Source organism: Bradyrhizobium huanghuaihaiense (assembly GCF_025200885.1).
Classification (GTDB): Bacteria; Pseudomonadota; Alphaproteobacteria; order Rhizobiales; family Xanthobacteraceae; genus Bradyrhizobium; species Bradyrhizobium huanghuaihaiense.
The window spans coordinates 5,891,845-6,122,530 of sequence record NZ_CP104172.1 but is presented as its reverse complement, the minus strand read 5'-3'; the positions used below and the strand labels follow the sequence as shown (position 1 = coordinate 6,122,530).

181 protein-coding genes and 2 pseudogenes (2 of these 183 running past the window's edge) are annotated in these 230,686 nt (G+C 62.7%); 102 read left to right on the top strand and 81 right to left on the bottom strand.

All coding sequences use genetic code 11. From position 1 onward, the window contains the following. On the bottom strand, nt 1–21 hold the beginning of the coding sequence (locus tag N2603_RS29040) for a MarR family winged helix-turn-helix transcriptional regulator (protein ID WP_260384821.1). Its footprint begins 474 nt before the window's first position; the window shows 21 of its 495 coding nt (coding positions 1–21); its start codon is at nt 19–21; its stop codon lies beyond the left edge, outside the window. 182 nt (nt 22–203) lie between these two features. On the opposite strand from N2603_RS29040, the gene N2603_RS29035 reads away from it, so the two are divergent. The 10 genes from N2603_RS29035 to N2603_RS28990 all read left to right on the top strand — a co-directional run bounded on the left by N2603_RS29035 (nt 204) and on the right by N2603_RS28990 (nt 11,140). Continuing rightward, nucleotides 204–1,481, top strand: coding sequence for an amidohydrolase/deacetylase family metallohydrolase (locus N2603_RS29035; RefSeq protein ID WP_260384820.1), 1,278 nt, complete (start codon nt 204–206; stop codon nt 1,479–1,481). Between the two features lie 9 nt (nt 1,482–1,490). Then, nucleotides 1,491–3,884 (top strand): xanthine dehydrogenase family protein molybdopterin-binding subunit, encoded by a 2,394-nt coding sequence (locus N2603_RS29030; protein WP_260384819.1) that lies wholly within the window; start codon nt 1,491–1,493, stop codon nt 3,882–3,884. Beyond that, complete coding sequence (locus N2603_RS29025) at nt 3,881–4,717, top strand: FAD binding domain-containing protein (protein ID WP_260384818.1); 837 nt, start codon at nt 3,881–3,883, stop codon at nt 4,715–4,717. Before N2603_RS29030 ends, N2603_RS29025 begins: the two co-directional genes overlap by 4 nt. Then, a complete protein-coding gene (locus tag N2603_RS29020; RefSeq protein ID WP_260384817.1) occupies nt 4,714–5,901 on the top strand; it encodes a xanthine dehydrogenase family Fe-S subunit in 1,188 nt (395 codons plus the stop codon). The genes N2603_RS29025 and N2603_RS29020 overlap by 4 nt, the downstream gene beginning before the upstream one ends. 81 nt (nt 5,902–5,982) lie before the next feature. After that, complete coding sequence (locus N2603_RS29015; RefSeq protein WP_260384816.1) at nt 5,983–7,137, top strand: ABC transporter substrate-binding protein; 1,155 nt, start codon at nt 5,983–5,985, stop codon at nt 7,135–7,137. A 283-nt stretch (nt 7,138–7,420) separates the two neighbouring features. Continuing rightward, nucleotides 7,421–8,293: a branched-chain amino acid ABC transporter permease gene (locus N2603_RS29010; protein ID WP_018647536.1), complete on the top strand. Its 873-nt coding sequence runs from the start codon at nt 7,421–7,423 to the stop codon at nt 8,291–8,293. Then, on the top strand, nt 8,290–9,336 hold the full coding sequence (locus tag N2603_RS29005) for a branched-chain amino acid ABC transporter permease (protein WP_260384815.1): 1,047 nt from the start codon (nt 8,290–8,292) through the stop codon (nt 9,334–9,336). Before N2603_RS29010 ends, N2603_RS29005 begins: the two co-directional genes overlap by 4 nt. Beyond that, nucleotides 9,336–10,118 carry an ABC transporter ATP-binding protein gene (locus tag N2603_RS29000; protein WP_260384814.1) on the top strand — a complete coding sequence of 261 codons (783 nt, stop codon included), beginning with the start codon at nt 9,336–9,338 and terminating at the stop codon, nt 10,116–10,118. Before N2603_RS29005 ends, N2603_RS29000 begins: the two co-directional genes overlap by 1 nt. Further along, entirely contained in the window at nt 10,111–10,815 is a 705-nt protein-coding gene (locus tag N2603_RS28995; protein ID WP_260384813.1) for an ABC transporter ATP-binding protein, read from the top strand. The genes N2603_RS29000 and N2603_RS28995 overlap by 8 nt, the downstream gene beginning before the upstream one ends. Beyond that, nucleotides 10,808–11,140 carry a Rieske (2Fe-2S) protein gene (locus N2603_RS28990; RefSeq protein WP_425248932.1) on the top strand — a complete coding sequence of 111 codons (333 nt, stop codon included), beginning with the start codon at nt 10,808–10,810 and terminating at the stop codon, nt 11,138–11,140. The genes N2603_RS28995 and N2603_RS28990 overlap by 8 nt, the downstream gene beginning before the upstream one ends. A gap of 107 nt (nt 11,141–11,247) precedes the next feature. Here the strand turns inward: N2603_RS28990 and N2603_RS28985 are convergent, their stop codons facing one another. From N2603_RS28985 to N2603_RS28975, 3 genes are all read right to left on the bottom strand, one after another. After that, a complete protein-coding gene (locus tag N2603_RS28985; protein ID WP_260384811.1) occupies nt 11,248–12,108 on the bottom strand; it encodes an alpha/beta hydrolase in 861 nt (286 codons plus the stop codon). Between the two features lie 123 nt (nt 12,109–12,231). Continuing rightward, nucleotides 12,232–13,767, bottom strand: coding sequence for a glucosamine inositolphosphorylceramide transferase family protein (locus N2603_RS28980; RefSeq protein WP_260384810.1), 1,536 nt, complete (start codon nt 13,765–13,767; stop codon nt 12,232–12,234). A gap of 19 nt (nt 13,768–13,786) precedes the next feature. Further along, the gene (locus N2603_RS28975; RefSeq protein ID WP_260384809.1) at nt 13,787–14,977 is read right to left on the bottom strand and encodes a glycosyltransferase family 4 protein; all 1,191 of its coding nucleotides are present in this window, start codon (nt 14,975–14,977) and stop codon (nt 13,787–13,789) included. A 277-nt stretch (nt 14,978–15,254) separates the two neighbouring features. Here N2603_RS28975 and N2603_RS28970 point away from each other — a divergent pair, with 277 nt between their 5' ends. Next, nucleotides 15,255–17,351 carry a GumC family protein gene (locus N2603_RS28970; protein ID WP_260384808.1) on the top strand — a complete coding sequence of 699 codons (2,097 nt, stop codon included), beginning with the start codon at nt 15,255–15,257 and terminating at the stop codon, nt 17,349–17,351. Nucleotides 17,352–17,358: 7 nt separating this feature from the next. Here the strand turns inward: N2603_RS28970 and N2603_RS28965 are convergent, their stop codons facing one another. After that, a complete protein-coding gene (locus tag N2603_RS28965) occupies nt 17,359–18,705 on the bottom strand; it encodes a lipopolysaccharide biosynthesis protein (RefSeq protein WP_260384807.1) in 1,347 nt (448 codons plus the stop codon). Between the two features lie 434 nt (nt 18,706–19,139). On the opposite strand from N2603_RS28965, the gene N2603_RS28960 reads away from it, so the two are divergent. After that, the gene (locus N2603_RS28960; protein ID WP_260384806.1) at nt 19,140–20,363 is read left to right on the top strand and encodes an FAD-dependent oxidoreductase; all 1,224 of its coding nucleotides are present in this window, start codon (nt 19,140–19,142) and stop codon (nt 20,361–20,363) included. Between the two features lie 20 nt (nt 20,364–20,383). On the opposite strand, the gene N2603_RS28955 is transcribed toward N2603_RS28960, so the two are convergent. Then, a complete protein-coding gene (locus tag N2603_RS28955) occupies nt 20,384–21,520 on the bottom strand; it encodes a GNAT family N-acetyltransferase (RefSeq protein WP_260384805.1) in 1,137 nt (378 codons plus the stop codon). 228 nt (nt 21,521–21,748) lie between these two features. Here N2603_RS28955 and N2603_RS28950 point away from each other — a divergent pair, with 228 nt between their 5' ends. Continuing rightward, nucleotides 21,749–23,035 (top strand): O-antigen ligase family protein, encoded by a 1,287-nt coding sequence (locus tag N2603_RS28950; protein WP_260384804.1) that lies wholly within the window; start codon nt 21,749–21,751, stop codon nt 23,033–23,035. An 18-nt stretch (nt 23,036–23,053) separates the two neighbouring features. Continuing rightward, entirely contained in the window at nt 23,054–24,079 is a 1,026-nt protein-coding gene (locus N2603_RS28945) for a glycoside hydrolase family 5 protein (protein WP_260384803.1), read from the top strand. Nucleotides 24,080–24,095: 16 nt separating this feature from the next. Here the strand turns inward: N2603_RS28945 and N2603_RS28940 are convergent, their stop codons facing one another. Further along, the gene (locus N2603_RS28940; protein ID WP_260384802.1) at nt 24,096–24,713 is read right to left on the bottom strand and encodes a hypothetical protein; all 618 of its coding nucleotides are present in this window, start codon (nt 24,711–24,713) and stop codon (nt 24,096–24,098) included. Between the two features lie 269 nt (nt 24,714–24,982). Between N2603_RS28940 and N2603_RS28935 the strand changes: the two genes are divergently transcribed. Then, nucleotides 24,983–25,258: a DUF3303 domain-containing protein gene (locus tag N2603_RS28935; protein WP_018647522.1), complete on the top strand. Its 276-nt coding sequence runs from the start codon at nt 24,983–24,985 to the stop codon at nt 25,256–25,258. Nucleotides 25,259–25,409: 151 nt separating this feature from the next. On the opposite strand, the gene N2603_RS28930 is transcribed toward N2603_RS28935, so the two are convergent. Beyond that, entirely contained in the window at nt 25,410–25,931 is a 522-nt protein-coding gene (locus tag N2603_RS28930) for a ParB N-terminal domain-containing protein (protein WP_260384801.1), read from the bottom strand. A gap of 634 nt (nt 25,932–26,565) precedes the next feature. Here N2603_RS28930 and N2603_RS28925 point away from each other — a divergent pair. Genes N2603_RS28925 through N2603_RS28915 form a run of 3 tightly spaced genes read left to right on the top strand, consistent with a single transcriptional unit; the run spans nt 26,566 to nt 42,677 of the window. Next, on the top strand, nt 26,566–42,102 hold the full coding sequence (locus tag N2603_RS28925) for an Ig-like domain-containing protein (RefSeq protein WP_260384800.1): 15,537 nt from the start codon (nt 26,566–26,568) through the stop codon (nt 42,100–42,102). Between the two features lie 30 nt (nt 42,103–42,132). Next, nucleotides 42,133–42,408: a hypothetical protein gene (locus N2603_RS28920; RefSeq protein ID WP_260384799.1), complete on the top strand. Its 276-nt coding sequence runs from the start codon at nt 42,133–42,135 to the stop codon at nt 42,406–42,408. A 41-nt stretch (nt 42,409–42,449) separates the two neighbouring features. Beyond that, nucleotides 42,450–42,677 carry a hypothetical protein gene (locus N2603_RS28915; RefSeq protein ID WP_145832131.1) on the top strand — a complete coding sequence of 76 codons (228 nt, stop codon included), beginning with the start codon at nt 42,450–42,452 and terminating at the stop codon, nt 42,675–42,677. Nucleotides 42,678–42,701: 24 nt separating this feature from the next. On the opposite strand, the gene N2603_RS28910 is transcribed toward N2603_RS28915, so the two are convergent. Next, complete coding sequence (locus N2603_RS28910; RefSeq protein WP_260384798.1) at nt 42,702–43,148, bottom strand: hypothetical protein; 447 nt, start codon at nt 43,146–43,148, stop codon at nt 42,702–42,704. 178 nt (nt 43,149–43,326) lie between these two features. Here N2603_RS28910 and N2603_RS28905 point away from each other — a divergent pair, with 178 nt between their 5' ends. Together N2603_RS28905 and N2603_RS28900 are read left to right on the top strand one after the other, a co-directional pair. Then, the gene (locus tag N2603_RS28905; protein WP_260384797.1) at nt 43,327–43,800 is read left to right on the top strand and encodes a hypothetical protein; all 474 of its coding nucleotides are present in this window, start codon (nt 43,327–43,329) and stop codon (nt 43,798–43,800) included. 382 nt (nt 43,801–44,182) lie between these two features. Further along, a complete protein-coding gene (locus tag N2603_RS28900; protein ID WP_260384796.1) occupies nt 44,183–48,442 on the top strand; it encodes a beta strand repeat-containing protein in 4,260 nt (1,419 codons plus the stop codon). Nucleotides 48,443–48,538: 96 nt separating this feature from the next. On the opposite strand, the gene N2603_RS28895 is transcribed toward N2603_RS28900, so the two are convergent. Beyond that, on the bottom strand, nt 48,539–50,938 hold the full coding sequence (locus tag N2603_RS28895; protein WP_260384795.1) for a S8 family serine peptidase: 2,400 nt from the start codon (nt 50,936–50,938) through the stop codon (nt 48,539–48,541). Between the two features lie 831 nt (nt 50,939–51,769). Between N2603_RS28895 and N2603_RS28890 the strand changes: the two genes are divergently transcribed. From N2603_RS28890 to N2603_RS28880, 3 genes are read left to right on the top strand one after another with little or no spacing between them, the layout of a single operon-like run. Beyond that, a complete protein-coding gene (locus tag N2603_RS28890; protein ID WP_260384794.1) occupies nt 51,770–53,482 on the top strand; it encodes a type I secretion system permease/ATPase in 1,713 nt (570 codons plus the stop codon). 9 nt (nt 53,483–53,491) lie between these two features. Beyond that, nucleotides 53,492–54,850, top strand: coding sequence for an HlyD family type I secretion periplasmic adaptor subunit (locus N2603_RS28885; RefSeq protein WP_260384793.1), 1,359 nt, complete (start codon nt 53,492–53,494; stop codon nt 54,848–54,850). 5 nt (nt 54,851–54,855) lie between these two features. Beyond that, on the top strand, nt 54,856–55,413 hold the full coding sequence (locus N2603_RS28880; RefSeq protein ID WP_260384792.1) for a hypothetical protein: 558 nt from the start codon (nt 54,856–54,858) through the stop codon (nt 55,411–55,413). Between the two features lie 87 nt (nt 55,414–55,500). Here N2603_RS28880 and N2603_RS28875 read toward each other — a convergent pair whose 3' ends face one another. Further along, nucleotides 55,501–56,124 (bottom strand): hypothetical protein, encoded by a 624-nt coding sequence (locus N2603_RS28875; RefSeq protein WP_260424283.1) that lies wholly within the window; start codon nt 56,122–56,124, stop codon nt 55,501–55,503. A gap of 507 nt (nt 56,125–56,631) precedes the next feature. Here N2603_RS28875 and N2603_RS28870 point away from each other — a divergent pair. The 3 genes from N2603_RS28870 to N2603_RS28860 all read left to right on the top strand — a co-directional run bounded on the left by N2603_RS28870 (nt 56,632) and on the right by N2603_RS28860 (nt 58,666). Further along, the gene (locus N2603_RS28870) at nt 56,632–56,991 is read left to right on the top strand and encodes a helix-turn-helix domain-containing protein (protein WP_020608048.1); all 360 of its coding nucleotides are present in this window, start codon (nt 56,632–56,634) and stop codon (nt 56,989–56,991) included. A gap of 1,040 nt (nt 56,992–58,031) precedes the next feature. Beyond that, entirely contained in the window at nt 58,032–58,280 is a 249-nt protein-coding gene (locus tag N2603_RS28865) for a hypothetical protein (protein WP_260384791.1), read from the top strand. 104 nt (nt 58,281–58,384) lie between these two features. Continuing rightward, nucleotides 58,385–58,666, top strand: coding sequence for a hypothetical protein (locus tag N2603_RS28860; protein ID WP_260384790.1), 282 nt, complete (start codon nt 58,385–58,387; stop codon nt 58,664–58,666). 540 nt (nt 58,667–59,206) lie between these two features. On the opposite strand, the gene N2603_RS28855 is transcribed toward N2603_RS28860, so the two are convergent. Both N2603_RS28855 and N2603_RS28850 read right to left on the bottom strand, forming a co-directional pair. After that, the gene (locus N2603_RS28855; protein ID WP_260384789.1) at nt 59,207–60,337 is read right to left on the bottom strand and encodes an acyltransferase family protein; all 1,131 of its coding nucleotides are present in this window, start codon (nt 60,335–60,337) and stop codon (nt 59,207–59,209) included. Between the two features lie 395 nt (nt 60,338–60,732). Next, entirely contained in the window at nt 60,733–60,981 is a 249-nt protein-coding gene (locus tag N2603_RS28850) for a hypothetical protein (protein ID WP_145832134.1), read from the bottom strand. Between the two features lie 54 nt (nt 60,982–61,035). Between N2603_RS28850 and N2603_RS28845 the strand changes: the two genes are divergently transcribed. The 18 genes from N2603_RS28845 to N2603_RS28760 all read left to right on the top strand — a co-directional run bounded on the left by N2603_RS28845 (nt 61,036) and on the right by N2603_RS28760 (nt 76,968). Continuing rightward, nucleotides 61,036–62,538, top strand: coding sequence for a hypothetical protein (locus N2603_RS28845; protein ID WP_260384788.1), 1,503 nt, complete (start codon nt 61,036–61,038; stop codon nt 62,536–62,538). A gap of 270 nt (nt 62,539–62,808) precedes the next feature. Then, nucleotides 62,809–63,009 (top strand): Flp family type IVb pilin, encoded by a 201-nt coding sequence (locus tag N2603_RS28840; RefSeq protein WP_260384787.1) that lies wholly within the window; start codon nt 62,809–62,811, stop codon nt 63,007–63,009. A 182-nt stretch (nt 63,010–63,191) separates the two neighbouring features. After that, the gene (locus tag N2603_RS28835; RefSeq protein WP_260384786.1) at nt 63,192–63,671 is read left to right on the top strand and encodes a hypothetical protein; all 480 of its coding nucleotides are present in this window, start codon (nt 63,192–63,194) and stop codon (nt 63,669–63,671) included. Between the two features lie 483 nt (nt 63,672–64,154). Continuing rightward, nucleotides 64,155–64,355, top strand: coding sequence for a hypothetical protein (locus N2603_RS28830; protein ID WP_018646307.1), 201 nt, complete (start codon nt 64,155–64,157; stop codon nt 64,353–64,355). 87 nt (nt 64,356–64,442) lie between these two features. Next, entirely contained in the window at nt 64,443–64,709 is a 267-nt protein-coding gene (locus N2603_RS28825; protein WP_260384785.1) for a hypothetical protein, read from the top strand. Nucleotides 64,710–64,793: 84 nt separating this feature from the next. Next, nucleotides 64,794–65,300, top strand: a complete 507-nt coding sequence (locus N2603_RS28820) for an A24 family peptidase (protein WP_035667491.1) — start codon at nt 64,794–64,796, stop codon at nt 65,298–65,300. Between the two features lies 1 nt (nt 65,301). After that, entirely contained in the window at nt 65,302–66,279 is a 978-nt protein-coding gene (cpaB, locus tag N2603_RS28815) for a Flp pilus assembly protein CpaB (protein WP_026312509.1), read from the top strand. After that, nucleotides 66,279–67,472: a CpaE/TadZ family protein gene (locus tag N2603_RS28810; protein WP_026312508.1), complete on the top strand. Its 1,194-nt coding sequence runs from the start codon at nt 66,279–66,281 to the stop codon at nt 67,470–67,472. Before cpaB ends, N2603_RS28810 begins: the two co-directional genes overlap by 1 nt. Further along, the gene (locus N2603_RS28805; RefSeq protein WP_260384784.1) at nt 67,469–68,905 is read left to right on the top strand and encodes a TadA family conjugal transfer-associated ATPase; all 1,437 of its coding nucleotides are present in this window, start codon (nt 67,469–67,471) and stop codon (nt 68,903–68,905) included. Before N2603_RS28810 ends, N2603_RS28805 begins: the two co-directional genes overlap by 4 nt. Then, nucleotides 68,902–69,834, top strand: a complete 933-nt coding sequence (locus tag N2603_RS28800; RefSeq protein ID WP_260384783.1) for a type II secretion system F family protein — start codon at nt 68,902–68,904, stop codon at nt 69,832–69,834. The genes N2603_RS28805 and N2603_RS28800 overlap by 4 nt, the downstream gene beginning before the upstream one ends. Then, the gene (locus tag N2603_RS28795; protein ID WP_260384782.1) at nt 69,831–70,718 is read left to right on the top strand and encodes a type II secretion system F family protein; all 888 of its coding nucleotides are present in this window, start codon (nt 69,831–69,833) and stop codon (nt 70,716–70,718) included. Before N2603_RS28800 ends, N2603_RS28795 begins: the two co-directional genes overlap by 4 nt. Nucleotides 70,719–70,802: 84 nt before the next feature. Beyond that, entirely contained in the window at nt 70,803–71,255 is a 453-nt protein-coding gene (locus tag N2603_RS28790) for a hypothetical protein (RefSeq protein WP_260384781.1), read from the top strand. A 7-nt stretch (nt 71,256–71,262) separates the two neighbouring features. Next, nucleotides 71,263–72,606, top strand: a complete 1,344-nt coding sequence (locus N2603_RS28785; RefSeq protein WP_260384780.1) for a pilus assembly protein TadG-related protein — start codon at nt 71,263–71,265, stop codon at nt 72,604–72,606. Then, nucleotides 72,606–73,028 carry a TadE/TadG family type IV pilus assembly protein gene (locus N2603_RS28780; protein WP_260384779.1) on the top strand — a complete coding sequence of 141 codons (423 nt, stop codon included), beginning with the start codon at nt 72,606–72,608 and terminating at the stop codon, nt 73,026–73,028. Before N2603_RS28785 ends, N2603_RS28780 begins: the two co-directional genes overlap by 1 nt. Before the next feature lie 456 nt (nt 73,029–73,484). Then, complete coding sequence (locus N2603_RS28775) at nt 73,485–75,140, top strand: type II and III secretion system protein family protein (protein WP_260384778.1); 1,656 nt, start codon at nt 73,485–73,487, stop codon at nt 75,138–75,140. Between the two features lie 11 nt (nt 75,141–75,151). Then, nucleotides 75,152–75,550 (top strand): hypothetical protein, encoded by a 399-nt coding sequence (locus N2603_RS28770; RefSeq protein WP_260384777.1) that lies wholly within the window; start codon nt 75,152–75,154, stop codon nt 75,548–75,550. A 207-nt stretch (nt 75,551–75,757) separates the two neighbouring features. Then, nucleotides 75,758–76,294 (top strand): tetratricopeptide repeat protein, encoded by a 537-nt coding sequence (locus N2603_RS28765; RefSeq protein ID WP_018646294.1) that lies wholly within the window; start codon nt 75,758–75,760, stop codon nt 76,292–76,294. A 176-nt stretch (nt 76,295–76,470) separates the two neighbouring features. Then, nucleotides 76,471–76,968 carry a hypothetical protein gene (locus N2603_RS28760; RefSeq protein WP_260384776.1) on the top strand — a complete coding sequence of 166 codons (498 nt, stop codon included), beginning with the start codon at nt 76,471–76,473 and terminating at the stop codon, nt 76,966–76,968. Here the strand turns inward: N2603_RS28760 and N2603_RS28755 are convergent, their stop codons facing one another. Further along, complete coding sequence (locus N2603_RS28755) at nt 76,969–79,146, bottom strand: spermidine synthase (RefSeq protein ID WP_260384775.1); 2,178 nt, start codon at nt 79,144–79,146, stop codon at nt 76,969–76,971. It abuts the gene before it with no gap. A 296-nt stretch (nt 79,147–79,442) separates the two neighbouring features. Then, entirely contained in the window at nt 79,443–80,525 is a 1,083-nt protein-coding gene (locus N2603_RS28750) for an acyltransferase family protein (RefSeq protein ID WP_260384774.1), read from the bottom strand. 732 nt (nt 80,526–81,257) lie between these two features. Between N2603_RS28750 and N2603_RS28745 the strand changes: the two genes are divergently transcribed. The 6 genes from N2603_RS28745 to N2603_RS28720 all read left to right on the top strand — a co-directional run bounded on the left by N2603_RS28745 (nt 81,258) and on the right by N2603_RS28720 (nt 85,489). Then, nucleotides 81,258–81,533: a hypothetical protein gene (locus N2603_RS28745; protein ID WP_145832137.1), complete on the top strand. Its 276-nt coding sequence runs from the start codon at nt 81,258–81,260 to the stop codon at nt 81,531–81,533. A 194-nt stretch (nt 81,534–81,727) separates the two neighbouring features. After that, nucleotides 81,728–82,813, top strand: a complete 1,086-nt coding sequence (locus tag N2603_RS28740) for a hypothetical protein (RefSeq protein ID WP_260384773.1) — start codon at nt 81,728–81,730, stop codon at nt 82,811–82,813. A 687-nt stretch (nt 82,814–83,500) separates the two neighbouring features. Next, nucleotides 83,501–83,800, top strand: a complete 300-nt coding sequence (locus tag N2603_RS28735) for a pilus assembly protein PilZ (RefSeq protein ID WP_018646288.1) — start codon at nt 83,501–83,503, stop codon at nt 83,798–83,800. Nucleotides 83,801–83,806: 6 nt separating this feature from the next. After that, the gene (locus tag N2603_RS28730; RefSeq protein ID WP_260384772.1) at nt 83,807–84,049 is read left to right on the top strand and encodes a PilZ domain-containing protein; all 243 of its coding nucleotides are present in this window, start codon (nt 83,807–83,809) and stop codon (nt 84,047–84,049) included. Nucleotides 84,050–84,312: 263 nt separating this feature from the next. After that, nucleotides 84,313–84,657: a hypothetical protein gene (locus N2603_RS28725; RefSeq protein WP_260384771.1), complete on the top strand. Its 345-nt coding sequence runs from the start codon at nt 84,313–84,315 to the stop codon at nt 84,655–84,657. 616 nt (nt 84,658–85,273) lie between these two features. Then, on the top strand, nt 85,274–85,489 hold the full coding sequence (locus N2603_RS28720) for a hypothetical protein (RefSeq protein ID WP_080648148.1): 216 nt from the start codon (nt 85,274–85,276) through the stop codon (nt 85,487–85,489). A 12-nt stretch (nt 85,490–85,501) separates the two neighbouring features. Here the strand turns inward: N2603_RS28720 and N2603_RS28715 are convergent, their stop codons facing one another. After that, nucleotides 85,502–86,515: a hypothetical protein gene (locus N2603_RS28715; RefSeq protein ID WP_260384770.1), complete on the bottom strand. Its 1,014-nt coding sequence runs from the start codon at nt 86,513–86,515 to the stop codon at nt 85,502–85,504. Between the two features lie 98 nt (nt 86,516–86,613). Here N2603_RS28715 and N2603_RS28710 point away from each other — a divergent pair, with 98 nt between their 5' ends. Next, nucleotides 86,614–86,886, top strand: coding sequence for a hypothetical protein (locus N2603_RS28710; protein ID WP_018646284.1), 273 nt, complete (start codon nt 86,614–86,616; stop codon nt 86,884–86,886). Nucleotides 86,887–86,911: 25 nt separating this feature from the next. Here the strand turns inward: N2603_RS28710 and N2603_RS28705 are convergent, their stop codons facing one another. After that, on the bottom strand, nt 86,912–87,340 hold the full coding sequence (locus tag N2603_RS28705; RefSeq protein WP_260384769.1) for a hypothetical protein: 429 nt from the start codon (nt 87,338–87,340) through the stop codon (nt 86,912–86,914). 634 nt (nt 87,341–87,974) lie between these two features. Here N2603_RS28705 and N2603_RS28700 point away from each other — a divergent pair. Both N2603_RS28700 and N2603_RS28695 read left to right on the top strand, forming a co-directional pair. Beyond that, complete coding sequence (locus tag N2603_RS28700; protein ID WP_260384768.1) at nt 87,975–88,475, top strand: hypothetical protein; 501 nt, start codon at nt 87,975–87,977, stop codon at nt 88,473–88,475. Between the two features lie 112 nt (nt 88,476–88,587). Beyond that, nucleotides 88,588–88,962, top strand: a complete 375-nt coding sequence (locus tag N2603_RS28695) for a hypothetical protein (RefSeq protein WP_260384767.1) — start codon at nt 88,588–88,590, stop codon at nt 88,960–88,962. Nucleotides 88,963–89,018: 56 nt separating this feature from the next. Here the strand turns inward: N2603_RS28695 and N2603_RS28690 are convergent, their stop codons facing one another. Then, a complete protein-coding gene (locus N2603_RS28690; protein WP_283026134.1) occupies nt 89,019–89,357 on the bottom strand; it encodes a hypothetical protein in 339 nt (112 codons plus the stop codon). 328 nt (nt 89,358–89,685) lie between these two features. Between N2603_RS28690 and N2603_RS28685 the strand changes: the two genes are divergently transcribed. After that, entirely contained in the window at nt 89,686–99,879 is a 10,194-nt protein-coding gene (locus N2603_RS28685; RefSeq protein ID WP_260384766.1) for a DUF5801 repeats-in-toxin domain-containing protein, read from the top strand. A 60-nt stretch (nt 99,880–99,939) separates the two neighbouring features. Here the strand turns inward: N2603_RS28685 and N2603_RS28680 are convergent, their stop codons facing one another. From N2603_RS28680 to N2603_RS28650, 7 genes are all read right to left on the bottom strand, one after another. Continuing rightward, on the bottom strand, nt 99,940–100,956 hold the full coding sequence (locus tag N2603_RS28680) for a transglutaminase-like cysteine peptidase (RefSeq protein WP_260384765.1): 1,017 nt from the start codon (nt 100,954–100,956) through the stop codon (nt 99,940–99,942). Between the two features lie 328 nt (nt 100,957–101,284). Further along, nucleotides 101,285–102,532, bottom strand: coding sequence for an HlyD family type I secretion periplasmic adaptor subunit (locus tag N2603_RS28675; RefSeq protein ID WP_018643110.1), 1,248 nt, complete (start codon nt 102,530–102,532; stop codon nt 101,285–101,287). Continuing rightward, nucleotides 102,522–104,750, bottom strand: coding sequence for a type I secretion system permease/ATPase (locus N2603_RS28670; protein ID WP_425249011.1), 2,229 nt, complete (start codon nt 104,748–104,750; stop codon nt 102,522–102,524). Before N2603_RS28670 ends, N2603_RS28675 begins: the two co-directional genes overlap by 11 nt. A 273-nt stretch (nt 104,751–105,023) precedes the next feature. After that, nucleotides 105,024–106,718, bottom strand: coding sequence for a TolC family outer membrane protein (locus N2603_RS28665; protein WP_260384763.1), 1,695 nt, complete (start codon nt 106,716–106,718; stop codon nt 105,024–105,026). Between the two features lie 679 nt (nt 106,719–107,397). Next, a complete protein-coding gene (locus N2603_RS28660; RefSeq protein ID WP_260384762.1) occupies nt 107,398–107,616 on the bottom strand; it encodes a hypothetical protein in 219 nt (72 codons plus the stop codon). Further along, nucleotides 107,607–107,804, bottom strand: coding sequence for a hypothetical protein (locus tag N2603_RS28655; protein ID WP_311740652.1), 198 nt, complete (start codon nt 107,802–107,804; stop codon nt 107,607–107,609). The genes N2603_RS28660 and N2603_RS28655 overlap by 10 nt, the downstream gene beginning before the upstream one ends. Nucleotides 107,805–108,225: 421 nt before the next feature. Next, on the bottom strand, nt 108,226–108,402 hold the full coding sequence (locus N2603_RS28650; RefSeq protein ID WP_260384760.1) for a hypothetical protein: 177 nt from the start codon (nt 108,400–108,402) through the stop codon (nt 108,226–108,228). Nucleotides 108,403–109,273: 871 nt separating this feature from the next. On the opposite strand from N2603_RS28650, the gene N2603_RS28645 reads away from it, so the two are divergent. Then, nucleotides 109,274–109,537 (top strand): hypothetical protein, encoded by a 264-nt coding sequence (locus N2603_RS28645; protein WP_018643103.1) that lies wholly within the window; start codon nt 109,274–109,276, stop codon nt 109,535–109,537. 114 nt (nt 109,538–109,651) lie between these two features. Here N2603_RS28645 and N2603_RS28640 read toward each other — a convergent pair whose 3' ends face one another. Continuing rightward, nucleotides 109,652–109,870 (bottom strand): hypothetical protein, encoded by a 219-nt coding sequence (locus tag N2603_RS28640; protein WP_260424282.1) that lies wholly within the window; start codon nt 109,868–109,870, stop codon nt 109,652–109,654. 160 nt (nt 109,871–110,030) lie between these two features. Beyond that, nucleotides 110,031–110,753 (bottom strand): GNAT family N-acetyltransferase, encoded by a 723-nt coding sequence (locus N2603_RS28635; RefSeq protein WP_311740651.1) that lies wholly within the window; start codon nt 110,751–110,753, stop codon nt 110,031–110,033. Between N2603_RS28635 and N2603_RS28630 the strand changes: the two genes are divergently transcribed. From N2603_RS28630 to fabI, 4 genes are read left to right on the top strand one after another with little or no spacing between them, the layout of a single operon-like run. After that, nucleotides 110,740–112,962, top strand: a complete 2,223-nt coding sequence (locus N2603_RS28630; RefSeq protein WP_260384759.1) for a DUF3141 domain-containing protein — start codon at nt 110,740–110,742, stop codon at nt 112,960–112,962. The two genes, N2603_RS28635 and N2603_RS28630, sit on opposite strands and share 14 nt — an antisense overlap. Before the next feature lie 23 nt (nt 112,963–112,985). Continuing rightward, complete coding sequence (locus N2603_RS28625; RefSeq protein WP_026312007.1) at nt 112,986–113,948, top strand: phosphate acetyltransferase; 963 nt, start codon at nt 112,986–112,988, stop codon at nt 113,946–113,948. 4 nt (nt 113,949–113,952) lie between these two features. Continuing rightward, nucleotides 113,953–115,167, top strand: a complete 1,215-nt coding sequence (locus N2603_RS28620; RefSeq protein ID WP_260384758.1) for an acetate/propionate family kinase — start codon at nt 113,953–113,955, stop codon at nt 115,165–115,167. After that, nucleotides 115,164–115,952 carry an enoyl-ACP reductase FabI gene (fabI, locus tag N2603_RS28615; RefSeq protein ID WP_211414430.1) on the top strand — a complete coding sequence of 263 codons (789 nt, stop codon included), beginning with the start codon at nt 115,164–115,166 and terminating at the stop codon, nt 115,950–115,952. Before N2603_RS28620 ends, fabI begins: the two co-directional genes overlap by 4 nt. Before the next feature lie 185 nt (nt 115,953–116,137). On the opposite strand, the gene N2603_RS28610 is transcribed toward fabI, so the two are convergent. From N2603_RS28610 to N2603_RS28590, 5 genes are all read right to left on the bottom strand, one after another. Continuing rightward, nucleotides 116,138–116,596: a MaoC family dehydratase gene (locus tag N2603_RS28610; RefSeq protein ID WP_260384757.1), complete on the bottom strand. Its 459-nt coding sequence runs from the start codon at nt 116,594–116,596 to the stop codon at nt 116,138–116,140. A 10-nt stretch (nt 116,597–116,606) separates the two neighbouring features. After that, nucleotides 116,607–117,257, bottom strand: a complete 651-nt coding sequence (locus N2603_RS28605) for a 3-oxoacid CoA-transferase subunit B (protein WP_260384756.1) — start codon at nt 117,255–117,257, stop codon at nt 116,607–116,609. A 4-nt stretch (nt 117,258–117,261) separates the two neighbouring features. Further along, nucleotides 117,262–117,909 (bottom strand): CoA transferase subunit A, encoded by a 648-nt coding sequence (locus N2603_RS28600; protein WP_260424280.1) that lies wholly within the window; start codon nt 117,907–117,909, stop codon nt 117,262–117,264. Nucleotides 117,910–118,003: 94 nt separating this feature from the next. Next, complete coding sequence (locus tag N2603_RS28595) at nt 118,004–118,600, bottom strand: hypothetical protein (RefSeq protein ID WP_260384755.1); 597 nt, start codon at nt 118,598–118,600, stop codon at nt 118,004–118,006. After that, nucleotides 118,597–119,523 (bottom strand): alpha/beta fold hydrolase, encoded by a 927-nt coding sequence (locus tag N2603_RS28590; protein ID WP_260384754.1) that lies wholly within the window; start codon nt 119,521–119,523, stop codon nt 118,597–118,599. Before N2603_RS28590 ends, N2603_RS28595 begins: the two co-directional genes overlap by 4 nt. Nucleotides 119,524–119,652: 129 nt before the next feature. On the opposite strand from N2603_RS28590, the gene N2603_RS28585 reads away from it, so the two are divergent. Then, a complete protein-coding gene (locus N2603_RS28585) occupies nt 119,653–122,160 on the top strand; it encodes an alpha/beta hydrolase (protein WP_260384753.1) in 2,508 nt (835 codons plus the stop codon). Between the two features lie 9 nt (nt 122,161–122,169). Continuing rightward, a complete protein-coding gene (locus N2603_RS28580) occupies nt 122,170–123,039 on the top strand; it encodes an alpha/beta fold hydrolase (RefSeq protein WP_260384752.1) in 870 nt (289 codons plus the stop codon). A gap of 33 nt (nt 123,040–123,072) precedes the next feature. On the opposite strand, the gene N2603_RS28575 is transcribed toward N2603_RS28580, so the two are convergent. From N2603_RS28575 to N2603_RS28560, 4 genes are read right to left on the bottom strand one after another with little or no spacing between them, the layout of a single operon-like run. After that, nucleotides 123,073–123,690, bottom strand: a complete 618-nt coding sequence (locus N2603_RS28575) for a HupE/UreJ family protein (protein ID WP_260384751.1) — start codon at nt 123,688–123,690, stop codon at nt 123,073–123,075. Beyond that, nucleotides 123,687–124,292, bottom strand: a complete 606-nt coding sequence (locus N2603_RS28570; RefSeq protein ID WP_260384750.1) for a HupE/UreJ family protein — start codon at nt 124,290–124,292, stop codon at nt 123,687–123,689. The genes N2603_RS28575 and N2603_RS28570 overlap by 4 nt, the downstream gene beginning before the upstream one ends. Before the next feature lie 15 nt (nt 124,293–124,307). Continuing rightward, the gene (locus N2603_RS28565) at nt 124,308–125,258 is read right to left on the bottom strand and encodes a HupE/UreJ family protein (protein WP_260384749.1); all 951 of its coding nucleotides are present in this window, start codon (nt 125,256–125,258) and stop codon (nt 124,308–124,310) included. Nucleotides 125,259–125,296: 38 nt separating this feature from the next. Continuing rightward, nucleotides 125,297–126,205, bottom strand: coding sequence for a peptidyl-prolyl cis-trans isomerase (locus N2603_RS28560; protein ID WP_425248931.1), 909 nt, complete (start codon nt 126,203–126,205; stop codon nt 125,297–125,299). A 287-nt stretch (nt 126,206–126,492) separates the two neighbouring features. On the opposite strand from N2603_RS28560, the gene N2603_RS28555 reads away from it, so the two are divergent. From N2603_RS28555 to N2603_RS28545, 3 genes are all read left to right on the top strand, one after another. Then, the gene (locus tag N2603_RS28555; protein ID WP_260384747.1) at nt 126,493–128,520 is read left to right on the top strand and encodes a hypothetical protein; all 2,028 of its coding nucleotides are present in this window, start codon (nt 126,493–126,495) and stop codon (nt 128,518–128,520) included. Nucleotides 128,521–128,602: 82 nt separating this feature from the next. Next, complete coding sequence (locus N2603_RS28550; RefSeq protein ID WP_260384746.1) at nt 128,603–128,944, top strand: hypothetical protein; 342 nt, start codon at nt 128,603–128,605, stop codon at nt 128,942–128,944. A 101-nt stretch (nt 128,945–129,045) separates the two neighbouring features. Further along, nucleotides 129,046–129,669 (top strand): 2OG-Fe(II) oxygenase family protein, encoded by a 624-nt coding sequence (locus tag N2603_RS28545; protein WP_018643082.1) that lies wholly within the window; start codon nt 129,046–129,048, stop codon nt 129,667–129,669. 9 nt (nt 129,670–129,678) lie between these two features. Here the strand turns inward: N2603_RS28545 and N2603_RS28540 are convergent, their stop codons facing one another. Beyond that, a complete protein-coding gene (locus N2603_RS28540; protein WP_260384745.1) occupies nt 129,679–132,291 on the bottom strand; it encodes a spermidine synthase in 2,613 nt (870 codons plus the stop codon). A 170-nt stretch (nt 132,292–132,461) separates the two neighbouring features. Next, the gene (locus N2603_RS28535; protein WP_260424279.1) at nt 132,462–134,630 is read right to left on the bottom strand and encodes a TonB-dependent receptor; all 2,169 of its coding nucleotides are present in this window, start codon (nt 134,628–134,630) and stop codon (nt 132,462–132,464) included. A 320-nt stretch (nt 134,631–134,950) separates the two neighbouring features. On the opposite strand from N2603_RS28535, the gene N2603_RS28530 reads away from it, so the two are divergent. Then, the gene (locus N2603_RS28530; RefSeq protein WP_260384744.1) at nt 134,951–135,610 is read left to right on the top strand and encodes a hypothetical protein; all 660 of its coding nucleotides are present in this window, start codon (nt 134,951–134,953) and stop codon (nt 135,608–135,610) included. Nucleotides 135,611–135,657: 47 nt separating this feature from the next. Here N2603_RS28530 and N2603_RS28525 read toward each other — a convergent pair whose 3' ends face one another. The 7 genes from N2603_RS28525 to N2603_RS28495 are packed head-to-tail and all read right to left on the bottom strand — an operon-like array spanning nt 135,658 to nt 144,289. Then, nucleotides 135,658–136,785 (bottom strand): M24 family metallopeptidase, encoded by a 1,128-nt coding sequence (locus N2603_RS28525; RefSeq protein WP_260384743.1) that lies wholly within the window; start codon nt 136,783–136,785, stop codon nt 135,658–135,660. Between the two features lie 38 nt (nt 136,786–136,823). Next, nucleotides 136,824–138,038, bottom strand: coding sequence for a M20 family metallopeptidase (locus tag N2603_RS28520; protein WP_260384742.1), 1,215 nt, complete (start codon nt 138,036–138,038; stop codon nt 136,824–136,826). Between the two features lie 18 nt (nt 138,039–138,056). Continuing rightward, the gene (gene nikE, locus N2603_RS28515) at nt 138,057–139,631 is read right to left on the bottom strand and encodes a nickel ABC transporter ATP-binding protein NikE (protein WP_260384741.1); all 1,575 of its coding nucleotides are present in this window, start codon (nt 139,629–139,631) and stop codon (nt 138,057–138,059) included. Continuing rightward, complete coding sequence (locus N2603_RS28510) at nt 139,628–140,458, bottom strand: ABC transporter permease (protein ID WP_260384740.1); 831 nt, start codon at nt 140,456–140,458, stop codon at nt 139,628–139,630. The genes nikE and N2603_RS28510 overlap by 4 nt, the downstream gene beginning before the upstream one ends. Beyond that, nucleotides 140,451–141,398 carry an ABC transporter permease gene (locus N2603_RS28505; RefSeq protein ID WP_260384739.1) on the bottom strand — a complete coding sequence of 316 codons (948 nt, stop codon included), beginning with the start codon at nt 141,396–141,398 and terminating at the stop codon, nt 140,451–140,453. The genes N2603_RS28510 and N2603_RS28505 overlap by 8 nt, the downstream gene beginning before the upstream one ends. 14 nt (nt 141,399–141,412) lie before the next feature. Continuing rightward, the gene (locus tag N2603_RS28500) at nt 141,413–142,960 is read right to left on the bottom strand and encodes an ABC transporter substrate-binding protein (protein ID WP_260384738.1); all 1,548 of its coding nucleotides are present in this window, start codon (nt 142,958–142,960) and stop codon (nt 141,413–141,415) included. Between the two features lie 18 nt (nt 142,961–142,978). Further along, nucleotides 142,979–144,289 carry a M20 family metallopeptidase gene (locus N2603_RS28495; RefSeq protein WP_260384737.1) on the bottom strand — a complete coding sequence of 437 codons (1,311 nt, stop codon included), beginning with the start codon at nt 144,287–144,289 and terminating at the stop codon, nt 142,979–142,981. An 81-nt stretch (nt 144,290–144,370) separates the two neighbouring features. Between N2603_RS28495 and N2603_RS28490 the strand changes: the two genes are divergently transcribed. From N2603_RS28490 to N2603_RS28435, 12 genes and pseudogenes are all read left to right on the top strand, one after another. Then, a complete protein-coding gene (locus tag N2603_RS28490; RefSeq protein WP_260384736.1) occupies nt 144,371–145,132 on the top strand; it encodes a GntR family transcriptional regulator in 762 nt (253 codons plus the stop codon). Nucleotides 145,133–145,386: 254 nt separating this feature from the next. Then, nucleotides 145,387–146,574 (top strand): annotated as a pseudogene (locus N2603_RS28485) (ABC transporter substrate-binding protein). 21 nt (nt 146,575–146,595) lie between these two features. Next, nucleotides 146,596–147,468, top strand: a complete 873-nt coding sequence (locus tag N2603_RS28480) for a branched-chain amino acid ABC transporter permease (RefSeq protein WP_260384735.1) — start codon at nt 146,596–146,598, stop codon at nt 147,466–147,468. A 45-nt stretch (nt 147,469–147,513) separates the two neighbouring features. Continuing rightward, nucleotides 147,514–148,500 carry a branched-chain amino acid ABC transporter permease gene (locus tag N2603_RS28475; protein WP_260384734.1) on the top strand — a complete coding sequence of 329 codons (987 nt, stop codon included), beginning with the start codon at nt 147,514–147,516 and terminating at the stop codon, nt 148,498–148,500. Then, nucleotides 148,497–149,267, top strand: a complete 771-nt coding sequence (locus tag N2603_RS28470; protein WP_260384733.1) for an ABC transporter ATP-binding protein — start codon at nt 148,497–148,499, stop codon at nt 149,265–149,267. The genes N2603_RS28475 and N2603_RS28470 overlap by 4 nt, the downstream gene beginning before the upstream one ends. Further along, a complete protein-coding gene (locus tag N2603_RS28465; protein WP_018643067.1) occupies nt 149,260–150,000 on the top strand; it encodes a branched-chain amino acid ABC transporter ATP-binding protein in 741 nt (246 codons plus the stop codon). Before N2603_RS28470 ends, N2603_RS28465 begins: the two co-directional genes overlap by 8 nt. A 60-nt stretch (nt 150,001–150,060) precedes the next feature. After that, on the top strand, nt 150,061–151,269 hold the full coding sequence (locus N2603_RS28460) for an aspartate transaminase (protein WP_260384732.1): 1,209 nt from the start codon (nt 150,061–150,063) through the stop codon (nt 151,267–151,269). Between the two features lie 110 nt (nt 151,270–151,379). Next, nucleotides 151,380–152,316: pseudogene (gene nac / locus N2603_RS28455) on the top strand (nitrogen assimilation transcriptional regulator NAC). Nucleotides 152,317–152,510: 194 nt separating this feature from the next. Then, nucleotides 152,511–154,577, top strand: coding sequence for a hydantoinase/oxoprolinase family protein (locus N2603_RS28450; protein ID WP_260384731.1), 2,067 nt, complete (start codon nt 152,511–152,513; stop codon nt 154,575–154,577). 13 nt (nt 154,578–154,590) lie between these two features. Further along, nucleotides 154,591–156,273, top strand: coding sequence for a hydantoinase B/oxoprolinase family protein (locus tag N2603_RS28445; RefSeq protein WP_260384730.1), 1,683 nt, complete (start codon nt 154,591–154,593; stop codon nt 156,271–156,273). Between the two features lie 7 nt (nt 156,274–156,280). Continuing rightward, complete coding sequence (locus N2603_RS28440) at nt 156,281–157,084, top strand: SDR family NAD(P)-dependent oxidoreductase (RefSeq protein WP_260384729.1); 804 nt, start codon at nt 156,281–156,283, stop codon at nt 157,082–157,084. 12 nt (nt 157,085–157,096) lie between these two features. Further along, nucleotides 157,097–157,798 carry an HpcH/HpaI aldolase family protein gene (locus N2603_RS28435; RefSeq protein ID WP_260384728.1) on the top strand — a complete coding sequence of 234 codons (702 nt, stop codon included), beginning with the start codon at nt 157,097–157,099 and terminating at the stop codon, nt 157,796–157,798. A 60-nt stretch (nt 157,799–157,858) separates the two neighbouring features. Here N2603_RS28435 and N2603_RS28430 read toward each other — a convergent pair whose 3' ends face one another. Next, the gene (locus tag N2603_RS28430) at nt 157,859–158,734 is read right to left on the bottom strand and encodes a polysaccharide deacetylase family protein (protein WP_260384727.1); all 876 of its coding nucleotides are present in this window, start codon (nt 158,732–158,734) and stop codon (nt 157,859–157,861) included. Between the two features lie 5 nt (nt 158,735–158,739). Then, nucleotides 158,740–159,846 (bottom strand): LLM class flavin-dependent oxidoreductase, encoded by a 1,107-nt coding sequence (locus tag N2603_RS28425; protein ID WP_260384726.1) that lies wholly within the window; start codon nt 159,844–159,846, stop codon nt 158,740–158,742. 174 nt (nt 159,847–160,020) lie between these two features. On the opposite strand from N2603_RS28425, the gene N2603_RS28420 reads away from it, so the two are divergent. From N2603_RS28420 to N2603_RS28385, 8 genes are all read left to right on the top strand, one after another. Then, nucleotides 160,021–160,902: an FAD binding domain-containing protein gene (locus tag N2603_RS28420; RefSeq protein WP_260384725.1), complete on the top strand. Its 882-nt coding sequence runs from the start codon at nt 160,021–160,023 to the stop codon at nt 160,900–160,902. Continuing rightward, nucleotides 160,899–161,384: a (2Fe-2S)-binding protein gene (locus N2603_RS28415; RefSeq protein WP_026312000.1), complete on the top strand. Its 486-nt coding sequence runs from the start codon at nt 160,899–160,901 to the stop codon at nt 161,382–161,384. The genes N2603_RS28420 and N2603_RS28415 overlap by 4 nt, the downstream gene beginning before the upstream one ends. Then, nucleotides 161,381–163,774 (top strand): xanthine dehydrogenase family protein molybdopterin-binding subunit, encoded by a 2,394-nt coding sequence (locus tag N2603_RS28410; protein WP_260384724.1) that lies wholly within the window; start codon nt 161,381–161,383, stop codon nt 163,772–163,774. Before N2603_RS28415 ends, N2603_RS28410 begins: the two co-directional genes overlap by 4 nt. Before the next feature lie 68 nt (nt 163,775–163,842). Beyond that, complete coding sequence (locus tag N2603_RS28405; protein WP_260384723.1) at nt 163,843–165,120, top strand: amino acid ABC transporter substrate-binding protein; 1,278 nt, start codon at nt 163,843–163,845, stop codon at nt 165,118–165,120. A gap of 98 nt (nt 165,121–165,218) precedes the next feature. Beyond that, nucleotides 165,219–166,100 carry a branched-chain amino acid ABC transporter permease gene (locus N2603_RS28400; RefSeq protein WP_020607880.1) on the top strand — a complete coding sequence of 294 codons (882 nt, stop codon included), beginning with the start codon at nt 165,219–165,221 and terminating at the stop codon, nt 166,098–166,100. Beyond that, nucleotides 166,097–167,056 (top strand): branched-chain amino acid ABC transporter permease, encoded by a 960-nt coding sequence (locus N2603_RS28395; RefSeq protein WP_260384722.1) that lies wholly within the window; start codon nt 166,097–166,099, stop codon nt 167,054–167,056. Before N2603_RS28400 ends, N2603_RS28395 begins: the two co-directional genes overlap by 4 nt. Next, nucleotides 167,053–167,793, top strand: coding sequence for an ABC transporter ATP-binding protein (locus N2603_RS28390; RefSeq protein WP_260384721.1), 741 nt, complete (start codon nt 167,053–167,055; stop codon nt 167,791–167,793). The genes N2603_RS28395 and N2603_RS28390 overlap by 4 nt, the downstream gene beginning before the upstream one ends. Then, nucleotides 167,783–168,520 (top strand): ABC transporter ATP-binding protein, encoded by a 738-nt coding sequence (locus N2603_RS28385; RefSeq protein ID WP_260384720.1) that lies wholly within the window; start codon nt 167,783–167,785, stop codon nt 168,518–168,520. The genes N2603_RS28390 and N2603_RS28385 overlap by 11 nt, the downstream gene beginning before the upstream one ends. 24 nt (nt 168,521–168,544) lie before the next feature. On the opposite strand, the gene N2603_RS28380 is transcribed toward N2603_RS28385, so the two are convergent. The 21 genes from N2603_RS28380 to N2603_RS28280 all read right to left on the bottom strand — a co-directional run bounded on the left by N2603_RS28380 (nt 168,545) and on the right by N2603_RS28280 (nt 191,631). After that, nucleotides 168,545–169,171, bottom strand: coding sequence for an FMN-dependent NADH-azoreductase (locus tag N2603_RS28380; protein WP_260384719.1), 627 nt, complete (start codon nt 169,169–169,171; stop codon nt 168,545–168,547). Between the two features lie 3 nt (nt 169,172–169,174). After that, a complete protein-coding gene (locus N2603_RS28375) occupies nt 169,175–170,749 on the bottom strand; it encodes an isochorismatase family protein (protein ID WP_260384718.1) in 1,575 nt (524 codons plus the stop codon). A 19-nt stretch (nt 170,750–170,768) separates the two neighbouring features. Further along, a complete protein-coding gene (locus N2603_RS28370; protein ID WP_018643048.1) occupies nt 170,769–171,617 on the bottom strand; it encodes an MBL fold metallo-hydrolase in 849 nt (282 codons plus the stop codon). Between the two features lie 30 nt (nt 171,618–171,647). After that, entirely contained in the window at nt 171,648–172,532 is an 885-nt protein-coding gene (locus N2603_RS28365; protein ID WP_260384717.1) for an amidohydrolase family protein, read from the bottom strand. Then, nucleotides 172,529–173,650: a vWA domain-containing protein gene (locus tag N2603_RS28360; protein WP_260384716.1), complete on the bottom strand. Its 1,122-nt coding sequence runs from the start codon at nt 173,648–173,650 to the stop codon at nt 172,529–172,531. Before N2603_RS28360 ends, N2603_RS28365 begins: the two co-directional genes overlap by 4 nt. Then, nucleotides 173,647–174,528, bottom strand: a complete 882-nt coding sequence (locus N2603_RS28355; RefSeq protein ID WP_260384715.1) for an AAA family ATPase — start codon at nt 174,526–174,528, stop codon at nt 173,647–173,649. The genes N2603_RS28360 and N2603_RS28355 overlap by 4 nt, the downstream gene beginning before the upstream one ends. A gap of 10 nt (nt 174,529–174,538) precedes the next feature. Continuing rightward, a complete protein-coding gene (locus N2603_RS28350; RefSeq protein WP_018643044.1) occupies nt 174,539–175,561 on the bottom strand; it encodes a xanthine dehydrogenase family protein molybdopterin-binding subunit in 1,023 nt (340 codons plus the stop codon). A gap of 1 nt (nt 175,562) precedes the next feature. Beyond that, nucleotides 175,563–177,155 carry a xanthine dehydrogenase family protein molybdopterin-binding subunit gene (locus N2603_RS28345; protein ID WP_260384714.1) on the bottom strand — a complete coding sequence of 531 codons (1,593 nt, stop codon included), beginning with the start codon at nt 177,153–177,155 and terminating at the stop codon, nt 175,563–175,565. A 12-nt stretch (nt 177,156–177,167) separates the two neighbouring features. Beyond that, a complete protein-coding gene (locus N2603_RS28340) occupies nt 177,168–177,644 on the bottom strand; it encodes a (2Fe-2S)-binding protein (protein ID WP_260384713.1) in 477 nt (158 codons plus the stop codon). A gap of 6 nt (nt 177,645–177,650) precedes the next feature. Next, nucleotides 177,651–178,469, bottom strand: a complete 819-nt coding sequence (locus tag N2603_RS28335; protein WP_260384712.1) for an FAD binding domain-containing protein — start codon at nt 178,467–178,469, stop codon at nt 177,651–177,653. A 1-nt stretch (nt 178,470) separates the two neighbouring features. Further along, nucleotides 178,471–178,914, bottom strand: coding sequence for an SRPBCC family protein (locus N2603_RS28330; protein ID WP_018643040.1), 444 nt, complete (start codon nt 178,912–178,914; stop codon nt 178,471–178,473). Between the two features lie 2 nt (nt 178,915–178,916). Further along, on the bottom strand, nt 178,917–179,354 hold the full coding sequence (locus N2603_RS28325; protein WP_260384711.1) for an SRPBCC family protein: 438 nt from the start codon (nt 179,352–179,354) through the stop codon (nt 178,917–178,919). A 9-nt stretch (nt 179,355–179,363) separates the two neighbouring features. Further along, the gene (locus N2603_RS28320; RefSeq protein ID WP_260384710.1) at nt 179,364–182,273 is read right to left on the bottom strand and encodes a flotillin family protein; all 2,910 of its coding nucleotides are present in this window, start codon (nt 182,271–182,273) and stop codon (nt 179,364–179,366) included. Nucleotides 182,274–182,299: 26 nt separating this feature from the next. Beyond that, the gene (locus N2603_RS28315; RefSeq protein ID WP_260384709.1) at nt 182,300–183,133 is read right to left on the bottom strand and encodes a phosphoenolpyruvate hydrolase family protein; all 834 of its coding nucleotides are present in this window, start codon (nt 183,131–183,133) and stop codon (nt 182,300–182,302) included. Between the two features lie 3 nt (nt 183,134–183,136). Continuing rightward, complete coding sequence (locus N2603_RS28310; RefSeq protein WP_260384708.1) at nt 183,137–185,347, bottom strand: ABC transporter permease; 2,211 nt, start codon at nt 185,345–185,347, stop codon at nt 183,137–183,139. Next, on the bottom strand, nt 185,340–186,122 hold the full coding sequence (locus N2603_RS28305; RefSeq protein ID WP_260384707.1) for an ABC transporter ATP-binding protein: 783 nt from the start codon (nt 186,120–186,122) through the stop codon (nt 185,340–185,342). Before N2603_RS28305 ends, N2603_RS28310 begins: the two co-directional genes overlap by 8 nt. Beyond that, complete coding sequence (locus N2603_RS28300; protein ID WP_260384706.1) at nt 186,115–187,203, bottom strand: branched-chain amino acid ABC transporter permease; 1,089 nt, start codon at nt 187,201–187,203, stop codon at nt 186,115–186,117. The genes N2603_RS28305 and N2603_RS28300 overlap by 8 nt, the downstream gene beginning before the upstream one ends. A gap of 1 nt (nt 187,204) precedes the next feature. Next, nucleotides 187,205–188,215 carry a branched-chain amino acid ABC transporter permease gene (locus N2603_RS28295; RefSeq protein ID WP_260384705.1) on the bottom strand — a complete coding sequence of 337 codons (1,011 nt, stop codon included), beginning with the start codon at nt 188,213–188,215 and terminating at the stop codon, nt 187,205–187,207. 191 nt (nt 188,216–188,406) lie between these two features. Further along, on the bottom strand, nt 188,407–189,234 hold the full coding sequence (locus N2603_RS28290) for a helix-turn-helix domain-containing protein (protein ID WP_018643032.1): 828 nt from the start codon (nt 189,232–189,234) through the stop codon (nt 188,407–188,409). A gap of 122 nt (nt 189,235–189,356) precedes the next feature. After that, nucleotides 189,357–190,607: an ABC transporter substrate-binding protein gene (locus tag N2603_RS28285; protein WP_260384704.1), complete on the bottom strand. Its 1,251-nt coding sequence runs from the start codon at nt 190,605–190,607 to the stop codon at nt 189,357–189,359. A 265-nt stretch (nt 190,608–190,872) separates the two neighbouring features. Next, nucleotides 190,873–191,631 (bottom strand): SDR family NAD(P)-dependent oxidoreductase, encoded by a 759-nt coding sequence (locus N2603_RS28280; protein ID WP_260384703.1) that lies wholly within the window; start codon nt 191,629–191,631, stop codon nt 190,873–190,875. Nucleotides 191,632–191,798: 167 nt separating this feature from the next. Here N2603_RS28280 and N2603_RS28275 point away from each other — a divergent pair, with 167 nt between their 5' ends. From N2603_RS28275 to N2603_RS28245, 7 genes are all read left to right on the top strand, one after another. After that, a complete protein-coding gene (locus N2603_RS28275) occupies nt 191,799–193,058 on the top strand; it encodes an extracellular solute-binding protein (protein ID WP_260384702.1) in 1,260 nt (419 codons plus the stop codon). Between the two features lie 2 nt (nt 193,059–193,060). Further along, nucleotides 193,061–194,002, top strand: a complete 942-nt coding sequence (locus N2603_RS28270) for a carbohydrate ABC transporter permease (protein WP_260424278.1) — start codon at nt 193,061–193,063, stop codon at nt 194,000–194,002. After that, on the top strand, nt 193,995–194,843 hold the full coding sequence (locus N2603_RS28265) for a carbohydrate ABC transporter permease (RefSeq protein ID WP_260384701.1): 849 nt from the start codon (nt 193,995–193,997) through the stop codon (nt 194,841–194,843). The genes N2603_RS28270 and N2603_RS28265 overlap by 8 nt, the downstream gene beginning before the upstream one ends. Nucleotides 194,844–194,865: 22 nt before the next feature. Then, nucleotides 194,866–195,963, top strand: coding sequence for a Gfo/Idh/MocA family protein (locus N2603_RS28260; protein WP_260384700.1), 1,098 nt, complete (start codon nt 194,866–194,868; stop codon nt 195,961–195,963). Between the two features lie 10 nt (nt 195,964–195,973). Continuing rightward, nucleotides 195,974–196,618 (top strand): ThuA domain-containing protein, encoded by a 645-nt coding sequence (locus N2603_RS28255; RefSeq protein WP_260384699.1) that lies wholly within the window; start codon nt 195,974–195,976, stop codon nt 196,616–196,618. Continuing rightward, a complete protein-coding gene (locus N2603_RS28250) occupies nt 196,615–197,664 on the top strand; it encodes a LacI family DNA-binding transcriptional regulator (RefSeq protein WP_260384698.1) in 1,050 nt (349 codons plus the stop codon). Before N2603_RS28255 ends, N2603_RS28250 begins: the two co-directional genes overlap by 4 nt. A gap of 284 nt (nt 197,665–197,948) precedes the next feature. Beyond that, complete coding sequence (locus tag N2603_RS28245) at nt 197,949–198,389, top strand: cupin domain-containing protein (RefSeq protein ID WP_260384697.1); 441 nt, start codon at nt 197,949–197,951, stop codon at nt 198,387–198,389. A 118-nt stretch (nt 198,390–198,507) separates the two neighbouring features. Here the strand turns inward: N2603_RS28245 and N2603_RS28240 are convergent, their stop codons facing one another. The 4 genes from N2603_RS28240 to N2603_RS28225 form a co-directional block, all read right to left on the bottom strand. Next, nucleotides 198,508–198,789 carry a hypothetical protein gene (locus N2603_RS28240; protein ID WP_260384696.1) on the bottom strand — a complete coding sequence of 94 codons (282 nt, stop codon included), beginning with the start codon at nt 198,787–198,789 and terminating at the stop codon, nt 198,508–198,510. A gap of 16 nt (nt 198,790–198,805) precedes the next feature. Continuing rightward, entirely contained in the window at nt 198,806–199,399 is a 594-nt protein-coding gene (locus N2603_RS28235) for a DsrE family protein (protein WP_260384695.1), read from the bottom strand. Between the two features lie 653 nt (nt 199,400–200,052). Beyond that, nucleotides 200,053–201,096, bottom strand: coding sequence for a TAXI family TRAP transporter solute-binding subunit (locus N2603_RS28230; protein ID WP_018643019.1), 1,044 nt, complete (start codon nt 201,094–201,096; stop codon nt 200,053–200,055). Nucleotides 201,097–201,137: 41 nt separating this feature from the next. Continuing rightward, entirely contained in the window at nt 201,138–203,213 is a 2,076-nt protein-coding gene (locus tag N2603_RS28225; protein ID WP_260384694.1) for a hypothetical protein, read from the bottom strand. Nucleotides 203,214–203,878: 665 nt separating this feature from the next. On the opposite strand from N2603_RS28225, the gene N2603_RS28220 reads away from it, so the two are divergent. Further along, nucleotides 203,879–204,253 (top strand): VanZ family protein, encoded by a 375-nt coding sequence (locus N2603_RS28220; protein ID WP_260424277.1) that lies wholly within the window; start codon nt 203,879–203,881, stop codon nt 204,251–204,253. A gap of 352 nt (nt 204,254–204,605) precedes the next feature. On the opposite strand, the gene galE is transcribed toward N2603_RS28220, so the two are convergent. From galE to N2603_RS28175, 9 genes are all read right to left on the bottom strand, one after another. Beyond that, nucleotides 204,606–205,736 carry a UDP-glucose 4-epimerase GalE gene (galE, locus tag N2603_RS28215; RefSeq protein ID WP_260424276.1) on the bottom strand — a complete coding sequence of 377 codons (1,131 nt, stop codon included), beginning with the start codon at nt 205,734–205,736 and terminating at the stop codon, nt 204,606–204,608. A 269-nt stretch (nt 205,737–206,005) separates the two neighbouring features. Further along, a complete protein-coding gene (locus N2603_RS28210; protein WP_260384693.1) occupies nt 206,006–207,388 on the bottom strand; it encodes a polysaccharide biosynthesis/export family protein in 1,383 nt (460 codons plus the stop codon). A 539-nt stretch (nt 207,389–207,927) separates the two neighbouring features. Further along, nucleotides 207,928–209,715, bottom strand: coding sequence for an asparagine synthase (glutamine-hydrolyzing) (asnB, locus tag N2603_RS28205; RefSeq protein ID WP_260424275.1), 1,788 nt, complete (start codon nt 209,713–209,715; stop codon nt 207,928–207,930). 187 nt (nt 209,716–209,902) lie between these two features. Beyond that, complete coding sequence (locus N2603_RS28200; protein WP_260384692.1) at nt 209,903–212,005, bottom strand: WD40/YVTN/BNR-like repeat-containing protein; 2,103 nt, start codon at nt 212,003–212,005, stop codon at nt 209,903–209,905. A 411-nt stretch (nt 212,006–212,416) separates the two neighbouring features. Beyond that, nucleotides 212,417–213,916, bottom strand: coding sequence for a lipopolysaccharide biosynthesis protein (locus tag N2603_RS28195; protein WP_260384691.1), 1,500 nt, complete (start codon nt 213,914–213,916; stop codon nt 212,417–212,419). Between the two features lie 293 nt (nt 213,917–214,209). Continuing rightward, nucleotides 214,210–215,430, bottom strand: a complete 1,221-nt coding sequence (locus N2603_RS28190; RefSeq protein WP_260384690.1) for a glycosyltransferase family 4 protein — start codon at nt 215,428–215,430, stop codon at nt 214,210–214,212. A 701-nt stretch (nt 215,431–216,131) separates the two neighbouring features. Beyond that, nucleotides 216,132–217,286 (bottom strand): glycosyltransferase family 4 protein, encoded by a 1,155-nt coding sequence (locus tag N2603_RS28185; RefSeq protein WP_260384689.1) that lies wholly within the window; start codon nt 217,284–217,286, stop codon nt 216,132–216,134. Beyond that, nucleotides 217,283–218,719 carry an O-antigen ligase family protein gene (locus tag N2603_RS28180; RefSeq protein ID WP_260384688.1) on the bottom strand — a complete coding sequence of 479 codons (1,437 nt, stop codon included), beginning with the start codon at nt 218,717–218,719 and terminating at the stop codon, nt 217,283–217,285. The genes N2603_RS28185 and N2603_RS28180 overlap by 4 nt, the downstream gene beginning before the upstream one ends. A 454-nt stretch (nt 218,720–219,173) precedes the next feature. Further along, the gene (locus tag N2603_RS28175; RefSeq protein WP_260384687.1) at nt 219,174–220,931 is read right to left on the bottom strand and encodes a polysaccharide deacetylase family protein; all 1,758 of its coding nucleotides are present in this window, start codon (nt 220,929–220,931) and stop codon (nt 219,174–219,176) included. Between the two features lie 437 nt (nt 220,932–221,368). Between N2603_RS28175 and N2603_RS28170 the strand changes: the two genes are divergently transcribed. The 9 genes from N2603_RS28170 to N2603_RS28130 form a co-directional block, all read left to right on the top strand. Further along, nucleotides 221,369–222,490, top strand: a complete 1,122-nt coding sequence (locus N2603_RS28170) for a Gfo/Idh/MocA family protein (protein WP_260384686.1) — start codon at nt 221,369–221,371, stop codon at nt 222,488–222,490. After that, nucleotides 222,477–223,136 carry a sugar transferase gene (locus N2603_RS28165; protein WP_260384685.1) on the top strand — a complete coding sequence of 220 codons (660 nt, stop codon included), beginning with the start codon at nt 222,477–222,479 and terminating at the stop codon, nt 223,134–223,136. Before N2603_RS28170 ends, N2603_RS28165 begins: the two co-directional genes overlap by 14 nt. Beyond that, nucleotides 223,126–224,358 (top strand): DegT/DnrJ/EryC1/StrS family aminotransferase, encoded by a 1,233-nt coding sequence (locus N2603_RS28160; protein WP_260384684.1) that lies wholly within the window; start codon nt 223,126–223,128, stop codon nt 224,356–224,358. The genes N2603_RS28165 and N2603_RS28160 overlap by 11 nt, the downstream gene beginning before the upstream one ends. Further along, nucleotides 224,358–224,504: a hypothetical protein gene (locus N2603_RS28155; protein WP_260384683.1), complete on the top strand. Its 147-nt coding sequence runs from the start codon at nt 224,358–224,360 to the stop codon at nt 224,502–224,504. Before N2603_RS28160 ends, N2603_RS28155 begins: the two co-directional genes overlap by 1 nt. Nucleotides 224,505–224,641: 137 nt before the next feature. Next, nucleotides 224,642–225,781, top strand: a complete 1,140-nt coding sequence (locus N2603_RS28150; protein ID WP_145831889.1) for a glycosyltransferase — start codon at nt 224,642–224,644, stop codon at nt 225,779–225,781. Nucleotides 225,782–225,931: 150 nt separating this feature from the next. After that, entirely contained in the window at nt 225,932–226,936 is a 1,005-nt protein-coding gene (locus N2603_RS28145) for a glycosyltransferase (protein ID WP_260384682.1), read from the top strand. 315 nt (nt 226,937–227,251) lie between these two features. Beyond that, on the top strand, nt 227,252–229,228 hold the full coding sequence (gene asnB, locus N2603_RS28140; RefSeq protein ID WP_260384681.1) for an asparagine synthase (glutamine-hydrolyzing): 1,977 nt from the start codon (nt 227,252–227,254) through the stop codon (nt 229,226–229,228). A gap of 97 nt (nt 229,229–229,325) precedes the next feature. Beyond that, on the top strand, nt 229,326–229,808 hold the full coding sequence (locus N2603_RS28135; protein WP_208751647.1) for an acyltransferase: 483 nt from the start codon (nt 229,326–229,328) through the stop codon (nt 229,806–229,808). A 93-nt stretch (nt 229,809–229,901) separates the two neighbouring features. Further along, nucleotides 229,902–230,686, top strand: the 5' portion of a protein-coding gene (locus N2603_RS28130; protein ID WP_260384680.1) for a glycosyltransferase family 4 protein. It continues 478 nt past the right edge of the window; only the first 785 of its 1,263 coding nucleotides appear in the window; its start codon is at nt 229,902–229,904; its stop codon lies beyond the right edge, outside the window.

The following is a 230,686-nucleotide window of genomic DNA, read 5'->3' as shown; positions in this document are numbered from 1 at the left end:
ACTTTTCCTGGCTTGCCGCAATGCACGCTCTCCCAACCCGAAACTCCGTCGCGCTTAGCTCGATTCGAGCGCGGCTGCCACCGCCTGATCATGGCATGATGCTTGCTTTTGTCAAAATACGAAGCATACTTCGTATTCAAATGCGAAGCATGCTTCGTAATCCGGGGCGGAGCAACCGCCTGCGCGGGACCAAGGAGAGTGCCATGTCCGTCACTGCCAGCTTCGACCTTCTGCTGCGAGGCGGTCGCGTGATCTGCCCGGCTTCGGGCGTAGACGGCATCAAGGACGTTGCCATCCGCAATGGCAAGATCGCGGCCGTCGCGGCGGACATCCTGCCGACCAGCGCCAAGGAGGTCGTCGACGTCAGCGGCAAGCTGGTGTTGCCCGGGCTGATCGACACCCACGCCCATGTCTATCAATATGTCTCCGGACGCTTCGGCATGAACCCCGACATGGTCGGCGTGCAGTCGGGTGTGACGACGCTGGTCGACCAGGGCGGCCCGTCCTGCATGACGTTGCCGGGCTTTCGCCATTTCATCGCGGAGCCTTCGGCCTCGCGCGTCTACGCCTTTCTCTCCGCCTATCTCGTCGGCGGACTCGAGGGACACTTCTATCCGCAGCTCTACAGTCCCGACGGCGTCGATATCGACGCGACCGTGAAGTCGGCGACGGCCAATCTCGACCTCGTGCGCGGCATCAAGGCCCATGCCGAGATCGGCGGCTTCGCGCGCTGGGGCATCCGCGTCATCGAGATGGCGGCGGAGATCGGCAAGCGCGCCGACCTGCCGGTCTATGTGCATTTCGGCCAGCTCTGGGGCCTGCCCGAGAGCGGCGCCAACGGCGAAGACGCCGACACCATCCTCACCCGCGTCATCCCGCTCTTGCGCGAGGGCGACATTCTCGCCCATCCCTTCACGCGCCATCCCGGCGGCTTCGTCAACCGCGAGGGCGAAGTGCATCCGGTGATTCAGGCCGCGCTCGATCGCGGCCTGAAGGTCGACGTCGGCCACGGCAGCCACTTCTCCTATCGGCTCGCGAAGAAGGCGATCGCCGCCGGCATCATTCCGACCACGCTGGGCGCCGACATTCACGGCTACAACACCCATGTGCCGGCGCCGGCGGGAACGCCCGACCAGCACGAGGACGAGGAGAACCATCCGTTCGCCGGTCAGGCCAAGTTCAGTCTGGTCCAGGCGATGAGCTCGATGATGGCGCTCGGCCTGTCGCTCGAGCAGGTGGTGCCGATGGTCACGTCCAATCCCGCAAAGATGCTCGGCCGCAGCGGCGAGATCGGCGCGCTCAAGGTCGGCATGGACGCCGACGTCTCCGTGCTCGCGGAGAAGAACGGCCGCTTCGTCCTGAAGGACAACGAGAAGAACGAGGTGATCGCCGATCGCCTGCTGCAGCCGGCCTTCTGCCTGCGCGCCGGCACGCGCTTCGACGCGGTCGCGCCGATCCTGCCGCAAGCCGTCGCGGCGTAAGGCCCGGCGGTGAAGGAGGGCGCGGAGTTGCGCAACGAGCGAGAGTTTCCTTCGGGCAAATCCGGGCAGGGCGTAGGCGCACGGCTGCCGCGCAAGGAGGACGACCGTCTGATGCGCGGCCGCGGCCGGTATGTCGGCGACGTCAGGCCCGCCGGCCTTCAGGACGTCGCCTTCGTGCGCAGCCCGCTGGCGCATGCACGGATCCGCGGCATCCACGTGCCCGAGCGTTATCGCGGCAGCGTGTTTACCGCCGCAGACCTCGTCGGCATTAAGCCGATCCGCGCGGTGTCAGGGCTTCCCGGCTTCAAGATCTCCGAGCAGCCGGTGCTGGCGACGGGCAAGGTGCGTCAGGTCGGCGAGCTCGTCGCGATGTGTCTCGCGCCGACGCGGGCCGAGGCGGAGGACATCGCGGCCTCCGTGACGCTCGATCTGGAGGAGCTGCCCGCCATCACCGACATGCTGAAGGCGCGCGAGCCCGGCTCGGCGCTGGTGCACGAGCATTGGGGCGACAACGTCTTCCTCGAAACCAATTACGAGGTCGACATTTCCGCCGCGCTCGACGCGCCGATCAAGGTGACCCGCGAGATCTCGACCGCGCGGCAATGCATGTCGCCGCTGGAAGGCCGCGGCGTGGTCGCGACCTTCGATTCCCGGCTCGACCAGCTCACGCTGCATTCGGCGGCCCAGATGCCGCATATCACCCGCAGCGGCCTTGCCGAGTGCCTCGGCATGGAGGAGGGCCAGATCCGCGTCATCTCGCCCGATGTCGGCGGCGGTTTCGGCCACAAGGGCATTCTGCTGCCCGAAGAGGTCTGCCTGTCCTGGCTGACGATGCGCTGCGGCCATCCGGTGCGTTGGCTCGAAGATCGCCGCGAGCATCTCGTCGCCAGCTCCAATTGCCGCGAGCATCATTACAGGATCACGGTCTATGCCGACAGCGACGGCAGCTTACGCGGCATCGATTGCGAGGCAACGGTGGATTCCGGCGCCTACTCCTCCTATCCGTTCTCGGCCTGCCTGGAGGCCGCACAGGTCGCCAGCATCCTGCCCGGCCCCTACAGGATGCCGGCCTATCGCTGCCGCACCTTCTCGGTCGCCACCAACAAATGCCCGATCCTGCCCTACCGCGGCGTCGCGCGCACCGGCGTCTGCTTTGCGCTGGAGCTGATGCTCGATCTCGTGGCGGCCGAGGCCGGCCTCGAGCCCGGCGAGGTGCGGCTGCGCAATCTGGTGCGCCCCGAACAGATGCCGTTCGACAACATCACCAAAAAACATTTCGACAGCGGTGATTATCCCGAAGCGATGCGCCGCGCGCTCGCCGCCATCGACATCGACGCGATCCGCGCGAAGCAAAAGCAGGGTGAGGCGGACGGCCGCCGCATCGGCGTCGGAGTCTCCATCTATTGCGAGCAGGCCGCGCACGGCACCTCGGTCTATTCCGGTTGGGGCATCCCGATGGTCCCGGGTCACGAGCAGGCATCGGCGCGGCTGACGCCGGACGGCGGCCTCGAACTCCGCGTCGGCGTGCACTCGCACGGCCAGGGCATGGAGACCACGCTCGCACAGGTCGCGCACGAGATCCTCGGCGTAGATGTCGCGAAGATCCGCATCATCCTCGGCGACACCGCGATGACGCCCTATTCGACCGGCACCTGGGGCTCGCGCTCGATGGTGATGGCGGGCGGAGCGGTCGCGACCGCCTGCCGCGAGCTCGGCGAGCGTGCCAGGCGCATCGGCGCAAAACTGTTGCAACACGATCCGGCCGCCGTGGTGTTGCAGAACGGCGAGGTGCGCGGCGTCAACGGCAGCGTCAGCCTGAAGGCGATCGCCCATACCTGGTACCGCCGTCCGCAGGACCTGCCCGCCGATGTCGATCCCGGCGGGCTGGAGGTGACGCAAGGCTACAAGCCCGTGCGCGACAGCGGCACCTTCAGCTACGCCGCGCATGCCGCCGTCGTCGCGGTCGATCCTGATCTCGGCGAGGTGGAGATCCTTGACTATGTGATCGTCGAGGACGGCGGTGTGCTGGTCAATCCGCTGGTCGTCGACGGCCAGATCTATGGCGGCCTCGCGCAGGGCATCGGCACCGCGCTCTACGAGGAAATGCCGTTCGATGCGTCCGGCCAGCCGCTGGCGACGACGCTCGCCGATTATCTGCTGCCGGGACCGACGGAAGTTCCGGCCGCGCGCCTCGACCACATGGAGACGCCGTCGCCCTATACGCAGTTCGGCGTGAAGGGCATCGGCGAGGGCGGTGCGATCGCGCCGCCGGCCGCGATCGCCAACGCCGTCAACGACGCGCTGCGCCCGCTCGGCGTCGAGCTGATGCAGTCGCCGATCACGCCGCATCGGATTGTCGCAGCGGTGCTGGCCGCGCGCGCGACCGAGAGGAGCGCGGCATGAAACCGGCACCCTTCGCTTATGAGCGCCCGCGTGATCTCAATGCCGCGCTGTCGATGCTGGCCGCAAGCAGCGGCTCGGCAAAGATCATCGCCGGCGGGCAGTCACTCGGGCCGATGCTCAATCTGCGGCTGGTGCAGCCGGAGCTGATCGTCGACATCTCCGGCCTTGCCGAGCTCAAGCGCGCGGAGGTGTCCGGCGGCGAGCTCGTGCTCGGCGCCCTGGTCACCCATGCCGATATTGAGGACGGGCGCACGGCGGACGTGACCCGCGGCGCCATGCGCGGTGTCGCCGCCAACATCGCCTATCGCGCGGTGCGCAATCGCGGCACCATCGGCGGCTCGCTCAGCCACGCCGATCCCGCCGCGGACTGGATCTCGGCGCTGGCGGCGCTAGGCGGGCGGGTGACACTGCGCAGTCTTGCCGGTGCGCGATCGATGGCCGTCGAAGCGTTTGTGGTCGGTGCGCTGGAATCCGCGCTGCACGCCGGCGAGATCGTCGAGGCGATCCACGTGCCGGCGCGATCGGCGTCGGCCCATTGGGGTTACGCCAAGAGCTGCCGCAAGACCGGTGAGTTCGCCCATGCCATCGGCGCGGTGCTGGTCGATCCCACCGCCGCTTCGGCGCGCGTCGTGATCGGTGCCATCGATACGGCGCCTATCGTCATCACCGATGCCACCGAGCTGTTCGGCGGCCGCATCGCCGCCGACTACAAGCAGCGTTTAGATGTCCGTGTCGCCGATGCCCTTCTGGCAAACGCCGGCATCGACGACGCCGCGCAGCGCCACATTCACGTCAGCGTGTTGAAGCGCGCCGTCCTGGAGGCCGCGGCATGACCACGATCGCGCTCCAGGTCAATCGCCGTGCGGTGGAGCTGTCCGCCGAGCCGCGCACCAGCCTTGCCGATTTCGTTCGCGACAAGCTCGATCTCACCGGCACGCATCTCGGCTGCGAGCATGGCGTCTGCGGCGCCTGCACCGTGCTGGTCGACGGCGTACCGGCGCGCTCCTGCATCACCTATGCCGCGGCCTGCGAGGGCGCAGACATCACCACGATCGAGGGCCTCGACGAGGACGAGATCACGACCGAGCTGCGCGCCGCCTTCACCCGCGAGCATGCGCTTCAATGCGGCTATTGCACCCCCGGCATGCTGGTCTCGGCACGCGACCTCGTGCTGCGTCTGCCCGACGCCGACGAGCGACGCATTCGCGTCGGCCTTAGCGGCAATCTCTGTCGCTGCACCGGCTATGTCGGCATCGTGCGCGCGGTGCAGTCCGTGATCGAAGCGAGACGCGCGCCCGATATCGCGCCGCTGGCCGATGGCGGCCGGACTAGTCTCGGCCCCGCAGGATCGGGCCGAGCTGCATCCGGCCGAAGCGAACCGCGGCCTGCGCAGCAAGCGTTGGCTCCGGCATCGGAGAGTGCCGAGCCCGGCAGCATCCCCGACTTCATCCCGGCGACCGTTCTCGATCAGCGCTTCACGCTGCCGCATCCGCCGGCAAAGGTTTTTGCGATGTTTGACGACATCGGGGCCATCGCGGCCTGCCTGCCCGGCGTATCGCTGAAATCGCCGCCAAGGCCGGAGCGCGTGGAAGGATTGATCCGCGTCAGGCTCGGGCCGATCGCAGCGGCCTTCGAAGGCGCCGCCCGCGTCGAGCGCGATCCCGCGACGCTGTCGGGGCGCATCGTCGGCATCGGCACCGACCAGCGCAGTCATTCCGCGACGCAAGGTGAGATCCGTTATCGCCTGCTGCCGCTCGAAGGCGGCACAGCGACTGCCGTCGAGCTGTCGATCGGTTACACGCTCACGGGAATGCTCGCCCAGGTCGGTCGTCCCGGCCTGGTGCGCGATCTCGCCAAGCGCCTCGTTGCGGAGTTCGCCGCCAATCTCGATCGCCACATGTCCGGCGCGCCGTCAAGGGCGGGGGCGCCGGCGGAGCTCAGCTTCTGGTCGATCGTCTCGGACGTTTTACGCGCGCGTCTCGCGCGCCTGCTTGGCCGCAGGAGCGAGCCGGAATGACGCATCGGTGTGTTCGCGCGCCACGAAATGACGAAGCCTGGACTGCCTAGACATCAACAGCGTGGGATTTGGAGAGACAACATGACACGAACACTCGGACTGGTTCCGGCTATCGCGCTGGCGACGGCCTTGTTCGCAGGCACGGCAGGGGCGCAGACCATCAAGATCGGCGTCAACGAGCCGCTCACCGGCGCCTTCGCGGCCTCCGGCACCTATGTCGTCAACGGCGCCAGGATCGCCGCCGACGAGATCAACGCCAAGGGCGGCATCCTCGGCAAGAAGATCGAATTGGTGATCGAGGACAACAAGAGCAACCCGACGGAAGCCGCCGCCGTCGCCGAGAAGCTGATCACCAGCGACAAGGTGCCGGTGCTGATGGGGGCCTGGGGGTCGAGCCTGACGCTCGCGGTGATGCCGAAGCTGATGGAATATGAAACGCCGATGGTGGTGGAGACCTCGTCATCCGGCAAGATCACCACGACGGGTAACCCCTTCATCTTCCGCATCTCACCGCCCTCGGCGGTCGAGGCTGCCGCGTTCAAGGGCATCGTCGACAAGCTCGCGCTGAAGAAGGTCGACTTCCTCGTCATCAACAACGACTGGGGCCGCGGCACCGCCGAGGACTTCAGCAAGATGATGAAGGACAAGGGCATCACCATCGGCCTGGTCGAGACCATGGACCAGGGCGCGCAGGACATGAGCGCGCAGCTCTCCAAGATCAAGAGCTCGGATTCCGAAACGGTCATCGTCACGACCGCGGTCGACCAGCTCACCCTGATCTTCAAGCAGGCCGCCGCGCTGGGCCTGAAGAAGCGCATCATCACCACCGGCGGCTCGCAGAACCCGGACCAGATCATCGCCCAGGCGGGCGCCGCCGCCAACGGCACCATGCATCTGACGACCTTCCTGCCCTGGTTCCCGGACAAGACGCCGAACCCGGAGGCGACCAACTATTTCATCACGGAATGGAAGAAGCGCGGCTTCGAGTTCGCCGGCTGCACCGAGAGTTTTCGCGGTTATGACGGCATCCGCACCGCGGCGGCCGCGATCGAGAAAGCCGGCAAGGCCGAGCCCGCCGCGATCAAGGCGGCGCTCTGGAACATCAACATCAAGGGGCTGAACGGCGACATCGTGTTCCGCAAGTCCGGCCCCGAGGGCAAGGAGAGCGGGCAGAGCCAGCCGAACGTCTATCTCATCGAGATCAACGACGGCAAGGTCGAGATGAAGACGCTCTGACGCGCGATGAGATTAGGTTCGATCCGCAACGAAGGAGGTGCGCTCCCTCGCCCGCTTGCGGGAGAGGGTTGGGGAGAGGGTGTCTCCACAATGGGACAGTCGCCAAGAGGAGAAAGCCCTCACCCGACGCTTCGCGCCGACCTCTCCCGCAAGCGGGAGAGGTGAACGAGCCGCCGCGGTCATCGATCCGACCTAAAGCCATTCCGCTTTTAACATCAGTCAATCCTGGGCGAGGGCGACACACCGCGGCCCTCGCCGCCATCCAGGATATCCGGGAACAACCTTGAGCGAATTCCTCCAGCATCTGGTCAACATGCTCGTGCTCGGCGGCACCTATGCGCTGCTGGGCATCGGGCTGACCTTGATCTTCGGCATCATGAACGTCGTGAATTTCACCCATGGCGTACTCTATACGTTCGGCGCCTACATCATGTTCATCGTGGTGCAGCAGCTCGGGCTGAACTTCTTTCTCGCGCTGCCGGTGGCGGTGCTGGCCGGATGGCTGCTGGGGGCGGCGATCGAGCTGACCCTGCTGCGGCCGCTGCGCGGCTCCGACATCGATACCACGATGCTGGTCATGATTGGCGCCTGGATCGCGATGCAGTCGGGCACGCTGTGGATCTGGGGCGGGGTCGCCAAATCGGTGGCAACGCCGTTTCCGGAGGCGCCGCTGGTGCTCGGACCGGTGTCGGTGTCGTGGCTGCGCCTGTTCGTGCTCGCTGCGGCGGCCATGTTGATCCTGGTGACGTATCTCCTGATCAACAAGACCAGCCTCGGCCGCGCGATGCGGGCGACGTTCCAGGACCACGACACGGCCTCGCTGATGGGCGTCAATGTCGACATGATCTACACCTCGACCTTCGCGATCGGCTCCAGCCTGGCCGCCGCCGCCGGCGCGCTGCTCGGCCCGGTCTACGTCATCTTCCCGCAGATGGGCGATCTCGCCGCGGTGAAGGCCTTTGCCATCGTCATCCTCGGCGGTCTCGGCAACATCACCGGCGCGGTGATCGGCGGCTTCATCCTGGCGCTCGCCGAGGAGCTCGGCGCCGGCTACGTCTCGTCGGGCTACCGCGACGCCATGGGCTTTCTGATCATCATCGCGGTGCTGATCTTCCGGCCGACCGGCCTGTTCGCCCGCGCGGAGCGCGTCGGATGAGGGCGATCATCACCATCCTCGCGGTCATCACGCTTGCCTCGGTGCCGCTCTGGCTGCGCGATCCCTATCTGCTGAATGCGCTGATCACGACCGGCATCTTCGTTATCGGCGCGATGAGCCTCAATCTGCTGCTCGGCTTCACCGGCCAGCTCAGCCTCGGCCACATCGCCTTCTTCGGCATCGGCGCCTATGTCAGCGCACTGACATCGCTCGGCTTCGACGTCGGCCTGCCCGGCGACGTCCGCCTGGTTCACGCACCCTGGCCGCCGATCATAGGCTTCGTGCTCGCGATCCTGATCGCCGGATTGTGCGGCTATTTCGTGGGTCTTCTCTCGTTCCGCGTCCGTGGGGCCTATTTCGTCATCGTGACGATCTCCTTTGCCGAGGTGGTACGGCTGGTGGCGCTGAACTGGGTCGAGCTGACGCAGGGCCCGCTGGCGCTGACCAACATTCCCTCCATCGCGCTGCCCTTGCCCGGCTTCGGTGAGTTGACGCTTCGCACCAAGATGCAGAACTACTACCTCGTCCTGGTCGTCGCGCTCATCGCCTACCTCCTGATCGCGCGCCTCGTTCATTCCCATTTCGGCCGCGCGATGCGCGGGCTGATGGAGAACGAGACACTGGCCGTCTCCGTCGGGATCGACGTGACCAGGACTCTGACGATTGCGGCCGTGATCTCGGCTGCGATCGCGGGTGCCGCCGGCAGCCTCTATGCGCATTACATCCGGATCATCGATCCCGAAGTGTTCGCCTTCATCAACACCGTCACCATGGTGATCATGGTCATCAGCGGTGGCAAGGGCTCGCTGGCGGGGCCGGTCGTCGGCGGTCTGATCTTCGGGCTGCTGCCGGTCGCGCTGCGGCCGGTGATGGCGCCGGAAGCGCAGTGGATCGCCTATGGCGGCGTGCTCATCGCCATCCTGTTCGTGTTGCCGCGCGGCATCGTGCCCTCGCTGGCGCAGCGGTTGACCCGGCAGCGGAGGGGTACGACCGCGCTCGCGCCCGTGGCGCTCCCTGAAACCGGCGCCAAGGAGCCGGCGTGATGACCGCGCGCAGCATTGCCATGACCATCGATCAGGTCGCGGTCCGCTTTGGCGGGCTGGTCGCGATCTCCGACATGAGCTTTACGGTCGGCGAGGGCGAGATCGTCAGCCTGATCGGGCCGAACGGCGCCGGCAAGACCACCGCCTTCAACGTCATGACCGGCTTCCTGACGCCGAGCGCGGGCCACGTCACCTATCAGGGCACAACGCTCACCGGATTGAAGCCGCACGAGATCGCCGATCTCGGCCTGATCCGCACCTTCCAGCGCACCAGCGTGTTTCCCAACGACACCGTCTACGACAATCTCCTGATCGGCCTGCATCGTCAGGGCCGGGTCCGGCTGCTCGACGCCATCCTCGGGCTGCCGGGCGCGCGCGCCTCGGAGCGCAGGCTGCGGCAGCGGGCGAGCGAGCTGCTCGAATGGGTCGGGCTCGAACGCCGTGCGCATGACGCGGCCGGCTCGCTCTCCTACGGCGAGCAGCGCCTCGTCGGCGTCGCGCTGGCGCTGGCGGCCGAGCCGTCGATGCTGCTGCTCGACGAGCCGGTCTCGGGCATGAACGCCTCGGAGACGCACCGCTTCGTCGAATTGATCCGCAGCATTCGCGACCGCGGCATCACCATCCTCCTGGTCGAGCACGACATGCCGATGGTGATGACGGTCTCGGACCGCATCGTGGTGCTCAACTACGGACGTATCATCGCGGAAGGAACGCCCGACGTCATCCGCAACGATCCGGCGGTGATCGAAGCCTATCTCGGACATGGAGCCGCGCGTGCTTGAAATCCGCGACATGGTCTGCGGCTATGGCGGCGTCACCGCGCTGCGCGGCATTTCGCTCGACGTGAAGGCCGGGCAACTGGTCGCGCTGATCGGCGCCAACGGCGCCGGCAAGAGCACGACGCTGCGCGCGATTTCCGGCCTGGTGCCGCCGCGCTCTGGCCAGATGAAGTTCGAGGGGATCGACATAACGGGGGCAAGGCCGCCGCGCGTGCTGGCGAGCGGGATCGCGCATTGTCCGGAGGGACGGCGCATGTTTCCGCACATGAGCGTCGAGGAAAATCTCGACATGGGGGCTTACCTCCGTCGTGGTTCGGGTGAGATCGCGGCCGATCGCGACCGCATCTACACGGAATTTCCGCGGCTCGCCGAGCGGCGCCGGCAGGCGGCGGGCACGCTGTCCGGCGGCGAGCAGCAGATGCTCGCGATCGGGCGCGCGCTGATGTCGCGGCCGAGGCTGATCATGTTCGACGAGCCATCGCTCGGGCTCGCGCCCAACATCGTCGAGCGCACCTTTGCGATCATCCGCGGCATCCGTGATGCCGGCACCACGGTGCTGCTGGTCGAGCAGAACGCCTTTGCCGCGCTCGAGATGTGCGATCACGCCTATCTGCTCGAGAACGGCCGCGTCGTGCTGTCAGGCGCCGGCACCGAGCTGATCGAGAACGAGCATGTGCGGAAGGCCTATCTCGGTGCATGATGAGGCCGGGTGGATTGCTGTCTGCGATCTCGACCGGCTGAAAGCAGAAGCAATCGTCCGCATTGCCGGGCGCGATCTGCTCGTGATCTGGAACGAGGGCGATGTTGTCGCCTGCGAACGTGCGTGCCCGCACGAGCAGGCGGACCTGGCCCTGGGACAGGTGACGGCGGGCCGGCTTCATTGCCCGCGTCATGCGGCATCATTCGATTTGCGCGACGGAGCGATCACTGCGGGATGGCCGAGCCCGCCGTTGCGGCTCTATCCGGTGCGGATCTCGGGCGCGCAGATCTGGATTGAGGTGCAGGAGCGCCAGCCGGGGCGATGATGGCATCATGCCCCTGTTTTGCCCGACGGGTCAAAGCCACGAGCGGCGTGAATTCACCTTTGAAAACAAGGGCGCTCTACTGTGCATGGGGTTGTTTTCGAACTTTTTTAATCCAGCAGCCGGCGCGCGGCCTCCACCAGCACGCCGTCCGGCCGCCGCAGCGCCTCGAGAATGGTGAAATGGTCGGCGCCTTCGACCGCAATGAGCTGGCCCGGGGCTCCCGCGGCCGCGCGCTTCTCATGGAAGTCGATTGAATCGCACACCAGCGCCGGCAGCTCGCTGCTGCCATAGGCGATGTCGAGCCGCTTCCGCGTCACCGGCAGGCGAAGCGGCGAAAGCGTTGCGATCTCCTCATCCGTCAGCTTGAGCGCGGTGTTGAGCCCGGTATCGCGGATCGGCGCGAGATCGTAGACGCCCGAGAGCGCGAGCCCGGCATGGACGCGCGGATGGTTCAGCGCCATCGCGACGAGATGGGCACCCGCGGACCAGCCCGACAGGATAACCGGCCCGGCGATGCCATAGGATGCGCCGTGCGCGGCGAGCCAGTCGAGCGAACGCGGGATCTCGGCGACGATCTCGGTGAGGGACACCTCGGGCGCCAGCGAATAGCCGGGAATGGCAACCGACCAGCCATGTGCGGCAACGCCTTCCACCAGCATGGCGAACAGCTCGCGCGAATTGCGCTGCCAATAGCCGCCATGCACGAACACCAGGCAGGGCGCATCGGGCTTCGCAGCGGGGTAGAGATCGATCTTGTTGTTCGCCCGCTCGCCGTAAGGCAAATCGAGGTGCGACTTCAGCGTCCCGCGCAGCTTGGCCGAGGCCTCGTTGCGCTCGGCGATCAGGGCCGGGCTGTTCTTGACGGCGGCGTTGTTGTCATAGGCAGCGCTGCGTTCCGCCGGCGACAGCTCGGACCATTTACTGCGGGGATCGAAGGGCCGTTGCGTCGAGCTGGTGGTGTTGACCATGGAATCTCCGGGCGGCCTGTCGTGGCTGTGACCGGCGTCGCTCGCTCCTGTTTGCCACGAATCCCGCGCGAATTGAACATCGCTCTCGCTCAGGCGAGCAATGCGCCGTTGACGGGACTCTGCTCAGCAGGCAGTCGACGGGCTTGTTCGCGTCGACAGGACAGCCGATGGCAATCGCCGCGCGAAGGCCCGCGTCTTGGGCTGAACCCGCGATCCGTCGATCACCTCGAGCCGGCCGCAGCGGTTCAGCGTGTGCAGCTTCCGGCCCGGCCATAACGGTCCGGGCTTGAGGGAGTGGCGGATGATCTGTCTGAATGTCGTCGGCGACAACTCGACAATTTCCGCCAGCGCCAGCCCTGCGCCATATCCGCCGGTGCAATCCTGAACCGGCCGCCACAGCTTGTCATTGATGGTGACGAAATTCCCGGCGGGTCGTGCGCTGGCGCGATCGATCAGGACCGGATTGCTGGCGTGCGGCAGCCAGGGGCCGAGCAGATGCTCGGCGTAGTAGATCGCAAGCGAATCCGAATAGCCGCCGGTGCCGTCGCGCCAGGCGCCGAACAGATAGGACAGACCGTTGTGCCGCGTGACCGTCGCATCGGCGAGCTCGAGGCCTGACAGCAGCGTCGCGTGCCGCTCCCACTTGTCCGGAAACCGCACGCATTTATAGAGCGCGACGTCGCCGGCGAGCGAGCTCTCCGGGATCATCCACAACTCGCCATCGTCCTCGATCAGGAACGGGTAGGACAGATGCCAGGGCTCTTCCAGCACGGGCACGACGGAGCCGATCGGCCCGGCGTCACCGAACTCGATGGCCGAGATGATTCCCTTGCCGACGCGGTGATCGAGATCTTCGAAGAAGACGAATGTCCGTCCGCACCAGGTGATGGGAAATGGATCGGCGTAGAAATGGTTTCCGGGATCGCCGAGGACGTTCCAGCCCGGCCCGGACAGATCTCCCGTCTGCCAGACGCCTGCATTGTCATTGAAGCGCCATCCGACGTGCCAGTGCGGGGCGTAGCAGCAGAGGCGATAGATTTCCTTGGCGATCGACACGGCGAGCCCGCGCGCGACGTAGCTGGCGGGGCCGCGCTGGCTTGCCGTCGTGGCGGGATGGGCAAGCTGCGGCACAATTCGCGGCCGCCCCGACACAATCGCCGCCACCATGGTCAAGGTTCGCGCCATCACCGTTTCGAGCGCGCCGCTGAGGCCGGCGGCAATCTCTCCAGATGGATGGCCGCGATCAAGGATTGCTCCGTCGACCTCGTTGACGATCTCGATGACGGGTAGGTCGCCGGCGAGGATGGCGGCGAGCGCGGCGTTCTCGCCTGCGGCTCCATTGAACCGCGGACGGAGATACAATCGGGCAGGGCAGTTTGGGTCGCGCGCAGTGCTGGTGAAATCGACGATCACGTCGGCAGTGGCGACGCGCGCCTGTGTCCGGTCCGGAATGACCTTCAGACTGGAGACGCCGCTGTGTTTGCCCTTGTGCAGCACAATGCGTTCGAGCTCGAACAGCATGTCGAGACCTGCCGGCCGCGGCTCTGCCGTTGCCGTCCATGCGACTTGGACAGGAACATCGCGCCCGTCGATCGACAGCGTCTCGCGGTCCATCCACCGCCGCGCATGCTCAATTTCACAGCGAAACTCGATGATCATGTCGAGCCCATCTATCAGGTCAAATGACTTGGCCGAGAATTCGAACGTATTCCTCCACCATGGCGTCTACCGAATAGCGCGACCTCAGGCCTTTGGCGTTTTGTCGCAGCTCGTCGCGCAAGGATTGGTCGGTCAGGAGTCTCGAGACGGCTGCCGACAGCTGCGCATGATCGGAGGCATCGACGAACAGCGCTGTCGGTTTTCCCTCGAAGGACAATACCTCGCGCAGCACCGGAAGATCAGTGACGACGGAGGGAACGCCAGCGCTCGCGGCCTCGACGGCGGCGAGGCCGAAGGTTTCGGCCTGCGTCGGGAACACGAAGATGTCGAGAGAGGCGAGAAAGTCCGCCATCCGGCGCGGCGTGATTTCACCGAGCAGATGCAGCCGGTCCGATACTTTCAAATCATCCGCGAGCTGCCGCAGCCGGGCCTCGTCGGCGCCCTGGCCGGCCAGTGCAAGGTGCCAGGACGGCTGATCCGGCAACAGGCGGATCGCCGCATCGAGGCGCTTGTGCGGGTGCAGCCGCGCGGCGCAGCCGAGCAGGGTGCGGTCCTGCGGCAGATTGAATTTCGCGCGTGCGGCTTGCTTCGACAGAGTGAGGGCCTTGTCGTCGAAACCGTGCGGGACATGTACCATGCGCGATCGGTACGACGCGGGGTAGCGCGAATATTCGCGCTGCATGTCCTTCGAATTGAGCGTGATCCGGTCGAAGAAGCCGAGGCTGCCCATGACGATGTCGGCCGCGCGCACCGGCCAGCTCATCGACAGCGCGGACGAGACCTGATTGGCGACGACGGGTGCGCGGCAGACGAGGCGCGATGTGCCTGCGCCGATGACGTTGCCGAAATGCTGGAAGGTCAGAACCGCATCGGGCCTGGTGGTCCTGATATGACGGCCGAGTGTCCACAGCATCCGCAGCAGCGTCAGCGGATTGCCGGGCCGGCGCGCAGCGCAATAGAGCGTATCCGGCGGCTCGTCGAAGGACTCCGACTTGCGGAAGAAGAACAGATTGGTGACGCGATAGCCGCGCGCGGAGAGGCCGGCGCCGAGCAGCCTGGAGATCTCCTGCGCACCGGCGTTCTCGGCCTGGGTCTGGACGAGAAGCACGTGCGCCATCGCTGCGCCGATGTCGGGTCTTGCGAGTGCTGCTGCGGTGGACGGCAGCTTCGGTGCATCGCCCAGTTCTGCGCCTGGTTGGTAATGGAGCACGAATTCCGACCCGCTAATGAAACGTTCACCTTCTTAACCCCGTACCTATCATGCGAGCACCACGCGGACACCGACTAGCAACAAACGGAGTTAATGCGGCACGGCCGGAAGGCTGTCATTCACGAGAAAATCTGCTGGTTTCGGGACGGTGCGATACGCGCGTGTTAACCAATTGGTCATCCTCGCGCGAGGGGCGGGTAACCGCCGATTAACCATAGATATTTACGGTGGAGCAGGCCACTGAACAGTGTTCGCCAGTTGAATCCGAGTAAAGTCCATGACGTTCGGTCGCCGCGCAGACCCGACAAGTTCCGGATCGACCGATGTCGCCGCGTCGTGGCAGAGCCGGACTGCATCGACCGATAAGCCTCGCGGGACGGCCGCGCGCCTTGGCGGCCTCCTCACCGCGGCGGGTGCGTTCTCCTTCCTTCGCGACAATGCGCGCCGCATCCTGACGCTGGCGCTCGCGATCTTCGCCCTCGGCGCCATCGTCCTCCTGGTAATTCCTGTTCGATTTGCCGCGACCGCGCTGGTCGTGGTCGATCCCCGCGAGCAGCGCGTGACTGCGGACCAGGACGTTCTGCCGGGCATAGGGCAGGACAGTGCCGCGCTGCAGAGCCTTGTCGAAGTGGCGAAGTCCGACGGCTTCCTCAAGCCGCTGATCGAGCAGCTCAAGGTTCGCGACGACGAGGACATTTCCGGGGGACACACCGACCCCGCGCGTCTGCTCGAGCGATTCCGCAATCGCCTCGACATTTCCCGGCGCGGACTCACTTATGTGATCGCCATCCGCTTCACCTCGAACCGATCGGAGCGGGCGGCCTATTATGCCAACGCGATCGCCGAGGCGTTCGTCGCGAGCCAGAAAAGCATCCGAACCGAGGCGACCGATGAAGCTGCCGACTGGCTGAGCAGCCGGCTCAAGACATTGAGCGACCGGCTGAAGGCATCGGAGGACGCCGTCGCCGCGTTCAAGCTCGAGCACAGGATTGTCAACGCCGGCAAGGATTCCACGACGCAACAATTGCGCGTGACCGAGCTGTCGCAGCAGGTCGCCGCTGCCCGCGCCCGGACCGAAGAGGCGAAGGCCCGCTACGAGCAGGCGCAGCGTGACGTGAAAGCGAATGTCGAGGCGCCCGCCAAGCAGGATCTCCTCAGCGCGCTGCGCGCCCAGCGATCGGCCCTCAACGACCAGATTGCGCAGAAGCGGGCGGTGCTCGGCGATCGCCATCCCGATCTCGTGATGTCGTACAGCCAGCTGAACGATCTCAACAGGCAGATCGAGGTCGAGCGGGCCAAGGGCATCGACACCGCAAAGTCGGAATACGAGTCCCAGCGCGATCAGCAGAAGGCGCTCGAAAGCCAGATGAAGGCGGCTGAATCGCAGCTCCTTGTCGACGGTCAGGCTCTGGTGAAGCTCCAGGAGCTGCAGCGCGACGCCGAGGCCAACAGGAACATCTACGAGCAGTTCCTGTCGCGCTCCAAGACCACGAATGAGCAGCGCCTTCTGCAGAGCTCCCAGACCAAGGTGGCATCGCCCGCCATTCCGCCGCTGCGCTCGACCCTTCCGCCGCTGCCTCTGCTGCTCGCCGTGCTCGCGATCGGCTCGCTGCTGGCATCGACGGCGGTCGTTGCCGCGACTGCGCGCGGATCCGACGAGCCCGCCGAAGAAGTTCGTGCCTCCGATCCGGCGCCGCGTCAGCCTGCGGCTTGGCCGCGCCCGCCGGTGTGGGCCCGCATTCCCGATCTGTTGCCTGGCGATACGCCCAGAAACATCTGGCAAGGCCCGGTGTCCGCGACAGCCGAGCTCGATCTCGGCCCGCATCTGCGTCCGGTGCTCGACAGGTTGGAGAAGCTGCCGGGAGCCCGGGGCAAGGTCGTGCTCGTGATGTCGGTCGGTAAGCGCGCCGGCGGCAACACTGTCGCGCGCTCGTTGAATCGATGGGCGGTGAACAGGGGAAAGCTGAGCGTCCTGATCCGGGTCGAACCGGATCTCGGCGGTGCCGGGGCGGGCCTTGCCAAGGGGCAGGCGGACGGAGCGACCATCGCGAACTTCCGCAGCGTCAGTGCACTTCTGGGCGCGAGCAAGCGGCCCGAGCCGTTGCCCGCGGACGATATTCGTTCCGAGTTCGATCTGATCGTCGTCCATGCAACCTCGCTGGCCCTGCAGCCGGAGGCGGCGGCGCTGGCCGCGCATGCCGATCTCGTCATTCTGGTCGCGCGCGAAGACGCGGTCGATTCAGCCGCCATGCGCCGGGCAATTGCCGCGCTCTCACGCTTCAGCGGCGTGCCGACCGGCATCGTCGTCAATCATGTGACGGCCGATCCGGCGTCGGCGCAGCGTCGCGGCGAAGTGCTGGGCCTCGCCGGTTGATCGGCGGCTACTCGCCGGGCTCGGCACCGCGGACCGCGTAGGCGCCGCGTTTCCATGCCGAGAAGCGCAAGAGCACGAGAATGGAAGGGTCCACGCCGGTTCGCCGCCGGCAGAGGATGTTGAGCGCGATGGTCGCCAGCGCCAGCGACAGGGTCGCCGAGATCGCAGCGCCAAGCACGCCGAGCCAGGGAATCAGGACGAGGAATCCGACCAGCCGCAGCGCGACGTTCGCAGCGACGACGGGGACATAGATGCGTTCGTGGCCGGTCAACTGCAGGATCGCCGCAGAAGGACCGCCCGCCGCCTGAACGGCCGTTCCGATCGCAAGCACGATCAGGACCCAGTGCTGTGCCGCGAAATGAGGCCCGAACAGATTGAGAAGATGGGGACCGCCGACCCAGATCAGCAACAGTCCGCTGACCACGCAAAGCGCGGTCACCTCCGCCATCAGCTGCAACGTTCGCTCGAACTCCTGGTGGTTCTTGCTGAAGTACAGCGAGGGAAGCCGGCGCGCGCCGAAACTATACAGCGCAGCCGACACCATGGCGAAGATGTTGGCGAGGCGGGAGGCCGCGAAATAGATTCCGGCGGTTGCCGGGTCGAGCATCCAGTAGACCAGGATGACGTCGAAATACTGGTTTGCCGCCTCCAGGATAGAGGCGACCCAGAAATGAAGTGCGCTCGATCGCCAGCGTGACGTCTCGGACTGCGCCACCGTGCCGCGGAAATCCGGCAGCGCTTGTGCAACGGCAACGATCTGCGTCACCAGACCAATCGACATCGCGATCGTCATCACGGCGATCAGCTCGGCGGGATCGAGCTGCCGGTGGCCAAACAAGACGGCGAGCAGAAACAGGACGACGCCGACCCGCCAGAAGAATTCCCTGTTTCCTTCCCCCATGAGAATGCTGACCAGCGAGCGCGCGACCTGGCTGCCGAGCATCAGGCCCGCGCTCACGGCGGTGTAGGCAGACACGGCGACGATCAGCAGCCAGGAGTCGCCTCTCATACCTGCCGCGATCGCGGTTGCACCGATCGCAATCAGCATCGCGACGGACGAGATCTTCAGGCTCGATAGCAGCACGCCCTTGGTCAGATCGGGCCGATCTTGCACCCTGTACTCGTTCAGGAAGCGCACCAGAAGCGATTCCTGTCCGACCAGTCCCACGACGGCTGCAATCTGGGCAACGGACAGCCAGGTCGCAAAGATGCCGAATCCATCCGGCGACATCGTTCGTGCCGCCAGCGAGAACAACGCAAACGCAAGCGCGCCGCTGCCAACCTTGAGGAGGATGGTCCCGACGACACCGCGCGTTACGTCACGCCGCAGAAACTGGATGATGGTTTCGATCATGGAGGTTTAAGGGGCAACTCTCCCCTGAAGGAACGCATTACGATATTGGCGGCAGCCTAGCATGTCGAAAAACCCCGAGTGTTAATGGGAGCCTCCGAAGCCCTTGGATCGCAACCGATGCCGGTGGTACGTCCGCTGCGCCACGGTGAAACACCTTCGTCCGGATTGTCCCAGATAGAGCAGACGCAGGCTCGCTCGAACAGCGACATGACGCCGCTCCGACGAGACGCAGGCATTCGCTCCACCGTGGTACTGCCGAAATCGGGTCTTCGCCGGCCATTCTGAGCAAGACGCGTGCCGCGATCTCGTCCTGCCGGATCCGTTGTTTGGTTCGTTAACCTCGATCTCTGGAAATGATCGCGTTCGGCCCTGCGATGCGACATCAGGCGGGATAATTGCACGTGGAACCACCGTTAACCGTGGGAGCCTGGACCATGACGGCGGATAGCATCGTGACCGAGCCGGTCGCAGCGGCGGGGATTTCGACGATCGCTGCGGACGTCGCCATCGTCGGCGGCGGCCTTGCGGGATCGCTGGCGGCGTCTGTCCTCGCGCGGGCAGGGCATCGCGTTGCGCTCGTCGACAAGCGCGCTGTGCCTCCGGATGAGTTTCGGGTCGAGAAGATCGGCGGCCATCAGCTGGAGATGTTCCGCAGGCTCGGCTTCATCGATGCGCTCGCCAGCGCCGGTTGCCGCTATGACCGCGTGCTCAATGTCAGGGAAGGCAAGGTGGTCGATGTCACCGTCGGGCAGGCTTACGGGCTTCCTTATGCCGATCTCGTTGCCATGGCGCGCAGCCAGTTACCTGATCCCTCAAGTCTGATCGTCGACGAAGTCGCAGCGATCACCTCCAGCGACGACGTTCAGCATCTCGAGCTCGCCTCCGGACAGCGCATCGATGCGCGCCTCGTCGTTCTGGCCACGGGCATGGCGGGAGCGCTTGGCTACAAGCTCGGTATCAGGCGGCGCGTGCTGGCGGAACGCCATTCGGTCTCATTCGGCTTCACGATTGCCCGCCGGGATGGCGCACCGTTCGATTTCGAGGCGCTGACCTGTTACGGCGAACGTACAGCGGACGGCGTCGATTATCTCAGCCTGTTTCCGGTGCGCGCAGGCATGCGGGCAAATCTCTTCATGTTCCGCGATCCGACCGATCCTGTCATGCGAGACCTGCGTCGGGACACGGAAGCGACGCTGTTGCGGTTGCTGCCGGGATTGCAGTCCTTCCTCGGCGACTTCCGCGTGACGGACCGGGTCCAGAACTGGGTGATGGATCTGTCCGTCGTCGATGGACATCTCCAGCCCGGTGTAGTGCTCATCGGCGATGCGTTCCAGACCAACTGTCCGGCGGCCGGCACGGGCGTCGCCCGCCTGCTGGTGGACGTCGAGCGTCTTTGCAGCGAATATGCGCCGCGCTGGCTCGCAACCGCAGGCATGGGCACGGAGAAGATATCGCAGTTCTATGCCGATACCGACAAGATCGCGGCAGATCAGCAGTCGCTGAAGATGGCGCGCTTCCGTCAGGCGCTGACATCCCGCAACGACCTCAGCTGGGATGTGCGGCGGCGGCTGCATTTCCTGCGGCGCAGTATCACCCATCGGGTCGATCAGATGCAGCCAGGCTGGCTCGCGCAAGTTCGAAGCGCGCTACGCGCCTGAGAATCAGACCTGGCGGCGCCTCAGCGCGTCGGCGTCGAGGTGCGGGTCGGCAGGAGCCTGAACTCCGACATCCGCTTGGCGGCCAGCTTGAGCCAGGGGGCCTGCTTCAGTGCGAACAGCGATATGGCGCCCACAGTGCTGCCGGTCTGGGTCACGGTCCACATTGGCGACGGCTGTGCGCCGAACAGTTTCTTGTACGGCTCGTCGCCGATCGTGAAATCGAGCATCTGGTCTCCGCGCTCGATGCAATCCCTCGCCACCTGCTCGAACATCAGCGCACCCAGCGACTGGCTCTTGTATCCGTCAATGTCGAAAGCGCTCATGATGACGAGGAAGCTGTCGCGGTGATGCAATCCAAGCACGGCGGCGATCACCTCATCATCCATCTTCATGGCATAGAGCCGCACGAAGGAGTGGAGGCCGCGAACCGCCACGTCGGAATAGAAGTCGTAATACTCGGGTCGCTGGAGCAGGTCCCCGTCGCCCTGCGACTGGAAGCGCGGGCCGCGGAATTGTTTCATCACGTCAAGAGCGTTCAGGATCGAGGCGCTGTCATCGCAGCATGAGAAGCTCAACGCGCCTTTCTTCTGGAGCTGACGAGATTTTTTTGCGAGCTCCTTCTGGTAGGAGCGATCCATCGCACTGGCCCGCCATTGCTCGAAAGGCGCCACGAGAACCGTCGCATAGGCATTGCTGTCCATCGCGACCCGGCGGGGCGCGTCCAGGAGGCTCTCGATCGGAAGCCGCCCGTCCGGCAGCTTGGTCATCCGAAGCAGGTCGAAGGGGCGGACGAGATGCCCGATCTCCGCGCATGCGTCCGCATCTCTGAGCAGCTCGGCAAATACCTGCGGGCTGCAAACGGGCGCCAGATAGTCGGAGACACGCAGGTCGGCGAATTCGACGGTTCGTATCGGACCGCGTCGGATCCGCAGCAAAGGCAGCACCATCGCAAGGGCGCCGCTCGCGTGATGGCGAGCCACGACGACCAGCGGGGTTGCTCCGGCATGAGTTGCAAGCCTGCTGTAGAGGCTGTGCAGCCAGAGCGGATGCTGGAAAGCAGTCGCGGCCGAACTGTCGAACAGCTCGGCATATTCCGGGGACAGAAAGTCGAATGCCGGCTCGACGGCGATATCGAACGTATTGCTAGACGTATTCATGCGTAACCAGGGAAATCATGACACTCGGGAATGGTCGATCCGAGCCGGAACCAGGGTTTTATAGCAGGGGAGTGACGGTCGAGATACCGACGCGGTATGATTTGCATTAATGCATCGAGCCCGGTTCGTATCGTTACCGAATTCTTAACGTTGCGCGGTCTTGGGGCTCGGACGTGGAGGCCGACCTGCGCTAGCGAACAATTAACCGCGTTGAAGGAAGGTCGGCCCATGGCCAGCCTACAGAGCGATGCGGACTCCGGGATTTCCGAGAGCGCGATCTGGCAGACGCGCAGCGTTGGCATCGAGGGGATTGCCAGCGTCGCAATCCGCTGTTCGATCACCATCAATGTCATTGCGTCGATGGGCACCCTCAACACGGGGCTGCTGCCGGCGGAGCTGACTTATCTGCAGCAGGCCGTCGCGATCCTGATGTGGGGCGTCTCGATCTATGCAAGCGCATTCGTGCGGCCGCGCCTGCGTTTGCAGTTCAACCCCGATTTGGTCGTGCTGGTCGCATTCTACGGCTTCGCCGTCATCTCCGTGTTCTGGTCCAGCCTGAATGTCGCGGCACTGATGAAGAGTGCGGCGCTTGCGATGACGACTTTTGGCGCCTTCTGCCTCGTCACGCGCATCGACATCGACGAGATTGTAGGCGCCACGGCCCTTGGACTGTTCGTCCTGGTCGCCGCATCGGCCTTCTTTGCGGTCGCCGTTCCCGACATCGGGATCGACCACAGCTGGATGCACAGCGGTCAATGGCAGGGTATCTATGAATCGAAGCAGACGCTTGGCTTCGTCGGCGCCTATCTGATGTTCTTTGCCTGCTATCTGAAGATGAGGGGGCAGGGCTGGCTGGCGTTCCTCGCGACATTCCTTCTGGCGTCGACATGCGTCCTTGCCTCGGAATCGCGCGGCGCCGGTGCGGTCGCCCTGGCCGCCTGCGCGCTGCTCGTGACCTCGATGTGGTCGGTCACCTGCATGAGGCTCTATGCGGTGCTGCCGTTCGTCATGTGCCTGGCGGCGGGCGCGCTGTTCCTCTATTTCTACACGACCGGATATGATGCGATCCATTTCGGTGACGCGAGCATCGACTTTACCGAGCGGACCTTCATCTGGCACTACGCGATAAGCCATTTTGACGATGCCCCGCTGCTCGGCTTCGGGATCAACGGGTTCTGGACGATCCCCTCGATCTACGATTATTTCGAGCAGAACCACAGCTGGGTGCTGGACAATTATCACAGTGGCTACATCACCATCCTGATCGAGACGGGATTCATCGGGTATATGCTGTTCACGGGAAGCGTCCTTCTGTTCTCGAACAAGATGCTCCATCTCATTTCCGCCCAGTCGATCGATCGGTCGCACTGCGCCCTCATCATCGGATTTGTCGTCCTGAGCTTTCAGACCAATTTCACGGAGACGACGTTCCTCCGCTCGACGATGTTCACGTCGGTGCTGCTGGTCGGGTTTTTCTTTGCGACGTGCCGACCGGTACGACAGACAGATCTCTAGTCTTTGGAATGGAAGCAGATGACCGCCATCCGTGCTCGCTGGCCGAAGAGTCTCGATCTTGCGGCAGGCTTTCTCTTCGTCGCGGCGCTCTGCTCCCCATCTCCCGCTGCCGCGCAGGCTGCTTCCAATGGCATGCCGAAACTGGGCCGCGGCATCAACATTCTCGGCTATGACGGGATCTGGGAAGGCGGTCAGAATGTGCCGTTCCGCCTGGACAATCTGACGGCCATCAAGAAGGCCGGGTTCGCGCATGTCAGGATCAATTTCTTCGGCTTCAAGTTCATGGGTCCGGGGAACGTCCTGGACGAGATCGTCCTGAGGCGGCTTGATGCCGTCATCGAGGAGGTCCTGGCGCGCAATCTCGTTCCCGTTCTCGACGAGCACGATACCCACGTCTGCCAGAGCGACGTGGCCGGATGCGCGGAAAAGCTGAAGGCGTTCTGGCGGCAGATCGCCGAGCGCTATACCGGCAAGTATCCGAAACTGGTCTTCGAGATCTTGAACGAGCCGGGCGGACACATGACGTCGGCCGAATGGAATTCGCTGCTGGGCGAATGCCTCGGCATCATCCGCCGCACCAACCCCGCGCGGCCGGTCATTGCCGCAGTTCTCAACGTCGATGAGAATCCCGTCGACGAGCTGGTTCTGCCGGCTGACGACCGTAACCTCATCGTCACGTTTCACTATTACGCGCCCTTGCGGTTCACGCATCAGGGGGCGCCGTGGTCGGCGACGTTTTCGCGGATCGGTCCGCTGGATTGGGGCTCGCAGGATGACGAAGCGCGGGCCGCGGCCGACTTCGAGAAGATGAGCCGCTGGGCAGAGAAAGAAAAGCGCCCGGTTTACCTCGGCGAGTTCGGCGTGTACGAGCGCGCACCGTCCGATAGTCGCGCGAGATACCTGTCGTACGTCGCGCGAAGCGCCGACCGGCTGGGCTGGTCATGGGCCTATTGGCAGTTCGACCATGATTTCGCGGCCTTCGACAGTGCGCGCCAGGCCTGGAAGCCGGACATCCTGCGAGCGCTGATCCCGCCCTCGCGTTAGAGAGACATGCGGGCGCTCAAACCTCGAAAGTCCCGAGTCGGAAGATCGTCGCGTTCGAGTAGGGCGAAGGTTGTATGACCGTGAAGACCGCGTCCGGAAAAGCCTTCCAGACGGCGAGATCACTTCGTGTAACTTCGACAAGACCGTAGTGCGAGCGGTGTTCTCCCGGTTCGCTGGGTTCACCGACATCGGAAAACCGCAACCGCAAAATGCCGTCCTCCGGCAAAGGGAGTTGCGACCGACGTATTGTCGCGAGAGGCAAAGGTTCTTGGTCGACTGCAGATCTCTCTGGTGGGAGGGCTCCTGAGAGCGGAGCGGCATCACCCTGCGTGGCACGAGCCTCGGACGTCGGATCGATCGCGCCTGCCGATGCGGTGGCTGGTTCATCCGGTAAGGATGTTGGTTCAATGCCCGGCCGAAAATCCAGCCCAACGCTTGGCGGCACGGTTTGCGCAGCTCGGCCATCGCCAAATACGCTGTTGCGCCCCGAAGCGGCCTCGGCCGCGCCGGTCACGGCAGCCGGTACCGACTTCGTCCGCAACGCCGCCAGCGCGCCCCAGTCGAAATGCTCGGGATAGTCGGCTTGCACGTCATTTATGAAGGCAGGCCAAGAGGTGTGCGGGCTGTCGTTCATTGCATCCGTGGTGATCGCACTCTACGCTCGCTCGATGATTTTAGATGTAGCGCGCTGTCTTTCAGCTCATGCGCCCAAAGGGTATGGCCAATCGTTTGAATTTGCTAGTCCCCGGTAACGTCGTCCAGAGACACGCTGGAAATGGGGCCGCGCGACCGATCGAGGCCCACGCTCGAGCAAGGCGCGGGTCTTTGCAGCGTCACCGCTTCGTGTTTGACTAGGCACTGCCGTATAGGCACGGAAGCGCATTTTTAAATGGGAGAGCATTGATGAAGTACATCTCGCATTGGAAAATTCCGCCAAGCTCGATCGATGCAGCGATCAAGAAATTCCTGGAAACCGGCGGAGCTCCGCCCGAGGGCGTCAAGATGCTCGGGCGTTGGCATGGAATGAATGGCGAGGGTTTCGCCATTTCGGAAAGCAACGATCCCAAGGCCATGTACCAGTGGTACGCACAGTGGGCGAATGTCATGGAGCTCACGGTCACGCCCTGCGTCGAGGACGCGGAAGCCGGCCCAATTCTGGCAGGGATGGCAAAGCACTGATCGCGCGCTCGGGCGAGCAATCATAGGCTGCGCGTGGAGGGGCGCCGATGCTTGCGGGGATCGGCGCCTCATTTGCGCGTGTGATATTGCGGCAATAAGCAATAGGCGCTTGCGGGCTGGCTAATTCGCGCCTGGACAGCGCGGCGAAGGGTCAATAACGGCCACCGTCGCTTTTCTGTTGGGCGATCCATTGGGACAGGGTTTTCGTTCCGGGTACCAATGTTGCTGCCGTCCGGGCGGTTCGCGTCGATGATGCGGCCGGCTTGGCCCCTGTACTTCGTTCCGGTTGCCGATTGAAGCCCGGTTTCGCCGGCGCAGCCGCGACTGCTGTGGCGGCCTCCCTCTCAAGGCGCAATTGCTTCAACCGGGCCATCTTGTTGCGCTCGGCTTCCAGTTCCGTGCTGTCGGACAGCAGTTTCCTGTGCTGAGGACTCTCTGCCGCGACGGCGACAGCGATGACGGACATTTCACCAAGGGCCTTGCAGGCCTCGAGCCGATGCAGTCCGTCGACCAGAACGAACTGATCATCCTCGGGGCGAACGGAAATGGGAACTTGCTGTCCGATCTCCAGGATGCTTTCCGCGATCGTTTGAACGAGCCCGGGGTCGAGCGTCTTTCTGCTCTTGGTCGGAACGCGAATTTTGTCGATCGACAAGCTTTCCGCTTTGGGCATAGCTTCTGCTCCAGCACTCTTGCTCCGTCGCCGCGCGGCGAGGCGAGGGAGTGCGGCTATCCTAGGAGCGAGCGGGCGCGTGAAGCAACCAGTTTCCATTCGCCTTGCACATGGCGCACGGGAAACTGGGGAATAGCGCCTCGAGGCAGGCGTACCGACGCAGGCTGAATGCTCTCTTGTCGGATCTGCGGTGCGCTTCAGCGATCCGGGATCGGGAGTGCTCGCGGTTGCCTGAGCGATAGGCCGTAAAAACCGTCTGGCCCGGTTTAATCCCGTTTCTCCTCGGCGGCGGGACGCGATTAGGCTCCGGGCCGTCTTCCGGCCCCGCGCTCCGCGAGCCGGACGCGGTGTTCGGATAAACGGCAAAACTCACTGCGTGGATTGGAATTCAATAGTATTTTCAATGTCTGACGCGAATTTGCGTCGCGGTCTCTACGCCGCCTGCGGCCCGAATTAATTACGGTGCAGAAAACTCAGGCAGGCGGTTCGTGGCCACTTTTCTCTGGAACTTCGTAATGGTACTTAAAAACGGTTTAATTAATTTTTAACGATTTACGGTGGCGTCTTGAACCACACCGACAGATTTTTGCCGAACGGCTCGGGGCACCAATCCCTTCAATTCGGGCACGACGCGTTGGCGGAGATACCGTCCGCTGCAGTTGTGATCCCGGACGCGCACCTTCTCTTCTCCGGCGACTTCGTGCGCAGCGGCGTCGACCTGATCCTCTCGGATCAGCTCCATCGCGTCGTCGTGCCAAACTATTTCCGCGATCACGCGCGCCCGTTGCTCGTTTCCCCGGAAGGCGCGCACCTCGATCCCGGCGTCATCGATGCTCTGACCGGACACACGCAATATGCGCAGGCCGGTGCGCCCGCGGCCAGCGGCAAGGTGGTGGGCCATGTCGTCAAGATGACCGGCAGCGCAAGCATCGTCCGCAATGGCGTGACGATCGTCGCCAACGTCGGTGATGCGATCTACCAGAACGACGTGGTGCAGACGGGCAGCGACTCGACCCTTGGTCTCGTGCTCGACGACGGCACGACGTTCAATCTGTCCGCCAGTGCGCGGTTCATGCTGAACGAACTGACCTACGATGCCAGCAGCACATCCAACAGCTCGCTGATGACCCTGGTCCAGGGCGCCGCCAGCTTTGTGGCGGGCCAGGTTGCGAAGACCGGTGATATGCGGGTGGCGACACCCAGCGCCACGATCGGGATTCGCGGCACGGCCGTGATCCTCGACGTTTCGGCGACCGACGGAAAGGTGTCGGTTTCCGTCATCGACCAGCGTGACGGTCTGGTGCATGCCGTCCAGGTTTTCAATACGGCCGGTGTCTTGATAGGTACCGTCACGAGCAACGGATCGACGCTGACGCTGACGCCGACGGCGACTTTCGACGTGATTGCCCAGCAGAGCAACAAGACGACAGATCAGGTCGCGCAGGAATTCGGTGCATTCCAGCAGGTGCTGAGCACATATGATTCCGGCAAACAGCTGTTTCCAAATCTTCCGCAGCACACGGAGAACAGGGACAACAACAATAACAACCCGAATCCGAACAGCACGACGAAATTCGCCGGGAGCCCGCCGCTACAGCCGCCCGGCACGGAATATCATCCCCCGCTCGGGACAAGCGCCACCCCGCCCTCGAGCGCAACGCCTCCGACCGTTGTCGTCACGGTCAACCCGGCTTCCGACTCCGGCACAAGCCCGCCTCCGAGCAACATCGTTGTGGGGGAGGCGATCATTGTCCCGGTCAAGCTGTCGGCCGTTCCATTCGTCGTCACGCCGCCGAACGTTGCGGCAATCACCTCCGGGCCGGGAGACCATATCGGTCCGGTCATGAGCGCCAATGGCGACGTCGTCTACGATCCCGACGGCGCAATCTACTTTTTCAACCACGAGACGGGCGCAACCACGACCATCGCCTCTCCCGCGAACGGCTGGAGCTACGGTTCGCCGACGATCAGCTTTGACGGCCGCTATATCGTCTATCAGGGCTCCGACGGTGGCGGGAGCTTCGTCTTCGTCTATGGCACCGATCCTTCCGATCCGGCGCACTATCATGTTCAGACCGAGCTGGCGCCGGGAAGCGCGCCCGCCGTCAGTGGCGACGGCGGCACGATCGTCGTGCAACAGGATGGCGGCAACGTTTCGATCTACGGTCTTGACGGCACGCTCAAAGGAACGGTGACGCCAGGTGCGGTGGGGAGCTCGGGGGCGCTTTGGAAGCCCGCCATCAGCGCCGACGGCCACCTGATTGCCTTCTGGAATTCGGATGTGGCGGCTCCAGGAGGCGGGGGCAGGCTTCTTGCCTTCGATTTGTCGACGGGCGAACTGGCCGTGATTGCCGGCACCTCCGCCGGGGCCGGGACGGTTGCGCCGACCATCAGCGCAGATGGCCGCATGATCGCCTATCAGGAGACTGACGGCGCCGGCCATTCCGAGATCTATCTCTATGATCTGAATGCCGGGGCCGTCGTATTTCACACGTCCAACGCCTCGGGCAGCAGCTACAGTCCGGTGCTGAGCCCGGACGGCCACTTCATCGTCTTCACGAGCGAGGCGAGGCTGACCTCGGCCGATCAGAACGGGTTCGCCGATATCTACATCGTCGACGTCACGAACCCGGCGGCCCCCGCCTATCGGCTGGTTTCAGACGGGGTGGATACAGCGTCCAATGGCGGTGCCGCGATCAGCGCCGGCGGCCAGTACGTCGCCTTCGGCAACAGCAGCAACATCTTCTTTGCCGATCCGACCTCGGGACTTAGTGCGATCATTCTGGAGACGGCGAAGTCGTCCGACGTCCTCGCCGCCAAGGGATCGATAGCAGTCACGGGTGACTACACCGGCGTCACGGTCAGCGTGACGGATCAGTTTGGCGACGCGACCCCGTATTTCAGCGCCAGCTTTGACGCAAACGGGCATATCAACTGGAGTTTCGCCGAGCCGAAGAGCGACTTTGCGGGGCTGTCTTTCGGCGAGACAGCCACGCAGGAATTCATCATCAGGCTCTCCGCTGACAATGGCTCCATAACCGTCCCCGTCTTCGTAACGGTGCATGACGGCGTACAGCCTGCCATCCAGACGGCCGATGCGGCTCCGGTGGCGGCGCCCGTCACGCTCGCGCAGGGGCTGCAGGACAGCCCCTACGTCATCGCGCCGACGGTCTTGCTCAAAGGCGTCGCCGACATCGACGGTCCCTCCCTGTCCATCACGTCGCTGACGATCCAGAGCGGAGGCGGGGGGCTGATCCAGAACAGCGATCAGACGTGGACGTACACGCCGGATCCGGGATTCAGCGGCCGCGTCGTCTTCGGCTATACGGTCTCCGATTCAATCAAGTCTGCGGCTTCCACCGCAAGTCTCAACATCACGCTGCCGCTGGCCATTACGGCGATCAGTCCTGATAGCGGGGCCTCCGGCGATTTCATCACCAACAGCACCCAATTGTCGGTCTCCGGCAGCAATGGAGCGCTCTCGCCCGGCGAGAAGATTCAGGTCAGCAGCGACAATGGTCTCACATGGAGTGACGTCGTTCAGGCGACAGGAACGACGTGGAGCCTGATCGATCCCGGTGTCCACAATGCGAGCTTCTCGTACCAGGTGCGCGTCGTCGATTCCGTCGGCAACACGATCGGCTCCGCCGCGCAGGCTGTCACAATCGACACGGCTTCGCCCGTGGTCACGATCGACAATTCGGATGCGCTGACCAACCAGGCCACCCAGAGAATCGCCGGAACGGTCGGCTTGGCCGATGCCGGAACCACCGTGATCGTGTTCGACAATGCGCAGGCCGTAGCCGGTGCCGTTGTCCAGGCGGACGGCAGCTGGAGCGTGATCGTACAGCTTTCCGAGGGCGGCAATAGCTTCGTCGCCCAGGACACGGACGTGGCCGGCAATTTGGGCTCGAGCAATACGGTCGTCCTGACGCTCGATTCGACGCCGCCTGCGCCTGTTGCATCCGTGGGGACATTGAGCGCCGACAGCGGCAGCTCGCCGACCGACTTCAATACCAACGTGGCCTCGCAAACGGTCAGCGGCACCTATACCGGTGCCTTGGGTCCGGGCGAGACGATCCAGGTCAGCGCCAACAATGGCGCCACCTGGGTGACGGCGTCCGCATCGGGCGGCAACTGGTCGGCATCTAGCGTATCGCTGTCGTCCGGCACCAACTTGCTGTCGGTTCGCACCATCGACCTCGCCGGTAACATCACGGCGGGGACGGGACACAGCTACACTCTGGATACCTTGGCGCCGACGGCGGTTGCGACGGTGACGCTGCTAAGTTCTGACACTGGCAGCTCCTCGACCGATTTCGTCACCAACATTCCGTCGCAAACCGTAAGCGGCACCTATACGGGTGTCCTGGCTTTCGGCGAAACGATTCAGGTCAGCGCGGATGGCGGTGTGAGCTGGGTGACCGCAACGGCCAATGCGGCCAACGGCACCTGGTTAGCATCCGGCTTGACGCTGTCGGCGGCCGGGAACACGCTGTCAGTTCGCACGATCGACCTTGCGGGCAATGTCGCGGCGGGAACAGGCCACAGTTACACCTTCGACACCGTCGCGCCGTCCGCAATTGCGACGGTGACGGCGCTGGGGTCAGACAGCGGCAGCTCCGCGAGCGATTTCATCAGCAATGTCGCGTTGCAGACGGTCAGCGGCACCTATTCCGGCGCCCTCGGTGCCGGCGAGTCCATCCAGGTCAGCGCCGACGGCGGCACAACCTGGGTGACGGCGGTCGCCAACGCATCGAACGGCACCTGGGCAGCATCCGGAGTAACGCTGTCGGCCGCCGGGAGCACGCTGTCGGTCCGGACGATCGATCTGGCTGGCAACAGCGTTGCCGGCACCGGGCATGCCTACACACTGGACACCAGCGCGCCGTCAGCGGTTGCGACGGTGATCGCACTGGGGTCCGACAGCGGCAGCTCGTCGAGCGATTTCGTCACCAATGTGGCGTCGCAGACTGTAACCGGAACGTATACCGGCGCGCTGAGTCCCGGCGAGTCAATTCAGCTCAGCGTTGACGGCGCGAACTGGGTCACGGCAAATGCAGCAGGGGGCGCGTGGTCCGCATCGGGCGTGCTCCTTTCCGGGGCAGGCAGTTTGCTGTCGGTCCGCACCATCGATTTGGCCGGCAATATCGCTGCGGGCACCGGCCACAGCTACACGCTGGACCAGACCGTTCCGTCCGGCGGCACGCCAGATCTGATTGCGAGTTCGGATTCCGGCTCCTCCAGCAGCGACAACAATACCAACGTACTGGCCCCGACGCTGACGGTCGCGCTTGGTGCCGGTGTTGCCGTGGGCGACACGGTCCAGCTGCTGCTGAATGGGTCCTCGTTCTCCCATCCTCTGGTGCGAACCGTCACCTCGGGCGATATCGCGGCTCAAAACGTCAGTTTCGCGGTGAGCCCCGGTGACCTTGGACCTGACGGGACCAAGCCGATCTCTGCCCGGTTTACCGATCTGGCGGGCAACAGCTCGACCACCAGCGCCTTGACCATCACGCTCGACACGAGCGCGGCCGTGCTGGCGATCACCAATCCCGGCGGCAACACCAATCAATCCGTGCAGACGATTACCGGTACGGCGGATCCCGCTGACGCGGGTGCGATTGTCACCGTCCTGGATGATGGCACTCCGGTCGGCGTCGCAACCATCCAGGCCAACGGCACTTGGAGCACCGACGTCACGCTGCACAGCGACGCCAACAGCTTGACCGCGCAAGCGACTGATGCCGCCGGCAACCAGGGCGTCAGCAACACGGTGGTCTTCACCTTGAACACCAATGCCCCGTCCGGCGGTACGCCGGACCTGGCGACAGCTTCCGATTCCGGCAGTTCCAGCAGTGACAACACGACGAACGTGACCGCGCCGACTTTCACGGTCGCCCTCGGCGCCAACGTCGCGGCGGGAGATACGATCCAGCTGTTGCTCAATGGCTCGCCGTTCGCCCATCCCGTCACGCACACGATCAGCGCAGCCGACATCAGCGCGCAGAGCGTGAGCTTGACCGTAACCGACGGTGATCTCGGCCCTGACGGCGCCAAGTCGATCTCGGCCAGACTCAGCGACAGTTTCGGCAACACCTCGACCACCGCCGCACTGATCATCACGCTCGATACCGCCGCACCGACGGTGAGCAGCGAGGCGATCACGAGCGCGACGGGGGCGCAGAACAATACGCTCAATGCCGGCGACGTGGTCAGCGTCACCGTGACGTTCAGCGAGAGCGTCACCGTGACGGGGACGCCGCAACTGGCCCTGAACATCGGCGGGACACCGGTGCAGGCGAGCTACGCCTCGGGCAGCGGCAGCACCCAGCTGGTGTTCACCTACACGATCCAGGCCGGGCAAAACGACGCCAACGGCATCAGCATTGACACGAATGCGCTGAGCCTGAACGGCGGCACGATCACGGATGCGGCTGGCAACGTGGCCGTGCTGACCGCGGCCGCGGTGACGGACAACGCCAGCTACAAGGTCGATACCGCCGGGCCGACGGTGAGCAGCGAGGCGATCACCAGCGCGACGGGGGTGCAGAACGGCACGCTCAATGCCGGCGACGTGGTCAGCGTGACCGTGACGTTCAGCGAGAGCGTCACGGTGACGGGGACGCCGCAACTGGCCCTGAACATCGGCGGGACACCGGTGCAGGCCAGCTACGCCTCGGGCAGCGGCAGCAGCCAGCTGGTGTTCACCTATACGATCCAGGCCGGGCAGAACGATGCCAACGGCATCAGCATCAACGCCAACGCGCTGAGCCTGAACGGCGGCACGATCACCGATGTTGCCGGCAACGCGGCCGTGCTGACCGCGGCTGCGGTGGCGGACAACGTCAGCTACAAGGTTGATACCGCCGCACCGACGGTGAGCAGCGAGGCGATCACCAGTGCGACGGGGGCGCAGAACAGCACGCTCAATGCCGGCGACGTGGTCAGCGTCACCGTGTCGTTCAGCGAGAGCGTCACGGTGACCGGGACGCCGCAACTCGCCTTGAACATCGGCGGGACACCGGTGCAGGCCAGCTACGCCTCCGGCAGCGGCGGCACCCAGCTGGTGTTCACCTACACGATCCAGGCTGGCCAGAACGATGCCAACGGCATCAGCCTCGGCGCCAACGCCTTGAGCCTGAATGGTGGCACGATCGCGGACGCCGCCGGCAACGCGGCGGTGCTGACCGCGGCTGCGGTGGCCGACAATGCCAGTTACAAGGTCGATACCGCGGCCCCGACGGTGAGCGGCGAGGCGATCACCAGCGCGACGGGCGCTCAGAACGGCACGCTCAATGCCGGCGACGTGGTCAGCGTTACGGTGTCGTTCAGCGAGAGCGTCACGGTGACGGGGACGCCGCAACTGGCCCTGAACATCGGCGGGACACCGGTGCAGGCGAGCTACGCCTCGGGCAGCGGCAGCACCCAGCTGGTGTTCACCTACACGATCCAGGCCGGGCAAAACGACGCCAACGGCATCAGCATTGACACGAATGCGCTGAGCCTGAACGGCGGCACGATCACGGATGCGGCTGGCAACGTGGCCGTGCTGACCGCGGCCGCGGTGACGGACAACGCCAGCTACAAGGTCGATACCGCCGGGCCGACGGTGAGCAGCGAGGCGATCACCAGCGCGACGGGGGTGCAGAACGGCACGCTCAATGCCGGCGACGTGGTCAGCGTGACCGTGACGTTCAGCGAGAGCGTCACGGTGACGGGGACGCCGCAACTGGCCCTGAACATCGGCGGGACACCGGTGCAGGCCAGCTACGCCTCGGGCAGCGGCAGCAGCCAGCTCGTATTCACCTACACGATCCAGGCTGGCCAGAACGATGCCAACGGCATCAGCATCGACGTCAACGCGCTGAGCCTCAACGGCGGCACGATCACGGATGCCGCAGGCAACGCGGCGGTGCTGACCGCGGCCGCGGTGGCCGATAATGCCAGCTACAAGGTCGACACCGCGGCACCGACGGTGAGCAGCGAGGCGATCACGAGCGCGACGGGGGCACAGAACAATACGCTCAATGCCGGCGACGTGGTCAGCGTCACCGTGACGTTCAGCGAGAGCGTCACGGTGACGGGGGCGCCGCAACTGGCCCTGAACATCGGCGGGACGCCGGTGCAGGCCAGTTACGCCTCCGGCAGCGGCAGCACCCAGCTGGTGTTCACCTATACGATCCAGGCCGGGCAGAACGATGCCAACGGCATCAGCATCAACGCCAATGCGCTGAGCCTGAACGGCGGCACGATGACCGATGCCGCCGGCAATGCCGCGGTGCTGACCGCGGCCGCGGTAGCCGATAATGCCAGCTACAAGGTCGACACCGCGGCACCGACGGTGAGCAGCGAGGCGATCACGAGCGCGACGGGGGCGCAGAACGGCACGCTCAATGCCGGCGACGTGGTCAGCGTCACCGTGACGTTCAGCGAGAGCGTCACGGTGACGGGGGCGCCGCAACTGGCCCTGAACATCGGCGGGACGCCGGTGCAGGCCAGTTACGCCTCCGGCAGCGGCAGCACCCAGCTGGTGTTCACCTACACGATCCAGGCCGGGCAGAACGATGCCAACGGCATCAGCATCAACGCCAATGCGCTGGGCCTGAACGGTGGCACGATCGCGGACGCCGCCGGCAACGCGGCGGTGCTGACCGCGGCTGCGGTGGCCGACAACGCCAGCTACAAGGTCGATACCGCCGCCCCGACGGTGAGCGGCGAGGCGATCACCAGCGCGACGGGCGCGCAGAACAGCACGCTCAATGCCGGCGACGTGGTCAGCGTCACCGTGACGTTCAGCGAGAGCGTCACGGTGACCGGGACGCCGCAACTCGCCTTGAACATCGGCGGGACACCGGTGCAGGCCAGCTACGCCTCCGGCAGTGGCAGCACCCAGCTGGTGTTCACCTACACGATCCAGGCTGGCCAGAACGATGCCAACGGCATCAGCCTCGGCGCCAATGCGCTGGGCCTGAACGGTGGCACGATCACCGATGCCGCCGGCAACGTGGCGGTGCTGACCGCGGCCGCGGTGGCGGACAATGCGAGCTACGTCGTCGACACCGGTTCGCCGACGGAATCCGTTGCGATTTCGTCTGTCGCCGGAAGCTCGTCTTCAACCAGCACCTCGATCATCGTAACGGGGACGAACGGCACGCTTGCCTTTGGCGATAAAGTCCAGATCAGTACGGATAACGCGACGTGGACGGACGTTGTCCGGAACGGCTTGAGCCGGTGGACCTTCACCGACAGTACGGTCCGAAGCGCGAATTTCACTTACTTCACGCGCGTGGTCGATTCGGCGGGCAACGTCGGCGCGACGGCGAGCCTGCCGATCCTGGTCGCCAGCGGCGGCGCCAGCGTCGCGATGAGCCCGGCGGGCGGTGTCGTCGAGTTCACCGGATCCGGCGGCACTCTGCAGATTGGCGCGGCCGTCACTGCAACGATCAATGCTATTTCGATCGCAAGCGGGCCGGTCGCGATCGGCGGTAGCGCCAACATTACCACCAGCGCCGGCGATGCGATCGATCTCTATGCGACCGGTGCAAGTGCGGGCAATCCCGCGAACCTGACCGTCAATCCTACGGGCCAGATCACCGGCGCCGGAAGCGCTATCTCCGTGATTCAGAATGCCGCCGGATCGATCACGGTCACGACGTCGGGGACGGTGACCGGCCTGGCGGGCAGGGGCATTCTTGCTCAACAGAACGCGACGGGCACGGGCAGCATCCTGATCAATGGATCAGGCAGCGTGACAGGAACCGGCGCCGCGTTCAGCGGAATCGTCGCCGTCAACCTCAATTCGGCGAACAATGGCGATATCACCGTCAGCCAAAGCGGAAATATCGCGGGCGGTCACGACGGCATCCGTGTCCAGACCAACGGCAACGGCAATATCGGTGTAACCACGGCACCCAATCCGCTCGAGGCGACCGCGCAGATCATCGGTTCGACGCTCTACGGTATCGAGGCGCAATCCAAGGGTACCGGCAATATCCAGGTCAATGCGGGCGCCGGCACGGTCATCACATCAGGCGGCGTCGGCATCAACGCGTACAACGAAGCGGTCTCGCTGCCCAAGGTCGGCGGCGTGATCGCGAGCTCGATTTCGATCAATGCGAGCGGCGCGATCAACTCAGGCACAGCCCTGACCGGACAGGGCGGCCGTCCAGCCGGCATCCTCGCCGGCTACAAGGGCGGCGCGACCAATACCGTCAATTCCAGCGTGTTCGGCAACGTTGTCATCAGCAACTCCGCCACCATCAATGCGGCGGGTGGTGACGGCATCCGCGGCTACAATTTCGGGCCCGGCAACGTTTTCATTAGCAACTCCGGAACCATTGTTGCCAGCGATGTCTATGGCATCGCCGGCTCGAGCAGCAGCACTGGCAACGTTTCGGTCACGACGACTGCGAGCTCCAGCATCACCTCGGGGTCGCACGGTATCCTCGCGATCAATCAGGGCACTTCCATTCTGCAGAGCCTGGGCTCGACCGTCACCGTCACGGCCGCCGGCACGATCAACTCGGGTGTGCATCTGTCGGCCGGAGGTGCCCAGCCGGCGGGCATTTCAGCTGGCTACTATGGCAGCAACGGGACTTCAAACCCGAACATCAACGGCTCGGTCCTTGTCGACAATGCCGCCAATATTTCGGCGAGAGCCGGATATGGCATCATTGGCTTCAATGTCGGCTACGGCAACATCACGATCATAAACAGGGCCGACAAGTCGGTGAGCGGCGCGCAGTTCGGCATCTTCGCCGGTTCGTCCGTCAACGGCACCGCGTCGCCTTCCAATGTTTCGATCAGCGTCGAAGCCAATTCGACGCCGACGGCTGCCGCGGTGACTGCGAGCTCGCTCATGGGCCTTGCCGCAATCAACGCCAACAACACAAGCGGCGGCAATATCACGATCACGACCGGCGCCAATGACCAGTTCATGTCCGGCGGCTACGGCATCAACGCCAATTCGGCGGCCACCAGCGTCGCCTCCGGAAATCAGATATCGGTCACCACGTCGACGGGAGCGATCAACTCGGGCTTCAATTTCCTCTCGGGCGGTGGCACGCCTGCCGGCATCTCGGCTGGCTACTCGGTCGTCTCGCCGGCCAACATTCACGGCAACGTCGTTGTGGACAATGCGGCGACCGTCACCGCGGCTTCGGGGCCCGGCATCAATCTCTACAACAACGGCAATGGCACTATCAGCGCAACGCTGCGGCCGACGTCGTCTGTCGTCGCGGCGCAGGGAAGCGGCGTTAATGCATTCTCGGCGGCGGGCGGCAGCATCACGATCAACAACCAGGGCGTCATCAGCGCGGCGGGCATCGGCATCTCGGTCGGCAACGGATCCAGTGCTTCGGTCAATGGGTTGATCTCAATTTCCAATTCCGGAACGATCAATGCGCCCGGTGTGCCGTTCATGCCCGTCGTGGCGATCGGCAACGGCAACAGCACTCAGACTGCAACGATTTCCAACGCCGCGGGCAAGTTCATCGCCTCGAGTCTCTTTGCCCGCACGACCAACAACTTCGCCATCTCGGTCTTCGCCGGCAATGGGTCGGTCACCAACAACGGCTCGATCACCGGAAATATCAGCTTTAGCGGGACTGGCAGCGGCAGCGTCAACAACACGCTCGGGGCAACCTGGAATATCAATGGCTCGAACTTCTTCGGCAGCGGCGCGAACGCGATCAGCAATGCCGGCATCATCAATATGCTCGGTCTTGCTGCCCTGTCCGGGGCAGGCGCGATTGCGCTGTCGAACACGGGTAACATATCCGTTTTGCCCAACAGCTCGGCGCAGATCTTCGCCAACGTGACCGGTGCGGGCTCGATCCTCCTGGGCGACCACTCAGCCCTTGAACTCGGACTGTCTGTTGCGGCTACACAAACCATCAATTTTGGCGGCAGGGGACTTCTGACGTTCGACAACCCGGCCTCGGTTGGTGCGAATCTGCCGCTCAACTTCAGCGCCAGCGGCAGCGGCAATGTTGGCTCCATCATCACACTAGGGAGTGGCGGCATCACCGCTGCGAACATCAGCGGCTCTACGCTGACCGTGAGCGGCGTGCAAAACTATGCGTTCCAGGTGTCCGGAACCGGGCTGTCCGGAAATATGTTCGATGTTCTCTCGTCGAACCGTATCGTGCTGGTGCCGACCAGCGCGACGATCATCTCCGGCGTCACCACGTCGCAATCGCCCCTGACGCCCGTAGGCTTCTACATTCTCGACAACGACCACATCAACAGCAGCACTGGGCCTGGGTTCAACCTATCGACGACCGACGGAGTTGCTGCGAATACGTACACGGTCGTGGCCAACGCAAGTTCCGACATTGTGATCAACGGTGCCTTTCCCGGTCTCCGGGTCGCGACACAGGGCGCCAGCGGCGCGATCATCAATGCCGCGAATATATCCGGCCCTACTGCCAGCACCGGCCCCAACACTGGCCTCGTCGTCGATGCCACGCAAGGCGGCAACAGCGGCAGCGGCTCCGCCGATATCGTCAATTTTGCGAATGTGAGCGGTGTCGCCAACGCCATCTCCGCCACGACGGTCAACGGCAATATCAATATTGTCAGCGTGGGCGCCGCGCTGACCGGAACGAACTCGTACGGAATCCTGGGCGTGTCCAACGGCACGGGCGGCGTCACCATCACGACGTCGGGCGGCACGATCAATGCCGGCTTTAACGGCATCCGCGCCGCCGCGCTGCAGGAAACCACCCCTGGGCCGGGCGGCAATATCATCATCTACAACTCGTCTACCATTACGAGCGGCACGAACACTGCAAACATTGCGGGCAGCGGCGCGGCCGGTCTTCGCGCGCGGATTCTCAATAACAACACGACGGTGCCGAACGCGGTGATCACAGGCGACGTCACGATCGAGAATCGCGCCAGCATCACGGCGCAGGCCGGAGCAGGTATTTTTGCCGACAATTACGGTTCAGGAAATACGTCAGTCACGTTTGCGCCCGGCCAGTATGCGATCACGGCGGTCAATGGAGGCGCCACGGGCATCGGCAGCGGCCTTACCCAGTACGGTATCTTTGCCTTCACCTATGGTACGGGAAGCTCGCTGGTGAATGCCGGCTGGGGCACCACGATCACCTCGGGCAGCACGGGTATCAATGCGGGCAACCAGGCCACCGCGATTGCTTCGGGCAGCGCCAGCACCGTGTCGGTCTATAGCCAGGGGTTCATTTCATCCGGGACGAACGTCAACAACGGCGGCAGCGCACAGTCTGCGATCCAGGCGGGTTACAATCCCGGCGGTAACGGCGCGTTCAGTTCTGCGGTCTACGGCGACGTGATCGTCAATGTCGCGAGCGACGGCAATCCCTTCGGCAACTCCAATCCGACTCTGCTCGCCGCGGCGGGGCCCGGCGTCCTTGCTTACGACTACGGCGTCGGCAACATCGCAGTTAGCGTCGGCTTGGGTGTTTCGATTCAGGCACTAACGGCTGCAACGTCGTCTGCGGGCGGCAATGCTCCCTATGGCATCGGCGCCACGAATCGCGGCTCGGGCAACATCGTTGTCGTCGTAAGCTCGTCATCGATATCCCCGTCCTCGATCAATTCCGGCAGCAGCGGAATTAACGCAGTCAATGACGCAAATCCGACGGCGAGCACTCCGGATTTGATTAATCTCTTCGCGGCCAATGTCGCCGCCGGGAAGCCCGCGGTGGTTGCGGTGACGGCGGCCGGCACGATTACCTCTGGTAGCCTGCCGACCAACAGCGGCGGTACGCCGTCCGGCATCGCCGCCGGCTTCTTCGGCGGAGGGGGGCATGCGAACCAGTATGTCAGCGGCAACGTCTTCATCAACAACGCAGCGGACGTCTCTGCCGCCGGCTTCGGCCTGCAGGGCTATAATTACGGCTACGGCAACATAACGATCAACGACGCCTCGGGCGCCGACATCACGGCGGGTTCGAATGGCATCTATGCCCACGCCGATGGCGGGTTCACCGATCCGGTCACGTCGAGCGCGCTGTCCCGTGACATAGCCGTCACGGTCTATGCCAACACGACCATCACCGCCGGCTCCGCAACGTTCAACAAGGCCTACGGTATCCTCGCCCTGAGCACCAACGCCGGCAGTATATCGGTGGTCACGTCGACGGGAGATACGATCGACTCCCACCAAGGCGGCGCCGGCATCAATGCAGTCAACGAGGCCACGAGCATTGCGCCGTCGTTCAACAGTTCGGTGATTGTGACGAACGCGGCCTTCATACACTCCGGCATCGGCACCACGGGATTCAACAGCCAGCCGGCCGGTATCCTCGCAGGCTATATCGGCCAAGCGACGGACCCAAGTCTGAACAATCCACCGAACCCCGCCAACTACAACGTCTATGGCGAGGTTGTCGTCAATAACTTCGGCGATATCACCGCCGATGCGGGCGATGGCATCAGGGCCTATAGCTACGGCGTCGGCGATGTCGATGTGAGCAATTTTGGCGGAACCATCATCGCCCTCGGCGGTGCTAGCCCGCCGAACGGAACGGGTGTCGGCATCCTCGCGCAGAATTTTGGGCCGGGCAGCATTCATGTGACGACCTCGGCCACCACCTCGATCACGTCCGGTAGCTCCGGCATTGCTGCGGTCAACAAGGCGACCAAGGCAGATCCGCTCAATCCCTCCGTGGTCGTGCCCGCGACGTCTGAGGTCTTCGTGAATGCGTCCGGCACGATCCACTCGGGAACGACCCCGACGGGCACCGTCGCCGCCGACCCCGCTGCAGGCATTCTGGCCGGCTACAATCCCAACAATCAGAACACGGCGAACGATGCGGTCCACGGCAATGTCGTGGTTCACGATCACGCCACGATCGTCGCCCCGACAGGAACCGACGGCATCCGCGCGGTGAATTACGGCGTCGGCGACATCGCTGTTACGGTCGAGTCGGATTCCCGCGTGTTCGCGGGCCGGTACGGTGTTGCGGCGTTCGGCTTCGATGGCGGCGATGTGAGCGTCACGATCGACGGCTCGGTGATTGGCGGCACGGCGGGGCTCGACGTCACCACGACCGGCACGGGCCTGGTCACCATAGACAATGCCGGCGTCGTTGAGGGCATCGTCCTCGGCTACAACGCGACGTTCACGAACGAGGCGGGGGCGGATTGGCAGTTCAGTGGCGCCAGCGCGTTCACCGGCACCAGCACGCTCTCGAATGCCGGTACGATCGAAAGCACGGGCACGTCCTCGATTCTGGGCCTGGCGGGCTTCACAAATACCGGAACGATCGCGGTGGAATCCGGCAGCCTGGCCATCGGCACCGCGGTGACCGGCGGCGGCGCGGCGGTCATCTATAGCGCTTCGCTCGTGTTCAGCGCGGCGGCGGACGCCAACGTTACCTTCGACACCGGTAAGAGTACGCCCGGGACCTTGGTGCTTGCCGATGCCGCTCATTTCACCGGCACGGTTACCGGCTTTGCATTTGGAGATGCGATCGATCTCGTCGGAATCGCTCCTACGAACGTGAGCGTGTCCAGTTCGGGTGGTCTGCACGTGGATTTCGGCGTCGGCTCGTTCGCTCTCGCCGGCAGCTACGATCCGACCGGATTCCTCATCGCTTCCGACGGGCAGGGGGGCGCGAAGATCAGCTGGAATCATCAGGGGCCTGTCATCGATACCAGCCAGCTGACCGTCAACTTCAACAGTGGCACGTACACCGTGAGCGGGATTCAAGTGACCGACAGCGATCCGAGCGTTCCGACCGCGCCGGTCGTGACTTACACGCCCGGCGGTACGCCGCCCGCGTACGAGAAGGTAGCGTTGACGCTGTCGGACATTGCCGGCGCCACTCAAGTCGTGAATTTCATCTTCCAGAACGGCACGGGGACGACCGTGCAGGGCACCTCCGGCAACGACGTCATCTTCGCTGCGAGCGGTCAGGACGTGCTCACCGGGGGCGGAGGCCGGGACCAGTTCGTGTTCGCGGCGCCTCCGGCTTCGACGCCCGTCCAGCATACGATCACCGATTTCACGACGGGAATCGACAAGCTCGACGTTCGTCAGTTCACGAACGTGTCCTGGGCTTCGGCGGCGGACAGTCCCAATGACACGGTGGTGACGCTCGATGCCAACGATTCCATCCTGCTCAAGAACATCGTGGCGTCGAACCTCAAGGCAGGCGACTTCATCTTCCATGTGTAGTCGGCGCTAGCAGGAGGTGGACTGAACGGAATGCGTGACGTAGAGGCCTTGTTGAATTCGCTGGTCGATGTCGATCGCAGCATGCTGATCTCGGTGTTGTCGATGGAGGTGCAGACGGCCACAAAGCTCGCAATGAGTGGGCACCAGCGCACCGCCTGGCAGCGCGCGAAGAGGCGAAGCGCCGTCGAGCACGCTGCCCGTCTCGCGCATATCCTGGCCTATTTCAAATATGGGGAGACGCCGGCTGGCATGTCGGAGGACGATCGCCGGCTTTGCAGCAGCCTCGTGGAGAAGCGTAGCGTGTAGGTTGAACGGGTGACCCTGTCTGGAAGATATTTGATGAAGAGTTGACCGCCATGAATGAAAACGACGCGCTCGTGCTGGATCTTGCGATTGGCAGCCGCTTCCGGGTGAGGTCCCTCGGCAAGCATAGCAAGCGTTTGGACGGGAGGACGGGACGGGTCGTCGGCTTTGCCCAGACCAAGAACGCGCTGCGGGTCATTCTGGACGGACACAAGCATCCGCAAACGCTGCATCGCAGCTATCTGGAGCCGCTGGTCGAGACCGCGTCCTGAAGCGGCCGCCCCCGCGGCGCGGCGTCAGTTGGATTCGACCGGTGCGATCAGGTCGACGATGCGGAGCAGGCCCTGGCAGACACGCCAGATGCAGCCGGTGCCGAGAAACAGTTCGGTCGCTGCGTTCATGTCGCCAAACTGGAGGTGATATCCATTGGCGACCACGTTGATGGATATCCTGATGCCATTCGTGCCCACCAGCTGGGTGCGCGCCGTATGGACCGCTTCGACCAGCCGCCGTCCGAACTCCCTTGCATCGTCGAGATCAAGCGCTGCGAGCCGCGGTGGCGTGCGCGCCTGGTTGAAGGGATACACGGCGTCGATGAGGATGGTGTGGCCGTCCGATAGCATCAGCAGCTGGCTGACCGACTTTCCGGCCGGAAACAGGAAGCATCGCTCGTCGAGGTCGATCTTGATCTCGTACTTCGGCCGCAACTCTGCAATGATCCGGGGTGCGGGATTGATACTCATCGTGCTGCAACGCGAATTGACCGTAACATGGCTTTATCCTAGGTCGCTCGCGTGGAAGCGGCAAGGCGGACGCGTCAAGGTTAATGCGTCTATCCCGGGCCGCCCTGGGCAGTATAGTTGACGCATAGTTGGGCAGAGGGGCCGAGGAGGTCCCAACCACATTTCGGGGCGTTGAGTAATGGCGATCAGGATTGCGGCGGTGAGCTCCGCCACCATGTCGGATGACAAAAAGGAATTCATTGTCCAGACCACGGGCAAATACACCGGTGCACTGGAGCTGAGATTCGCCAGTGACTGCGTCGACGATCTGATCGCGGTACTGACAAAGGTGCGAGGCGGTGCGCAGCCGGCGGCGTCAAAAGGCGGCGGGCCGGCCCTTACCGCCGAAGCAGCCGCCCCCGGTGCCGAAGCCGCAGCGCAGACCAAACCGGGCGCGACCGGCAATGCCGACGAGGTGAGGTTCGAAATCCCCAAGAACTGCACGATTTCCGCCGACACCAGCGGCCGCGGCCTTGTGCTCTTCATCCTCAATCACCGGCTGGAAAGCCAGGCCGGTTACGCGTTCTCGCCGGACGCCGCGAAACAGTTGGCCGGCGGGCTCACCAAGAGCGCCGATGCATTGCTGGCGCAGCGGGGGCCCCCCAAGAGTTAAACCAGATGTGCCCCCGTGGAGCGTTAGCCCCGCGTCACTTAAACTCCGTTATTGCAAGAATTTGCGATCCCGGCTCCGTCGAAGGTATTTACCAACCTCCGGGAGCGGAGATTGCCGAGATTTCCCGAATATGGGACGGCCTGTCGTTGTTTAATTCGCCGACTAAAGGTTGCGTTAATTGTAAATAGTTGCTTAAATTTCCCGGTTTGATTGTTTCTGGGCAGGCAGGGCTGTTTTGATTGATTTTTTGCCGACGGAGGTCTGCATAGGCCGGCGCGCGCGTTTGCGTGTGCCGGTTTTTTGTGCGCAACCGAAGGCGGCATTCCTGCCTCCTCCCACGTGACTTTGCAATTTTTGTTGCGATTTTTTGGAGGCTTAGGTCATGGCAATTTACAAGTACGATCCGGCGAGCGGCGTGTACGTTCCTGTCGATGACTCTCAGTTGATCGCCGATCCGACGCTGGCGGCCACGTCCGTGAGCACCAATCAATCCGATTATGCGCCTGGTTCGACTGCCTACTTCACGGCCAACGTCGGTGTGGGCGATACCGTGACGTTTGAAGTCACTGACGTGGCTGGCAATCCCGTGGCCGGCACGAATGTGCCCTGGACAGTCGTGGATGGCGGTGCCGGTGACCTCGACGGCCTTGCCAATGGCGTGGTGGTCACCGCCTGGGATGTCGGGCAGGACGCGCTGGGCGAGTCGTTCGTGCTGAGCGCCACTGACACGACATCAGGCGTCATGACGACCACGGCCTTCACCGACAGCATCACCGGTGCAGTAGACGTCACCAATCAAAGTTCGACTGCGCAGGTCAATGGCGCGATATTCACGAACACGACGACGGCGGTTTCGACCGGCACGGGTGTGTTCGATTCCTTCCTCGTGATGCAGAACGCTCCCACCGAATCGGGTTTCAATACGGATGGAACACCGCTGCCGCTGGACGACAAGTCGCAAGCGCACACGAATGCGCTCTTGTTGGACGCCATTCCGACGGTCGTCGGCAGCGCAGCGAACGGGGGCAATATCGGCGTCCTCTACAGAGAGTTTCGGATAGACATCAACCAGAGCGGCAGCAAGAACGCCCCGCAGCTCATCTCCCTGGACCAGCTCAAGATCTATCAGGCGGGCTCTGGCACGCTCACCGATCTGACGGGACTGACGCCGATTTTCGACCTTGATGGCGGTGGCGACAAGACCGTGTTGCTGAATGCGCAGTGGGATGCCGGCAGCGGCAAGGGCGATTATGTCGTCCTGATTGCGGATAGCCTGTTCGACCATTCGGGAGCCACGCCTAACGTCTATCTCTATTCGGCATTCGGCGGAGGAACGAGCGGCGCCGATGCTGCGACCTACGCCGCGAATAGCGGATTCGAGGAATGGGGCGTGCTCGCGGCCGCTCGCCCCAGCATCAATATCGACAAGGTGACGGGCGATGGTCCCGGCGGATTGATCACCGATGGCGACGGCGTGACGATCACGGCCGGCAGCCCCGTTACCTGGACCTATACGGTCACGAACACTGGCAATGTCGGGCTGTCAAACATCGAGGTGACTGACGACCACGGTGTCACCGTTACACCCACTCTCGCCGGTGGGCACAATATCGGCGATACCAACCAAGACAACATCCTGGATGTGACCGAGACTTGGATTTACACGGCTAAGGGAACTGCGGTCGATACATCCGGCCTTCCTGGTGGCCAATACCACAACATCGGTACGGTGACCGGCGATTACGTCACCAAGGGCAAGGACGGCACGACCACCCATGTCTCGGACACCGATCCGTCGAGTTACATCGGCGTGAGCCGGGTGGGAACCGCGATCATCTCGATCGATAAGGTCACGTTCGACGGGGACACTTCGGCCCTGACAGTGAAGACCGATTTCGACAGCGGCACCGATGGCGCCACGATCCTGGCCAACGAAAACGTCTCCTGGATCTACAAGATTACCAATCCCGGCGACGTGGCCCTGTCCAACGTCCACGTAACGGATAACCAGCCTGGCGTGACCCCCGTATATTTGACCGGGGACACCAATAGCGACGGCAAGCTGGACACGAACGAGACCTGGTACTTCAGCGCATCAGGTAAGGCAATTGACGGCCTCTACCAGAACGTCGGCGAAGTGAGCGGCGACCCGCCGGTCGGCATCACGGTTTCCGATCAGGACCTGTCGGGCTACACGGGCGTGACGCTTGGGATCGCGATCAACAAAGTGACGGTCGACGGGTCGAAGTCGGGTGACGGGCTGACGATTCTGTCGGGCGAGGGAATCAGCTGGCAATATACGGTCACCAACACCGGCAACGTCGCGCTCTCCGACGTCGCGGTGACCGACTCGGTTGGCGGCGTCAATCCGCACTACGTGAGCGGCGATGCGAACAGCAACGGCCTGCTGGAGACCAGCGAAACCTGGATCTTCGCGGCGGACGGCACGGCTGTAACGGGCAATTATAAAAACACCGGAACGGCGACCGGCTCGTTCACCGACGATGCAGGCCACAAGGCCACGCCGTCGGCGCACGACGCCTCGAACTATTTCGGTGCCAATCCTGGGATCGCGATCAACAAAGTTACGGTCGACGGGTCGAAGTCGGGTGACGGGCTGACGATTCTGTCGGGCGAGGGAATCAGCTGGCAATATACGGTCACCAACACCGGCGACGTCGCGCTCTCCGACGTCGCGGTGACCGACTCGGTTGGTGGCGTCAATCCGCACTACGTGAGCGGCGATGCGAACAGCAACGGCCTGCTGGAGACCAGCGAGACCTGGATCTTCGCGGCGGACGGCACGGCTGTAACGGGCAATTATAAGAACACCGGAACGGCGACCGGCTCGTTCACCGACGATGCAGGCCACAAGGCCACGCCGTCGGCGCAAGACGACTCGAACTATTTCGGTGCCAATCCCGGGATCGCGATCAACAAAGTTACGGTCGACGGGTCGAAGTCGGGTGACGGGCTGACGATTCTGTCGGGCGAAGGAATCAGCTGGCAATATATGGTCACCAACACCGGCAACGTCGCGCTCTCCGACGTCGCGGTGACCGACTCGGTTGGTGGCGTCAATCCGCAATACGTGAGCGGCGATGCGAACAGCAACGGCCTGCTGGAGACCAGCGAGACCTGGATCTTCTCGGCGGACGGCACGGCTGTAACGGGCAATTATAAAAACACCGGAACGGCGACCGGCTCGTTCACCGACGATGCAGGCCACAAGGCCGCGCCGTCGGCGCAAGACGACTCGAACTATTTCGGTGCCAATCCCGGGATCGCGATCAACAAGGTGACGGTCGACGGGTCGAAGTCGGGTGACGGGCTGACGATTCTGTCGGGCGAGGCGATCAGTTGGCAATATACGGTCACCAACACCGGCAACGTCGCGCTCTCGAACGTCGCGGTGACCGACTCGGTTGGTGGCGTCAATCCGCACTACGTGAGCGGCGATGCGAACAGCAACGGCCTGCTGGAGACCAGCGAAACCTGGATTTTCTCGGCGGACGGCACGGCTGTAACGGGCAACTATAAAAACACCGGAACGGCGACCGGCTCGTTCACCGACGATGCGGGCCACGAGGCCACGCCGTCGGCGCAAGACGCTTCGAACTATTTCGGTGCTGATCCCGAGATATCAATCAATAAAATTACCATCGCCGGCAATCAATCGGGAGACGGGATCAACGTCATCGCCGGGACTTCCCTGACGTGGAAATACACGGTGACTAATACGGGGAATGTCGCCCTTTCAAATGTTACGGTGACCGATGACAAGGGTGTAACGCCGACATATGTGAGCGGTGACACTAATGGCGACCACAAGCTGGATCTCAACGAAACCTGGATCTACCAGGCTACCGGCAAGGCCATCGAAGGTGGGTACTCGAACACGGGTACGGCAACCGGTTCGTTCACCGACACTGCGGGTCATACGGGTACGGATACGGCATCCGATCCGAGCAGCTACAACGGGTATGAGAACTCCGCAAGGACGCAGGGGTACTGGGGAAGCCATGCCTCCGCGTGGAATACCCATCGCACCGACAAGTACCTGTTGCTCGGTGATGCCAATGGCAACGGCATTCAGGACGATGGCGCCAACGCTCACTACCTCAAGATTGACGTAGCTACGGCACTCTCGATCGAGTCGTCCGCCAAGAACGGTGACGCCATCTCGATCATGCTTGCCCAGGTGATCGCAACGCAGCTCAACATCGATGCAGGGGTCGTGCAACCCAACAACCTCATCGACGAAGCTGTCATGTGGCTGACCGGAAAGGGCGCTTGGGCTGGCCTTGGCGTGAATGTCGATACAAACAATGATCTCATTATCGACAAGACCACAGGCGTCGCGACGAATTCGAATGCATGGAACAAGACCTACGTTGATGTGACGGACGCAAGCACCGGCATCACCGATTGGGGGACCCCGCTTGGGAAGGAAGCCGATGGCGAAGGACTGAAGAATGCTCTCATGGCGTTCAATCAGAATCAACTCGTCACCAGTTCCGGCTCGCCGGGTTGGGTTGGATGGACCAACGATGGCGTAAACGTCATCAATCAGCATGAGAACACGCTCGATCAGTTCTGGCTGACCCTGCATCAGACGGGGGGAATCCAGGGCATCGCCTGAGACCGTCTCAGCGTGCGTACGCTTAGATCGAGGCCTCGTGCTCGTCACGAGGCCTTCGTTTTTATGGGTCGATTGCAGGAGGCCTGCCCACCTTTCTCAGACGATCAGGCTCCACGTTGTCGTACTCTCGTGAAGCAGCGTGGGGGCAATGCCCACGATGTCTACCACGGATTGTGGCGCGGCGCCGTTATGCGCGTCGACCACTATGTTGGTCCCGCCCTTCGCGTCCGAGATGAAGCTCAACCATCCGTCGGTGATCGGATTGCTTCCGGAATACCCGAGAGAGCTGAGCAGTTGTTCCACATTGATGCTGTTGTTGCCTGATACCCAATTCAGGATGGTATCTGTCGTGCCCGAAAGCGCATTGAAGACGAAGGTGTCGATACCGCCCGCTTGCGCCGCGTAAAGGACATCGGCGCCCTTGCCGGTGACAATCGTATTGTTGCCACGGCCCGCCTGGATCGTGTCGCCGAAGTCGTTCGCGATGATGGTGTCGTTGCCGTCGCCGGCCCAGACGTTCTTGATGATGGTCGTCGCTGCGATCTGGAGAGTCTTGCCGGCGATGGTGTCGAGTGCGCCGGCGTGAAGATCGAGGTACGAGCCGGAGGTGACCGCCGCCGTGTTCAGCGTCGCATTGCCGCTGCTATCCGTGAGGATCAGATTGGCCGGATTGGTCACGGACGCAAATTCGTCGGTATAGACGTAGGTAATCGGGGTCGACGCGGAATCGCCGAGTGCCGTCAGAGTCCAGCTGTTCAGGGTGCCGGAATTTCCTGCAACGCTGTCCGTAACGGTGAGCGTCCAGGTTCCCTTCGCATCCTCGCCCCAGAAGCTGTTCGCCGTCGTCTGGAACACGATCCCCGTGCCGGTCCCGTTTGCCGGGTGCGACGCAAGTGTTGCTGTCGTTCCGCTGGGAGAGGTCAGCGTCACCAAGAGGTCGCTCGGGCTCGTGTGAGCGATATTGAGGTCGATCACCATTCTCTCCACGTCGAGTGAAGAGGCGAATGTCATCTGACTGGTCAGGCCGCCGCCGACGCCATCCGGAATCGCCGCGTTGTCCGTATGCGATGCGGATTCGCTCGACATGTTGGCGTAGGTCGACTGATATTGCCAGCTTTCGGCAAGCCTCACCGCTGCCGTCGCATCGACCATGCCGAAGCCGTAGCTTTCGCTGAAGTGGAGTCCGCCGCCGTTCCAATCGTGGGCGCCGTTGGTGTGCCAGTTCGCATTGGTGGGATCCGTGTTCTTGGCCGAATAGGCCAGAATATCCTGGACGTCGCGGAAGCCGAGGTTCGGGTTTGCCTGCAGCATCAGAGCGACGACACCGGAAACGTAGGGCGCCGCATAGGATGTGCCGGAGATGTTGATGTAGTCGTTCGTCGAATATCCATCGGTTCCGACGCGATCGTCGGTCTTGGCAGTGCCTGGCGCCGAGATGAGAATTGCAGCTCCTGGCGAACTGTAGCTCGTAATGTGGCCAGACGTGTCGGTCGCTGCAACCGTAATGACGAACGGGTCGTTTTGGAAGTTGTGATAGTTTACGTTGTCCGTCGGGCCTCCATTTCCTGCCGCAAACACGATGTCGATTCCAAGGCCGCCGCGACCGCTGCTGACGTCGTTCTGGATCGCGACCTTTGTTGCGGAGAATGCCGACGAGAGGAAATTGTCGGAGTAGGCCGCGGTATAGCCCCAGCTCGCATTGACCACGTCCATGCCATTTGTGAGGACGTGATTGAAAGCGTCCGTCGCCTGACCCGTTGTGCCGGTTGCGCCATATCCGATGCGAAACCCGGCGATGCCGGCATTATACGCGACACCGACGACGCCAGCGCCGTTGGCTGCGGCGCCGATGACACCCATGACGGTCGTCCCATGCTTGTCGGTCGTCGAGCTGCCAAAGGCGTCGGCGCTGCCGGTCACGGTGTCGTAGTCGAGATTGAGCAGATAATGCGGGTTGATGTCGCTGTGATTGTAGTCGAAGCCATCATCAATGACGCCGATCTTGACACCGAGTCCCGTGTAGTTTTGCCAGGCCTTGGCGACGTCGATCCCAGCGGTGCTGTTGGTGAGTCCCCATTGCTGGCTGAAATAGCTGTCAGTGGGCAGCGTGGAGTTGCCCGTGGGAGCGTTCAATGTCTGCCAGTGAGTGGGAACGTCATGAAGGACGAGCGTAGTGCTGCCTTGACCGGTGGTGCCGCTCGAGGTGGTCGTACCTGTGCCCGATGTGCTCGTGCCAGAACCTGAGGTGCTTGTTCCCGTGCCGGTCGATGTGTTGCCTCCACCTGTGCCGCTGCCGCCTTTCTTGGCGGCGAACCCCTCGGGGCCGCCGTCTGCGGCACTTCCTTCATTCACCTCGGAGTCGCTCTGCGCCGTCGAGGCGGCGAAAGAGTCGGCATGCGCCGAGGCGATGTTCAGTCCGATGAATTCCCATTCCAGAGCATTTGCATTCGCTTCAGAGAAATTCCCGTACTGATCATTCACGCCCCGCTTGGCCATCGGATCTCCTTGCCTGTGCGACGGCAGAAAAAGCGCGCCATGTCGCGCGGTGTGCGGAGATCGGATGACGGGGCGAATTAAAGGCGGGTAAATTGAGCGGTTAAACTGGGATCAGCGGTTCCAGAGCGCTGACGATGGCGGTCCAAGTTTCGCAATCTCTTTAACGGCGCATAAATCTGGTTTTATGTCCGTTACGCCGGGATGTTACGAAGCGGCAGTGTCCGAGACCGGACCGGATGATGACGACTTGCATCCGTTCGTGACGGAGCCTCGTTTCAGCGCGCGATGATGAGGACCCATGGGGAGGCGTGCAGTTCGCAGATAAATTCGTATCTGGCCCTGCAGGCGCGAAGGAAACCGTTAGAACCATTCGCGCAGGGAAGTCCGGGGGCCGGTTTCACCTGTGATCCACCCCTGCGCCCTTTCGCACATGGGGATTGCGGGTCCCGGCCGGCGCCCGGTCTTCCCTGCGCCTCTTCTTCCGGGAATGGCAATTTCCAGCCCCGGCTCGCGCATGTTGCGCCGCGGGAATGCCAACCCATGTCCGTTGCTTGGGTTCTGGTCGAAATTCCGCTGGTTTTCGCCTCCGCCCGTCGCATTTAGGCCCTGCGTTCAATCGGGATAAATATCGTAAACGCGCGGAAGCCCGTAGCTCTACGGGCGCCTTTACCTTTCCGGCGAGGATTATTTCGCGGGCCCGGCGGCTGTGCTAAACATTCCACTTGATTAGACAAGAATTGTAACGGCTGCCAATAAGTCTTTAATTCGGCCGGGCGTTGTCGCTCCGGCGGTCATTTTTGATTAGGGGGGCGGGGGCATCCGCCGGATTGTGTGAGTGCGCCTTTCAAGAGGCCGGACGAGCTCCGGCGCCTGCTGCAGACATGCCAGGGCTATTTCGCGACGGCGGGCATCTTCAGCCTTGCCATTAACCTGCTTTACCTCGCCGGCCCGCTCTACATGCTGCAGGTTTATGACCGGGTGATCTCGAGCGCGAGCGAGATCACGTTGCTGATGCTCACAATCGCGCTGCTGCTGGCGTTCATGGCGCTGGCGGGGCTGGACGCAGTTCGCGCAAGGGTGCTGACCCGCGCCAGCATCCGCCTTGACCGCGAGATCGCCTCGCGGGTGATGACGGCGATCATCGATCGGTCGGCCAACGCGGGCGGCGCTCGCAGCCAGGCGATCCGCGATTTCGATACGTTTCGCCAGTTCGTCACCGGGACCGGCATCCACGCCATTTTCGATCTGCCCTGGGCCCCCATCTACATCGTGGTGATCTTCGCCCTACATCCGTTTCTGGGGGCCTTTGCGCTGGGGTGTTCGGTCGTCCTGGTGCTGATGGCGCTGCTGAGCGAGTGGTTGGTGAAGCTGCCGCTCACGGAATCGAACGAAGCCGCCGCGCGCAGCTACAGCTTCACCGAAATGAGCCTGCGCAACACCGAGGTCGTGCGTGCCATGGGCATGACCGGCGGTCTGCTGCGGCGCTGGAGTCGCGATCGCGACCGGATGCTCGAGCGCCAGGTCGCTGCAAGCGACCGGGCCGCCGCGATCCAGAGCCTGATCCGTTTCCTGCGCCTCGCCATGCAATCGCTGATCCTGGGTTTGGGGGCATATCTCGTGATCGAGCGGGTCACGACGGTCGGTTCGATGTTCGCGGCCAGCATCCTGCTCGGCCGCGCGCTGCAGCCGGTTGAGCAGATCGTGGGGTCGTGGCGTGGTCTGGTGTCGGCGCGTGCTGCGTTCCTGCGCATTCGCGAGCTGCTGACGGCGCATCCTGTTCTCGAGGGCGGCCTGACGCTGCCCAGACCCAAGGGACACGTTTCGGTCGAGGCGCTCACCTTCGTTCCCCAGGGGGGCGCCAAGCCCATTCTGCGCGGCGTCACCTTTGCCGTAGAGGCAGGAGAGGTGCTCGGGGTCATCGGGCCGTCCGGGGCCGGGAAATCGACCCTGTCGCGCCAGCTTGTCGGCGTGCTGACGCCCTCGGCGGGCGCGGTGCGGTTGGACGGCGCCGATGTCGCGACCTGGGTCAAGCGGGCGATCGGCGACCATGTCGGCTACCTGCCTCAGGATATCGAGCTGTTCTCGGACACGATCGCCGCCAATATCGGCCGCTTCGATGAGGGAAGCGACAAGGACGTCATCCTGGCCGCCCAACTCGCCGGCGTGCACGAAATGATCCTGAGGCTTCCGCACGGTTACGACACCCAGGTCGGAGAAGGCGGCGCTATTCTGTCCGGCGGCTTCCGCCAGCGGATTGGTCTGGCCCGCGCCGTCTATGGCGGCCCAAGCCTCGTCGTGCTCGATGAGCCGAGCTCGAACCTCGATGCCGAAGGTGATGTCGCTCTGGCAGATTGTATCGTGCAGCTGAAAAAAGGCGGGACGACGGTTGTCATCGTCTCGCATCGGCCGGCGACCATCGGAGTCGTCGACAAGATTCTCGTTCTCAGAGAAGGCGTCGCCGAAATGTTCGGGGCTCGTGCCGAGATCATGGCACGGCTGACCCGTCCTGTCCCCGTGCACGCCGTGCAAGGCTCCAGCAGCTAGGCTCGCCCAATGGCCATTTTGGACGGAACACCCAAGAATCTCGCCGCCGTTGGCAGCCGCGCCGGTCTTTCCGCCGGGCCGCCCAGCGACTCGATCAGGCGCATCTCGCTCGCCGGCTGGGCCATTGTTGCCGTATTCTTCGGCGGGCTTGGTGCGTGGGCGCTGACCGCGCCGCTCAACGGCGCGGTCGTGGCAAACGCGGTCGTCAAGGTTGAGGGTAATCGCAAGAGCGTCCAGCACCTTGACGGCGGCATCGTGAAGGATCTGCGGGTCAGGGAGGGCGACAAGGTTCGCTCCGGCGACCTCCTGATCGTGCTGGATGAGACCCAGGCGCGCGCCGAATACGAAGTTCTGACGCAGCAATGGGCCGTGCTTCGTGCCACGGAGGTTCGGCTCCTGACCGAGCTCGATCACGGCTCCGGGCTCGTGATGCCGTCGGATCTGAAGGCGCGTTCCGAAGATCCCTATCTCAAGAGCGTCTGGAACGGGCAGGTCAGCCAGTTCGAGAGCCGCCGGGCCGCGCTGGAGGGACAGCGCAGCGTCATCCGCGAGAAGATCAACCAGCTCGGCTCGCAGATCGTCGGCGCCCAGGCGCAAGTGAAGTCATTTACCGACCAGATCAATTCCGTTCACAGCGAGGCGAAGGATATCGCGCCTCTCGTCGAGCGGGGCCTGATCGCGCGCCCGCGCATTCTGCAACTGGAGCGTACCGCCTACGGCCTCGAGGGGCAGATCGCGGATTCCAACGCCAACATTGCCAAAGCCCGCCAGGCAATTGCCGAGCAAGAGCAGCAAATGGCGCAGCTCGATAATGATAGAATGACCGACGTGACCAAGGACCTTCGGGACACGCAAGCCAAGATTCTGGAGGTCATCCCGAAAGCCATGAACGCCAGGGCGGTCCTGGGGCGCATGGAGATCCGCGCGCCCTATAGCGGCCAGGTGGTCGGCCTCAACGTCTTTTCAGTCGGCGGCGTCATCCAGCGCGGCGACAAGATCCTGGACATCGTCCCGGAGCAGGATGGGCTGACAATCGAAGCGCAGGTGGCGGTCGAGGACATCAGCGACGTGCATCCCAACACGCGTGCGGAAGTTCACCTCACGGCCTACAAGCAGCGGATCGTGCCGATCATTCATGGTGACGTCATCCAGGTCTCGGCAGATCGTCTGACCGACCCCAAGAGCAACAACCCATACTACACGGCCTTCGTGCGAATTGATCAGGACGAGCTTGCGGCCATGCCGAACATCAAGCTCTATCCGGGCATGCCGGCAACCGTCATGATCCCGACTGTCCAGCGCACGGCGTTTGAATATCTGGTTGGGCCGCTGATCATGTCCTTCAATCACTCCTTCCGCCAGAAATAGGAAGCATGGGCCCGGTCGAGCGTGCGCGCGCGGCCGGCGGTCGGGCTGCCATCAACCCGCGGTGCCGACGCGTTAAAGCCCCTTTTATGATGCGCCATGCAGTTGTTGTGTTGCTATTTAGCCTGCTTGCTGGTTGTGGAGGCACGCGACTGGCGCTTCAGAACGAGGGCGAAGAATCTTCCGTAAATCTGGCCGAGGCCCTTGCAGATTGCCGCAACGCATTTCCCGATCAGATCGCGCAGGCCGTGCCGCGTGCCGATTGCATCGTGAAGGCAACAGAGCTCTCGGTGCGGCCCAGCTTGCAATTTCCGGATCTGCTCGACCGCGAAAATGCATTGCGCAAAGCGCTTGCCGTCCAGGTCTCGGCCGGCAAGGTCTCGCTGCTTGAACGTAATGACCAGATTGCCAAGGCGCACAGAGCCATCGTGGCGGAAGAGGCGGAAAGGCTACGAGGAGCGCCGTTGGAAGGGCAGGGACGCAGCCCGTTAGCCGTGATTCAGTGGCGGGCTTCCAATTCCGATGCGTGTGCCCGCCTCGGGGGCAATTCTCCGAATTGCTATTGAACGCGCCCGGCGTGGCGGCGGCCAAATCTAGGGCGCGCAAGGGCCGCGCAGAAAACCTGCCTGCGTCGCTCCAGGACCATTTAGCTGCTATTTAAACGGGTCGTCGATCGACGCGGCTGACTGCCTCACGCGCCGAACGCCGATGGGAGAGCCGTCCGAAACGAACAGCAGTTCATAGCTCTGTCCCCGCGAGTCCGTTGCAGCGCAGGTGACGCTCGAGACCCGCCGCGCGGCAAAATTGCCGAACTGGCGGCACATGCCGGTCGATGCCTCCTCCGCGGGCACCGGCAGCCCATGGACCTTCGGCCGGTGCTTGGAATTCAGGAGCATCCGATCGATAGGAAGCTCGTAGGAATTGTCGTCGAACCGCTTTCCCTTCTCGCCGGAGAAAGACACGACGTGGCCGTCGTCCGCCGGGTCCTCGATAGCCACCGCGAAGCTCACACGTCCGGCTTCGTTATGGGCATAGGCAACGGCCTTGCAGGCATAGCTGCGACCCGCGACCTTCAGCGTCGTGCACTTGCCGGACATGTGTGCGAGGATGTCGATCAGAGGCTGACGATGCTCGATGCGTTTGGGAGCCTCCGGAGCTTGCTCTGCTGCCGGACGGGGCCCGGCCGTCTGCGCGACGCCAGGGGCCGCAAGAGCAAAAAGCCCCCCGGTCGACAGCAACAGCCCGGGCCGGAGCCAACATAAAAGACGCCGCCAGATGGTCACGCGATCCCCTCTGCCGGGCTGTGACCGGGACGAAGAAAAGCCCGTCCGGCCAAACCCTTATCCCGCTAAATCCGGCGCATAGTGACATTGGAGCGATCACTGATCAATCGCGCGAAGGAGCGGCAGGGGCAGCCTTGCCTGTTTACTTAACGCCGCCGAGGCATTACAGGGCCGTAACCGGCTGCCCTTTCCCTTCCGCGGAGCGACCGTTCGCAGCCGGAGTCGCGTGTCACGCCAGCGTCGAGCGATGGAGTTAGGAACGCGTAACGCTGAGTGAGATTGTCTTTCCAGTCGTGGCTCGGGCCTTGCATGCCTGGCCGGCCGAACGAGACCGAAGAGGGCAGTTGGGCTGACCGATTGCACAGGATTGCTACGAACCGCACGGGTTTCCGAAGGCGAAAACCTACGGATCGACGATTGACTTGAAAACGAACGAGACCGTAATCTTACCTAATTGTGGTCGTTAACGCTGATTCTCACACATGCAAATGGAATTTACAGGTGCCTAAATTCAAGAACAAAACGATTGCCAACTTCGGTTCGCGCTTGAAACAGCTGCGGGAAGAGCGGTCGATGACCATCACCGAGCTGGCCAGGCGGATTGACGTAACTCCCCCCGCGATTTGGCATTGGGAGAAGCGGGGCAGGGTGCCCAAGCCTGCTACGATAAAAGCCGTGGCAAAGGTGCTTAACGTCAGCTCTGAGTTTCTCGAGGACGGTGTTCACCTTGTGAATACTCAGGATCAAGGCCCTTCGGACCAGCTCTCGCTGCGGCCGGACGAGATGAGCCTCGAACAGCTGATCCGCGCCATTGAGGCAAAAGGCTTCCACGTCCGAATCACTTCGGCTGGCGATCGGTAAATCCAGGAGGCGGGGCGCGCCGTATCTCCGCCTGGAATATTGGCGAACCGCGCCAAGCGCCCTTACCTGTGTTCGTGTCGAGCCCCCCGAAATCGGCCGGGCTGCAATTCACGCTGGTGACCGCTTCCGCCAAGCGGCTCCGTGCAGTGGCATCCGCGGTGCCGCGCTAACCACCACGAGATCTCGAGTCTCCACGCTGAATGTAAAGCAGCACGCGCTCGAAGCTTGGCTGTCGTAGCGCATGGCATTCGTTTCGTGGCATGGGCAGCTTTTGCGACGTCCGGCTACACAGCCGAGTCGCGTATGCGAGCGCCCTTCAACCGGGTCTGCGCTTTCCTAAAGTTATTGAGGAGGCACGCACCTGGCGAGCGGAGCCAATCATCGTCGGCTCGGGCTTGCAACTGCAGTCGCGTTTCAATCTGAATCGATTTCACGAGTAGCCAATGAGCCGTGATTGCCAACGGCGCTTGTGGCCAAGTTACGCCCGTGACATACTTTCGAAGTTAAGGCGAATTTAAGCCGCACGTAAATTTCGTTTCAGCCGCCAACTCGTCATTCGAGGCGATGCAATGAACAGAAATTTCAGCACTCAAAGCATTTGGAATTTACCTCGCCCTCTGTCGCGTGCTGTCGACGATACCGGCACTCGAGTTCTCTCCGGCATATGCGCGGGTAGCTGAACAGGATGTCGAGGAAGCGAAGGTCAATCTTGCCCTCGCGGGGCTGGAAGTGGCTCGCGCCAACGAAGTCCTGAACCTGCGCACCATCCCCGCCAATGCCCATGGCGCGTCCGTCCTGACGCTTGTCGGATCACCACGTCTGCCGCGCCAGCCGTTCTTGCCAGGACATCCGGGTCCTCATGCGCTCCATCATACTGCGAGGGACATCATGCTCGGTCGGCTTCGTAAGCTTGTCTTCCACATTCGGCACCGTACGCCCGCAGCCCGCTTTTCCGACAGCGTTCGCCGCGTGAGCCGCCTGGCGCGCCTCATGTCCTTGATGCAACGACGAGCCTCTCGCAAGGCCGGGCAAGAGTGACGATGCCCGCCGATTCTGACAGAAGCAGCATTGTCGAGCGGGAAACGATTGTTCGTCGACTGTTGCGGCGCGCAGCCGGACGAGCGGGTCGCCCGCAACGGCCGGCACCGGAGGTCCCGTTCGGCCGCGAGAACGACCCCAACCTTGAATTCGATGAGCGCCAGATGGGCACCGAATTGGGGTGGCTGCTGGGGGCGTTGTCCGTTTTCCTCGTTGTCCATGCGGTCTGGACGAGGCTCGGCGCCTCATAGGCGGGCCGCGAGGAGAACAGTACCGCTACGGGGTTTCACGACGCAGGAGAATCGGCTTAGCTCCGTTCCAAGCGTGTATCCGGAGAGGATCGACGGAGCAGCGTTTGGACGAGCTGGAGCGCAAGATTGAGCTGCTCAAGAAGTCGCTCGCGGCGACGTGGAGCGGCCTCGCCAAATCCTCCAGCTCCGCCGATGACAAGTGCCAGATGCGCGCCCAGGCAAAGCGCTGCAGCGAGGAGCTGAGGCGCTGCCTCCTGATCGCCGAGGCCAAGCACACACGCGAGCACGCCAAGGCTGTGTCCGATCAAGACGGCCGTACATTGCCAAAACCAAACTTCCGTTTTCTCTCGACCGGGGCCGCAACAGACGCGGCCGATCCGGGATAAATAACCCTTAAATGGACGGAAGCTTCCCGAGCCCGCACCATTAAAATGGCATAAATCCTGACCCAATTGACGGGCTGTGAAACCGTCCGGAAACTCGTTTCCCTGATTGCCGACATCGCGTTGAAACGTTGCTGGACCAGTTTATCCCGGGTTTCGAGCGATGGGGACTTATCATGTGGGCAATTCTCAACGACCTGTACCGCGAATACTGCCTGGCACGCATGAACGAAATGCGGAAGCTCGAGCTGACGCACTGAGGGCGACAGCTTGTAACGATTCCCCTACAACCGCTGCTTTGCTAGCCGGCCAATGCGGACGATGCTGATCGATCCTCTTAGTCAACCTTTTCAGTTTGCCCCCAAATTGGGGGTGAGCGTGGCGCCATCCGTCGATCGCCCTCAGGAATTCCATCGAGAGGCGCATTTGGAAGGGATTACTGGTTCTTTCCCGGTGGTCGCCCCACAAATGTATTGACCTTTGCTGGCGATGCGCGTCGAGGACGGCGCGGTGTGTGCGTCGGCCTGCTGCTGGTATCGGTACTTACGCCCTCGCAGCGAGATCGGCCGGCTTTCCTTGGAGCGATCTGACCGCGTCGCGTGCGGGTCTTTCGATGGCAAAATAGCTGAGGACTGAGATACCAAAGGTCGCAATAATCAGTGCTGCGTATACCCAAATCGACCACGTACTAGACACACCGAAAGCAAGTCGGAACAAGAGGAAGACGATGAAGTGCATCAAATAGATTGAATAGGAAATGACGCCGAGAAAATGCAGTGCCTTTAATCCCAGTAAGCGCGATGTCGCTGAGGTCTGATCCGTCGCGGCGAGCACCACGAACGGAAACAGAAAGACAAGCGCGTGCGAATTTGCCAGGCCGAAATACAACAAGACCAGAATGGCCCAGAAGCAGAGCCAAATGACGGCTGAGAACTTGGTGCAGAGCGTGTGGATCTCGTCCTGCTGCTCAAAGCTCGAGAACGCGATCCATCCCGTGGTGAAGCCGGCAATTCCTCGCACGAGATTCACCCAGTAGCTCCAAGGGCTCTCGGCGGCATAGAGCTCGGGGTTCGTCAACCGTTCATCGAAAAACCTGACGAAAAGAGCATAGGAAACGGCAGTGAGCGCGATGACGCAGAGCAGTTTGACGTTTTCCGAACGCGGCGCCTTCAGACGCAGCAGCAGGGGAAACAGCAGGATGTAGCAAAACCATTCGATCGATATCGACCAGGACTGCATGTTCCAATGCACTCCGGTACCGATGATCGGCCAGGCGTTCAGCATCAACACCTGCAGCACAAAGTCGGTTAGGGACGTACTGGCAGGATAGGTCGTTGGGTTGACGAGAACGGGCCAGGTATAGGTCGCCCCGACAATGATTAGCGTAACAAGGTAAAGGGGATAAATGCGAGCAATGCGCGCGATCAGGTAGGGCGAGAACTGAAAGTTCGTCCCGGTGTAGACGTAAGAAAGCGTGAAGCCGCTCAGGCAAAAAAACAGATCGACGGCGGCATCATGCCAGAGGAAGAATTCCTGGAGGCCATAGGGCAGTGTGGGATGGAAGTGCGCCAGGGCGACGACCGTGGCCGCAACTCCGCGGAGCCCTGTCAGTGCCCTCAGCTCTTGGCGCAGATGGTGCGCAGGACCGTCTTGCACGATGTGACGAGACTCCAAGCTTGCGCGCTCCCTTCGCGCCGCATGGACTCGTAGCATCAAGACGGTCGCCGAACAATGTGAGCGGCTGTGGAAGTCGTGTTGATGGTTAGCCGCCGCGCGGAACCGTCCTGCCCGAATTCCGGCGCCGTCCCCCGTGTGATCACTTTTTGGAGTTGGATCGCCCCCTTCAAATGCCAGAACTTGTCAGGCTCCTCTACTGACTTCGCTTCCGTTCACTCATGGCGGAGACGGGTCGAGTGCCGTCTCGCGTCATCTTTTCAATAACTTAGCCCACATTTCCGATTTCGCGACGATGACATTATTGGATGTTCTTCGTTAGCCTTTTTCTTTGCCTCGATGACGTGACAATCGCGTCATCGAAGCGCCGGACGCCTGCCACGCTGATTGGGCTGTTAGCCATGCGCGCAGCTGCTTGTTGCGGCCGACCCGCGTTTGCCGTTTTGTTGGATCGATTCTTGATCGAGGCGTTGCCGGCGCTGACCTAGACCGTGCTTGTTCTGCAACTGCCGAACTTCGCTCTTGCCCCCGGATGGTGCAGCGCCAAGCAGGGCCGCGCTTGCGGTCACGCAGTGGCGGAAATCCAAGCCGGAGAGGTAGGACGCCTCTGCGGCTGCTGTGGAGACGGGCAATTTGGCAGCCATCGGGTTGCGCCTATTTATCGAAGTTGACTTTGATTGACGTCCAGGACGGAAAGCATGGTTTCAAATAGTCATTCAGTTCAGATGGATTCAGAAGCGAAGATGAGCGCGGTCACTGCGCGCAACGATCACCTTCGGCCTTGGTTACCGCTCATATTTGCGGCCACAACGTACCTGACGCTCATCACCAAGAGGTTCGGCCTATTAATGGATGCCGACATCTATTGGCACATTGTGGTCGGGGAGTGGATCATGGATCATCGTGCTGTACCTCACGTTGATCTGTTCTCTTTCACGATGCCCGGCGCGCCCTGGATAACCAGCGCGTGGTTGGCAGAAGTCATTTATTTCGTTGCGTTCAAATTGGCCGGATGGTCCGGACCTGCAATTCTTGCGGCGCTATCTGCGTCTGTAGCGATTTTCCTGCTTACCCGCTTGCTACTGAAAAGATTGCCGAACGTGCCGGCCACGATCATCGTGGCGGCTGCGATCGCCATGGCGGCGATGCACACAATGGCCAGGCCGCATGTCCTGACCTTCCCGTTGATGGTGCTGTGGGCGAACGCCCTGGTCGAGGCGAGTGAACAACGACGAGCGCCTTCGCTCTGGTACGTCCCGCTCATTACGCTCTGGGCGAACCTTCACGGCAGTTTTACGATGGGGCTGGCGTTGATCGTGCCGTTCGCCCTGGAGGTGGTTTGGACCGCAGACAAATCCGTGCGCGCGAAGATCGCGTTGCAATGGCTTCGATTTGGGGGGCTTGCGCTCGGGGCCGCCTGCGTCACCCCGTATGGGCCGGAATTGATCCTGGTTACTCTACGCCTTTTTCAACTGGGACCGATTCTTTCAAAGATCAACGAGTGGCAACCGCTGGACTTCAGCGAAACAAATTCCGTGACGGTATGCTTGATTGCTGGCGCTGGCTACGTCCTGTACAGCGGGCTCAAGCTGCCTCCGATCAGGATTGCCGCGCTGCTCGCGGTCATTTGGCAGACCCTTGCACATGTACGCTATGTCGACGTTTTCGCGCTGGTTGCGCCGCTCTTCATTGCCGGTCCGCTAGGCCAACAACTTTCGTGGCCCCGGTCGCAACACAGCAGGAAAGTCGTACAACCAGCAAGGACAGCGTTTGTCGCAGCTATCGCCGCCCTAGTTGTCGCGACTGGCGTGATCGTAGCGACGGTGCACCACACGCCACCTAATGTTCCGCGCGCTGCGGTGGAGAAGCTCAAGGAGTTGAAGGCAAATCGCGTTTTGAATGAGTATTATTTCTGCGGATATCTGATTTTTCAGGGCTTTCCGACGTTCATCGATTCACGTGCCGAATTTTATGGAGCGGCCTTTCTTACCCGCTATTACCGAGATCTTTCGCTTGAGGATATGGCGGACTTCGTCAGATTGCTTGACGAATACAAGATCGGCGCAACGCTGCTGTTCCCGTCGACTCGAGCTGTAGGTCTGCTCGATCGACTGCCAGAATGGGAGCGAGCCTATGCGGATGAGGTGGCCGTCATCCACGTTCGGCGCGCGCGTTCGGAAAATGCGGATGCCCGAAGGTAGGGCCTGCCTTGCATTCCCTGAAATGCCGTCCGGCTGATTGCCCAGAAATCAGGATGCGACAATGTTGCTGTCTTTAAATCAGGAGTAACCCTAAATTCCCAGCGAGCCGCCGGGCGCGTCCTCCGGTGTAAATACGGAAAACGGCTGCCACAGTAAGGTTAAAGAAAAATTTACGGTGACAACTTTAGGCAAGATATTATAAATCTTAACGGTGGCGCGGGATTGCGCGCCATCGGTTTGTAAATTCGTCTGAGTAAAAAGGATTTCCCTATGTCGAAGTTTTACATCAAGACCATGGAAGCTTTGAAGCGGCTGCGCGTGGACAAGGACGGCGTGGTGTCCTTCGAGTACATCATCGTTGCGGCTTGCATCGTCGCCGTGGTGATTGCTGTGTTCAAGACTGACAACAGCGTCTCGACTGCTCTGGCCGCGGGAATCACCAAGATCTCGACCGCTATGAATGGCCTGTGAACTGACTACTCGATGAGGGCAGGCCAGGTCCTGAACCTTTCGGGCGATGCTTTCAAATATCGGGGAGTAGAGGCCGCTGGACTTAGGCACGCCAGATTCCCGTTAAAGCTGTATTCTGGCTGGCGTTGCCTACGTCCTGCGGCGCGCGCAAGCTGCCTCCGCTCAGGGTTGCAGCGCTGCTGGTGGTCATTTGGCAGACGCTTGCTCCATGCGCGCTATGTCGACGCTTTCGCACTGGCTGCGCCGTTCTCATTGCCGGTCCGGTAGTCAGCCCTTTCATCGCATCGGTTGCAGCATGGCCGGAAATTGTTTCCGCAGCACGGACAGCATGCGTCGTGGTATCGTCGCGCTCGTTGGTCGCGACCGCGATGATCGTGGCTGCTGTGGACCACGCGCCACCACGCATTCCGCGCGTTGCAGTGGACAGGCTCGAGGAGCTGAAGGCAAAGCCGCATCTTGAATTACAAACAGCTATTCTAGGATATCTGATCTTCCAGCGCATCCCGACGTTCATCGATTCACTGCCGGGCTTTGGGCCGGCCGTTCTCACCCGCTATTCGCGACTTTTGCTTCACGATCTGGCGGACTCGTCCACGTTCGGTACACGCATCCAGAAGATGCGAATATTTTGTAGTAGGTCTACCCGCTCGATGTTTCTCTGAAACGCTGGCCGGTCATGCGCGTGGTCGACCGGGATGTCGGCAACGGCACGGCTGCCAAATCGGTTTCGACGTTGCTTCCCCGGTGCCGTCCGAGCCAGGTGTATCCTGCGCATGAACTGACAGGAATTTGCGCGGAAAGCCCTTGCTACATTGCGCATGCGCTGTGAGGCCACGGTAACCCTTCGGGCGTTTTGTCGCGGTATTTCCTTTACGTTTGCACCCCAAGAGAACCCTGCACCGTATTCACACGGAACGGCTCCAGTGAGGTTGCCGGGCGTTGGAAATTCCCAGTCATCTCAAGGGATTCCTGTCATTATCTGCGACAACCCATACGGGTGAGGGGCTCGCGAGCTACCTCGGTAGGGTTAACGAACGATTAACGGATGACAGTCAACTGTCGAGACATTATAAATAAATTCCAGTTGGCACCGGATTTACTGGCCAACGGAATGCGTAAATTCATCGTAAAAGGGATTTTTTCCTATGCTTAAATACTACATCAAGACCACGGAAGCTCTGAAGAATCTGGCCGCCGACAAGAAGGGCGTGGTGTCGTTCGAGTACATTATCGTCGCGGCCTGCATCGTCGCCGTCGTGATCGCGGTGTTCAAGACCGACACCAGCGTCTCGACCGCCCTGCACAGCGGAATCACCAAGATCTCCACCGCTATGAACGGCCTCTGATTTTTTTGACTGCTGGCAGGGGGGAGGCCGGAGCCTTCCCCCGTACCCGCCACCACTACTCCTCGGGATTTGAGTTTTCAGGTCGGATTGAACGCACGTTTCCTTCTTAAAAATACTTTCTCAAGCCAACGAAGGATTTTTCCGGTGTTGGGGTATCGCGAAAAGATCATTGATGCTTTGAAGCCTCTCCGTACGGACAGGTGCGGTGTGGCGTCCTTCGAATACGTGATCCTCGCTGCTTGCGTTGTCGTCGTAGGAATCGCCGTGTTCGGTCCCGGCAACGATGTCTCGGCAGCGCTGACGGGCACGTTGACCGCGATCAGCGCTGCCATCGCCACCGCAGCTGGAGTTTAATATTGCCGTCGGAAGGAGACATTTGAATCGATCGCTACTCTTTTTGAAGCCGCGCATTTTTTACTGTTGTGAGGCGTGTTTTTGATGAGTTGGATTGTTGCCATAGTCTCGGTTCTGCAAATCCTGTTGTTGCTGTATGTGGCAACGATCGATGTCGCGACGCGGCTCATCCGAAACGAGATCTGTCTGGCTCTGGCGCTGCTCGGAATAGCCAGCCAATTGGGCAGCTCGATGCAAATCGCGGAGTCGTTGATCGCCGCTGCGATCCTGTTTCTGCTGATGTTGGTTGTCTACATACGGGGAGCGATTGGCGGCGGTGACGTCAAGTTGCTGGTTGCCTTGGCGGTTGGCCTCCCGCTGACGGGTGTGATCAAGTTGTTGACTATCACCGCGCTGGCTGGCGGCGTTCTTGCCCTCGCCCATCTGGTGATGCGCAACCTGCCATATCCGAAGTTGGCTCCCGCCGGATCATCGCTCGCGCGGCGGGTCTACGCGGTAGAGCGCTGGCGCCATTTGCGGCACGCACCGCTGCCGTACGGCGTTGCGATAGCCTGCGGTGGCATCTGGACCATTTTGAGCAAAGGATTTTGAGATGTCATCTGCATTGCGTCTTTCGATCATCGTAGTGCTGTTGCTCGCAACCACCGCGTTCGGGCTCATTGCCTACAACATGAACCAGCCGAAGCAAGTCCCCGTGGCAGTCGCGGAGGGCGCGGCGCCGGCGCCGGCTGCTGGGCCCGCGACTGTCGGCTATTTCGTTGCGGCGCGTGCGCTGCCGAAGGGCACACTGGCCCGTGACGAAGACTTTGCTGTCCGAACGGCAGCGCCGGAACATGTTCCAGCCGGGGCGATCCTTGAGACGCCCGACTCCAAGGCCGGACTTCCTGGCTCTCTGGTTCGCAAATTCGTCGACGCCGGCAGTCCCGTGACGCTGCAAGACATTTTGCGTCCGAAGGATCGCGGCTTTCTCGCCAGCGTCCTGGCTCCGGACAGCCGTGCCATCAGCATCAAGGTTGACGAGGAGTCTGGCGTCTCGGGCCTGATCAGGCCGGGTGATTACGTGGATGTCTTGTTGACCCAGGTGTTCGAGAAGGCAACTCCGGCGCGCCGTGCACTGAGCGAAACCGTACTGCGGAATGTTCGAGTCATCGCTATTGACCAGGAGATCGTGCAGGGCGGGCGAGGCATCAGCGCCGTGACAGGCAAACAAGCGCAAACTGTGTCGCTGGAGCTTGGTCCGGACCAGGTCAAGAAGATCACAGTCGCAAAGCAACTCGGGACGCTCTCGCTGTCCGTGCGCGCGGCTGTCGATCAATGGGATAAGGCGGACGGCGGCGCCATGTCGAGCTGCGATGTATCGCCTGAGCTTGCCCGCCAGAATGCAATTGCCGGCCAGACGACCGCGGTGGTGGTTCATTCCGGCGGCGAGCGTAAGGAGTTCTCGGTCAGGAAGGAAGACACAGGCAACAGCATCACCAGCGTGAGCTGCGATGGGTCGCCCGAGGTTGCCCGCCAGACTACAGCGGCGGCGGCGGCAGGTTACGCCGCCAAGTTGCAGGAGAAAAGATAATGAACATGGCAATGGTAAGCCCGCGTGAAGCCGTATCCGTCGTCGAGCGCGACCGGGTCGTCTGCTTCGTCGATGACGAGCTTAGTGCCGCAGCTCTGCGCAAAGGCCTCGAAGGCAGCAACCTGGCGATCAGACGAGGCACGATCCGCAATGCCATACGGATGCTCGAAACCGACACTGAGCTGTTCGCGTTGGTGGTCGACATCAGTGGTATCGATGATTCGTTTACCGAACTCGAAAGGTTGGCAAGCGTCTGCCCGCCCGATGTCCGGGTGGCTCTGATCGGTGAGAGCAGGGAGATCACTTTCTACCGGGAGCTCATGGAAGTCGGTGTGACCGAGTACCTTCCGAAGCCGCTCACGCGGGACATGGTGATGGACCTGCTGCGCCCGAAGCTGCTCGGCGACGTGCCGACGGGGCAGGCCGATCGCGGCGGGCATGTGATCTCGATCTGCGGGGCACAGGGTGGCGCCGGAGCAACCAGCATCGCCATCAATCTCGCACTGCAGCTTGCCGAGACCACCAAGGCCAAGGTCGCATTGCTCGACCTTCATCTGCAGAATGGTGAAACGGCAGTCATGTTGGGCGTTCAGCCCGGGCCGGGGCTCCGGATCGCCCTGGAAAACCCGATGCGGGCGGACACTTTGTTTCTCGAGCGCGCGGCTATTGATGTCAACGAGCGGGTTTGCCTGATTTCTGCCGATGAGGATCTGGATGCACAGCTCGACATCACCGAAGCGGGCGTGCGACACGTGCTGGGTCTGCTCCGTCAACGCTTCAACTACATTGTCGTCGACGTGCCGGTCCCGTTTGGGCCGTCGATCCATCCGGTCATCACGCTTTCGCGTCACGTGCTTGTGCTGCTGGAAGCCGAAGTGACCGGACTTCGCAATGCCCACGCCCTCCGCACCGCCGTCACCAACATCGCCGGCAAGGATCGGGTCTTTACCTTGCTCAATCGTGCCAATCGGGCCGGGGGCCTTCCCAGGGCAACGATCGTCAAGGCCCTAGGCGCGGAACCGGACATGGTGATCCCCGATCTCGGAAAGGGGATGACCCAGGCCGTCAATCTCGGAATTCCGGCACTCAAGCACGTCAGGGGATTGCGACGTTACCTTGCCCCGATCGTGCGGGAGATCGCCGGTGTCGGCGGGCAGCGGAAGGGACGCTTGCGGAGGCTGCTTGGGCTATGAAAAAATTCGGAAGGCGCGAAGACGACCTGGCGGCTCGCTTGCCTTCATTGGCGCCGGACCTGCCTGAATCGCCGCCAAGCTTCACTGCATCGACGGCAAGCGCGCCGCCGTCGACCCCGAGCCTGCCTGCATCGGCGCCAAGCTCGACACCAAAGCGCGACGAACCGGCTATTCACCATCCAGTGATGTCGGCATCGCTGCGCGAACGCGTCATCGAGCAGATTGAGCCATCAGCGGCTGCGACGGTTCCGCGCGACGTTCTGCGGCGTCAGATCGAGGAAATCATCCACGGCATCGCCAATCAGGAGCGGCTCGAACTGTCGGGTCGCGAACAGCTTCTGCTGGCGAACGAGATTGCCGACGACATGACCGGCTACGGACCGCTCCGTCCGCTCCTGCTGGATGAGTCGATCAACGATGTGATGGTCAACGGACCGAGCAGCATCTATGTCGAGCGAAGCGGCAAGCTGGAGCGGGTCGCGGTCCGCTTCCGCGATAATGACCACATCGCATCGGTGGCGCAGAAGATCGCTGCGCAGGTCGGCCGCCGCGTCGACGAATCCAGTCCGATGGTCGACTGCCGCCTGCCGGACGGTAGCCGCGTCAACATCATTCTTCCGCCGCTGGCAATTCACAGCCCCTGCATCTCGATCCGCAAATTCCCGGCCCGGCGGCTGAACATCGCCGGATTGATTGAGAATGGCTCGATGAGCCCGGGCATCGGCCAGCTGCTCGAGGTCGCTTCCCGCTGCCGGCTCAATGTCTTGGTCTCCGGCGGCACCGGCTCCGGCAAGACGACGCTGCTCAACGCCATGAGCCAGTTCATCGATCACGGCGAGCGCGTTGTCACCATCGAGGATGCGGCGGAGTTGCAGCTGCAACAGCCGCACGTAATCAGCCTGGAGACGCGGCCTCCCAGCCTCGAAGGCACCGGGCAGGTGACGCAGCGAGATTTGCTCTGGAACGCGCTGCGCATGCGTCCGGACCGGATCGTGGTGGGCGAGGTGCGCGGCGCGGAGGCATTCGACATGCTGCAGGCGATGAACACCGGCCATGACGGCTCGATCTCCACGGTGCACGCCAACAGTACCCGCGACGCCCTGACACGCGTCGAAAACATGGTACAGATGGGCCAGGTCAATCTGCCATCGCGGGCGATCAGAACCCAGATCGTTGCTGCATTGGACATCATCGTTCAAGTGGAGCGCATGCGGGATGGACAGCGCCGGATTGTCCAGATCAGCGAGGTGGTCGGCCTGGAAGGCGAGGTGATCACCACCAACGACATCGCTCTGTTCGAGTACCGGGAGGAAGACGTTCACGGCAGGATCCGGGGCACCTACAAGTCGACCAACGCGGTCCCGAAATTCAAGAGCCGTCTTGTCTATTATGGGCTCGAGCGAGCCTGGGCCGACGCGATGGGGCAAATATGATACCGGTCTATGTGATCGTCATTGTCCTTGGGCTGCTCGTGTGCGCGTCGTGCACGACGTTGGTGCTCGATGCCCAACAGCGACGCATCGATCGTCAGCTCGCGATAGCGCTGCCCGCCTCGCATACGGCCGGCCTGCCGTCAATTCGTCGTGCGCAGACCGGATCCCGCTCGCAGTTTCTGCACCGCCTGGTCAATTACCGGCCCGAGGTCCCTTACGCCTTGCGCCCGGCCTATGTGCTGCTTGCCGGTTTCATCGCAGCTGCGGCATTCTGGTTTGCCGTTAGCCCGTTGCAATTTTCCACGCTCAAGGTGTCCATCGTGGCTGCATTTATCGCCATCATGGTGGTGCGCGGTCTGTTCGGATGGCAGCAGCGTAGTTTTACCGACGGACTGTTCCGGCAACTGCCTGACACGGTCCAGCTCGTCACGAGTACCGTTCGGTCGGGGTTGCCCGTCCACGAAGCATTCCGAACCATCGCCCGCGATATGCCGCAACCGACCGCCGGGCAGTTTGCGATCGCATGCAGCGAATTGAATCTGGGCAGGCCACCGGAGGACGTCATTGAAGGCATCTATCGGCGAACGCAAGTGGCGGAGTACGGCATCTTCGCAGTGACGCTTGCGGTGCAGTTGAAGTCGGGCGGCAGTTTGGCCGAGACCCTGCAGATCCTCGGAGATACCGTGCGGCAGCGTGTTGCGCTGGCTGCTCGCGCGAAGGCTCTCGCCGCAGAAGTGATCTTTTCGTCACGCGCACTTTCACTCGCGCCGTTCATCGTCGGTGGCGTGATTTACTCGCTCAATCCGGAAACCATCGATATCCTGTTCCGTGATCCGGCCGGAAACGTGATGCTGGCCTATGCGGTCACCTCGGTGGTTATCGGGCACTTCGTGATCCGTTGGATGATCAGAAGGGATACAGCGCTATGACCACAAGTCTCGGCCTGGTCGCTCTCGCCATCGCAGCTGCGACTGCGACCTTCCTGTTGCTCATCCGCGAAATGCACTTTCGTGCATTGGACACACGTGTGTCGAACGCGGTGCTGGGTATCCCTGACCAGACGGCGCGCTCCAAGGACATTGTCGGTTGGTTTTCATCGCTGGGCGCGCGGTATCGGCGCTTCTATGCCGAGGAAAATATCGAGGAACTGCGAACGATCCTTCAGTCGGCTGGTTTCAATCATCATCGAACCCTCTCGATCTGGATCGGCGTCAAGATCTTCTGCATGTTCGCGGTCCCGATTGCTGCCTTCCTCTTTGCGCAGCTATCGGGGGCGAACTTGCTGGTCTTCACGCTTGTTGGCGTTGTGATCGGGATCATGGGGCCGCGACTGATCATGTTGACGCTGAAGCGGCGTTTTGACGCTGCCATTCGGCTCGGCATGCCGGATGCCATCGATTTGCTGGTTGTGTGCAGCGAAGCGGGAATGGGCCTCGAAAGCGCGCTGCAGCGTGTGGCGGCTGAGATCCACCAGACCAATCCCCCCATGGCCGCCGTCCTGACCGATCTGCTCGATGATCTCAGGATCCTGCCAAATCGCTTCGACGCGTTCGAGAAGCTGGGAGCGAGGTCGGAGGGACTTCGCCGCTTCGGCACCATGATCAGCCAGAGCCTGCAATACGGAACGCCGTTGAGCCAGGCCCTGCGCGCCATCGCTGCCGACCTGCGCCGGGAACGCATCACCAAGCTGGAAGAACGAGCCCACAAGCTGGGCGCCAAGCTGACACTTCCGATGGTGCTGTTCCTGCTTCCGGCCATGTTCGTCATCCTGGGCGGAGGGCCGATGCTGAACCTCATTCATGCGTTGAGGTGAATTCGCATGCGGGCGGGAGCCAAGAGCGTGGTTGCGTTTGGAGCACCGGTCTTGAGGAGCCTTTCGGCCGCGTCGAGGTCTGTCATGCGCCGCAAAGCCTCTTTCCTGGCGGATCAACGCGGCGCCGTCGCACTTGAGGTCCCGGCCGTCTGGCTCTTTCTGATGTTGATCGTGCTTCTGCCGCTTGCCGACATTACGGTCGCCGGGTTCAAGTTTATATCCGCGCGGCAGGCATTGCGTAACTTCGGGCAATCCATTCTGTATTCCCCGCCACCGGACGTTACGAATGCGTCCAGTTGGTCGTCGGCCGCGCTGGCCAAGGCCGACACTCGTTATCCGATTCCCAGCATTCAGCTCATTTGTGGGGAGAGCAATGCCGTCTGCAGTTCAGCTAACTCTGACCCCACCCAGCCGAAGTATTTTGTGTACACGACAACGGTCACGTTGTCGCCGATCGTGTTGAAGTCGCTGTTGTGCACGGGCGGCACGACCAGTGGCTGTAAGTTCACACTGTCTTACACAGAGCGGTTTCAATAGGTGTCCCATGCGCAAGCTGCTCCGTAGCCGTCGAGGTTCAGTCGCATTCGCAACCTCCATCGCCCTGGTGCCGGTGGTCGGATTTATGGCACTTGGTGGTGAGGCCGCGTCCTGGTACGTCACCAAGCAACGCGTCCAGGGGGCGGCTGATGCGGCCGCCTATGCGGGCGCCTTGCGGCTAGCATGCGAAGCTTCTGGACAGGCGGGCACAAGCTGCAATAACTCACAGCCATTCGACTACCGCGGCAAGCAGGGTGCCGCCCAGAACGCGTTCTGCAATTCGGGCGACACGTCCTATCCTGGTTCCAAATGTTCGACGAGCCTTCCGAGCGGAATCTCACAGAGCGTGCAGGTCGCTTCGCTGGCGTCGTGGAACGGGACCGCGGGCACATTCGTCCAGGCCACCGTTAGTCAGCAGCAGCCGGCATACCTCGCCAAGGTGCTTGGTTTCTCGACGATCAACGTGGCCGCGACGGCGGTCGCCAGTGTTGCTAATGGATTAGAGAATCCTCCATGTGTGTTGGCTCTGAAAGACCCTGTCACGTTCCAGGGTAGCGCTACCGTATCGTCGCCAACCTGCGGCATTTCGTCGAACAGTGCAGCGGCAAATGCGATCGGCTTCATCGGCAATTCGGGGATCTCGGTGAATGCACCGAGCTACACGGTCGGCGGCTGCACCCAGACGGGAGGAAGCCAATGCACCGGCGTGCAAACCTATCAGCAACCGATCCCTGATCCATTAAGTGCAGTGAACACGGCGCTGTCCGCGTTGAAGACGTCAGATTTTCCGAACAAGAACAACAGCTCAACACCTCTGCCATATGAGACATGCACCTGTTACAATTCCGCCAATAATCCGACGTTCAGTGCCCCATTGAACGGCACGTACTATTTTTCGGGGAACGTCAAAATCAATAACAATCCAACGATAACAGGTACGGCGACCCTGATATTTCTCGCAGGAGCATCACTCACCATCACCGGCACCCCGACGATCCAGCTTACGGCGATGAGCGCGCCTACCGGACCGTCCAAATTGTCAGCATCGGTGTTGGCTCAGATGGCCAAGCTCCTCATCTATGATGGTGAGACCTATACGAAGCAAGGCGTCAACATCAGTGGCACTTCCAATAGCTATTTCAATGGCACGGTCTATATACCGAATACTCCCGTCACGTACGGAGGCAACAGCACGTCAAGTGCCCCCGGTACCGGTTGCTACCAGGTCATAGCTTACGCTGTGTCATTCACCGGCAATACGACGCTGGACAACTCTAAATGTCCTAGCTCTTCAGGTAGTCCTGGCTCGGGAGCACAGCCTGGCGTCCAAACCGTGCTTTTGGTGCAATGATGAGAAAGCTCGATCAGCGCGGCGTCGCGGCGTTTGAGTTTTGCATCGTCGCCGTCGCGATTTTCACATTGATCTACGCCATCTTCGATCTCGGGCGTTACGCAATCGCGATGCAGTCGTTGCGCTCGCTGGCGGGCGCTGGTGCGCGCGCAGCCATGATCAACAAGTGCTACACAGACGCCGCACTCAAGAAAACAACAACCGTCACCTGCAGCGGTGACTACACGACCGACGCGCAGAAGCGAGCTCTTGTCCCATTCCTTTATGCCAACAATCTCGCACCTACAGTGACTACGGTGACGGGAACCTCTGCAGTTACAGTTACGGCATCGCTGCAAGGGTTCAGCATGATGTTTCCAACGATCTGGGGCTCGGGCTTCACTAACCCGAGCGCCTCCACCCAGATTCCGTTACCAAACTGAGCGTGCTTCTACCGGGGTTCTGCGGGAACACGGTGAAGCAAGAATCACGGAAGCATAGACCGAACCAGCCCCCCGCCCAGACTTGATCTGATCGCCAGCTTTGGGTTGCCAACAACGTCAAACCGGCCGCGCTGCAGGTCGGCATGCCCCCAAAGTGGTGCGCGCTGGCAACATCGGGAAGTTTTCTCTGGCCTTGCCGCAACCGGATGACGGTCTTTCCTTGCAAACCACGGGTGCAGCGGGGGATTATCTCCGGGCCGCGTTTTGCGGCTGGCGGTGCCGGGGCAGGGTGGGTTCGTACCTTCTCCAGCGCGCCAGGAAAGCGAATTCATCGGTAACTATTTGTAGTCGGACACATTGTAAGCTCCACGGCGTGGTGTGCGAGGGAGAGTGGTAAGTGCCGGGGAGCCGTAAATTTACGTAATTGGTCGCGATACTGCGGCGGAGGGGATCGAGATGAGTGGCGGTCGCGTGTGGGGTAACGCGGAACGTGGTCTTTTCGCCGTAAGCCTGGTGGCTCTTGGCGCTGCGCTTGCCTTTCTCCCGTCGGCGGATCGCGCGCGGGCGGCTGAGCGTCGGGACTCTTCCAGCGGCGTCTTTGTCAGCGAGATGAACGACGTCCAGCGGGTCAGGGTGACGGTCAACAAGTCGCGCACCTTCAGGGTCGATACGGCATTTGCGTCGATCGTCGCGGGCTCGCCTGACATCGTGGACGTGAAGTCGCTGACCGACCACCTCATCTATGTCCAGGGCAAGAAGACCGGCACCACCAACGTCATCCTGTTCGACAGCTCGATGAAGCAGATCGGCATTCTCGACGTCGAGGTGACCGTCGACATCGGCAATTTGCAGCAGAACATCCAGAACGGCACGGGCACGCGCGGCATTCGCGTTTCGGCATCCCAGGGCCAGGTGGTGCTGAGCGGAATGGCCGCCGATGCGGTCGCCGCGGAGCGGGCGCTGACGATTGCCAAGGGCATCGTTCCCGAGGGCGGCATCGTCGTCAACGCCATGAGCGTTGCGGCACCGCAGCAGGTGATGCTCGAGGTGCGCTTCCTCGAGGTCAACCGGCAGGCCGGCCGCGACCTCGGTGTGAACCTTTATGCGGCGAACGCCAACGGCACCAATGTTGCGAATACTGGGCGGGGCGGAGTCGCCGCAGCGGGGCGGGATCCTATTGGTGGTATCAATACCGCAAATGGCCCCCTGGGCACGGGAGGGGGTCAGGTGGGCGCTGCTCCCACAGGCAGCCTTCCCCTGCTTGCTACGGCAGGCACGCTCATAGGTTCCGCCGGCGGCATAGCTCCAGCCCCGTTCGGAAGCCTGCTGACCAGCATCTTGAGGACCAGTAACGGCGGATCGGTGGACCTGCTGATTACGGCCCTGGAAACCAAGGGATTGGCTCGCCGGCTGGCAGAGCCGAATTTGACCACGCTTTCCGGAGATGCCGCGCGCTTCCTGGCCGGCGGCGAGTTTCCGGTCCCGATTCCGAGCAACACGACGAGCGGCTTCCCCACTGTCACGATCGAGTACAAGAAGTTCGGTGTCGAGCTGGCCTTCGTGCCCACCGTGCTCTCGCGCGGTGTGATCAACCTCCGTGTCGAGCCCTCGGTCAGCGAGCTTGATTTCGCCAATGCGATCTCGATCCAGGGCACCACTGTTCCGTCACTGACCCGCCGCGACGCGCGCACCACCGTCGAACTGCGCGACGGCCAGAGCTTTGCGATCGCCGGCCTCTTGCAGACCCGCAACCGGCAGGACGTCTCGCAACTACCCTGGATCGGCTCGGTGCCCGTGATTGGAACCCTGTTCAGCAGCAAGTCGTACCAGCAGGAAGAAACCGATCTCGTCATCATCGTGACGCCGCGGTTGGTCGCGCCTGCGGCGCCCGGCCAGCAACTGGCATCGCCGCTCGACTCGCGCCTGCCGGCCAACGACGTCGACTTCTTCCTCAATGGCCAGATGGAAGTCCGCAAGCGTTACGACGACTACGTCAATTCCGGCGGCGAAGTGAAAGGGCCTTACGGCCACATCATCGCGCCCAATGCGATCGTGCCTGTTCCGCCACCGGCCGTTGGTGCAAACCAAGCGGTCGTGAAAACGCTGAACTAGAGGAGGCGGGGATGACCATCAGGTATCTGGCACTGCTCGCACCCTTGCTGCTCGGCGGCTGCTACGGCGTGTATGGGCATGACGAGATGGACCGTTACTTCCAGCGGTCCGAGACCATCACGATGAGCGCCGGCAACGCCAAGGAAGTCAACGCTGCCACCCACACGATCCATCCATGGCCCCGATACGTCGGCGATCGCAGGATCGCGTACGACGCCCGGCGCACGGGCGGGGCCATAACGCGCTACGGCAATCAGCAGCGTCCGCTGGATCAGCTCCCCAACATGGGCCAGCCGACCGAAGCTATGGGCCAGCCGCCGCCTGTCACCACAATTCAGAATGTTAACGCAACCGGATTAGGAGCGGGGACCGGAGGATCGGTGGCCGTCGGGGTAGGAGGGGGCAGGTAAGGAGCCGAAGATCTCGATCCCTCGAGCGCAACCGATCCCATTGGATCGGGCTGATCGAGGCAGGGGCGGGGACTTCGGAGCCGGGGATGTGAAGGTCTGTTCGTGGCGTAGCCGTTTCGGTCGCGCCGCCTGTTACTCGTAGGTTGTTTCGCGATGATCTTTGGAACGATGCAGGGAGTTCGCCGGGGCTGGAGCACGGGACGCGCATTGCGTCGTCTCGTTCCGGCGCTCGCCTGTTGCTGGCTGGCGGTGGGCCTTGCCGCCTGCGACTACACGACGCGGGAGGCCGCGATCGTCGCCCCCGTGGATCCGCCGGGCGGCGACCCCGTACAGGAGCCGACCGACGTCAAATACTATCCCTCCGACGAGCCCGTGCGGGTCGGGCTGGAGCATTTCAACCGCGGCAACTACGGAATGGCCCAGCGCTACTTCAGGGACGCGGTCGAGAAGTCGCCGAAGGACGTGACCGCTTGGGTTGGGCTCGCGGCAAGCTATGACAGGATACGCAGGTTCGATCTTGCCGATCAGGCCTATGCGCAGGCGATCCGGCTTGGCGGCGAGACCGTGCAGATCCTGAATGACCAGGGATATTCCCTCATGCTGCGCGGCAATCTGAATGGCGCGCGGCGCAAGTTCGAGAAGGCGTATTCGCTCGATCCGGGCAACCCGGTCATCGCCAACAACCTTGAGCTTCTCAACGGTAGCCGGAAGTTCATCGAACGGCCGCCGAACAATCAGCCATGAGCTGAGAACCTTGCCGCAGTAGCCTGTTTTTAATGATGTTTTTGTACTTGGTGGCTCCGGTGCAGGGACGCGTTAAGACAAGTTAAATGCTTTGGAACTAAGAAAAGCCAAACGTTTTCATACGTATGGCTTGTTTTATGAATCGCCTTTTCAAGCTGCAATTCATCGGTCCGTGCGTGCTGTTCGCGGCCACCCTTGGCGCCGAACTGGCGGTGCAGGCCCTGCAATATGCGCCGAGCTCGGAACTGCTCTGGTTCGTCAATCTCCGGATCTTCGGCATCTTCCAACGCAGCCACGCATTGCTGAGCGGGATTGTTGGGATCGACGGTTTCCAGCTCTTCGGCGTCGCGCTGCCGCTGTTCCTGCTGGCTTGCCTCGGGCTCGCAGCCAACGCCAGGCCCGCGTTCACCATCGCAACGCACCTGAGCGCTGGCTATGCGGGATTTCTGCTCTTCGCCTGGCAGTCGGGCGTGCCGACCACGGCGCAAGCATCGCTTGGACCGTTCGCGGTCCCGACCGGTGCCGGCCTGTACGTCATGGCGACGATTCTTGGGGCTTGCCTTCTGTCCTTTGCGATCACGCACCTGCTGTATTTCCAGGCCGTCGGAAAGGAAATTGGAGCCTTGCGCAGGTGGCTGCGGCCGCGCCGGACGGCTGCGGCAACCGAGGCCTGATCAGCGCCTGAACTTCCGGTCGATAACGGCGCCGAGGACGTTGGCATAGTCGTCGGTCCAGGCCGTGCGCGCGTTGGGATCGAGGCGCTTCCATCCTGGCTGCGCCGGCAGATCACCGAGATCCTGCACGTCCCGAGCAAGCACGACCACCTGTGTGCGCGTCCGCGTATCGTCGTCGCCGTGGTTCGTTGGAATTTCATCCTTGCCGAAAGCGACGAGGCCTTCCGCAGCGCCGACCGCGGCTGTCGGTCCCCACAGCGACATATGCTGATTCGAGATGTGCACCACGATGACGCCGTGCGCGGTCAGGTGCGACAGATATCCGGCGAACGCCTCGCGCGTGAGCAGATGCACGGGAATTGCGTCGGAGGAGAACGCGTCGAGCACGATGAGATCATAGTGCTCCGGTGACGCCGAGAGCGTCAGCCGCGCGTCCCCGAGCACGATGCGCGTGTGCTGGCCGCATTCCGACAGGAAACGGAACAGGGCCGGGTCGCTTGCGATGCGGGCCACATGTGGGTCGAGCTCGAAGAAGGTCCATGCCTCGCCGTCCCGCCGATGACAGGCGAGACTGCCGGTGCCGAGCCCAACGGCCGCGACGCGCGCCAGCCGTCCTTGCGCGGCGCGGGCCGCTGCGATGGCGTCGCCGATCGGCCCGCCGAAATAGTAATACATCGTTGGTTCGGGACGGCCGCGCACCCGTGTCCCGTCGTTGTTGCGAACGCGTTCGGCACCATGTGCGGTCGTTCCGTGCATCAGGAGACGGACTCTCCCCGCGGGGTCCTCGACCACGCGATGCACGCCGAAGAAGCTGCGGTCTTGCTCGATCGGCGAGAGGAGTGGATCGAGCTTGGCAATCGCGAAGGCGAGCGCCGCCAGGCCGAAGAACAACGCCGGTTGCCGTCGCAGCAGCAGCATGCCGCCGGCGAGGACAATGAGCGCGATTTCGGTTGGCACCACGGCGCCGGCCGGCATGCGAAAGCGGAACCACATCATGGCGACGATCGCCGCTGCCAATACGAGACCGGGGCTGCTATGCCGTAGAAACCGGCCTGGCCCGCCGGCAAACGCACCGGGCATTGCCAGTAGCACTGCAAGGACAAGGATTGGGTATTCGGCGACGCCGTTGAACGTATGCGGCGCGATCAGCCCGGCGTAGATTCCACCGATCATCCCGCCGAACGAGGTCCACAGATAGAATTCCGTAAGTCGCGCCGGCGCCGGTCGGCGGCGATAAAGCTCGCCGTGGCACGCCAGCGCAAGCACGAAGAAGGCCGCCAGATGCATCATCAGCAGCGCACTCAAATACGGCCGAGCCAGCGCCGACGCAGTGACGATCACAGCCACGGTGGCGAACGGCACCATGCGCAATACCCGCTCATGTTCCACCCAGGCACGGTCGCGGAAGATCGCCACGAAGGTCAGGAGGTAGAGCGATAGCGGCAGAACCCATAGAAATGGCGCTGCCGCAAGATCGACCGAGATCGCCGCCGTGACCGCGACCACGAGGCCCGCGGGGATCGCGGCCAGCAAGGTCCACATCGCGCGTTCGGCTATTTTGGAAACGGCGGTCGTGTCCGCGGTTGTCTCACGGATCGCAGGCTTGTCCGCGGTGGCGACCATCACCGCCGCCGTCGCAATCAGCAGGACCAGGAGGAAATAGCCGACCGACCATGCGTGAACCTGCGAGTGTAGCGTGACCAGCGGCTCGACGATGAAGGGATAAGTCATGAGGGCCGCGAACGACCCCAGATTGGACGCAGCATAGAGCAAATAGGGGTTTGCCACGTGGGGATGACCGCTCGCTGCGAACCAGTTCTGCAGCAGTGGGGCGGTCGCGGCGAGCGCGACGAACGGCAGGCCGATCGATGCGGCGAACAAGCTCAGCAGCCAGAGTTCGAGCCCTCCCTGCGGCGGAGCCTCGAAGCCGTAAGCAATGCGGATCGGCAATGTCGTGGCGGCAATCGCTAGCAGGCCAAGATGGACGAGGGCCGAGAGACCCGGCGAGAGCATGCGGCAGAGCAGGTGCGCATAGGCGTAGCCCAGCAACAGTGCCGACTGGAAGAAGACCATTGCGACTGACCAGATCGCGGCCGCGCCGCCGAGCCGCGGCAGCACCATCTTTGCGAACATCGGCTGGATCGCGAACAGCAACAACGCCGAGAGGAAAAGCGCCACGGGATATATCAGTGGCGCAAAGCGCACGGTCCGCAGGGATATCGCTCGAAGATTGACCTGGTCATCGAAAGACATGGAGTTTTTGACTCGTGTGGGGCACGCGGTGCCAAATCGACGCGTTAAAATTGCAAATGACAAAAACCGAAGAGGCCTCGAAATCGCCGCGATACTTGCTGCGGCACCAATGAAAAACACGTTCAAGGTAGCATGATCAGATGGACTTCAGGAAATCTGCTCGTCTTCATTCGTCGATCGTCGGTATCTGGGGCGACCAGCGCTGATTGGCTGGATCTTGCTCAAATTGGAACGTGACGGAATTGAATGCCACGAAGGGCGTTGCGGGCTGGCATCTCAATCGCAAAGTAAGTGCCAACGGGCACGGCAGCTGTCGCCGCAGCCAGCATCACATAAACGGCGAGTGGCCAGGCGGCAGGCTCGCCGAACAAGGCCACCGCGCCGAGGAAAATGACAAAGTGGGTCATGTAGATCGAGTACGAAATCACGCCGAGGAAATGCAATGGCTTCGAGCCGAGCAACCGCGACGTGATCGAAGTCGAGTCCGTTGCTGCAAGTACGACGAAGGGATAGACGACTATCAGCGCGTGTGAATTGGCCAGTCCGCAATAAGCCAGCACCACAACGAATGCGATTCCACACCAGATCAATGTAGCAAATTTTGTGGAGGCCACATAAAGCCCGTCGCGCTTCTGGAAGCTTGCAAACGCAGCCCACCCGGCTGTGAATCCCAACGCCCCACGAGCCAGCGCAATCCAGTCACTCCACGGGCTCTTTGCAACGTGGAGCTGCGGAGTGACCAATCGATCATCATAGAAAAACGCGAACAAGAAGAAGGAGGCGGATGTCGCGACAACAATGCAGAGCAGCCTGGTCGATGTTGACGGTAGCGCTTTTTGGAAGAGCAGAATAGGGAACAACAGCAAGTAGCAGAACCATTCGATAGATAGGGACCACGCCGGGGTGTCCCAATGGACGCCTGAGCCGATCACCGGCCACGCATTCAACATCGCCAGCTGCAATGTGAAATCTGAGACCGCAGTTCGGATAGGGTAGCTGATCGGATTGATGACAACGGGCCAGACGTAAAGAGCGCCGGCTGCGATCAGGCAGACTAGATATAGCGGGTAGATTCGAGCGACGCGAGCTGTCAGGTAAGTCGAAAACCTAAACGTCTCCAGATTGTAGACGTAGGATAAGGTGAAGCCGCTAAGGCAAAAGAACAGATCGACGGCGTTGTGCCACATGAATGGGGTGCCGGAGTAGCCGGGAATGGTGTTCTGAAAATGTGCAAGAGCAACAGCAATCGCGGCTAACCCGCGAAGTCCCGTTAGCGCCCGCAGCTCCGGCCGCGAATCTTGCATTGGTTTGCCCCCCGTCGTTAAGGCCACCAACGTCGAGAGGGCGACGCAATCCAGAAAGATATCTCTGTGATGACCGGTCGCTCGCCGTTAATCCATGCCACTCCAGCTCGGGTGTGCTTCGCCCTCACAATCTCGACAAGTACGATAACGGTGAGCATACCGGCAATAAAACTCAGGACAGCAATTGCCCAGACTGAACGGTTCATTTAATGCCTCATAAAGGAGCTAGCGTACCGCAGGCTTGGCGAGCGGGGAAGTGGGTGCCGACCCCGCAGAGGACCTTTGCTCTTCAAGTCGCTGCGGACTTTGGAGGCATGACGGAGATGCTAGTTGTCCGCAACTCCGCGAGGGTGGTTGCGCCTAAATGGGTGACTAAGTCGGCCTAGCATCCTTCACCGCATCTAATGATTATTGGCTGCCGCCGCGGTCGGCATACGATCCAAAGCCACGTTGCCGACTGCGATCAGTTCGCCTCGGTTGTCATCTCGTTCTGGGTTGATAAGCTTGCCTGTCCCGGCCGCAATCTGGCGGGCGACTTCCGGGAAACATCGGTTTTCTTGGGATCGGCATAAGCCAAACATAAACCGTCTTGGACTTGCGAATCGGCCAATGGTTTCAGCTTGTAGGGGTACAGTTAATCCGTAAGATCACGGGGACGGGAAAAAGTAGCGTTTTTCAACTGGCAGACCATCTCACCGACGGACCAAAATGGCGGACGTCTGGCGGCTAGGCATGAAAGCCGAAAACCAACGGGGGCGAACGGTGGATAACGACAAACTCGACGAGCGCCTCAGCTATCTGGAAGGACAAGTTTCTCGGTTACTAACGGCCCTTTGCTGCGCGCTCAGCGTCATACTCGTGTTCATCTTTTATGACCGACGTCCATTTTTCTTAGATCAGGATTACGGCACCCTATTCATAAGAATGGCTGGAGTAGTTGCATCAGCTTTCTTGGTGGGATGGCCAATCGTGAGGTGGATCGTCGGCAAGAAGTCAGAACAGCCATAGGTTGATTCAGTACAGGCGGCGGCCCATCGCGTTGTTTGGAATAGCCCGTTCGCGGGGAAGCCTCCGACGCCAATTCGCCGCGTGAGGGCAATTGCGTCTCACGATGGGGATCGATCCGAGGTGCGGATCATGAATCTCGACTGCTTCCCGGAATAGAAGGTTCAGGATCGAGGTGCTGCCGCGCCGCCGACAGCATGGCGGGTGCCCCACGCAATCTTGACAGCCGGTACCGCAGAAACGACGATCCCGCCCCGTCGCGTTTTGAGACGGACCGCGCTTGGTTCGGGTTTGGCCGAAGGTGGCGAATGAGTACAGATAAATTGCAAGCGTTGAGCGATACCATTGCCGGCATACTCAACGAGCCGCCATCACGTGCGACTTATTTTGACCCTGAGCCTCACGACGGGGCGACTGCCGGCAAACGCGCCGCAAAGTCTTTCGACGGTCCTGCGCATGGCATTGACGCTCCGAAAGGGAGCTTCGGAAGGCTGAGTGCTCGCGAAGCCGGCATTTCACGAAATCCGGCGCCCGAAGCGCACATCGTCCGATCCGATGATCACGAACGCGCCAGCAGAGCTTCCGAGCAGCCACCATCGAAGCTGGAGGCCGCAAGCCTCCGGCCTGACCTGCAGACGCTGGGCACAAATACGCAACGTGCCGCTGTTTCGAGTAACCGGATTTCGCTGCGAGGATGGGGCCTGTTCGGGCTTGCGGGCGTCGTGCTGGCCGCGGGAGCAGGCGCCGCCGCTGTGGTCTGGCTGGGCTCGTCCGGCGATGCCGCGAAGGCGACTTCGCAAACATCGCCTGCGACCATGGTCGCGCCGGGATCTCTACCACCCGAGTTGACCCCGCTGCTCCAATCGATGTCGCGCGATCTCGCAAGCCTGAAAAAGGAGATCGAGCAGCTCAAGCTTGGTCGCGATCAATTGGTCCGCGATAGCGCAAGTCTTGGCGACCAGCTCAAGACCGGCCAGGATCAATTGGGCCGCGCCGTTGCGAGGCTTTCCGATCAAGTGAAGGCCGGTCAGGAATTGGCGGCGCGCGACAATGCGAATGCAACCGAGCAGATCAAGGCTGTCAGGGATCAACTGATCCGCCTGGAGCAAAATGCGGCGCCCAGGAAGCTCACGCCGCCGCCGCCGCGAACGACGGCTCCCGCCGCGCCGAAACCCGCGCCAGCGGCCTCGTCGCCGCAGGCCGCAGCTCAGCCGGCCGCCGTAAAACCGAAACCGGCGCCGACCGCGCCAGCCTCTGCGCCGGCGTCCACGCCTGCACGCTGAGACCTTGTTTTTCGCGACGGAGGGCAAATTGGCCCTCGGGGGCGGGGAACCGCGCTGAAATTACGGCAGTATGGTTCACCGTAATAGAACGGAATCCCCTTGGCATCGAAGTACCGCTAGGGTGTTGATGCCGGGGCTGGATTTCATCACGGACCATCATTTCAACCGGCAAGGGGCCGCTCTTTGAGCGGCCCCTTTCAGTTTGGCCAGGTAGATGGAAAGGAAGCCCGCCTCCGGCAAAAAAGGGCGGTGGAGGCGGGCCAAGGTCGTTTTGCGGCGCCGCTCTCCCCGGGGCTGGTAAGGGTTCCGTCGCTCGCAATGGAACCGTAGCATCGTGGAACCCTGCCTTGAAATCCGCAGGAATACCGGAACATAAAATCCAGTTAGGTCGAGTTTACGGTGATTGATGCCGGATTTACGATCATGAATCCGGTTGAAGGCGAGGCCCCGCGAGCGGTCAGTCGGGCCACGATGAGGCCGAAGAATCCGGTTGCGATTTGCCGAAATTCGACAGGCTCATTAGCCTTTCCTGAATTTTTGTCCTGCACTATCGGGACGACGCGGCAATTTCAGTGCCGTGCGCTTCGGCCGGCGGCCGAGGGGCGTGATTTCGTAAGGGCGTCTCGCGCCGGCCGGCAGGCGGCGAGCTGCGACTCGATTGAATTTTTCAAATCCGGGTTTCGTCCTATGTCTGACTCGCTACCACCCGAAAAACGTGGAACGGCACGCATCGAGTTCTCGCGCGGCGTCGACGTGCATATGGTGGCTATCGACGGAACGTGGAGCCGGCAGTGTAAGATGACCGACGTGGCGGAAGCAGGAGCGAAGCTCAGGATTGAAGGCTCGATCGAAGGTCTTGCGCTGAAGGAGTTCTTTCTGCTGCTTTCGACGACCGGTGCGGCTTTCCGCCGCTGTGAGCTGGCCTGGATCAACGGCGACAACATTGGAGTTCACTTCCTGCGCGGCAAGAACCCGGGCAAGAGGTGAGTTGTCGTGGAGGAGCGTCGCAGACAGCAACGTGCGACAGTCGACGAGGTCGCATACATCGCCGGCGACGGATCCAGCATGCGATGCCGCGTCGTCAGTCTCTCCGATCTTGGCGCCGCCATCGAGATGGCGGACAAGGTCTACGTCAGACCCCGCATCAAGCTGATGCTGGAGAAGGATCGAATCATCCGGGATTGCCGGGTCGTCTGGTCCAGCGGAAATCGTATCGGTGTTGAATTCCTGGATTAGGGATCGCGCGGTCGCGATACCAGCGGTGAGCATCTCGTTCCAGGCAAGAAACGGCCGTTCAGGCCGAAAACGGCGGCCATTGCCGGTGCCGGGTAGGCTCGGGCCCGCGCACCGATCACGTTTTATGGCAGATTTAATCTTTAACGACCAAGATTTAGGCTTGCATGAGGGGAGGGCCTGGACAACTGTGACTGATCCGTGGGCACATTTTAGCCTACGGCTAACGCTAGAATTTGGCTGTATCGGGTTTTTGGATTTTTCGAATGAGAACGCTGTTCATCATTCTCGGCATTTGGTTGCTGATTAACGTTCTTTTCGTCGTCTTGATGATCCCGCCGCGTAAGCCGCGGACGGCGAATGTCGTCGGCAGGTCGAGCGACGCCACGCCTGTCGCGGCCGGGATGAACTATGGCGCGACCGAAACTCAGGACGAGAGCATTTCGCTGCGCCATGTCGTCATCGCTATTGCGCTTGGCGCGTTCTTCTCGTTAACGCCGCCGCTGCTCGAAGCTTACGATGCGATCAAGGGATTGGTCAGCAAGCGTCTGCCCGGATCGAAGAACGACCGGGCTGATCCTGGTGGTGACGCGCAAGCGGGAGAAGGATGACGCGCCTTCTTCGCCTGCGCGGCATTGCGGCCGCGCAGGGAGCTCCGTCGATCAGCTCACCAATATTGGTTCATGCGATACGGCCGGGGGTACTGGCCCCGGTAGTAGATAATTCCAGGTCCGGCGACCGGCCGGTGTCGAAAGCGCGAGTTGGAGAGGTCGACCGCGATCGCTCGCACGTCGTGGCCTGCAGAAGCAGGATATTCGTAACTGAAGACGTAGCCGTCGTCCGCAACGGGCGCATACTGTCCATAGAAGGACGGGCCCTGGCCGTATCCAAACCCCCACGCATTTTCGACGGTGGGAAGGCCGCCCGTTCCCATCCGCGTTCCGGCAGCAACTGCCGATCCTGATGTCACGAGGGCGCCGATCCCAAGAAGCGCTGCCGCCGCCAAGATGTATGAAGTGCCTCGCATCGCGTTTCTCCTCTCAAATTGGGTGTCAGAAACAGGAGTAGACGCAGCTGAGGCTATCCGCTCTCGAGTGATAACGGTAGCGATTAGGGGCACGCGCCTGGCGGTGAGTTAGCAGCTGCAAAAACGATAAGGCTTGCCTCGGTTAATCGGATCGATAGTCTTTGTCACTTTCGAGATGTTCATTTCAGCAGGGGCTTCGGGTGACAAACGATACCGCTGTGTTTGATGCGTTGCGCTTCGATCCACAAGAAGGCGAGATACCGACGGGGCGGATAGGCACGCGCGAGGCAATTCTTCGAGACGGTCTGCTTGTCGATCCATCCACGCTCGCTTATTGCCCACATCAATGGATCGATGGCAGCGGTTACCTCGATCTCGATCTGACGAGACAATTTCCTTACTTGCTCGCGCTCTGACGAACCGGACGCTCAGTTCGGCCCAAGGACGGCGTCGATCTGACGGCTGTCCCTTCTGACGATGATGATGGCTCCGTTGCGGATCGCGAATCTCGCGCCGACCAATTTGGGTATCTTTTCGGTGACCGGTGAAGGGAAGGGGATCGTCGATCCGGGAAGCGGATCGCCAACCGCCGGCGCTGCGGAGGAGCCGACGGCTGGTGCGGGTTTGATATAGTCGCGAATGAGTTGAATCTCCTCCCGCGACAGAGTGAGAGGCGCTTGCTGCGGCGGATTGTCTGCCGTTCGTTTGCTGCGCTCTTCCCGCGCCTTCTCCTCGGCCTGCCGTGCTTTTTCCGCCTCAAACCGCGAAAGCCGCTCCTTCAGCGGCGACAGCTCTCGCTGCAGGGAGGAGATCTCCGTCTGCAGCGATTTGATCTGTCGCAGGGCAATCACGGCGCCGGCGCAGATGATGACGACCAGCAGGCTGATGAGCGCAATGACGATTCCATTGACGCTGGTTCCCCGGCTGACCGTCCGCGCTGGCGGCAGATCCTCCTCGATGTGCCGGCGCCATAGTGCAGCCAGGCGATGCAGCGGCCGGGCAATTGCTTCGAGCGTGCGAGCTCGCCAGTCGCCGCTGTCCGGCGCAGGATCTGGTTCGCGTGAGGTGAGGCGGCGGGCCATTGTTGGTGGCGGCGCAGCTCCAACTGGCGGGATTGCCGGTTCGGGAACGGCAGCCTTCGCATCCAGGTCGGCGGCGCCTGGCTTGGCCACATGATCGGGGAGGGCCCCGATGACCGAGCGGCCCGCCTCGGTGATCTCCAGGCTGTCGCCATTCACGACGGCAAGGCCGGCCTCAATCAGCTCGATTCCGGCGGAGACCTGCTGTTCGATCCGGTCTTCGATGTCACCATTCTCGTCGTGCGCCTGCAGTTGCTGCTCGAGCTCGGCAAACGCAATCCGTCCGTTCGGACGACTCGCAAGTGCGGCAAGGATGGCGAGATTGGCTTGCACGGCGACCACGATGATCAGGCAGGAGGCCAAAACCGGCGAAACCAGCGAGCAACCGGTCGGCGCTCAACTATTCGCCCGCTAGGGCCTTGATTGGAAACTCCCGCTTTGGCACTGTCGCGCATTAGCGCATGAAGATCGAGGGCAACATGCCGAAATTGCTGGCCGCAACCGCCATTTCCCTGACAGTTATGTTCGTTTCAAGCGCCGCTCACAGCGGTCCCTATCCCTTCGGCGACGAGCCGTATCGCCTGGATTTCGGTCCCGCACCGCAAATTGACGCTGGCTGCTGGAAGTGGAATTGGCAGCAGTATCAATGGAATAATTACTGCCCGGTCTATGTACAGCCCAAGGCCTTTATGCACCCGAGGTCGCAGGGAGCCGTGTTGCGCACCAAGGGCTGATCGACTCGCCTTTAGGCTCCTCGCCCTAGTGGGCGAGGGTGCAGGCGATCTGGCTGTGTTTGCCGAAGTTCAGCAGGGCATTTTCGCGGAAGCCGTCGAGCCAGATGCCCCGTCCGGCGTAGCGATAACCGACGCCCATTGGAACCAGCCGGACATGCGCACCGCCCCGCCCGGTGTGCAGGGATGCCGTCACAACCTCACCGGCAACCGAGACCGCGATCGGGCAAAGCGGGTATTGCTTGCCATTCTCGCAGACAAACACCAGTTCGCTGCAGTTTCCGACCGCTGCGGGTGAGGCCATCAGGCCCAGATCGGCCGCGCTGGCCTGGGTCGTCCCGATGGCCAGACTCAAAAAGGCCGCTCCCCAAAGAAATCCGCTGAATCTGCTCTGCATCGCAGCCCCCAAAAGCGAGAAATATCCGACTAAAAGAGCAAAAATGCCATCAAAGGTCAATCAGCGCGGGCTTGTTTTGAAGTGCGCAGAACCCGCCGCCGCACGTTATCCCGGCGCTTCGCGCGGGGGTAGAGGATCGGCATTTTCAGGCTTTTCAGAAACCTCTCTGCGGTCACCGCTGCCGTTCGCGAGGCACATGTTCTGGCGCGGCGGATTTTTTGCGTGAGCCGCAGGATAAACTCGATTTAACCCCGCGAGTTGCGTCTCCACCTGCATGCAGACTCACGCCTCCGCCTTCGTGTATTTGCGATCGCGCCGAGCTCGTTTAGGGCTCGCCCGACTCCATTTTAATACCGGCGTGGCTCGCGAGTGGTCTGTTTGGTCGTCCGGCTCACTGTTACCGAAATGCCGCGGTCGCCGGAATTAATGCGCGTGAACTGCTCTTTAGGCCCTGGCACTGATCTTCCGTAATGGTGCGTGGTTGACCGGTTGTCGGACGCCGTGACAAGAAGTCGCGTGGGGAGCAGGAGTAGTCGCGCGCGATTCGAAACCGCAGGTCGGGCAAGCGGGTTTTCCGTAATTTAACGGATCTCTCGCGATGTTAATGTTTGCTTTACGACGGTGCCCGAACCTGAGGCCGTGCTTTCGGCCATGCGGCTATTCCTTGGGGAGCAAGCGAGCAGGTATGGAGACGATGACCACAGGCCGGCATTCAATCCTTGCGACCTCCTTCGTTCGTTGCGCCGCTCTGGCGCTACTGATCACCTCGACCACCACGATGGCCAAGGCGGATGAATTCCAGGGGCCGACCTTCCGCAAAGGTCTTTGGCACTTCGTTCGTACGCTCGATATGGTCGCTCATCGCAAGCCGAAGCACCGTTTGCTCGAGCGGGAGCTGACGGCCTGTGTCGATCCGACCGTCGCGATGAAGGCGACGTTCGCGTCTCCCTCGGTCGGCAGCTGCGTCTCTGCGAGACCCGAAAAGAAGAACAATCAATACACGTTCGCGAACCGTTGCGATTTCATGGGTCCCGTCAGCACGGTGATCACGGTTCACAGCGAGGAGTCCTACACTGAGCAGAACGAGCTGAGTGAGGGACAGATGCCGCGGGTCGAGCTGGTCGTGGCACATCGGATCGGCGATTGCGGTGCAGGCGCGGAGCAGAGCTCGGGCGCGAAGACGCTGTCTCACTGACGCTGCATCTCCGTAAGGCAACTGCCGAGGTTTCCGCGCCGCAATAGCGGCAGGCCCTTGCGCCGCCCCCGCAGACGCGGAAATATCGCCGCGTTCGGGGATGAGGCGCATCATGAGGCCATTGACTGGAATCGTCTGCTCCGTGGCGCTGTGCGCCGTGATTGACGCGGCGGCGGCGCAAGACACGCGACCGCCCGCCGGGCAATCCGGCCTGGGCGAGCTGGTCAAGATCGACTCGTTCCAGACGACGCGGCGGGCCGACAATTACGGAATCGCAAGCTTTGTGCTGTCCAACGGCACCGACAAGAAGATCGACAGTGTCGAGCTGACCTGCTGGATGGATGACGATCGAGAGCGCGCCACGAAAGTTCTGGTGTGGGCCAACCAGCCTGTTCCCGCGCGTGCGAGCTACCAGTTCAAGAACGTCAATATCGGCGTGGTCGGACCGAACTCGCGCAGCCAATGCGAGGTCACGCGGGTGGACTGAATTCAAGCCCGGTCGAAGGCGCAATGCTGGCGCCGAACCCGCAATGATGTTTTGCCCTAGATCTTCTGGCCGCCGGGTCCGGCGACGTTGACCGTAATCTTTTGAATCTCGGTCCGGCCGCCGGGATATTTGACCTCGATGGTCAGCGTATCGTCGCCGACAAAGTCCGGCGGCGATTTGTAGAAGGCCACGTAAGCCGGCACTTCCAGCGCCAGGCAGGCCTTGTAGTTGGTCGCCTTCACCTTACCGGGCTTGACGACGACCTTTCCCGAGGTCGGGGAGGTTGCCAATCGGATGGTTGGCAGCGGGCCGGAGGTGCAATCGGGCCTGACGTTAATGTAGAGCCCGATCTGAGTGTCCTTGTTCGGCTGGGCCTTGACCGTGCGTTCGACCATCTGGGCTTCCGGCGCCGGTTGGTTTTGCGCGGCGGCGGCATGCAAACCGAAAGATCCGGCCAGCACAGCCGTTACCAGTAATTTCCTCATCCTTTGCTCCAGCTGCCGCCGTCGGGCCTGGAGCGACAAGCGCAAGGGCGGCGTTAATCCGGCCCGTTTTGCGACATATCGCGGCCGCGCGGTCCCCTTTACCACATCCTGATCGAAAGTATTGATTAACCAAATAGTTTTCTTGACCGCCCGGGGGGTTAACAATAGCTTAAAGATACACTTCGACGTAAATTTGCCTGCAATTTTTCACTTCACGTCCTTTTGGCGGAGAGATTTCATGAATGAGCAATTTCGGGTTGCCCAGGCTACTGCTGGAAATTCGAACAACGCCTCGCCGCCACGCATCTTCAAGTTGACCAAGCCGTTCGCCGATCAGGCGGTCGTTTTGAACCTCGGTTACGACCAGAAGGTTCAAGTCGACTTTTCGGCTATTGCGAACGAGAAGATCACGCTCGTTCATATCGGCGAAAAGCTGATCATTCTTTTCGACAATCACTCCACGGTGACGGTCGAGCCGTTCTTCGACTCCCGCCACGATCAACTCGGCAATCTCACCATCCAGGTTGCGCCGGGTCGCGATCTGACCGTCGCGGAGTTCGCCAGCGCCTTCCCGATCATCAATGATCCTTCCGCAGCTTCCGCCGTTCTCCCTGCGGCCGGCGACTCGCTGGGTCAGAACAATGCGCAGGCGAGCGGCGCGAACTTCAGCACTCCCATTGTCGATCCGCTGCCGCCGGTGCCCACCAACATCCTGGCTCCCCAGGAGGATCTGCCGGGGCTTCAAGACCAGCCGCCAACCGGATTTATCCCGCAGACGCCGACCCCGCCGTCTCCGACGATTTCGCTGGGCACGTTGCCCGAGCTGGTCGTGGACGAGAGCTTCCTGACATCAGCGACGAACGGCATCGACGGCTCCACGCCTTTCCTGGCGAGTACGGTGGCGTTTGGCGTTTTGCCCGTCACGCTCAATGTGCCGGGCGGCCAGCAGTCGCTGACTTTCGCGCTGTCGATCAGTGCGCCGGGCGTGGACACCGGACTGATCGATTCGCAGACCGGAAATCACGTGTTCCTGTTCCTGGAGAACGGCGTCGTGGTCGGCCGCGAAGGCAAGGATGCGGCTGCCGCGGTCAATGGCCCGCAGGATTTCACAGTGTCCGTCGATGCCAACGGCAAGCTGACGCTGACGGATCTGCGCTCGGTGCACGAAGGCACGGGCGAGGATGGCGACATCAGCGAGGGCACGCATGTGCCCGCCGGTCTCGTCTCGCTCACGGTCACCGTGACCGACAACAGCAACCAGAGCACGAGCGCGAGCGTCGACGTCGGCCCGCATCTGACATTGCAGGACGATGGTCCCTGGATTCAGGTCGTCCTGGAGGGTGAGGAGCAGACGGTTCCGAATTTGATCGTCGACGAAAGCAACCTGACGGCTGCGACCAACGACATCGACGGTTCGATCCACAACGGCAACAACACGGCGAGCGCGTTCTTCGGCGGCTTTTTCCAGTCGGTATCCGGCGCGGACGGTGTGGCGGATTCCGAGCATCCGATCAGCTACGCGCTGTCGATCGATGTCTCCAAGTCGAGCGGCGTGGTGGACGCGCAGACCAGCGAAGCTGTCGTGCTGGTGATGAACGGCACGACGGTGGAAGGCCACACCGCGGCGAGCAACCTGCTGGTGTTCACGCTGTCGGTCGACAGCGTCGGCACGGTGACGTTCACGGATTATCGCGCGGTGAAGGAAGCCGACGGCACCAATCCGGACGGCAATGAAGGCATTAGCCTTGCCAGTGGCGCGGTGACGCTGACTGGGACGATCACCGACAACGACGGTGACACGGCGACCGCTGGCATCGATCTCGGCCCGCAGGTGACGTTCCTGGACGATGGTCCGTCGATTCACGTCGTCGTGGATGGTGAGGAGCGAACGCTTCCGAATCTGATCGTCGACGAGAGCAACCTGACGGCTGCGACCAACGGCATCGACGGCTCGATCCACAATGGCAACAACACGGCGAGCGCATCGTTCGGCAGCGTGTTCGCGGCGGTGACCGGCGCGGACGGTGTGGCGGATCCGCAGCATCCGATCAGCTATGCGCTCTCGATCGATACCTCCAAGCCGACGGGCCTGGTGGACGCGCGGACCAATGAAGATGTCGTGCTGGTGATGAACGGCACGACGGTGGAAGGCCACACCGCGTCGAGCGACCTGCTGGTGTTCACGCTGTCGGTTGACAGCAATGGCGTGGTGACGTTCACGGACGACCGCGCGGTGAAGGAAGCCGACGGCACCAATCCGGATACCAATGAAGGCATCAGCCTGGCCAGCGGCGTGGTGACGCTGACGGCAACGATCATCGACAATGACGGCGACTCGGCGGACACGAGCATCGACCTCGGTCCGCAGGTGACGTTCCTGGACGATGGCCCGTCGGTGAAGGCGGCTCTTGCCAGCGAAGCGCAGGTGGCGCTGGACGAGGGCAACACGGATGCGGGCTCCCCGCCGACGAGCACGGCGGCGACCATCGACACCGGAGCGATCGCCAAGGGCGACGATCCGGATGTGACGGGGACGGGCTATATCGCGCATGCGGTTGACGTGGCGCTGGTGACGGCGACGCCGCAGTTCGGCGCGGACGGCCCGGCGGCCTCGGATGCGACGGCCTACAAGCTGACGGTGACCAATGCGGCGTCGGGTCTGTTCGTGACCGACGGCTCGGCGATCAACCTTGTCGACGTGAACGGCGACGGCAGCGTGATCGTGGGTGTGGTGGAGGCCGGCGGCTTCGCCAACCAGGCCGCGTTTGCGATCTCGATCAACGGCACGACGGGCGCGGTGACGGTCGAGCAGTATCTGTCACTGCATCAGGACAGCGCGAGCGACACACCGGATGACGGGGTGTCGCTGAACGCCAACTCGCTGGCGGTGACGGTGACGATCACGGACGGCGACGGTGACCAGGCAAGCGCGCCGGTCGACGTGTCCGGCAAGATCACCTTCGACGATGACGGCCCGAAGGTCACGGCGACCCTGGCTGACGAAGCCCAGGTCTTGCTGGACGAGGGCAACACGGATGCAGGCTCGCCGCCGACAAGCACGGCGGCGACCATCGACACCGGGGCGATCGCCAAGGGCGACGATCCGGATGTGACGGGCACGGGCTATATCGCGCATGCGGTTGACGTGGCGCTGGTGACGGCGACGCCGGAGTTCGGCGCGGACGGCCCGGCGACCGCGGGGTCGACCGCCTACAAGCTGACGGTGACCAATGCGGCGTCCGGCCTGTTCGTGACCGACGGCTCGGCGATCAGCCTCGTCGACGTGAACGGCGACGGCAGCGTGATCGTGGGCGTGGTGCAGGCCGGCGGCTTCGCCAGCCAGGCCGCATTTGCGATCTCGATCAACGGCACGACGGGCGCGGTGACGGTCGAGCAGTATCTGTCGCTGCACCAGGACAGCGCGAGCGACACACCGGATGACGGGGTGTCGCTGAACGCCAACTCGCTGGCGGTGACGGTGACGATCACGGACGGCGACGGTGACCAGGCAAGCGCGCCGGTCGACGTGTCCGGCAAGATCACCTTCGACGATGACGGCCCGAAGGTCACGGCGACCCTGGCTGACGAAGCCCAGGTCTTGCTGGATGAGGGCAACACGGATGCAGGCTCGCCGCCGACAAGCACGGCGGCGACCATCGACACCGGCGCGATCGTCAAGGGCGACGATCCGGATGTGACGGGCACGGGCTATATCGCGCATGCGGTTGACGTGGCGCTGGTGACGGCGACGCCGGAGTTCGGCGCGGACGGCCCGGCGACCGCGGGGTCGACGGCCTACAAGCTGTCGGTGACCAATGCGGTGTCCGGTCTGTTCGTGACCGACGGCTCGGCGATCAGCCTTGTCGACGTGAACGGCGACGGCAGCGTGATCGTCGGCGTGGTGCAGGCGGGCAGCTTCGTCAACCAGGCCGCATTTGCGATCTCGATCAACGGCACGACGGGCGCGGTGACGGTCGAGCAGTATCTGTCGCTGCACCAGGACAGCGCCAGCAACACGCCGGACGACGGGGTGTCGCTGAACGCGAACTCGCTGGCGGTGACGGTGACGATCACCGACGGCGACGGCGACAAGGCGAGCACGCCGGTCGACGTGTCGGGCAGGATCACCTTCGACGATGACGGTCCGAAGCTGACGGCGGTGCTGTCGGGTGCGACGGCTGCGCTGGACGAGGGCAACACGGATGCGGGCTCGCCGCCGACGAGCACGGCGGCGACCATCAACACCGGGGCGATCGCCAAGGGCGACGATCCGAATGTGACGGGCACGGGCTACATCGCGCATGCGGTGGACGTGGCGCTGCTGACGGTGACGTCGCAGTTCGGCGCGGACGGCCCGGCGACCTCGGGGTCGACGGCGTACAAGCTGACGGTGACCAATGCGGTGTCGGGTCTGTTCGTGACCGACGGCTCGGCGATCAGCCTTGTCGACGTGAACGGCGACGGCAGCGTGATCGTGGGCGTGGTGCAGGCCGGCAGCTTCGCCAACCAGGCCGCGTTTGCGATCTCGATCAACGGCACCACGGGCGCGGTGACGGTCGAGCAGTATCTGTCGCTGCACCAGGACAGCGCCAGCGACACACCGGATGACGGGGTGTCGCTGAACGCGAACTCACTGGCGCTGACGGTGACGATCACCGACGGCGACGGCGACAAGGCGAGCACGCCGGTCGACGTGTCGGGCAAGATCACCTTCGACGATGACGGTCCGAAGCTGACGGCGGTGCTGTCGGGTACGACGGCTGCGCTGGACGAGGGCAACACGGACGCGGGTGTGCCGCCGACGAGCACGGCGGCGACCATCAACACCGGCGCGATCGCCAAGGGCGACGATCCGGATGTGACCGGGACGGGCTATATCGCGCATGCGGTGGACGTGGCGCTGCTGACGGTGACGTCGCAGTTCGGCGCCGACGGTCCGGCGGCCGCGGGGTCGACGGCCTACAAGCTGTCGGTGACCAATGCGGCGTCGGGTCTGTTCGTGACCGACGGCTCGGCGATCAGCCTCGTCGACGTGAACGGCGACGGCAGCGTGATCGTGGGCGTGGTGCAGGCCGGCGGCTTTGCCAACCAGGCCGCGTTTGCGATCTCGATCAACGGCACCACGGGCGCGGTGACGGTCGAGCAGTACCTGTCGCTGCACCAGGACAGCGCCAGCAACACGCCGGACGACGGGGTGTCGCTGAACGCGAACTCGCTGGCGCTGACGGTGACGATCACCGACGGCGACGGCGACAAGGCGAGCACGCCGGTCGACGTGTCGGGCAAGATCACCTTCGACGATGACGGTCCGAAGCTGACGGCGGTGCTGTCGGGTACGACGGCTGCGCTGGACGAGGGCAACACGGACGCGGGTGTGCCGCCGACGAGCACGGCGGCGACCATCAACACCGGCGCGATCGCCAAGGGCGACGATCCGGATGTGACCGGGACGGGCTATATCGCGCATGCGGTGGACGTGGCGCTGCTGACGGTGACGTCGCAGTTCGGCGCCGACGGTCCGGCGGCCGCGGGGTCGACGGCCTACAAGCTGTCGGTGACCAATGCGGCGTCGGGTCTGTTCGTGACCGACGGCTCGGCGATCAGCCTCGTCGACGTGAACGGCGACGGCAGCGTGATCGTGGGCGTGGTGCAGGCCGGCGGCTTTGCCAACCAGGCCGCGTTTGCGATCTCGATCAACGGCACCACGGGCGCGGTGACGGTCGAGCAGTACCTGTCGCTGCACCAGGACAGCGCCAGCAACACGCCGGACGACGGGGTGTCGCTGAACGCGAACTCGCTGGCGCTGACGGTGACGATCACCGACGGCGACGGCGACAAGGCGAGCACGCCGGTCGACGTGTCGGGCAAGATCACCTTCGACGATGACGGTCCGAAGCTGACGGCGGTGCTGTCGGGTACGACGGCTGCGCTGGACGAGGGCAACACGGACGCAGGTTCCCCGCCGACGAGCACGGCGGCGACCATCAACACCGGCGCGATCGCCAAGGGCGACGATCCGGATGTGACCGGCACGGGCTACATCGCGCATGCGGTGGACGTTGCGCTGCTGACGGCGACGTCGCAGTTCGGCGCGGACGGTCCGGCGACCGCGGGGTCGACGGCCTACAAGCTGACGGTGACCAATGCGGCGTCGGGTCTGTTCGTGACCGACGGCTCGGCGATCAACCTCGTCGACGTGAACGGCGACGGCAGCGTGATCGTCGGCGTGGTGCAGGCGGGCAGCTTCGTCAACCAGGCCGCGTTTGCGATCTCGATCAACGGCTCGACGGGCGCGGTGACGGTCGAGCAGTATCTGTCGCTGCACCAGGACAGCGCCAGCAACACGCCGGACGACGGGGTGTCGCTGAACGCGAACTCGCTGGCGCTGACGGTGACGATCACCGACGGCGACGGCGACAAGGCGAGCACGCCGGTCGACGTGTCGGGCAAGATCACCTTCGATGACGACGGCCCGAAGCTGACGGCGGTGCTGTCGGGTACGACGGCTGCGCTGGACGAGGGCAACACGGACGCAGGTTCCCCGCCGACGAGCACGGCGGCGACCATCAACACCGGCGCGATCGCCAAGGGCGACGATCCGGATGTGACCGGCACGGGCTATATCGCGCACGCGGTGGACGTGTCGCTGCTGACGGCGACGTCGCAGTTCGGCGCGGACGGTCCGGCGACCTCGGGATCGACGGCCTACAAGCTGTCGGTGACCAATGCGGCGTCGGGTCTGTTCGTGACCGACGGCTCGGCGATCAACCTCGTCGACGTGAACGGCGACGGCAGCGTGATCGTCGGCGTGGTGCAGGCGGGCAGCTTCGTCAACCAGGCCGCGTTTGCGATCTCGATCAACGGCTCGACGGGCGCGGTGACGGTCGAGCAGTATCTGTCGCTGCACCAGGACAGCGCCAGCAACACGCCGGACGACGGGGTGTCGCTGAACGCGAACTCGCTGGCGCTGACGGTGACGATCACCGACGGCGACGGCGACAAGGCGAGCACGCCGGTCGACGTGTCGGGCAGGATCACCTTCGACGATGACGGTCCGAAGCTGACGGCGGTGCTGTCGGGTGCGACGGCTGCGCTGGACGAGGGCAACACGGATGCGGGCTCGCCGCCGACGAGCACGGCGGCGACCATCAACACCGGCGCGATCGCCAAGGGCGACGATCCGGATGTGACCGGGACGGGCTACATCGCGCATGCGGTGGACGTGGCGCTGCTGACGGTGACGTCGCAGTTCGGCGCGGACGGCCCGGCGACCGCGGGATCGACGGCCTACAAGCTGTCGGTGACCAATGCGGTGTCGGGTCTGTTCGTGACCGACGGCTCGGCGATCAACCTCGTCGACGTGAACGGCGACGGCAGCGTGATCGTGGGCGTGGTGCAGGCCGGCAGCTTTGCCGGCCAGGCCGCATTTGCGATCTCGATCAACGGCTCGACGGGCGCGGTGACGGTCGAGCAGTATCTGTCGCTGCACCAGGACAGCGCCAGCAACACGCCGGACGACGGGGTGTCGCTGAACGCGAACTCGCTGGCGCTGACGGTGACGATCACCGACGGCGACGGCGACAAGGCGAGCACGCCGGTCGACGTGTCCGGCAAGATCACCTTCGACGATGACGGTCCGAAGCTGACGGCGGTGCTGTCGGGTACGACGGCTGCGCTGGACGAGGGCAACACGGACGCAGGTTCCCCGCCGACGAGCACGGCGGCGACCATCAACACCGGCGCGATCGCCAAGGGCGACGATCCGGATGTGACGGGCACGGGCTACATCGCGCATGCGGTGGACGTGGCGCTGCTGACGGTGACGTCGCAGTTCGGCGCTGACGGTCCGGCGACCGCGGGGTCGACCGCGTACAAGCTGACGGTGACCAATGCGGCGTCGGGTCTGTTCGTGACCGACGGCTCGGCGATCAGCCTCGTCGACGTGAACGGCGACGGCAGCGTGATCGTGGGCGTGGTGCAGGCCGGCGGCTTCGCCGGCCAGGCGGCATTTGCGATCTCGATCAACGGCACCACGGGCGCGGTGACGGTCGAGCAGTATCTGTCGCTGCACCAGGACAGCGCCAGCAACACGCCGGACGACGGGGTGTCGCTGAACGCGAACTCGCTGGCGGTGACGGTGACGATCACCGACGGCGACGGCGACAAGGCGAGCACGCCGGTCGACGTGTCGGGCAAGATCACCTTCGACGATGACGGTCCGAAAGCGAGCACAGTGACCGCGACGCCGGTCCTGGACGACGACGCGCAGACGCTGTTTGTGGGTAATCCGGGCGGCACGGGCGACGTTGCGAACGCAATGGTTGCGACGGGCGCGGCGGGTGCGTTGTTCGCAGCGGGTGCGGACGGTGTGCAGTCGATCAGCTTCACCACCCCGATCGGGCTGAAGGCGATCTACAAGGACGCCAACGGGCTCGGGGCCCAGGAGACGCTGACCTACGCGACGACGGTGGTCGCGGGCCACACGATCCTGACCGCGACGGGCGCGATCTCGACCAATGTGGTGTTCAAGCTCGACGTCGCACCCGACGGCTCGTACACATTCACCGAGTCGGAGCCGCTGGTGCATCCGACCAGCAGCACGACGGAGGAGAACCTCGCCGTCGCGATCGGCTTCACGGTGACGGACGGCGACGGCGACCAGGCGGCGGGTTCACTGACGGTGAACGTCAACGACGACACGCCGTCGATCGGTGCCATTCAAGATGCGATTGCACCTTTCAACAACAATACGCAGGTCAATGGTACGTGGCAGCCGCTGTTTGGTGCCGACGGCCCGAACGCAATCGCTCCGATTTCGGTCTCAATGGGAGCGAACCCGGCTGGTCTCACCTATGTCATCACCGATACGAATACGGCGGTGTCAGGCCACGAGCTCTTCAAGGTTGACGTGAAGAGTGGCGCAACGACGCTATACTCCTTCTATGAGTACACCGACTATAATCCCGCCACGAAAAGCGGGGAGATGTTTGCATTCACCGACCTTGCCCATACGAAGCAGTTCTTTGAACTGACCGTAGGCATCGATGGAACTTACAACTTCCATGTGGACACAAACACTCTGCAGCAAACGACCACGTTCAGCTTCGTTTCGCAGCTGCCAAACGGCGGTAACGGCGATTACCTGACGATCGTCAACGGCACCGGAACATTCCTCAACGGCAACGATCCCGCCACGGTGCCTGCCGGCACCGTCCTCATTGACGGATGGAACAGCGGCAGCACGAGTCCAAACTCTCACGTCTTGCACAAGAACAACCCGGGCTTGGGCATCGACAACGGCAACCTGGATGCTGGCGAAACCGTCATGTTCAGGTTCGGTGATCTGCAAACCGGCATAACCGTTGGCATCGGCAAGGGAAATAACGCGACCAACGAACACGTCCTCGTCACCGTTTGGGATGCGACTCATACCAATTCCGTTACTTGGGACTTGGTGCAGGCAGACGGCACGGCGATTGTTGTCGATCAAGCGCACTGGGGCGCTACCGGAACGGTATCCGGAGCACTCTTCTCATCTTTCAGCGAAGTCGACGTCAAGAATATCGCCAGCGGGGCCGCTGTTCCGGACGAAGACGACAAGGTCGTGCTGACGACACTTTCGTATGGGCAGAATACGACGATTGCCAGCACCACTCTGAACTTCGCGCTCGCCATCACCGATGGTGACGGCGATACGTTCGCCAGCACGGACAACCTGACAGTGTCGCTGGTCGGCACCAACGCCAGCCTGACAGGTACGACCGCGCCCGAAGTGATCGCCGCGAGCGCTGCGAATGATACAATCACCGGCGGAACGGGACCAGGAGATACCGTTGACTACAGCAACGCGACCTCCGGGGTGACGGTCAACCTGGCGGCAGAAACCGATACGGTGGCCGCCGTCGTGGGTGGTGGCGCCACAGGTGACACCATCAAGGGTATCGAAAACATCTTCGGATCGTCCTTTGCGGATACTCTGACGGCTCACCCGTCCGGGAGCGTCCTCTATGCGGGAGCAGGTAGCGGAGCTGGCACGGACGTCCTGAATGGCGGCGTCGGCAATGACACTCTCGTCGCGGGCTTGGCAGGAACTGACGTCCTGTCGGGCGGCGCGGGCAATGACACGTTCGTGCTACATGGCAATGGCGGTGCCAATGTAACGATCTCAGACCTCGGTTTGGGTGATTCCATTGTCGTCGACGTTGCAAATCTGAACCTGACCATCAATACGGCCCAGACCGTCACGTTCAACTCGGGAACGACAGGCGCAAACGATCAGACCCACGACAGTGCGTTCGTGGGTTCGAACTTCTTCTTCAACACCAGCAACAACGAGCTGTACTACTCGGCCGACAATACGGCGGCTCACGCCGTTGATCTCGCTCACATCAGCACGGGCATCCCCCAAGCCAACGCTGTCCACGTGGCGTAAGCGGCCTGTGACGCATGACAAAACCGCCGGCGGGGCTCTCGCCGGCGGTTTTTCTTTGTCTCAAAGAAGCAGCGGCAGTGTGCTCAGCGATCCGCCGCCACCTGCATCGGCCGGCTCCGGGCCCGCCCATTCCGGGCCGGCCGCCGCCGGCGCCGCCTCGGCCGTGAGCGGCTGGGCCTTCGCATAGGGCTTGGCGAACAGATGCACGCCGTCGTGATTGATCGCGAACAGCGGTGCGAAGTTCAGCTCGCCGTTGTCCTCGCGCAGGCCTGCCCAGCGGTTGTCCAGGATCATCCAGCGGCCGTCGAGACGAGCCGCAAGCACCGCGTGGTCCTGCCGGACGGTACGGTCGCGGACGAGGAGCAGGCGCATGTCGGCGTCCGGGAAACCCGCTTCGCGCAGTGCGGCGTATTTGGCGATCGCATAGTCTTCGCAATCACCTTTGCCCGTGGCAAAGCTCGCCAGCGGCGAGCTCCAGCGATCGAGCTCCCGATGCTGGACGAGATCGCTGACATAGCGGATCGCGGTGTTGACGCCGAGATTGACCTCCTCGAGCTGAGCGCGCCCGGACTTGCCCTTGACCGCACTGATGAGCCTGAGGAACTGCGCAGCGTTCGGCGGGCAGGTCGCGGCATCGGAGCGGCAGCGCTCGAGCAGGGCCTGCTCGCTCGCGATCTCTGCTTCAACCGTGCGCCATTTGCGCCAGATGGCGTTGTCAGGTGCCCGGAACGCGAAGAGGCCGAAGGGTTCAGTGCCGGGCGGCGGCGCGCCGGCCGGAGCGGCGGCCTCAGGCTGAGCATCCGTCGCCGTGGTGGAGGGAGGCGTCAGTGCTGCCAGACGCACGGCATTTGCCCCGCGGCCACGCTCGCGGTCGAGCTTTGCCAGCACTGCGTTGATCGTGAAGAACGTCGCGGGTGCCTGGATGGCATCCGCCCCGGATGGCGCGATCTCACGCGGCCCGGCCGGCTCGACCTCGGCTGCAAATGCGACCGAGGTCGCAGCACCGCTGAGCGAAACCAGCATGGCCGCGGCAAACGCCAGAATGCCCTGCCGTCGCTGTCCACAACGCGACTTCATTGACCGTCCCCATATTTCGGGACGTCGCCGGCGTCTTTGCGCGCCTGATCATCATCCCGACCTGTTTATCGGGAGCCAGCGTGCGCGCGGGCGCGCTTAAGTCGGGTTAAGACCGGGGAGGGGGCGGCCGGGAATGAGCCGATGGGATGAACCGCGCCCCACCGGCAATGCTAAAGCTTGCGATCGCGCGTTAAGGACGCATTAAGCAAGGCGATCGAGCGACGGATCTAGTGCATGATCCGGAAAAGTGCGAAGCGGTTTTCCGACAAGATCATCCTGAAACAACAACCTAAAGCGCGATGACGATTCATCCCAATCTCATCGCGCTTTAGTGCTCGCGCAGGGCCTCGTCGCGCAAGGTGCGAGCCGGCTTCAAGATGTAGTCGAGAACGCTCTTCTTGCCGGTCAAGATCTCGACGGTCGTGATCATGCCCGGAATGATCGGAAGCGGAGCTTCCTCCGTGCCGAGATGGTTCCTGTCGGTGCGAACCATCACGCGATAGTAGGTCTCCGGTCGCTGCGCCGCCTCTCCCTTGTCGTCGAGGATCGTGTCAGCGCTGATCCGCTCGACCTTGCCGGCGAGATGGCCGTAAACGGAGGAGTCGTAGGCGGAGATCTTGACCACGGCGTCCTGGCCCGGGCGGATGAAGGCGATATCCTGCGGCCTTATCTTGCCTTCGACCAGCAAGGTATCGTCGAGCGGAACGATGTCCATGAGGTTCGCACCGGGCTGAACGACGGCGCCGATCGTCGTGACGTTCAGCTTGTTGACGATGCCGCGAACCGGCGAACGCAGATCCGTCCTGCGCACCCGGTCCTGGGCGGACTTGATGTTCTCGTCGAGGACTGCGAGGTCGGCCCTCGACTTGGCGAGGTCCTCGTCCGCCTGCGCCCGGAAGGTCGAGATCGTGGTCGCAATCTTCGCCTTGGCCTCGGCGATCTGCCCTTTGGCTTCTGCGGATTGACGCTCCAGCCGAAGCATTTCGATCTCGGGAACGACCTTCTGTTCGTACAGCTTGCGCGTCAATGCGAGCTCGCGATCGAGCAGGCCCGACGTTTGGGTCAGCCTTGCGATCTGCTGATTGAGAACGTCGACATCCTGCGCCACCTTGAGGGCGCGGGCCTTGAATACGCTCCGTTCTGTCGTCACCGCAACGGGGACAACGCCCTCGATCTGGTCGGGAAAGACGATCTCGCTGCGGCCTTTCGCTTCGGCGTCGAGCCGCGCGAGGCGGGCCGCCATCGAGGCACGGCGCTCACGTATCTCGCCGAACTCGGAAGCGAACTTGGTGTCGTCGATCCGCATCAGGGACTGCCCCTGCTGAACCACCGCGCCCTCCTGGACGAGGATGTCGCCGACGATTCCGCCTTCCAGGGATTGCACGACCTGAATCTGCCGCGAGGGTACGACCTTGCCGTTGCCGCGCTTGACCTCTTCAAGCACGGCGAAATGGGCCCAGATCAGGAATGTGGAGAGGAGGGCGAGGAACGCCCACAACAGCATGCGGGAGGTCCGCGGCGTTCTCAAGCGGACGGCCGCGCGGATATCGTTGGCGTAAGCGAAATCAGCTGACATTGGACTTCTGCGCCGGCGGGACTTGTTGAACCACTCTGGGATTGACGACCGGCTCGGCCGACGGAGTCTTGCCTTGCAACAGGCTCAAGACGTGATCGCGTGGCCCGTCGGCGACCAGGCGGCCGTTGTCGAACAGCAGCAGCCGGTCGACCATGGTCAGCAGCGAAAGACGGTGCGTGGAGATGATGATGGTCATCTGCGCATCGTCGAGCTTCTTCAGCCGTTCGAGGAACTCGCTTTCGCTGCGGACGTCGAAATGAGCGGTCGGCTCGTCCAGGAACAGGATCTTGGGCTTGCGGATCAAGACGCGCGCGAGGCCAATGGCCTGCTTCTGACCGCCCGAGAGGCTGCGTCCGCCCTCCGCGATGGGCATGTCGTAGCCCATGGGATGGCCCGCGATGAAGTTTTCGACGCCGGCCAGGCGCGAGGCCGCGAGCACTTCCTCGTCGGTTGCGGCCGGATAGCCCAAGGTGATGTTGTCGCGCAGCTTGCCGAAGAACAGATCGGTGTCCTGCATGGCAAAGCCGATGCCGGCGCGCAGGTCGGCCGGATCATACTGGCGCGAGTCGACGCCATCGACCAGGATGCGGCCATCCTGTGCCTCGTAGAAGGACAGCAGCAGGCGCCCGACGGTCGTCTTTCCCGAACCAACCCGGCCGATGATTCCAACGCGCTCGCCGCTGTGAATCTTGAAGGTGACCTTGTCCAGCGCCTTTCCAGGCGCATTGGGGTAGGTGAACGAGACGTTCTCGAAGCTGACAGTGCCTTGATCGATCTTTCTGGCGAGATAGGTCCGTTCCGGTGAACGTTCCCGCTCCAGAGTCATGATCCGATCGATGGATTTGAGCGCCGAGAAAGTCTGAGTGCCGCGGGTGATCACGGAGGCGATGCCCGCAATCGGCGCCAGAACCCGGCCGGCGAGCATGTTCGCCGCGACCAGGGCGCCGACCGTCAGGGTGCCGTTCTGGATCAGAAAGACGCCGATCACGATCATGAGCAGGCTGGTCAGCGTCTGCGCCGAGTTGGCGGCAGTCAGCGCCAGGGATGACCAGAAGTGCACGGCCTCGCCGGAGCGGGCCGTTGCTGCAACAGAACGCTCCCAGGCCGTCTGCATCCTTGCTTCACCGCCCGAGGCGCGCACGGTTTCGAGGCCCGCGAGCGATTCCACCAGCACGCCATGGCGGGCCGCCGACTCGGCTTGCAGGCGCTTCATCGCCCGATTGAGCGGACGTTGCAGCACGAGGCCAATTCCGATCATGATCGGCAGCATCAGGAGCGGCACCCAGGCAAGCGGCCCGGCGACCACGAAGAGAACGGCAACAAACAGGATCGCGAACAGCAGATCGGTTGCCGAGACGACGCTGCCCGAGGTGAAGAACTCGCGAACGGAATCGAAATCGCGAAGCTGGTTGGCAATGATGCCGACGGATGTCGGCCGCTGCGACATCTTCACGGCCATGACGTGTTCGAAAATGTTGGCGGCAAGGACGACATCGATCGTCTTGCCCGTCACGTCGATCATCTTGCTCCGAACCATCCGCAGGATCAGATCAAAGACGATCGCAAGACCCATGCCGATCGAGAGAGCAACGAGTGAGGGGATCGCTCCGTTCGGGATGACCCGGTCATAGACGCTCATCGTGAAGAGCGGCATGGCCAGGGCCAGAATGTTGATCAGCAGCGCCGCCAGCGCGATGTGTCCGTAGTTGCGCCAATGCGCCTTCACGACGGACCAGAACCAGTGCTGCCGGGGAAGGCTGCCGGCCGCAACGGCTCGTGGGTCCGACTCGGCGGCTGCCCGCACCAGAAACGCGTAACCCGTATATCCCGCAGCGATGGCGTCGAGGGTCAGCATCTCAGGCACATACGGCCGGTTGCTGGGGTCGATCACTTTGGCGGTACGCTTGGCCTCGTCGATGCTGAGCAGGACCAGCGTCGTTCCGTCCTTCATGATCAGCACGACCGGAAGAACGAGAGGCGGGATGTCCAGCAGCTTGCGTTTGGTGGCTTCGGTCTCGAGGCCTGCACGGCGCGCCGCCCGTTCGTAGAGCGAAACCGTCAGGCGTCCATCGAGGATCGGCAGGCCGCCGAGCAAGCCTTCGCGTGTCACGGCCCTGCCGTGATGTCCGGCCAGAAAGATGAGCGAGTCCAGCAGGGGATCGCCTTGTTTCGCTGCGCCTTGCTCGGCCCGGGCCGATGCCGCGGACTCTTCGCCGATGTTGTCACGGCGCGCACCTGGGGCCGAAGCCGTCTTTGTTTGACGAAACAACAAGCTGATATGCCTTAAATGAAAAGCGATGACGCGAACTTGGCAAAGTCGTCGAAAGACTACGACAAACTGCGAGTTAATTCATTTACATATTTGGGCAGTCGGGATTAACGATTAACAACCGCGCGCCCGAAATTCTATCCGTGCGTTATCGGGGTGGGCTGAAACAAAAAAGCCCGCACAAATGTGCGGGCTTTTTCAATGGTTATTCGGCCGACGTTGCTATTTTGTAATCGGCGAGAATGCGGTCAGCAGCCAGTGGGGCTTCTCGGCCGCGGCATATGAGCTGCGCTGGTCGGCCGAGCCGTCGGGCGCGATCGGCCCGCTGGAGCCTTGCCGCTGCTGCGCAAACCAGGCCGACACGCCGGCAACCTTGGCTGACGCCGGCTCACCGGACCAGCGATCGCCGAAAGCCGACGTGGCAGGCTCGGTCGCAGCATAGGACAGCCGGACGGGGGCTGCCGTCGGCGCTGGGACGGCAGTCCGCAGCGGCTCCGAACCGCTCTGCGGCAGCGTCCAGCGGAACGTCGGCGCCTTGTAATCCGGCAGGCCGAACAGGTTGAGATCGGTGGGCGCTGCGTCGACAGGGGGAGGGGCCTTCAGATATTCGATCAGGGTTCCCGTCGCTGCGAGCAATTGATAGTCGGCAAACACCACAACCGCGCGCGCCGAGGTCAGCGAAACCTGGGCATTGAAGAACTGGTTCTGGGCGTTCAGGAGGTCGATGAGTGAGCGCTGGCCCAGCTCATACTCCTTCTGGAAAGCGGCGATGGTCTTCCGGGCCGCCTCCAGCTCGCTGGTCAGCGCCGCAATGCGGGTCTGCGTGACCGTGCGGGCGTTCCAGGCCTTGTCGATCGACTCATAGGCATCCCGCTGCAGGCGGGCGTGCCGTGCAGTCGCTTCCGTGAACCGTTCGGCCTTTTCCGAGCGATTCCAGGCGTCCTGGCCGCCGCGGAAGATGTCCCACGACATCACCACCTTGCCGCTGTAGTCCTCATGGGTGACGGCGGGCGAGCCGGCGGCCGCAACATAGGGGAAGGAGTTGTCGTAATGCGTCGCCCGGCCCTCGAGATAGAATTTCGGGGCAAACAGGCCATCCGTGGACTTGAAGGCGTGCTTGGCGGCATCGACATCGGACTGGGCCGCGTTGATCGTGGAGTTGAACCGCAGCGTCACCGCGAGCGCTTCATCGCGGCTGGCCGGGAGCCCCCGCAACGTGCCCGGGAATCGCACATTGTAAGGCTCTATGCCGACGACCTTGCGGTACTTCGCCCGCGCATCCTCGAGGCTGCGACGAAATTCGGCGAGGGCCGCGCGAGCGCTTTCGACACGCTCCCTCGACTGCTCGAGGTCGCCTTCGCCGGCCCGGCCGCCCGAAAACCTGGAGTTCACGTTCGAGAAGATCTTCTCGTGATTGGCGACGTTCTGCTGGGCCAGGGTCACCAGGCGCATATAGCGCACGACGTCGATGTAAGCTTCGGCGGCGTCGAGGGCGATGAGCTCGGTGCGTTCCTTGACGCGCGCTGCCGCGGCGTTCACCCGCGCATTCTGGCGCCAGACCTCGTGGATCGAGGTGAAACCATCAAAAAGAAGCTGCCGGACGACAACCGATTCCTGGCTCCCGTTGCGCCACGGCCCGGACCCCGTCGTTGGAACCGCGATGCTCGGGGCTATGAAGCCGGGCGTCTGGTCGAATTTCTCCGGTCCGTAGCTGGCGTCGATGCGGACCTGCGGTAACAGCGTACTCTGGGTCTGACGAAGCTCGCTCTCGGTTGCGCGGCGATTGGCCGAAGCCTCACCCACCCCCGGGTTGGTCTGCATCGCCTGTTTCAAGGCGTCGTTGATTGAGAATTGCTCGGCATTCGCGGGGGCGACGGCCAGGATGATCGTTGCGAAGGCTAAATGGGCCGGCTTCATGGTCCCCACCATAAAAGGCTTTTAACAAATATTATTGCTTGGGAAGAATTAGCAAAATGCTACGGCCGCACCTATGACATTTCAGTCACAGCTTGCAGTAATCGATCCGACGTCTCTTGCGCGAACAACACGGAGCCCGGCTCAGGCGGCCTGACAACTGCCTCTCAGGGCCTGCTGCGGCGCACAAATTCTGCGTGTAATCTGCCCTCTAGCAACCTGATTTTACTGATCAATTGCGCTGCTGCTGTGCTGCGATGTGGCGGTTGCTCAATCTGTCCAGTTCCGGATACCGCAGGCAGGGCAGGCCGGCCGCGGCGTTTTGCACCACGGGTTGCATGCGTCCCCCACTCCGGAGTTGGAGACCGGCCGGGGGCCGCCAGCATCGTCCGACCTTCGTCGATTCGGATCCCAGGGCGCGTCAAGGGCCGAGAGGTTCGACCGGCAATCGGCTTGCCTTAAATCGCCGGTCATCAGCGCGTGCCCTGACCTGCTCGCGGCAGGCGATGTCCCCGGTTCCATCCTCATGGCCCTCGGGCAGCACGCCCCGGGAAAAAACGGCACGCGCTTCCAAGTTGAGGACGGACAGCTAAGGCAGCCCTCCGGACGCAAACTTTGCTTAAGGTGTCAGACACATAGTGGATGCATTTCAGCGTGAGATTGAAAGGCATGAATTGTGAATTCAGATCTTCGAACCGAGCTGGAAAGCCTCATGGAAGATATCCAGAAGCGCCAACGGCACATTGAGGACCAGGTTTTTCTCATCAGCATTCTCGAGCGAGACGGGCACATCACGCTCGACCAACAGGCCGTCCTCAGATTTGAACGCAAACAGCTGGCGCTTCAAATGGAGCGGCAGACGAACCTGCTCTTGAAAGCGCGGATCCGAGCCTAGCGCCATTCATTCTCAGGCAAGGTTCCCGGCGGAGGCTTGAGTTGCTCGAGCCCGTCGTCGATCGCCCGAATGTCTTCCTCCATCCGCTCGATGGTCCGGCTCGGATCAATGCCTGACACGGTCCGGAGTTGCTCGAGCAACTGGCGCCGATGCTCGCGCAGCTCTTCGAGCCCCCGCCGGTCCTTGAGCACCACATGAGAGGCAACGATCAATTCTATGGATGATGGCAATGCAATACCCGTCGATTAAAAGCGTCGATTAAAGGCGTTTATTATAGAGCATTATCTGAACCGGAAAAGATCGTCTTCATCGACATGAGGACGATGGGGACCCGCCGGGAGCAGGCTGTCGTCTCGTTGGCGCAGACGCACAAGTCACTTGCTCTTCTTCCGAACGGCGACACGACCTGACGGTAAAAACCGTTCAATCCTGCTCTCCGCCGGAGCTCACACGGCACGACGGTGCGATCTATTCAGTGACGACGCATCGCGTTGGTTTCGGTATCTGACTGTCATGTCGACGGATGTGCATCATGATGCCGCGCGAGCGCGTCCTTTACGGCCGGCGTTACGATCATTAATTTCGTCTCGATTTTTTTGATTTGTTTTGCCCGGGTCAGCAGCCATTTCGCCAAGGCAATTGCAGACGATGTGTGATCGTTGCTCGATCTTCGACCGGAAGATTCAAAGATTCAAGGATCTCGTCGTTCAGCTGTCCGATTTCGATGTCGGCCTGGTCGAGCAGACCATGTGGAGAATAGCCAGGCTGCGGAGCATGAAGGCTGCGCTTCATACCGAAGACGGATCGCCCGATCCTTCTTCATGACCTGGGCCGGGGGAAATGGCCGCCAGTCCTTCGATCCGGACGCGATATTCCAACGGCCCGGCCGCTCGAAATGCAAATGGCGGGCGGCGCTGCTCCAGACCCGGGAGGGAAATGCAAAATCCCGGTTGGCCGAATGCGATTTCGTTGATCTAGATCAAAGCAAATCCGCATCCTTGGTCAATCACGCAGCGTGTATGAACCAGCCCCGCAGAGCATCAACCGCTCGGTTGAGATTGCGGGAAAAAAGGGAAAAGCGTTCGCCAGAACGTTGACGAAGCAGCCTTCTTTCGAGATTCCGCACAGCAATATCCGACGAGATCAGCGGGCACTTATCACTGGGTGCACGCTCGACGGCACGAGGGGGCTTGGCAGGATCGGGAAAAATAGGCAATATTCAATTTTTGGACTTTGCCATGCCAGCTTATCTCGTCCGCTCAATTGACAGTCATCAGATCGTCGGCCTTTTCTCCGCCGACCATCCCAGAAGTCTCGCCCACTCAGTCCAGGAATGGACGGAGCGGGACCATTGCGAATACGTCGAATTGCCATCCGGCGGCCTGGTATGGGCGGGGTCTGCGGTTCGAGTGCCTATGTGCCCAGGCATCGAGAGAGACACCGACTGGAGCCTCCCCGAATTGCCTTTCACGAGCGCGACGCTGTCTGAAACCTGGCTCAATGTGCTCTACGGCTACGCGCCCGGGCTTCGTTGGACGAAGTTCAGGGCCCGGAAGGCAGCGCAATCGACGTCAGCCAAACTTCCTGAGCCGGTGAGGTCGGCGCAGATCATTCCTCTGCGAAGACCGGGTGCCTAGCAAATGGCCAAGCGGGGAGATGACTCATGACGGCAGAGAAGCTGCGGAGTCACGTCACCTACTTGACCGAATTGGGGCCGGATTCCGAGGGACGCGATGTCTTCGTGGGCCTCACTTATGGGGAAACCGTCTGGTTGATCGATTACCGGGAGCGGCGTGCGCGCCGTGAGCCGGGATGGAGCCGCGATCAAGCGGCTGCTCGCGAATTGGCGGCAAGGCACTATACGGCACACCTCGAGATCGTGACCGCGCAGGCGGAAAAGCGTCTCGACAACCCGACCATCCACTAGCCTGTTTGGATTCCGCTGCCACTGTTCATCCGGCGCTCGGATGACGCGCAGCCTGTCCTGCGGATGCAGATCATCCGCAGAACTCAGCTTCCTCGTGTCCATTTCAACGATGGTTCAGCGGCAGACATACGTCCCGTTGACCAGCACGCGAACGCATGCCGTGCCTGCGGCCGCAGCGCCGACGGCCGCGGTCCCGACGACGGCGCGCCGGGTGGTCCGGCGTGCCACGCCGGCGGCCGACACGGGCGTCAGGGGACGTCCGACGCGCGCATCTGCCTGGCTGAAGGATAGCGCTGGTCCCTGGCCCGATGATCCATCGATGGAGACAGACATGCCAGCGCCGACCACGATGGTCGCAACAAACAGCTTACTGATCATACCCCACGTCATGACGATCTCCGTCTTTACAGCGATGCTGTCGACTGACCCACGGGCCGGGTGACGAACCGTTGATCAAGATCAAGGGAATATTGGAAATCGAGTTCGGGGATAATCAGGTCAGCTTCAGTGCCAGATGAATCGTTTGAGGGTCTCGCTTCGACGTAGGGCCGAAGCCGAGCCTCTCGAAGACCCGACGCATGGCCGTACTGTCCGACATCACTTCCGCCGTCAGTTCGGTCAGCCCGGACTCGCGCGCGAGCGCAATGAGATGTTGTGCCAGCAGCCTGCCGACGCCGCGTCCCTGCCAGGCATCGACGACGACAAAGGCCATCTCTGCGCTGCCGGGCGTCGCGACGACGTAGCGGCCTCCGCCTATGATGACGTTGCGGCCCGCATCCTCCGCACAGGCAACCAGCGCCACGTGATTCTCGAAGTCGATCTCCATGAAATAGGCGCGCTCGCTATCCGAGAAATGGCGCTTCGGTGCAAAGAAGCGACGCTGGCGTGTTTGCATGCTGGCCTGGTCCAGCGCGGCGAGCATGCCGGCCTCATCCTCCGGCCGGAGCGCCCGGATCTCGACCGCCGTGCCGTCACGTAGCGTCTCCCGGCAAGTGAAACTTGCTGGAGTCCCCATCGACGCGCGCCTTTCCTCGTTCAGCCGTTTGCCGGTACGCACCGCCTGGCCCTGATCGAGCCTGCGCGAAAGGCAGATCGCCAGGCTCTCGCAGGGAACCTCGCGCGCCGTCACCGATCGTTGACCTAAATCAACGTCGGCAATCCGCCGGCTCCTTGAATGGCCGGACGTGACGACGAGGGCGAACATGGCGATGGACAATCTGAAACTGCCTGATGGCCCGATGTCGGGTCTTGTGGCTTCCGCCGTCGAATACATGGTCGATGCCGGGCAACGCAGTGTGCTGTTTCTGGACATCATGCGTCAGCGCGGCGACCAGTATCGCGAGCATGTCGCGCAGGTCGCGCCGCATGTGCTGCAATATGCTGCCGAGTTGATCGTCGACGGCCGCACGCTGGAGGAGCCGGTCAACTACGCGCTGGTGCGCATCATTCCGCCCAAGGATATCGAGATCGACATGAGCCGGCGGCCGTTCGTGGTGGTCGATCCGCGTGCCGGCCACGGGCCGGGCATTGGCGGCTTCAAGGCAGACAGCGAGATCGGCGTCGCGATGAAGGCGGGGCATCCCTGCTATTTCATCGGCTTCCTGCCCGAGCCGGTGCCGGGCCAGACCATCGAGCGCATCGCGCGCGCGGAAGCGAAGTTCATCGAGACCGTCATCGGCCGTCATCCCGAAGCCGACGGCAAGCCCTGCGTGATCGGCAATTGTCAGGCCGGCTGGGCCGTCATGATCCTGGCATCGCTGCGGCCGGAGCTGTTCGGGCCCCTGATCATCGCCGGCGCGCCGCTGGCTTATTGGGCCGGCGTGCACGGCCAGTATCCGATGCGCTATTCCGGTGGCCTTTTGGGCGGAAGCTGGCTGACGGCGCTGACGAGCGACCTCGGCGCCGGCAAGTTCGACGGCGCCTGGCTGGTGCAGAACTTCGAGAACCAGAATCCGTCCAACACGCTCTGGACCAAGCAGTACAACGTCTATTCCAAGGTCGACACCGAAGCCGAACGCTATCTGGATTTCGAGCGCTGGTGGGGCGGCCACGTCAACCTCAATGCCGAGGAGATCCAGTTTATCGTCGACGAGCTGTTCATCGGCAACAATCTCGCCGCCGGCCGCATCGAGATGTCGGACGGACAGAAAGTCGACCTGCGCAATATCCGTTCGCCGATCGTGGTGTTCTGCTCCAAGGGCGACAACGTCACGCCGCCTCAGCAGGCGCTTAACTGGGTCCTGGACTGCTATGCCGATGTCGACGAGATCAGGGCCTATGGCCAGACCATCGTCTACACCGTTCACGAGAGCATCGGCCATCTCGGCATCTTCGTGTCCGGCGGTGTCGCCAAGAAGGAGCATGCCGAGTTTTCAAGCAACATCGATTTGATCGACGTGCTTCCGCCCGGGCTCTATGAGGCGACGTTCGAGGCGAGGGGCGACGAGACGCTCAATGCCGATCTCGCGGCCGGGCAATGGGTGATGCGCTGTGAGGCCCGCACGCTCGATGATATCCGCGCGATGGGCGGCAATTCGCCCGAGGACGAGCGGCGGTTTGCCGCCGCCAAGCGCGTCTCGGAACTCAATCTAGCGGCCTATCAGAAGTTCGTCCAACCCTGGGTCAAGAAGATGGTGGCCCCGCAAATGGCGGACTGGGCGCGCAACATGCATCCGCTGCGAATGCAATATGAGGCCTTCAGCAGCAAGAATCCCTGGATGTCCACCGTCCAGGCGGCCGCCGATCGCGTCGAGGACAACCGCAGGCCGGTCTCGAAGGACAATCCGTTCCTGGCAATCCAGGAGCAGATGTCGAAGCAGATTGTCCATGCGCTCGACAGCTGGCGCGACGCGCAGGAGGCTCTGAGCGAGACCATCTTCCTCAATGTCTACGGTTCGCCCTTGCTTCAGGCGGCCGTAGGGGTCGATCCGAATTCCGTGCCCTCGCAGCGCCGCGAGATGTCGGCGGAGCATCGCGCGATGCTCGAGAGGCGAATCTCCGAGCTGAAATCGCGCATCGGCGAGGGCGGGCTTCGCGAAGCGGCGATCCGATCGCTGCTCTATGTCGGCTCCGCCCGCGGCATGGTGGACGAACGCAGCATCGAGGCGCTCCGGCAGGTGCGGCGGGACCATGCCGGCCCCCGGATGACGCTGGCCGAATTCAAGATGCTGGTCCGCGAGCAGTTCTTCATGCTGCTGCTCGATCGCGAATATGCGCTGGCCGCGATCCCGAAATTGCTGCCCGACGACATGGGCCTGCGGCGCCAAGCCTTCGCCGCGATGCGCGAGGTGCTGTCGGCGAGCGAGGACATCACCGGCGAGCGCGCACATCGTCTGAAGCAGGTCGCCGGGCTTTTTGGCCTGGACGGAGAGGGAGAGCTGACGTCGAACGTCGCCCCTTTCGATTCAAAGGCAAGAGCGTCGTAACGCGGATTGGCGGGAGTGACATGATGTCGGCCGACACGACGGGAGCCCATTCCGGCAGCAAATACGACCGCCTGATCGCGGCGGCGAAGGCGGGGGTGCCCCTGCCGACCATCGTCGTCCACCCCTGCGACGAGACCTCGTTGCGCGGCGCCGTCGACAGTGCGAGCGCCGGCATCATCCGGCCGATACTCGTCGGGCCCGAGCGGAAGATCAGGGACACGGCCGCGAAATTCGGTCTCGACGTGTCCGGGTTCGAGATTGTCGATGCCGCGCATAGCGACGAAGCCGCGGCCAAGGGCGTCGAGCTCATCCACGCCGCCAAAGGCGATCTGCTGATGAAAGGCAGCCTTCACACCGACGAATTGATGCGCGCCGTCACGGCCAAGATCGGCGGTCTGCGCACCGACCGGCGGATCAGCCACGTGTTCGTCATGGACGTGCCGGCCTACGCCGAGACCATCTTCGTGACGGATGCCGCGATCAACATCTTCCCCGATCTCGACGCCAAGCGCGACATCATCCAGAACGCGATCGACCTCTACAACCAGGCCGGCTTTGGCAAGACCCCGCGGGTCGCGATCCTGTCGGCGGTCGAGACCGTGACCTCGAAAATTCCCTCGACGATCGAGGCGGCCGCCCTCTGCAAGATGGCCGATCGCGGCCAGATCACCGGCGGCAACCTCGATGGCCCGCTGGCGTTCGACAATGCGATCGACATGGAGGCTGCGCGGATCAAGGGCATCACCTCCGAGGTCGCCGGCCGCGCACAGATCCTGGTCGTTCCGGACCTCGAGGCCGGGAATATGCTGGCCAAGAACCTCGCCTATTTCGCCAAGGCGGACGGTGCGGGCATCGTGCTCGGCGCCCGCGTGCCGGTGGTGCTCACCTCGCGCGCGGATTCTCCACGCGCGCGCATGGCATCCTGCGCGGTTGCCGCGCTCTATGCTCGTGCCAGGCGCCAGAAGGCGCCGACAGTGGCCGCGTGACGCCATGGATACGATCCTCGTCGTCAATGCCGGCTCCTCCAGCGTCAAGTTTCAGGTCTATTCGATCGAGGGCGAAGGGACCCTTCGGCGGCAGATCAAGGGGCAGATCGATGGCATCGGCAGCCGGCCGCGTCTGCGGGCCGGCGGCACGAGCAACGGCCCATTGGTCGATCGCGCCTATCCGATCGAGGTCGTGCCGGATGTGCCGGCGGCAATGGCTGTCGCCGGCGACTGGTTGCGGAACGAGCTTCGGGTGACGCCGATCGCGGTCGGCCACCGCGTCGTGCATGGCGGTCCGGACTATTCGCGGCCGGTCGTGATCGACCACGGCGTCGTCTGCCGCCTCGAGCGCTTCGTCAGCCTGGCGCCGCTGCACCAGCCGCATAACCTGGCGCCGATCCGCTCGCTCCTCGCGAACTTCCCGACACTGCTCCAGGTCGCCTGTTTCGACACCGCCTTCCACCGTACGCACGATGCGGTCGCAGACCACTATGCCATTCCGCACCAGCTTCATGCCGAGGGCGTGCGGCGCTATGGCTTTCATGGCCTGTCCTATGAATACATCGCCCGGACGCTGCCCCGTGTCGCGCCCGAGATCGCCGCCGGACGCGTGATCGTCGCCCATCTCGGCAGTGGCGCCTCGATGTGCGCATTGAAGGATGGGCGCAGCGTCGAGAGTACGATGGGCTTCACGGCGCTCGATGGCCTGCCGATGGGAACGCGGCCGGGGCAGGTCGATCCCGGCGTGGTGCTCTATCTCATCTCGGAGAAGGGGATGTCCGCTCCGAGGGTTCAGGACTTTCTCTACCGCGAGTGCGGACTGAAGGGCCTGTCCGGCGTCAGCAACGACATGCGGGAGCTCGAGGCGAGCACCGATGCCCATGCAAGGCTCGCGATCGACTATTTCGTCTACCGGATCGGGCTCAGTGCCGGCATGTTGGCTGCGGCCTTGCAGGGTCTGGACGCCTTCGTCTTCACCGCCGGCATCGGCGAGAATTCGGCATCGATCCGGGCGCGCGTGGCGGAGCAGCTCGCCTGGCTCGGTGTAACCCTCGATGCCGACGAAAATGCCCGTCATTCACGGCTGATCTCGCATTCCGGCAGTCGCATCCCCGTCTACGTCGTCCCGACCGACGAGGAGCTGATGATTGCGCAGCACACGCTGGCGATGCTGGTCAACGGCTCGTCGCAAAACACACGATCTGTGAGGGTGTCATGATCCCAGTATTCCCGGACAGCAAGGTGGCCCTCAAGGGAAAGAAGGGCCTGATCGTCGGCATCGCCAATGACCAGTCAATCGCCTGGGGTTGTGCGCGGGCGTTTCGTGCGCTCGGCGCCGATCTCGCCGTCACCTACCTGAACGATCGCGCCAAGAAGCATGTCGAGCCCTTGGCGCAGGCGCTGCAGGCGCCGATCTTCATGCCGCTGGACGTGATGGTCGAAGGACAGACCGAAGCGGTGTTCGAGCGCATTGCGGCCGAGTGGGGCCAGCTCGACTTCCTGCTTCATTCCATTGCCTTCTCGCCAAAGGAGGCGTTGCATGGCCGCGTCGTCGATGTCGGCCGCGACGGTTTCCTCAAGACCATGGATGTTTCGTGCTGGTCGTTCATGCGCATGGCTCATCTCGCCGAGCCGCTGATGAAGAACGGCGGCACTCTGTTCACCATGACCTATTACGGCAGCCAGATGGTGGTGGAGAACTACAACGTCATGGGCGTGGCCAAGGCCGCGCTCGAGGCGTCGGTCCGCTACATCGCGGCCGAGCTGGGTCCGAAGGGCATCCGCGTTCACGCGATCTCGCCGGGCCCGCTGGCGACGCGCGCCGCCTCAGGCATTCCCGAATTCGACGAGCTCATGGACAAGGCGCAGTCCAAGGCGCCGTCGCGCAGCCTCGTCAGCATCGACGACGTCGGCAACGCCACGGCCTTTCTGGCGCTCGACGGCGCCAAGCTGATGACCGGCGGCGTGCTCTACATCGACGGCGGGTATCACATCATCGACTGAGCCCGGCCGCGTGTCGTCACGCCGGGTTGGCAGTCAGGAGGCCGTGGGCTGATCGTGGCATCATGCCAGTGTTTTGCCCGACGGGTCAAACTGCTTTCGCCGGCAGAAAAAAAGCCGGAAGAAAAACTGCAATGCGATCAATGCCCCCGCTACTGTGCATGGGGTTGTTTTCGACCTTTTTTGATTCAGCGATAGTGCAGGGCGATCAGCTCGGCGATGCAGGCCGGCTTCTTGCCGCCCTCGATCTCGATCACGAGGTGATAGTTGACGCGCAGGCCGTCCGGCGGCACGTCCTCGGCTTCGGCGACGGTGACGCGGCCGCGCAGCTTCGAGCCCGCCGGCACCGGCGCCAGATATCTGATCCGGTCGGCGCCGTAGTTCAACGTGTTGCGCAGGCCCTTCAGGCCGATCACCGAACGGATGAAGAGCGGCGCGAGCGCCAGCGACAGTAGGCCATGGGCGATGGTCTTGCCGCCGGGCATCTCCTTGGCTGCGCGCTCCTGGTCGACATGGATCCATTGCTCGTCGCAGGTCGCCTCCGCGAACTGGTTGATGCGCTCTTGCGACACCTCGACCCAGTCGCTGACGCCGATCTCGGTGCCGACCGCGGATTTGATGTCGTTGAAATCGCTGAATACGCGCATGGTCACCCCGTCAGATCTTCATTTCCGGCACAGTGTCGGGAATGGCGAGCTCGGCCTCCGTCACCGCCAGGACCTCGCCGATGCTGATGCCCGGCGCTGTTTCCAGCAGCGTCGCCTTGCCGTCGGGAAAGCCGATCACGGCCATGTCGGTGACGACGAGGTTCACCGGCCGTGCCGAGGTCAAGGGCAGCGTGCATTTGGACACGATCTTCGACTTGCCCTTGGCCGCGTGCTGCATCGCGACGATGACGCGCTTGGCACCGCTGACGAGATCCATCGCGCCGCCCATGCCCGGGACCATCTTGCCCGGGATCATCCAGTTGGCGAGAAGGCCGTGTGCATCGACCTGAAGGCCGCCCAGCACGGTGATGTCGACATGGCCTCCGCGGATCAGGCCGAACGACATCGCGCTGTCGAAGATCGCCGCCCCCGGAAGTGCGCTGATCGGCCGGCCGCCGGCGTCGGTGAGCAGGGGATGCGCCATTCCCTGCTCCGGTATCGGCCCGGTGCCGATCAGACCGTTCTCGGACTGGAAGAAGACCTTGAGATCGGGCGGGACGTAGTTCGCGACCAGCGTCGGGATGCCGATGCCGAGATTGACGAGATTGCCTTGGCGGAGCTCCTTGGCGACGCGCCGGGCGATGATGATCTGCGGATCCATGGGGTCACCCGTTCGCAATGATGTAGTCGACCAGCGGCGCCGGCGTGACGACGTGATCGGGCGCGATGACGCCGACGGGCACGATGTGCTCGGCCACGACGATGACCGTGTCGGCCGCCATGGCCATGATCGGATTGAAATTGCGCGCGGTCAGCGCGTAGGCGAGGTTGCCGAGATAGTCGGCGAGGAAGGCGTGGATCAGCGCGAACTGCGCGCGGATGGCGGTCTCCAGCAGGAACGGCTTGCCGTCGACCTCGATCTGGCGCTTACCCTCCGCAACGAGGGTGCCGACGCCGGTCGGCGTCAGCACGCCGCCCAATCCGCATCCGCCCGCCCTGATGCGTTCGACGAAGGTGCCTTGCGGCACGAGATCGACCGAGATCTGGTTGCCGAGCATCTGCTGCTGCACCTTTGGATTGAGCCCGATATGCGTCGCCGTCAGCTTCGAGACCAGCGTCGCATCGAACAGCTTGCCGACGCCCTTGCCGGGCGTGGCCGCGTCGTTGCAGATTAGGGACAGGCCTGCCTTGTTCTGCCGGACGAGCTCATCCAGCAGACGTTCCGGTGTCCCGACGCCCATGAACCCGCCGACCATGACGCTCGCGCCGGAGGGGATCATCGCAACGGCTTCTTCGACGGAAACGGCCTTCATGGTCGGACCTCCGGTCGGCAAGTGCAGGTGGAATTGCGGGTCGATGTTGGAGGCGGGCGGTCCCGCGGCTTTGATCTGCGTCAAGGCCGCACGCTCATTGCTGCGGGACGACGCCGATGCTCTCCAGCGTCTCGTTCCAGAGCCTGCGCACCTCGGCATGCCGCCGGTCGAGCGCTGCGCTTACCGCGTCCCGGAAAGGAAGCAGATCCGGTCCCTTCAGGAACAGGATCTGCGCCTGCAGCAACCGACTGCTCTCGAACTCGATGCGGCGCAGCGCCGTCACGAAAGGATCGTTGGCGTTGGCGTCCGTCGGCAGCAGGGCCGCGGGCCGGATCCCGGCGTGAACGGCGTGCGCGAGGATGGCGAGCTGGACCGCCTGCGCGCGGACGTGATCGGCGATGCCTTCGATCGGTGCCGGAAGCCAGGCCATCTCCCAGGACGCGGCCATGGGGCCGAGCGCGAGATCCGGGACCCAGGCGGTCGCACGCATCAGCAGCGAAACGATCTCGCTCTCGCGATAGAGCTGGGCGTTCAGCTCGGTCTGCCAGGCCGCGTCGAACTTCGCGGGAAGAGCGAGCGCGAATTGCCGCGCCAGCGCGCCATGGGCGGAGAGCAGGAATGCGGAGACCCGCGATTGCTGACGCGGCGGGACGCGGCCGTCAGCCTCCAGCGGTCCAAAGAACGCACTCATGTTGCCGCCCTCGGCACCGGGATCGCGCGCAGATGGTCATACCCGTCCGGAAACGGCGACAAGTCTCCGCCGGCCTGTTCCGGCGCGATCAAGACCTGCTTGTTGCCCTGCCAGCGGCCGGCCATCACGTCTTCAGCAAAGCGCGCCAGCAGGTCTGCGGTAAGGGCCGCCTTTTCGAGCGTGAAGGCGTGATAGGCCTTCGGGATGATCACGAGGGCGCTGTCGGGAATCTCGACCCGGAGGGTCTCGTGCAACGCACGCGGCGTGAGGAAGTCGAACTCGCCATTGAGGATCATGGTCGGGGCGGTGATGGTGGAGAGCTGCGGCGTCAGCGGCTTGAAGTCGAGAAAGGACTCCATCAGGTTCTGAAGCGCGTAGACGTCGTTCACCAGCCAGCCCTGCCGCTTCACGCTGTCGAGCTTGTCCAGCAGCGGCTTCAGCCATTGATCCGAGAGGTTCATCGGCAGCAACAGATCCTGGAGATAACCGGTGCCGCCAAGGATGAGGCCGGTGCGCAGGGCATTGCCGATCAGCAGCAGTTGCGGCGAAAGCTCCGCAAAGCAGCTCATCGGCACCAGCCCGGACAGCCGCGCGCCGTGCTCGACGGCATAGCGCAGCGCGATCAGTCCGCCGAAACTGATGCCGCCGAGAAAGACCGGGCCGTCGCCGAGCTCGCCGATCAGGCGATGCAGCACGGCGACGTGGTCGTCCTGGTTAATGAACAGCGCGGGCTTGTCGGAGACTCCCTGGCCGAGTAGATCGAATGTCGCGACGCGAAACTGCCGAGCGATCAGCGCATCGCGATAGGCGGCCCAGAGTTCGGAATATTGCGTGAGACCGTTAACCAGCACATAGGCCGGCGCATCCGCAGGTCCGTCGAGCTCATAGCGGATCCGATATGAGCCATGACTGAGGAAGGGCATTGCGGGCCGGCCGGGTGATGATGGCCGCGATCCTCGACGCGGGCGCGGGGATTCCATTGAGCTAAATCAAACCTCCCGGGGGCACCCAACCTAGCGTGCGCGCAAAACACCGCTAAGAGGGAGGTCGCCATGGCCGGGAGAAACGCGCTCAAGCGTTGCATCGTCAGCCTGATCTTGTTGCTGGTCGGCACCGCGCTTGCGGTGGCGCAGCCGCTCACGCGACGCTCGTCGCAGGTGCAGCACGACGGTCTCAAGAAGACCTATGAGATCGCGAATTTCCGCCTCGGCGGAAAGTACGACCTGGCCGATCCCTCGAAATGGGAGAATGGTGGCGAGGGCGGCGTGACGCTGGAGTCGCTCGGCGGCGGCAAGCTGCGCACCGGCTACATCGCGATCGGCAACGCGCGGCGCAATGCCGCCGGCGAGATCACCAATGCCGTCGTGATCAACTCCTATTATTCCGGCGATTCCACCGACATGTATGAGCAGTGGGTCAAAGGCGCCGCCCTGTCAGGCGGCGTCCCGGTCATCGGCCCTGGCAGGCCGATCGACACCGACCGCTACTACGTCATCATGGTCGATCCGCTCGGCACCTGGGGTGCGAGCAAGCCGTCCGACGGTCTCGGCATCAAGTTTCCGCAGTACAGCTACTACGACATGGTGCAGGCGAACTACCGCCTGCTGCGCGACGAGCTGAAGGTCGCGCGCGTCGCGCTGGTCACCGGCGTCTCCATGGGCGGCACCCAGACCTATGTCTGGGGTGTCATGCATCCCGAATATATCGGAGCGTTGATGCCGATCGGCGGCACCACGCAGTCCGATGGCGAGGATCCCGTCGGCAACTGGACGTTCCAGATGATGACAGCCGCGATTCAGGGCGATCCGGTCTGGCAGGCGACCAAGGGTGACTATTACAAGCTGCCCAAGGAGAAGCATCCGGTGCCGGGCGTGGCATTCGGCTGGTCGATCCTCGGTATGACGGGCTACGACTTCGCCTTCCGCACCACTCAGAACTGGGCGGCCGTCCAGCCCGAAATTTTCTACTGGGACCCGCCGAACGAGAAAGCCGGCTTGAACGTCACCAACCGCGCCAAGCTCTATGACGCGGTCGATCTGGTCTGGCGCAACCGGGTGGGCGAGACGCACAACGTCAATCCCTATCTCGGCCGCATCCAGGCGCGCACGCTGGTGATGCACATCACCAACGATCTCTGGCTGAACTTCAAGCTCGCCCAGAAGGCCGTCGATCGCGTGCCCGGCGCGGATCTGATCGCCGAGGAAAGCCCGGTCGCGCACTACGGCGTGTTCCCGCTGATCAACAATCGAAAGAACGATCCGAAGTTCGTCGCGTTCATGGACGACGTTGCGAGCCTCGATCGTGCGCAGAAATTCGTCGACAAGAATTACCGCGTGGCCGACGTCGCCCAGAACATCGATCCGAAGAAGTCGTTCTGGAAGGCGTATGTGACCTATCCCTATCCCGTCAAGTTCGGCAATGCCAAGGACAAGAGCGGCAATTCCTGGGAAATCGGGTACATGGACGAGTACGCGGGCACCGACAAGGATCCGAAGGTGCTCGTCATCATCCACGGCAAGGGCGCCTTCGGCGGGCACTACGGCAACATCATGCAGTATGCGCTGCGCAGCGGCCTGCGCGTGATCGTGCCCGATCTGCCGCATTACGGCATGTCCGGGCCCGGCAATCTCGACAAGAGCCCCGCGCGGACCATGCAGGACATGCGCGAGGTCATCTACGATCTCGTCGTCAATCGGCTCGGTGTGAAGAAGGCTTATTATCTCGGCCACTCGCTTGGCGGTCAGTTCGTGGTGGGCTACGCGCTGACCTGGCCCGATGCGGTGCAGGGCCTCGCCCTGGAAGCACCCTCCGGCCTCGAGGAATATCCGCGCGAGATCACCATCGCCAAGGACAAGAAAGCGCCTCTCTTCGCGGACGGCCTCGGCCGGGATTTCGACAAGTGGAAGCAGGTCTGGGACCAGACCGGCATCCTCGCGGCGGAGAAGGCGCGCGACGAGCAGAACATCCGCGACTTCTTCTATTTTAGGAAGCGTGATCCGAACACCGGCGCGGTGTCGGCGGCCAAGAGCGGGTACTTCTTCAGCGACAGCGAATATGCCCGCTTCCACACCGAACAGCGCGTCGGGCTCACCAAGGGCAACCCGAAGGAGCTCGAGCAATGGTGCAACGTCTTCATCTTCGACATCTACACGATCGGAGCGGAGCTTCAGCAGGATGATCCGAAGAACCTCTATGAGCGCGTCACCCAAATCAAGGCGCCGATCTTCCTGTCATTCGGCGACAAGGAGCCGTTCATCCCGACGCCCGCCTTCAACGGGCTCACGGACCTCGGGCGCGACGTCATCACGCCGTTCATGTCGCGGATGACCAATGCCGGCAATCGGCCGATCCTCAAGATCTATCCGGAGACCGGACATTTCATCCATACGGATAATCCGGTCGAGTTCTCCGTCGATGTGGTGGACTTCGTCACCAAGGGAACGGTCGACACGTCGTCGCCGCTCGGCACCGACCGCATGATCAGGGGCGCGGTGGCATCGGCGCTGCCGGTGGCGCCAACGCCTCCCGGCGCGGCGCCGACGGCGGGCCTCAATAAATAGGACGTGCTGATGCCACGGGTGCAGGCGGGCGAGGTTCAGCTTGGCTGGCGAGAGTGGGGGCAGGGCGACGTGACCGTCGTCTTCATCCACGGCAATCTCGCCAGCAAGGACTGGATCGAACTTGCCGCGCCGCTGTTTCCAAAGGGGCTGCGCGTCATCGGCCTGGACTGGCGCGGGTGCGGTGACAGCGACCGGCCGAAGCCGAATGCGGACTATTCCAACTATTCCATGCAGCAGCACGCCCAGGACATGCTGGCGGCCCTCGACACGCTGGACATTGGCTATTGCCATCTCGCGACGCATTCGACCGGCGGCATCATCGCTGCGCGCATGCTGCTGATGCAGCCGCAGCGCTTCGGGCGCGTGCTCGCGCTCGATCCGGTGACGCCGCTCGGCATGGCCTTCAATGCCGACCAGATCGGCCTGTTCCGGTCGATGATGACGAGCAAGGCGTTGACTCGGACGGTCATGGCCACGGCGGCGTCCTCGCTGTTCGTGCCGGAGAGCATGGAGCCGAACGCCGTCCCGCGCTTCCGCGAAGGGCTGGGCGAGATCGAGGCGCTGTTCGACCGCATCATCGACCAGACGTTTGACGTCTCGGAAGGAATCTGGATCGGGACCCCCGTCAACCTCACGCGCGAAAAGGAAAGCCGCGAGCTCGAGCGTCGCACGCCGGAACTGAGGCATCCGCATATGGTGCTGTGGGGTGAAAGGGACGGCTGGATCGCGCCGGACGATCTTCGCGCGATGGCCAAGGCGATGCCGGATTGCCGTCTCGTGATCGTGCCCGGCATCGGGCATTCGATGAATCTCGAACGCCCTGCGCTCTATGCCGGTTATTTCGGCGGCTGGTTTGGAGGACTGCTCTCCAGCTCCTAACCGATCTTGCAACAAGGGCGGTCCTGACGCCTCTCATGACGCCAGTGCAAGGCTCGCCATCATCAGGCCGATAGCCGCGATCCAGCCGCCAAGTGCGCGGACGGCGATGGCGCGCCAGGATGTGGCGCTGTCCGCGGCCGTCCGCCTGAAGACCGCGGTCAGCGCCATCGTCAGGGTGATGGCGGCGTAGCCGACGCACGTCAATCCTGCAGCAAACAGCACCCGATCGGTTTCGGGCGCGAGGTCGGCGCCATTCGCGGCGCCCCGGATCACGGCGACCGCGAAAGCCATCGCGCAGAGCAGCACTGTGGGCACTTGCGCCGCTGCCGCGAGCAGCAGGCCGATTGCCAGCATCATTGCCGCGTCCGCAAGCTGTGTGGACGCCGCGCCGAAGACCTGTCCGAGGAACAAGCCGGCCAATAGCCCGAGCGGAAACACGGCGATGAGCCAGCGCCCCCTGGCGGCTCCGAGCGTACCCGCCAGCACGCCGGTCGCGCTCCAGAGCACGAGATCCTGGAGGTCGGTGAGGGGGTGCACGACACCCATGTAGAAATCGCCGAGGCGGGCCGCGACGATATGCGCCTCGGCCGCATGTCCGCCGGCGAGCAGCATCGCTGCGGCGATCAACAGGCGCGCGGAATTCAGCTTCATGCGAAGGCCCCGACGCCTTGCGCAAGGAAATAGCAGCCGATGGCCGCGATGCCGGCCCCAAGCCCTTGAATCACGCGCTCGCCGGCGGGCCAGCGCGTCAGCGTGCCGAGCGCGATGCCGCACAGATGTAAGAGGCCGGTGGCGGTGACGAAGCCGATGCCATAGGCCAGCGCATTCGCCGCGCGCGGCAGCTCGGCGCCGTGCGCATGGCCGTGAAAGATGGCGAACACCGCGACGACGACGGCGGCCGCGGCAAAGGACAGGCGCAGCCGGGCGGCAACGGCTATTCCCAGGATCACGGCGGAAACCGCAATCATCACCTCCGGCATCGGGAGCGGCACATGCAGCACGCCCAGCACTCCGCCGATCGCCATGACGAGCGGGAATGTGATCGGCAGGATCCAGATCGCCGGCGCGCCGAGCTGCGCGCCCCAGATGCCGACGGCCACCATTGCGATCAGATGGTCGATGCCCGTGACCGGATGAAGCAGGCCGCTGAGGAGGCCGCCCGCCACGCCCGCCTGCTCATGCGCGAGAGCCGGTTGCGTCAGCGCGAACGAAACGATCGCGGTCGTGAGGGGGAGGGGAAGGCGCAAAGACATTGTGTGGACTCTCGCTCAGATCACCGCGAAGACGCGCACCAGACGGCCGAAGAACCAGAACATCGACACCGACCCGATGAGGTAGGCCGGAAGCGCCTCGCCCCAGCGCGGCACGACCGCATCGAGCCGGCGGTGCGCCCAGATCAGGGCGAGCACCAGCAGCACGAAGGCGAGCTGTCCGATCTCCACGCCGACGTTGAAGAACAGCAACGCCGCGGGCAGCAGGCGGCGTTCGAGCCCGAGTCCCGCGAGCGCGCTTGCGAAGCCGATGCCGTGCACCAGGCCGAAGCTGAACGCCACGATCCAGGGATAGCGGGCGGTGAGCCCGATCTCGCCGCGCTGCTGCTTGACGATTTCCACCCCGACGAAGGCGATGCTCAATGCGATGCAGGCGTTGAGCGGGCGTTCCGGCACGCCGATCAGGCCGAAAGCTGCCGCGGCAAGCGAAGCGCTGTGACCGATCGTGAAGGCCGTAATCGTCTTCACCAGACGCCAGCCGCCGCCGACGATCCAGATCAGGCCCAGCACGAACAGCAGATGATCGGCGCCGAGCAGGATGTGATCGATGCCGTAGTTCACATAGGTCCTGGCGAGCTCGAGCCATACCTCGAGCGTCGGCGCGCCGGTGCCGAGAACAGAGACGACCGGATTGGCCGTCGAGATCGTGTAGCTGCGCGGCTCGCCCTCGATCGGGATGACCTTGATCAGGACGACCGACATGTTGGAGCCGAGATTGGTGATGGTGATCGGCCCCACCAGCCCCTTCGCGCCGCAGTTCATCTCGGGCAGGCGGAGAAAGCAGTGCGGCGGTACCCGCAGGTCGACCCGCGATGCGCCAATCGAGGGCTCGATGCTCCAGCGGCCGACGAAGGCGCCGGGCCGGACCTCGCGGAATTCGAGCACGCCCATTGCCGCTTCATGCGCACTTACGGCCGATGGCCGGATGAGTACGGCCAGGGCCAGCATCAAAGCCAGAAGCGCCAATCGCACATGTTGGATCGCCCTCACGGCTCGTACCGCACTTGATAGGATGCCTTGAGCCGCTTGACCGCTTCCCAGGCCAGCTTGCGGGTCTCATCCGTATGCCAGATCCTGGCGGCTTCATCCCGAACCTTGTCGAGGCTTGCGAGATTCCCCGGGCGCCGGGAATCCAGCCGGGCGACGTGCCAGCCGTCCTTGGACTGCAGCAGCCTCCATTCGCCCTCCGGCATCGTCAGCAGTTGATCGCGGAAGCCTTCGCCAAAGGCTGCGGCGAGACTCTCGACCGGCCGCGCAAGGATGGCGCGCGTGAGATGCTGCAGTTCTTCGGATTCGCGCTGCTGGACGATGTCGTCGAGCTGGCGTTGCGCCGTCGCCTGGTCGGTGGGCGAAGTGATGTAGAAGGAGACGCGCTCCGGCTCGTCGAAGCGGGCGTGATTTTCCGCAAACCAGGCCTGCAGCTGCTCGTCGGTGGGCCGCGGGACGCGGATCTGGTCGAAGATCAGCAACTGCATCTTGAAGGCAATCCGGTCGCGGATCGTCTCGTCGCCGCGGTCGACGCCGAGCGCCTTGCCCTCGCGGTAGAGGATCTCGCTCGCGACCCAGCTGTCGATCATCTTCTGGAGCTGTTCGCTCGACGGGGCTCGTTCCTTGTCCTCATCGAAATTGTCGATGAAGGATTGACGCATCGCCTTGGTGACTGTGATGACCTTTTCGTCCTTGGCGGGCGGATGCAGCACGGCGTCGATGCCGAAGATGATTGCTCCGAGCAGGGTGAAGTGCAGTAAGGGTTCGCGCGACAGTCGCACAAGCGCCGAGACGAAGGAGCGCGACGGCTGCGTGGCGCCACTGGCGACATCGGCGCCCGGGCCCGAGCCTCCCGCGTGCGATATCGGAAAGGACTGCACTTCAACTGGTGTCGCCGGCATTGACATATGGTTGTCACAAATCTCGCAGCACGCACCGCCGCTCGATGCGGCAGAGCATTTCAACTGTCATCTTCACGCGGCGCGGAAAATGCAACGGACAAACGCCGGACGCAAGATGCCTCGTGGAAATTGCCGATCTGCGTGCGTCGAACATAAATCCTTCACGAAGCTGTATCGGAACTCTGGTCATGTCGCCGCGCGCAGGGAATCCGTTCACGCGGTCGGGGCAAGAGAGTCCTCGAATTCCCAATCTCTGTTGTTTCGCGATATCCGACTTGAATAAGGGGCGATAGATGTTTCCATCTGGCAAGACGATCCTGTTGACCGCCGCATCGGCGTCATTGGCGCTGACTCAGAGCGCTACGGCCGAGGAATTCGGTCGGGGCGAGCGCCGCGGCAATCCCTACGTCGCCGGCGACATGCACAATCACAATACTTGCACGGATGGTTCGGTTGCGGCCGGCTACACGATCGACCGCGCAGTCGGGCGGGGCACCGCGTCGGCGGGCGGCAATAATTTCGATCTCGACTGGTTCACGCTCGGCAACCACGGCGGCTCCGGCAATCGCGACTGCCGCTTCAGCGACACCAGCGCCAATATTCCGGGACAGACCACGACGACCTGGAGCCAGACGCTCGGCCAGACCATCGACGGGATCACCATCAGCAGCCTGAAGGGCACCCCGAACGGCTCCGGCACCGGCGCGCAGATGTGGCGCTGGCAGTCGATCCGCGAGGTCGAGTATCCGACCATCGTCAATCGCTCGGCGCGCTACGACAAGGTGCTGATCGAGGGTCTCGAGTGGATCGCGCCCGGCCATGAACACGTCGACGTCGCCGTCATCACCGGGCAGCACCCGATGCACCCGAGGAAGGGGCCCGGCAACGCGGACAAGATGGCGGAATTCGAATACCGTTTCGACCGCGCCGACACCGATGCGATCGGCCCCGTCATCGACGCCGGCGGCAACCAGCTCTGGCCGGGCAAGGACAACGTCAACAACACCGGCACGGCGGGCCACCAGAAGGCGCTCACGGGCATCAAGTGGTTGCAGGCGAACTACCCGCTGCACTCCTACGTCATCCCGACCCACACTGAGCGCCAGGGCCCGTTCAGCACGACCGCCAACAAGGGCTACAACATCGAGCACTTCCGCGACTTCAACAATGCAGGCCCGACGGTTGCGTTCGGCATCGAATCGCCCGGCCACTTCGCCGAAGGCGGTGCGAATGGCGGCTCCGGCTCGTACACCGCCAACGCGGTCGGCGGCGGCACCTACGGCATGAGCGGCATCTACACCGCGAAGGTCGGCGGCCTCTGGGACGGACTGCTGGGCGAAGGCCGCAACTTCTTCATGTATGTGAGCTCGGACTGGCACAGCCGCGGTGCCGGCGGTGCGCGCGACTCCTTCACGACGGCCGACTTCATTCCCGGCGAATACACCAAGCTTTATGTTCCGAACGCCGGACGGTTCTCGTCGCAGCACGTCGTCGACGGCATGCGTTCGGGCAACTCGTACTCGGTCAATGCGGACCTCATCGGTCCGGATCTGGTGTTCCGCGCCAAGACGCGCGGCGACGACTGGAAGACCATGGGCGAGACCCTGGTCGTGCGGCCCGGCGAGAAGATCACGGTCGAGATGGAGCTGACCGTCCCGCGCGAGAACAACGCTCCCTACACCTTCAACAACCCGCTGCTGGTGCCAGTGGGCATCAAGCAGCCGCTGAACAAGCCGTCGCTCGACCACGTCGATCTGATCACCGGCCAGATCACCGGCGTCGTTGCGCCTAACGCGCCCAATTACGCGGTGGCGAATGCCGCGGGCACGGCCGGCGCGTCGATCGTGTACAATCCATCGGCGACCATCGCCCGGCAGATCCCCGCGACGCAGATGCATCGCGAGCATCGGGGCGATCGCGACGGCGTGCGGCTGCGGTTCACGACGACGTTTACCGCGGGCACCAAGCCGTTCTACATCCGCGCGCGCGGAACCAACATTCCGAACGGCACTCCGAACGTCAGCGATACCGCCGGCAACCCGCTGCTCGATGCCAACAACGCGCAAGTCAGCTGCATCGATCCGGCATGCCCCGCGCATCTGGAGACGGTGAACGGCGCCAAGAAGGTGACCCACGACGTTCAGGCCTACTCGAACGTCTGGTTCTACGCCAACCCGATCTTCGTCAGGCCGGAAGGTTCCCCGAAGCTCCTGGTCGAGACCAACGCCGAACTGGCGCGCCGGCTCGGACAGCGGGCTGAGCACGACCATGATCACGACCACCACGACCACGACGATCATCATCACGACCACCACTGGTGATGTGAGGCCATCCGGCGGGACGCATTTTGCGTCCCGCCGTACTCGTTTTTGACGCGGGCTGTTGCGGCCCGGAACGACCGACATGCATCTCATTCGTATCACCGTCTGCGCACTCGGGCTGCTCGCCGGCCTCGGCTGCGCAGTGGCCGCCCCCGATGCTGCCGCGCCCGCCTCGGAGGAACCGACCCAGGACGATTGCAATGCTGCGGTGGCGGAAGCGCGGGCTTTGGCGACCGCCTTGCCGCCCGATCATCTCTCGCGCTACTTCGCCGAACGGCTCCTGCACCAGGCGCTGGTCGAAGCCGGCAATGGCGAGTTCGACGAATGTCTCGACATGGCCGCGCGTGCCTCTGACGAGGTGCGCGAGCGGCGCCACGAGCTGCGGCCCGGCGAGAAGCTGAAAGTGCTCCGGGCCGACGAGTAGCGGGACCCGAGAATTTCGCAGATCCTGCGCGCTGTCATCGCAGTGTCATCCTTGCCCGCGCATTGTCTGCCCGCGTTTCAAGAACAGGGTGACGTTGCGACATGGATCAGATCGAGCCGCTTTTCCCGATTCCGCTGCTGCGCTCGCCCGGGCTGCTGCCGCCCTCGCTGAACGAAGCCGCCGTGGCCGCGATCCGGAACACCCGGATCGAGGGCAATCTGCGCTCGGGCCAGCTTTTCCACACCGAAGTTGCCGATCCCCGCGACAACGAGCTGTTTCGCCAGATCGCCGAGCTTGCCGTCCCCAAGCTGGTCGATTTCGGCGTCCTGCTGTTCGGCGAAGAGCTGCGCTGGACCGTCAAGGAAATGTGGACCAACATGCTGGAGACTGGCGGAAACCAGACGCTGCATTCCCATGCCAACAGTTTCGTCTCCGGCATCTTCTACCTGACGCCCTCGCATTCGGCCTGCAAGACGGTCTTCGTGCGGCCGCCCGGTGGCTTCGACTTCTCCTTCCGCCACCACACGCGCGAAGCCGCCATCGGCCCCTTCAACGCGGGCAAGTATGCCTTGCCGGAGGCCGAGCCCGGCGATCTCGTGCTGTTTCCGAGCTACCTCTATCACGAGGTGCCGAGAAATCAGGGCGGGCAGAGGATCACGATCGCCTTCAATGCGATTCCCGATCATCTCGACTGCTGGGGTTATCGCGTCAACTTCGCCCCGTGAGGGCGGTGATCACTCGTTCCGCAAGCCGAACTCGCGCAGCAGAAGCTCCCGTGCCTCCGGCCTTGTGGGCGCCGCCTCGTTGATCTTGCGGAGCAGGCGGGCGGCCGCCGCGCGGTCCGAGCCGAGCAGGGATCTAGCCATGCCCATCAGCGGCCCATAGGCCGGATCAAATTCGGGGCTCAGGCGAAGCGCGTCGATGAGGCCCGGCGAGGCGGCATCAATAAGGGCGGCACCGCGCGGATCGCCGGGCAGCGACGCGCCGGCTTCGAGGAAACGGTTGCGCGCGTGCCAATAGGCATCGAGGCGTGCGCTCAACGCATCGCGCCCGGGCCCAGCCAGCAGTTCACTCGGATCCGGCTGAATGTCTTTCATAACAGCGAGCAGCAGCGACCAGGGGGCTGCGCGGAGCGCGCGGACATTCCGCCGCGCGTCGAACGTCACGAACGGATAATCATCCGTGTTGCGCGGACCTTCTCCGGCGAAGGCGGAGAGGGCGCGTGGGCCTCCGACGTACTGGCCGAGCAGATCGATCGGTGCCTCGAACCCCAGCGGCCGCACGACTTTCGCGGTCATGGGATCGTGCAGCCGCGTTTCCAGCGCATCGACATCGAGATGGCCGCCGTCGCGTGTTCCGATCAGCGCAAGCATCGGGGTGCGGACGCTGTAGTGGTTGAGCCAGGCCGCGCCGTTGGGATAGACGTCGAGAAAGCCGCGGATGATGGCGCGGAGCGAAGGCATATCGAGCTGGTAGAGCGGCAGCCATTGGCAGAAGATGCCGCCTGACGCCAGTCTGCGTTTCACGGCCGCGAAATGCTCCACCGTATAGAGCGCGCCGCTGCCGTCGAGCGCGGGGTGAAACAGGTCGGCAATGATCACGTCGTGCTGGCTCGTATCTGCCGCGACGTAGCGGCGCGCGTCAGCCACGGTCAGCCGCGGTGCCGAGGCCGGCTGCGGATCGACGAACCAGGGCAGCAGGTCCACCACTTCCCGCGACAGCTCGACGCCGTGCACGCTGACACCGGGCATCTGCGTTCCGCCGACCATGGTGGCGCCCGTGCCGATGCCCAGGAACAAGGCCAGATGCGGCGCTTCGTGAAGCAGCAGCGGCAGCATCGCTTGCCGGTAGTCGGACCGCGTCGAGCTCGTTCCGCCCATGCGGAAATGACCGTTGACCTCGAGGTAGCGTGTACCTGCCGCGTCGTCGACCACACTCGCCGTTGCCATCGGACCTTCGCGGACCGCGAGCAGCGCGCCACCCGCGGGCACGCGCGTCAGTGGTGCCGCAGGATCGAGCCACAGCACGAGCGCGAAGGTTGCCAGTGCAGCGGACCACAGCAACACCGAGCGGCCGGGCGGCAGCAGCAGCAGATACCCGACTGCGACGGCAAGCAGCGCCGTCCAGGCGCCAAGGGCCGGAATCAGGAATTGCGCCGCTACCAGCGGCGCGATGCAGGCGCCGAGGCTGTTGATGCCGACAGCCGTGCCGACCGAGCCGCGCTGATCGCTCACCCGCTGCGCCAACAGGCCGAACAATGCGCCCATCGCGGTCGCGGGGACCAGGAAGAGAGCGATTGCCACGGCGAGTTCGCCGAAGATGTCCGCGGCCGACGCGACCTCGACCAGCCGGCCGGCACAGGGCGCAGCCGCAGCAGTCGTGATGCAGGCGAATGCCGTTGCGGCGAGCAGGCCGCGGAGATTTGCATCATTCGCATCGCGCCCGGTCCGCTGCCAGAGCAGGCTGCCTGCCGCGGTGCCGAGCAGATACGCAGCCAATAGTCCTGCGAAGGTGTAGACGGTGTCTTCCATCACCTGTGCGGCAAGCCGGACCACGACGACCTCGAAGGTGATTCCGAGCAGTCCCGTGGCGAACAAGGTGATCGTGAGCCGCAGGTCGCGAATTCGTTGAGGCCGCGGCTGTTCGGCATCGACTTTGCCCGCTGCCGATCCGAGCGCAAGTGCAGCCAGCGCGCAGAACGCATTGATGCCGGCGAGGCAGAGCAATGTTCCCGAAAATCCGAGCGCCGGGATCAGCAGGAATGTGGAGGCGAGCGTGCCGGCCAGAGCCCCCGCCGTATTCGCCCCGTAGACGCCGGCCGTGACGCGTGCCTCGCCACGCGCGTGCCGCGTCATCCGCTCCAGGGCAGCCAGGGTTCCGCCCATGGCCATCGTTGCGGGGAGCAGCGCGAGCGTCGGCAGCGCCAGGCTGCCGGCCCATAGCAGGATTGGAGACGGTTCGGTCCCAAGCAGAGGCGGCAGGACCCGCCCGGCCGCCGGCAGCAGCCACACGCTGATCAGGCCCCAAACGGCGATGACGGCTTCAAGGACCGCATAGACGCGCCATGGCGATGTCGCACGGCGGATCAGCCGATCGAGTGCGAACGCGCCAAGGGCCAGGCCGCCGAAAAATCCGGCAATGACGCCGAGCACCGCCATCATCTCGGTGCCGAGCGCTAGGCTCAACTGGCGCGTCCACACGATCTCGTAGCCGAGGCCTGCAAAGCCCGACGCCGTCACGATGGGGACGAGCGCCCACGGACGTGCAGCCTGTCCACGCGTCGATGCGGCCGTGCGTGCAAACCGCTCTGCCGAGGCGATCATGGTGATATCAGGCTCAGATTGCATTCCCCTCACTCCTGCTTCGAACGCGACCGGCTGGGCGGTCGGAGCCGGGTCTTGCGTCAGCCGAACTCGTGCTCTCGGTTCATCAAAGCATCTGCTCTATGTCAGATTTTTTCAGGATTTATGACGGCCGACGCAGGTTGTTTCCATGCCAGGCCCGCAAGCCGCCGCGATCAGAATCTCGCCGCCACTGTCAGCCGCACTGCAAGCGGCTCCGCCGGATGGACGTGACGATCAGCGACGCCCTCGATGGGCTCTCCCGGCAGCCGCGACAGATAATAGTACTCGATCTGGTTGGTCTGGGCGTTGAAGAGGTTGAGCACGTCGAGTTGCACCCGAACGCCGTTGTCGAAATTGTAGCCGGCGCGTGCATTGAAGATCAGCGACGACCGCGAACGGACGCTGTCGTCCTCGATCAGCGGGCGCGGGCCGAAATAGCGCGCCTTCAGCGCGCCGAACCATCCGGTGTCCCCGCCGAGTGTGACCGCTCCGCTCGCCACCCACGCCGGCGCGCCGGGGATGCGGGCGCCGGCCGGATCGAAATCGGTGAAGCGTGCATGGGTGTGGGCGACGTCGAGATCGACCGTCATCCACGGCAGCGGCTTGTACTGGTTCGTCCACTCGACGCCGACGCGCCGGCTGGGCCGGCTCGGCTCCGTGGTGCCGGCGTCGCCGACGAACAGCAGCTCAGAATCGAAGTCGAGCACGAAGACCGCGAGCGAGCTGGTGAGCCCCTCGACCGGCTTGGTGCGGACGCCGAGCTCGGCGCCGCGCGAGCGCACCAGCAGCGGCACGCGGTCGAGCGGCGTCACCTTGTCGTTGGGATCGACCGTAATCGTCGCGCCGCGGATGTCGTTGCTGTGCAGGCCGTAGCCGGCATTGGCGTAGAACTCGGTCTTGTACCACGGGCCGAGCACGAGGCCGGCCTTCGGGCTCGCCATCGACGCCTGCGCGTTGCCCGAATTCTGCGGCGTGTCGCTGAAGACGTGCCCGGCGAAGACATCTTCGCGGATGCCGATCGTGGTGCGCAGCCAGTCGGTCCAGCGCGTGGTCGTATCGCTCCAGAAGCCGACATTGCCCTCCTGCACGCGGTCGTCGCGCACGGTCGAGAGCCAGTTGCGCCGCTCGGTCTTGAACAGGCCGACATGGATATCGTCATAGCGGCTCTGCATGCCGACGCGGGTTTGCGCCTCGATGCCGGCAAAGCGCCAGTCGAACGCATGCCGCGCATCGACGCCGCCGAAGCTGCGGCGGTCGAGCTGACTGAACTGGTCGCCATTGACCGGGTTGTCGAGAAAATAGGTGAAATCGTTGAACAGGCGCAGGTCGGAGCGGACGACATAGGCGCGGACATTGGTTTGTCCGTAGTCGCCCGACTGCGCCCAGCTGCCGGACAGGCTGAACCGGCTGGACGTGCCGCCGTCCGTCGGATTGAGCGTGCCGAGGCGATCGATCAGGCCCTGGTCGATCGCGCGTTGCGCGACTTGGTCGGTCGAATTCCAGCCATTGGAATAGGCCATTGCCGTCAGGGTCAGGCCGTCGGTCACCGTGCCCTGACTGTAACGCAGCACGCCGTTCAGCTTGCGGACGTCGTCCGGCGATTGCCACGGTCCATCATATTTCGTGGCTTCGAGCGCCGTCAGCAGCGTGCCGGCGCCGACGGAGTTCGACGTTGCCGCCAGGGCGCGGCGATAGCCGAAGCTGCCGAAGGTCATCTCCGCGATGTTGTGCGGCAGCTTGTTGACATAGTCGATCGCTACGGCGCCGGCGGAGGCGAAGTCGCCCTGGTCGGCGAAATAGGGTCCCTTGCGCACATCGACGGACCGGATCAGCTCGGGGATCAGGAAATTGATGTCGGCATAGCCTTGCCCATGTCCGTGCGTCGGCATGTTGACGGGCATGCCGTCGACGCTGATCGCGAGATCAGTGCCGTGATCGAGATTGAAGCCACGCAGGAAATACTGATTGGCTTTGCCCTCGCCGGAGTGCTGGGTGACGATCAGGCCAGGCACGACTTCAAGGGCCTCGCCGGGTCGCGAGAAGGGAATCGCATTGACCTCCTTGCCGCTGATGCGAACCGCGCTGGCGGCCGTGGGCTGCAGAGCGGACGAGGTGGCAGGCGCCGCGCCGGCCGCACCGCCGCCCTCGGTCGTGCTGTCCGTGCGAGCGGCACTCTGATGATTGCGCGGGCCCCCATTCTTCGGCGGCTTCTTGCGGGCGAGCCGTTTCGGAGGCTGTTCCTCCGCCGCGACGGTGACCGGCGGCAGCTCGGCGGCCGCGCTGAGCTCGTGGGCTGCTGCCGGAAGCGCACACAGGGCGGAGGATGCGGCGGCCGAAAACATCCGCAACAAGGTCCCACGCACCGCCACGTCTCCGCACCCCAACCAGTCCAGCAACGCCACGCTCTAGCAGGGGAGTATGACGATGCGGCAACAATGTCATACCGGGGCCCGGAGCCGGTGTCGAGGCGCGGAATGATCGCAAGGCGGGGAAACATCGGGAAGGTCGTCGGTGTTTCGCACAAGTGTCACATCGGCGGCCGATAAGCCTTGATCCCCTCGGTGCTCAGTGCCTGGCGAGCCCTTGTCTTGCCTATGCTGGCCACCGGCCTCCTTGACCGAGAATTTTGCGCGTTGCTTCCGACAGGCTGATGACTGGGAACATGAGAGGGCACAAGGCGGCGCGGCGGATATCGGTGGGGTTCGTCCTCGTGCTGGCCTCTCTGCTCGATGTTTCCGCCTCGACCTCGGCGCTGCCGGCGGATTTCCCTGATATCGACGTCCCGGGCTTCAGCGGGCCGACGTCGAGCCTTGGGGAGTTTCCCGCAACGTTGGCACCGCTCGTTTCCGCGGCGCCATCGCGCTCTCCGGTCAATCGCGAGGCGATGCGCGGCAATCCGCTTTGGGCAGTCCCGCTCGCGGCATTGACGGACACGAACGAGCGGCCGATTTTCTCGGCCTCGCGGCGGCCGCCGCCGCCAGCGGTGATTTCGGTGCCTGCCGCGCAAGCGCCGCCCGTGCCGCCCGGCCCGCCGCCAGCCGAACTGCGGCTCGTGCTGGTCGGAACCGTTGTCGGCGGCGATCAGAGTGTCGGCATTTTCGTCGACGAGGCGAGCAAGGCCACGCTGCGTCTGAAGCTCGACGGAGACTATCAGGGCTGGCGACTAAGTTCGGTGCACCAGCGCGAGGTGACGATGGTGCGCGGTGATATGAGCGAGACGCTGACATTCCCGAAAGCAGGCGGAGCTGCGCCGGCGACGGGACCGGCCGTTGCCGAAAGTTCGGTGAAGCGAGGCAGCTCGCATACGGCTCAGTATGACTGAACGAGCCCTTCAAGGTGGACGTCGCTGCGCCTTGAGGCCCCTGCAACTTAAACCCGAAACACCTGCCGGGGCGCGCGCGTCAGACACTCATACCCGGTTGTCGTGACGAGCACGGTCTCGCTCAGCGCGATCCCGTCGGCGGAAACATACATGTGGAACACCATGCCTTCTTCCAGCTTCCAGTCGACGTTGGGCAGGAAGACGCGTGAGAAGTCGCTGGTGCGCGGCGTGTGGGCCGGATAGCAGCCGAGCGAATAGCCGGTGATGTTGGGGTAGTCCGGCCGCAGGCCGTCGGCGAGCATGGCATCCCTCGCGAGTGCGTCGAGATCGGCGGCTGCGGCGCCCGGCTTCATCGCTTCGAACTGCCGGTCCTGGATCTCGATCAGACGGCGGGCGAGTTGCGACCGACGCGGGTCGAGGTCGCCGATGACGGCCGACCGCATCAGGCGGGCGCTGTAGCCGTCGATATAGGGCAACAGCTCCATGTGCAGAACGTCGCCTTTGGCGAGCGGCTGATTGGTGAGTCCGCCGTGCAGAAAGGCGTTGCCGACGCCGGCGGTGATGATGCCCGCGCGTGCCGCGTCGGCGCCCTCCTGCATGAACACCTGATAGACGGCTGCCGCGGCATCGCGGGCCGACCGGCCTTCGCCGGCCGCCTTCAGGGCGGCATCGATGCCGAGATCGCCGATAGCAGCGGCGCGCCGGAGCACGGCGATTTCCCTTGCGCTTTTCCTGGCGCGGAGCAGGGCCATCACGCCGGAGAAGTCGACAAATTTCGCGTCCGGCAACTGTGCCGACAGATGCTTGAAGCGGGACAGCGGCATGCAATAGGAATCTTCGTCGAGGCCGACACGGCCTGTCGCACAACCGAGGCTGCGGACGGTATCGGCGAGGACCTCGATCGGGTCTTCCCAATCGGCGAAGGCGACGGAACGCTGCAGCCATGAGCTGTCGCTGAACGGGCCGAGGTCGACGGCGCGGAGAATCATGACCGGCTCGCCATCGCGCGGCAGCAGGCAGGCTCGATACATGTTCTCCGAGATCAGGAAGCCGGTGAGATAGGCGAGAAACTCGCTCTGGTCGATGATCAGGACATCGAGATTTCGTGCCGCCATCTGCTCGCGCACGCGCTTGACGCGCGCGTCATATTCGTCGATCGGAAACAACATCGTCATGCACTTTCAGTGGGATCAAATGCGCGCCCGGAGCGCAGCTATCCGCAGATCTCCAGAATGGCGAGCATGTAGATGCGGATCATGTCGACGAAATCGACGATATCGACGCGTTCGTCGGGCATGGTGTTGTAGCGTCCGCCGGGACCGCAGACGATGCCTTCCATCTTGCCGAAATAGTGCAGGTGACCGGCATCGGTGCCGTAGAAGCAGCTCGGTGCAACGGGTCCGGTCGGCTGGTCTTCGCCACGCACCGTACGATAGGCGCGGTTGATCGCTGCGACGATCGGGCTCGTACGGGCCACCTCGAATGGCGGCATGGTCGGCACGCCGGAGCGATCCTCAGACATGATCTTGGTCTTGAGGCCGGGAAACCGTGCTTCGAGCGCATCGAGCTCGCGACGCATGTCAGCCAGCGCGCCGGCCTCGGTCTGGCCCGGCGCATAGCGGCCCGAGCCCTTGATCCGCACGAAATCCGCGACCTGCGGCGCGCGCCATTCGTGCAGCTCGCGGCCGAGCGCGCCGTGAACGACGCCGACATGGACGCGGTTGATGCCTTCGTGTTCCGGCGAGAGGGCGCCTGAGAATTTCATCGCGTTGAGGCGCGGAATGAGATCGCACGCCGCGGTGATGGCGTCGACCGCCTCTTCGCGCTTGGACAGATGGCGGGTATTTCCTGTGAGCTCGATGATGAACATGAAGGCCGCGGCGTGCATGGTCATCGCCTTCAGGTCGGTCGGCTCGGAATTGATGAAGTAATCGGCGCGAAGGCCCTGCTCGACGAGCGAGTAGGTGCCGACCCCGCCTTGCAGCTCGCCGACGACGTAGGTGAGGATGACGTCACCCCGCAGCTTGACGCCGGCGTCGATCAGCGTTTTGACGGCGCAGAAATAGGCGGCGTCGCCGGCCTTCATGTTGGAGACGCCGATGCCGTAGATGAAGGCGTCGTCGACCTTGCCTGCCCAGGGATCGACGGTCCAACCCTCGGTCACCGGATTGGTGTCGAGATGGCCGTTGAACATCAGGCTCTTTCCGCCGCCCGAACCTTTCCAGCGGCCGACGGCGTTGACGCGTCCCTCGTCGCCGAAGGGCGTGAGCTCGCTTTCGAGGCCGATCTCGCGCATGCGGCCGGCCATGAAGGACGCGAGCTGCTTCTCGCCCTCCGACTTGGAGTAGCTCTTGTGCTGCACCATGCGCGACAAGAGGTCGAGGGCGGCGGGCACGTCGATCCGGGCGAGAAGTGCGTTGTGATCCATGGAGGCAAATCCTTGTCGTCAGCCGACCGGCACGGGCGAGGCGGCCATCAGTTCGCGGGTATAGGGATGAACGTGCTCTGCGTCGAAATCTTCGGCCGGCAACAGGTCGACCATTTCACCGCGGCGCATCACGGCGATGCGGTGGGCGATCTGACGGATGAGGTTGAGATCGTGGGTGATGAAGAGGAAGGCGGTTCCGGTCGCGGCGCGCAGCGCCAGCAGCAATTCGATGATCTGCGCCTGCACGGAAACATCCAGCGGCGCGGTGATTTCGTCGCAGATCACGAGCTTCGGCCGCGCGGCGAAGGCCCGCGCGATGGCGACGCGCTGCTTCTCGCCGCCCGAGAGCTGGTGCGGCCAGCGGCCGGCATAGGAGGCCGGCAGGCGGACCTGCTCGAGCAGGCGGGGAATCTCGGCGGCATTGCCGCCATAGAGTTTCAGCGGGCGCGACAGGATTTCGCCGATCTTGTGGCGCGGATTGAGCGAGGAATCCGGATGCTGGAAGATGATCTGCACTTCGCGGCGATAGGCCGCGTTCATGTCGCGGGCGGCTGTGATCGCCTGATTGTCGAATTTGACCTTGCCCGAGAAGCGGGCAAGACCGGTGAGCGCGCGCGCCACTGACGATTTGCCCGACCCGGATTCACCGACCAGCCCCAGGATTTCTCCAGCCCGCACGTCCAGCCCGATGCTCTTCGTCGCGGGCGGCGGCGCATGGCCGAAGAGGCTCGCGCGGCCGTAATGGACTTCGATGTCCGAGGCCGAGAGGAGGATCTCGGCACCGGGCTTGTCATGAACGAGGCGCCGTTCGGGCCTCGGCACTGCCTGCACGAGAGCCTGCGTATCGGCATGGCGTGGCGCGCGGAAGATGTCGGCTGCCGGAGCCTCTTCGACCAGACGGCCGCGTTTCAAGACTGCGACCCGATCGGCAACCCGCGTCACGAGCGCGAGGTCATGGGATATATAGAGCGCGGCAACGCCGGTTTCCTGGCGCAGCCGGGCGAACAGCTCGAGGATGCGCGCGCCGGTGATGACGTCGAGCGCCGTGGTCGGCTCGTCGAAAAGGATGATGTCGGGCCGGCAGCCGAACGCCGTTGCAATGATGACGCGCTGCTTTTCGCCGCCGGAGATCTCGTGCGGATAACGACGCATGATCGCGGGGGGATCGCGCAGTTCGACGTGGCCAAGCAGGTCGATAGCCAGCGCAACCGCTTCGCGTTGCTTGATGCCGCGATGCTGGATCAGCGTCTCCGTCACCTGCCGGCCGATGGTGAGGGTCGGGTTGAGCGAGGTCGACGGATCCTGGAACACCATGCCGAGCCGGCGTCCCCGGATTCTGGTCAGCTCCCGCGGGCTCAGGCGCTGAAGGTCGGTGTCGCCGAGATGCAGGGTGCCTGCGATCTCTCGGGCATTGTCCGGCAGATGGCGCATCAGCGCCCAGGCGAGCGAGCTCTTGCCCGAGCCGGATTCGCCGACGAGACCCAGCACCTCGCCCGGACCGATCTGAAGCGAAATGTCGTGCAGCACGCGCACCGGTCCTGCGGCCGTCGCGTAGTCGAGCGTATAGTTCTTGATGGCAAGGGCCGGGATCACCGCTCGTCCTTCGGATTGAGGGCGTCGCGAAGGCCGTCGCCCACGAGGTTGAAGGCAATCGCGGTGAGCGCGATCGCCGTGGACGGCACGACCAGGCCCCACGGCGCCTGGTACATGTACTGCCGGGCATCGGCCACCATCAGCCCCCATTCTGATGCAGGCGGCTGGGCGCCGACGCCGAGGAAGCTGAGCGTTGCGAACAGCATCACGGCAAAGGACACGCGAATGGTGGATTCGATCACGATCGGCGCCATCACGTTGGGCAGCATCTCGCGGAAGATGATCCAGACTGCGCCCTCGCCACGCGCGATGGCCGCCTTGACGTAGTCCTGATTGCGCACGTTGAGCGCAACCGAGCGGGTGACGCGTGCCATGCCGGGTGCAAAGGCCACCGCGATGGCGATGACGGCGTTGCCGGCGCCGTTGCCAAGCGTCGAGACCAGCAACAGTGCCAGCAGAAGGCCTGGGATCGCCATCACCGCGTCGTTGGTGCGCATGATGGCCTCGTCGGTCCGGCCGCCGAGATAGGCCGAGCCGACGCCGATGATGGCGCCGGCCGCGCTGCCGACGAAGGTCGCGATGAGGGCCATTGGCACGGTCGACCGGGCGCCGACCATCAGGCGGCTCAGGATGTCGCGGCCGAATTGGTCCGCGCCAAGCCAGTTCTGCCAGCCGGGAGGACGAAACCGGCCGAGAAAATCGATCTTCTCCGGCGCGTACGGGGCAAGCGCAGGCCCGAACAGGCATGCAACGGCAATGAGCGCCAGGAGTGTGACGCCGACGAGCCCCTGCGGTCTGCGGATCAGTCGGACGAACAGCTCAATCATAGCGGATCCGCGGGTCGAGAACGGCATAGGCCATGTCGGCAAGCGTGTTGGTGACGGCGTAGGTCGCCGCCATGATCAACGCGCCTGCCTGGATTGACGGCAGGTCGCGCGTGGTGATGGCGACCATCAAGGCCCGCCCGATGCCGGGAATGGCGAAGATCTCCTCGATCACGATGATGCCGCCGAGCAGGTAGCCGACATCGAGCGCGATGATCGTCACCACCGGCAACAGCGCGTTGCGCAGCGCGTGACGGAACAGCACGGTGCGTTCCGGCAAGCCCTTCAAGCGCGCTGCGCGGATATAGTCCGATTTCAGCACGTCCAGCGTCTCGGAGCGCATCATGCGCATCACGTGCGCGATGAGGATCACCGAGATCGTCAGCACCGGCAGCGCCAAATGAGAGATGCCGTCGCCGAAATGTTCCAGCGGCGAGACGTAGCCCGTCGCCGGCAGCCAATGCAACGTGTCGGCCAGCAGGAGCGCAAGCAGCGTTGCGGTGACGAATTCGGGCAACGATACACCGAGATAGGCGATCAGGCTGACGCCGGTATCGGCGAGCCGGCCTTGTCGCAGCGCCGCCACCACACCGAGCGGTACGGCGACGACCAGCGTGACGAGGATGGACGAGGCCGCGAGCAGCAGCGAACGCGACAGCGCGCTCAGCATCTCCGGGCCGACGGGTTGGCTGGTCCGCATCGAGATGCCGAAATCGCCGGTGAAGACGCGGCCGGCCCAGTGCAGATACTGCTGCCAGGCCGGAGCGCCGAGCCCAAGCTTCGCCCTGAGCGCAGCCAGCATCTCCGGCGTCGCATTCTCGCCGAGCAGCGACTGGGCCGCGTCGGCCGGCAGGATCTGCGTGATGGCGAACACCAGCATCGAGACCACGATGACGGTGTAGACCATCAGCAGCAGACGGCGTGCGAACCAGGCGAGCGACACCGATGTCTCCGGCGTCAGCCGCGCTTCGGCGCGCCGGCGCCGAGCGAAACCAGATCGAGGCGGAACACCGAACCGCGTGGATGCAGCGTGTAGCCGTCGACATAGGAGCGCTGTGCGGCAAGAAGGTCGAAGAACGCCGAGATCACGGTGGGGACCTCCGCGTTCATCATCTCCTGCGCCTTTGCATAGAGCGCGCTGCGCTTTGCCTCGTCGGTCTCGACGCGGGCCGCATTGATGACGGCATCGAATGCGCTGTTGTTCCAGCGGGTCTCGTTCCAGGTCGCATTGGACGTGTAGAGCAGGTTGAAGATTGCGTCGGCGGTCGGCTGCATGTTGTAGAAGCCGACGTAGAAATTGCCCTTCTTCCAGACCTGGTCGAGATAGGTCGCGTGCGGCATCGTCTGCACGTTGATGCGGAAGCCGGCGGCGGCCGCCATCTCGCGAACCGCGACGCCGAGCTGCGTGCGGGTCGCGGGCCTGTCGGACGCGATCAGCGTCAGATCGATGCCGTTGGGATAGCCGGCCTCGGCCAGGAGTTGCTTCGCCTTGGCGACGTCGGGCTTCTTCATCGGGATGTTCTTGTAGAAGTGATAGGCGGAGTTCAGCGGCGTGTCGTTGCCCGGGGTTCCGTAGCCGCCGGCGACGAAGCCGACGGTCGCTTCGCGATCGACCGCGAGTGCAAGCGCCTGGCGGACCCTGACGTCGTTGAACGGCTTCTGGTCGCATCCGAGGTTGATGTTGAGGAACTGGCCGGAGGGCGTGCGCAGCGCCTTGACGCCGCTCGCCTTCACGAGCCGCTCGTATTCGCCGGGCGTCGTCGTCAGCAGCAGGTCGATCTCGCCGGAGATCATCGCCGACGCTTCGGCGGTGCGATCGGGATAGACGAGCAATTCCACGCGATCGAGGTAAGGCCGCGCCGGGTCGTAATAGGCGGCGTTGCGTTCGACCACGATCTTCCGGTCGGGCTCGTAGGACACGAGCTTGAACGGCCCGGTGCCGTTTGCGGTCGTGGAGAGGCTGGCGAGATCGGAGGCGATGACCTTCGCCGGAACGATCCGCGCGTTGAGATAGGTCAGGGCCACCGGCAGGTCGGCGTAGGCGCCTGTGAGCGTGAACTTGACGGTCAAGGGATCGATCGCCGCGACCTCCTTGATCGGACCGACATTGGTCCGGCCGGGCGAGGCGGTCTTGGGATCGAGGATGGCATTGATGCTGGCGACGACATCTTCCGACGTCAGCGGCGACCCGTCATGGAACGTCACGCCCGGGCGCAGCTTGAAGGTCCACTCCGTGCGCGTCTCGTTTGGCTCCCAGGAAACGGCGAGGTCCGGCTCGACGGTCATGTCCGGTTTCAGCCGGGTCAGGTTGGAGTAGAGCAATTCGGTGACGAGGTATTCCGGATTGACCCGCGCCAGCATCGGATGAATCACCGACGCGGCCTGGTCGAGCGACATCCGCAGCACGCCGCCGCGCTTGGGCGTATCGGCGACGGCGATCCTGGGGAGAGTGACGAGGCTGATGGCCGTGCCGGCGAGAAACAGGCGGCGGGTGACGGACAGCATGGCAGTAGGCTCCTCGAGTTAGCGAATGGCGGTTGCTTCGGGCGACAGATCAGGACGGAATTCGGCGGAGAGGTACGCGAGGACCGACTTCGCGAGCGCGACGAGGTCGGGGAGCGTGGTGAATTCGCCGGGCGCGTGAATGCGGCTGTTCGGTCGGCCAAGGCCCGTCAGCAGGATCTCCTGCATGCCGGTCGCCTGCACCCAGCCGAAATCGGAACAGCTCGTCGCGCCCCATTTGGCGAATTCGTCGGGTGCGTAGCCGAAGCCGGCCGACAGCGCGTCCTGCCAACGCGGCCAGTGCGGGCCGGTTGGATCCGACGTCGGCATCAGGTGACCGGTGAGGACGATCTCGATCTCGGCCTGCGGCGCGGCCTTGCGGATCGCATCCTCGATCTCGCGACGTGCAGCGGAAAAATCCTCTTCCGGCACGTAGCGGCGGCAGATCAGGATCTCGAACCGCGAGGGGATCTGGCCGCCGCACTGGCCGCCATGTGCGGCGGATATGTCGAGCTGTGCGGCAAGCGGGCGGGTCGCGCCGGGCGGGGCGGGCAGGGCGGACGTGCGCTCTGAGATGTCCGGCTTCAACGCGGCGAGCGCATTGAGGATCGGCAGAGCGGCCTCGATGGCATTGGCGCCGCTTCCGACGTTTGCCGCTTCGCTCGCATGAACCGTCCGGCCATGGACCCGCAGCAGCAGCGTGAAGAGCCCGAAGCAGCCGGCCCAGATGCGTGGCGCCGCCGCACCGTTGAAATTGAGGATGTGCCCCTCGAGCAAGCCCTGATCCGCGAGATAGCGAACACCGGGGTAGAGCCCGCCTTCCTCGTCGGTGCAGAACAGCAGCATTGGATCATAGCCGAGCGGCAGGCCGGTCCGTTCGGCGGCGCGCAGCGCCAGCAGCACGGCCGCGATCGTACCCTTCATGTCGGCGGCGCCAAGGCCGATCAGACGGTCGCCATCGCGCGTCAGGTGCAGCGGATCGGTGGCCCAGCCCGGCGCAGCCGGCACGGTGTCGACATGAAAATACAGTCCCAGCACCGGTCTGCCGGAGCGGCGGCGTGCGATGAGATTGGTGCGCGCGCCGTGCGCAGGGCCGCCAGGGACACGCCACAGATGCTCGGGCACGTCGATGCGCCGGCACTCGAGGCCAAGCGGCGCGACGAAGCTCTCCATCAATCCGGCAAAGGCCTGGTAGCCCGCACCGGGTGGGAAGGTCGTGTCGATTGCGACCATCCGCGCAAGATCGTCGACCGCGCTTTCGGCGGCGCGTTCGATCTCGGCGAATCCCAAGCTTAGCCCGGACTGCCCTGGACGGATGGGTGGAGAAACCATTTGCGGCGGCTCATTTCTATATTCTATAAAGAAATACACGATGAGAACCGATTGCTGTCAATTCCAAAGAATGAGGCAGGCGTGACCGGTAAACAGGCAAAAGCGGCGGTGACGGGCTCGTCGAGTCTGCCGGTTCCTCTGTACGAGCACGTCAAGCGGCAGATCGCCGAGGCGATCCTGGTTGGAGACCTGGCTCCGGGTACGGTGCTGCCCGGCGAGGTTGCGCTTGCAACACGTTATGGCGTTGCGGTTGGCACCATTCGCCGGGCGCTGGCGGATCTGACTGCCGACGGCATGCTGGTGCGCCGTCGCAAGACCGGCACTGTCGTCACCGGCCGTGCTCCGCAGCATAGCCTGCGCTTCTTCTTTCAATACTTCCGCTTGCACGGCGAGGATGGCGGCCTGCAGCGCTCCGTCCCTGAGGTCTTGTCCGTGACAATCCGGCCGGCAGGCGCCGAGGAAGCTGCGCTCTTTTCGGAGCCGGCGGGCGAGCCGCTGCTGTGTCTCGATCGCATCCGCAGAGTCGGTAGCGTGCCGGTGATGCATTCGCAGATCAAGCTGCTCGCGCGTCGCGTGCCCGATTTTCCGCGCGAGCCGGCACGCGTGCCGGCGCTCCTCTACCTTCATCTGCTCGACGTCTACGGCATCCGCGTTGCGGCGGTCCGCGAAAAACTGGCAGCAGAGCTCGCGGACGCGAAAGACCGGCGTTTGCTTGGCTTGCGATCGCCAAGCGCCGTCCTGGCCATTCACGAAGAGGCCTACGATCAGACCGGCGCATTGGCGCTTCTCAGCGAGCATCGCGCGACGACCGCGCGCCATCGCTATGTGAATGAAATCCGCTGACCTGATCGGAGCAGTCTCTCCCTCGGCCACGATCCGCAGTCATGTAAGCCCGACGCGCGGCCTCAACCATCGGTTCTGATAACCGCTCCCCGCCATAAGAATTCGCTATGGCGGCAGAGGACAGTCGTGCTTCCCCTGTCATCGAACGTAAATCTATTTTTTACCGTCGGCCGCAGCAAAAAATTCCAAGGGCAAGACCACCGAAGTGGCAGAGTTCGCGGGCGCATCATTTTGTGGCAGCAACGGAGCGGGCAATGACGATCGAGTTGAGCCGACGGGCATTTTGTATCGGAACCGCTCTGGTTGGGCTCCAGACCGTTTCCTCAGGTGCCTTCGCCGCGCGCAGTGAAGATGGAACGGTGAGGCTCGGTCTCGTCGCGCCCATGAGCGGCCCGAACGCCCGGTACGGGGCCTTCTCGATGCGCGGCGCCCAGATGGCCGCGAAGGAGATCAACGACGCCGGCGGCGTCGGCGGACGCAAGATCAACGTCATGCCCGGGGACAGCCAGGGTACGCCGGTCGAAGGCGTTTCCGCGACCCGCCGTCTGATCGACCAGGACCAGGTCGACTTCATCATCGGCGACGTCTCGAGCTCGGTCACGCTGGCCATGCAGCCGGTCGTCGAGGACGCCGGCGTGCTTCTGCTCAATGCGGCCTCGTCGAACCCGATGATCACCTACAAGGCGGGCGCCGGCGGCTTCAAATGGTCCTTCCGCAACTATCCGACCGACGAGAACCGCGCCCTCCTCGTGCTGCAATACGCCGCCGAGAAGAAGGGCTTCACCAAATACGCCGTGCTCTCGGTCGACAGCGACTACGGCCGCGCCGCCATTCAGTTCACCAAGAAGTACCTGCCGCGCTTCAAGAGCGCGATCGTGACGTAAGACTACTACAAGGAAGGCGAGGTGGATTTCCGCAGCGTGCTTTCCAAGATCCGCGACTCCGGCGCCCAGGCCATCATCATGTACGGCAATGCCGATTCCTCGCCCATCGTCGGGCGTCAGATGATGGAGGTTGGGATCGCAGGCAAGATCCCGCTGATCGGCAACGCCGAGTTCAATACGGCGACCACCATCAAGGCGGCGCCGAAGGCGATGGAGGGAGCGATCGAGGCTGCAGCCTGGCTTCCGGCGTACGACTCGCCGAAGAGCAAGGCTTTCGTCGAAAAATTCACCGCCGAGTACCGCGAAGCTCCCAACAATCACGCCTACGTGCATTGGGAGACGGTGCATCTGCTCGCCAAGGCGATCGAGCAGGCCAAGAGCATAGATCGCGAGAAAGTCCGCGCCGCTCTCTCCGGCATCCATTATGATAGCGCGGTCGGCGAAGTCACCTTCGACGACCACAACCAGGCGCGGTTGCCGATGATTCTCCTCGAGATCGAGGGCGGCAAGCCCATGATCAAGGGTGCCTACAAGGCCGAGATCGACTATCCCAAGTAAGCCCGCGGAACGGTAGGCACCATGTTCTACACGATCACCGAGCAGGTCGTTAACGGCATCGTTTCCGGATCGGTCTACGCGATCGTTGCCGTCGGCATGACGATGATCTTCGGCGTCCTCCGCGCGATCAACTTCGCCCATGGCGAATACTACATGCTCGGCACCTTCGGGGCCTGGTTCGCGATCGACTATTTCGATCTGCCCTATCCGGTCGCGGTCGTGATCGGCGTGATTGCGACGGCGGTCATCGCGGTCGTCGTCGGTAACTTCGTGATGCAGCGGATCGTGGGAGCGCCGGCCGAGGCCGGCGTTCTCGCCACGCTCGGCGTCGCCCTGATCCTGCAGAACACGGTCATCCTGCTGTTCGGCGGCAGCTACAAGTTCTTCTCCGGCGGCTACATCGAGCCGGTGAGCGTCTTCGGCTTCACCCTGGCCGAGCAGCGCATCCTGATCATCATCGTCGGCCTGGTGACCTTCGTCGGGCTCGAACTGATGGTGACGTACAGCCGGATGGGCAAGGCCATGCGCGCGGTCTCCCAGAACATCGAGTGCTGCGCGGTGGTCGGCATCGACGTTCGCCACATCGCACTGTGGACGTTCATCATCGGTGCCTGTCTTGCCGCGCTCTCGGGCGTGCTGACGGCGCCGGTGAACGTGAGCGTCTATGGCGGCATGGGCGAGCTGATCACCTTCAAGACGCTGCCGATCATCATCATGGGCGGGCTCGGCAACGTGCGCGGCACCTTCGTCGCCGCCATGATCCTCGGTATCGCCGAGAGCTTGGTTGCCACCTATGTCGGCCTGCAATTCCGCGACACGGTCGGCTTTGCAACCCTGATGCTGGTGCTGATGTGGCGTCCGCACGGGCTCTTTTCCGCGCAGGCGCGCTTCTAGATGCGGTGGTGAGGACAGGTGAGCGAGATCGCCCGAGAGCCGAACATGACGCCCGCTGAACTCACGGCAGCGACGACGGGACGGGATCTCCGCGTTCCCTTCGGCGTCGCGCTGGTGGCGCTGGCCTGTGCCGCGCCGCTGTTCCTCGGCAATTATCCGTTGCACGCGATGATCATCGCGCTGATCTTTCTTCTGCCGGCGCATGGGCTCAACCTGCTGCTCGGGTACACCGGGCTGCTGTCGCTCGCGCAGGCCGCGTTCTTCGGCATCGGCGCCTACACGTCCGCGCTGCTCGCGGTGCATTTCGGCACGCCCTTCTATGTGAACTTCGTGGCGGCGGGACTGATGGCCGGCGCCATCGCGCTGCCGCTCGGCATTCCCGCGCTGAGGCTGCGCGCGACCTCGTTCGTGATGTGCACGCTGGGCTTCGTCATCATCGGCCAGGCCATCGCCAAGAACTGGATCACCCTGACGCGCGGCGACATGGGCCTGGCGGCGATTCCAAAGCCTTACTTTGCGCTGGGGCCGGCTTCGTTCACCGTCTCCGGCACGGTCGGCTTCTACTATCTGGTCCTTGCGATCGCCGCGATCGCCACGCTGATCGCTTACCTCATCGTTCGTTCGCCGGCGGGGCGGAACATGATCGCGATCCGCGAAAACGAGACGCTCGCGGAATCCGTCGGCATTCCCACCTGGCACTACAAGCTGGTGGTCTTCATGATCAGCGCCGCCTTCGCCGGCCTCGGCGGCAGCCTCTATGCGCACTACCTCACCGTCGTCAGCCCGCTGACGTTCCAGATGTACTATTCGACGACGATGCTGATCATCGTGCTCGGCGGCGGTGCCGGGACCATTTCAGGCGTCATCTTCGGCAGCCTGCTGTTCGTTGGGCTGACGGAAGCGCTGCGCGTCGCGCCGGAGCTGCGCATGATCGCCTACGGCTTCTTCCTGCTCGGGCTGGTCTTCTGGTTCCCCAGCGGGTTTGCGCCGCTCATCGGCCGCTTCTGGTCTTTCCTCGAGAGGCGCAAATGACCGGCCTTCCGATCCTCGACATCTCCGGCCTCTGCAAGTCCTATGGTGCCGTGCGCGCCGTCGACGGCGTCGATCTGCAGGTGGACCGCGGCGAGATCTGCGGGCTCATCGGCCCAAATGGTTCGGGCAAGTCGACCTTCTTCGATTGCGTGACGGGGCTTGCGAAGCCCAGCGCCGGCGCTGTGAAGCTCGACGGTCAGGACATCACCGGCTGGTCGCTGAACGACATCGCCCGTGAGGGCCGCATGCTGAGGTCATTCCAGAAGACCGTGGTGTTCTCCGCGCTCGACATCGAGGAGAACCTCGTCATCGCCGGCCAGATGTTCACCTTTCCCGGCATCTGGTCGACGTTCGGGATTGGATCGGCGGCGCGCAATCGCGTCGCGGCGCTGCGAGAGCGAGCGCGCGAGCTGATCAAGATCGCCGGCCTCTGGGACGTGCGCTTCCAGCCGGCCGGCAAGCTGTCCGGCGGCCAACAGAAGCTGATCCAGTTCGCCTCGATGCTGATGCCGGAGCCGAAGCTCAATCTGCTCGACGAGCCGATGGCCGGCATCAATCCCAAGCTGATCGAACGGGTGGTCGAGAGCATCCGCCTCGCCAACACCTCCTTCGGCGTCAGCTTCCTCATCATCGAGCACAACATCGATGTGGTGACGAGCCTCTGCAAGCGCGTGGTCGTGCTCGACCAGGGCCGCAAGCTTGCTGAGGGCACGCCCGACGATATCGTCCAGAACCAGGCAGTGCGGGAGGCCTATCTCGGTGGCTGAACCCTCTCTCTCCATCAAGGGATTGCGCGCCGGCTACGGCTCCCTCGACATTCTCAACGGCGTCGATCTCGACGTCCCGCAGGGGCAGTTCGTCGCGCTGATGGGACCGAACGGCGCGGGCAAGTCGACGCTGCTGAAGACGCTCTATGGGATGACAACCATCAAGGGCGGCAACATCAGCTGGCAGGGCAAGGACATCACGGCCCTGAAGTCGCGCGCGATCCTTGCAGAAGGCATCTCCTGGGTGCCGCAGGGACGCTGCAATTTCCCGGTGATGACGGTCGATGAAAATCTGCAGATGGCGGCCTATACGCTGCGCGACAGTCAGGTGAAAGCGGAGCGGGACTATGTCTATGATCTCTTCCCGATCCTGAAGACGCGTCGCAATACCTTGGCTGGAAACATGTCCGGTGGCGAGCAGCAATTGCTGGAAGTGGCCATGGCCGTCCTGCAGCGGCCGAAGATCCTTCTGGTCGACGAGCCGTCCGTGGGCCTGTCGCCAAGCGCAATCGGCATCGTCTTCGACGAGCTGCTCCGCATCAACGCGACCGGTCAAACCATCTTGCTGGTCGAGCAGAACACCAAGAAGGCCATGGAGGTCGCCCAGCGCGCGGTGATCCTGCGCCTTGGCAAGGTGATCTGGGACGGCAGGCCTGCCGATATCACCCACGACGAGCTCGGCGAATTGTTCCTCACGGGCCGCATGCGCGGCGAAACCGAGGTCGAGCACTAGCAATCACGGCGTTCGCCGCGGACGAGCACCCACATATTCGAAACCTGAAGGACGACCAAAGTGACGATTTTCGTGCCGGCTGCGCGCGTCTCGCGCATCAAGATCTCTCCGACCACGGCGGCGTCCGCTCGCGTTCGCGAACTGAAGGCGGCGGGTCGCGACATCATCGACATGGCGATCGGCGAGCCGGATTTCGACACGCCCGATCACGTCAAGACGGCGGCGCACGAGGCGATCGATCGCGGTGAGACGAAATACACCGCGGTGAACGGCACCGTCGCCCTGCGCAAGGGAATCATAGCCGACTACAAGCGCCGCCTCGGCCTCGAATATGCCGACAACGAGATCTGCGTCGGTGGCGGCGCCAAGCAGATCCTGTTCCTGGCGCTGATGGCGAGCGTGGAGGAGGGGGCCGAGGTCATCATCCCCGCACCCTATTGGGTCTCCTATCCCGACATGGTGATCGCCAATGACGGCAAACCGGTCATCGTGCGCTGCTCGGAAAACCAGGGCTTCAAGCTCACGGCGGACGCCCTCGAGGCTGCCATCACGCCGCTGACGCGCTGGTTGATCCTCAATGCGCCTTCGAACCCGACGGGCGCGGCGTATTCGCGCTCGGACCTTCAGGCCCTCGGCGAGGTGCTGCTCCGCCATCCGAACGTGCTGGTGCTTTCCGACGACATCTACGACCAGATCTGGTACCGCGACGAGCCGGCCACCACGCTTGCGGCCGCCGTGCCCGCGCTGAAGGAGCGCATTCTGCTCACCAATGGCGTGTCCAAGACCTACGCCATGACCGGATGGCGGATTGGCTACGCGGCGGGTCCCGCGCCGCTGATCGCCGCCATCAACAAGCTGCAATCGCAGATGTCGTCATGTCCCTCGTCGATCAGCCAGGCTGCCGCCGCCCATGCGCTCGCGAGCGACCAGTCTTTCGTGGGGGACAGCGTCAAGCTCTACAAGGAGCGGCGCGACTATGCCTGCGCGCGGCTGAATGCGATTCCGGGTCTGTCATGTCTGGTGCCGGACGGGGCGTTCTATCTCTACCCCGGCTGCGCCGGTGTCATCGGCAAGACCACCCCGGATGGCAAGGTCATCGAGAACGATCTCGATTTCGTGCTCTATCTGCTGGATGGCGTCGGCGTGGCGGCCGTGCAGGGCGCGGCTTACGGGCTCTCACCGTATTTCCGCCTGTCGATCGCGACCTCGATGGAAGCGATCAGGGAAGCCTGCGACCGTATCGAGAAGGCCTGCAAGGCACTGCGCTGAGGTGGCACCCGAAAACCGCCTGCTTGAGCAAGAATCTCATTGAAATCAATGTGCTAGATAAAGGATAGTGCTGATCTAGATTGTGTTTTCAGGGCTGGCATTCGACTGAGATGAGCGTCGATTTCAGAAAGCTGAAGAGCTTTGTCAAAGTCGTCGACGCCGGCAGCGTCTCGCGCGCCGCTGGCCTGTTGCGGACGGCGCAGCCCGCGCTGTCGCAGCAGATCGCTGCGCTCGAAAGTCATTTCAAGCACAAGCTGCTTCTGCGCAGCAATCACGGCATCGTCCCCACCGAAGCAGGGCTCATCCTCTACCGGCATGCCCAACTGCTGCTGAAGCAGATCGAGCAGGCGCAGATCGATATCGATCAATCGACCAAGGCGCTGGCTGGCCGCGTGTCGATCGGGCTGGCGACCTATTCGGCATCGAGCACGTTGTCGCTGCCGATCCTGAAGGAGATGTCCACGCTGCATCCGCAGATCATCGTCCATATCAACGACAGTTTCGGTCATGTGCTGAGCGAGCTCATCATGACCGGCAAGATGGACATGGCCATGATCTATGGCTCCGGCCCCATCAAGGGCGTCAAGCTGCAGCCGTTGTTCCGGGAGGAACTGTATCTGGTCTCCCGGGCCGAGCAGGCGGGAAAGAAGCAGGGGGATGAGCCGCTGCCGCTGTCGGCGCTCGCCGACGTAGCTGCTGCTGCCGAGCCAGGGCCATTTCCTGCGGCGCCTGATCGATGAATCACTGGCGCGAGCGCGGGTGACGCCGAACGTCGTCTCGGAGATCGAATCCGTCTCGGCGCTTGGAGCGGCGGTCACGGAAGGGCTCGGCTCGACCATCCTGCCGGCTTCGGTGGCGGCAAGTGCGTCCAGCTTCGAGGGCGTCGAGGTCCGGCGGCTCATTCGTCCCGCAATCGAAGCGACCGTTTCGCTGTGCGTGTCGGATCATCTGCCGCTCTCGGAGCCTGCACTAGCGACCCGATCGGTACTCCTCACGGTCGTAGAGAAGCTGATGCGCGGCCATCCGCAAGGCATCCGAGCCGTTTAGACGCCAATCGCCGCACGCCATAAGCAAAACCTATGGCGGCAGACCGGAGTTGTGTTGGCCAGCGGCAGGTGCATTTCCTACCGTCGAAGACATCGTCGAACCCGGCGTTCCCGATTTGAAGCTCGATCGCACGGTTCAGCAGGCAGCTCGAGAATCCTTCGTCATCCTGCACGGCGATCGCTTCGAGGAAAAAGATGGCCAAGCTCGCATTTGACACCGGGGGAACCTTCACCGATTTCGCGCTGCTCGACGACGAAGGTGAATTGCATCTCCACAAGGTGCTGAGCACGCCCAACAATCCCGCCGAAGCCGTGGTCCGCGGTGTGTCCGAACTGCTCGAGCAGTTTGGTGATGTCATCGATCTTGACAAGCTTCAGGTGCTCGGCGCGACCACAGTCGTCACCAATGCCGTGCTGGAGCGCAAGGGCGTTAAGACCGGCTTCATCTCGACCGCCGGCTTCCAGGACATGCTGCGTATCCGTAACGAGGGGCGCTACGATCTCTACGACTTGAATTTGAAGTATCCCGATCCACTGGTCACGCGCGCGAACAGTTTTGGCGCGGTCGAGCGCATCTCCGCCGATGGCGAGGTCATCACGGCGCTGGAGGAGGAGACGGTCCGTGGGATCGCCGGCCGCCTGCGCCAGGAGGGCATCAAATCCGTCGCCGTCTGCCTGCTGCACGCCTACAAATATCCGACCCACGAGCAGCGCATCGCAGCGCTGCTGCGCGAGGAGGATCCTGATATCTTCGTCTCGCTGTCCTCCGAGGTCTGCCCGGAAGTGCGCGAGTTCGATCGCGCCTCGACCACTGTCGTCAACGCCTATACCCGGCCGCAGATGTCGGGACACGTCGCTCACCTCGAGCGCGAATTCGCCGTCAAGGGCATCGATCGCCAGGTGCTCTGGATGACGTCCTCGGGCGGACTCGTGCCGAGCAGCCGCGCTGCCGAGTTGCCGGTTCGCCTGATCGAGTCGGGGCCAGCCGCAGGCGCGGTTGCCGCCGCCGAGTTCGGCCGCATCGCCGGAGAGGGCAGCGTGCTGTCCTTCGACATGGGGGGCACGACGGCTAAGCTGTGCCTGATCCCGAGCGGTGAACCGACGGTCGGCACGGATCTCGAAGTCGCGCATTATCATCGCTTCCGCAAGGGATCGGGCTTCCCGCTCAAGATCCAGTCGATCCGCATGATCGAGATCGGCGCCGGCGGCGGCTCGATCGCGGCAAAGAACCCGCTCGGGCTGTTGGATGTCGGGCCGCGCTCGGCAGGGGCGATGCCGGGACCGGCGGCGTATCAGCGCGGCGGCACTGAGCCGACCGTCACCGACGCCGATATCCTGCTCGGCTACATGGGCACTGAATCCTTCGTCGGCGGCTCGTTCAAGGTCTCGAAGGATGCCGCGCTCGCGGCGATGACGAAGCTTGCATCCTCGCTCGACGTCAGCGTTCCCCGCTGCGCTTTCGGCATCCACGATCTCGTGAACGAATCCATGAGCAAGGCCGCGGCCGTGCACGCGACCGATCTCGGCGTCGATCCGCGCAGCCTGCCGATGGTCGCCTTCGGCGGCGCGGGTCCGGTGCATGCCTATGGCATCGCGCGCAAGCTCGGTATCAAGCGCATCATCTGCCCGACCGGCGCCGGTGTCACCTCGGCGATCGGCCTGCTGATCGCGCCGGTCGCCGTCGATCTGTCGGCGAGCTTTCCGATGCAGGTCGACAATTGGGATTTCGCCGCGATGGATCGCCTGCTGGAAAATCTCGCTGCCCAGGGCGCTGAGGTCGTCCGTGCCGCGGGCGTCGCACCGGAGACCATCACCAACACTTACACCGTCGACATGCGTCACGTCGGCCAGGGCCACGAGATTACCGTCGCCCTGCCGAAGCGCAGCTTGCCGCCCAAGCAGTTCCACGAACAGCTGCTCGCCAATTTCTTCAAGCTCTACCGCGAGCTGTTCGGTCGGACCGTGGCAGGCTCGTCGGTCGAGGTGATCACCTGGCGCCTGCGCGCCAGCGGTCAGAAGGATCAGGTGACGCGGCCGCACGCGCGCCATGCTGCCGAGGCGAAGAAGGGGACCCGTTCGGTCTATTTCAGCGAGCGTGGCGACTTCGTCGAAACGCCGGTCTACGATCACTACAAGCTGCCGGTCGGTGAGGAGATCAGGGGGCCGGCCATCGTCGAGCAGCGCGAGTCCACTGCGGTGGTCGGACCGAGCGGCACCGCTCACGTCGACATCAACGGCAATCTCGTGATCAATATCGCCTGAGGACCACGTATCCATGTCCGTGAACGCTGCCGATTTCAACGACCCGATCAACCTCCAGGTGATGTGGAACAGGTTGATCTTCATCGCCGACCAGGCCGACATCGTGCTCGGCCGGACCGCGTTCTCGCCGATCGTGCGCGAGAACCACGACTATGTGACCGTGCTGCTGGATAGCCGAGGCCGCGCGCTCGCGCAGTGTACGTGGTCGATTCCGGTATTCATCACCTCGCTGCCGGTCGCAGCGCAGAAATACTTCCTGCCGAAGTTTCCCGCGGAGACGTTGCAGGAGGGCGACGTCCTTGCCACCAACGATCCGGAGATCGGCACCGGCCATCTTCCCGACGTGACGATGATCACGCCGATCTTCAAGAACGGCAAGGTCGTGGCCTATGCCGGCTCGATCGCGCATCTGCCTGACATCGGCGGCGCTCCCCTGCATTCGGAAGCCAGCGACATCTTCGAGGAGGGCATTCGCTTTCCGATCGTGAAGCTGCACAAAGCGGGCGTTCCCAACCAGGATGTGCTCGACATCATAGCGGCTTCCGTTCGCCTCCCGACCGAGGTGATGGGCGATCTCGAATCCATGGTCGCGGCCAACAACGTCATGGGGCGTGAGCTCCTGAAATTCCTCGATGAGTATGATCTCGACAGCATCGACGAACTCGCGGACGCCATCCATACGCGCTCCGAGGCCCAGACGCGAAAGGCCATTCGGCAGTGGCCGAACGGCACCTATTCTGCCGAGGTCCTGCTCGACGGCTATGACACCGACGTGAGACTCAAGGCATCCGTCATTGTGCGCGACGATTCCATCCACGTCGACTACGCCGGGACATCGGACCAGATCCTTCACTCGATCAATTGCCGCACCAATTACCGCTACGCCCATTCGGTCTATGCGCTGAAGTGCCTGCTCGATCCGGATACACCGAACAACGAGGGTTGCATCACCCCGATCACCGACGAGGCGCCGCTCGGCTCCATCCTCAATCCCCAGCAATGGACGGCGGGCAATTCGCGAAACCTGATCGGGCACGTCATTCCCTCGCTGATCTTTAAGGCGCTGGAGAGCGTGGTGCCCGACAAGGTCATGGGCGACAGTGGCGGCGCGCCGATCTGGGCCGCCAATTGCGTCGGTCGGCGCGACGATGGCTCGCAATATGGTTCCGTGCAGAATTTCCACGGCGGGCAGGGGGCGCGCGCCGAGTTCGACGGCCTCGACACGCTGAGCTTCCCGTCCAATTGCAGGGTCACCGCCATCGAGATGTTCGAGATAGCCGTGCCGGCGCTGGTCGAATGCAAGGAGCTGATTCCGGACTCCGGCGGCGCCGGCAAGAGCCGGGGCGGTCTCGGCCAGCACGTGGTGCTGCGCAATCTCGGCCGCAATCCGATGAACATCTATCTTGCCTCCGAACGGATGCGTCATCCCTGCTTCGGTGTGGTCGGTGGTCAGTCCGGCAGCGCCGGCAAGGTGTATAAGAACGGCGAACCGCAATTTCCGAAGGGCAAGGTCGTCTTGAAGACCGGAGACCGCCTGGAAGTCGAGACGCCCGGTGGTGGTGGCTGGGGCAAGACGTCCGAACGCTCGGCTGCATCGATCGAGCTCGATCTTGCGGAGGGGTTGATTACGCCGCAGGCTGCCCGGCAGTTCTACGGATATCAACGCTCAAGCCTGGCGGCGACTGCCGCCGAATAGGTGAATCATGGGGCTGCTCGACGGAAAGATTGCGCTCGTCACGGGGGCTGGCACGGGGATCGGGCGTGAGACCGCGATCCTGCTCGCCCAGGAAGGTGCAACCGTTGTTCTGACCGGGCGGCGGATCGCGCCGCTTCAGCAGGTCGTGTCCGCGATCGAGAAAGCGGGTGGCAAAGCCGTCGCACACGCGCTCGACGTTGCCTCGCGCGAGGCGATCATTGAGACAGTTGCCTGGGTCAAAGGCAACGTCGGATCGATCGACATCCTCGTCAACAATGCCGGCAGCGCCAGCAGGGTGCTGAACGCGCGGTTCATCAGCGAGACCGAGTGGAACGCCACGGTCAACGTCAATCTCACGGCGGTATTCAATCTGACCCAGGCCGTGCTGGACGACATGCTTGCCAGGAAGGACGGCACGATCATCACGGTCTCCTCGCTCGCGGTCGTCAATCCGAACCTGCTCGGCGGTGCCGCTTACGGCGCAGCCAAGGCCGGGGTGAAGAACTTCATGACTTTCCTGCACAACACGTTCCGCAATCAGGGCATCCGCGCGACGACGATCCTGCCGGGCGAGACGGACACGCCGATCATGGACAATCGCGCCCGCCCGCCATTGGACAGCGAACGCGCCGTGATGCTCAATCCGCACGACGTCGCACGCGCGGTGCTGCTCTGCGCGAGCCTGCAGAAGGGCGCCATGATTCCCGAGCTGCATATCTGCCCGACCTTCATGCGCGATACGTCCGCAGACATCGAGACGGCCCGCTGGGTCGGCGCGCCTGCCGGTCTTGCCGACAAGCCGAAGAGCTAGAGAGGATCTCCCATGAACGGAGCCAAGTTGCGCGAGCGCCTTGTCAAGGGCGAGGCGGTCACCATGTTCACGCCGCACCATGCCTCATCGGGACTGGCGGTGCGGCTGGTCGAGCTCGGCGCGGACGCCATCTTCGTCGATTGCGAGCACGGGACCTGGAGCTTCGAGGACGTGCGCGTGACCGCGCAGGCCATCCGCGGTGCCGGCGGCGCTGCGATCGTCCGCCCACATTCCCATGAGCGGCCCGTCCTGATCCGCTATCTCAACGCCGGCGCCGACGGCCTGATGGTGCCGATGGTCGATACCGCAGAGCAGGCGCGGGCCATCGTCGATGCGGTGCGCTACGCCTGTCCCGCCGACTACGAGAAGCGGCTTGTCGTCGCCATGATCGAGACGCCGAAGGCGATCGACGACATTGAGGCGCTGCTCGCAGTCGAAGGTATCGATGTTTTCTTCATCGGCCCCGGCGACCTCTCGCAGAACATGGGCTATCCGCCGGCGCCGCCCTTCGGGCAGCCGCGGCCGCAGGCCGTCACCGAGCGGGTCGAGCTTGCAGTCAAGAAGATCCGCGCCGCGGGCAAGATCGCTGGCACGCTCGTGACGTCTGACGAACTACCGTTCTGGCTCGAGCGAGGCGTCAAATATTTCTACATCCATTCGGACCCGTTCCTGCGGATCGGTCTGGGCGGTATCAAAAAAGCGCTTGGGCGGTGATTTCAGTCTAGCGGCGCACGCCGATGGCAATTCGTCCCGGCGACGGCAAATAGACCAGTGCTATTTCCCCGCCATCTCGGCGCGATACCAGTCGCCGATTTCGCTTGCGGTCATCAGGGCGACGCCATCATGGCAGATGACATGATCGAGCAGCGCCTCCAGATATTTGATCCGGTGTGGCACGCCGGTGATGTAAGGATGGATCGAGATCGCCATCACCCGCGCATTATCGGCGCCTTCGAGATAGAGGCGATCGAACTGGTCGGTGCAGCGCTTCAAAAACTGCTCGGACGGCAAATGCTGCAGCGCATGTATGACAATGTCGTTGGTCTCCACCGAGTAGGGGATGGTGGTGATGGTGCCGTGCGGCGTGGCGATATCCTGCGGCAAGTCGTCGATCACCCAGTCCGCGACATATTCGATGCCGTTGAGGCGGAGCAGATCGAGCGTTGCCTCTGTTTCAGTGAGGCCAGGGCTCTCCCATGAGCGCGGCGGCTTGCCGGCGAACTTGGCGATGGTGTCGACCGCACGCTTGATCGCGTCGGCCTGGTTGTCGAGCTTGTGCATCGGCCCCTGCAGGAAGCCGTGGCCCATGAACTCGAACCCGGCTTCCAGCGCGGCGGAGGCGACGCGGGGATAGGAGTTGCAGACATTGCCGTTGATGGCGAGCGTTACCGGGATGTTGCGCTCGGTGAGTGCCTTGAACTGGCGCCAGAAACCCGCGCGCATCCCGTATTCATGCCACGACCAGTTCGGCACGTCCGGCAACAGCGGCTGGCCCATTGGGGGCGACAGCACGCTACGAGGCATGGCGTTTTCGATCCGCCATTCCTCGACATTGAGGATGACCCAGACGGCGAGCCGCTTGCCGCCGGGCAGCTCGAGCTTCGGGCGGTCGACCTGCGCCAGATAGGGGATGCGATCGGAGAGAACCATAGCGCTCAACCTGCGGCGTAGCGGCTTCGGGCAGAGGCGGCGTTGACGCGTGGCATGACTTGCTCGGCCATCAGGATCATGGAGCGACGGCCGGCCTCGCGGTCGCGCCAGTCCTTGCCGGCGTAGAGGAGCGTGCCGAAGACGCCGACTTCTTCCTGGAAAGCCAGCAACTGGTCGGCAACGCTCTCCGGTGTGCCGTAGATGATGAGTTTTTCGCAGATCGACTCCAGTGTCACCTCGTCGTCAGGCTGGTCGCGCCGGGTCTTGAACAGCTCGATGCGACCATTCCGCTTCAGCTTGGTGAAGAGCGAGCGATAGTAGTAGACATAAGGTCCGCTAGGATCGGTGGCGTAGGCCTTGGCGGTAGCGGCATCCTTGGCGACGAATACGCTTTTGGCCACGCGCCAGTTGGCGGGATCGGCCGGACGGCCGGCGCGCTCGCAGCCCTCGACATATTTCGGCCAGTGGCTCTTCACCCACGCCGGCATCAGGAAGTTGGCGGAAATCGGTTCCCAGCCGCGCGCGGCCGCCTCGGTGACGCCCTTGGAGAAGGGCGCGACGGCCGTGACCACGATCGGCGGGTGCGGACGCTGCAGTGGCTTTGCAATGAAGCCCTGACCGATGTCTTCGATCAGGGTCTTTTCGATCGAGATGTTCCAGTAATTGCCGGCAAGATTGTAGGGTGGCTTGCCCTCCCAGATTGCCAGGACCTGGTTAATCGCCTCCAGGAACATCGCATTGCGATCGGCCCCGAGATTGCCAAACAGCTCGGCGTCCGACAGCAGGCCGCCCGGGCTGATGCCGAAGATCAGCCGGCCGTCGAGCATGTGGTCGAGCATTGCGATGGAGGCGGCAATTGCAGCCGGATGGCTGTTCGGCATGTTGACCGTGCCGGTGCCGAGCTTGATCTGCTTGGTGGCGGCGGCAAGCCAGGCGATGAAAGCGACGCAGGACGTGATGTTTTCGGCGCGGTCGGTGACGTGCTCGCCGACATAGGCCTCCGAAAATCCGAGCTCGTCCGCCAGCAGGAAGGCTTCCCGATCCTCCTTCAGGGATTGCCGCCAATCCTTGTCCAGGGGATGGATCGGCATCGTGAAGAACCCAAGCTTCATGATTGCTGTGCCTCCCCGAGCTGTTTTTATTGGCGGGAGCGTGCGACGGCCGGTCGATCAAGGCAAGTCCGAAAGTCGAAAAGACTGCGAAATCTAGTCGCTTGACCTTCGAATAGTCCCACCCTCTAATCCCCTCAAAAGCAGAAGAGCAGTTCCGGGGAGGGGCTTGTTTGAATGAAAGCCGCGGCTTTCGCCTATGCACGCGCGACCAGCGTTGCCAATGCGCTGGAGCTGCTTGCCGTGCACGGAGAGAAAGCGAGGGTGCTTTCGGGCGGGCAAAGCCTGATCCCCGCGATGAATCTGCGGCTGGTTGCGCCGGAAGTGATCGTCGATATCGGCGATCTCGCCGAATTGCGCGGGCTCGCGGTCAAGGGCGATACACTCGTCATCGGCGCGCTGACCCGGCATGCCGACCTCCTGAAATCATCCGACATTGTGAAATGCGCGCCGCTGCTCGGGGCGGCAGCGGCGCATGTCGCGCACCCCGCGATACGCAACCGGGGGACCATCGGCGGTAGCCTTGCGCAGGCCGATCCGGCATCCGAGCTGCCCGCCTGCATGCTGGCGCTGGGCGCGACGATCGTAGTACACGGCCCCGGCGGCGAGCGGCGGATTGCTGCAGAGGATTTTTTCACCGGGATCTACGAGACTCAGCTCGCACCGCAGGATCTGCTTGTCGCCATCGAACTGCCAGTCGCCCGTACCGGCTCGGCGCATTTCTTCCAGGAGTTTGCGCGGCGGCACGGCGACTATGCGATCGTCGGCCTTGCGGCACAGGCAATGCTGCAGGGCGATCGGTTCGCCGACCTCCGGCTCGGCTATTTCGCCGTCGGCGACAAGCCCGTCCTGGCGAAGGCTGCCAGCAAACTGGCTGGCGCCACGATCACGCCCGCACTGCTGGCCGAGGCCTCCGACGCCCTTTCACATGAGCTTGATCCGCATGAGGATCAGCAGGCGACGCCGGCAATGCGCCGACATCTCGCAAGAGTGTTGCTGGCGCGCTGCGTCGCTTCGCTCCTGAACCGTCCCGATCTCAACATCGGAGGACGTTCGTGACGGCTCCAGTGGCGATCTCAGTCACGGTCAACGGCGAGCGCGTGGAGGCGCATGTCTTGCCGCGGCTCAATCTTGCGGATTTCCTGCGCGAACATCTGAAACTGACGGGCACGCATCTCGGATGTGAGCATGGTGTATGCGGAGCTTGCACGGTGCGCGTCGGCGGCGAGATTGTGCGCTCCTGCCTGATGCTGGCGGTGCAGGCGAATGGCGCCGCGGTCGAGACGATCGAGGGCCTGTCCGACTCCGGCGAGATCGCCGATCTACAGGCGGCGTTTCGCGACCGCAATGCGCTGCAATGCGGCTTCTGTACGCCGGGCATGCTGATGGCGGCGCAGGATCTGTTGCGCGAGAACCGAACGCCTGCGCGAGAGGAGATCCGCGAGCATCTCTCGGGCAATTACTGCCGCTGCACCGGCTATCACGCCATCATCGACGCGATCGAGACGACCGCGCGGGCGCGGATGGAGCTGAAGGCATGAGCTCGATCCGCAGCAATCCCCAACGGCTGTCGGTCCTGGACCGGCCGAACTCCTATATCGGCAAGACGGTGCCCCGGCCGAATCTCGACCGGCTGCTGCAGGGCCGCGGCAGCTATGTCAGCGACATGGAGCTGCCGCGGATGGCGCATGTCGTGTTCATGCGCTCGCCGTATGCGCACGCGGAGATCGTGAGCATCGACGCCGCCGCTGCAAGGCGGATGCCGGGCGTGATCGCTGTCGTCACGGGCAAAGAGCTTGCGGACGTCATCACGCCGTGGATCGGCGTGCTCTCCCATCTCAAGGGCCTCAAATCCGCACCACAATCGGCGATCGCAGTCGACCGGGCCTGCTGGCAGGGCGAGGCGGTGGCCGCTATCGTCGCGACGAGCCGGGCGGCGGCTGAGGATGCCGTGGAGCATGTTGGGGTCGAGTATAGGGAACTCGAAGCCGTCACCGACATGCGCACAGCGCTCGATCCGGCGACAACGGTCATTCACGCCTCGCTTGGCGACAATCTGGCGTTCGAGCGCATCCTCGACGCAGGCGCGGTGGATCAAGCCTTCGCCGGTTCCGATGCGGTGGTCGAGGCCGAATTCATCTTCGGCCGCCACACCGGCGTGACGCTGGAGCCGCGTTCGGTCGTTGCCGACTGGGATGCCGCGGAAGCGCGGCTCACGATCTATCAGGGCACGCAGGCCCCGCATATGGTGCAGAACATCGCGGCACTGCATCTAGGCTTGCGAGAGGCGCAGGTCCGCGTCGTCTGCAAGGATGTCGGCGGCTCGTTTGGCATCAAGGTGCACATCTACGCCGACGAGATGGCGACATACGCACTGGCCAAGCTGTTGCGTCGGCCGATAAAATTCGTCGCCGACCGCGTCGAGAGTTTCAATACCGACATTCACGCCCGCGACCATCGCTGCAAGGGAAAGATCGGCGTCCAGCGCGATGGCACCATCACGGCGTTCGAGATCGACGATCTGACCGGCATCGGGCCTTATTCGATGTACCCGCGCACCAGCGCGATCGAGGCCAACCAGGTCGTCAACCTCGTCGGCGGCCCCTACACCACGAAGAACTATCGCGCCCGGGCGCGGGTGGTGTTTCAGAACAAGAACGTGATGTGCCAGTACCGCGCAGTCGGCCATCCCATCGCCTGTTCGGTGACTGAGGGACTGGTCGATCTCGCGGCCATGAAGATCGGTATGGATCCGGTGGAAATCCGCCGCCGCAATCTGATTGCCGACGATGCCTATCCCTGCGCCTCGCCGTCGGGGCTGCGGTTCGAGCAGTTGTCGCATCAGGCGTCGCTGGCCAAGATCGTCGAGATGATGAACTACGAGACCCTGCGCGCCGAGCAGGCGGTCTTGCGTAAGGAGGGCATTCATCGCGGCATCGGCATCGCGAGCTTTATCGAGGTCACCAATCCCAGCGCCGCGTTCTATGGCGTCGGAGGGGCCAAGATATCGTCGCAGGATGGCGTGGCGGTGCGGCTGGATGCGCAAGGCTCGGTCATCTGCCAGACCAGCATCACCGAGCAGGGGCAGGGCTCGCAGTCGCTCACGGCGCAGATCGTGGGCAGCGTTCTCGGCGTATCCATGGATCGTGTCCGCGTCATCCTCGGTGATACCGACATGACGCCCTACGGCGGCGGTACCTGGGCTTCGCGCGGCGCCGGCATCGGCGGCGAGGCGGCGTTGCAGGCAGCGAAGATCTTGCGCAAGAATGTCCTCGATGTGGCCGCTGTCATTCTGCAATCGACCCCGGCCGAACTCGATATCATGGACAATGCCGTGGTCAATCTCAGCGACGGTGCGCCGCGCATCGAACTCGATGAGCTCGCGCGCATCGTCTATTTCCGTCCCGACACCCTGCCGCCGGGCATTCAGCCCGAACTGATGGCGACAAGGCACTATGTACCCCGTGAATATCCTTTCGCCTTCACAAACGGCGTTCAGGCCGCCTGGGTCGAAGTCGATACCGACACCGGCTTCGTCAAGTTGCTCAAGCACTGGGTGGTCGAGGATTGCGGTACCATCATCAATCCGCAGCTGGTCGATGAGCAGATCAGGGGCGGGGTGGTGCAGGGGCTTGGTGCGGCGCTGTTTGAAAAGTGCGTCTATGACGACCGAGGACAGCTGACCAATGCCAACCTGGCCGATTACCTGGTGCCGATGTCCGGCGAAATGCCTGACATCGGCGTGGGCCACGTCGTCTCGCCGACGCGCGAGTCCGAGCTCGGCGCCAAGGGCGCGGGCGAGGCCGGTACAGCAGGCGCGGCGGCGGCAGTGGCCAACGCTGTCAATGACGCGCTCCAGCCGTTTGGGACAACTATTACCGAGATTCCCCTGACACCGCAGGTTATCCTGACGGCCTTGGGACGGATCTGACGAGGGACGCCGCCGCAGAACCAAAACAACCACACCAAGCAACAACGACCCAGGGGAGAGAAGTGCCAATGTCGAAGAAGGTCTCCAAGCCAGGATCGATTTCCCGCCGCCGCCTGCTGGCGACCGCCGGCGCGGCGCTCGCGGCCTCGCCGCTCGGTGTCGTGCAGGCGCAGCAGACGCCGATCAGGATCGGCATGAGCATGCCGCAAACCGGCGGTCTCGCAGGTGGCGGCAAGGCCTCGCTGCTCGGCATCGAGATCTGGCGCGACGACGTCAACGCCAAGGGCGGGCTGCTCGGAGGCCGCAAGATCGAACTCGTCGTCTATGACGACAAGTCCAGCGCGTCGGAGACGCCGGCGATCTATTCGAAGCTGATCGATGTCGACAAGGTTGACCTCCTGTTCGCGCCCTATGCGACCGTGCCGACGGCGCCGATCATGCCGATGGTGAAGCAGCGTGGGCTTCTGCTGATGGGTAACTTCTCGTTCCAGGTCAACAGCAAAGTCGGCCATGACATGTGGTTCAACAATGCGCCCTGGGGGCCGGCTGACAGCTGGGCGACCTCGTTCCTTGATATCGGTCAGAGGGCCGGCGGCAAATCCATGGCGTTGCTGGCCGCCGACCAGGAATTTGCCCAAAATCTGGCGAAGTCCGCGCGTGAAGTCGCAGCGAAGCGCAACCTGCCGATGGTATTCGACCAGGCCTATCCGCCGAACACGGTGGAGTTCTCCAGCATCATCCGCGCGCTCAAGGCGGCCAAGCCCGACATCGTCTATATCGCGTCTTATCCGCCGGACTCGGCGGGCATTCTGCGTGCCGTGAACGAGATCGGGATCGGCGACAACGTCAAGGTTTTCGGCGGCGGTATGGTCGGCCTGCAGTTCGGCGCCGTGATGGAGAATATGGGTTCGCTACTCAACGGCGTCGTGAACTACAACACATGGCTGCCCGAAAAGAGCATGTATTTCGAGGGGACCAAGGAGTTCTTCGACAAGTACACGAAACGCGCCGTCGAAGCCAAGATCGATCCGCTCGGCTATTATCTGGCGCCGTTCGGTTATGCCAGCGGCCAGCTCATCGCGCAGGCCATCAACGCGGTGGGATCGCTGGAGCAGAAGGCACTTGCAAAATATCTGCGCGAAAACACGCACAAGACCATCGTCGGTCCGATCGCGTTTTCGCCTGACGGCGAGCGCAAGGAAACCGCGGTGCTGCAGGCCCAGTTCCGCGGCGTCGTTGACAAGAACATGGAGCAGTTCCGTAGCTCTGGCAAGCAGGTGATCCTGTTCCCGGAGAACCTGAAATCGGGCGAGTTGATCGCTCCGTTTGAGGCCGCGCGGAAATAAGTCCAGGCGGCAAGGGAAAGATGGTCCCGGGCGGGGATCGGATACCCCGGCACGAGTTGATCGGGAAGCGGGCCAAGGCGGGTCAAGGGGGACCTCAATTGTTTTCATTTGATCTCCTGCTCGATGCGGTGGTGATCGGGGTGCTGCTCGGCTGCTTTTACGGCGCGGTCAGCCTCGGATTGTCGGTGTCGTTCGGCCTGCTCGACGTCCCCCATGTGGCGCATCCGGCGTTTCTGGTGCTGGCGTCGTACGCGGTGTATTTCCTTAACGAGCATTACGCCGTTGATCCCCTGGTCGCAGGGCTCCTGATCACGCCGGTATTCTTTCTGCTCGGGCTCGTGGCCTATCGCTTGTATTATGAAACGTTCGAGAAGCGAGGCAGCGACGCCGCCGTGCGCGGCATCGCCTTCTTCTTCGGCGTCGCCTTCATCATTGAAGTGTTGATCATCCTGCAATTCGGTGTCGATCAACGCTCCGTCACCGCCGATTATATCGGCAGGGCCTGGCGGCTCGGCGATATCCGCATTCCGTACCGGCTCCTGGTCGCCTTTGCCGTCGCAACCGCACTGACCGTCCTGCTCACACTGTATTTGTCGCGGACCTTCATGGGACGCGCCATTCGCGCGGTCGCGCAGGACCAGGAGGCGTTACGGTTGATGGGCGCCAACCCGATCAAGATCAAGCAGTGGGCATTCGGCATCGCCACCGCTGTGCTCGGGATCGCCGGCGCCCTGCTCATCATCGTCGCCCCTGTCGATCCGACGCTCGACCGTGCCTATATCGGGCGCACATTCTGCGTCGTTGTGATGGCGGGGCTCGGCAGCATGGGCGGCACGCTCGTCGCCGCCATCATTCTCGGTGTCGCCGAGACGATTGTGCTCACCATGTTCGGCGCCTCCTGGGCGCCGGCGATTTCCTTTGCGATGTTGCTCGGCGTTCTCGCCGTACGGCCGCAGGGCCTGTTTGGCAGGCGATCATGACACGCAACAGCATTGCTTTCTGGACCGGATCGACCGTCTTTCTCGTCGCCGTCTTTGTGATGACACAGGTCGTCGGCAACCAGTATCCATTCTTTGCCGGCTACGTGATCCTGCAGTTCATCGCGCTTGCCGTGGCATGGAGCATCCTTGGTGGATATGCAGGTTATGTGAATTTCGGAACCAGCGCGTTCTTCGGCGTTGGCGTCTATGCCGCGGTATTCCTGGTCAAGGCCTTTGGCGCGCCGCTTCCCCTGCAGATCCTGGCTGGCGCCGCGATCGGTGCACTCATGGGGTTTGCGCTCGGTCTCCTGACGCTTCGCATGCAGGGCATTTTTTTCTCGATCGCGACGATTGCGCTGACGATCATCATCGAGACGACGATAACGAACTGGCGATACGTCGGTGGAGCTGCGGGCATCCAGATCCAACGGCCGGCGGTGACGGCGCCATTCGACAACTATGTGCAGATGCTGTTCTTCGTTCAGGCCCTTCTCGTGGTGCTGGCGGTTGCGATCTCGCGCTACATCCAGAACTCTTGGATCGGCCGCGGCCTGCAGGCGCTGAGGGACGACGAACTTGCGGCCGAATGCACGGGCGTGCCGACCTTGCGATTGAAGCTGCTCGCCTGTGTGATCTCGGGGGCGCTGATGTGTGCCGTCGGCGCGCCGGCGGCGATGTACTTGCAATATGCGGACCCCGCGTCGGCGTTCAATCTCAACTACTCCGTGACGACACTCGCGATGTCTCTGATCGGCGGAACCGCGCATTGGTCCGGGCCGATCATCGGCGCGATCCTGCTAGGCACAACGCAGCAATTGCTGACCGTGACGATCTCGTCGGAAGTCAATGTGCTGGTGCTGGGTTTGATGCTGGTGCTGTTTGTCGTGGGCGCCCCGGAGGGTATCATCGGCCTGATCCGCAAGCTGCGCGGCGAGCGCAAGGAGGGTGAGGTATGACGCTCTCCGGCACCCGGTCGCCCCTGCTGCGAATTTCGTCGCTCACCAAGCGTTTCGGCGGGTTCACGGCGCTCCACGATGTCAGCGTCGACATTCGGCCCGGCGAGCGGTTCGGCCTGATCGGTCCGAACGGCTCGGGGAAGACCACGCTGATCAACTGCATTTCCGGCGCGTTTCGCACCGAACCCGGCACGGTCCTGTTTCGTGACGAGGACATTGCACTGCTGCAGCCGCACGTGCGCACGCGCCGCGGTATCGCTCGGAGCTTCCAGATCCCGCGACCGTTCAGGAGCATGACGGTCGCCGAAAATCTCATGGTCGCGCTCGATTTTGCCGCGCACGAGCACGTCTCGGCGGCGCAGCGGCGAGACAGCATGATGTCGATCCTCGATCAAATGGGCCTCGGCCCGAAGGCCAACGTCTCGGCCACGCAGCTTAGTCAGGTGGAATTGCGCAAGATGGAACTCGCACGCGCAATGGCGACGCATCCGAAGCTCCTGATTTCGGACGAGGCCATGGCAGGCCTCTCCGGCTCGGAAGTCGACGAAGTGCTTGATCTGCTGCTCAGCCTTGCAAGCCGGGACATCACCATCATCATGATCGAGCATATCATGCAGGCCGTGATGCGCTTCTCCGAACGCGTCATGTGTCTTGACGCCGGCCGAATCATTGCGATCGGCACGCCATCCGAAGTCATGGCCGACCAGCGCGTGCAGGAGGCTTACCTTGGCACTTAGCCTTGCCATCAATGATCTTGATGCAGGTTATGGCGCGGTGAAGGCGTTGCGCGGCGCTTCGCTCCGTGTCGAGGCCGGCGAAACCGTTGCCTTGCTCGGCACAAACGGCAACGGCAAGAGCACGCTGATGAAGTGCATCGCGGGCCTGGTGAGGCCGCAACGCGGCGCCATATCGCTTACAATCGACGGAGCGGCGCACGACCTGTCCCGCCTTTCGACCGAAGACATTGTCGAGCTCGGCGTAGCGATGGTTCCGGAGGGGCGGCGTTTGTTTCCCCGGCTGACCGTGCTCGAGAACCTGATGCTCGGCGCGTTCCGTAAGGCAGCCAGGCGCAGTATCGACCGTAATCTTGCGATCGTTTTTGAAGCATTTCCCGTCCTCAAGGAGCGGCAGGCGCAACTCGCGGGCACGATGTCGGGCGGACAACAGCAGATGCTGGCGATTGGGCGCGCCCTGATGTCGTCACCACGCTTGTTGTTGGTCGACGAACCTTCGGTGGGTCTCTCGCCGCTACTGGTCTCGCAGACCATCACCAAGATCGGCGAGCTCAATCAAAGCCTCGGTCTGACGGTGCTGATGGCGGAGCAGAACTTCAATCAGGCGATCCGGATCGCGAGCCGCGGCTATATCATTGTACATGGTGAAATCGTCGTGGCGGCCGCTTCGGTCGACGAATTGAGAGGGAACGATATCGTCAAGCGGCTCTATCTTGGTGGCGCCACGTGATTGCTTACTGAGGCGCCGAAGTGCCTAGAAGGTCGCGGCCATTGCAGCAAGGCGCTGATGGGCCCTTTCACGGGCAGAATCGATCGGCTGCTGCGGTCCCGTGGTTGGACCGATCAGCACGAAACGGACATCGCTGATTCCGATGAAGCGCAGGATCTCCCGCAGGTAGGGCGTTGCCATGTCGCTGCGGCCACGGTTCATGCCGGTGGCGAAGTCACTGCCGCTGGCGATGATCACCAGCGTCGGTCGATCCTTCAGCAGCGGCAGATACCCCTGCGACGGATCGAACCGGAAGGTGAGCCCGGGCTGGACGATGATGTCGAACCACTGCTTGAGCTTGTAGGGAAGGCCGAAGTTCCACATCGGGGTCGAGATCAGGACTCGATCGGCAAGCGAGAAGCGCAGCGCCATCCGCTCGGCCTCGGCAAAGCTCTCGCGTTGCGCCTCGGTGAAGGCCTGAGCCTTCATGCGGGCATACTTGGCGTCGACGATCGGGCCCGTGAACTCCGGCATCCGCTCACGCCAGATGTCCACGACATCGACGTCCCAATCCGGCCGGGCCTGGCGGAAGCCGTCAAGAAAGACGCGTGCGCCGGCATTCGACTCGGACTCGGCACGGGGCGAGCAGGACAGATGCAGGAGCTTCGCCACGGCTCATCCCAGCGCTCTGATCACGGTATCGGCCCTGGTCACGACCGCGACGTTCTGCATGGCAAAATTGATCGAGGCGTTGTGCCAGTCGGCATTCATGGTCGAGCAGCAGTCCTCGGGCACGATCATGAAATAGCCCTTGTCGGCACCGGTCCGTGCCGTGTGCTCGACCGACATGTTGGTCCAGGCGCCGGTATTGATGATCATGTCGCGGCCGGTGGCTTTCAGGATCGTCTCCAGCCGCGTGCCTTCCCAGGCACTCATCCGCATCTTCTCGACGATGAAGTCGCCGGGTCGTGGCTCCAGGCCTGAGACCGGGGCCGCGCCCCAGCTTCCGCGCACCATCGCCTTGCTGTCGACGAGGCCTTCGAACAAAGGGGCGTTGAGCGTAACGCCGGGTGCGCCCGGTTCGACGACGAACCAGACATGGATGATGGCGACGCCGCGCGCGCGTGCGGCTTCCGCTAGCCGCCGGACATTCTCGACGACATGCTGTTGCTTCGCATGACCCGGCGCACCCGACTCGGCGAAGGCGCCGCCGTCCATGATGACGTCGTTCTGGAGATCCTGGATGATCATGGCGCAGCGCTGCGGATCGAGCCGCATCTCACCCTCGGTGAGAACAGGCGAGGCCGGTGACGAGCTCGGGCCTGCGCCGCCACCGGCGCTACGGCCGCTCATATAGGGCTCGTGACGCGGACCGACCTTGGTCTGAATTGCGTACACCGAATGGGTCGAGGTGAGATAGAGCGTGCGCAAGTCCGGCCCGCCCCAGGCGAGGTTGGCGACCAGCTCCGGCACGCGGACCTTGCCGAGCAGCTCGCCGCGCAGCGAATAGACCCAGATCCCGCCGGGAGCGGTGACCCAGACATTGCCGTGCTGGTCGCATTTCATGCCGTCGGGCAGGCCCGGCTCCAGCTCGGATCGGATGCCGCTTGCGAACACGCGTGCGTTCGAAAGCGTGCCGTCGGAATTGACGTCGAACACGCGGATCAGCGACTGCACGGTGTCGTTGACATAGAGCAGCTTTTCGTCGGGCGAGAAGCACAAACCGTTCGGCTGGTCGAACAGGTTGCGGTCTACCACGAGCTTCGGCTCGGCGCCTGGCACGATGCGATAAACGCCCTGAAAGCCGAGCTGGCGTGGCCGCTCGACGCCATAGACCGGCATCCGTCCATACCAGGGATCCGAGAAATAGATCGCGCCGGAGGAGTGCACGCAGACGTCGTTGGGGCTGTTGAGCTCCTGGCCGCCAAAATGCGACGCGAGCACCTCGCGCCGTCCGTCCGGACGTTCGCGGACGAGCGACGAGGTCGCGTGCTCGCAGACGATCAGGTTGAGCTCGGCGTCATAGGTCATGCCGTTGCATTTGTTCGATGGACGCTTGACCTCGACGACGCCGCGCCGTGCGTCCCAGCGCCGGCGCACGTCCCCCGGCATGTCCGAGAACAGCAGGTAGTGATCGACCGGATGCCAGATCGGCCCTTCCGTGAAGTCGAAGCCGGTGCCGATCTGCGCGACCGGCGCATAGGGATCGATCAGGTTCTCGAACTCGCTTCGCAGAGTGACGTGCGTCATCGGTCGATCCTCGACAACATCAGGCCGGAAACCAGTTCCGCTGGGGCAGGGACTGCACGACCGGTCCGGGGACCTGGTCGTGCAGGCGACCGACGACATTGCCGCCTTCGATCTTGGCAGGACGGTCGTGCACGGGAAGCAGGTAGCGCGAACTGCTCAGCAGCTTCTTGATCGCCGCCTTCTCCGCACGTTTGCTGGTGCCGTGGTTGCCGGTGGTGCGCGGCTCCCAGTCGTGGATCTCGTGAAAGGGCGTGACGATCTGGTCATTGAAGTCGTAGATGACGTCGCCGCAGATGGTCGCGATGCCGTCGGCGGTGTGGACGATGATGTTCATCGATCCCTCGGTGTGGGCGTTGGCGGCATCGCAATAGACGCCAGGCATCAGCTCGATCGGGCCGGTGATTTCGAGGTCGAGGAAGCGCAGCGCGCTCTTGGTGTGCAGGCGGTCGATCAGGTGCTTGATGTCGGGCGCCGGATATTGCGGATGCATCAGGCCGGAGACGGAGTATTCGAGCTCCTTGCGGTTGACGACGACGGTCGTGTTCATCGGGAACAGGTCGTCCTTGCCGGCATGGTCGATGTGCAGATGGGTGTGGCAGACGAAGCGCACGTCGCCCATGCGCACGCCGTGACGCGCGAGCTGGTTCTCGATCATGTGCTCATGGTACTGAAGCCCTCGCATGCCCAGCGTCTCCATGATCTGGTTGGAGCGGTAGCCGGTGTCGACCACGACCGGGTAGGGGCCGCCGAGGATCAAAAAGCCGAGGGTGAGGACGCGGCGGGTGCGGCCGCAGTCGCGGCCGAGCACCAGGAAGCTCGATTCCAGCTCGATATCGCCATAGTCCAGGATCTTGATCTCCAGTGCCATTCGGTGCCCTCCTGTCTCGTTTCTTGTCTGTCAAAGCCGGTACACGCGTGTCGCCGTCGTCCCGAAGATCGCGTCCTGCTGCTCCGCACTGAACGGGGCGGCAGCTGCGCGAAAGGCACTGACGAGCTCGTGATAGCTGGTCCACAATTTCTCGATCGGGAAGTTGGAGCCGAACAGGCATCGCTCGGCGCCGAAGATCGCGACAGTGTCGGTGAGCACGGCGGCGATATGCGCGGGATCGTTGCGATGGATGAAGGTCCCCAGCCCGGACAGTTTCGAGACCACGTTCGGGCATGTGGCGAGGCGGGCCATGCCCGCGCGCCAGGCCGCACGGCCCGCCGGCGAGAGATCTTCCAGCATGCCGGCATGCTGGAGGATGAATGTCACGCCGGGACAAGACTCGGCCAGCTGCGCGGCATCCGGCATCTGCGGCGTGAAGACCTGCAGGTCGAAGGTCCAGCCGTAGTCGGCCAGGCGCGCGACGTTGCGACGGATCACGGGATCGGCGCAGAGATCCGGACGCGCCGCAAAGCGATACAGCGGGTTCTCGTGCCAGTGCAGCTGCATGCGCACCCCGCGGAGCAGCGGATAGCGTTTGAGGCGATCGAGCTGCGGGCGGACGTCGTCGGCCGCGAAATTGGCGTAGGCGACGATGGCATGCGGCCAGCCGTGCTCGTCGGCTGTGCGCTGGACCCAGGCAGCTTCCTCCTCGAAGTGCTCGGGCGCCCAATTGGTCTGCACATACACCGATCGGGTGACACCGGCGCCCTTGAGATCGGCGAGATACTCCTCGATCGGATAATCGCGCCGGATCGGCTCGTACGGTCCGAAGATGCGGGGCTGCATGGGGCCGGTCAGCCAGGGCAGGTCGGCCTGCCGCCAGATGTGATGATGGCCGTCGACAATACCGTTCACGCAGCTCTCCTTCGTCCCAGCGCCAGTACATGGGCGACGATCGAGGCACTCGATCCTCCGTCCACGAGATCGTCGACGAAGCGTTCAATCGCGACGAGCGCCTCGGTCTGCGGGCGGAAGCCCGGTCCTGTCGCGAGCGGCGTCAGCCAGCTCAGGCGCCAGGCCCGCCGCGACAATTTCGCAACGGCATCGCGAAGCGCGTCGGGCTCGCCGCGCTCGAGCCCATCCGACACGATGACCACGGCGGCGCCGCGGGCATAGCCGCCGAACCGCGGCACCGCGAGGAAGGCCTGCAGCGCGTCGCCGATTCGGGTGCCGCCGTCCCAGTCGCTCACGAGCTGCGCTGCCGCGCTCAGTGCCTGCTCGCGCCGCCTCAGCCGCAGCGCGCGGGTGACACGGGTCAGCCGTGTGCCGAAGGTGAAGACCTCGACATTGGACGCGGCGTGCACCAGCGCATGGGCAACCTTCATGTTCTCCTCGGTCCGGCTCTTCATCGAACCGGAGACGTCGATCAGCAGCAGCATCTTGCGCGGCCGCTGGCGGCGCTTCATGTGGCCGAGCCGCAGGATCTCGCCATCGCTGCGGACGCTGTCGCGCAAGGTGCGGCGGAGATCGGCGAAGGGGCCGCGGCGTGCGCGCATACGGCGGTGCCCGCGCCGCCGCGGCAGGCGCCGCGGGGCCTCGCGCGCCAGACGGCGGAGCGCATCGGTCGTGGGGAGCTGGGCGAAGCGGCGCTCGACCAGTGCCTCGGCGCGCGTCGCCGTCAGGCCTGATTCATTGGTGTCATCGGAGAGCAAGGGCTCCTCGTCGCCGCGGCCTTCCTCCTGGAGACGAACGGTCTCGTCGTCCTCGCCGTCGTCGGCGTGCTCGATGGCCTCGCTGCCGCGGAAATGCAGGTCGAACAACCGGTCGAAGGTGGTGCGGCGCTCGGGCGGCGGGGCGAGGGTGGCGAGCGCAGATTGCCTGATGTCGTCGAGGTCACGCGGGCCGAGCAACGCGATCGCTGCGAGAAAGGCGGTGGTCTGCTCCGGGGCAACGGCGAAACCGTTGACGCGCAGTAGCGCAACGAAGGAAATGAAGATGCGGGCAGCGCGCGGCAGCAGCAGCTCGGTGCTCATGCGGTCGCCTCCGCGAGCATGACATCGAGCCGGGGGGCGATGAAGTGCAGGTCCTCCTCGTCCTTCAGCGCCACGCCGATCGAGCGCTTGAAGGCGTCGGGCCAGCGCGCGCCGCCCTTGTTGAGCAGCGTCGCGGCTTCCGCCCAATCGACGGCCTCGGCGATGCCAGGCGCCTTGCTCAGCGGTTCGCGCCGCAACCTCTCGACGGCGGCGACGACGGCGCGGGCCGTGGCTTCGGCGACGCTGGATGCGCGCATCATGATGATCCGCGCCTCCCGCTCGGCGGTGGGATAGTCGATCCAGTGATAGACGCAGCGGCGCCGCAGGGCTTCGTGCAGATCGCGCGTCCGGTTCGAGGTCAGCACCACCACGGGACGCTCGGCCGCGCGGACCGTGCCGCGCTCGGGGATGGATATCTGGAAATCGGAAAGGAATTCGAGCAGAAATGCCTCGAACTCCTGATCGGCTCGGTCGATTTCGTCGATTAGCAGCACGGTTGAATCAGGCGCGCGAAGGGCGGCCAACATCGGCCGCTCAATCAGAAAGGTTTCACCGTAGATGTCGATGCTATCGTCGCCGGCCTGCCGGATCGCGAGCATCTGGCGCGGATAGTTCCATTCATAGAGCGCAGCGGAGGAGTCGATGCCCTCGTAGCATTGTAGACGGATGAGACGGCGGCCGAGCACGGCGGCAATGGCTTTTGCGGCTTCCGTCTTGCCGACGCCGGGTGCGCCCTCGAGCAACAGCGGCTTACCAAGTGCGAGCCCGAGATAGGCGGCAGTCGCAAGGCCCTCGTCGGCGAGGTAGTAGGCAGCTCGAAGCGCTTTCTCCAGCGCTTCCGGGCTGTCGATGCCGACGATGTTGCTGCGAACGGCCACGGCGTTTCCCTCAGCGCCGCGCCTGCGGCCGTGCACCGCCCTGGCTCTTGATTGCCCGCAGCACCTTTTCCGGCGTGATCGGGAGATCGTCGATGCGCACGCCGACGGCATTGAAGATCGCGTTGGCAACGGCGGGCAGCACCGGATTGGCGCACATCTCGCCGGGGCCCTTGGCGCCGAACGGACCATCAGGGGCAGGGCGTTCCAGCACGGCGATATCGTGCGGACAGATGTCGCCGGGACCGGGCATCAGATATTCGACGAAGTCGCGGGGCCCGTGAGCCGGGTCCGGGTAATAAGGCTCGGGCGTCTCGTAGAGCGCGTGACTGACACCCATCCAGGCGCCGCCGACGAGCTGCTGCTCGACCAGGCGCGGGTTGAGCGCGCGGCCGAGCTCATAGGCGGAGTCCATCCGGACCATCGCAACCTCGCCGGTCTCGTCGTCGACCTCGACCTCGGCGACGAGGCAGGCATGGGCATAGCAGGTCGCCGGCGACATCTCGCCGGTCTCCGGATCGACGTCGGACAGCGGCACGAGGAAGATGCCGCGGCCGGAGATGGTCTTGCCCTGCTTGAATTGCGCCGCGATCGCGACGTCCTTGGTCGAGATCGAGCGGTGCGGCGCGCCCTTGACGTGGATGTTGCCGCGGCCGTCGGTCTCGAGATCGGCCGCGTTGACCTCGAGCTCCTCGGCGGCCGCCTCCATCATCACGCCGCGCGCCTCGCGGGCGGCAGCCATCACGGCGTTGCCGACACGGTGGGTGCCGCGCGAGGCGAACGAGCCCATGCAGTGTGGGCCGGTGTCGGAGTCCGCCGTGTCGACATAGACGTCCTCGACTGGCACGCCCAGCGTCTCCGCGCAGATCTGCCGCGTCACCGATTTCATGCCCTGTCCCAAGTCGATCGACGACAGCGCCACGGTGAACTTGCCGCTCGGGTTGGAATGCACCAGCGCCTGGCTCGGATCGCCGCCGAGATTCATGCCGATGGGATAGTTGATCGACGCCATGCCGCGTCCGCGATGCCTGGTCATCTCAACGTCTCCTGGTTCCGAACACGGACGAGAAGCGGGTCGCCCCGTGCGATGGGGCGGCGGGGCGGGGCGGCGGAGGCGGCGGCGCCGGCGGAGGTGGATCGCGCGGCGGCTCTCTCGTGACCGTCACCGGCGCGCGGTCATAGCTCGTGCGCTGCTGCGACGGCGCCGCCGGCCGCGCGCGCGAATCCGTCGGCGTCGTGGGGATGGCGGCGCGGCTGCTGCCGCCGTCCTTGCGCGAGGAGGCGCGCTTGAACTCGTCGCGGATCGGCCATTTGGCCTTTTCAGCGGCGACCTGCACGCATTCGATCAGCGCGGTGTTCTTGGCCTCGCGCCGATGCGCCTTCATGTCGCCGTCGCGATAGGCGTTGAGGATGCGGAACTCCATCGGGTCCATGCCGACGAGGTTGGCCAGCTTGTCCATCTGGCACTCGATCGCAAAATCCATCGCGGTGACGCCGAAGCCGCGCATGGCGGTGGCCGGCGTCCGGTTGGTGAAGACGCAATAGACGTCGCCATAGACGTTCGGGATGATGTAGGGGCCCGGCAGATGCGCGGCGCATTTTACTGCGGCATAGCTCGACAGCCTTGTGTAGGCCCCGCTGTCGAAATAGGCGCGGATCTTGCGTGCGACGATGCGGCCGTCGCGCATCACGCCATCCTTGATGTAGATGCGCTCGGCGCCACGCGGCGGGCCGTACTGCATCTCCTCCTCGCGCCCGAACACGTAGCGCACGGGGCGCCCGGTTAGCATCGCGCCGAGGATCGCGAGCGGCTCGGTCAGGGTGTCCACCTTGCCGCCGAACCCGCCGCCGACGGTTCCTCCGATGAAGTGGAAGGTGTTGGAGGGCACGTCCAGGATCTTGGCGCAGGTGTCGACCGAGAAGAACAGCGCCTGGGTCGAGGTGTAGACGACGTAGCGGCCGTTGGTATCGGGCGCTGCGATGGCGCCGTTTGTCTCGGTCGGCGCGTGCTCGATCGGCGACATCTGGTAGCGCTGCTCGAGCACGTGGTCGGCAGTTGCAAGCGCCGCATCGGCGTCGCCGAAGCGCAGGCGCTGGTGATCGTAGACGTCGTGATAGGTGAACGTGTTCTTCGGATAGGTCTCGTTCACCACGGGGGCGCCGGGCTTCAGCGCGTCCTCGACGTCGAACACGGTCGGCAGCGGCTCGTAGTCGATCCGCACCTTTGCAATCGCCTCGAAGGCCTCGCGCTCGCTGTCAGCGACGATCGCGACAATCGGCTCGCCCTTGTAACGCACCTTGTCGACCGCCAGCGACGGCTCGTCGTCCTTGCCGAAGTTGATGAGGCTGAGCAGCGTGTTGAGGTTGCGCGGCACGTCGGCGCCGCGGATGATGCGGCGGACGCCGGCCGAGCGCTCCGCCTCCGTGGTGTCGATGCGGCGGAGCCTTGCATGCACCTGCCTCGAGCGTACGACCTTCAGGTGCAGCATGCCCTGCAGCTTGTGATCATTGAAATAGCTGGACGTGCCCGTGACATGGCCGAGCATGTCCTGGCGCTGGGTGCCCTTGCCGATCTCCTTCAGATTATCGTCGCGCTCGTCGGCGAAGATGTCCTTGCGCAGTTCCAGCATGGTCGCGTTCCCTTACGCGCTGACCCGGCCGCCTGCGGCGGCGAGGATGGCATTGACGATCGGCTCGTAGCCGGTGCAGCGGCAGATGTTGCCGGAGATCGCTTCGACGACCTCGTCGCGGCTGGGCGAGGGGTTGCGGTCGAGCAGCGCCTTGGCGGCCATCAGCATGCCCGGCGTGCAATAGCCGCACTGGGCGGCGAAATGGTCGGCAAAGGCGCGCTGGAGCGGATGCAGGTTCGGGCCCTGCTTCATGCCGTCGAGCGTCTCGACCGAGCGGCCCGCGACCGTCTCGGCGAGTGTCAGGCAGGAGAGGTGCAGCTCCCCGTCGATCAGCACGCTGCAGGTGCCGCAGCCGCCCTGGCCGCAGCCGAATTTTGGCGTCATGTCGCCGATCAGCTCACGCAGCGCCACCAGCAGATTGGTGCCGCCGTCGACGAAGATCGCGACGTCGCGGCCGTTGTGGCGAAATTGCAGGGGGATTTTCGACATGACGATCTATTCCTGTCCCGACAGCAGTCGGCGCAGATGCACGCCGACGATCTCGCGGCGATACCAGGCGCTGCCGAGTGCGTTGTCGGATGGCGACGTTCCTTCAGCTGCCGCCGATGCGGCGGCCGCGACCGTCGCGGCATCCAGCGAGCGGCCCTCCAGCGTGCGCTCGGCTGCGCGTGCGCGGATCTGAGTCGGCGCCATCGAACCCAGTGCGATGCGCGCACCCGCAATCCGGCCCCCGCTGATGGGCAGATGCGCGGCAAGCGTGATGACCGAGCCGCCCTTCGGCTTGATGCGTGCGATCTTGCGATAGCGAAATGCCTCAGCGTTCGCCGGTCGGGTGCAGGACACTGACAGCACCAATGTCCCGGCCTGCCGTTCGCGTGCCTGCAAAAACTCTTCGATCGGGATGTCGCGCGCGCCGAATCCACCCGCGACGGCGATGATGGCATCGAGCGCCAGCAGCGCCACGGTGAAATCGCCGTAAGGACTTGGCGCAAACAGATTGCCGCCGACCGTTCCCATGTTGCGCACGGCGGGGCCGCCGATCGAGCGGGCAGGGGCGTGCAGAAAGGCGAGGTCGCGCTCGGCGAGGACGCGCGCGAAGGTGACACCGGCGCCGAGCGTCACGCGCGGGCCGGAAGCATCGATCCGGGTCAGCGCCTGGTCGCTGGCGCGAACGATGGTCGAGATCGAGACATCGCCTTCATTCAACGCCCGCATCACCAGCGTGCCGCCGCCGACGTAGCGCGCGCTGCGGTCCGAGGACAGCGCTCCGGCCGCCTCGCTCGCATTCGCGAAGGTCTTTACCGTCACGGCCATGTTATGCGGCCTCCTTCATGTGCCGGCGGATCGCTTCGAACCCGGCTTGGTAAATGTCTTCGGCGACCATGAGGGTGATGCGCTCCCGGTCTTCCGGTTTGGTCGTGAACCGCGACTCCCAGTGCCAGAAGGTACGGTCGCCGTCGGTGACGGGCAGCAGGCGGACATGGGCGACGTAGTTGAACATCGGGATCGGCGTATCGAGCAGGCAATAGCTGAAGCTCTGTTCGAGGTCCGACAGGGCCAGCAATTGCTCGCGCAGCTCCGAGCCGTCCTTCAGCTTGAACCGCCTGACGCAGCCGATCTTGTCGGCGGATTGCGCGCGCTCGATCGAGGAGGTCGCAACCGCCGGATGCCAGCGGTCATGCCCGTTGAAATCGCGCAGCACGCTCCACACCGCCTCGGTCGGCGCGTTCAGGATCGTGCTCTTGACGATATGTGGCACGGCTAGCCTCCGAACACGCGCTTCAGGGCGTCGAAGCCGCCCTGGAACACGCCGCCGCCGATATTGCTCACGAGCTCGGTCTCCCGCTCCGGCGCGCAGTCGAACTCTGCGGTCCACTCCATGAAGGTCTGGTCGCCGTCGGTGACGGGCGTGAGCCGCAGCGTCGCGACGTAGTTCTCGACGCCCATCGGGGATTCCAGGATCGAATAGGTGCAGAACATGTCGTAGTCGGAGAGCCCCAGCAGCTTCTCGCGGATGCGGTCGCCGTTGCGCAGGCGAAAGTCCCTGACGCATCCGATCTTGTCGGAGGGCTCGCCACCCTCGATCCGGCTTTCGGCGATCGCCGGGTGCCAGTTCGGCAGGCCGTTGAAATCGCGCACCCGCGCCCAGACGCGATCGTTGCGGGCGTTGACGACGGTGGAGATGTAGACGCGGGCCATGGCGCGACCTCAGCTCTTCTTCCGCGGACCGCGCTCGGCCGGCGGCTCGCCGCCGCCTTCTGCCGCAGGCGGAGAGGGCGCCGGCTTCTCGCCGCCACCTCCGCCCTTGCGCGCGGAATCCTTGATGCCCTGCATGTCCCGGGCCTCACGGATCAAACCCGGCATTTTCGCGAGACTGCCGCCTTCGACGCCGATGTCCGATAGGATGGAATCGATCAGCGGCGCCTGGACGCGGTAGCGCAGGGCGGAGTCGATCACCTCGTCGGTGGCGCTGCGGCCGCCATTGCCGCCGCCGTGGCCGTTGCCGTTGAGGCCGTCGACCTGGAGGATGCGGATGCCCTCGATTTTCTCCATCGGCTTGACGCTCTCGCGCACGATGCCTTCGATGCGGTCGAGCAGCTTGCGGCGGAACAGCGAGTAGCGGGCCTGATCCGTCAGCACGTTCTCGGCCTCGTTGAGCATCCGCTGCGCCTCGGCCTCGACCGCGGCGCGCACGCGCTCGGCTTCGGCTGCGATCCGGGTTTCTTCGGCCTGCTTCTCGGCCAGCAGGACCTCGACGGTCTTGCGTCGCTTTGCGATCTCGCTCTCGCGCGCGGTGACGACACGCTCGGCCGCTTCGGTCGCACGCATCCTTGCCTCCTCGGCGGCGGCGCGGGCGGCGGACTCCTCCAGCGATTTCTGATGAATGGCGATGGCCTTCTCCATCAGCACCGTCTCGACGTCCTTCTCGCGATTGACCTCGAGCTTGCGCAGTTCGCGTTCGCGGCCGATGCGAGCTTCATCGAGGCCGCGATCGGATGCAATGCGTGCGCGCTCGACCTCCTCGCGGGCGGCGATCTCGGCTTCCTGGAGCGACTGGACGCGGGCGACCTCGAGCTGCTCGATGGCGCGCCGTCGCTCGAGACGGGCCGCCTCAAGCGCCTGCTCGCGCGACACGTCGGTGGTCTCGACCTCCTTGCGCGCGACGATCTCGGCCTGCTTGACCTGGCGGTCGGCATCGATCCGTTCGGAGCGTTTGGTGGAGAGGGCGATGACGCGGTCTTCGTCCGCAATCTCGACGGCCTTCTTCTGCTCGATATTGAGCACCTCGCGCTTTTTGGAGGAGTTGATGCGCTCGGCCTCGAGGGCGAGATCGACCGTGATACGCTGGCGCTCGATGGCGTCGCGCCGTTTCAGCTCGGCCGCTTCCAGGATGCCGGTTCGCTCGATCTCGAGCGAACGGGTGTCGCGCTCGGCCTGGATTCGCTCGGCCGCAACCGCCTTCTCCTGCGCGATGCGGGCCGCTTCGATCGCCTCGCGCGATGCGATGTCGGCTTCCTCGACCGCGCGGTTGCGGGCAATCTCCAGCGAGCGCACGCGCTCCTCCTGGGCGATGCGGCTGGCTTCCGTCGCTTCGCGGGCCGCGATGCCGGCGACGTCGAGCGTCTGGTTACGCTCGATCTCCAGCTGCCGGGTGTTCTGCTCGGCGGCGATGCGGTCTGCGGCCAGCGTCCGCTCGCGCGCGATGCGCGCGGCCTCGACCGCGCGCTGGGCCTCGATCTCGGCCTCCTGGATGGTGCGCACCTGCTTGATCTCCAGCGCGCGGGTGCGCTCGTCTGAGGAGATGCGCTCGACATTGACAATCAGCGTCTGGGCGATGCGGGCCTTCTCGGTGGCTTCGCGCGCGGCGATCTCGGCCTCGTCCACGACGCGGGTGCGCTCGATCTCGCGGCGCCGCGTCTCCTCTTCGTTGGCGATGCGGGCATCGGTGACGACGCGATCCTGCTGGATGCGGGCCTTCTCGATGGCTTCGCGCGCGGCAATCTCGGCTTCCTCGACTGTGCGCATCCGCTCGATCTCGCGCTGGCGGACCTCGCGCTCCGAAGCGATGCGGGTGGTGTCGATCGAGCGCTGGTTGGCGATCCGGGTCTTCTCGATCTCCTCGCGCGCCAGCAGTTCCTTCTCCTCGATCGTCCGGGTCCGCTCGATTTCCTTCTGGCGGGTCTCGCGCTCCGAGGCGATGCGGGCTTCCGCGATCGCCTGGTCGTTGGCGATGCGGGCGCGCTCGATGGCCTCGCGGGCGGAAATCTGCGCCTGCTCGGCCTCGGTCTCGCGCAGCGCGCGCTCGCGGGCCACTTCCGTGCGCTGGAGGGCGCGGCGCATCTCGATGTCGCGTTCCTGCTCCAGGCGCGCGGTCTCGCTCTCGCGCTCGATTTCCAGCGCCTGCCGCTCGGCCTCCAGATTGCGGGAACGGATCTTGATCATCGAGTCCTGCTCGATGTCGTTGCGCAGCTTCCGCTTGGCCTCGATGTCCTCCATCAGGCGGGTCAAGCCTTCGGCATCGAACCGGTTCGAGGGGTTGAAGAATTCGAGGTCGGTCTGGTCGAGATCGGTGATCGCGACCGATTCCAGCTCGAGGCCGTTCTGCGCCAGCGCCTCCGCCGCATTGGTTTTGACGCGTGCGACGTAGTCGCCGCGACGCTCGTGCATCTCCTCCATGGTCATTTCGGAGGCGACCGAACGGATCGCCGAGATGAACTTGCCGGCGAGCAGCGCGTGCAGCTGCCCGGGCTCCAAGGTGCGGCGGCCGAGCGTGGCTGCCGCGATCGAGACGGCTTCGCGGGTCGGCTGCACGCGCACGTAGAAGTCGGCCTCGATGTCGACCCGCATGCGGTCGCGGGTGATCACGGCGTCCTGTTTCGAGCGCACGATGCCCATCGGCAAAACATTCATGTTGACCGGCGTGTAGTCGTGGATGAACGGCAGCACGAAGGCGCCGCCATTGATCACCACGCGTTCGCCGAGGAAACCGGTCCTGACGAACGACGTCTCCTTGGAGGAGCGATGGTAAAGCCAGTTCACGATATAGACGCCAACCACGATCACGATGATCGCGACGATCAGCCAGAGGATCAATTCACCGACCAGCATCCCTGACATGTTTCCCTCCTTCGAACCTTCCGGCGTTACCGCGCGCCGATCGCCTTGAATTGACGTACCTGCTCCGTCAGCGCCCGCTCCACGGGCAGCCGCTCCATCGAGGAGGCGCCGTAGAAGCCGTGGCAATGACGGGTGTTCTTCATGATGAAATCGGCGTCGGCGGGATCGGCAATTGGGCCGCCATGGGCCAGCACCAGGATGTCCGGATTGACGCTGAGCGCAGCTGTGGCCCAGGTGTCGATCCGCGCGGGACAGTCCTTGAGCCTCAAGGCGGTCTGCGCGCCGATCGTCCCGCCCGTCGTCAGCCCCATGTGGCAGACGATGATGTCGGCACCGGCGATCGCCATCGCGGCGGCCTCCTTCTCGCTGAACACGTAGGGCGTGGTCAGCATGTCCTTGTCGTGCGCTTTCGCGATCATGTCGATCTCGAGCGCATAGGACATGCCGGTCTCCTCGAGATTGGCGCGGAACGTACCGTCGATCAGTCCGACCGTCGGAAAATTCTGGACGCCGGCGAAACCAAGCGCCTTCAGCTGGTCGAGGAAGACGTCCATGTCGCGGAACGGATCGGTGCCGTTGACGCCGGCAAGGACCGGCGTCTGGTCCACCACCGGCAGCACCTCACCGGCCATTTCCAGTACGATGGCGTTGGCATCGCCATAGGCCATCAGGCCCGCGAGCGAGCCGCGGCCGGCCATGCGATAGCGGCCGGAATTGTAGATGACGATGAGATCGACGCCGCCGGCCTCCTCGCATTTGGCCGACAGGCCTGTGCCGGCGCCGCCGCCGACGATCGGCTCGCCGCGCCTTGCCATGTCGCGGAACTTCTTCAGGAGGGCTGCGCGTTCAAACCTGGCCATCGGTCACCTCGCTAGTCTCCGCCGCGCGCCGGTGCGGCCGAACAGGGTTCGGAACGCGCTGACGATGACGGCGGCGAAGTCGGGATCGTTGATGTTCTTGGGCGTGCGAATGAGCTGGCGGTTGCCGGTTTGCCGGACATTGTGCTCCAGCGCGCGGAACAGCGCGGCATCGGCGTCCGGATCCCAGAACGGCTGGCCTCGCGCATCGAGCGCGGAGACGCCGCCCTCGGGCAGGAAGAAGCGCACAGGGCCATCCATCTGGTTGAGCCGCTCGGCGATCCAGCGGCCCATGCGCTCGTTCTCCTCGGCAGTCGTCCGCATCAACGTGACCTGCGGATTGTGGACGTGGAATTTGCGGCCGCGGTAGCGCTCGGGAATGGTGTCGAGCGCGCCGAAATTGACCATGTCGAGCGCACCGACCGAGCCGACATAGGGCAGCCGGCTGCGGATGATCGCGCCAAAACGATCCTCGGTCGCCGGAAACACGCCGCCCATCAGCAGGTCGCAGATTTCGGTCGTGGTGAGGTCGATGACGCCGGCGAGCTGGCCGGACTCCACGAGCTTTTCCATGGAACGGCCACCGACGCCGGTGGCGTGGAAGACCAGGCATTCGAAATCGTCGTGCAGCTCGGCCGCGATCTTCTGCACGGCAGGCGTGGTGACGCCGAACATGGTGATGCCGACCGAGGGCAGGCCGCCGGCCTCGCGCGCCGCCGCGGCATGCGCATCAAGGCGCGCGTTGGCCATTCCGGCGAGCGCGTTGGCGCCGTTGGCCAGCACCGCGCGCGAGATCGAGTTCAGCCCTTGCACGTCCGTGACCGAGTACATCATCGTGATGTCGGCGGGGCCGACATAGGGCCCGACATCGCCCGAGGCGATGGAGGAGATGATCAGCTTGGGCACGCCGACGGGAAGGGTGCGCATGGCCGGCGCAACCAGCGACGCCGCGCCCGAGCCGCCGGCCGTGATCACGCCGGCAACGTTACCCTGGCGCCGCAGCCAATTGGCGAACGCATCGGCCATCGCGGTCACGGCAGCGCCGCGATCGGGGCCGAACACGGCCGCACCGCCGCGGCCGTGGTTCAGTGCGATCTCCTGCGCGGAGACATCGCAGCTCGAATGCTTGCCGCTGGTCGAGACGTCGACCAGCCGGGTGCGGAGACCGGTTGCTGCAATGATGTCGCGGATGAAGCGCAACTCGGTGCCCTTGGTATCGAGCGTGCCGACGACCAGGACGATGGGCGGGCCGGCGGTCTGCGCCGCCACCGGCTCTCGCCTGCGCCGCGTCGTCTCCTCCAGCCGCGCGACGTGCGTCGAGACCGTGCGGGCCGCCGCCTCGATGCGGGCGATCGGCACCGGCTGCGACCATCGCGTCGGGAGCGTCGGGTTGGAAACGTAGATGCGGATCGGTCCGCCCGGGCGCGGCGCCGGCGCTGGCTTCGCGCCGCGGACAGCCTCGGAGATGTCGCTATCGGGCTCGAGCTCGGCGTGAAGCCCGACGCCGAGCAGGCGCTGCTGCAGCTCGCGGTCCGCGGCAAGGCGGCCGGAGTCGATGATGCGGTTGACGCGGCCGTTGACCATGATCGCGACATTGCGCGAGATCGCCGTGGCCACCCCGATGTTCTGCTCGATCACGAGCACGGACATGTCGCCGTCCTCGCCGAGCCGCAGCAGCATCTCCTCGACCTGCGCGACGATGACGGGCGCGAGGCCTTCGGTCGGCTCGTCCATGATCAAGAGATGCGGATTGGTGAGCAGCGCGCGCGAGATCGCCAGCATCTGCTGCTCGCCGCCGGAGAGCTGGCCGCCGCCGTGGCCCTTGCGTTCGGCGAGGCGCGGGAAGGTGTCGTAGATCCGCTCGACGGTCCAGGCCCCTTGCCGCATACCGCCGGCAAGCTGCAGATGCTCATCGACGCTGAGCGAGCGCCAGAGACGGCGGCCTTGCGGCACATAGCCGACGCCGAGCCGGGCGATCTGGGCCGACGGCCGCCGCGTGACATCCTCGCCGCGCACGCGGATCGATCCGCCGCTCACGCCAACGAGCCCCATGATCGCCTTGCACAGCGTGGTCTTGCCCATGCCGTTGCGGCCGACGACGGAGAATACGCCGCTGTCCAGCGTGAGATCGACGCCTTGCAGCGCATGGGAGTGACCGTAGTAGACGTCGAGGCCGCGGACCTCGAGCGCAGGGGAAGAGCGGCGGGCCTCATTCATGGCCGCCTCCGAGATAGAGCTCCTGCACCTCGGGATCGGACTGGATCTCCTGCGGCAGGCCCTCCTTGAAGACGCGCCCGTTGTGCATCATCGTGACGCTCTCGACGACGCGCAGCGCCACGTCCATGTCGTGCTCGATGATGATGTAGCCGATATGCGCGGGCAGGGAGGTCAGGATTTCGATCAGCTCGGCCCGTTCGGTCGGCGACAGACCCGCGGCCGGCTCGTCGAACAGGACGAAGCGCGGGGCGCCGGCCAGCGCCAGCGCGATCTCGAGCTGGCGCTGCTGGCCGTGCGCGAGCTCGGCCACGCGTTGGTCCTTCACGGCCGACAGATGCACGGCCTGGACGAGGTTGTCCGCGGCATGCATCAGGGCGTCGTTCTGCCCTGGGCGCAGGAACGAGAAACGTCCGCGCGAGACGCCGCGACAAGCGAGATAGACGTTGTCCTGCACGGTGAGGCCCGGGAACAGCGCCGAGATCTGGTAGGTGCGGCGCAGCCCGCGGCGGATGCGCTCATAGGGCGGGAAGTGCGTGACGTCTTCGCCGAAGAAGCGGATTGTGCCGGAGGAAGGCGGGAAATCGCCGGTGATGCAGTTGAACAGCGTGGTCTTGCCGGCGCCGTTGGAGCCGAGCACGGCGCGCCGCTCGCCCGGCCGCACCGTGATGGTGACGTCCGTCAGCGCTGCCAGCGCGCCGAACAGCCGCGTCACGCCGCGTAGCTCGAGCGCGGCACTGGCACCGACGGCGGAGAGGCGTTGGGCGACGCTATCCATGGCCGCGCCCTCCGCCTGGGCGATCCGTCCGCGGACGCTGGCTCTGACGCCACCGCTGCCACAGTCCGATGACGCCGTCCGAGGACCAGAACACGATGGCGAGGAAGCCGAGTCCGATCAGCAGGCGGAAGCGGTTGCCGTCGAGCCCGAGCCTGACCAGGAAGTCGAGCGCGAAGGTGCGCAGCAGCACGAAGATCAGCGCACCGATGAAGGGGCCGATCGGGCGGGTGATGCCGCCGACCACGGCGATGATCAGCACGTCGATGCAGGCACCGACGCTGACCGAGCCCGGCGAGATCTGGCGGTAGTTCCAGACCTGCAGTACCCCGCCGAGCGCGGCGATGAAGGAAGCGAAGGCATACGCCGCCACGCGATGCGCGTTGACATTGAAGCCGAGCGCGGCCATCCGGCGTGGGTTGTCGCGCACGCCCTGCAGCGCGAGGCCAAATGGCGCGCGTGAGACATACTGGACCGCAAAGTAGCAGATCGCGGCGACGCCGAGCGTCACGTAATAGAACGCGATATCGGTACGCCAGTCGATGCCCCAGAAATGCGGGGTGGCGACGGTATTAATGCCGGTGTGGCCGCCGAAGATCGCCCAGTTCTGGTTGGTGAAGTAGTAGAAGGCCGCACCGATCGCCAGTGTGATCATGATGGTGTAGATGCCCTCGGTGCGCACCGCGAGCGCGCCGCCGAGCGTGCCGAAGGCGGTCGCGAGAGCGAGTGCCATCGGCGTTGCGAGCCACCACGGCCAGCCCAGGCTGATATTGGTGTTGGCGCTGATGCCGAATACCGCGACCATGTAGGCGGCAAATCCCGCGATGGTCAGCTGCATCAGGCTGACCATGCCGCCGTAGCCTGCGAGGAACATCAGGCTGAGCGCGATGGTGCCGAGGATCAAGGTGGTGCCGAAGATCTCGATCAGGAAGAAGCCGCTCGCGATCAGCGGCATGATGAGGAGGATCAGCGCCACCAGCCAAGCCGCCGGGTTCTCAAATTCCGGCCAGGCGCGGATGAAGGCGCGGCGGGCGGCTGATGCGGGCGGGGTGGCGCGAAGCTGGGTGCTCTGCAGCAACGACATCTCAGCGCCTCGCCAACAGGCCTTGCGGCCGGATCGCCAGCACCAGCACCATGATCAGGAAGGTCACGACGATGGCGTAGGTCGGGATGTAGACCGAGCCGAGCTGCTCGGCGAGGCCGATGATCAGCGCGCCGAGTGCTGCACCGGGTATCGAGCCCATACCGCCCACGATCACGACGACGAGCGAGGCGAGCAGGAAGCGGATGTCCTCGCCGGGCGATAATGACTGGAAGGTGCCGCCGACCACGCCGGCGATGCCGGCAAGCCCCGCGCCGAACGCGAACACCAGCACGAAGACGAGCTGGATGCGCACGCCGGTTGCGGCAAGGATGTCGCGATCATCGACGCCGGCGCGGATGATCATGCCGATCCGGGTGCGGTTGAGCGCGAGCCACATCGCGACGCCGATGACCACGGACGCAGCGAAGATCACGAGCCGTACCATCGGATATCTGAGATAGACCGGTTCGCCCGAGGACTTCACCGCGGTGATCAGCGGCAGGTCCACGGGCCCGATCAACCAGCTCGGGGTCTGGATCTGGTAGAAATCGCCGCCGCAGGCCCAGAGCATGAGATCGGCAAACACGATCGACAGTCCGATCGTCACCATGGTCTGCCTGAGGTCCTGGCCCTCCATGCGCCGGAACACGATCACCTGGAGCAGCACGCCGACCAGGGCCGTCAGGATAAAGGCGACGATGAAGCTGAGGATCCAGGAGCCGGTCGACGTGCTGACGGCGTAGCCGACATAGCCGCCGAACAGATAGAGCGAGCCGTGGGCGAGATTGACGTTGCGCATCAGGCCGAAGATCAGCGTGAAGCCACTGGCGACGAGAAAGTAGAGGCCCCCGAGCGTAATGCCGTTGAAGACGGCATTGAGGAAGACGCGTTTGCGGCCGATCGCCTCTTCGAGACCCGGCGGCCAGACCGAGAAGATCAGCCAGAGTAAGAGGGCAATGGCAATGATCGTGATCAGCGCCCAGGCAGGATGGCGTTCGATGAAACGGCTCATGTGCGCCGTCCGTTTGTCCGGGCGACGCGGCGATCGTTCATCGAATGCAGGTCGGACAGCCTTGCAGCGGCTGCAGGCCTTGCCATGGACGTGCGCTCCCGTCGGTCGCGATCATCTCGGGATCGCGTTGCCCGCATCCTAGCCGGGCGGGGAGGGCGACGTTTGATCGTGAGTATCTTTTCGTGCAGCGGTCAGGCGCGCAAAACCTTGGCTGCGCGGCGATAATCGGTCGGAGCCATCCCCACATTGGCGGCGAAGAAGCGGGTGAAACCGCTCTGCGAGGAGAAGCCGAGATCGAAGCCGATGTCGGCGATCGGCGTCTCGCTGGCCACCAGTGCTTCGAGCGCCTGTTCCATGATCAGCGTGTTGAGATAGAGGTTCGGCGTGACTCCGGTCTGAACGCGGAACAGCCGGTAGAAGTGCGGCCGCGACAGGCCGGATTCGCGCGCAATGGTGTCGAGCTCGATCTCGGCGCCGGGGCTTTCGGTCATCATCTTGATGCATTTGCGCACGCGAAAATCGGTGACGGCGCCGTTTGCGCGTGGATCGCGCGCGATCTCGGCCTGCTGCCAGCTTTCGTCGTAGCAGATGTCGATCAGCCGCCTCAGCTCGGAATCGAGGCTGGAGAGGGATGGTGCGCCGCACACCAGCGCGGCGGTCCGCCTGATGTGCTTGTCGAGTGCAGGCGTGCGCCTGAACTGGGTGCGGCCGAACCGCAGCCGATCGGTGCCCGAAGCATCGGGCGCAAACCATTCGGCATTGACGTAGAGCACGAAGAAGATAGCGCCGCCATCGAGGTCGGTCGGCAGGAAGTTGTGCGGCTCCCAGGGATTGACGGCGACGACGGAGGATTCGGTGAGATCATAGTGTCCGTCGGAGACATCGATGCATGCCGGCATGCCGCCGACATGGAAGATCAGATGACCTTCGCGATGGGCGTGGATATTGAAAGGGCGGTTCAATTGATAAACCGTCGCCCGGCCGAAGCGGCCGTGGAAGACGGCGAGCGCACGGCTCATGCCTTCCCCTCCCGAATGTTCTTCTTTTCAGCCAGCGTTCAACAAAGGCGCCGAGATTGCAAGAGCGGAGAGCGACCGCGTCAGCGAGTCGCTCCCCGGTTGCGTCCTGCCGATGTGATGCGTCAGTACTTCTTACATTCCGGCACGGTGCGGCTCGGCAGTCCGATCTTCGAGAACACCGCCGGATCATAGCCGAGCGTCTGGTTCACATTCGGGATCACCTTCACCACCTTGCTGAACAGCGCGCCCTTGCCGTCATCGACGACCTCGGTGACGAAGTTGGTGCCGATCGCCTGGCGGTTGGAGTCGAGCTTGATCTTGCCATTCGGTGCGTCGAGCTCGATCTTCGCCAGCGCTTCCCTGAACTTCGCCTGGTTGTTGGAGAGATCGCCATTGACCTGACGCAGCGCGAGGATCAGGGCCATGGTCGAGCCATAATAGTTGGTGGCCAGCAGCGAGGGGCTCGGGAAGCGCTTGTTGGGCGGGAAGGCGTCCTGATACGCCTTCACGAACTTTTGCCAGCCCGGATCCTCCCAGGTGTCGGCCTGGCCGCTCGCGGCGATGGTGCCGACGAGGGCATTCTTGGCGTTCCCTTTCGACGACAGGATGGTCTGGTCGATCATGATGGAACCGCCCATCAGATGCGCCTTGCCGCCGGCTTGCTGATATTGGTTGAGGAAGTTGACGGCATCCGCACCGCCAAGGCCGAGATAGATGGCATCGACGTCGTCGGGCAGGGCGGCGATGACCGAGGCGAAGTCCTTGGTGCCGAGCGGCACCCATTGCCTGTTGGTGACCTGTCCGCCGGCGCCGCAGAACTCAAGCACCAGCCCGAACACCTGGGTGTAGATGAAAGAGTAGTCCTCGCCGACGGTCGCGATCTTGCGATACTTCTTCTCGTCATAGGCGTATTTGCCGAGGCCCACCTGCCACTGTGCGCCGTCCATGTTGTAGCGGAAGAAGTTCGGGGCAGGGTCGACATAGGTGGTTTCCTGCGCGCCGGATGCCGCATTGATGAAGGTCAGCTCGGGGTGGGTCTTCGCGAAGTTCTTCACCGCGATGCCCTCGTCGCCGGAGAGGGGCGACAGCAGGATCTGCACCTTGTCCTGCTCGATCAGCTTGCGGACCGCGCGCACCGCGGAGTCCGGTGTCGCGTCGGTCGAGGCGACGATGATTTCGAGCTCCTTGTCGCCGATCTTCTTGCCAAGGACATTGAGCGCCGTCTGGTGGCCGCGCATGCCGTCCTCGCCGAGCACCGTGTAGGTGCCTTCGAGGGTCGCGGTCACGCCCACCTTGATCTTTTCCTGGGCGACCGCTGCGCCTGAAAGAAACAGGCTGCTCAGCGCGAGCAGTCCGATACTGCATTTCGACATTGTGCTCCTCCCTGTGTCGTCGATTTGTTGCCGCGCCGAACCGGCGCGACACCCGTGGCTCTCAATAGGCCCGCGGCTTTATGGGGAAGCTAGCCGAAGTCGAATGCGGTGCACGCGTGGACGCCTCGTCCGGCTTGACGGGCAGTCTCATTTTTGAATGTTGCGACGCAAATGGTCTCGCGGTGCAGCAGGCGAAGGTCAACGCAGCGGGATGGATCCGCGGCTCCCGGTTTGCGTCCAGGTGCAGCGATCGTCCTCAAGGCATTCACACCCAGCCGCCATCGACGATGTAGTGCTGAGCGGTGCAGGCGGAGGCTTCGTCGGAGGCGAGGAAGACGGTGAATTTCGCGACCTCGTCCGGCACCAGCCGGCGCTTCAGGCACTGTCGCTGCTGCAGTTCGATCTCGCCCGCCGGCGTCATCCATTTCTCGAGCTGGCGCTCGGTCATGATCCAGCCCGGCGCGATCGCGTTTACACGGATGTTGTAGGGACCGTAGTCGCGCGCCAGCGAGCGCGTCAGTCCGACCACGCCGGACTTGCTCGCCGTGTACGCGGCCATGCCGCCTTGTCCGGCGATCCACGACACCGAGCCGAAATTGATTATGGCGCCGGCATTCGCCGCCTTCATGTCCGGCAGGACAGCTTGCGCGGCGAAGAACTGATGCTTCAGGTTCACCGCGATGCGGTCATCCCAGTATTCCGGCGTCATGTCCTCGGTCTTGTGACGTTCGTCATGCGCGGCATTGTTGACGAGGATGTTGATCACGCCGTGCGCGTTGCGCGCTTCCGCGACGCCGGCGCGCAGCGCAGCGATATCGGTGAGGTCGACGCGCTGGAAATGTGCATCGAGGCCTTGATCGGACAATTCGCGTGCAAGGCGAAGGCCTTCGTCGGCCTTGATGTCGAAGAACACGACTTTGCTGTTCTGCTGCGCGAACCGCCGCACGATCGCAGCGCCAATTCCCGATGCGCCGCCGGTAACGAGAACGACCTTGCCGGCGAGGTCAGAATAAATGGCGGCCATGGACACCTCTCGACTTGCTTGCGGCGGTGCGAAGCGCCGCCCGTTTCCCCCGCAAACCTTAGTCATTTCCGTCGTGAGGTTCATAGATCAGAATTTTAGTTGCGTACCTCAAAATTTGAAGGCAGGATTGCAGCCAAAGAATAGAAGAACCTGTTGGGAGGAATGTGATGAGGCTGCTCGGGAAGCTGAGACTCGCCGCTGCCGCATGCCTGTTTGGGGCCAATCTGGCCGCAGCCGACACAACAGTGAAATGGCTCCACATCGAGGCCAATCCCGCCCAGGTGAAGATCTGGGAGGAGGTCGCGCGCAGCTACGAGGCGTCGCATCCGGGCGTCAAGGTCGAGATGCAGTTCCTCGAGAACGAGGCCTACAAGGCCAAGCTGCCGACCATCCTGCAATCCAAGGATCGGCCGAACATCATCTACAGCTGGGCCGGCGGCGTGTTGAAAACGCAGATCGAGGCCGGCGTCCTCGACGACATTACCGATCAGGTCAAGGGTTACAGCGACAGCCTCACGCCGGCCGCGCTCGCCGCCTTCACCAGCGGCGGTCGCGTCTATGGTCTGCCGACCGCGCTCTCGCAGGTCGGCTTCCTCTGCAACAAGGAGCTGATGGCGAAAGCGAAGGTCGAGCCCGGCGCGATCAAGAGCTGGGATGATCTGCTTGCGGCGGTGAAGACACTCAAGGCCGCCGGCGTGACGCCGATCGTGGTCGGCGGTGCCGACAAATGGCCGCTGCATTTCTACTGGACGCATCTTGCGGTGCGCATCGGAGGCAAGCCGGCGTTCGACGCGGCGCTGCGCGGCGAGAATGGCGGCTTCGCCGGTGAGACCTTCCAGAAATCCGGCGAGCTGTTCAAGCAGCTCGTCGATCTCCAGCCGTTCCAGAACGGCTTCCTCGGTTTCAAGAATCCGCAGGCCGTCGGCTATTTCGGCGACGGCAAGGCGGCGATGACGCTCGCCATCAGCACCGTCTATCACCTGCAGCGCGCGCTCGCAGCCGACAAGACGGGCCTTTCCGAGGACAAGATCTGCTGGTTCGACTTCCCGGTCGTATCAGGCGGCAAGGGCGCGCCGACGGATACGCTTGGCGGCATCACCGGCTGGCTGATCACGAAGGGCTCGCCGAACGAGGCGGTCGACTTCCTGAAATACTTCGTCTCCAAAGACGTACAGACGCGGCTGGCCGCGGGCAACTTCATCATCCCGGTGGTGCAGGGCGCGGATGCCGGCCTCAACAATTCCTTCATGAAGCTGATCGCGGCCAATCTGGCGAAGTCGAATTATCACCAGAACTTCTATGACCAGAGTCTCGGCCCCTCGGTCGGCCGCGTCGTCAACGACGTCACCGCCGAGATCGCCGGCGGCAGCATGAGCCCGCAGGATGCTGCGAAAGCGATCGAGGCGGCCTGGAAGCAGGGCAATTGACGGTGGCCCGGCGGATCGCGAGCTCACCTGCGATCGGCGTTGCAGAGGCATCGTTCTCGCCGATCGCGGTCCGCGGTCCGCGCTGGGACGGCCGCTTCACGGTCCTGATCCTGTTCCTGCCGCCGGCACTGCTCTTGTTCACACTCTTCGTGGTGCTGCCGATCGGCGAGGCCGCGTGGTACTCGGCCTTCAACTGGAACGGGTTCGGCAGGCCGACCAACTGGATCGGCCTCGACAATTACCGTTTCGTGCTGGAAACGCGCGCGTTCTGGCTCGCCTTGCGCAACAACGGCCTGATCATCGCAGTCTCGCTCGCGATCCAGCTGCCCCTGGCGCTCGCTCTCGCCCTGATGCTCGCGGAACGCTTTCGTGGTGCGGTGGCGCTGCGCATGCTGTTCTTCATGCCCTATATCCTGGCCGAGATCGCGACCGGGCTGATCTTCAGCTTCGTCTACGATGGTGATTATGGCCTCGTCGCCTCGATCTGGCGCACCTTCGGCGCCGAGCCGCCCCATCTGCTCGCCTCGACCGACACCGCGATGCTGGCAGTGCTGATCGTGATCGTCTGGAAATATTTCGGCTTTCACATGATGCTGTTCATCGCGGCGCTCCAGGGCCTCGACAAGAGCCTGGTCGAGGCCGCGCGCATCGACGGTGCGACGCGGGCGCAGACCCTGCGCCACGTCGTCATCCCCTTGCTCTATCCGACCATCCGGCTGTCCGTGTTCTTCGCCATCATCGGCTCGCTGCAGCTGTTCGATCTCGTCATGCCGCTGACGCGCGGAGGACCTGCGGACTCCTCCAACACGATGGTGAGCTTCCTCTACAACAACGGTATCTCCCGGATGCGGGTCGGCTATGGCAGCGCCATCGGCGTCATTCTGTTCGTGATCTGCGTGACCTTTGCCTTCACCTACAAGCGATGGTTCATGCGCGATGAGTAGGACCGGCATCACCCGCGCGCCGTTCGATCCCGCGGCATTGTTCAAAGCGCTATTCCTCGCCACCATCGCCGTCTTCGTGCTGGTGCCGCTGCTCGCGACCGTGCTCGGCGGGTTCAAATCGCTTGGCGAACTGCGTGTCAATCCGTTCGGCCTGCCGCAGCACTGGGAGTGGCAGAATTATGCGGACATCCTGTTCTCCGCGCGCTACTGGCAGCTGTTGCGCAATTCGCTGATCATCTCGGCGCTCGCGGTGACATTGACCCTGATCGTGGCCTCGATGGCGGCGTTCGCCTTCGCCCATGTCAGGTTCTACGGCAGCTCGATGCTGCTGAGCTATTTGACGCTCGGCCTGCTGTTTCCCGCCGCGACCGCGGTGCTGCCGCTCTTCATCAAGGTGCGCGATCTCGGGCTGCTCGATACCTATTTCGGTGTTGCGTTGCCGCAGGTGGCCTTCAGCCTCGCGATGAGCGTGCTGCTGCTACGCCGTTTCTTCAAGGACATCCCCTACGAGCTGCTGGAGGCCGCGCTGGTCGACGGCTGCAGCTACATCAAATTCTTCCGCTACGTGACGTTGCCCTTGTCGAGGCCGATCCTGGCGACCGTCGGCACGATCACCTTCGTCAACAGCTGGAACGCCTATCTGTTGCCGCTGGTGATGCTCAACACCGATGCGCTGTATCCTTGGCCGCTCGGCATCATGGTCTATCAGGGAGAGTATTCCTCCGAGTGGCACCTGATCCTCGCCTTCATCACGCTGACCATCCTGCCGACGGTCATGCTCTTCCTTCTGGCGCAGAAGCACATCGTCGCCGGCCTGACCGCGGGCGCGGTCAAGGGATGAACGGCATCTCACGGAGAACATGATGAGAAGAATTGGTATCGGAATCATCGGCTGCGGCAATATCAGTACCGCCTATCTGAAGGCGGCCCAGCGCTTTCCCGTCCTCGAGATCAAGGCGCTTGCCGACATGCGCAGCGACGCCGCGGAGCGCCAGGGCGCGGCCTTCGGGCTTCCGGCGATGCGGGTCGATCAATTGCTGAGGCGTGACGACGTCGAGATCGTCGTCAATCTCACGGTGCCGCTCGCCCATACCGACGTCAGCCTTGCGGTGCTGAACGCCGGCAAGCACGTCCATTCCGAGAAGCCGCTCGGCATCAACGCCACGGAAGCGCGCAAGGTGATAGAACTCGCCGCGCAGAAGAACCTGCGCGTCGGCTGCGCGCCCGATACGTTCCTTGGCGGCGGGCACCAGACCGCGCGCAAGCTGATCGACGACGGCGCGATCGGCACGCCCGTGGCGGGCAGTGCCTTCTTCGGCTGCCCCGGCCATGAACGCTGGCATCCGGCGCCGGGCTTCTACTATCTTCGCGGCGGTGGGCCGATGCTCGACATGGGTCCCTATTACATCACCGATCTCGTGCAACTGCTCGGCCCGGTTGCGAGCGTAATGGGCTCGACGGCGCGTCCGAAAACCGAGCGCCTGGTCACCAGCCAGCCGATGAACGGCACGCTGATCCCGGTTGAGGTTTCAACGCATGTCGCAGGCCTGCTCGAATTCGAAAGCGGCGCGGTTGTCTCAATCGGAATGAGTTTTGACGTGCCCAAGCACCGCCATGCCCCGATCGAAATCTGGGGCGACAAGGGCACCATGCTGGTGCCGGACCCGAACCGCTTCGGGGGCGAGGTACAACTGGCCAGAACCGGCGGCGAGTGGGAGACGGTGCCGCTCACGCACGGTCACGCCGAGGGCGAGTTCCGTTCCATCGGCGTCGCCGACATGGCCTCCGCGATCCTGGGCAACCGGCCGCATCGCGCCAGTGGCGCGCTTGCCTTCCATGTGCTGGAGGTGATGGAGGCGTTCCAGACCTCTGCCGACGAAGGGAGGCGCGTCAAGATCGAGAGCCGCGTCGAGCGGCCGGCGATGCTGCCGGCCGGACGCGAAACCGGACAGATCGACTGAGGATAGAAGCATGCGCAAGGCAATGATTGTTTGGGGCGGCTGGCCGGGGCACGATCCCGATCTCTGTGCGTCGATGATCCGCGGCTGGTTGAAGGCCGAAGGCTTCGAGGTGCGGATCGAGACCACGACGGCGGCGTTCGCCGATCCCGCGATCCACGATCTGTCGCTGATCATCCCGATCTACACCATGTCGAAGATCGAGAAGGCGGAGGCGCTCAATCTCTGCGCGGCGGTGCGCGGCGGGGTCGGGCTCGCCGGCCATCATGGCGGGATGTGCGATGCATTCCGCGATTCGGTCGACTACCAGTTCCTGTGCGGCGGGCAGTGGGTTGCCCATCCCGGCAACATCATCGATTACAAGGTCGACTTGACGAAGCCGGAAGACCCCATCATGAAGGGTCTGAAGAGCTTCGAGCATCGTTCCGAGCAGTACTACATGCATGTCGACCCCGCCAACGAGGTGTTGGCGACGACGACCTTCACCGGAGAACACGCGCCCTGGATTGAGGGCGTGGTGATGCCCGTGGTGTGGAAGAAACGCTACGGCGCCGGCAGGGTGTTCTACTCCTCGCTCGGCCACCGGGCCTACGAGCTCGACGTGCCCGAGATCCGGACGCTGATGACCCGCGGCATGTTGTGGGCGGCGCGCGAATGACAGCCGGCGCGGCCCAGCCGCTCGTTCGCGCCACGCTCGAGGATGTTGCGCGCGCGGCCGGTGTTTCGCTCGCCACCGTCGACCGCGTCGTCAATCGGCGCGAGGGCGTGCGCGCCAAGACCGTCGCGCGAGTCGAGGCTGCGGTGGCGAAACTCGGCTATCGCGCCGACGTCGCCGCGGCGCGGCTCGCGCGCGGGCAGAGTTTCCGCTTCGCCTTCGTGCTGCCGAGCGGCAGCAACAGCTTCATGACCAATCTGACCGAGCAGGTCCAGCGCACGGCGGAGTGGCTCGCCGGACAGCGCGGCTTCATCGACATCCTCCATGTCGACGTGTTCGATCCGGACGTGCTCGCCGGCGCGCTGGAGACTCTGTCGCCGGCCTATCAGGGGGTGGCTGTCATCGCGCTCGACCATCCCCGGGTGCGCGCCGCGATCGACGAACTCGCATCGCGCGGGGTCGCCGTCGTGACGCTTGTGTCGGATGCACCGAGCGCGCGCCGTCTCCATTACGTCGGAATAGACAATCCGGCCGCGGGCCGGACCGCGGCAACGCTGATGGGACGTTTCCTCGCCGGCGGCGAGGGGACGGTTGCCGTGATCGCGGGATCGTTGTCGCTGCGCGACCACACCGAGCGGCAATTCGGCTTCCACCAGATCCTGTCCAGCGAATATCCGAACCTGCGCGCGCTGCCGGTCCAGGAGGGGCGCGACGACAGCGACCGGACGCGGGAGCTCACGGCCGCGCTGCTCGCGCGCCATGCCGATCTCCGCGGCATCTATTGCTGCGGGGCCGGGAACCGCGGCATCGCCGATGCGCTCGAAGCCTCGGGCCGCGCACGCGAGGTGGTCTGGATCACCCATGAACTGACCCAGCACACGCGACGCTTCCTGGTCCGCGGCACGCTCGATGCCATCATCAACCAGGATCCCGGCCACGAAGCGCGTTCCGCGGCGCGCGTCCTGCTCGCGCATTGCTCGGGCGAGCCCATCAGCCCCGACCAGGAGCGCATCCGCATCGACATTTTTCTGCGCGACAATCTGCCGTAACGAGAGATGAAGCAGATTAGCTGGCAAGCACCGTTTTTGAGATAGCGGTGGAAGCTACGCGATGCGTGGTGTCGAAGCACGCATCTTGCCAGCTCCATCCGGGCGAGTCGCGGAGCTGTCGATCGCTCAGAAGCAGCGCAAAACACCGTCCGCGAACCTACCGGGCCGAGGTACCTCGTAATGGTGCGCGACGAAGCGGGGAGTGCGACAAGGCGACATCTTCACGGGCTTCAATTGAGGCCTGAATATGTTGAGAAGGAGCCAAATATACATCAACAATGCGGATGATGCAGATGCGCGACCTTGTTGAAGCGGCACATTGCGAGACGGTTGAACTCACGCCGTCACCCATCGAGCCGTCGTGGATCATTGAAGGTCGCCCGGAAGCTCGTTCGCACCTTCTGTCGAAGAGCGCGTTCAAGACCTGGTGGACGATGATTTGGTCCTGCACCGAAGGCAAGTTCAACTGGCATTACGATTTCGACGAGACCGTCGTGATCCTCGAAGGATCAATCATGCTCGAGGTCGATGGTGCAGCGCCGACGCGTTATGGTGCCGGCGACGTGATCTTGTTCCGCACCGGTTCGCATGCCAAGTGGCACGTCGAGGAGCGTGTGAAGAAGGTCGCCTTTTGCCGGCGGCCTCCGCTGGGCTTCGCCATCCGTGCTGCCAGGATGCTCAAGTCATTGATGCCCGGCCAACCTGCGGCGCCGCGACTTACTTGACGGGATGCAAGGCAATTGCCGGAAATGAAATGGAAGGAACGTCGCTCAACGCAAGCTCCATTGCATTGGAACGACCTTAGAGCAGGCCTGCGTTTCTGGCCCGACGTCAGCCCATCCATCAATCCGATTTCATCGGATCGACGTCGTCGTCAATCGCCGCCACGTAGTTCACGTGCAGAGTGATTGGAACCTTCGATCCGTCCAGGACCAGACGGAGGCTTTTCGGATAAAATCCGCCGCCAATGACGCGTCCGGTCTTTCCAGCCAAGCGAGCGCCGGCTTCGGGCTTTACCTGGACGCGTGAACCCGGCGGAAACCCGAGATTGGTGTAGGCTGGTCCCGCCATGGCCTTCTCAGCAAATGAGATGCTCTTAGACGCGGCGATGGCGGCCGACGTCACTGTCGCTACTTACCTGTCACGGCTTGACGTAGGTCCAACCCATCTCCTGCAATTCCATCACGCGCACGACGCCCGATTTCACGATCTCCGCCTGACGCATAATCGGTATGTCCTTGTTCTCGGCCTTCGTCATTTTCTCCTGGGTGTTGCCGCAAGCTTTGAACGAAACCTCAGGCGTGCTCAGGGCCATTTCCTCGATGCGCGCTCTTACCGGCGACGTGTCGTCACGCAGCATGTGTAGCCCGGGCCCAAATGTGACGACCTCGATCTTCACCTTCTCGCCGGCGTCCTTGTAGTATTGCGCCACGTTCATCGCGTTGTTGAGGGCGAGATTCATCGCCGGGGCGTCATTGGTGTTTACCTGCAGGATCAAATGATGCTCTCTTTGCTTCGGCGCCGCCGAATTCTTCATATGGGCAAACGCGTCCTGCTTTCGCTTTGCCGGCTTCGCTACGTGTTGTCTCGCGTGCGCCGCCCTGTGCTGGACTTGTTGCCCGTCTGCCGGCGTCCAGTATCTTCCGCCTTGCTCCGCGGCCGCAAACGATGCAGAAGCCAGAACTGTAATCGCCGCCATCGCGAACACCTTGGCAGTATGTTGGAACGTCATCATTATCCGCCTCCATCGAGAAGATCGTTTTGCATGTCATCAATGACTCGGTGTCGCGAGCGCGCGCGGCCATTTGCATGCCGCTGCTATCTTCGCACGCGCTTCGTCCAACCCAGCGAGGGAGAACGATCCGTCATGGGCGGCGCCGCCCCGTCGCGAGAACAGGACAATGAGGTCCCCGCTGTCTGGAAGCGACTGCACCAAGCGAACAATTTCCCCCGTAAACGCAACGCCGGGCCCGAAGGCGGGGACGGCTGCCCCGATTTGCATCGCCGGGTTATCATTGATGCGGTAAAAAATTGCATCGTCACCGCCCCCACGGGAGATGCCTGGTCCCGTGAGCACCAATTCGGTCCGCCCGTTGCGGCAGCGAATCGACAATTGCATCGCGGACTCGCCGGCTCCGCTGCGTGAGGATGTCGTGGCAGTCGCGATCGGAGAGTAGTCTATCGGCGAGGTCGTCTGGCTGACGACCCAGCCGTCTTCGGGGGATTGACGATGCTGAGGCGCCACGGTGCGAGTCAGTTTGTCCAGACATTCGAGGCGCTCGGCGTGTTGCCTCTGAAGGCAGGAGCGCAGTTGCCCCATCGAATCCTGCGCCGACGCTACGCCGCCTGTAGCCGCGAGCGCTAAGAGAAGCAGGGTCGCGGCCCGGTTCATTGTGATGCTTGTGTTGCGCGGTGCTGACGATCCAGCCACGCCTGCGCCGCAGGGACGCGGGTGAGACCCGGAACTGTTGCAGCAAGATTGATGGATTTCCATTTCGGGTCGAAACCGGGCGCCTGCAGTCTGTCGATCCGGGAGAACAGGTGGTCGATGAAACGTGAGACGCGCTCGGAGCGGTTTGACTTGATCGGCCAATTGAAGGCGACCAGTGCGGTCGGCACGGCGATCGTCGAAACCCGTTCGCCCGGCTTGATCAGATTGGGATAGTCGGCTTCGCCGAGGGAGGCGGGGAGATAGTAGTCCTCGAACCTGCCGTCATAGGGGAGGGACAGGAACTTGAAACCCGGCTCCCAACGGCCCCGCACGAAGGCATCCACCGGCTTCGATGTAATGAAGACAACCGCTGCAATCTCGCCCTTGCGCATCTGCTCGAGCGCGATCTGGTGCGGGATGAACGTCTTTTCCACCTCGAGCTTGAGGCGGCTGAAGATCAGCGGGCCCGAATAGGCCGCAGCGGTGCCTTGCGTATTGAAGTTGACCTTCTTGCCGGAAAGATCGCTCAAGCTCTGGATCTCCGGTCGAACGAAGATATGCAGCTCGGACGGGAACAGATTCAGGACATATGCAATTCGTCGCTGGATGTCCGGCACCTGGCTTTTGTATTCCTCGAGCGCGTCGGAATTGATGATTGCCGCATCGATGCCGCGTAGATAGAGCAGGGAATTCACGTTTTCAGTGGCTCCGCGAGTGACGACCGGCAGAACGTGTAGGTTATCCCCGTCGTCGACCACACGCGCGATCTCCGCCGCCAGCCGTATCGGTGCGCCCTCGAGCAGGCCTCCGGCCAGGCCAACAGTCCAGGCGTTCATGGAGAGCACCTCAGGTCTTGGCTGCGAAGGCGCGGGGCGAACCGGCCGAGCATTGTGGGACTGTGAATTCAACGGCCGCGCATCCGCCCAGGGCTGAACGGCCATGAGCGATGATGCGAACGCCGCAAACAAGGCCAACCGGCGGAATCCTATGAACCCTTTCATCGACGAACTCCTTTACGCACGCTGCATCCGCTTTGGGCTTTTTATCGGCGCAACGCTTCGTATCGCGCTTTTGCTTCCTTGATACCCCCGGCTTCGGCTCGCGCATAAAGATCTCGCGCTTTAGTGGAATCCCCTTGCGTTCCGTACGTTCCGAAATTCGGCAGGATCAGCGGATCGTAGGTTTCCGCGAGCGCGAAGCTTGCTTTCGCGCTCCCCATCTCAGCGGCGCGCTCCAGCACGATCCGGGCCGAGCCGATGTCTCCCTGTTCAAGTAGTGCGCTCGCGCGCGCGACCAATTTCTCCGCCTGCGCGCTGTTGTTAGACTGGACCTCAGCATCGCCCTTGCTGCGCGCCGATAAGGCTTTGTCTTGGACTGGTCTGTCTCCGACCGATTTCTGTTGGATGGGCTTGTCGTGGACGAGTCCACTTTGCGTAGGCCGGGTTTGGATTGGCCGGGCCGGCGCCGACGGCGGCTCCTCGCGCGCGGCCTTGCCGGTGGTAGCCGGCGGAGCCGCAGCGGAGAGAGTTTTCGCCGCAAGCGCGCCGTTATCCCGACGCGCCAATGTCAGATCCCTTTCCAACCCCTCGGCGCGCTCGCGCTCACGCAGCAACAGGCTCCGCAGCTCGGCCGATTCGCGCTCTCCGGCCTGCTTGGTCCGTGCCACGTCCTCCCTTGCCTTGGACGCCCGTTCGGTCTGCGCGTCGAGCTCGCGGCTTGCTTTCGCCAAGTCCCGGGCCAGCTGTTCAGCCCGCTCGCGCTCCCGCCGCTGCGACTGCTCCAGCGAGGCCGCATTGCTCGCTGCCGTCTGTTTGAGCTGTGCCGCTTCCTCGCTGGCTTTGGCCGCTTGAGCTTCGTATGCGTAGACCTTGCTGCGAGCGACCGAGAGATCCTGCGCCAACGCATCGGCTCTCTCTTGCTCCTTCTGGATCGATCGCTTCTGCTCTGCGGCCTCGGTTTTTGCCGCTCGCGTAAGTCTGGCGACCTCGTCACCCGCCCTTGCGGCCAGCGTCGCCTGCTCATCGACATCTCGGCGCGCGGCCACCAGCGCTTGCTCCAGCTGCCCGGCCCGATCCCGCTCTTGCTGCAGGGAATTCTGCAGCTCCGCCGTGCCGTTCCCTTCTGGCGCTCTCAGCAAGGACGAGCCGTCGCTGGCTCTCGCCGACGGTGCGGTTTGCGCCTGGTATGCATAAATCGCGCTCAGCGACAGGGAGATAACCTGCGCGAGCGGGGCGGACGTTTCGCGCTCCTTCTGCATCGATTGCGTTAAGTCCGCGGCACTGGCCTCCGCCGCCCGACTTCGCTGCGAGATTTCCTCGTTTGCCGTTGCCAGCAACGCAGCCTGGGTCTCGACGTGTTGCTGCGCGGCTGCGAGACTCTGCTCCAATCGCGTTGTTTGCTCGCGCTCATGTTGCAGGGCATTCCGCAGCTCTGCGGCTTCACGCTCTCCGGCTTGTTTCAGCCGGGACGTTTCCTCACCTGCTTTCGTCGCCAACGCACCCTGGGTTTCGACATTGCGCCGCGCGGCTGCGAGATCCTGCTCCAGCCGGGCCGACCGCTCGCGCTCCTCCTGCAGGAATGCCTGCAGCTCAGCCGCGCCACTCTCGCCCGCTTGATTCGGCCGGGAAGCTTGCTTCAGTCGGGAGCTTTCCTCCAGAGCCTTCGCTGCCAACGCCTTTTGCGCTTCGATCTCGCGCCGCGCATCGTCAAGGCTCTGCACCAGCCACTCGGCCCGATCGTGCTCCCGCTCGAGATGTTGCAGCAGCTCTATGTCGCGCCTTGCAAAGGCAAGTTCGCATGACAGGGACTCTGGCCAGTCGCGTTCCTGTTTAGGGGGCTGCTGCAGGGCCCCTGTGTCGCTAGTCGTCGCTTGCGCAACCTGTATCGATTTGTCACTGCCGCCCCGGCCCGGCAGCAACCTCTTGAACTCGTCAGAACCGAGATCGTGGAAAGTCGTTGCCAGTTGCTCGTCTGCGCGGTGCCGCGCCTGATCCCGGGAAGCCTCCGTTTCCGACGCCCATGTCATAGCGAGCATGACCGCTGCCATCCACAGGTGCGCGCATCGTCCCCGCGTGAGGGAGTTCTTCATTTCCTCGTTGAGCACGACCGTGCGAGCCATCTGCAATCACCTGTCACGCGGCGATACGACATCTCTCAGATGCCTTCAGACGCCTCATTATGCCCTTCATCTTTACGCGAATCATATAGCCCGCATGGAGGACCCTCTCTCACCACTTTTGGGTTAGGGTACGGATTGTGCTCGAGCCGTGAACAATGAGATGGCCTCAGCGGGCTGGATCCTAGGGCCGTCCAGCCCCGCGGCTGCGAGAAGCGCCTTCATGGATCGCCATCGCATTGTCCTCAATCCTGAGGAAAGCAGAAGCTATTGTTGCTAACAAACAGCGATTAACAACTGCCATGGATGGGTACTCCCAGTGCGGATGCACCTATATCGACCGCTATTTGAAGTTGTATGTCGAGCGCGATGTTTCGCACCTAATCGGCCATGTGCTGATCCAGAGCAAACGCGCAAGCCCGGATCGCCGAGCCGTTGCAGAAGGCCGGATTTTGGTTCAGTGTCCCATCCTTTTGGAGTACTCTCCTTTCGTCCACGCACGTCAGGAATCCTGCACTCATGTGTCGAGAGCAGGTGGTAATCATGGACCTGGCGTTCTACCGCTCAGGGGTGCCGGTTGCGCCGAGTGGAGGGAGCATGTTTTTGAAATCGTGTCTCAGAAATGAAGAGCCCCGGCAGGGGCTGCCAATCGAGGCCCTTTAGTGGTTATTACCGCTCTTCTTCGGCTTGTCGCGTGGCTGCTCGCAGCCGCCGTCACTTTCGCAACGCTTGGACCTCCGGACGCTCGGCCTCGCCCCTTTCTCGGACAGCAAGGCGATCACGCGCTCGCCTTCCTTCTGGTCGGGATTGCCTTCGGCCTTGCCTATCCGCAGCGGCGTTGGACTGCTTCAGCGCTCGCCGTTGCCCTGATCGGCCTCCTTGAAATCATGCAACTATGGGTACCGGGACGGCACGCGAGGTTTGAGGATTTTATGGTCGATGCGCTTTCGACCTGCGCCGGCTTCGCGCTTTCCGCAGCGGCCAGCTGGATGATGGCGCAATTGGTCCACGATCCCGACGCGGTGACGCGCCAGCGTCCTTAGTGGGCACACTGATCTGGCTTGCAGCGGAAGATGCGCGAGTTGGCCACGAGACCATCAATCGAGCTCAGTGCATTGGTGCACGGGCAGCCCGCCGCCGCTTGTGTCGTTGCCGCGGATCGTCAAACTTGAGCTCGGCGACCAGTCGCCAAAGCTGAACCTCGTGGCCATCCGCCAACCGCCCGGCGCGCTCGGTTGCGGACGCGTCGTCCGGGCAGTGAAGGTTGACCACGCTCCCCAATTGGCCGTGTTCGTCCAAAACAAATGCACGATAGTGTGGCATCGCAAATCCCCACGCGACCGCATCTTACCTGCCGCCTCGCTCTCCGGTTTGGAGATTATGGAGCATTGCGAGCTACCTCTGATGGGCGGTGTGCTCGCCCCGAATCCGCTCGGCGTCGCCCGTTCGAATAGCTGAGGCGCACGCACTCATCCGTGACGGTGGAAATGCCTGGACAGCTCCGGTCTTTGAAAGTGCGCTACCATGGTAACCGTCGGGGTTCTGCAATTGCCAACGCCAATGGTCCGCACACATCTGCTCCAACGATCGGGTCGACTTCCAGCCCAAAGCCTCCATCGCAAAGGTCGGGTCGGCATAGCAGGCGGCGACATCGCCAGCCCGACGCTCCTTGATTTCATAGGGAACTGAACGCCCGCTCGCTGCTTCAAATGTACGAACGATGTCCAGAACGCTGCTGCCGTTCCCCGTGCCAAGATTGACCGTGAGCACACCAGGCTGTCTCAGGTTGCGCAAGGCGCTCAAATGCCCGGATGCGAGATCGACCACATGAATGAAGTCGCGGACTCCGGTGCCATCAGGCGTGTCATAGTCGTTTCCCCAGATCTGCAGCTTCTCCCTCCGTCCAATCGCCACCTGCGCCACAAACGGGAGCAGGTTGTTGGGAAGGCCCAGCGGGTCTTCTCCGACCAGCCCGCTTTCGTGTGCTCCAACCGGATTGAAGTAGCGCAGATTGGCGATCCGCCAATCGTCGTCGGACCTGCAGAGATCCTTCAGCATCTCTTCGATAACGAGCTTTGTGCGGCCATACGGATTGGTCGGACAGAGGGGATGCTTCTCGTCGAGCGGCAAGTATTTAGGTATTCCGTAAACGGTCGCGGACGAGCTGAATACAAGTGTCTTTACATTCGCCCTCTTCATTGCTGATACCAGCCGCATCGTTCCCAGAACGTTGTTCTCGTAATAGTTCAGGGGACGTACGTTGGAATCACCCACGGCCTTCAGCCCTGCAAGGTGAATGACCGCGGTCACTCCGCAGGAACGAAGTATGGCGTGAATCGCCTCTTCATGGCGGATATCTGCGTGCCGAAAGACGAGCGAACGCCCACAAATGGACTGCACCCGCTCGAGCGAAGTCTGGTTGCTGTTGGAGAGATTGTCGAGCACGACGACGTCGAACCCGGCGTCCAGCAATGCGATACAGACGTGGGACCCGATGTAGCCGGTACCTCCAGTCACCAAGATCATCTCGGACAGCTTCCGCATTCGCTCAACTGGCCTCCGTGCATGCGACACCACATTAATCGGAAGTCTCGTCCACGGGGCGTGGAGATTCTGGGCCTTATGAGCTACCCCTAATGGACTGCATCCGGGCGGTGCAGCCGGGGGCGGACCATCGAGCGCTCATGACCGTTGCATCATCCATTTACAAGCGTCGCGGATGAGGTTTGGATCCGTCAACGTAGGATAGCGTCGCAAAAATGCTATCTCCCGCTACGGAATTGCGACGGCTGTTGTTACCTCTGCCCGATGCGTACCGAATCGCCAGAGCTCTCATCGGTTCGGCTTGTCCCTGATGGAATGTCTGAACTGCCTATCCTTCGGGGAGGGACGGCAGGACCATCCTGGTATCGGAGAGTGACCTCGACGGCGTCACCCGGCTGCAGCTCGGTATCCTCGCTTGCGATGATCCGTTCCTGTCCCTTATCGCTCTTCCTGATGATGGCGATCTCCGCGTGGTTGCCGGTTCCTCGCACGAGTTGTGATCGAACCATCGCAGTGTACTGAAGTTTCTCGCCGACGCTCTGCAGCTTCTCGCGAATTTGATTGAGCTTCACGCTGGTATCTTGCAGCTCGCGGAGCAAGTCGAGCCTCCGTTGGTCGTCTAGCTTTGCCAGCTTCCTGACGAACTCGTCCTGCTGCTTCTTGACCTGCAGCAGTTGCGCAGAGGTTTGCAGCTTCCGGGTTGATGACAGCAGCACGGCGCGACGCGCATCCGTAACGCGAGGGCTGATCAAGGAACCCTTGCCGAAGAGCTCGGTCGTTTTCTGCAGGTCGTCAAGATCTGCGTGAAGTCCCTCTTCATCCTTCTTCTGCTGCTCTGACAGCACGCGGACCTCGTCGTCTCCCTGTCTGATGCCGCGCTGAAGGTACGTCTTTTCCTGCTGATAATCACTCTGCTTGGTCTTCAGATATTCCGTTTCTGCATTAACGATGTCCGAAATCGCCGATCGAGCTAAGGGCGCGTCCATCAGAGCGCCTGAACTGATCTGGGTTGCCTCTCCAAGTTCGGTCTTGATGCGCCACATACGCGCTTGTTCTTTGGCGAGCTCTGTCCAAAGCGAACCATACTCGCCTCTCAGGTCTGCTGCCTCGAGATACGGGTTGCTCATTTTGACGCGCATGATGTCGTAGCCGCCTGCCACGGCGACGAGTTGGCGTGCGGTGATAGACGGACGATAAGGGTACTCACCCGGCTTCGATACATCCCCATTTACGTATATGGGCTTGTATTCCGCGATGATCGTCGTGACCTCGCTTGCGTCGATCACGACGACCGTCTCACGTCCATCGGACGTCCGCTGTCGAAATACCTTGCGCGCAAGTGCAGCCCCGATTTTGGCTCGGATCTGTGGTAAGGGCAGGCCGGCCACTGGAAGCGTTCCAACCAGAGGCAACGAAATATTCCCGTCCATTTGAACGGGAGCACGATGCCGCAGCTCCGGCACGCCCGCCACCGCAACCTCCAGCACATCTCCGATGTTTAGCAGATATTCCGCCTTCGCTTGAATGACGGAAATTGTCAGGCCAACAGCCACCAAGGCCCATTTGATGCAACGACCCAGGTCGCTGCCATCGACGTCGACATGGAAGCTATTGCGCAGTCTGGAGTTCGGCATGGCGTCATTCCCTGTACGAACGTGGTCACCAAATTTGTTCGCGGACAACCGTCCGAGTAGCCTCCCGACAGGCGATCCGCAAAATGACGTTCCGTTCTCTCATTGACGCCGAACCACTCGGTGCCTTCTTCCGCTTAGTTCGATTGATCGGTTCTCTATTATACTCATCGAACCCATTGGAACGGGCGCTTCCATTGCTGCCCGAATCTAATCCCGCGCGGTCGCGGCTCAATCGACCATCGTAGTTACCCACTTATTGCCCGTTTTGCCGGCCTCCGCCAAACTTCCGGCACATCCGGTCGATGGCGGCACGGCGATTGCGGGCCGTTGGAAGGGGCAGATTGGCCGCTCTATTACTATTGGCGGCAGGTGCCGAGTTCCTACTCGTAGCCGGTGCGGACTATGGGCGCGCAGATGACGATCGTTGAAGAACAGTACGGCCATCGCGGATGAACGTCTTCACCGCCGATGATCACGCCGGCGCCAGGATCCGCCGAGCGCAGGCACCGCTGGTGAACACGCTCCAACCGAGCTGCAAGCTATTCTGGTACGGAAGCACGATACTCACGGCGCCACATCTCGACCATCATGAGCTGAAATAAGCGGCGACTTCCGCGCTCTGTCGACCGAAGTCTTGACAGGAGGCGCGTCAAAAATCGTTTTTCAAAAAGTGGCGAACCGGTCGCGATGAGATCGTCCACGAGCGGCCTCCAAGGCCCCTGGAACCATTCATGCAGAGGGATCGAGAAACCCTGCTTTCGGTGACTATCAAAGTCGGGAGGTAGCCAACGCTGTGCAAGAGCACGCAAAATGATCTTTCTTCGAGCATCCTGGACTTTGAATCTTCCGGGCAATCGCCCAAAAGCAAACTCGACGATTCGATGATCCAGGAGCGGCGCGCGCACCTCCAGGGATGTGAGCATGCTGGCCCGATCGACTTTGACGAGAATGTCATCCGGTAAGTAGCTGCGAAACTCGGCGGCACAAATCGCATCTATGCCACCGCAGACTGTTTCCAATCCAGCGCGGCGAAGTTCCGGGGTAGCCGACATCGGCCGGCCGGTCAGTCGCGACCTCGTAATCGGATCAAGTAGTCGCGTCAGCGCTGTTTGTGGCCCATTGCAGCTGAGTAGCCCCATGATCGCGTTGCGTCCTTCGATTCCCAACGGTATCGATTTTGCGGCGAGTGCTTCCATTCCGAGCCGATGCAGACCAAACTTCCGTAGTTGCGCGATCTTCAGAAGCCAAGGATGATGAATGTAGCCACCGAAGAGTTCATCGCCGCCATCGCCTCCTAGGGCGACAGCGCATTCCTTTCGAATTGCGCGGCTCACCAGATAGGTGGGAAGCAACGAGTTGTCAGCGATAGGCTCGTCATATTGACGGATGAGTGAAGGCAGGAACTCGCCCGAGCCCGGCTCAGCGACGAGTTCAGTATGGTTTGAACCGAGATAATCAGCGACCCGACGCGCGTGGCGCGACTCGTCGAAGCTCGGATAGCCTGGAAAGGCGACGTTGAAAGTGCGAACAGCCCGCCCCGAACTCCTGACGGCTGCGGCAGCCACGAGGCTCGAATCAAGACCACCGCTCAGCATGATGCCAATCGGCACATCAGCGATGAGCTGGCAGCGCACGCTCTGCGTCAGCAGGACTTCGAGATCGCTCGTGAGCTCTTGCAAATCGCTCTGTGCGGTGTTGGTGGCACGTATCGGTAGGTCCCAATATCTGCTGATCTGCAGTCGATCCAGATCGGGTTCGTAAGTCAGCCAATGCCCCGGCGGTAGTTTTGCGAATCCGTCGAAGATGCAAAGTGACCCGGAAACGTAACCATACGCCAAGTAATCGTCGAGCGCCTCGCGATTGATGCTCCGTGGGATGTTCGGATCAACGAGAATAGCTTTCAGCTCGGACGCGAAAGCGAACCGGCCATTCTTGTGCAAATAGAATAAAGGCTTTTCGCCGGCCCGATCGCGAGTAACGAACAGGCGTCGTTTGGCGCCGTCCCAGATCGCGAGCGCGAACATTCCGACCAAACGATCGAGACACGCGGGGCCCCACGTTCGATACGCGGCGATCACGACCTCGGTATCGCTTGTGCTGCGAAAACTATTGCCGCGCGCCCGAAGTTCGGCTCGAACTTCCTGAAAATTGTAAATCTCACCATTAAAGACAATTGTTATCTGGCCATCGTCCGAGCTCATTGGCTGATGACCGAGAGGGCTGAGATCGATTATGGCTAAGCGCCGATGACCTAAGCCTACCCGCCGATCAGGACTGAGCCAGGTACCAGCGTCGTCTGGGCCGCGGTGTGCGAGTGCATCGCACATGCTTTGCAGCAATTGAAAGCTAACCGGCTTCTTGGCCTCGATTATTCCGGCAATTCCGCACATGCTTGCCCGATCATTTTTCTATGCGAAAAGAATGATACGCGAAACATTGCAAGTTCCAGAGCAGGTTACAAAGGAGGGGCGCTCTTCGTCAAATCTCCAGGGGTTAACGAGCGGGCGAAATCAATCACTGCATCCGCGCGCTTGGGACTGCATCAGACGGTACACCGTAGAAGACGCCCCGTCCGTCGGTCCCGATGTACACGCGGCCCCAGACCTGCCGGTCGCCCGCCATGGCCCCGGCTCCGTTTACGAGATCGCTCATTTGGTACTGGGTGTCGTTGATGAGAATCCAGCTGGTGCCCATGTCGTCGGACCTAAAGACCCCCTTCGTATTTTCCACTGTCCCGTAGAGAAAGACCGTCGGGACTTTCGACCCGTTCGGGGGCGCTCCGAAGCTGAACATGAAGGCGTACTGGACGTTGGCGACCTTGGCGAAGGTCTCACCTGCGTTCGACGAACGATAAAGGCCCGAGGCACCGTTGCTCATCCAAACCTCCCCGCTCATTCCTGGGGCGGCCTCCACGACCTGCTGTCGCCAGCCCGACGACGGAATAGTTGAGATGCTCTCGAATGTCGCCGCACCATCGGTCGAGCGGTAGAAATGCCCGTCGTTGTAGTCGTACAGGTAGAACTTGCTTCCATCTGCGCGGTCCGCGGCAAGTGGTTTGTTCTTGCTCCAGTAGTTCTTTCCTTCGACGGCGGCCGATGGCGCTCCAACCGACTGCGTCCACGAGGCGCCCAGGTCGGTCGAGTAGTAGGGAGCGCTTCCTTTCGGCAGCCATACGATCCGCCGTGACGTGGCCGAAACCGCCACTCGGCCGTCGAAGTTTCCGTTTGGGTTGGATGGAAAAGCCGTGAAGGTCTGCGCATTGTCGATGGAATAGCCACCGGCCGGCGAGGTGTCTCCAGGATGTCCCACCCGCACGACGAAGTTTGGATCCGCCTCCTCGAAATCGATTCCTGTGGAGTTGCCGAAGGGGGTATATCCGAACTCGTTGGGCGGTGGCGTGGTGAGAGAGGCATTTCTGAACCCGATATGGTCAGCCACAGCCGAGAGCAGGGGAGCGCCCCGGGGTGGGGACTTGACGTCGAAGACGACCATCTCTTCCAGCCCATTTACGTAGCTCTGCCAAATTTGGCGCTTGGCGGTAATGTCGTCGGTGCGCCACACCCCACCGGTGTCCGTGAACCAGACCCGCTTCGGATCGGCAGGATCAATTACCATCGCCGACGGCCCATCGGCGAACTCGCTGTTGGGCAGCCACGGAACCGAAGAAGTGGCGCTCACGTTCCAAAAGGTCCAACTGGCGCCGCCGTTCGTGGAGCGGTACCAGCCGTAGTGGCTCTCCATCGTCACCACGACCTTTGGATTGGTCGGGTCAACGCTGATGGCTGAAAAGTTGCGCCTCTGCTGAGGCGGCGAGATATTGGTCCAGGCCCCTCCGGAAAATTTCGCGACGCCGTCGTCGTGGGTCACGTAGAGGGTTCCATCAGATGCGATGGCTTCGCGATGAGGGGCAACCGGGCTGCCGGCCATGACGGCCCACGATAGCCCTGCGTCCATGCTGCGATAGACTCCGTGGCCACGTACAGCGGCATAGACTGTTGAAGACGGCGACCCCGCCCTGCCTGTCGTGCGATCGATGGTCACGAAGGTGATCCCGACTCCCGCCGTGCCTTTGGGAAAACTCTCGACCCGCTGCCAACTTACTGCAGCGTTGGTGCTCTTCCACAAACCGTCGTTGCGCGAACCAAAGTAAAGGACGTTGCCGTCGTTCGGATCTACAATCAGCCGCTCCCCGTTGAGCGCGCCGCGACCATCGTTGCCGTGCATTACGACGTTCAGATTAGTGCGTTCCCATGTCTTGCCTTGATCCGTGGACTTAAGCACATCCCACGGTCCGCCGCGCCACCAGTTGAACATCCCGGCAGCGAAGTAGACGTTATTCGGGTTCGATGGATCGATAGCAATGCTCTCTCCGCCGAATAGATTCTGGTGCGAGAGCGGGAGCCAGTCGAGCAACGGAATCCACCGCTGGTTGGCAGCATCCCACCGGTAACATCCGCCGACATCGGTGCGAATGTAGAGCAAGTTGGGGGCCGACGGATGTGCGACGATTCCGGTGACGTACCCACCGCCGCCCCACTTCACGTTTGTCCAGACGTATGGCTCGCTCTTGACAACGCCTGCATGCCCGGCGGCGAAGCTCAAAGCGGCCAACAGCATTCCTAGACACGTTCGACGAATGAACCATGCGCTCCAGGCACTCTTTGCCAGGGGTACGTATCTTCCGGCCCGCTCGCCAGCGCTCCGCATCATGAACGGACCGCATCGCCTCGTGCGAATCGTCGTCGCTCGTATGGCTGCTGCATGCGGTCGTTGTTCTTGCATGGGTAGGCGTCCCGCCTGTGTTTGGAGTGGCGTCTCGGCCACGCCCAAAGCTGGGAAGACAAGCCGGAGACAATGACTTTGCGCCGACTAATCAGAACTCATTATGAACCCTGCCTTGATCAACTTACTGGAGGGGCACGAAGGAGATTTCCCGGTTGGGAAATTCCCTTTTCCAAGGTTAAGGCTAACGCTTACGCTTCTTTGTCAGGTGGCCGCTGCGTAGAGGCGCCGTCGCGCAACATTTGGCTACGAGCGAGTTGAAACAACGGTAACTTGTCTTGTTGGCGGATGGTCATTTGACTCTGGGACATCGAATCTTCGCATCTCAGCAAGCGTCCGATAGTACCCCGTCACAAACACAATAGCAGCATAGAGCACCAAAACTGCGGCGGGCCCGACTATCGCAGCAATCGGGACCGACGGCTTCAGGAGGTCGGCCGAAACTCGTACTACGAGTGCGCAAACCGCGGATACGCTCCAAATTATTCCAAGGTTCTTCCAATCCTGCAGTCTTGCGATAGGAACGTCCATTACGTTTGAAAGTCTTCTCAGGCAGAGCGTATACCAAACGAACGTGGCCAGTGCTGATCCGATAGCCGCGCCCGGCAAGCCGAAATACCAAGCGCCGACTAGACTGGTTATTACGGCAAAGGGAAGAATTGAGGCTTCATAACGCATGTTAGCTGACCCTTGTCGGAATACATTCAGCAGCGTGGTCATCTCAGCCGAGATCAACGTCTGAACCAGATAGATACGCAGGACCGGCGAGCCGCTCACGTACTCCTTCGTAAACAGGAACTGGATGACTTCATCAGAAAAGGCGAATAATGCCGCAATGGCGGGGAACATGACGGCGCTGATGATCACATTGCCCTGATTGTTCAGGCGCAATAGCTCCTCGTGGCGCCCAAGTGAATGGAGATGGCTCATCTTGGGCAAAAGCAAATTCCCAAGTACGTCTCTCAGGACCCCAAAGGGCATAAGGAGCGTAGTTGCAACTGAAAAAATGCCGAACTCCCTTGATGAAAACACCGTGGCCACAATCCATTGTTCGGCCTGTTTCCGCATGCTCCACAGCAAGACGGCAACGCCAAATGGAAGCGCATAACGAAGCTGCGCACGGAATTGCTGCTTGTCCAGGGGGAACAGTCGAATACCGCAATAGCGTGCAATGAAATACGCCAAAAGTCCAAGGCGCATGCAGGCAGCAATCAATGCTGCAACGAGCACCGCGTCAATCCGCTGAAAAACTACTGCTGCGGAAACTATGAGCGCGGTCCTGAGCACAGATGTGATCAGGATAGCTTGTGCCTGCCATCGAACCTGCCCTGCGGCGTTAGGTAACACGTCAAGCAACAAGCCAAAATTCCAGACAAGCAGGAAAGCCGCGAGCAAGAACCCATGCTCGTGCAGCAGGTCTTTCATGCCCGAGGGTAGCGCCTCACCAAAGACAAAAATCAGAAGCGTCGCGACCATCGTTGTGGCGAGCAAGAACAGCACCGTCTGCCCGACGTAAAGCCGGCGTCCTTGGGAATCCAAACGGACAAAGAAGAAAAGCAAGCTGCGGGGCATGTCAAAGGAGATCAAAAGGGCCACGGTACTTACAAGTAGCCAGAACAGCCGATATTCGCCGAAGCTTGTGGGCCCGATCGTTCGCACAAGAACGACCGGCGTCAATAGCATGGTGACCTGTTCGATGTAGCGCGCAGCGGAGAGCGCAATGCCTTGACGAAATATCGGGGCCATGGATCCGCGACCTAGCGATGGCGCCGAAGATAGCGAGCAGGAATATCGGCCCGCCCGAACTTTCCACGGCAAAGAAGATCAAAGCTCATTGGTAAGTCTCCGGAAAACATCAAACAAACTCTGGAACTGACGTGCTCACAGCTCATGTTTGGCGGGCCTTATCCCATCGGTTTCATGTGGCCAGGCGGGTATCATCGATGCATCGCCGGTTAGGGCTGTGGCGCAAAAAATACAGAATGACCAAAACGACATAGCAAACAAACATACCTGCTGCTTCAAATCAGGAGCGGCGCTCACAATGAGCACAAAAGTGCATCAAAATCGCCAGCAACCTTGCTCCAAGTGTAGTGCTCTGACACGAGTTTTCGAGCACTCTTGATCATAGAGATCCGAAGGCATTCATTTTCGATGAGCAATTTAATCGCGAGCGCCGTCTTCTCGGGCTCGTCAGCTCGCATGTAGTCGATGCCTTCACGTGCCTTGCAAAGAGCTTCAACACCTAATCCGGTTGAAACTACAGCCAACCCCATGGCAAACGCCTCGAGCACTTTATTCTTCAATCCACTGCCAATTCGCATTGGGTTCACCATTATGGGGTATTCGGCGAGTACTGAGGAAATGTTGTCAACGTACCCAGTGAGGCGAATACCATGATCTCGCTTTGCCTCCTCTAGAAGCCAAAGCTCCGCATCCCTGCCCACCACGCACCACTCAATTCCGGCCGGTGCCAAGTACGGTCGATAGACATTCTTGTAGAAGGAACGAACAGCGTCGCTGTTCGGTTTAAAGGAAAGATTTCCCCAAAAAGCCACGCCCCTGCGTTTGGCGACATGACTATTTGCGTCAAATGTCGCCACGAGGTCGGTCGAAACTCCGTTCGGTATTGTGCTAATGTTTGTACTGATGCCGGACAATCTGCGAACAGTATCGGAATCCGCATCATTGATTGTTGTTACGTGGTTGAACCAATGAGGCAAACACCCTTCCATCTTGGTACGGCGTGCGCGCATTAAGTGCGCTTTTAGACTTGTTTTCGGCTGCAAGGGCCAAGGTGGAAAAAACTGTATTTCTCGGGTCAGTGTTAGAACTTCACTGTCCATGAGATCGAAGAGTATCTTCTTGTTGCTCGAAAACGGCCTAACGAATTCCGCAAGGGAGAGGCTACAGACAATCATATGGCTGATACTGTTCTGTTCACAGATGTCCGATATGGCTTTGGTAACAATTGAAAAGTGATGCGGGTAGGAAAGCGAATAGTAATTTGAATCATTTCGACGGAAGTGCCGTTTCAGCGAGGGCCTGTTTGTAGGAAAATTCGGTGCGTCGTTCATTGTTTTGAAGACATCAGCCAAACCGACTAGGCTTTCATTGAAGTTATCTAGCGAACTGAGATTAACCGTCAAAAGGTACAGCTCATGCCGCCTCGCCAATTCACGGCACAGATGCCACACGCGAAGATCGCGGCCGTTACGTAGGCTAGCGAGCCGCTTATCTGTTATTACTAGGATGCGCATCACGAGGCCTCATTGATTGTCGAGGAATCGCACACAGCACGTTGCTCGCTGTCGTTGAGTCGGCCTCTTCATTCATCCAGCGACGGTAGAGTTTTTCCTGGGTTGATTTGAGCCCATTTGGCTCGTTGACGCAACGTGAGGCGGCGCTCCCCAGTGCGGCGCCGCGCTTCGCCTTGTGGCTCTTCGTGAGTAATACTTTGGCATGTGAATTTCGTGTGAGCCGACAAAGACCGCCATGGCGCGGCCCGAATATCGCCTTCACGAACGAGCTCTCGCTTCCAGGCGCTTAAGATCGATATTGGCGAAGTCCGGGCTGCGGCCCCCGCCAACGCGGATGGAAGCTCTATTTCTTTCATCCGCCCGAGTTCGATTGTATCGGCGAGGAAAGGCCTCAGCGCCCGATGCTGCGTTAGCTGAACCGATGCCTGGCGCGTTCGGCAATGGCTAAATACGAGCGCCCCGAGCGACATCGCCGGCGGGCAGAGGTTTGGATCCGCAGGACCTCTTGCGCGATCCAACGCCTGTACTACGCGCAACGCCGCGAGGCTGATGTACGGATCTGTGAGCGCGTTGGGGGTGAAAGCCACCGAGGCGACTCGACCGGTCTGCCACTGCTGCCTGCGCATGGGCAAAAGGAAATGAGGCCATCGACGCGCTGACCCGCATGCTCCCCCTGCATACATCGCCGTCGATCAGAAGCCTCATTGCCACACCGGTTTGCTCGACGCGCGTGATTTCTCCCTACGGCGAACCGCTTCCTCGATTGCTGCGACATAGGGCTTCAGCACCACGTGATCGCCATGCATCCGGTCCATGTAGCTTCTGCACCGCTCGGACGCCTTTCGCCATTCTGTTTCATCGGCAATCAAGTGCTCGGCAACGTAAGCCATCTCATCGATGGACTGGGGTGAGGCACCCAGACCTTCGCGCTTGATGAGTCCATCGGGATCGAAAAATGATATTACCGGAACGCCGCGACGCCAGGACTGAAGAAAGGAATTGGGAAAACCCTCGGTGTGCGAGGTATTGACGAAAATCTTGGCGCGGTCATAGAGGTCACCGACGTCGTGATAAGGGACACGACCGTGAAACGTCAGGTTCGGCAGTTGTTTCGCGGCAGACTCGATCTTGCTGTACAGCTCGGAATAACCCGGTTGTGGACCGCCAACCATGTGGATATGCCGGGAAGGCATGCGGCGCGCCAACTCGATGGCGAGCTCGGGGCGCTTGAAGTCACGCAGGTTGCTGACCCAAAGAATTTCCACGTCGCGCTGATCACGATCCAGCTGCCGATCCGGGGGATCCACCAGCATGTCAGCGACCACGCTCGTCAGTCCGTAATTTTCCAAGAGCGCGCGTTGCTGGCCGGCGTGCTGGCAAAGGACACTATCAGCCCTCCTCAATCCGTACTCGTAAAGCTTTTTGTCTCGTGTGTAGCGTATCAGCAACTTCTCCGGATCGGCATCCGTGTCATGTGCCAATCGGTGGACAAGGCCACGTCCATGCCGGCGGCAGAACATCGCGACCAAGCCGACGCGCGTGCCGGCACTGCTCGTGTAGTAGACGTCGGCATCGGCCCGCATCAACGCCGCCCACGTTGCGGTCCAACGGGGATAAACATAACGAAGAACCGGAATGCCCGCATCCGCACGATACGTTTTGTAGGTTGTGATTCCGTGCCAGGCTGCTGCGTCGGACTGACCGTAATCCCCGACGACAACGGAAACCTGGTATCCACGAGCAACGAGTGCTCTCGCGAGCAGCGTCTGTTGGACCTCCTCCCCGCCAATACCATGGTGATTGTATTCGGGGGCAAGGACCGGGAGGTTTTCAAGACCGACGAAACATACCTTCATGGCTGCGTTCTTTTGGTCGAACAGGTTGATTGGGCCTGGCCGAGTGCGAGCCCATAACACAGCCAAAGGGCGACCTGCGGGTAGGTCGGTACAAATCGATCATCCGTCAATCCCTGGACGGCGAGGCATATCAGGCAAACAACGCCCCCTTCGAAAACCCCGCGCCATAGGGGATCACCATGGTTCTTCGCGAGGCGTCTGAACATGGCCCAAGCCGACCAGAAGAAGGCTGCGACGACTGCGACACCCACCATCCCCATATCAAGAAGAACGCCGAGATAGGCATTATGGGGGTGTCCGACCGGAAGCATTTCTCCGCGGAGATTGGGAGTGGCCCACATGGTCGAACCGAGGCCATGCCCGAGGATGGGCGCTTCCCAGAACGTTGGCAATAGTGGGCGCCAGATCATGTCGGGGCGACCGGCCGTGATTGCATGAGTATCCTCTGTGGCGAAACCTGTCGTCGCTCGTTCGACGAATGCGCCGGGCAATAACAAGGTGACACCGACGATGATCGACAGCGCAAGAACGATCTGGCCTGTTCGGCGCCGGGTGATCAGATAATGTCCAACGATGATGGCAAGGCCGATAAAGGCGCCTCGAGAAAAGGTCAGCGCCGCCATCGCGGCGGCGGCGATGGCGCATGCAAAAAGCGTCAGGCGCGGAATCGGTCGGGCGGTGGCCGCCGCCGTGTAGAGCAGGATCGCAAACCCCAAATTCGCCATGAGGCCGATCTCATTGGCGTGCATTCCGGTCCAACTGAGAAAACCGCGCTCTCCTGCGGACGCGAGACTTTCAAGGCTGATGCCGTTGCCAACGAGGTCGGCCACGACGAGCATGAAGAAGGTAACAAGGGCCCCTGCGAGCGCCCAGATCAGAGATTGCCCACCTCCATTTCGCGAGACCACAGCCGCCATCCAAGCCACGACAAGGATAATCATCGGCTTAGCGAAATTGTCGAGGATGTATGTCTTCACGGTTAAAGGCTCCTCGCCTGGAATCGTGATCGCTTGCTCTGCCGACCCGGAGCCGCTGTAGGCGGCGAGTGCAATCAGTGCGACATAAACCAGTAGTGCCGGCGGCAGGTGGGGGAATCGAACGGCCTCTCGGAGCGAAGCCAAGCACAACGACGAGAACGTGAGCACGAGCAGGCAATTTTCCGAATTGAATCCGGTGACCTCGAATACCTGACGCGGAACCATTTGGGTTGACGCGAAGGGTAACAGTAACACCAACAGCCAGACTCCATTCCGGTAGTCGGCAAGAACCACCGCCGCGGCAATCGGCAACGAATAAAGAAAAAAGGGAATCGTTCCCCCGACCATTGCCGTCAATCCGCCGCCGATCGCGGCAAATATCCCGATGAGAATCAAGAATAAAGTGTCGGCTCGTAACGGCGCGACGGAGCCAGAATTCGAGAAGGAGACGTTCATCTATCGATGGCCATGTTGTCGAATGACGTTTTGCGTGCCGTCATCGCCCGCGGCATCACGGATGATGCCGCGAGGAGATGTGATCGCAGCTGATGTCATTCGTGACCAGATTGAGATAGTGTGCGAGATTCGCCGTCTCATGCTTCATATGCAAGCGTCTGATGCTGCGTGAACTCTGCGAATTGGGGGTAATCCTTTCGACTGCTCCGACACGTGCTCCTGGCGGCGGGCAAGACCGCCGCCTGCGTGCGCGCGGACCAGCGCGCCAGCAATGCCCTTGAGACCAGGGCAGCGCCCGAGGCCAAGTGACGACCGCTTGAACGCGACTATCGGGTCAGGCGTCGGAGTCCGCCGGAGCAGGAAGCGACCTGCCAAGAGCATCATGCTAGGAGCATCATGCATTGTACCTTGGCCGAAACAGCATGATCACGCTCAATTGCGGCGCGCCTCCCGGCTACAGGCGAAAACGAAACAGGTCGCTGGACCCGTAATTGTCACGAAGTTCGGATAGATATCGCCGAGCCGCCACTCCAAGTCGGTATGAGACCGATTCTGAATCTGGGAAAGCATCCGGCTGTTCGTGATAAACACAGCGTATATCCGCCGTTCTGCCGGGCGGGATATCGACGGTCAGTCTGAGACATCCGTCCATGTATTCGTGCGCGACGATCTCCTGGTTGACTGTAATAGTTTTCAAGGAGGCGACCTGTGGTTCTTCCTTCATAACTTGGATCCGTCGCGTCATCGCCTCCTTGTTCTCGATGCGGAGTTGTTCAGCAAACATCCTTATTTTGCTCGTTCCGCTGCCGGCTTTAATGCTGTAGCTGCGGCAAACGGCGTCCCCGAGAGTCCGCCAACAGAGTTTCCACCGCAAGGATGCAAGCTGTCGGAGGAACTCCGCCAGTTCGCTGCCATGGCCCCGGAAAATGTCGTGATGCCCGGCGATGAAGCACGGCTTACCCAGGATTCCGTCAAATGCGAAGTTTTCAATGCCGTGGTGAATGTACCGCCGGGTAAAGATCGAGTATCCCCCATACCGGACGATGGCGACACTCCACAGGTCGGCAAGTGTCGTTTCGTTCGACGTGTCATCGGCTGGTGCGACTTCCGTGTTCACTGCTGCGACGAAACCGTTTCGTTTAAGAGCCGACGCTGCCTCCGGCGAGAATGCCCCTTGCGGGAAAACCATCACGTTTTCATGATCAAGCGCGGTCTTGTTGAGAAGGGACTGCATCCGACACTTGGCGGTCTTCAGTTTTCTGTCGAGGAGTTCGGCTGAACGGGCTGCAAATTCACCACGGGTGTGATCGCAGCCGTGCACACAGACGGATAGTTTTTCGCTATTTTTCCGAAAGGCGGCAACGGTGTCGCGATTTGTTCGTTGCCAGTTCCATGGAATGAAGGCGATGGTCGTCGCGAACGTCTGCTTGTTGGCCAAGTGCAGTAGCTCCCCAAATTCGAGAAAGCCGTACCGTGGCCTCAGAGGTGGATCGTCGATGATCAGGCACGCGTTTGTTTCGGAGGCGGTCCAGCAGATGTCGCGGAACGACCACTTCAGATACATCACGATTGGCACCGCACCGGCGAAACGCTTCTTCACGTCAAAATAAGTCGCAGCCCGTTCGCGAATGTCCACCATCGTCAGTGACGCGTCGGCAAAAAAGCGCACGCCGGAATGAGAAAATCCGGCGAACAGATGTCCCTCGGGCGCCGCGGCGATGCTCTGCAATCCGCCACCAGCCTGGATGACAAGCGCCGTATCTGCGGCGCCGCGCTGCAGTTGAATCTGTAGGGCCGACATAGGCCCGCACATGTCTGGAAAAGCATCAGTGACGGACACGGTTATCGGCCATGCGTCGATGCCGCGGATATCCGCCTCCGGGTCTCCCGTGATCTGGCGCAGCAGAGCCCTGCAAGGATCCCCAGGTTGAAATTCATAGACGAACACGGAAGCGGCTGCCGCCAACCAGGCCGGAAACGTTCCGGCCTTGCAGCGCTGCAAGGTTTCGGCGAGCGAGCGCGCGGAAGTCAGGATGGAGAACTGCGGATGACTTGCCGTCAGCGATGCTACCTTGTCCCCGTTCGCTTCGCTGACTGTCAGCGCCGTCCATGGAATTCCGAAAAAATCGAGGATTTCCGCTAGATTGCAATCCTCGGGCGATGGGGTGTCGTCGCTGCGGAGCAGGAGTGCGATCGAAGAACCCGTGTCCATGGCGTGGGGGCTCCTTGCTGGTTGTCGCATCATCCCTCGGCAAGGCGAGCGGACATCCTGCGGATCGTCCGCGACCTCGAGACTGTGCTCCTCTTTTGGGGAGTCCTATACCAAAGATCGCCAGGTTTCCACTGAAGGACGCCGGCGCAATGGTTCTGTCGGCCAACATATCCGCGATGGGCGATGCGGGCAGCTCCTTGTCGCAATCGGCGCGGACTCTGCGCTGAAAACCCATGGAGTGATAAGGCGTTATGTGGTTGACCAGCCAATCAATCACTTTGGCTATGACCAACACTACGAGAGCAGGGGGCGGGGGGAGAGTCCAACCTGTGTACCCCCAAAGAGCGTAGATCATAATCCCTGTTCTACCGCGGCGCGCGCGCCCAATCGGTTATCTTGAATGGATGCACGCTGAGCGCCTTCAAACAGGGGCCAACATGGCGAATATGGCGAATAAGGACGCGGAAATGCGGACCAGGAACGGCGGCCCCTCGCTAGCAGTCATCGGTTGCGGCTACTGGGGTTCGAAACACATCCGCGTCAGCTGCGATATACGCGATGCAAGGTTGTCGATGGCCGTTGATCCGCGTCCTGATAGATTGGAATATATCCGTTCACAATATCCTTCTGTCGCTGTTTCGCATGATATCGGCGCGGTACTGAATAACCCTTCTATAGACGGTGTCATTGTCGCCACCCCTGTAGAGACGCACTTTGAATTGGCGCGAGCGGTGCTCCAGGCCGGAAAGCACGCGCTCGTCGAGAAGCCGCTCGCCATGACGAGCGCGCAATGCCGCGAGTTGAATGCGATCGCCGAAAAGCGCAAGCGCGTGCTGATGGTCGGGCACACGTTCGAGTATCACCCGGCGGTCGGTGTCATGCGCCAGATGATCAAGAGCGGCTCTCTCGGCGAGCTCTACTACATAGATTCGCGGCGTCTTAATCTCGGTCTCTACCGGCAGGACGCCAATGTCCTTTGGGACTTGGCGCCGCACGACCTCTCGATCATCTTCTGCTTGCTGGAGGAGGTGCCGCAAACCATCGGCGCCTGGGGTTGCGCGCACGTTCTGCCCAACGTCGAGGATGTTGTTTACGCCAAGATGGGCTTCAAGAGCGGCCCGACCGCCCATGTGCATGTTTCCTGGTTGGACCCGGTCAAGGTGCGCCAGATCACGATCGTAGGAAGCGATGCGATGCTGGTGTTCGACGACGTGCAGCCGTCCGAAAAAGTGCGCGTTTACCAGAAGCGATTCAGGCCGCGGATCGACGGCGACTCCTATGCCGATTTCCAGTCGGCCTATCATCATGGCGACGTGCATATCCCCGCGATTTCCAGCAGTGAACCGCTGAAGCTCGAGATACTCGACTTCGTCAATGCGATCGTGACCGGGGAACGGCCGTGCGCGGACGGAATGCACGGGCTGCGCGTTGTCGAAGCGCTCGAGGCGGCATCGGCGTGTCTACGGCTCAAGCACAAGCACCGTAGCAATGGCAAGGATCAACGGATATTTCGGCGGCGGAACATGCCGGCGGGAGGTCCCGAAATTGCCGTCGCATGACGCCACGCGACGGAAGGCGACCCCGCGGGAATTCGGCAAGCGGGCGCTCGACGTCGCGATCAGCGTTATCGCGATCGTGCCGCTGGCCCTCGTCTTCATCGTGGTGTGGATAGCAATCCATCTCGACAGTCCCGGGCCAGCGGTCTTTCGCCAACGTCGCATCGGGCGAGACGAGAAGCCGTTCGACTGCTTCAAATTCCGGACACTCAACCACAACGCCGACGAAAACGTCCATCGCGAGGCGATCCGGAGGGCTTGGGCAAAGGAACTCCTCTCGAACGACCCCGCCGCCCCATACAAGCTGACGGACGATCCTCGCGTGACGCGCGTGGGACGGTGGCTGCGGAGAACCAGCCTCGACGAACTGCCTCAATTCCTCAACGTATTGCGGGGCGAAATGAGCATCGTCGGTCCGCGGCCAGCGATTCCCTATGAACTCGAATACTTCCGGGACTGGCACCATAAGCGTCACATTGTGAAGCCCGGGATAACCGGACTTTGCCAGGTGCGCGGTCGGGGTCGTGTCAGCCCCGAGGTGATGCTCGAGATGGACGTCGAATATGCAATGAACTGGACCCTATTGACCGACCTGAAGTTGATTGCCCTGACGTTTCCCGCGGTTCTGCGGGGCCACGGTGCTCGATGACGTTCTCTGGAAACAAAGACGGATTCTCGTGAGGTTGGAAGAAATGCACATTCCGTTTGTCGATCTCAAAGCGCAATATGAGACGCTAAAGGACGACGTGGCCGAAGCAATTCTAGGCGTTCTCGACTCCGCGCAGTTCATAGGCGGCGAGGCGCTTGCCTCGTTCGAAAGAGAGTTCGCCGCGTATTGCCAGGTGCGCTACGCGCGCGGTGTGGCGAACGGCACGGACGGGCTTCATCTGGCGCTGCGGGCCTTGGGTATTGGTCATGGCGACGAGGTGATCACAACCGCCCATACCTTCATCGCCACCGCGGCCGCCATCGTGGCGACGGGAGCGCGGCCTGTGTTCGTCGATATCGATCCGGACACTTACACGATCGATCCCGAGATGATCGAGCGAGCCGTAACGGACCGTACAAGAGCAATCATCGCAGTCCACCTCTTCGGGCAGCCGGCTGACATGGGTCCAATCAAGGACATCGCACGGCGGCGCGCCCTCTATGTACTAGAAGACGCAGCCCAGGCGCACGGGGCGGAATATCAGGGGGTCCGAACGGGGGCGCTCGGCGATGTCGCATGTTTCTCGTTTTATCCAGCGAAGAATCTCGGCGCCTATGGCGACGGCGGAGCGGTCACCACCAACAATGCCGCGATCGCCCAGCGGATCGAACGACTGCGTGACCACGGTCGAACCACTCACTACAGCCACGCCGAGATCGGGTTCAACAGCCGGCTCGACGCGCTCCAGGCGGCAGTTCTGCAGGTCAAGCTCCGGCGCCTGGATGAATGGAACACCAATCGGCGGCGCGCTGCGGAGTGGTACGCCACTGAATTAGCGCAGTCGGGGATCGAGACGCCGTTCGTTCGAAAGGGGTCGACGCACGTCTACCATTTGTATGTAATCACCACGAACGATCGTGACGCAATGCGAACCAAGTTAGACGAAGCCGGCGTGGCGACCGGGATCCACTATCCGTTACCGCTCCACCTACAGCCTGCTCTCGAGCATCTCGGCTACAGGCAGGGCGACTTGCCGTGCTGCGAAGCGATGGCCGCTCGATCATTGTCCCTGCCCATGTTTCCCGAGCTCACACGCGACCAAGTGCGCCGTGTCGCCGCGATTGTGCGCGCTGCGGCCGAGCAGGACGGTCACAAGAACTTGCAGCGGAAGTCGACGTATTCGTCCGCTGCGCTGCAGGCCGATGTCGGGAAGGAGTGGTGATGAATCGAAACAGTGCATGGGCGGTGGTCGAGACCGAGGCGATCGGTGCGGACGTGACGATCGCCGAGTTCGCTGGTGCGGCCTGGTGTTACGATTGGCAACCAGGTGGTCATTACCCGCATGTCGTGATTGAGAGCGGCGCATGACCCGGTGGCAGTTCGTGCCAAGCGTCGAGGCAACACTAATCGTGAGGATCCTCTGCGTCGCCAACGTACGTCAACCTATATCAAAGTCCTAATTTCGGTTGAGCGCTGGGACTGCGGTCATAAGGTCGGGTGAGGGAATGCTGAATTCGTCAAGGCCCGCGATCAGGGTGCTGCATATAACCGACACGTTGGCCTCCGGGGGGAAGGAGCGGCAACTGGTTGAATTGCTGCGTGGGTTCAGCAAACTAGATGGGTTCATTAACGAACTCGTCGTTCTTTCAGATACCATCCACTATGACGAGATTAGGTCACTGGGAATAAAAATACACATCATCAGAAGAAGCCGACAATGGGACTTCAGTATTTTCGAAAAGCTATATGGCCTGGCGAGACGATACCGACCGAACATAATATATTCGTGGGAGTCGATGTGTTCGGTGTATGCGTCACCAATCGCGTTGATATCTCGATCAGCTTTGATCAATGCAATGATACAAAACGCACCGCCCCATCTGAATTTGAAGGATTATACGTACCGACGTTTACGTCTGACAGCTCCATTTTCAACTGTAATATTGGCAAATTCATTAGCGGGACTTAGAGCTTTTCGAGTTGAAGGCAAAAAAGCTCTTTGTATACGAAACGGTTTTGATTTTGATCGAATAAACAATCTTCCGGACGTCAACGACGTCAAGCGTTCGATGGATATAAGAACCAAACACGTAGTCGGTATGGTCGGAAGATTTCATCGAGAGAGAGACTATAGTACGTTCTTCAAGGCGGCAAAATTGGTGTGCAGCGAGCGGAAGGACATTACATTCGTCGCTGTGGGCGAAGGACCAGATCTTGAAAGCTTCATGGAGCGTGTGAAGCGCGACGGTCTTTCGAATGTGCGCATTCTGGGAGTCAGGAAACGGGTCGAAGAAGTCATAAGAACCTTTTCCGTCGGAGTATTGGTCTCAACAAACGGAGAGGGAATCTCTAATGTGATCCTAGAGTACATGGCGCTGGAAAAGCCGGTCATAGCCACAGACGTGGCGGGCAATCGCGAAATCGTCAAGGACGGAGAGAATGGATTCCTAATTCCATTCGGAGACGAAAATGCACTGGCGTCGCGGATAAGGGAAATTGTCGACTGTCCTGACATTGGAAGCGCGTTCGGTCGTGCAGGACGGGTGCTCGTCGAGGAGAAGTTCGGGATTGAGCAAATGGTGCAGAAGCACGTTGAGCTGTTTCGGCAATTGGCAAGCGGGAATAGGGTGCCTTTTGCGGTTTGATTGCGAGCTGGGGCCTCAGATGATCGAACGACCGTAATTGGAGCCTGTTGAGAAGCATTGGTCGCTATGTGCGGGATTGCGATAGTCGAGCTGGATCTGATTTCCTATTTGGCCATCAAACGGGGTTTTTGACGTGCGCCGGGTGAGCGAATGGCCATTCCCGGAGGCCACAAGGAGCAAGCTGCGTTGATTGTTCTGCATGTTACGGGCGCGTACCCTACTGCACAGAATCCGTCTGCGGGCGTTTTCATCCGCACTCAAGTGGAGTCGCTGGCGAAGCGTGGGATTGATGTTGATGTTTGCCTGCTCAAGAGCACAGGCATTGGCAAATATATCAAGGGTATTGCTGAAGTACGGAAGGCTGTGCGTTCGAGGCAGTACGATATCGTTCATGCGCATTATATGTACTCAGGCTGGACAGCCAGATTGGCTACTACCCTGCCACTCGTTGTGTCTTTTATGGGCAACGACGTATATGGAGATTGCAACGAGCGGGGAGAATATCGATTCTCGAATCGAGTGTTGCACGGACTATTCTCCCGTTTATTGTCGTGTGCGACGGCTCACAATATTGCGAAGAGTGCCGGCCTTGCAAAATATCTTCGCGCCAAAACAACGTCCATCATTTCCAATGGGATAGATCTTGATGTCTTCTATCCCAGAACGGTCGCTAAGCACGAAGTGGGTCTAAAGGAAGACGAGCAGCACGTCCTATTTGCAGGCAGGCCCTCGGCAGGGGGTTATAAGAGATACCCGCTCGCCGAAGCCGCTTTTGAGTTGGTGCGAAAATCCAATCCATCTGCCCAATTGGTCACACTTGATAAGAGACCTCAGGAAGAAGTCGCGCGCTTCCTGAACGCCGTCGATTGTTTGCTGCTTACGTCCGCTCATGAGGGTTCTCCGAACATTGTAAAGGAAGCTCTTGCCTGCAATCTACCGATTGTTTCCGTCGATGTTGGCGACGTGGCCGAGCGAATTAAAGAGTTCGAAGGATGTTACATCGTGTCTGACGAACCGACCTCTATCGCGGAAGCTGCAGGGAAGGTGCTGGTCCGTGGAAAGCGTCTTTCCGGCGGTTATGCCGCGGTCCATGAACTTTCGCTTGCAACGGTCGCAAGGCGAATACAATCTTTGTACGAACGCGTTCTTTCGTGAAGGTGCAGGAGCGGAAGGCTGGCGCGGGCGCGCCGATGGCGATCGTCGATGAACAGCACGCCGTCGCCGACGAACGCTTCACCGGCGGGGATTGAAGAAACAATTTGGGAAACCCGCCATATGAAAGGTATTGGCGAAAATCTTTCGCGTATCCATCCGGTGAAGCTTTGAACTACCTACAAGTTTTTCCTCCGATAATGGTGCCCAGCGCAATGTCGATAGGCGTAACGGCGCTCGCTACATGACGGTGTTGCCGGGCGGCGGATCGCAGGCGCGGGCGAGATAATCGCCGAACCGGGCAATCTCGACCAGACAATGCGAGAGTGTTTTCTGTCTTCCTGGTTTGTCGTTGACGAGGCGATCGAGCAGCCAAAGGATTCCACCATGTGCGGCATCTGCGGGCAGTTTAACTTCGGCAGCGGTGCACCCGTCAGCGCTTCCACCATCGAAGCGATGATGGGCACGATCATCCACCGCGGCCCCGACGACGCCGGTCAGCATTTGGACGGGAATCTTGGCTTGGGTTTCCGCCGACTGGCGATCATCGATCTGTCACCCGCCGGCCACCAACCCATGTCTGACCAAGCCCAAACGGTGTGGGTGGTCTTCAACGGAGAGATATACAATTATCAGAAGCTCCGGCAGGAGTTGCAGGGGCACGGCCACGTGTTTCGTTCCAACTGCGACACCGAGGTGATCGTGCACGGCTACAAGCAGTGGGGTGACGCCGTGCTGAACCGCTTCAACGGCATGTTCGGCCTCGCTATCTGGGACGTGAAAGAGCGCCGGCTGCTGCTGGCGCGCGATCCGATGGGCATCAAGCCGGTCTACTACGCAATCCGCAACGGATCGGTTGCTTTTGGTTCGGAGATTCGGCCGGTCCGCGTTGCTCTAGGCGAGCCGCCGGGCGTTGATCCCGAAGCCGTCGCTCTTTTTCTGCGCTATCGCTACACGCCGGCCCCGCGCACGATGTTCAAGGGCATCCAGAAGCTCGCCACGGGTGAAAAACTCGTCGTCGAAAACGGCCAGGTGCACGTCTCGCGCTACTACCAGTTCGTCCCGGAGCCATTCGCCCCGCAGCCCCGCCCGGAGGAGGCGGCGGAAAAATTGATCGAGCTGTACAGGGCGGCCATGAAGCGGCATCTCATCAGCGACGTTCCGCTCGGACTGCTGCTCAGCGGCGGCCTGGATTCGGGCCTGCTGCTGGCGCTGATGAGCTCCTATGGCCGCGACTGGCACACGTTCAGCGTCGGGTATGGTTCGTCGTTCGCCGATGATGAGCTCGAGGATGCCGCCAAAACGGCCCGGACCTACGGGGCCAAGCACAATTCGGTTCACCTCACCCGGGAAACGTTTGGAGACGTCCTGCCCCGCATCGTGGACGTTCTCGAGGAACCGGTCGCCTCGTCATCGATCGTGCCCATGTACTTCGTCTGTCAGCGGGCTCGTGAAAACGTGAAGGTGGCGCTCATCGGCCAAGGGCCGGATGAGCTGTTCGGCGGATACACCCGACACCTAGGCGTGCACTATGGCGCCGCCTGGCGCGCGCTGCCCGCCTGGTTGCAGACACCCAGTGCCGCACTCGCGCGCGCCCTCCCGCGCAACGATACGATCAAGCGTGGCCTTTACTCGCTGCACGAGCCCGACCGGCTTCGTCGTTTCCAGCAGATATTCTCCCTGGTTTCGGACAACGCGATGCAGGGGCTTTTTCGCCCCGAGCTGATCGCTGACGGGGAAGCTGCCGTGGCGGCCCGCTGCTGGGAGGAATACCGGCCGGCCTTCGAAAACCTGGACGACCTGAACGCCTTTCAGTTACTCGAGCTGCGCTCGTCGCTGCCGGACGAGTTGCTCATGTATGGCGACAAGCTGTCCATGGCGCACGCCCTCGAGGTTCGCGTACCCTTTCTCGATCGTGAAGTGGTCGAGCACGTCCAGCAATTGGGCGCGTCCTTCAAGGTGCGTCATGGCATCCGCAAGTGGCTTCATCGCGAAGTGTGCAAGCGGCTGTTGTCGTCGGAAATTATCCATCGCAAGAAGCGCGGATTTGCGGTGAATGTGGTCGATGGGTGGTTCCGACAATCCCTCGACGGAGGGATCCGACAATACTTGGCCGATCCGCAGTCACAGGTCTACCGGTTCTTGGAGCCGGCTGCGGTGCAATCCATGCTGCGTGACCATGCGGCAGGCCGGGCCGACCACCACAAGATGCTATTTAGCATCCTCGTGCTGGAGCAATGGCTCCGCAGCGTCCGTCTGACACGGCGGACACGATGTCCACATTCCGTGCATTAGGCTGGAGGGTCGCCGGGCGGGCACGATCTGAAAGATAATAGGATATCCTAGAGAGCGCGCGACAATTGCGACAGTAAGTATGGTTCGGAGTGATAATATGCCAAAGCCGATGATCTCGCGGGTTAGATCTAAGTTAGCTTTGCTCAATTATGAATTGAGGCGGTTGTATTTTGTTTATTTTTGGAAAATGGATATAAAAAAGGGGACACGCATCTCGCTTAGCGCAAAACTAGATAAGACAAATCCTACGGGTATACACATTGGTAAGAATACTGCAGTTGCTTTTCGATCTGCAATACTTGCTCATGATTTCATAAACACAAAGCACAAGGACGTTTTTATTGGCGACAACTGCCTGATCGGAGCGGGTTCAGTAATAATGCCAGGAATTCAAATCGGAAATAATTGCATTGTGTCACCAAACAGCGTGGTTTTGCAAAATGTGCCAGCGGGATCCATCGTAATGGGCAATCCGGCCAAAATCGTTCAGAAGAATATTATAACCGGTCCATGGGGAACCCGGTGCTCAACCCAGGAAAGCTCCCGCGAAACATCTGCAGCGGCGACTTGTCAGGGCTGAGCGCGGCCGCCGCTTCAGCTTGACCTGTCGTTCCTCGAGCTGCCCAGTCCGCGCATAAAGCTTGCCGTGTTCCCTCTGACCGAGGTAGGCGCAATGGTTCTCTCAGCGAACATATCCGCGGCAGGTGATGCGGTCGGCGCGGTCCTTATCATCGTTGAGAACCTGCCGGTGCCGGCCGATCGCCGGGTCTGGACGCAGGCCACAGCGCTGCACCAGGCTGGTTACACCGTCTCGGTCATTTGTCCCAAAGGAAGGGGATATGACAAGGGATACGAGCAGATGGACGGTGTGCATATCTACCGCCATCCACGGGGTGTGGAAGGCTCGGGCGCCCTGACTTATCTTCTCGAATATACCGTCGCCCTTTTTTGGCAGTTCGTTCTCTCGTTGAAAGTGTTGTCCAGGCATGGATTCGATATTCTTCATGCGTGCAATCCACCGGATTTGATCTTTTTGATTGCGCTTTTCTACAAAGTTTTCTTTGGCAAGAAATTTCTGTTTGATCAGCATGATCCCGCGCCCGAACTTTATGAGGTCAAGTTCGGCCGCCAGGATTTCCTTTATCGTCTCCTGCTCCTGCTTGAACGCTGGACGTTTCGCTCGGCTGACGGGAGCCTCGTGACGAACCCTACCCTGAAGCGGCAGGCCGTGGAGCGAGGCGGGATGCCGCCAGACAGGGTCTGGATTGTCAGAAGCGTCCCCGAGCTTGGGCGCTTCAGCCGGGTCAAGCCCGAACTGTCGGTCAGGCGGGACTGTCGATATCTCGTCGGCTACGTGGGAATGATGGCCGAGCAGGACGGTGTAGACCTCCTGGTCAAGGCGATGGAACACATAGTCAAGCGCCTGCATCGAACGGATATCGCCTGCCTGATCATCGG

Excerpts from the sequence above, each read along its gene's own strand:
- N2603_RS28530 (WP_260384744.1), top strand. The coding sequence starts at position 134,951 with ATGAGAGGGCACAAGGCGGCGCGGCGGATATCGGTGGGGTTCGTCCTC.
- N2603_RS29020 (WP_260384817.1), top strand. The coding sequence starts at position 4,714 with ATGACCACGATCGCGCTCCAGGTCAATCGCCGTGCGGTGGAGCTGTCC.
- N2603_RS28695 (WP_260384767.1), top strand. The coding sequence starts at position 88,588 with ATGAGGCCATTGACTGGAATCGTCTGCTCCGTGGCGCTGTGCGCCGTG.
- N2603_RS28905 (WP_260384797.1), top strand. The coding sequence starts at position 43,327 with ATGGCGATCAGGATTGCGGCGGTGAGCTCCGCCACCATGTCGGATGAC.
- N2603_RS28325 (WP_260384711.1), bottom strand. The coding sequence starts at position 179,354 with ATGGCCCGCGTCTACATCTCCACCGTCGTCAACGCCCGCAACGATCGC.
- N2603_RS28475 (WP_260384734.1), top strand. The coding sequence starts at position 147,514 with ATGACGCCCGCTGAACTCACGGCAGCGACGACGGGACGGGATCTCCGC.
- N2603_RS28850 (WP_145832134.1), bottom strand. The coding sequence starts at position 60,981 with ATGGCTGCCAAATTGCCCGTCTCCACAGCAGCCGCAGAGGCGTCCTAC.
- N2603_RS28265 (WP_260384701.1), top strand. The coding sequence starts at position 193,995 with ATGAGTAGGACCGGCATCACCCGCGCGCCGTTCGATCCCGCGGCATTG.
- N2603_RS28300 (WP_260384706.1), bottom strand. The coding sequence starts at position 187,203 with ATGTCGTTGCTGCAGAGCACCCAGCTTCGCGCCACCCCGCCCGCATCA.
- N2603_RS28540 (WP_260384745.1), bottom strand. The coding sequence starts at position 132,291 with ATGCAATCTGAGCCTGATATCACCATGATCGCCTCGGCAGAGCGGTTT.
- N2603_RS28390 (WP_260384721.1), top strand. The coding sequence starts at position 167,053 with ATGACGCTCTCCGGCACCCGGTCGCCCCTGCTGCGAATTTCGTCGCTC.
- N2603_RS28290 (WP_018643032.1), bottom strand. The coding sequence starts at position 189,234 with ATGAGCCGTGCGCTCGCCGTCTTCCACGGCCGCTTCGGCCGGGCGACG.
- N2603_RS28250 (WP_260384698.1), top strand. The coding sequence starts at position 196,615 with ATGACAGCCGGCGCGGCCCAGCCGCTCGTTCGCGCCACGCTCGAGGAT.
- N2603_RS28965 (WP_260384807.1), bottom strand. The coding sequence starts at position 18,705 with ATGATCGAAACCATCATCCAGTTTCTGCGGCGTGACGTAACGCGCGGT.
- N2603_RS28470 (WP_260384733.1), top strand. The coding sequence starts at position 148,497 with ATGACCGGCCTTCCGATCCTCGACATCTCCGGCCTCTGCAAGTCCTAT.
- N2603_RS28790 (WP_260384781.1), top strand. The coding sequence starts at position 70,803 with ATGCGCCGCAAAGCCTCTTTCCTGGCGGATCAACGCGGCGCCGTCGCA.
- N2603_RS28145 (WP_260384682.1), top strand. The coding sequence starts at position 225,932 with ATGGCCATTCCCGGAGGCCACAAGGAGCAAGCTGCGTTGATTGTTCTG.
- asnB (WP_260384681.1), top strand. The coding sequence starts at position 227,252 with ATGCGAGAGTGTTTTCTGTCTTCCTGGTTTGTCGTTGACGAGGCGATC.
- N2603_RS28550 (WP_260384746.1), top strand. The coding sequence starts at position 128,603 with ATGCATCTCATTCGTATCACCGTCTGCGCACTCGGGCTGCTCGCCGGC.
- N2603_RS28565 (WP_260384749.1), bottom strand. The coding sequence starts at position 125,258 with ATGCTGGCCCTGGCCGTACTCATCCGGCCATCGGCCGTAAGTGCGCAT.
- N2603_RS28840 (WP_260384787.1), top strand. The coding sequence starts at position 62,809 with ATGTCGAAGTTTTACATCAAGACCATGGAAGCTTTGAAGCGGCTGCGC.
- N2603_RS28510 (WP_260384740.1), bottom strand. The coding sequence starts at position 140,458 with ATGATTGAGCTGTTCGTCCGACTGATCCGCAGACCGCAGGGGCTCGTC.
- N2603_RS28285 (WP_260384704.1), bottom strand. The coding sequence starts at position 190,607 with ATGTCGAAATGCAGTATCGGACTGCTCGCGCTGAGCAGCCTGTTTCTT.
- N2603_RS28535 (WP_260424279.1), bottom strand. The coding sequence starts at position 134,630 with ATGTTTTCGGCCGCCGCATCCTCCGCCCTGTGTGCGCTTCCGGCAGCA.
- N2603_RS28660 (WP_260384762.1), bottom strand. The coding sequence starts at position 107,616 with ATGGCGCTAGGCTCGGATCCGCGCTTTCAAGAGCAGGTTCGTCTGCCG.
- N2603_RS28780 (WP_260384779.1), top strand. The coding sequence starts at position 72,606 with ATGAGAAAGCTCGATCAGCGCGGCGTCGCGGCGTTTGAGTTTTGCATC.
- N2603_RS28495 (WP_260384737.1), bottom strand. The coding sequence starts at position 144,289 with ATGGTTTCTCCACCCATCCGTCCAGGGCAGTCCGGGCTAAGCTTGGGA.
- N2603_RS28170 (WP_260384686.1), top strand. The coding sequence starts at position 221,369 with ATGGCGAATATGGCGAATAAGGACGCGGAAATGCGGACCAGGAACGGC.
- N2603_RS28200 (WP_260384692.1), bottom strand. The coding sequence starts at position 212,005 with ATGCTGTTGGCCGCTTTGAGCTTCGCCGCCGGGCATGCAGGCGTTGTC.
- galE (WP_260424276.1), bottom strand. The coding sequence starts at position 205,736 with ATGATCTTGGTGACTGGAGGTACCGGCTACATCGGGTCCCACGTCTGT.
- N2603_RS28700 (WP_260384768.1), top strand. The coding sequence starts at position 87,975 with ATGACCACAGGCCGGCATTCAATCCTTGCGACCTCCTTCGTTCGTTGC.
- N2603_RS28880 (WP_260384792.1), top strand. The coding sequence starts at position 54,856 with ATGGGCCCGGTCGAGCGTGCGCGCGCGGCCGGCGGTCGGGCTGCCATC.
- N2603_RS28960 (WP_260384806.1), top strand. The coding sequence starts at position 19,140 with ATGACGGCGGATAGCATCGTGACCGAGCCGGTCGCAGCGGCGGGGATT.
- N2603_RS28955 (WP_260384805.1), bottom strand. The coding sequence starts at position 21,520 with ATGAATACGTCTAGCAATACGTTCGATATCGCCGTCGAGCCGGCATTC.
- N2603_RS28425 (WP_260384726.1), bottom strand. The coding sequence starts at position 159,846 with ATGAAGCTTGGGTTCTTCACGATGCCGATCCATCCCCTGGACAAGGAT.
- N2603_RS28185 (WP_260384689.1), bottom strand. The coding sequence starts at position 217,286 with ATGAAGGTATGTTTCGTCGGTCTTGAAAACCTCCCGGTCCTTGCCCCC.
- N2603_RS28440 (WP_260384729.1), top strand. The coding sequence starts at position 156,281 with ATGGGGCTGCTCGACGGAAAGATTGCGCTCGTCACGGGGGCTGGCACG.
- N2603_RS28405 (WP_260384723.1), top strand. The coding sequence starts at position 163,843 with ATGTCGAAGAAGGTCTCCAAGCCAGGATCGATTTCCCGCCGCCGCCTG.
- N2603_RS28190 (WP_260384690.1), bottom strand. The coding sequence starts at position 215,430 with ATGCGCATCCTAGTAATAACAGATAAGCGGCTCGCTAGCCTACGTAAC.
- N2603_RS28450 (WP_260384731.1), top strand. The coding sequence starts at position 152,511 with ATGGCCAAGCTCGCATTTGACACCGGGGGAACCTTCACCGATTTCGCG.
- N2603_RS28650 (WP_260384760.1), bottom strand. The coding sequence starts at position 108,402 with ATGAAGCGCAGCCTTCATGCTCCGCAGCCTGGCTATTCTCCACATGGT.
- N2603_RS28435 (WP_260384728.1), top strand. The coding sequence starts at position 157,097 with ATGAACGGAGCCAAGTTGCGCGAGCGCCTTGTCAAGGGCGAGGCGGTC.
- N2603_RS28665 (WP_260384763.1), bottom strand. The coding sequence starts at position 106,718 with ATGAAGCCGGCCCATTTAGCCTTCGCAACGATCATCCTGGCCGTCGCC.
- N2603_RS28180 (WP_260384688.1), bottom strand. The coding sequence starts at position 218,719 with ATGAACGTCTCCTTCTCGAATTCTGGCTCCGTCGCGCCGTTACGAGCC.
- N2603_RS28410 (WP_260384724.1), top strand. The coding sequence starts at position 161,381 with ATGAGCTCGATCCGCAGCAATCCCCAACGGCTGTCGGTCCTGGACCGG.
- N2603_RS28885 (WP_260384793.1), top strand. The coding sequence starts at position 53,492 with ATGGCCATTTTGGACGGAACACCCAAGAATCTCGCCGCCGTTGGCAGC.
- N2603_RS28795 (WP_260384782.1), top strand. The coding sequence starts at position 69,831 with ATGACCACAAGTCTCGGCCTGGTCGCTCTCGCCATCGCAGCTGCGACT.
- N2603_RS28575 (WP_260384751.1), bottom strand. The coding sequence starts at position 123,690 with ATGAAGCTGAATTCCGCGCGCCTGTTGATCGCCGCAGCGATGCTGCTC.
- N2603_RS28810 (WP_026312508.1), top strand. The coding sequence starts at position 66,279 with ATGAACATGGCAATGGTAAGCCCGCGTGAAGCCGTATCCGTCGTCGAG.
- N2603_RS28805 (WP_260384784.1), top strand. The coding sequence starts at position 67,469 with ATGAAAAAATTCGGAAGGCGCGAAGACGACCTGGCGGCTCGCTTGCCT.
- N2603_RS28930 (WP_260384801.1), bottom strand. The coding sequence starts at position 25,931 with ATGCCCAAAGCGGAAAGCTTGTCGATCGACAAAATTCGCGTTCCGACC.
- N2603_RS28585 (WP_260384753.1), top strand. The coding sequence starts at position 119,653 with ATGGCCGGGAGAAACGCGCTCAAGCGTTGCATCGTCAGCCTGATCTTG.
- N2603_RS28395 (WP_260384722.1), top strand. The coding sequence starts at position 166,097 with ATGACACGCAACAGCATTGCTTTCTGGACCGGATCGACCGTCTTTCTC.
- N2603_RS28230 (WP_018643019.1), bottom strand. The coding sequence starts at position 201,096 with ATGAAAGGGTTCATAGGATTCCGCCGGTTGGCCTTGTTTGCGGCGTTC.
- N2603_RS28895 (WP_260384795.1), bottom strand. The coding sequence starts at position 50,938 with ATGGCCAAGCGGGGCGTGAATGATCAGTACGGGAATTTCTCTGAAGCG.
- N2603_RS28560 (WP_425248931.1), bottom strand. The coding sequence starts at position 126,205 with ATGTCAATGCCGGCGACACCAGTTGAAGTGCAGTCCTTTCCGATATCG.
- N2603_RS28745 (WP_145832137.1), top strand. The coding sequence starts at position 81,258 with ATGAAAGCCGAAAACCAACGGGGGCGAACGGTGGATAACGACAAACTC.
- N2603_RS28135 (WP_208751647.1), top strand. The coding sequence starts at position 229,326 with ATGCCAAAGCCGATGATCTCGCGGGTTAGATCTAAGTTAGCTTTGCTC.
- N2603_RS28630 (WP_260384759.1), top strand. The coding sequence starts at position 110,740 with ATGGCGATGGACAATCTGAAACTGCCTGATGGCCCGATGTCGGGTCTT.
- N2603_RS28675 (WP_018643110.1), bottom strand. The coding sequence starts at position 102,532 with ATGTCAGCTGATTTCGCTTACGCCAACGATATCCGCGCGGCCGTCCGC.
- N2603_RS29025 (WP_260384818.1), top strand. The coding sequence starts at position 3,881 with ATGAAACCGGCACCCTTCGCTTATGAGCGCCCGCGTGATCTCAATGCC.
- N2603_RS28420 (WP_260384725.1), top strand. The coding sequence starts at position 160,021 with ATGAAAGCCGCGGCTTTCGCCTATGCACGCGCGACCAGCGTTGCCAAT.
- N2603_RS28580 (WP_260384752.1), top strand. The coding sequence starts at position 122,170 with ATGCCACGGGTGCAGGCGGGCGAGGTTCAGCTTGGCTGGCGAGAGTGG.
- N2603_RS28680 (WP_260384765.1), bottom strand. The coding sequence starts at position 100,956 with ATGAAGTCGCGTTGTGGACAGCGACGGCAGGGCATTCTGGCGTTTGCC.
- N2603_RS28785 (WP_260384780.1), top strand. The coding sequence starts at position 71,263 with ATGCGCAAGCTGCTCCGTAGCCGTCGAGGTTCAGTCGCATTCGCAACC.
- N2603_RS28335 (WP_260384712.1), bottom strand. The coding sequence starts at position 178,469 with ATGGCCGTGACGGTAAAGACCTTCGCGAATGCGAGCGAGGCGGCCGGA.
- fabI (WP_211414430.1), top strand. The coding sequence starts at position 115,164 with ATGATCCCAGTATTCCCGGACAGCAAGGTGGCCCTCAAGGGAAAGAAG.
- N2603_RS29005 (WP_260384815.1), top strand. The coding sequence starts at position 8,290 with ATGAGGGCGATCATCACCATCCTCGCGGTCATCACGCTTGCCTCGGTG.
- N2603_RS28980 (WP_260384810.1), bottom strand. The coding sequence starts at position 13,767 with ATGATCATCGAGTTTCGCTGTGAAATTGAGCATGCGCGGCGGTGGATG.
- N2603_RS28950 (WP_260384804.1), top strand. The coding sequence starts at position 21,749 with ATGGCCAGCCTACAGAGCGATGCGGACTCCGGGATTTCCGAGAGCGCG.
- N2603_RS28155 (WP_260384683.1), top strand. The coding sequence starts at position 224,358 with ATGAATCGAAACAGTGCATGGGCGGTGGTCGAGACCGAGGCGATCGGT.
- N2603_RS28315 (WP_260384709.1), bottom strand. The coding sequence starts at position 183,133 with ATGGCCAGGTTTGAACGCGCAGCCCTCCTGAAGAAGTTCCGCGACATG.
- N2603_RS28255 (WP_260384699.1), top strand. The coding sequence starts at position 195,974 with ATGCGCAAGGCAATGATTGTTTGGGGCGGCTGGCCGGGGCACGATCCC.
- N2603_RS28900 (WP_260384796.1), top strand. The coding sequence starts at position 44,183 with ATGGCAATTTACAAGTACGATCCGGCGAGCGGCGTGTACGTTCCTGTC.
- N2603_RS28260 (WP_260384700.1), top strand. The coding sequence starts at position 194,866 with ATGAGAAGAATTGGTATCGGAATCATCGGCTGCGGCAATATCAGTACC.
- N2603_RS28865 (WP_260384791.1), top strand. The coding sequence starts at position 58,032 with ATGCCCGCCGATTCTGACAGAAGCAGCATTGTCGAGCGGGAAACGATT.
- N2603_RS28500 (WP_260384738.1), bottom strand. The coding sequence starts at position 142,960 with ATGCTGTCCGTCACCCGCCGCCTGTTTCTCGCCGGCACGGCCATCAGC.
- N2603_RS28225 (WP_260384694.1), bottom strand. The coding sequence starts at position 203,213 with ATGGCTCGCACGGTCGTGCTCAACGAGGAAATGAAGAACTCCCTCACG.
- N2603_RS29000 (WP_260384814.1), top strand. The coding sequence starts at position 9,336 with ATGACCGCGCGCAGCATTGCCATGACCATCGATCAGGTCGCGGTCCGC.
- N2603_RS28570 (WP_260384750.1), bottom strand. The coding sequence starts at position 124,292 with ATGTCTTTGCGCCTTCCCCTCCCCCTCACGACCGCGATCGTTTCGTTC.
- N2603_RS28235 (WP_260384695.1), bottom strand. The coding sequence starts at position 199,399 with ATGATGACGTTCCAACATACTGCCAAGGTGTTCGCGATGGCGGCGATT.
- asnB (WP_260424275.1), bottom strand. The coding sequence starts at position 209,715 with ATGTGCGATGCACTCGCACACCGCGGCCCAGACGACGCTGGTACCTGG.
- N2603_RS28845 (WP_260384788.1), top strand. The coding sequence starts at position 61,036 with ATGGTTTCAAATAGTCATTCAGTTCAGATGGATTCAGAAGCGAAGATG.
- N2603_RS29035 (WP_260384820.1), top strand. The coding sequence starts at position 204 with ATGTCCGTCACTGCCAGCTTCGACCTTCTGCTGCGAGGCGGTCGCGTG.
- N2603_RS28800 (WP_260384783.1), top strand. The coding sequence starts at position 68,902 with ATGATACCGGTCTATGTGATCGTCATTGTCCTTGGGCTGCTCGTGTGC.
- N2603_RS28245 (WP_260384697.1), top strand. The coding sequence starts at position 197,949 with ATGATGCAGATGCGCGACCTTGTTGAAGCGGCACATTGCGAGACGGTT.
- N2603_RS28690 (WP_283026134.1), bottom strand. The coding sequence starts at position 89,357 with ATGGTCGAACGCACGGTCAAGGCCCAGCCGAACAAGGACACTCAGATC.
- N2603_RS28445 (WP_260384730.1), top strand. The coding sequence starts at position 154,591 with ATGTCCGTGAACGCTGCCGATTTCAACGACCCGATCAACCTCCAGGTG.
- N2603_RS28520 (WP_260384742.1), bottom strand. The coding sequence starts at position 138,038 with ATGGATCACAACGCACTTCTCGCCCGGATCGACGTGCCCGCCGCCCTC.
- N2603_RS28595 (WP_260384755.1), bottom strand. The coding sequence starts at position 118,600 with ATGAGTGCGTTCTTTGGACCGCTGGAGGCTGACGGCCGCGTCCCGCCG.
- N2603_RS28620 (WP_260384758.1), top strand. The coding sequence starts at position 113,953 with ATGGATACGATCCTCGTCGTCAATGCCGGCTCCTCCAGCGTCAAGTTT.
- N2603_RS28735 (WP_018646288.1), top strand. The coding sequence starts at position 83,501 with ATGTCTGACTCGCTACCACCCGAAAAACGTGGAACGGCACGCATCGAG.
- N2603_RS28640 (WP_260424282.1), bottom strand. The coding sequence starts at position 109,870 with ATGTCTGTCTCCATCGATGGATCATCGGGCCAGGGACCAGCGCTATCC.
- N2603_RS28345 (WP_260384714.1), bottom strand. The coding sequence starts at position 177,155 with ATGCTGGAACTGCGCAAGGACATCTTCGCCGACGAGCGCGACGATAAT.
- N2603_RS28940 (WP_260384802.1), bottom strand. The coding sequence starts at position 24,713 with ATGAACGACAGCCCGCACACCTCTTGGCCTGCCTTCATAAATGACGTG.
- N2603_RS28525 (WP_260384743.1), bottom strand. The coding sequence starts at position 136,785 with ATGACGATGTTGTTTCCGATCGACGAATATGACGCGCGCGTCAAGCGC.
- N2603_RS28430 (WP_260384727.1), bottom strand. The coding sequence starts at position 158,734 with ATGGTTCTCTCCGATCGCATCCCCTATCTGGCGCAGGTCGACCGCCCG.
- N2603_RS28645 (WP_018643103.1), top strand. The coding sequence starts at position 109,274 with ATGACGGCAGAGAAGCTGCGGAGTCACGTCACCTACTTGACCGAATTG.
- N2603_RS28555 (WP_260384747.1), top strand. The coding sequence starts at position 126,493 with ATGTTTCCATCTGGCAAGACGATCCTGTTGACCGCCGCATCGGCGTCA.
- N2603_RS28600 (WP_260424280.1), bottom strand. The coding sequence starts at position 117,909 with ATGAAGGCCGTTTCCGTCGAAGAAGCCGTTGCGATGATCCCCTCCGGC.
- N2603_RS28605 (WP_260384756.1), bottom strand. The coding sequence starts at position 117,257 with ATGGATCCGCAGATCATCATCGCCCGGCGCGTCGCCAAGGAGCTCCGC.
- N2603_RS28725 (WP_260384771.1), top strand. The coding sequence starts at position 84,313 with ATGAGAACGCTGTTCATCATTCTCGGCATTTGGTTGCTGATTAACGTT.
- N2603_RS28775 (WP_260384778.1), top strand. The coding sequence starts at position 73,485 with ATGAGTGGCGGTCGCGTGTGGGGTAACGCGGAACGTGGTCTTTTCGCC.
- N2603_RS28920 (WP_260384799.1), top strand. The coding sequence starts at position 42,133 with ATGCGTGACGTAGAGGCCTTGTTGAATTCGCTGGTCGATGTCGATCGC.
- cpaB (WP_026312509.1), top strand. The coding sequence starts at position 65,302 with ATGTCATCTGCATTGCGTCTTTCGATCATCGTAGTGCTGTTGCTCGCA.
- N2603_RS28340 (WP_260384713.1), bottom strand. The coding sequence starts at position 177,644 with ATGTCGAAAATCCCCCTGCAATTTCGCCACAACGGCCGCGACGTCGCG.
- N2603_RS28175 (WP_260384687.1), bottom strand. The coding sequence starts at position 220,931 with ATGGACACGGGTTCTTCGATCGCACTCCTGCTCCGCAGCGACGACACC.
- N2603_RS28280 (WP_260384703.1), bottom strand. The coding sequence starts at position 191,631 with ATGGCCGCCATTTATTCTGACCTCGCCGGCAAGGTCGTTCTCGTTACC.
- N2603_RS28970 (WP_260384808.1), top strand. The coding sequence starts at position 15,255 with ATGACGTTCGGTCGCCGCGCAGACCCGACAAGTTCCGGATCGACCGAT.
- N2603_RS28210 (WP_260384693.1), bottom strand. The coding sequence starts at position 207,388 with ATGCCGAACTCCAGACTGCGCAATAGCTTCCATGTCGACGTCGATGGC.
- N2603_RS28710 (WP_018646284.1), top strand. The coding sequence starts at position 86,614 with ATGAAGATCGAGGGCAACATGCCGAAATTGCTGGCCGCAACCGCCATT.
- N2603_RS28610 (WP_260384757.1), bottom strand. The coding sequence starts at position 116,596 with ATGCGCGTATTCAGCGATTTCAACGACATCAAATCCGCGGTCGGCACC.
- N2603_RS28375 (WP_260384718.1), bottom strand. The coding sequence starts at position 170,749 with ATGACGCACGTCACTCTGCGAAGCGAGTTCGAGAACCTGATCGATCCC.
- N2603_RS28545 (WP_018643082.1), top strand. The coding sequence starts at position 129,046 with ATGGATCAGATCGAGCCGCTTTTCCCGATTCCGCTGCTGCGCTCGCCC.
- N2603_RS28360 (WP_260384716.1), bottom strand. The coding sequence starts at position 173,650 with ATGAGCACCGAGCTGCTGCTGCCGCGCGCTGCCCGCATCTTCATTTCC.
- N2603_RS28740 (WP_260384773.1), top strand. The coding sequence starts at position 81,728 with ATGGCGGGTGCCCCACGCAATCTTGACAGCCGGTACCGCAGAAACGAC.
- N2603_RS28685 (WP_260384766.1), top strand. The coding sequence starts at position 89,686 with ATGAATGAGCAATTTCGGGTTGCCCAGGCTACTGCTGGAAATTCGAAC.
- N2603_RS28310 (WP_260384708.1), bottom strand. The coding sequence starts at position 185,347 with ATGAATGAGGCCCGCCGCTCTTCCCCTGCGCTCGAGGTCCGCGGCCTC.
- N2603_RS28830 (WP_018646307.1), top strand. The coding sequence starts at position 64,155 with ATGCTTAAATACTACATCAAGACCACGGAAGCTCTGAAGAATCTGGCC.
- N2603_RS28910 (WP_260384798.1), bottom strand. The coding sequence starts at position 43,148 with ATGAGTATCAATCCCGCACCCCGGATCATTGCAGAGTTGCGGCCGAAG.
- N2603_RS28480 (WP_260384735.1), top strand. The coding sequence starts at position 146,596 with ATGTTCTACACGATCACCGAGCAGGTCGTTAACGGCATCGTTTCCGGA.
- N2603_RS28945 (WP_260384803.1), top strand. The coding sequence starts at position 23,054 with ATGACCGCCATCCGTGCTCGCTGGCCGAAGAGTCTCGATCTTGCGGCA.
- N2603_RS28370 (WP_018643048.1), bottom strand. The coding sequence starts at position 171,617 with ATGGCACTGGAGATCAAGATCCTGGACTATGGCGATATCGAGCTGGAA.
- N2603_RS28150 (WP_145831889.1), top strand. The coding sequence starts at position 224,642 with ATGCTGAATTCGTCAAGGCCCGCGATCAGGGTGCTGCATATAACCGAC.
- N2603_RS28820 (WP_035667491.1), top strand. The coding sequence starts at position 64,794 with ATGAGTTGGATTGTTGCCATAGTCTCGGTTCTGCAAATCCTGTTGTTG.
- N2603_RS28295 (WP_260384705.1), bottom strand. The coding sequence starts at position 188,215 with ATGAGCCGTTTCATCGAACGCCATCCTGCCTGGGCGCTGATCACGATC.
- N2603_RS28985 (WP_260384811.1), bottom strand. The coding sequence starts at position 12,108 with ATGGTCAACACCACCAGCTCGACGCAACGGCCCTTCGATCCCCGCAGT.
- N2603_RS28935 (WP_018647522.1), top strand. The coding sequence starts at position 24,983 with ATGAAGTACATCTCGCATTGGAAAATTCCGCCAAGCTCGATCGATGCA.
- N2603_RS29015 (WP_260384816.1), top strand. The coding sequence starts at position 5,983 with ATGACACGAACACTCGGACTGGTTCCGGCTATCGCGCTGGCGACGGCC.
- N2603_RS28770 (WP_260384777.1), top strand. The coding sequence starts at position 75,152 with ATGACCATCAGGTATCTGGCACTGCTCGCACCCTTGCTGCTCGGCGGC.
- N2603_RS28590 (WP_260384754.1), bottom strand. The coding sequence starts at position 119,523 with ATGCCCTTCCTCAGTCATGGCTCATATCGGATCCGCTATGAGCTCGAC.
- N2603_RS28275 (WP_260384702.1), top strand. The coding sequence starts at position 191,799 with ATGAGGCTGCTCGGGAAGCTGAGACTCGCCGCTGCCGCATGCCTGTTT.
- N2603_RS28625 (WP_026312007.1), top strand. The coding sequence starts at position 112,986 with ATGTCGGCCGACACGACGGGAGCCCATTCCGGCAGCAAATACGACCGC.
- N2603_RS28195 (WP_260384691.1), bottom strand. The coding sequence starts at position 213,916 with ATGGCCCCGATATTTCGTCAAGGCATTGCGCTCTCCGCTGCGCGCTAC.
- N2603_RS28320 (WP_260384710.1), bottom strand. The coding sequence starts at position 182,273 with ATGTCAGGGATGCTGGTCGGTGAATTGATCCTCTGGCTGATCGTCGCG.
- N2603_RS28305 (WP_260384707.1), bottom strand. The coding sequence starts at position 186,122 with ATGGATAGCGTCGCCCAACGCCTCTCCGCCGTCGGTGCCAGTGCCGCG.
- N2603_RS28750 (WP_260384774.1), bottom strand. The coding sequence starts at position 80,525 with ATGCAAGATTCGCGGCCGGAGCTGCGGGCGCTAACGGGACTTCGCGGG.
- N2603_RS28350 (WP_018643044.1), bottom strand. The coding sequence starts at position 175,561 with ATGACCAGGCATCGCGGACGCGGCATGGCGTCGATCAACTATCCCATC.